The organism is Fretibacterium fastidiosum (genome assembly GCF_964642095.1).
GTDB lineage: Bacteria > Synergistota > Synergistia > Synergistales > Aminobacteriaceae > Fretibacterium > Fretibacterium fastidiosum.
On record NZ_OZ209244.1, the window covers coordinates 1,944,100 to 2,171,452 of the forward strand.

The 227,353-nt window shown below is 64.0% G+C and carries 217 protein-coding genes, 3 tRNA genes and 2 pseudogenes (2 of these 222 running past the window's edge); 158 read left to right on the forward strand and 64 right to left on the reverse strand.

Going from position 1 to position 227,353, the window contains the following annotated elements; genetic code table 11:
• The 18 genes from ACK28C_RS08730 to ACK28C_RS08815 form a co-directional block, all read left to right on the forward strand.
• On the forward strand, positions 1 to 1,398 hold the 3' portion of the coding sequence (locus ACK28C_RS08730) for a type II secretion system protein GspD (RefSeq protein WP_409152067.1). 396 nt of this gene lie to the left of the window's left edge; only the last 1,398 of its 1,794 coding nucleotides appear in the window; its start codon lies beyond the left edge, outside the window; its stop codon occupies positions 1,396 to 1,398.
• Between the two features lie 165 nt (positions 1,399 to 1,563).
• The gene (gene efp / locus ACK28C_RS08735) at positions 1,564 to 2,136 is read left to right on the forward strand and encodes an elongation factor P (RefSeq protein ID WP_015556207.1); all 573 of its coding nucleotides are present in this window, start codon (positions 1,564 to 1,566) and stop codon (positions 2,134 to 2,136) included.
• A 60-nt stretch (positions 2,137 to 2,196) separates the two neighbouring features.
• Positions 2,197 to 2,619 (forward strand): hypothetical protein, encoded by a 423-nt coding sequence (locus tag ACK28C_RS08740; RefSeq protein ID WP_208872708.1) that lies wholly within the window; start codon positions 2,197 to 2,199, stop codon positions 2,617 to 2,619.
• 25 nt (positions 2,620 to 2,644) lie between these two features.
• Entirely contained in the window at positions 2,645 to 3,166 is a 522-nt protein-coding gene (locus ACK28C_RS08745) for an Asp23/Gls24 family envelope stress response protein (protein WP_208872707.1), read from the forward strand.
• Positions 3,167 to 3,182: 16 nt separating this feature from the next.
• The gene (locus ACK28C_RS08750) at positions 3,183 to 3,722 is read left to right on the forward strand and encodes a hypothetical protein (protein WP_409152068.1); all 540 of its coding nucleotides are present in this window, start codon (positions 3,183 to 3,185) and stop codon (positions 3,720 to 3,722) included.
• Entirely contained in the window at positions 3,703 to 4,245 is a 543-nt protein-coding gene (gene nusB, locus ACK28C_RS08755; protein ID WP_015556205.1) for a transcription antitermination factor NusB, read from the forward strand. The genes ACK28C_RS08750 and nusB overlap by 20 nt, the downstream gene beginning before the upstream one ends.
• The gene (xseA, locus tag ACK28C_RS08760) at positions 4,217 to 5,464 is read left to right on the forward strand and encodes an exodeoxyribonuclease VII large subunit (protein ID WP_015556204.1); all 1,248 of its coding nucleotides are present in this window, start codon (positions 4,217 to 4,219) and stop codon (positions 5,462 to 5,464) included. The genes nusB and xseA overlap by 29 nt, the downstream gene beginning before the upstream one ends.
• On the forward strand, positions 5,461 to 6,501 hold the full coding sequence (gene mtnA / locus ACK28C_RS08765) for an S-methyl-5-thioribose-1-phosphate isomerase (RefSeq protein ID WP_409152069.1): 1,041 nt from the start codon (positions 5,461 to 5,463) through the stop codon (positions 6,499 to 6,501). Before xseA ends, mtnA begins: the two co-directional genes overlap by 4 nt.
• Positions 6,502 to 6,563: 62 nt before the next feature.
• The gene (locus ACK28C_RS08770) at positions 6,564 to 6,752 is read left to right on the forward strand and encodes a hypothetical protein (protein WP_409152070.1); all 189 of its coding nucleotides are present in this window, start codon (positions 6,564 to 6,566) and stop codon (positions 6,750 to 6,752) included.
• Complete coding sequence (locus ACK28C_RS08775; RefSeq protein WP_409152651.1) at positions 6,722 to 7,810, forward strand: adenosylhomocysteinase; 1,089 nt, start codon at positions 6,722 to 6,724, stop codon at positions 7,808 to 7,810. Before ACK28C_RS08770 ends, ACK28C_RS08775 begins: the two co-directional genes overlap by 31 nt.
• A gap of 18 nt (positions 7,811 to 7,828) precedes the next feature.
• Positions 7,829 to 9,115, forward strand: coding sequence for an amidohydrolase (locus tag ACK28C_RS08780; protein WP_208872704.1), 1,287 nt, complete (start codon positions 7,829 to 7,831; stop codon positions 9,113 to 9,115).
• Positions 9,116 to 9,261: 146 nt separating this feature from the next.
• Positions 9,262 to 10,110 (forward strand): 4-(cytidine 5'-diphospho)-2-C-methyl-D-erythritol kinase, encoded by an 849-nt coding sequence (locus ACK28C_RS08785; RefSeq protein WP_409152071.1) that lies wholly within the window; start codon positions 9,262 to 9,264, stop codon positions 10,108 to 10,110.
• A gap of 35 nt (positions 10,111 to 10,145) precedes the next feature.
• Complete coding sequence (locus tag ACK28C_RS08790) at positions 10,146 to 12,158, forward strand: lytic transglycosylase domain-containing protein (protein WP_015556203.1); 2,013 nt, start codon at positions 10,146 to 10,148, stop codon at positions 12,156 to 12,158.
• Positions 12,155 to 13,252: a tRNA lysidine(34) synthetase TilS gene (gene tilS, locus ACK28C_RS08795; protein WP_409152072.1), complete on the forward strand. Its 1,098-nt coding sequence runs from the start codon at positions 12,155 to 12,157 to the stop codon at positions 13,250 to 13,252. The genes ACK28C_RS08790 and tilS overlap by 4 nt, the downstream gene beginning before the upstream one ends.
• 47 nt (positions 13,253 to 13,299) lie before the next feature.
• Complete coding sequence (gene hpt / locus ACK28C_RS08800; RefSeq protein ID WP_015556202.1) at positions 13,300 to 13,842, forward strand: hypoxanthine phosphoribosyltransferase; 543 nt, start codon at positions 13,300 to 13,302, stop codon at positions 13,840 to 13,842.
• Positions 13,843 to 14,009: 167 nt separating this feature from the next.
• Positions 14,010 to 15,995, forward strand: a complete 1,986-nt coding sequence (gene ftsH, locus ACK28C_RS08805; RefSeq protein ID WP_279369717.1) for an ATP-dependent zinc metalloprotease FtsH — start codon at positions 14,010 to 14,012, stop codon at positions 15,993 to 15,995.
• A gap of 225 nt (positions 15,996 to 16,220) precedes the next feature.
• The gene (gene uvrB / locus ACK28C_RS08810; protein WP_279369716.1) at positions 16,221 to 18,266 is read left to right on the forward strand and encodes an excinuclease ABC subunit UvrB; all 2,046 of its coding nucleotides are present in this window, start codon (positions 16,221 to 16,223) and stop codon (positions 18,264 to 18,266) included.
• A gap of 44 nt (positions 18,267 to 18,310) precedes the next feature.
• Entirely contained in the window at positions 18,311 to 18,871 is a 561-nt protein-coding gene (locus ACK28C_RS08815; RefSeq protein ID WP_015556201.1) for an isochorismatase family protein, read from the forward strand.
• 318 nt (positions 18,872 to 19,189) lie between these two features.
• Here the strand turns inward: ACK28C_RS08815 and ACK28C_RS08820 are convergent, their stop codons facing one another.
• The 4 genes from ACK28C_RS08820 to ACK28C_RS08835 form a co-directional block, all read right to left on the reverse strand.
• Positions 19,190 to 20,443 (reverse strand): Predicted permease, encoded by a 1,254-nt coding sequence (locus ACK28C_RS08820; protein WP_015556200.1) that lies wholly within the window; start codon positions 20,441 to 20,443, stop codon positions 19,190 to 19,192.
• Between the two features lie 314 nt (positions 20,444 to 20,757).
• Positions 20,758 to 22,347, reverse strand: coding sequence for a sodium:solute symporter (locus ACK28C_RS08825; RefSeq protein ID WP_015556199.1), 1,590 nt, complete (start codon positions 22,345 to 22,347; stop codon positions 20,758 to 20,760).
• A gap of 313 nt (positions 22,348 to 22,660) precedes the next feature.
• Positions 22,661 to 22,816, reverse strand: coding sequence for a hypothetical protein (locus ACK28C_RS08830; protein WP_015556198.1), 156 nt, complete (start codon positions 22,814 to 22,816; stop codon positions 22,661 to 22,663).
• Positions 22,817 to 23,015: 199 nt separating this feature from the next.
• Positions 23,016 to 24,044, reverse strand: a complete 1,029-nt coding sequence (locus tag ACK28C_RS08835) for a zinc-binding dehydrogenase (protein ID WP_208872688.1) — start codon at positions 24,042 to 24,044, stop codon at positions 23,016 to 23,018.
• Positions 24,045 to 24,988: 944 nt separating this feature from the next.
• On the opposite strand from ACK28C_RS08835, the gene gcvPA reads away from it, so the two are divergent.
• The 5 genes from gcvPA to ACK28C_RS08860 all read left to right on the forward strand — a co-directional run bounded on the left by gcvPA (position 24,989) and on the right by ACK28C_RS08860 (position 31,407).
• Positions 24,989 to 26,410, forward strand: coding sequence for an aminomethyl-transferring glycine dehydrogenase subunit GcvPA (gene gcvPA / locus ACK28C_RS08840; RefSeq protein ID WP_409152073.1), 1,422 nt, complete (start codon positions 24,989 to 24,991; stop codon positions 26,408 to 26,410).
• A gap of 6 nt (positions 26,411 to 26,416) precedes the next feature.
• The gene (gcvPB, locus tag ACK28C_RS08845; protein ID WP_409152074.1) at positions 26,417 to 27,976 is read left to right on the forward strand and encodes an aminomethyl-transferring glycine dehydrogenase subunit GcvPB; all 1,560 of its coding nucleotides are present in this window, start codon (positions 26,417 to 26,419) and stop codon (positions 27,974 to 27,976) included.
• 55 nt (positions 27,977 to 28,031) lie between these two features.
• The gene (locus ACK28C_RS08850; protein ID WP_015556197.1) at positions 28,032 to 29,231 is read left to right on the forward strand and encodes a DUF819 domain-containing protein; all 1,200 of its coding nucleotides are present in this window, start codon (positions 28,032 to 28,034) and stop codon (positions 29,229 to 29,231) included.
• A gap of 85 nt (positions 29,232 to 29,316) precedes the next feature.
• Positions 29,317 to 30,438: an ATP-NAD kinase family protein gene (locus ACK28C_RS08855; RefSeq protein ID WP_015556196.1), complete on the forward strand. Its 1,122-nt coding sequence runs from the start codon at positions 29,317 to 29,319 to the stop codon at positions 30,436 to 30,438.
• Positions 30,439 to 30,516: 78 nt separating this feature from the next.
• On the forward strand, positions 30,517 to 31,407 hold the full coding sequence (locus tag ACK28C_RS08860) for a MerR family transcriptional regulator (RefSeq protein ID WP_243440705.1): 891 nt from the start codon (positions 30,517 to 30,519) through the stop codon (positions 31,405 to 31,407).
• Between the two features lie 99 nt (positions 31,408 to 31,506).
• On the opposite strand, the gene ACK28C_RS08865 is transcribed toward ACK28C_RS08860, so the two are convergent.
• Complete coding sequence (locus ACK28C_RS08865; protein WP_208872683.1) at positions 31,507 to 33,774, reverse strand: hypothetical protein; 2,268 nt, start codon at positions 33,772 to 33,774, stop codon at positions 31,507 to 31,509.
• 260 nt (positions 33,775 to 34,034) lie between these two features.
• On the opposite strand from ACK28C_RS08865, the gene ACK28C_RS08870 reads away from it, so the two are divergent.
• A complete protein-coding gene (locus tag ACK28C_RS08870; RefSeq protein WP_015556192.1) occupies positions 34,035 to 35,141 on the forward strand; it encodes a Xaa-Pro peptidase family protein in 1,107 nt (368 codons plus the stop codon).
• Between the two features lie 213 nt (positions 35,142 to 35,354).
• Positions 35,355 to 36,890 carry a lysine--tRNA ligase gene (gene lysS / locus ACK28C_RS08875; RefSeq protein WP_015556191.1) on the forward strand — a complete coding sequence of 512 codons (1,536 nt, stop codon included), beginning with the start codon at positions 35,355 to 35,357 and terminating at the stop codon, positions 36,888 to 36,890.
• A gap of 80 nt (positions 36,891 to 36,970) precedes the next feature.
• Here the strand turns inward: lysS and ACK28C_RS08880 are convergent, their stop codons facing one another.
• Positions 36,971 to 37,663 carry a cytochrome c biogenesis CcdA family protein gene (locus tag ACK28C_RS08880; RefSeq protein WP_409152075.1) on the reverse strand — a complete coding sequence of 231 codons (693 nt, stop codon included), beginning with the start codon at positions 37,661 to 37,663 and terminating at the stop codon, positions 36,971 to 36,973.
• A gap of 26 nt (positions 37,664 to 37,689) precedes the next feature.
• Positions 37,690 to 37,914 (reverse strand): co-chaperone YbbN, encoded by a 225-nt coding sequence (locus ACK28C_RS08885; RefSeq protein WP_208872682.1) that lies wholly within the window; start codon positions 37,912 to 37,914, stop codon positions 37,690 to 37,692.
• A gap of 444 nt (positions 37,915 to 38,358) precedes the next feature.
• Between ACK28C_RS08885 and ACK28C_RS08890 the strand changes: the two genes are divergently transcribed.
• A complete protein-coding gene (locus ACK28C_RS08890; RefSeq protein WP_015556188.1) occupies positions 38,359 to 39,528 on the forward strand; it encodes a hypothetical protein in 1,170 nt (389 codons plus the stop codon).
• A 28-nt stretch (positions 39,529 to 39,556) separates the two neighbouring features.
• Here ACK28C_RS08890 and ACK28C_RS08895 read toward each other — a convergent pair whose 3' ends face one another.
• Positions 39,557 to 40,123 (reverse strand): nitroreductase family protein, encoded by a 567-nt coding sequence (locus tag ACK28C_RS08895; protein WP_015556187.1) that lies wholly within the window; start codon positions 40,121 to 40,123, stop codon positions 39,557 to 39,559.
• 207 nt (positions 40,124 to 40,330) lie between these two features.
• A complete protein-coding gene (locus tag ACK28C_RS08900) occupies positions 40,331 to 40,825 on the reverse strand; it encodes a VOC family protein (protein WP_208872680.1) in 495 nt (164 codons plus the stop codon).
• A 400-nt stretch (positions 40,826 to 41,225) separates the two neighbouring features.
• Here ACK28C_RS08900 and fapR point away from each other — a divergent pair, with 400 nt between their 5' ends.
• From fapR to ACK28C_RS08985, 17 genes are all read left to right on the forward strand, one after another.
• Positions 41,226 to 41,777, forward strand: a complete 552-nt coding sequence (gene fapR / locus ACK28C_RS08905; RefSeq protein ID WP_279369715.1) for a transcription factor FapR — start codon at positions 41,226 to 41,228, stop codon at positions 41,775 to 41,777.
• A 70-nt stretch (positions 41,778 to 41,847) separates the two neighbouring features.
• Positions 41,848 to 42,891 (forward strand): phosphate acyltransferase PlsX, encoded by a 1,044-nt coding sequence (plsX, locus tag ACK28C_RS08910; protein WP_208873965.1) that lies wholly within the window; start codon positions 41,848 to 41,850, stop codon positions 42,889 to 42,891.
• A gap of 10 nt (positions 42,892 to 42,901) precedes the next feature.
• Positions 42,902 to 43,855 carry a nitronate monooxygenase gene (locus tag ACK28C_RS08915; RefSeq protein WP_015556185.1) on the forward strand — a complete coding sequence of 318 codons (954 nt, stop codon included), beginning with the start codon at positions 42,902 to 42,904 and terminating at the stop codon, positions 43,853 to 43,855.
• A gap of 79 nt (positions 43,856 to 43,934) precedes the next feature.
• Positions 43,935 to 44,882, forward strand: a complete 948-nt coding sequence (gene fabD, locus ACK28C_RS08920) for an ACP S-malonyltransferase (protein ID WP_015556184.1) — start codon at positions 43,935 to 43,937, stop codon at positions 44,880 to 44,882.
• Positions 44,882 to 45,622: a 3-oxoacyl-[acyl-carrier-protein] reductase gene (gene fabG, locus ACK28C_RS08925; protein ID WP_015556183.1), complete on the forward strand. Its 741-nt coding sequence runs from the start codon at positions 44,882 to 44,884 to the stop codon at positions 45,620 to 45,622. The genes fabD and fabG overlap by 1 nt, the downstream gene beginning before the upstream one ends.
• A 38-nt stretch (positions 45,623 to 45,660) precedes the next feature.
• On the forward strand, positions 45,661 to 45,912 hold the full coding sequence (gene acpP, locus ACK28C_RS08930; protein ID WP_015556182.1) for an acyl carrier protein: 252 nt from the start codon (positions 45,661 to 45,663) through the stop codon (positions 45,910 to 45,912).
• Positions 45,913 to 46,066: 154 nt separating this feature from the next.
• Positions 46,067 to 47,311: a beta-ketoacyl-ACP synthase II gene (gene fabF / locus ACK28C_RS08935; RefSeq protein ID WP_015556181.1), complete on the forward strand. Its 1,245-nt coding sequence runs from the start codon at positions 46,067 to 46,069 to the stop codon at positions 47,309 to 47,311.
• Entirely contained in the window at positions 47,311 to 48,066 is a 756-nt protein-coding gene (gene rnc / locus ACK28C_RS08940) for a ribonuclease III (protein ID WP_015556180.1), read from the forward strand. The genes fabF and rnc overlap by 1 nt, the downstream gene beginning before the upstream one ends.
• The gene (locus ACK28C_RS08945; RefSeq protein ID WP_015556179.1) at positions 48,063 to 48,929 is read left to right on the forward strand and encodes a hypothetical protein; all 867 of its coding nucleotides are present in this window, start codon (positions 48,063 to 48,065) and stop codon (positions 48,927 to 48,929) included. Before rnc ends, ACK28C_RS08945 begins: the two co-directional genes overlap by 4 nt.
• 150 nt (positions 48,930 to 49,079) lie before the next feature.
• Entirely contained in the window at positions 49,080 to 49,604 is a 525-nt protein-coding gene (locus ACK28C_RS08950; protein ID WP_015556178.1) for a methylated-DNA--[protein]-cysteine S-methyltransferase, read from the forward strand.
• Complete coding sequence (locus ACK28C_RS08955; RefSeq protein WP_208872677.1) at positions 49,585 to 50,034, forward strand: signal peptidase II; 450 nt, start codon at positions 49,585 to 49,587, stop codon at positions 50,032 to 50,034. Before ACK28C_RS08950 ends, ACK28C_RS08955 begins: the two co-directional genes overlap by 20 nt.
• Complete coding sequence (locus tag ACK28C_RS08960; protein WP_208872676.1) at positions 50,031 to 51,425, forward strand: MATE family efflux transporter; 1,395 nt, start codon at positions 50,031 to 50,033, stop codon at positions 51,423 to 51,425. The genes ACK28C_RS08955 and ACK28C_RS08960 overlap by 4 nt, the downstream gene beginning before the upstream one ends.
• A gap of 100 nt (positions 51,426 to 51,525) precedes the next feature.
• Positions 51,526 to 52,656, forward strand: a complete 1,131-nt coding sequence (gene pseC, locus ACK28C_RS08965) for a UDP-4-amino-4,6-dideoxy-N-acetyl-beta-L-altrosamine transaminase (RefSeq protein WP_208873964.1) — start codon at positions 51,526 to 51,528, stop codon at positions 52,654 to 52,656.
• A gap of 130 nt (positions 52,657 to 52,786) precedes the next feature.
• A tRNA-Pro gene (locus ACK28C_RS08970) sits at positions 52,787 to 52,864 on the forward strand.
• 155 nt (positions 52,865 to 53,019) lie between these two features.
• The gene (locus ACK28C_RS08975; RefSeq protein WP_409152076.1) at positions 53,020 to 54,957 is read left to right on the forward strand and encodes a transketolase; all 1,938 of its coding nucleotides are present in this window, start codon (positions 53,020 to 53,022) and stop codon (positions 54,955 to 54,957) included.
• Positions 54,957 to 55,550, forward strand: coding sequence for an epoxyqueuosine reductase QueH (locus ACK28C_RS08980; RefSeq protein WP_015556176.1), 594 nt, complete (start codon positions 54,957 to 54,959; stop codon positions 55,548 to 55,550). The genes ACK28C_RS08975 and ACK28C_RS08980 overlap by 1 nt, the downstream gene beginning before the upstream one ends.
• On the forward strand, positions 55,547 to 56,875 hold the full coding sequence (locus ACK28C_RS08985) for a DUF3999 family protein (protein WP_208872675.1): 1,329 nt from the start codon (positions 55,547 to 55,549) through the stop codon (positions 56,873 to 56,875). The genes ACK28C_RS08980 and ACK28C_RS08985 overlap by 4 nt, the downstream gene beginning before the upstream one ends.
• A gap of 614 nt (positions 56,876 to 57,489) precedes the next feature.
• Here the strand turns inward: ACK28C_RS08985 and ACK28C_RS08990 are convergent.
• The 4 genes from ACK28C_RS08990 to speE form a co-directional block, all read right to left on the reverse strand.
• Complete coding sequence (locus tag ACK28C_RS08990) at positions 57,490 to 58,488, reverse strand: Rpn family recombination-promoting nuclease/putative transposase (protein WP_015556175.1); 999 nt, start codon at positions 58,486 to 58,488, stop codon at positions 57,490 to 57,492.
• A gap of 412 nt (positions 58,489 to 58,900) precedes the next feature.
• The gene (locus tag ACK28C_RS08995) at positions 58,901 to 60,964 is read right to left on the reverse strand and encodes a Synerg-CTERM sorting domain-containing protein (RefSeq protein ID WP_208873868.1); all 2,064 of its coding nucleotides are present in this window, start codon (positions 60,962 to 60,964) and stop codon (positions 58,901 to 58,903) included.
• Between the two features lie 326 nt (positions 60,965 to 61,290).
• A complete protein-coding gene (locus tag ACK28C_RS09000) occupies positions 61,291 to 61,812 on the reverse strand; it encodes a hypothetical protein (protein WP_208873867.1) in 522 nt (173 codons plus the stop codon).
• Positions 61,809 to 62,675: a polyamine aminopropyltransferase gene (gene speE, locus ACK28C_RS09005; protein WP_409152077.1), complete on the reverse strand. Its 867-nt coding sequence runs from the start codon at positions 62,673 to 62,675 to the stop codon at positions 61,809 to 61,811. Before speE ends, ACK28C_RS09000 begins: the two co-directional genes overlap by 4 nt.
• A gap of 266 nt (positions 62,676 to 62,941) precedes the next feature.
• Here speE and ACK28C_RS09010 point away from each other — a divergent pair, with 266 nt between their 5' ends.
• The 3 genes from ACK28C_RS09010 (at position 62,942) to ACK28C_RS09020 (ending at position 65,187) form a co-directional block, all read left to right on the forward strand.
• Entirely contained in the window at positions 62,942 to 63,325 is a 384-nt protein-coding gene (locus ACK28C_RS09010) for a hypothetical protein (protein ID WP_208873866.1), read from the forward strand.
• A 9-nt stretch (positions 63,326 to 63,334) separates the two neighbouring features.
• Positions 63,335 to 63,877, forward strand: a complete 543-nt coding sequence (locus ACK28C_RS09015) for a hypothetical protein (protein WP_015557151.1) — start codon at positions 63,335 to 63,337, stop codon at positions 63,875 to 63,877.
• A 92-nt stretch (positions 63,878 to 63,969) separates the two neighbouring features.
• Entirely contained in the window at positions 63,970 to 65,187 is a 1,218-nt protein-coding gene (locus ACK28C_RS09020; protein WP_015557150.1) for a 6-phosphofructokinase, read from the forward strand.
• Between the two features lie 416 nt (positions 65,188 to 65,603).
• Here the strand turns inward: ACK28C_RS09020 and ACK28C_RS09025 are convergent, their stop codons facing one another.
• On the reverse strand, positions 65,604 to 66,185 hold the full coding sequence (locus ACK28C_RS09025; protein WP_015557149.1) for a hypothetical protein: 582 nt from the start codon (positions 66,183 to 66,185) through the stop codon (positions 65,604 to 65,606).
• 224 nt (positions 66,186 to 66,409) lie between these two features.
• Between ACK28C_RS09025 and ACK28C_RS09030 the strand changes: the two genes are divergently transcribed.
• From ACK28C_RS09030 to ACK28C_RS09040, 3 genes are all read left to right on the forward strand, one after another.
• Positions 66,410 to 66,823, forward strand: a complete 414-nt coding sequence (locus ACK28C_RS09030; RefSeq protein ID WP_015557148.1) for an EamA family transporter — start codon at positions 66,410 to 66,412, stop codon at positions 66,821 to 66,823.
• 163 nt (positions 66,824 to 66,986) lie between these two features.
• Complete coding sequence (locus tag ACK28C_RS09035; protein ID WP_208873865.1) at positions 66,987 to 67,691, forward strand: response regulator transcription factor; 705 nt, start codon at positions 66,987 to 66,989, stop codon at positions 67,689 to 67,691.
• Positions 67,688 to 69,229: a cell wall metabolism sensor histidine kinase WalK gene (locus tag ACK28C_RS09040; RefSeq protein ID WP_015557147.1), complete on the forward strand. Its 1,542-nt coding sequence runs from the start codon at positions 67,688 to 67,690 to the stop codon at positions 69,227 to 69,229. Before ACK28C_RS09035 ends, ACK28C_RS09040 begins: the two co-directional genes overlap by 4 nt.
• A gap of 148 nt (positions 69,230 to 69,377) precedes the next feature.
• Here ACK28C_RS09040 and ACK28C_RS09045 read toward each other — a convergent pair whose 3' ends face one another.
• Entirely contained in the window at positions 69,378 to 69,824 is a 447-nt protein-coding gene (locus ACK28C_RS09045) for a flavin reductase (protein ID WP_015557145.1), read from the reverse strand.
• A gap of 268 nt (positions 69,825 to 70,092) precedes the next feature.
• Positions 70,093 to 70,497 (reverse strand): MerR family transcriptional regulator, encoded by a 405-nt coding sequence (locus tag ACK28C_RS09050; RefSeq protein WP_015557144.1) that lies wholly within the window; start codon positions 70,495 to 70,497, stop codon positions 70,093 to 70,095.
• Between the two features lie 334 nt (positions 70,498 to 70,831).
• On the opposite strand from ACK28C_RS09050, the gene ACK28C_RS09055 reads away from it, so the two are divergent.
• The 11 genes from ACK28C_RS09055 (at position 70,832) to ACK28C_RS09105 (ending at position 82,928) form a co-directional block, all read left to right on the forward strand.
• On the forward strand, positions 70,832 to 71,338 hold the full coding sequence (locus tag ACK28C_RS09055; protein WP_208874070.1) for a hypothetical protein: 507 nt from the start codon (positions 70,832 to 70,834) through the stop codon (positions 71,336 to 71,338).
• 666 nt (positions 71,339 to 72,004) lie between these two features.
• Positions 72,005 to 72,508 carry a hypothetical protein gene (locus ACK28C_RS09060; RefSeq protein ID WP_015557142.1) on the forward strand — a complete coding sequence of 168 codons (504 nt, stop codon included), beginning with the start codon at positions 72,005 to 72,007 and terminating at the stop codon, positions 72,506 to 72,508.
• A gap of 30 nt (positions 72,509 to 72,538) precedes the next feature.
• Positions 72,539 to 72,700 (forward strand): hypothetical protein, encoded by a 162-nt coding sequence (locus ACK28C_RS09065; RefSeq protein WP_208873863.1) that lies wholly within the window; start codon positions 72,539 to 72,541, stop codon positions 72,698 to 72,700.
• Positions 72,701 to 73,003: 303 nt separating this feature from the next.
• Positions 73,004 to 73,669 (forward strand): GntR family transcriptional regulator, encoded by a 666-nt coding sequence (locus ACK28C_RS09070; protein WP_015557141.1) that lies wholly within the window; start codon positions 73,004 to 73,006, stop codon positions 73,667 to 73,669.
• A gap of 430 nt (positions 73,670 to 74,099) precedes the next feature.
• The gene (locus tag ACK28C_RS09075; protein WP_015557140.1) at positions 74,100 to 75,182 is read left to right on the forward strand and encodes a TRAP transporter substrate-binding protein; all 1,083 of its coding nucleotides are present in this window, start codon (positions 74,100 to 74,102) and stop codon (positions 75,180 to 75,182) included.
• Positions 75,183 to 75,309: 127 nt separating this feature from the next.
• Complete coding sequence (locus ACK28C_RS09080) at positions 75,310 to 75,843, forward strand: TRAP transporter small permease (RefSeq protein WP_015557139.1); 534 nt, start codon at positions 75,310 to 75,312, stop codon at positions 75,841 to 75,843.
• A complete protein-coding gene (locus ACK28C_RS09085) occupies positions 75,836 to 77,170 on the forward strand; it encodes a TRAP transporter large permease (protein ID WP_015557138.1) in 1,335 nt (444 codons plus the stop codon). The genes ACK28C_RS09080 and ACK28C_RS09085 overlap by 8 nt, the downstream gene beginning before the upstream one ends.
• A 48-nt stretch (positions 77,171 to 77,218) precedes the next feature.
• Positions 77,219 to 78,802 (forward strand): amidohydrolase family protein, encoded by a 1,584-nt coding sequence (locus tag ACK28C_RS09090; protein ID WP_015557137.1) that lies wholly within the window; start codon positions 77,219 to 77,221, stop codon positions 78,800 to 78,802.
• Positions 78,803 to 78,856: 54 nt separating this feature from the next.
• Positions 78,857 to 80,038 (forward strand): YgeY family selenium metabolism-linked hydrolase, encoded by a 1,182-nt coding sequence (locus tag ACK28C_RS09095; protein WP_208873862.1) that lies wholly within the window; start codon positions 78,857 to 78,859, stop codon positions 80,036 to 80,038.
• A 12-nt stretch (positions 80,039 to 80,050) separates the two neighbouring features.
• A complete protein-coding gene (gene thrC / locus ACK28C_RS09100; RefSeq protein WP_015557136.1) occupies positions 80,051 to 81,292 on the forward strand; it encodes a threonine synthase in 1,242 nt (413 codons plus the stop codon).
• Positions 81,293 to 81,452: 160 nt separating this feature from the next.
• Entirely contained in the window at positions 81,453 to 82,928 is a 1,476-nt protein-coding gene (locus ACK28C_RS09105) for a pyridoxal-phosphate dependent enzyme (protein ID WP_208873861.1), read from the forward strand.
• A 146-nt stretch (positions 82,929 to 83,074) separates the two neighbouring features.
• On the opposite strand, the gene groL is transcribed toward ACK28C_RS09105, so the two are convergent.
• The 14 genes from groL to ACK28C_RS09175 form a co-directional block, all read right to left on the reverse strand.
• Entirely contained in the window at positions 83,075 to 84,709 is a 1,635-nt protein-coding gene (gene groL / locus ACK28C_RS09110; RefSeq protein WP_015557135.1) for a chaperonin GroEL, read from the reverse strand.
• A gap of 55 nt (positions 84,710 to 84,764) precedes the next feature.
• Positions 84,765 to 85,058, reverse strand: a complete 294-nt coding sequence (groES, locus tag ACK28C_RS09115; protein ID WP_015557134.1) for a co-chaperone GroES — start codon at positions 85,056 to 85,058, stop codon at positions 84,765 to 84,767.
• Between the two features lie 202 nt (positions 85,059 to 85,260).
• Positions 85,261 to 85,599 (reverse strand): carboxymuconolactone decarboxylase family protein, encoded by a 339-nt coding sequence (locus ACK28C_RS09120; protein WP_015557133.1) that lies wholly within the window; start codon positions 85,597 to 85,599, stop codon positions 85,261 to 85,263.
• Between the two features lie 138 nt (positions 85,600 to 85,737).
• Positions 85,738 to 86,763 carry a tRNA (adenosine(37)-N6)-threonylcarbamoyltransferase complex transferase subunit TsaD gene (gene tsaD / locus ACK28C_RS09125; protein ID WP_409152078.1) on the reverse strand — a complete coding sequence of 342 codons (1,026 nt, stop codon included), beginning with the start codon at positions 86,761 to 86,763 and terminating at the stop codon, positions 85,738 to 85,740.
• Positions 86,760 to 87,311, reverse strand: a complete 552-nt coding sequence (locus ACK28C_RS09130) for a hypothetical protein (RefSeq protein ID WP_015557132.1) — start codon at positions 87,309 to 87,311, stop codon at positions 86,760 to 86,762. Before ACK28C_RS09130 ends, tsaD begins: the two co-directional genes overlap by 4 nt.
• A gap of 39 nt (positions 87,312 to 87,350) precedes the next feature.
• Positions 87,351 to 88,895, reverse strand: coding sequence for a murein biosynthesis integral membrane protein MurJ (gene murJ / locus ACK28C_RS09135; protein ID WP_409152079.1), 1,545 nt, complete (start codon positions 88,893 to 88,895; stop codon positions 87,351 to 87,353).
• Between the two features lie 62 nt (positions 88,896 to 88,957).
• Positions 88,958 to 89,614, reverse strand: a complete 657-nt coding sequence (locus ACK28C_RS09140) for a DNA-3-methyladenine glycosylase (protein WP_409152080.1) — start codon at positions 89,612 to 89,614, stop codon at positions 88,958 to 88,960.
• Complete coding sequence (gene coaD, locus ACK28C_RS09145; protein WP_298780713.1) at positions 89,611 to 90,132, reverse strand: pantetheine-phosphate adenylyltransferase; 522 nt, start codon at positions 90,130 to 90,132, stop codon at positions 89,611 to 89,613. Before coaD ends, ACK28C_RS09140 begins: the two co-directional genes overlap by 4 nt.
• An 18-nt stretch (positions 90,133 to 90,150) precedes the next feature.
• Positions 90,151 to 90,678: an RsmD family RNA methyltransferase gene (locus ACK28C_RS09150; protein WP_409152081.1), complete on the reverse strand. Its 528-nt coding sequence runs from the start codon at positions 90,676 to 90,678 to the stop codon at positions 90,151 to 90,153.
• Positions 90,675 to 91,649 carry a tRNA (guanosine(46)-N7)-methyltransferase TrmB gene (trmB, locus tag ACK28C_RS09155; protein WP_015557131.1) on the reverse strand — a complete coding sequence of 325 codons (975 nt, stop codon included), beginning with the start codon at positions 91,647 to 91,649 and terminating at the stop codon, positions 90,675 to 90,677. Before trmB ends, ACK28C_RS09150 begins: the two co-directional genes overlap by 4 nt.
• Positions 91,637 to 93,013, reverse strand: a complete 1,377-nt coding sequence (locus tag ACK28C_RS09160) for a phosphomannomutase/phosphoglucomutase (RefSeq protein ID WP_015557130.1) — start codon at positions 93,011 to 93,013, stop codon at positions 91,637 to 91,639. The genes trmB and ACK28C_RS09160 overlap by 13 nt, the downstream gene beginning before the upstream one ends.
• Positions 93,014 to 93,033: 20 nt before the next feature.
• The gene (locus ACK28C_RS09165) at positions 93,034 to 94,122 is read right to left on the reverse strand and encodes an alanine--glyoxylate aminotransferase family protein (protein WP_015557129.1); all 1,089 of its coding nucleotides are present in this window, start codon (positions 94,120 to 94,122) and stop codon (positions 93,034 to 93,036) included.
• Positions 94,123 to 94,189: 67 nt separating this feature from the next.
• Complete coding sequence (locus ACK28C_RS09170; RefSeq protein WP_409152082.1) at positions 94,190 to 94,621, reverse strand: hypothetical protein; 432 nt, start codon at positions 94,619 to 94,621, stop codon at positions 94,190 to 94,192.
• A gap of 120 nt (positions 94,622 to 94,741) precedes the next feature.
• Positions 94,742 to 95,146 (reverse strand): hypothetical protein, encoded by a 405-nt coding sequence (locus tag ACK28C_RS09175; RefSeq protein WP_015557128.1) that lies wholly within the window; start codon positions 95,144 to 95,146, stop codon positions 94,742 to 94,744.
• A 255-nt stretch (positions 95,147 to 95,401) separates the two neighbouring features.
• Between ACK28C_RS09175 and ACK28C_RS09180 the strand changes: the two genes are divergently transcribed.
• The 4 genes from ACK28C_RS09180 (at position 95,402) to coaE (ending at position 100,398) form a co-directional block, all read left to right on the forward strand.
• A complete protein-coding gene (locus ACK28C_RS09180) occupies positions 95,402 to 97,297 on the forward strand; it encodes an ABC-F family ATP-binding cassette domain-containing protein (protein ID WP_243440686.1) in 1,896 nt (631 codons plus the stop codon).
• A gap of 60 nt (positions 97,298 to 97,357) precedes the next feature.
• Entirely contained in the window at positions 97,358 to 97,723 is a 366-nt protein-coding gene (locus ACK28C_RS09185; protein ID WP_208873857.1) for a hydrogenase maturation nickel metallochaperone HypA, read from the forward strand.
• 73 nt (positions 97,724 to 97,796) lie between these two features.
• Positions 97,797 to 99,845 (forward strand): ATP-dependent helicase, encoded by a 2,049-nt coding sequence (locus ACK28C_RS09190; RefSeq protein WP_015557127.1) that lies wholly within the window; start codon positions 97,797 to 97,799, stop codon positions 99,843 to 99,845.
• Entirely contained in the window at positions 99,802 to 100,398 is a 597-nt protein-coding gene (gene coaE / locus ACK28C_RS09195; protein WP_409152083.1) for a dephospho-CoA kinase, read from the forward strand. The genes ACK28C_RS09190 and coaE overlap by 44 nt, the downstream gene beginning before the upstream one ends.
• A gap of 89 nt (positions 100,399 to 100,487) precedes the next feature.
• Here the strand turns inward: coaE and ACK28C_RS09200 are convergent, their stop codons facing one another.
• Complete coding sequence (locus ACK28C_RS09200) at positions 100,488 to 101,036, reverse strand: hypothetical protein (protein WP_015557126.1); 549 nt, start codon at positions 101,034 to 101,036, stop codon at positions 100,488 to 100,490.
• The gene (locus ACK28C_RS09205; RefSeq protein WP_409152084.1) at positions 101,033 to 102,100 is read right to left on the reverse strand and encodes an AAA family ATPase; all 1,068 of its coding nucleotides are present in this window, start codon (positions 102,098 to 102,100) and stop codon (positions 101,033 to 101,035) included. Before ACK28C_RS09205 ends, ACK28C_RS09200 begins: the two co-directional genes overlap by 4 nt.
• Positions 102,101 to 102,413: 313 nt before the next feature.
• On the opposite strand from ACK28C_RS09205, the gene ACK28C_RS09210 reads away from it, so the two are divergent.
• From ACK28C_RS09210 to ACK28C_RS09275, 14 genes are all read left to right on the forward strand, one after another.
• A complete protein-coding gene (locus ACK28C_RS09210) occupies positions 102,414 to 105,050 on the forward strand; it encodes a CBS domain-containing protein (protein WP_409152085.1) in 2,637 nt (878 codons plus the stop codon).
• A gap of 149 nt (positions 105,051 to 105,199) precedes the next feature.
• Complete coding sequence (locus ACK28C_RS09215) at positions 105,200 to 105,805, forward strand: site-2 protease family protein (protein WP_409152086.1); 606 nt, start codon at positions 105,200 to 105,202, stop codon at positions 105,803 to 105,805.
• Between the two features lie 256 nt (positions 105,806 to 106,061).
• The gene (locus ACK28C_RS09220) at positions 106,062 to 107,258 is read left to right on the forward strand and encodes a DUF3798 domain-containing protein (protein WP_208873852.1); all 1,197 of its coding nucleotides are present in this window, start codon (positions 106,062 to 106,064) and stop codon (positions 107,256 to 107,258) included.
• Positions 107,259 to 107,503: 245 nt separating this feature from the next.
• The gene (gene rimP / locus ACK28C_RS09225; protein ID WP_208873851.1) at positions 107,504 to 108,064 is read left to right on the forward strand and encodes a ribosome maturation factor RimP; all 561 of its coding nucleotides are present in this window, start codon (positions 107,504 to 107,506) and stop codon (positions 108,062 to 108,064) included.
• Complete coding sequence (nusA, locus tag ACK28C_RS09230; RefSeq protein WP_015557124.1) at positions 108,064 to 109,158, forward strand: transcription termination factor NusA; 1,095 nt, start codon at positions 108,064 to 108,066, stop codon at positions 109,156 to 109,158. The genes rimP and nusA overlap by 1 nt, the downstream gene beginning before the upstream one ends.
• Entirely contained in the window at positions 109,158 to 109,826 is a 669-nt protein-coding gene (rnpM, locus tag ACK28C_RS09235) for an RNase P modulator RnpM (protein WP_208873850.1), read from the forward strand. The genes nusA and rnpM overlap by 1 nt, the downstream gene beginning before the upstream one ends.
• Positions 109,774 to 111,897 carry a translation initiation factor IF-2 gene (gene infB / locus ACK28C_RS09240; RefSeq protein ID WP_208873849.1) on the forward strand — a complete coding sequence of 708 codons (2,124 nt, stop codon included), beginning with the start codon at positions 109,774 to 109,776 and terminating at the stop codon, positions 111,895 to 111,897. The genes rnpM and infB overlap by 53 nt, the downstream gene beginning before the upstream one ends.
• 45 nt (positions 111,898 to 111,942) lie before the next feature.
• A complete protein-coding gene (gene rbfA, locus ACK28C_RS09245; RefSeq protein ID WP_208873848.1) occupies positions 111,943 to 112,347 on the forward strand; it encodes a 30S ribosome-binding factor RbfA in 405 nt (134 codons plus the stop codon).
• Positions 112,340 to 113,356: a bifunctional oligoribonuclease/PAP phosphatase NrnA gene (locus tag ACK28C_RS09250; RefSeq protein WP_243440735.1), complete on the forward strand. Its 1,017-nt coding sequence runs from the start codon at positions 112,340 to 112,342 to the stop codon at positions 113,354 to 113,356. Before rbfA ends, ACK28C_RS09250 begins: the two co-directional genes overlap by 8 nt.
• On the forward strand, positions 113,331 to 115,250 hold the full coding sequence (gene truB / locus ACK28C_RS09255) for a tRNA pseudouridine(55) synthase TruB (RefSeq protein WP_015557121.1): 1,920 nt from the start codon (positions 113,331 to 113,333) through the stop codon (positions 115,248 to 115,250). The genes ACK28C_RS09250 and truB overlap by 26 nt, the downstream gene beginning before the upstream one ends.
• Positions 115,244 to 116,026 carry a TatD family hydrolase gene (locus tag ACK28C_RS09260; RefSeq protein WP_015557120.1) on the forward strand — a complete coding sequence of 261 codons (783 nt, stop codon included), beginning with the start codon at positions 115,244 to 115,246 and terminating at the stop codon, positions 116,024 to 116,026. The genes truB and ACK28C_RS09260 overlap by 7 nt, the downstream gene beginning before the upstream one ends.
• On the forward strand, positions 116,019 to 117,155 hold the full coding sequence (gene tgt / locus ACK28C_RS09265; RefSeq protein ID WP_015557119.1) for a tRNA guanosine(34) transglycosylase Tgt: 1,137 nt from the start codon (positions 116,019 to 116,021) through the stop codon (positions 117,153 to 117,155). The genes ACK28C_RS09260 and tgt overlap by 8 nt, the downstream gene beginning before the upstream one ends.
• A gap of 7 nt (positions 117,156 to 117,162) precedes the next feature.
• Positions 117,163 to 118,146: an L-threonylcarbamoyladenylate synthase gene (locus ACK28C_RS09270; RefSeq protein ID WP_015557118.1), complete on the forward strand. Its 984-nt coding sequence runs from the start codon at positions 117,163 to 117,165 to the stop codon at positions 118,144 to 118,146.
• 228 nt (positions 118,147 to 118,374) lie between these two features.
• Positions 118,375 to 120,087 (forward strand): SH3 domain-containing protein, encoded by a 1,713-nt coding sequence (locus tag ACK28C_RS09275; protein ID WP_208873846.1) that lies wholly within the window; start codon positions 118,375 to 118,377, stop codon positions 120,085 to 120,087.
• A gap of 362 nt (positions 120,088 to 120,449) precedes the next feature.
• On the opposite strand, the gene ACK28C_RS09280 is transcribed toward ACK28C_RS09275, so the two are convergent.
• The 5 genes from ACK28C_RS09280 to greA are packed head-to-tail and all read right to left on the reverse strand — an operon-like array spanning position 120,450 to position 125,314.
• Positions 120,450 to 121,490 carry an NAD-dependent epimerase/dehydratase family protein gene (locus ACK28C_RS09280; protein WP_409152087.1) on the reverse strand — a complete coding sequence of 347 codons (1,041 nt, stop codon included), beginning with the start codon at positions 121,488 to 121,490 and terminating at the stop codon, positions 120,450 to 120,452.
• A gap of 7 nt (positions 121,491 to 121,497) precedes the next feature.
• Positions 121,498 to 122,634 carry a hypothetical protein gene (locus ACK28C_RS09285; protein ID WP_015557117.1) on the reverse strand — a complete coding sequence of 379 codons (1,137 nt, stop codon included), beginning with the start codon at positions 122,632 to 122,634 and terminating at the stop codon, positions 121,498 to 121,500.
• Positions 122,631 to 123,608, reverse strand: coding sequence for a glycosyltransferase family 9 protein (locus tag ACK28C_RS09290; RefSeq protein ID WP_015557116.1), 978 nt, complete (start codon positions 123,606 to 123,608; stop codon positions 122,631 to 122,633). Before ACK28C_RS09290 ends, ACK28C_RS09285 begins: the two co-directional genes overlap by 4 nt.
• A gap of 5 nt (positions 123,609 to 123,613) precedes the next feature.
• Positions 123,614 to 124,813: a glycosyltransferase gene (locus ACK28C_RS09295; protein ID WP_208873844.1), complete on the reverse strand. Its 1,200-nt coding sequence runs from the start codon at positions 124,811 to 124,813 to the stop codon at positions 123,614 to 123,616.
• A gap of 18 nt (positions 124,814 to 124,831) precedes the next feature.
• Positions 124,832 to 125,314 (reverse strand): transcription elongation factor GreA, encoded by a 483-nt coding sequence (gene greA, locus ACK28C_RS09300; RefSeq protein WP_409152088.1) that lies wholly within the window; start codon positions 125,312 to 125,314, stop codon positions 124,832 to 124,834.
• Positions 125,315 to 125,670: 356 nt separating this feature from the next.
• Between greA and ACK28C_RS09305 the strand changes: the two genes are divergently transcribed.
• The 10 genes from ACK28C_RS09305 (at position 125,671) to ACK28C_RS09350 (ending at position 137,598) form a co-directional block, all read left to right on the forward strand.
• The gene (locus ACK28C_RS09305; RefSeq protein ID WP_015557115.1) at positions 125,671 to 126,390 is read left to right on the forward strand and encodes a Bax inhibitor-1/YccA family protein; all 720 of its coding nucleotides are present in this window, start codon (positions 125,671 to 125,673) and stop codon (positions 126,388 to 126,390) included.
• A gap of 306 nt (positions 126,391 to 126,696) precedes the next feature.
• The gene (locus ACK28C_RS09310) at positions 126,697 to 128,133 is read left to right on the forward strand and encodes a Na+/H+ antiporter NhaC family protein (RefSeq protein WP_015557114.1); all 1,437 of its coding nucleotides are present in this window, start codon (positions 126,697 to 126,699) and stop codon (positions 128,131 to 128,133) included.
• A 326-nt stretch (positions 128,134 to 128,459) separates the two neighbouring features.
• Positions 128,460 to 130,226, forward strand: coding sequence for a ribonuclease J (locus ACK28C_RS09315; protein WP_208873842.1), 1,767 nt, complete (start codon positions 128,460 to 128,462; stop codon positions 130,224 to 130,226).
• Positions 130,227 to 130,312: 86 nt separating this feature from the next.
• On the forward strand, positions 130,313 to 131,113 hold the full coding sequence (locus tag ACK28C_RS09320; RefSeq protein ID WP_243440684.1) for an undecaprenyl-diphosphate phosphatase: 801 nt from the start codon (positions 130,313 to 130,315) through the stop codon (positions 131,111 to 131,113).
• Between the two features lie 10 nt (positions 131,114 to 131,123).
• Positions 131,124 to 131,771 carry a nucleoside triphosphate pyrophosphatase gene (locus tag ACK28C_RS09325; RefSeq protein WP_015557113.1) on the forward strand — a complete coding sequence of 216 codons (648 nt, stop codon included), beginning with the start codon at positions 131,124 to 131,126 and terminating at the stop codon, positions 131,769 to 131,771.
• Positions 131,772 to 131,792: 21 nt separating this feature from the next.
• Positions 131,793 to 133,682 (forward strand): DUF5693 family protein, encoded by a 1,890-nt coding sequence (locus ACK28C_RS09330; protein WP_015557112.1) that lies wholly within the window; start codon positions 131,793 to 131,795, stop codon positions 133,680 to 133,682.
• Positions 133,679 to 134,680, forward strand: a complete 1,002-nt coding sequence (gene csaB, locus ACK28C_RS09335; RefSeq protein ID WP_015557111.1) for a polysaccharide pyruvyl transferase CsaB — start codon at positions 133,679 to 133,681, stop codon at positions 134,678 to 134,680. Before ACK28C_RS09330 ends, csaB begins: the two co-directional genes overlap by 4 nt.
• Before the next feature lie 327 nt (positions 134,681 to 135,007).
• Positions 135,008 to 136,087, forward strand: a complete 1,080-nt coding sequence (locus ACK28C_RS09340; protein ID WP_208873840.1) for a RelA/SpoT domain-containing protein — start codon at positions 135,008 to 135,010, stop codon at positions 136,085 to 136,087.
• A 54-nt stretch (positions 136,088 to 136,141) separates the two neighbouring features.
• Positions 136,142 to 136,729 carry a glycerol-3-phosphate 1-O-acyltransferase PlsY gene (gene plsY, locus ACK28C_RS09345; protein ID WP_341524235.1) on the forward strand — a complete coding sequence of 196 codons (588 nt, stop codon included), beginning with the start codon at positions 136,142 to 136,144 and terminating at the stop codon, positions 136,727 to 136,729.
• A gap of 83 nt (positions 136,730 to 136,812) precedes the next feature.
• The gene (locus tag ACK28C_RS09350) at positions 136,813 to 137,598 is read left to right on the forward strand and encodes a M48 family metallopeptidase (RefSeq protein ID WP_015557110.1); all 786 of its coding nucleotides are present in this window, start codon (positions 136,813 to 136,815) and stop codon (positions 137,596 to 137,598) included.
• Positions 137,599 to 137,697: 99 nt separating this feature from the next.
• Here ACK28C_RS09350 and ACK28C_RS09355 read toward each other — a convergent pair whose 3' ends face one another.
• Complete coding sequence (locus tag ACK28C_RS09355; protein WP_015557109.1) at positions 137,698 to 138,069, reverse strand: hypothetical protein; 372 nt, start codon at positions 138,067 to 138,069, stop codon at positions 137,698 to 137,700.
• 220 nt (positions 138,070 to 138,289) lie between these two features.
• Between ACK28C_RS09355 and ACK28C_RS09360 the strand changes: the two genes are divergently transcribed.
• The 3 genes from ACK28C_RS09360 to ACK28C_RS09370 are packed head-to-tail and all read left to right on the forward strand — an operon-like array spanning position 138,290 to position 141,819.
• Positions 138,290 to 139,138 carry a hypothetical protein gene (locus ACK28C_RS09360; RefSeq protein ID WP_015557108.1) on the forward strand — a complete coding sequence of 283 codons (849 nt, stop codon included), beginning with the start codon at positions 138,290 to 138,292 and terminating at the stop codon, positions 139,136 to 139,138.
• A 50-nt stretch (positions 139,139 to 139,188) separates the two neighbouring features.
• Complete coding sequence (locus tag ACK28C_RS09365; RefSeq protein WP_015557107.1) at positions 139,189 to 140,082, forward strand: hypothetical protein; 894 nt, start codon at positions 139,189 to 139,191, stop codon at positions 140,080 to 140,082.
• A 60-nt stretch (positions 140,083 to 140,142) separates the two neighbouring features.
• A complete protein-coding gene (locus tag ACK28C_RS09370; protein WP_015557106.1) occupies positions 140,143 to 141,819 on the forward strand; it encodes a formate--tetrahydrofolate ligase in 1,677 nt (558 codons plus the stop codon).
• 78 nt (positions 141,820 to 141,897) lie between these two features.
• Here ACK28C_RS09370 and ACK28C_RS09375 read toward each other — a convergent pair whose 3' ends face one another.
• Genes ACK28C_RS09375 through ACK28C_RS09385 form a run of 3 tightly spaced genes read right to left on the reverse strand, consistent with a single transcriptional unit; the run spans position 141,898 to position 144,545 of the window.
• Complete coding sequence (locus ACK28C_RS09375) at positions 141,898 to 142,647, reverse strand: hypothetical protein (RefSeq protein WP_015557105.1); 750 nt, start codon at positions 142,645 to 142,647, stop codon at positions 141,898 to 141,900.
• Between the two features lie 30 nt (positions 142,648 to 142,677).
• The gene (locus tag ACK28C_RS09380; RefSeq protein ID WP_015557104.1) at positions 142,678 to 143,892 is read right to left on the reverse strand and encodes an SPFH domain-containing protein; all 1,215 of its coding nucleotides are present in this window, start codon (positions 143,890 to 143,892) and stop codon (positions 142,678 to 142,680) included.
• Between the two features lie 50 nt (positions 143,893 to 143,942).
• On the reverse strand, positions 143,943 to 144,545 hold the full coding sequence (locus ACK28C_RS09385) for a DUF4234 domain-containing protein (protein WP_015557103.1): 603 nt from the start codon (positions 144,543 to 144,545) through the stop codon (positions 143,943 to 143,945).
• 482 nt (positions 144,546 to 145,027) lie between these two features.
• Here ACK28C_RS09385 and ACK28C_RS09390 point away from each other — a divergent pair, with 482 nt between their 5' ends.
• The 20 genes from ACK28C_RS09390 (at position 145,028) to ACK28C_RS09485 (ending at position 164,484) form a co-directional block, all read left to right on the forward strand.
• Positions 145,028 to 146,236, forward strand: a complete 1,209-nt coding sequence (locus ACK28C_RS09390) for a hypothetical protein (RefSeq protein ID WP_208873839.1) — start codon at positions 145,028 to 145,030, stop codon at positions 146,234 to 146,236.
• A 111-nt stretch (positions 146,237 to 146,347) separates the two neighbouring features.
• Positions 146,348 to 146,626 carry a glutaredoxin domain-containing protein gene (locus ACK28C_RS09395; RefSeq protein ID WP_015557102.1) on the forward strand — a complete coding sequence of 93 codons (279 nt, stop codon included), beginning with the start codon at positions 146,348 to 146,350 and terminating at the stop codon, positions 146,624 to 146,626.
• Positions 146,627 to 146,658: 32 nt separating this feature from the next.
• A complete protein-coding gene (rpsF, locus tag ACK28C_RS09400; RefSeq protein ID WP_279369737.1) occupies positions 146,659 to 146,997 on the forward strand; it encodes a 30S ribosomal protein S6 in 339 nt (112 codons plus the stop codon).
• Between the two features lie 14 nt (positions 146,998 to 147,011).
• Positions 147,012 to 147,539 carry a single-stranded DNA-binding protein gene (locus ACK28C_RS09405; RefSeq protein ID WP_015557101.1) on the forward strand — a complete coding sequence of 176 codons (528 nt, stop codon included), beginning with the start codon at positions 147,012 to 147,014 and terminating at the stop codon, positions 147,537 to 147,539.
• Between the two features lie 95 nt (positions 147,540 to 147,634).
• Positions 147,635 to 147,913 (forward strand): 30S ribosomal protein S18, encoded by a 279-nt coding sequence (gene rpsR, locus ACK28C_RS09410; protein ID WP_015557100.1) that lies wholly within the window; start codon positions 147,635 to 147,637, stop codon positions 147,911 to 147,913.
• A gap of 156 nt (positions 147,914 to 148,069) precedes the next feature.
• Positions 148,070 to 148,984, forward strand: coding sequence for a DUF2232 domain-containing protein (locus ACK28C_RS09415; protein WP_208873837.1), 915 nt, complete (start codon positions 148,070 to 148,072; stop codon positions 148,982 to 148,984).
• A 95-nt stretch (positions 148,985 to 149,079) separates the two neighbouring features.
• Positions 149,080 to 149,532, forward strand: coding sequence for a 50S ribosomal protein L9 (gene rplI, locus ACK28C_RS09420; RefSeq protein ID WP_015557098.1), 453 nt, complete (start codon positions 149,080 to 149,082; stop codon positions 149,530 to 149,532).
• A gap of 5 nt (positions 149,533 to 149,537) precedes the next feature.
• Positions 149,538 to 150,872, forward strand: a complete 1,335-nt coding sequence (gene dnaB / locus ACK28C_RS09425; protein ID WP_015557097.1) for a replicative DNA helicase — start codon at positions 149,538 to 149,540, stop codon at positions 150,870 to 150,872.
• Between the two features lie 308 nt (positions 150,873 to 151,180).
• Positions 151,181 to 153,793, forward strand: a complete 2,613-nt coding sequence (gene clpB, locus ACK28C_RS09430; protein ID WP_015557096.1) for an ATP-dependent chaperone ClpB — start codon at positions 151,181 to 151,183, stop codon at positions 153,791 to 153,793.
• A 239-nt stretch (positions 153,794 to 154,032) separates the two neighbouring features.
• Entirely contained in the window at positions 154,033 to 154,956 is a 924-nt protein-coding gene (locus ACK28C_RS09435) for a hypothetical protein (protein ID WP_208873836.1), read from the forward strand.
• 79 nt (positions 154,957 to 155,035) lie between these two features.
• On the forward strand, positions 155,036 to 155,842 hold the full coding sequence (locus tag ACK28C_RS09440) for a Transketolase, N-terminal subunit (protein ID WP_015557095.1): 807 nt from the start codon (positions 155,036 to 155,038) through the stop codon (positions 155,840 to 155,842).
• Between the two features lie 6 nt (positions 155,843 to 155,848).
• Positions 155,849 to 156,769, forward strand: coding sequence for a transketolase family protein (locus ACK28C_RS09445; protein ID WP_015557094.1), 921 nt, complete (start codon positions 155,849 to 155,851; stop codon positions 156,767 to 156,769).
• A 50-nt stretch (positions 156,770 to 156,819) separates the two neighbouring features.
• Positions 156,820 to 157,515: a cell division ATP-binding protein FtsE gene (locus tag ACK28C_RS09450; RefSeq protein WP_208873835.1), complete on the forward strand. Its 696-nt coding sequence runs from the start codon at positions 156,820 to 156,822 to the stop codon at positions 157,513 to 157,515.
• Positions 157,502 to 158,392: an ABC transporter permease gene (locus ACK28C_RS09455; RefSeq protein ID WP_208873834.1), complete on the forward strand. Its 891-nt coding sequence runs from the start codon at positions 157,502 to 157,504 to the stop codon at positions 158,390 to 158,392. Before ACK28C_RS09450 ends, ACK28C_RS09455 begins: the two co-directional genes overlap by 14 nt.
• 10 nt (positions 158,393 to 158,402) lie before the next feature.
• Positions 158,403 to 159,623: a murein hydrolase activator EnvC gene (locus tag ACK28C_RS09460; protein ID WP_208873833.1), complete on the forward strand. Its 1,221-nt coding sequence runs from the start codon at positions 158,403 to 158,405 to the stop codon at positions 159,621 to 159,623.
• Between the two features lie 31 nt (positions 159,624 to 159,654).
• Positions 159,655 to 160,923, forward strand: coding sequence for a murein hydrolase activator EnvC family protein (locus ACK28C_RS09465; protein WP_409152089.1), 1,269 nt, complete (start codon positions 159,655 to 159,657; stop codon positions 160,921 to 160,923).
• 134 nt (positions 160,924 to 161,057) lie between these two features.
• Positions 161,058 to 162,290, forward strand: coding sequence for a S41 family peptidase (locus ACK28C_RS09470; RefSeq protein ID WP_015557091.1), 1,233 nt, complete (start codon positions 161,058 to 161,060; stop codon positions 162,288 to 162,290).
• 93 nt (positions 162,291 to 162,383) lie between these two features.
• Positions 162,384 to 163,679 (forward strand): adenylosuccinate synthase, encoded by a 1,296-nt coding sequence (locus tag ACK28C_RS09475; protein WP_015557090.1) that lies wholly within the window; start codon positions 162,384 to 162,386, stop codon positions 163,677 to 163,679.
• A gap of 30 nt (positions 163,680 to 163,709) precedes the next feature.
• Entirely contained in the window at positions 163,710 to 164,186 is a 477-nt protein-coding gene (locus ACK28C_RS09480; RefSeq protein WP_208873830.1) for a GNAT family N-acetyltransferase, read from the forward strand.
• Positions 164,187 to 164,229: 43 nt separating this feature from the next.
• On the forward strand, positions 164,230 to 164,484 hold the full coding sequence (locus ACK28C_RS09485; protein ID WP_015557089.1) for a hypothetical protein: 255 nt from the start codon (positions 164,230 to 164,232) through the stop codon (positions 164,482 to 164,484).
• 107 nt (positions 164,485 to 164,591) lie between these two features.
• On the opposite strand, the gene lpdA is transcribed toward ACK28C_RS09485, so the two are convergent.
• Positions 164,592 to 165,977, reverse strand: a complete 1,386-nt coding sequence (lpdA, locus tag ACK28C_RS09490) for a dihydrolipoyl dehydrogenase (RefSeq protein ID WP_015557088.1) — start codon at positions 165,975 to 165,977, stop codon at positions 164,592 to 164,594.
• Between the two features lie 72 nt (positions 165,978 to 166,049).
• Complete coding sequence (locus ACK28C_RS09495) at positions 166,050 to 168,386, reverse strand: penicillin-binding protein 1A (protein ID WP_409152090.1); 2,337 nt, start codon at positions 168,384 to 168,386, stop codon at positions 166,050 to 166,052.
• 291 nt (positions 168,387 to 168,677) lie between these two features.
• Here ACK28C_RS09495 and nadE point away from each other — a divergent pair, with 291 nt between their 5' ends.
• The 11 genes from nadE (at position 168,678) to ACK28C_RS09550 (ending at position 182,631) form a co-directional block, all read left to right on the forward strand.
• Complete coding sequence (gene nadE / locus ACK28C_RS09500) at positions 168,678 to 169,412, forward strand: NAD(+) synthase (RefSeq protein WP_208873827.1); 735 nt, start codon at positions 168,678 to 168,680, stop codon at positions 169,410 to 169,412.
• 145 nt (positions 169,413 to 169,557) lie between these two features.
• A complete protein-coding gene (locus tag ACK28C_RS09505; protein ID WP_208873826.1) occupies positions 169,558 to 170,313 on the forward strand; it encodes a YebC/PmpR family DNA-binding transcriptional regulator in 756 nt (251 codons plus the stop codon).
• Positions 170,313 to 170,828 carry a crossover junction endodeoxyribonuclease RuvC gene (ruvC, locus tag ACK28C_RS09510; protein ID WP_015557087.1) on the forward strand — a complete coding sequence of 172 codons (516 nt, stop codon included), beginning with the start codon at positions 170,313 to 170,315 and terminating at the stop codon, positions 170,826 to 170,828. The genes ACK28C_RS09505 and ruvC overlap by 1 nt, the downstream gene beginning before the upstream one ends.
• 19 nt (positions 170,829 to 170,847) lie before the next feature.
• Positions 170,848 to 171,489 carry a Holliday junction branch migration protein RuvA gene (gene ruvA / locus ACK28C_RS09515; protein ID WP_409152091.1) on the forward strand — a complete coding sequence of 214 codons (642 nt, stop codon included), beginning with the start codon at positions 170,848 to 170,850 and terminating at the stop codon, positions 171,487 to 171,489.
• 2 nt (positions 171,490 to 171,491) lie between these two features.
• Positions 171,492 to 172,568: a Holliday junction branch migration DNA helicase RuvB gene (ruvB, locus tag ACK28C_RS09520; RefSeq protein ID WP_015557086.1), complete on the forward strand. Its 1,077-nt coding sequence runs from the start codon at positions 171,492 to 171,494 to the stop codon at positions 172,566 to 172,568.
• Positions 172,565 to 174,040, forward strand: a complete 1,476-nt coding sequence (locus ACK28C_RS09525) for a SpoIID/LytB domain-containing protein (protein ID WP_015557085.1) — start codon at positions 172,565 to 172,567, stop codon at positions 174,038 to 174,040. Before ruvB ends, ACK28C_RS09525 begins: the two co-directional genes overlap by 4 nt.
• On the forward strand, positions 174,037 to 175,188 hold the full coding sequence (gene queA / locus ACK28C_RS09530) for a tRNA preQ1(34) S-adenosylmethionine ribosyltransferase-isomerase QueA (RefSeq protein WP_409152092.1): 1,152 nt from the start codon (positions 174,037 to 174,039) through the stop codon (positions 175,186 to 175,188). The genes ACK28C_RS09525 and queA overlap by 4 nt, the downstream gene beginning before the upstream one ends.
• A 153-nt stretch (positions 175,189 to 175,341) precedes the next feature.
• Complete coding sequence (mltG, locus tag ACK28C_RS09535; RefSeq protein ID WP_015557084.1) at positions 175,342 to 176,370, forward strand: endolytic transglycosylase MltG; 1,029 nt, start codon at positions 175,342 to 175,344, stop codon at positions 176,368 to 176,370.
• Between the two features lie 15 nt (positions 176,371 to 176,385).
• On the forward strand, positions 176,386 to 179,325 hold the full coding sequence (locus ACK28C_RS09540; protein ID WP_243440679.1) for a DNA translocase FtsK: 2,940 nt from the start codon (positions 176,386 to 176,388) through the stop codon (positions 179,323 to 179,325).
• Between the two features lie 113 nt (positions 179,326 to 179,438).
• The gene (locus tag ACK28C_RS09545) at positions 179,439 to 179,612 is read left to right on the forward strand and encodes a DUF362 domain-containing protein (protein WP_015557083.1); all 174 of its coding nucleotides are present in this window, start codon (positions 179,439 to 179,441) and stop codon (positions 179,610 to 179,612) included.
• 322 nt (positions 179,613 to 179,934) lie between these two features.
• On the forward strand, positions 179,935 to 182,631 hold the full coding sequence (locus ACK28C_RS09550) for a flagellin (RefSeq protein ID WP_015557082.1): 2,697 nt from the start codon (positions 179,935 to 179,937) through the stop codon (positions 182,629 to 182,631).
• Between the two features lie 117 nt (positions 182,632 to 182,748).
• Here ACK28C_RS09550 and ACK28C_RS09555 read toward each other — a convergent pair whose 3' ends face one another.
• The 3 genes from ACK28C_RS09555 to ACK28C_RS09565 all read right to left on the reverse strand — a co-directional run bounded on the left by ACK28C_RS09555 (position 182,749) and on the right by ACK28C_RS09565 (position 186,165).
• Positions 182,749 to 183,861, reverse strand: a complete 1,113-nt coding sequence (locus ACK28C_RS09555; RefSeq protein WP_409152093.1) for an Rpn family recombination-promoting nuclease/putative transposase — start codon at positions 183,859 to 183,861, stop codon at positions 182,749 to 182,751.
• A 131-nt stretch (positions 183,862 to 183,992) separates the two neighbouring features.
• Positions 183,993 to 185,075, reverse strand: a complete 1,083-nt coding sequence (gene selD, locus ACK28C_RS09560) for a selenide, water dikinase SelD (protein WP_208873823.1) — start codon at positions 185,073 to 185,075, stop codon at positions 183,993 to 183,995.
• A 61-nt stretch (positions 185,076 to 185,136) separates the two neighbouring features.
• Entirely contained in the window at positions 185,137 to 186,165 is a 1,029-nt protein-coding gene (locus ACK28C_RS09565; RefSeq protein WP_208873822.1) for an asparaginase, read from the reverse strand.
• A 200-nt stretch (positions 186,166 to 186,365) separates the two neighbouring features.
• On the opposite strand from ACK28C_RS09565, the gene ACK28C_RS09570 reads away from it, so the two are divergent.
• The 3 genes from ACK28C_RS09570 (at position 186,366) to ACK28C_RS09580 (ending at position 187,946) form a co-directional block, all read left to right on the forward strand.
• Positions 186,366 to 186,459: transfer RNA gene (locus tag ACK28C_RS09570), tRNA-Ser, on the forward strand.
• A gap of 34 nt (positions 186,460 to 186,493) precedes the next feature.
• Positions 186,494 to 186,570 (forward strand) — tRNA-Arg (locus tag ACK28C_RS09575).
• 200 nt (positions 186,571 to 186,770) lie between these two features.
• On the forward strand, positions 186,771 to 187,946 hold the full coding sequence (locus ACK28C_RS09580) for a phage integrase central domain-containing protein (RefSeq protein ID WP_208873821.1): 1,176 nt from the start codon (positions 186,771 to 186,773) through the stop codon (positions 187,944 to 187,946).
• A 53-nt stretch (positions 187,947 to 187,999) separates the two neighbouring features.
• Here ACK28C_RS09580 and ACK28C_RS09585 read toward each other — a convergent pair whose 3' ends face one another.
• The 8 genes and pseudogenes from ACK28C_RS09585 to ACK28C_RS09620 form a co-directional block, all read right to left on the reverse strand.
• A complete protein-coding gene (locus ACK28C_RS09585; protein WP_208873820.1) occupies positions 188,000 to 188,824 on the reverse strand; it encodes a hypothetical protein in 825 nt (274 codons plus the stop codon).
• Positions 188,825 to 188,826: 2 nt separating this feature from the next.
• Complete coding sequence (locus ACK28C_RS09590; RefSeq protein WP_015557079.1) at positions 188,827 to 189,246, reverse strand: Panacea domain-containing protein; 420 nt, start codon at positions 189,244 to 189,246, stop codon at positions 188,827 to 188,829.
• Positions 189,247 to 189,478: 232 nt separating this feature from the next.
• Positions 189,479 to 189,673 carry a type II toxin-antitoxin system RelE/ParE family toxin gene (locus tag ACK28C_RS09595; RefSeq protein ID WP_208873819.1) on the reverse strand — a complete coding sequence of 65 codons (195 nt, stop codon included), beginning with the start codon at positions 189,671 to 189,673 and terminating at the stop codon, positions 189,479 to 189,481.
• Positions 189,673 to 189,885, reverse strand: a complete 213-nt coding sequence (locus ACK28C_RS09600; protein ID WP_015557078.1) for a hypothetical protein — start codon at positions 189,883 to 189,885, stop codon at positions 189,673 to 189,675. Before ACK28C_RS09600 ends, ACK28C_RS09595 begins: the two co-directional genes overlap by 1 nt.
• 117 nt (positions 189,886 to 190,002) lie before the next feature.
• Positions 190,003 to 191,694 carry a DUF262 domain-containing protein gene (locus tag ACK28C_RS09605; protein WP_409152094.1) on the reverse strand — a complete coding sequence of 564 codons (1,692 nt, stop codon included), beginning with the start codon at positions 191,692 to 191,694 and terminating at the stop codon, positions 190,003 to 190,005.
• Positions 191,695 to 191,829: 135 nt separating this feature from the next.
• Positions 191,830 to 192,094: pseudogene (locus tag ACK28C_RS09610) on the reverse strand (Txe/YoeB family addiction module toxin).
• Positions 192,095 to 192,100: 6 nt separating this feature from the next.
• A complete protein-coding gene (locus ACK28C_RS09615) occupies positions 192,101 to 192,265 on the reverse strand; it encodes a hypothetical protein (RefSeq protein ID WP_409152095.1) in 165 nt (54 codons plus the stop codon).
• A 58-nt stretch (positions 192,266 to 192,323) separates the two neighbouring features.
• Entirely contained in the window at positions 192,324 to 192,791 is a 468-nt protein-coding gene (locus tag ACK28C_RS09620) for a helix-turn-helix domain-containing protein (RefSeq protein ID WP_015557076.1), read from the reverse strand.
• 148 nt (positions 192,792 to 192,939) lie between these two features.
• On the opposite strand from ACK28C_RS09620, the pseudogene ACK28C_RS09625 reads away from it, so the two are divergent.
• Together ACK28C_RS09625 and ACK28C_RS09630 are read left to right on the forward strand one after the other, a co-directional pair.
• Positions 192,940 to 193,113: pseudogene (locus tag ACK28C_RS09625) on the forward strand (helix-turn-helix transcriptional regulator); the annotation flags it as partial.
• 66 nt (positions 193,114 to 193,179) lie between these two features.
• Entirely contained in the window at positions 193,180 to 193,425 is a 246-nt protein-coding gene (locus ACK28C_RS09630; protein ID WP_409152662.1) for a hypothetical protein, read from the forward strand.
• Between the two features lie 129 nt (positions 193,426 to 193,554).
• On the opposite strand, the gene ACK28C_RS09635 is transcribed toward ACK28C_RS09630, so the two are convergent.
• From ACK28C_RS09635 to ACK28C_RS09645, 3 genes are all read right to left on the reverse strand, one after another.
• A complete protein-coding gene (locus ACK28C_RS09635) occupies positions 193,555 to 193,818 on the reverse strand; it encodes a type II toxin-antitoxin system RelE/ParE family toxin (RefSeq protein WP_015557075.1) in 264 nt (87 codons plus the stop codon).
• Positions 193,815 to 194,051, reverse strand: coding sequence for a hypothetical protein (locus ACK28C_RS09640; protein ID WP_208873814.1), 237 nt, complete (start codon positions 194,049 to 194,051; stop codon positions 193,815 to 193,817). Before ACK28C_RS09640 ends, ACK28C_RS09635 begins: the two co-directional genes overlap by 4 nt.
• 149 nt (positions 194,052 to 194,200) lie before the next feature.
• Positions 194,201 to 194,374, reverse strand: a complete 174-nt coding sequence (locus ACK28C_RS09645; RefSeq protein ID WP_409152096.1) for a toxin-antitoxin system HicB family antitoxin — start codon at positions 194,372 to 194,374, stop codon at positions 194,201 to 194,203.
• 108 nt (positions 194,375 to 194,482) lie between these two features.
• On the opposite strand from ACK28C_RS09645, the gene ACK28C_RS09650 reads away from it, so the two are divergent.
• From ACK28C_RS09650 to ACK28C_RS09705, 12 genes are all read left to right on the forward strand, one after another.
• On the forward strand, positions 194,483 to 194,626 hold the full coding sequence (locus tag ACK28C_RS09650; RefSeq protein WP_015557073.1) for a hypothetical protein: 144 nt from the start codon (positions 194,483 to 194,485) through the stop codon (positions 194,624 to 194,626).
• Positions 194,623 to 194,748, forward strand: a complete 126-nt coding sequence (locus ACK28C_RS09655; RefSeq protein ID WP_015557072.1) for a hypothetical protein — start codon at positions 194,623 to 194,625, stop codon at positions 194,746 to 194,748. Before ACK28C_RS09650 ends, ACK28C_RS09655 begins: the two co-directional genes overlap by 4 nt.
• Positions 194,733 to 195,023: an AlpA family transcriptional regulator gene (locus tag ACK28C_RS09660; RefSeq protein WP_015557071.1), complete on the forward strand. Its 291-nt coding sequence runs from the start codon at positions 194,733 to 194,735 to the stop codon at positions 195,021 to 195,023. The genes ACK28C_RS09655 and ACK28C_RS09660 overlap by 16 nt, the downstream gene beginning before the upstream one ends.
• Positions 195,020 to 195,172 carry a hypothetical protein gene (locus tag ACK28C_RS09665; RefSeq protein WP_015557070.1) on the forward strand — a complete coding sequence of 51 codons (153 nt, stop codon included), beginning with the start codon at positions 195,020 to 195,022 and terminating at the stop codon, positions 195,170 to 195,172. The genes ACK28C_RS09660 and ACK28C_RS09665 overlap by 4 nt, the downstream gene beginning before the upstream one ends.
• Before the next feature lie 48 nt (positions 195,173 to 195,220).
• Positions 195,221 to 195,352: a hypothetical protein gene (locus ACK28C_RS09670; protein WP_015557069.1), complete on the forward strand. Its 132-nt coding sequence runs from the start codon at positions 195,221 to 195,223 to the stop codon at positions 195,350 to 195,352.
• Between the two features lie 10 nt (positions 195,353 to 195,362).
• A complete protein-coding gene (locus ACK28C_RS09675; protein ID WP_015557068.1) occupies positions 195,363 to 195,734 on the forward strand; it encodes a DUF4406 domain-containing protein in 372 nt (123 codons plus the stop codon).
• Entirely contained in the window at positions 195,703 to 196,119 is a 417-nt protein-coding gene (locus ACK28C_RS09680) for a helix-turn-helix domain-containing protein (RefSeq protein WP_015557067.1), read from the forward strand. The genes ACK28C_RS09675 and ACK28C_RS09680 overlap by 32 nt, the downstream gene beginning before the upstream one ends.
• Positions 196,097 to 196,699 (forward strand): hypothetical protein, encoded by a 603-nt coding sequence (locus ACK28C_RS09685; protein ID WP_409152097.1) that lies wholly within the window; start codon positions 196,097 to 196,099, stop codon positions 196,697 to 196,699. The genes ACK28C_RS09680 and ACK28C_RS09685 overlap by 23 nt, the downstream gene beginning before the upstream one ends.
• 106 nt (positions 196,700 to 196,805) lie before the next feature.
• Entirely contained in the window at positions 196,806 to 198,404 is a 1,599-nt protein-coding gene (locus tag ACK28C_RS09690) for a VapE domain-containing protein (RefSeq protein ID WP_409152098.1), read from the forward strand.
• A gap of 379 nt (positions 198,405 to 198,783) precedes the next feature.
• Positions 198,784 to 199,550, forward strand: a protein-coding gene (locus ACK28C_RS09695; RefSeq protein ID WP_409152652.1) for an IS5 family transposase whose coding sequence is annotated in 2 segments (ribosomal slippage) — positions 198,784 to 199,108 and positions 199,108 to 199,550 — 768 coding nt in all. Because the reading frame shifts where the segments join, the coding sequence is not laid out codon by codon here.
• Positions 199,551 to 199,690: 140 nt separating this feature from the next.
• Positions 199,691 to 199,819 carry a hypothetical protein gene (locus ACK28C_RS09700; RefSeq protein WP_015557066.1) on the forward strand — a complete coding sequence of 43 codons (129 nt, stop codon included), beginning with the start codon at positions 199,691 to 199,693 and terminating at the stop codon, positions 199,817 to 199,819.
• Position 199,820: 1 nt separating this feature from the next.
• Positions 199,821 to 200,063 (forward strand): hypothetical protein, encoded by a 243-nt coding sequence (locus tag ACK28C_RS09705; protein WP_409152099.1) that lies wholly within the window; start codon positions 199,821 to 199,823, stop codon positions 200,061 to 200,063.
• Positions 200,064 to 200,188: 125 nt separating this feature from the next.
• Here the strand turns inward: ACK28C_RS09705 and ACK28C_RS09710 are convergent, their stop codons facing one another.
• Positions 200,189 to 201,460, reverse strand: coding sequence for a hypothetical protein (locus ACK28C_RS09710; protein ID WP_409152100.1), 1,272 nt, complete (start codon positions 201,458 to 201,460; stop codon positions 200,189 to 200,191).
• A gap of 4 nt (positions 201,461 to 201,464) precedes the next feature.
• Here ACK28C_RS09710 and ACK28C_RS09715 point away from each other — a divergent pair.
• The 5 genes from ACK28C_RS09715 (at position 201,465) to fusA (ending at position 208,255) form a co-directional block, all read left to right on the forward strand.
• Positions 201,465 to 202,557 (forward strand): IS3 family transposase gene (locus ACK28C_RS09715; RefSeq protein WP_409152653.1). Its coding sequence is split into 2 segments (ribosomal slippage): positions 201,465 to 201,698 and positions 201,700 to 202,557, totalling 1,092 coding nucleotides; the frame shifts between segments, so codons are not numbered across the junction.
• A gap of 265 nt (positions 202,558 to 202,822) precedes the next feature.
• Positions 202,823 to 203,113: an Asp-tRNA(Asn)/Glu-tRNA(Gln) amidotransferase subunit GatC gene (gatC, locus tag ACK28C_RS09720; RefSeq protein WP_015557065.1), complete on the forward strand. Its 291-nt coding sequence runs from the start codon at positions 202,823 to 202,825 to the stop codon at positions 203,111 to 203,113.
• Between the two features lie 2 nt (positions 203,114 to 203,115).
• Positions 203,116 to 204,579 carry an Asp-tRNA(Asn)/Glu-tRNA(Gln) amidotransferase subunit GatA gene (gene gatA, locus ACK28C_RS09725; protein ID WP_208873809.1) on the forward strand — a complete coding sequence of 488 codons (1,464 nt, stop codon included), beginning with the start codon at positions 203,116 to 203,118 and terminating at the stop codon, positions 204,577 to 204,579.
• 1 nt (position 204,580) lies between these two features.
• The gene (gene gatB, locus ACK28C_RS09730) at positions 204,581 to 206,071 is read left to right on the forward strand and encodes an Asp-tRNA(Asn)/Glu-tRNA(Gln) amidotransferase subunit GatB (RefSeq protein WP_015557064.1); all 1,491 of its coding nucleotides are present in this window, start codon (positions 204,581 to 204,583) and stop codon (positions 206,069 to 206,071) included.
• Between the two features lie 87 nt (positions 206,072 to 206,158).
• Positions 206,159 to 208,255 (forward strand): elongation factor G, encoded by a 2,097-nt coding sequence (gene fusA, locus ACK28C_RS09735; RefSeq protein WP_208873808.1) that lies wholly within the window; start codon positions 206,159 to 206,161, stop codon positions 208,253 to 208,255.
• An 84-nt stretch (positions 208,256 to 208,339) separates the two neighbouring features.
• Here fusA and ACK28C_RS09740 read toward each other — a convergent pair whose 3' ends face one another.
• From ACK28C_RS09740 to ACK28C_RS09750, 3 genes are all read right to left on the reverse strand, one after another.
• Positions 208,340 to 209,128: an HAD hydrolase family protein gene (locus ACK28C_RS09740; protein WP_015557063.1), complete on the reverse strand. Its 789-nt coding sequence runs from the start codon at positions 209,126 to 209,128 to the stop codon at positions 208,340 to 208,342.
• A 215-nt stretch (positions 209,129 to 209,343) separates the two neighbouring features.
• Complete coding sequence (locus ACK28C_RS09745; RefSeq protein ID WP_015557062.1) at positions 209,344 to 209,724, reverse strand: bifunctional adenosylcobinamide kinase/adenosylcobinamide-phosphate guanylyltransferase; 381 nt, start codon at positions 209,722 to 209,724, stop codon at positions 209,344 to 209,346.
• 11 nt (positions 209,725 to 209,735) lie between these two features.
• Positions 209,736 to 210,500 carry an adenosylcobinamide-GDP ribazoletransferase gene (locus tag ACK28C_RS09750; RefSeq protein WP_409152101.1) on the reverse strand — a complete coding sequence of 255 codons (765 nt, stop codon included), beginning with the start codon at positions 210,498 to 210,500 and terminating at the stop codon, positions 209,736 to 209,738.
• A gap of 63 nt (positions 210,501 to 210,563) precedes the next feature.
• Between ACK28C_RS09750 and ACK28C_RS09755 the strand changes: the two genes are divergently transcribed.
• The 7 genes from ACK28C_RS09755 to ACK28C_RS09785 all read left to right on the forward strand — a co-directional run bounded on the left by ACK28C_RS09755 (position 210,564) and on the right by ACK28C_RS09785 (position 216,232).
• Entirely contained in the window at positions 210,564 to 211,199 is a 636-nt protein-coding gene (locus ACK28C_RS09755) for a bifunctional adenosylcobinamide kinase/adenosylcobinamide-phosphate guanylyltransferase (RefSeq protein WP_208873805.1), read from the forward strand.
• Positions 211,200 to 211,312: 113 nt separating this feature from the next.
• Positions 211,313 to 211,564: a type II toxin-antitoxin system RelB family antitoxin gene (relB, locus tag ACK28C_RS09760; RefSeq protein ID WP_243440678.1), complete on the forward strand. Its 252-nt coding sequence runs from the start codon at positions 211,313 to 211,315 to the stop codon at positions 211,562 to 211,564.
• Positions 211,561 to 211,830: a type II toxin-antitoxin system RelE/ParE family toxin gene (locus tag ACK28C_RS09765; RefSeq protein WP_208873804.1), complete on the forward strand. Its 270-nt coding sequence runs from the start codon at positions 211,561 to 211,563 to the stop codon at positions 211,828 to 211,830. The genes relB and ACK28C_RS09765 overlap by 4 nt, the downstream gene beginning before the upstream one ends.
• A 400-nt stretch (positions 211,831 to 212,230) precedes the next feature.
• Positions 212,231 to 212,923 carry a helix-hairpin-helix domain-containing protein gene (locus ACK28C_RS09770; RefSeq protein WP_015557059.1) on the forward strand — a complete coding sequence of 231 codons (693 nt, stop codon included), beginning with the start codon at positions 212,231 to 212,233 and terminating at the stop codon, positions 212,921 to 212,923.
• Between the two features lie 13 nt (positions 212,924 to 212,936).
• The gene (locus ACK28C_RS09775) at positions 212,937 to 214,355 is read left to right on the forward strand and encodes a ComEC/Rec2 family competence protein (protein WP_409152102.1); all 1,419 of its coding nucleotides are present in this window, start codon (positions 212,937 to 212,939) and stop codon (positions 214,353 to 214,355) included.
• Between the two features lie 72 nt (positions 214,356 to 214,427).
• Positions 214,428 to 215,198, forward strand: coding sequence for a type III pantothenate kinase (locus ACK28C_RS09780; RefSeq protein WP_015557058.1), 771 nt, complete (start codon positions 214,428 to 214,430; stop codon positions 215,196 to 215,198).
• A complete protein-coding gene (locus ACK28C_RS09785) occupies positions 215,198 to 216,232 on the forward strand; it encodes a tRNA-dihydrouridine synthase (protein ID WP_015557057.1) in 1,035 nt (344 codons plus the stop codon). The genes ACK28C_RS09780 and ACK28C_RS09785 overlap by 1 nt, the downstream gene beginning before the upstream one ends.
• A 62-nt stretch (positions 216,233 to 216,294) precedes the next feature.
• Here the strand turns inward: ACK28C_RS09785 and ACK28C_RS09790 are convergent, their stop codons facing one another.
• Both ACK28C_RS09790 and ACK28C_RS09795 read right to left on the reverse strand, forming a co-directional pair.
• Positions 216,295 to 218,544 (reverse strand): FAD-dependent oxidoreductase, encoded by a 2,250-nt coding sequence (locus tag ACK28C_RS09790; RefSeq protein ID WP_409152103.1) that lies wholly within the window; start codon positions 218,542 to 218,544, stop codon positions 216,295 to 216,297.
• 38 nt (positions 218,545 to 218,582) lie between these two features.
• Positions 218,583 to 219,113: a hypothetical protein gene (locus ACK28C_RS09795; RefSeq protein ID WP_208873799.1), complete on the reverse strand. Its 531-nt coding sequence runs from the start codon at positions 219,111 to 219,113 to the stop codon at positions 218,583 to 218,585.
• 179 nt (positions 219,114 to 219,292) lie between these two features.
• Here ACK28C_RS09795 and ribD point away from each other — a divergent pair, with 179 nt between their 5' ends.
• The 7 genes from ribD (at position 219,293) to ACK28C_RS09830 (ending at position 226,337) form a co-directional block, all read left to right on the forward strand.
• A complete protein-coding gene (gene ribD / locus ACK28C_RS09800; protein ID WP_409152104.1) occupies positions 219,293 to 220,423 on the forward strand; it encodes a bifunctional diaminohydroxyphosphoribosylaminopyrimidine deaminase/5-amino-6-(5-phosphoribosylamino)uracil reductase RibD in 1,131 nt (376 codons plus the stop codon).
• Positions 220,405 to 221,043, forward strand: coding sequence for a riboflavin synthase (locus ACK28C_RS09805; protein WP_015557054.1), 639 nt, complete (start codon positions 220,405 to 220,407; stop codon positions 221,041 to 221,043). The genes ribD and ACK28C_RS09805 overlap by 19 nt, the downstream gene beginning before the upstream one ends.
• Entirely contained in the window at positions 221,033 to 222,283 is a 1,251-nt protein-coding gene (ribA, locus tag ACK28C_RS09810; protein ID WP_279369736.1) for a GTP cyclohydrolase II, read from the forward strand. The genes ACK28C_RS09805 and ribA overlap by 11 nt, the downstream gene beginning before the upstream one ends.
• Positions 222,284 to 222,349: 66 nt before the next feature.
• Positions 222,350 to 222,850 (forward strand): 6,7-dimethyl-8-ribityllumazine synthase, encoded by a 501-nt coding sequence (gene ribH / locus ACK28C_RS09815; protein WP_015557053.1) that lies wholly within the window; start codon positions 222,350 to 222,352, stop codon positions 222,848 to 222,850.
• Entirely contained in the window at positions 222,843 to 224,120 is a 1,278-nt protein-coding gene (gene serS, locus ACK28C_RS09820) for a serine--tRNA ligase (protein WP_015557052.1), read from the forward strand. The genes ribH and serS overlap by 8 nt, the downstream gene beginning before the upstream one ends.
• Before the next feature lie 10 nt (positions 224,121 to 224,130).
• Positions 224,131 to 225,867, forward strand: a complete 1,737-nt coding sequence (locus ACK28C_RS09825; protein ID WP_208873798.1) for a WecB/TagA/CpsF family glycosyltransferase — start codon at positions 224,131 to 224,133, stop codon at positions 225,865 to 225,867.
• Between the two features lie 8 nt (positions 225,868 to 225,875).
• A complete protein-coding gene (locus tag ACK28C_RS09830; protein ID WP_015557051.1) occupies positions 225,876 to 226,337 on the forward strand; it encodes a 23S rRNA (pseudouridine(1915)-N(3))-methyltransferase RlmH in 462 nt (153 codons plus the stop codon).
• A 153-nt stretch (positions 226,338 to 226,490) separates the two neighbouring features.
• On the opposite strand, the gene ACK28C_RS09835 is transcribed toward ACK28C_RS09830, so the two are convergent.
• On the reverse strand, positions 226,491 to 227,353 hold the final stretch of the coding sequence (locus ACK28C_RS09835) for a CDC48 family AAA ATPase (RefSeq protein WP_208873797.1). 1,234 nt of this gene lie beyond the right edge of the window; only the last 863 of its 2,097 coding nucleotides appear in the window; its start codon lies beyond the right edge, outside the window; it ends in the stop codon at positions 226,491 to 226,493.

Sequence of the window (227,353 nt, forward strand, 5' to 3'; positions counted from 1 at the left end):
GCGCCGCTCTCCGTCCGCTCCAAGCGGGGTTCTGCGCCGTCGAACGAGTTCTCCTACCGCATGATCGCCGGCGTGGAGGAGGAGCGCATCCGCCGCGAGCCCCTAGAGACGCGCCCGAAGCTGGAGGCGCCGAAGCCCGCCGGCCCCTTCGCCAATAAGACGAAGATCACCCTGGACCTCAGGGATGCGGAGCTGCGCGACGTGTTTCGTATGTTGGGAACGCACCTGAAGAAGAACGTCATCATCGACCCGTCGCTTCCCCCCGCCCTCGTGACGATGACCCTGAAGAACGTCCCCCTCAGCGAGGCGTTCGACTACCTGATGAGGACCTACGACATCGCCTACCACATGGTGGGGAAGGACACGATCGTCGTGGGGACCCAGGACGGGCTGTCCAGGCTCTCCGGCAACGAGGAGACCCGCACCTTCAACATCGCCTACGGGGACCCGTCGGTGATCCAGGGGCTCCTGGTGAACCTGACGAAGCTGCCGGCGGACCGCGTCCTCGTCGACCCCCGCCTGAGGGCGTTATACGTCACCTCGACCCCGCAGAAGTTGATGGAGGTGAACAACATCCTCCAGAAGATGGATAGGCCGGGGAAGCAGGTCATGATCTACGCCAAGATCTTCGAGTTCAGCGACAACGCGACGGACGAGGTGGAGACGGCGTTGAACGCGGTGTACAACCACTGGTGGCTCAGCTATTCGGGAGGGGGCGGAATGCGCGGCGGCTACGCGGACGACAATCGCCTGGGGCGCAATCTTAAGACCGATAATCACACGATCCTCCCCCTTCAGACGGACCTGAGGACGCCGATGCACGGTATCTGGCGCGAGTTCGACGGAGCCTTCCGTGCCCTGGAGGAAAGGGGCAAGGGCAAGGCGCTGGCCAGTCCTTCCGTCATCACCATCGACGGCATGGAGGCGAGGGTCGAGTTGACGCAGGACTACCCCTATATCTCCGAGCGTGACGACGCGGGCAACCCGACGTGGTCCACACAGACGGTGGGCCCGCAGATGACGATGACGCCCAGGGTGGGGCGCGACGGGGTGATCAACCTCGCGTTGGACCTTGAGACGGGGGAAGTCATACAGATGATCACGGGCAGCACGGGCGAGCAGATGCCCAGGACCTCCAAGCGCCACGTGACGACCAACGTCCGCGTGCGCGACGGCGAGCCCTTCGTCATCGGCGGCCTCTTCAGCGACAACAAGAGCAGAACGCGCAACAGAATTCCCATCCTGGGGCAGCTGCCGCTCCTGGGCGAGCTCTTTACCTACCGCCAAGACGAGCACCGCAAGACCCAGGTGGTCATGCTGGTGGTGCCCTACGTCCTGGACACGCCGGACGCGGCCATCGAGCAGGAGCCCCTGTTTCCGCGCACGGCGGCACGGTGAGCGTACCACTAAGAGAATCCAATCCGACGCTGTGTTTTTTCGGAAGGGGCGGCCCCACGTCGCCCCTTCCTGTTTTTTTGACGGCCGATACGCTATAATTAAGGCTGGACTTTCGTTTTCACCGTGTTTATGCGGATAAAACGAGTAAAAACTGGAGGAATCGGTATGGCTCAGGTAGTGGACACCACGGATTTTTACGTAGGCCTGAAGTTCAGATGGCAGGACGGCATCTGGGAGATCGTGGACTACGATCATCACAAGATGGGGCGCGGCGGCGCCGTGGTGCGGACCAAGCTGCGCAACGTGGAGACGGGCTCCACCGTCGAGAACTCGTTCAAGCCCGGCGAGAAGTTCGAGCGCATCATCTACGAGGAGAAGCCGGCGCAGTACAGCTACCGCGATGGCGAGGACTACGTCTTCATGGACCTGGCGACCTACGACCAAATGACACTTTCCCCGAAAGTCCTGGGGGAAGCTGCGAAGTATCTGGTGGACGACCTTGAGATCCAACTCGAGTTCTTCGAGGGGAAGGTCATGGGCATCGAGCTTCCCAAGAGCGTGACCCTCAAGGTGACGGACACCCCGCCCAGCTTCAAGGGGGACACCGTCACCGGCGGCGGCAAGCCCGCAACGCTGGAGACGGGACTGGTGGTCACCGTCCCCGTCTTTATCGAGCCCGGCGAGGAGATCGTGGTGGACACGCGCACGGGGCTTTATCTGGAGCGCGCGAAGAAGTAACGAGCCTGCGAGGCCCCTCCCTTCGGTCGGGGGCCGCGAGAGCTTAAGGAGGCGGAAACTTTGAACGCGAGGGAACGGATCGCCTATCTGCGTGGTCTCCTGGATGGAATGCCCGCTGAGGACCCGCACCGCAGGACCTTTTTGGCCGTCGCGGACGCCCTCTCCTCGCTGGCCCTTGAGGTGGAGGCCGAGGGCAGGACGACTGCGCTGCCCCGCGAGGAAGGGGGGGCGTCAGAGCTTCGGGATTTGATCGCGAAACTGCACGGCGCCGTGCTTGAGCTGAAGGACGCGATCCTCTCCGGCGCGCTTGAGGACTGGGACGAGGACGACGGCGAGGACGAGGAGGACGACCGGACGACCCCGGACTTCGCCTCCATCACCTGCCCCTTCTGCAGCTGCTCCTTCTACCGCAGCGGCGGAGACGGCGCGGAGGATGAGGTCCTCTGCCCGGAGTGCGGCAGGGCGATCCCCGGGGCGTGCTGACCTTGACGCTTAGGAGGCTTTGATTTTGGACTCGACGCAGGAGAAGAAGGATGCCGGCCTCCCCTTTGGCGATGAAACGCACTACGACGGCATTATTCACATTTCTGAGGACGTCATCGTCGAGCTGACGAAAAAGACGATCCTGGGCATCCCCAACATTCAGGCGGCCAACACGCGACTCTCATCGAAGTTCGGCATCGGCCGAAAGGGCGGCGACGGCATTCGCGTCTCCGTCGAAGACGGGCCGTCGCCGATGATCACCGTCGACGCCTACGTCCTGATGAAGTATGGCCAGCGCATCCCGGACCTGGCCTGGGACGTCCAGGAAAAGGTCAAGGCCAACCTGGAGCGCTACACGGGCTACACGGTGAAGGCCGTGAACGTCAACGTTCAGGGGATATACCTCGAGAACCCTCCCCTGCTGGATGAGGCCGAAGGCTCAGCCGCTCCTTCGGAGGTGGATGCGGAGGCCGTCGAGGCCCCGTCCGGGGAGGGGGAGGCGCCGACGGCCGACGAGAGCGCCGGGCGAACGGAGGAGCAGGCTTGATCCAAGGCCTGCCCGCGTGGAAGCGCCGCTTCTGAGCGAGCCGTTTTGCGGAGGTGACGACGTGTACTTTTTGTGGAAACGAACGCCCCATGGAATGATCCGGGTGTCCTACGACGGGCTTTTCGACTTCGTCCAGGGCTTTTTGTCCGCACGGTTCAGGCTGTACGGCCTGGCCCTCGCGGCGGGAGACAACGCGCTGTTGACGCTCCTGATGTCCTCCGGCGACGTCTCTCGCGAGCCCGAACTTGCGCGGAGCCTTTCCGCCCTCATGGAGCCCCTGGGGATGCTCACCTCCGTGGTCTGGTTCAGTCGGGGCACCCCTGGATCCGACTGGATGGAGACGCGGTTTTCGCTCATAAGGAGCCCCTGGGCCTGGATGGCCCTTGCGTCCTCCGTCGCTCTGATCGTCATTGCCGGCTGGGTGGGCTTTTTCTGGACCGCCTTCTGGGGGACCGCCGCGTGGTTCGTCGTGAGAGGGCTCACCTTCCTCTTCTTTAGACGGAAGAACTTTCTCCTGCCTCAGGCGGGGATACGGAATGGAGACGGACGTGTCTGAGCCGGCTCGCAGGGCTCAAAGCCATCACCGCAGTCGCCAGGAGCGCGGCTACGCGGCCCGCCGGCGGGCCCGTGAGCTCGCGGTTCAATTCCTGTACTCCATGGAGTGCGGGCCGGGGCAGGACCTGGAGGAGGCCCTTGAGCTCTTCCTGGGAGCGGAAAGCTGCGCGGAGGCGGAACCCCCGGCGGTGAAGGAGTACTGCCGCGCCTTGGTGCGAGGGACCTGGAGCCGGCGCACGGAGGTGGACGAGGTCCTGTTGAGCGTCGTGACGAACTGGAGGCCGGAGCGCATGGTGGCCGTGGATCGCGCGGTGCTGCGCCTCGCGGTCTTTGAGGGCTTCCTGGACTGCGCGCTCCCCTTCAAGTCGGCGATCTCCGAGGCCGTGAACCTCGCCCGGTCCTTTGGGACGGAGGATTCCGCGCGGTTCGTCAACGGGGTCCTGGCCCGGGTGGTGCGGCGCCTGATCCCGGAGGAGCGAAAGGAGGGCGGAGCGGATGGTCAGGGAGAGGACCCGCAGGGCTGAGCTGACGGTAGACGAGTTGAACGCCTACATCCAGGGGCTTTTCAACTCGGACCTCCTGCTGAAGGCGCTCGTGATCTCGGGCGAGATCGCCGAGTTCAAGCGCCACACCAGCGGGCACTGTTACTTCACCCTGCTGGGGACGGATACGCGGATATCCTGCGCCATGTTCCGGCGGGACGCCGACCTGCTCCCGGAGTGGCCCCGCAACGGGGACCAGGTGTTGATCGAGGGCAGCGTGGGCGTCTACCCCCAGAGGGGCGTGTACCAGCTCTACGCCCGGCGCCTCATCCCGGTGGGAGCGGGCGCCATCGAACGGGCGCGGCAGGAGCTGAAGCGGCGCCTGGAGCTGGAGGGGCTGTTCCACCCGTCCCACAAGCGTCCCATTTCGCCCTATCCCTCCCGGGTCGCGGTGATCACCTCCGCCACGGGTGCCGCCCTGCGCGACGTCCTGCGCATCTCGGGACGTCGGTATCCCCTCTCCGACATCGTCGTCGTCCCCACCCTGGTCCAGGGGCCCGACGCGCCGGAGGACATCGTGAGGGCCTTTGCACGCGCCGGCGCGATGTCCGGCGTGGACTGCGTGCTCCTGGTGCGCGGCGGAGGCAGCCGGGAGGACCTCGTGCCCTTTGACGACGAGCGCGTCGTGCGCGCGGTGCGGAACTGCCCCTTCCCCGTGGTGAGCGGCATCGGCCATGAAGTGGATTCGACCCTGAGCGACCTGGCGGCGGACCTGACGGCCTCGACGCCCTCGGCGGCGGCGGAGGTGGTCTTTCCGGATCGGGCGGCGCTCCTTGCGTGGCTGGCTCAGGTTCGACAGCGCGTGGGCGGGAGCGCGAGGCGACGGATCGGAGTGGAGCGGGCCCGGTGCCGTTTGGCGCTGGAGGGGATGGAGCGGGCGTTGAAGCTGCGGACGGGAACGGAGCGATCGCGGCTTCATGAGGGGCTTCGTGCCCTGTCCCGGTCCATGACCCTCCGCCTGCGGGACGCCCGGAGCGAGTTGAGCACCCGTGCCGCCTCCCTGTCGGGCCTCTCCCCCCTCGCCGCTCTGGCGCGGGGGTACGTGATCGCCGAGCGGGAGGGTCGCCGGCTTTTCTCCGTCCGGGAGGCCCTCTCCGGCGCGGCGCTCTCCCTGTGCTTCCGGGACGGAAGGGCGGACTGCCTTGTGCGGGCGATCGCACCGTTCGACCCCCCGAACGAGGGGGCCCTGGAGGAGAGATGAGCGTGGAGCCGATCCAGGCCGTCCTGTGGGACGAGGCGGAGCGCGCGCTGCGGCTCCTGGACCAGCGGGCGCTCCCCGCGGAGGAGCGTTACGTCCTGTGCCGCAGCGTGGAGGAGGTCGCACGCGCCATCGAGGACATGACGGTCCGCGGGGCGCCGGCCATAGGGATCGCCGCCGCCTACGCCGTCTCCCTGGCGGCGCCGGAGGGTCGGGAAGCCGTGAGGGAGGCCCTCCGGCGCCTCGCGCGGACACGCCCCACGGCGGTGAACCTCTTTACGGCGCTGGACAGGGTGCGCCGCCGGCTTGAAGCGCATCCTGATCTGGAAGGGCCCCGCCTGGCGGAGGCCCTGCTGGCGGAGGCGCGGGCCATTCACGCTGAGGACGTGGCAGGCTGCCGCAGGATGGGGGCACTGGGGGCGGAGCTCCTGCCCCAGGACGTCCGGGTGCTGACCCACTGCAATGCCGGGGCCCTGGCTACGGGCGGGTACGGGACGGCGCTGGGGGTGATCCGATCCGCCCGCGAGGCGGGAAAGTCCGTCCGGGTCTACGCGGACGAGACGCGCCCCCTGCTTCAAGGCGCCCGCCTGACCGTGTGGGAGCTGGCGCGCGAGGGCTTCGACGTGACGCTCATCACGGACGGCATGGCGGGGGCGCTGATGCGGAGCGGCGCCGTCGATGCGGTGATCGTGGGGGCGGACCGCATCGCCGCCAACGGCGACACGGCGAACAAGATCGGCACCTACGGGCTCTCCGTGCTGGCGGCGGCGCACCAGATCCCCTTCTACGTCGCGGCGCCCTGGAGCACCTTCGACCTCTCGGCGGCGGACGGCACGGCCATCCCCATCGAGGAACGGGCGGAGGAGGAGGTGCGGGCCCTGCCGGGCGGCTCCCGCGTCCCGGAGAGCGTTCGGGTCTGGAACCCTGCCTTCGACGTGACGCCGGCGGCGAACGTCACGGCCATCGTCACGGAGCGGGGCGTCTTTCGGCCTCCCTACCGCTTCGGCGCGGGCGGGGAGCCGTCCCCTCCGGCGGCCTGAGGCCGTTCGGTCGCATCGAGCTCACATTGCAGGACAATCAAACTTTTTTTGGAGGTATCGTCTTGGAGAACTTTAAGGTCGCGGATCTCGGTCTGGCGGAGCACGGTTGGAAGAAGATCGTGTGGGCGTGGCAGTACATGCCCTCCCTTCAGTTTCTGTACAACAAGTATAAGGACGCGCGCAGCCCTTCAAGGGGGCGACGATCGCGGCGTGCCTTCACCTGGAGGCGAAGACCGCCAACCTGCTCCTGACGCTGGCGCACCTTGGGGCCACGGTGGCCGCGTGCGGCAGCAACCCGCTGTCCACGCAGGACGACATCTGCGCGGCCCTGGCGGAGAAGGGAGTGCACGTCTACAGCCATCGGGGGATGAGCACGAGGGAGTACTTCGACTACGTGCGTACGGTCCTGGGCTACAAGCCCAACGTCATCATCGACGACGGAGCCGACCTGGTGGCGACGATCCACAAGGAGCTTCCGAAGCTGATCCCAGGCATCCTGGGGGCCTCCGAGGAGACCACCTCCGGGGTGAAGCGCCTCCGCGCCATGCGGGATGAGGGCGTGCTGAAGTTCCCCGTCATCGCGGTGAACGACGCGCTGAGCAAGTACCTCTTCGACAACCGCTACGGCACGGGCCAGTCCGTGTGGGACGGCTTCATCCGCACCACGAACATGGTGGTGGCCGGCAAGACGGTGGTGGTGGCCGGCTATGGCTGGTGCGGACGCGGCTGCGCCATGCGGGCCGCAGGCCTGGGGGCCCGCGTCATCGTCACGGAGGTGGATCCCCACCGTGCCTGCGAGGCGCTGATGGACGGCTTCCAGGTGATGAGTATGGAGGAGGCCGCCCCGCTGGGAGATATTTTCATGACGCTCACCGGCAACATCCACGTCCTGCGCAAGGAGCACTTCATGAGGATGAAGAACGGCGTCGTGCTGGGCAACGCGGGGCACTTCGACGTGGAGATCAGCAAACCGGACCTCAGCGCCCTGGCGGACCACATGGAGCAGCTGCGCGACAACATCGACACCTACGTGATGAAGGATGGCCGCCGCATCAACCTGCTGGGCGAGGGCCGGTTGACGAACCTGGCCTGCGCGGACGGGCACCCCATCGAGATCATGGACCTCAGCTTCGCGCTCCAGCTGGAGGCGGCGCTGCACATCTACACACACAAGATGGAGCCGGGCCTGTACCCCGTGCCCATCGAGACGGACCGCGCCGTGATGGAGTCCAAGCTGGCCGCCATCGGCGTCACGATCGACCAGATGACGGAGGAACAGGTCGAGTACATGAAGAGCTGGCAGGAGTAGCCTGAGGAGGGACGGCTTATGGCGACATTGTTCAAGGACGTGCTGATGTTGGACGGCGGGCGAAAGCAGGCGGTGCGGGGACACCTCCTCGTCTCCAAGGGGCGGATCGTCTCCATCCTGGGGCTCGAGGAGAGGCTGCCCGGTGCCGACAAGATCGTCTCGGGGCACGGCCGCATGGCGGTGCTGCCAGGATTCGTCAACGCCCACACTCACGCCGCCATGGTCCTTCTGCGCGGCCTGGGCGAGGAGGCTCCCCTGATGGAGTGGCTGGAGAAGAATATCTGGCCCGTGGAGGCGAAGCTGACCTCGGACTTCATCTACTGGGGAACCGCCTCGGCCGTCCTGGAGATGCTGGCGGGTGGGACCACCTGTTTTGCCGATATGTACTTCGAGATGGACCGAGTGGCGGAGGTCGCCCTTCAGGCCCGGATGCGGGCGGCCCTGTGTCGGGGGATCGTGGCAGGAGAGGCGGGCAAACTCGACCGTTCCCTCCAGGAGGGCCTTGACCTGGCGGAGCACTGGCACGGGCGGGAGGGCCTGATCACCGTCCAACTGGGGCCCCACGCCCCATACACCGTTCCCCTGGACGACATGCGGAGGATCTTTCAGGCGGCTCGCGAGCACAACCTGGGAGTGCATCTGCACTTCCTGGAGACGGAGTGGGAGCTTAACTACCTGCGGCAGGAGCTCAAGAGGGAGCCTGCCGACTACCTGCGGGACGTGGGACTGCAGGACGCGCCTCAGACCGTCCTGGCCCACGCCGTGTGGCTGGATCCGGCGACGGAGGTGGACCTCTCCCGCGTGACGCTGGTCCATTGCCCCGGCAGTAACCTGAAGCTGGGCAGTGGGGTGATGCCCCTTGCCGCGTGGCTGGAGAAGGGAACGCCCGTGGCGCTGGGCACGGACGGAGCCTCCAGCAACAACCGCCTGGACATGTGGGAGGAGATGCGGACCGTCGCGTTGCTGCACAAGGGGGTGAACCACGACCCCATGTGCGTTCCTGCCCTTGACGCCCTGCGCATGGTGACTTATGAGGGGGCCAGGGCCTTCGGTTTTGCCCAGAAGGGCATGATCCGCGAGGGCTGGATGGCGGACCTGGTGCTGGTGGACCTGGACCGGCCCCACTACGTCGGAGCCAACGAGGAGAACCTGGCGGCGTACATCGTCTACGCGGGGAGCGCCGCCGACATCGTGGGCACGATGGTGAACGGAAAGTGGAGCTTCCGCAACGGGGAGTTCCCGACGCTGGACCGCGAGGAGATCGTGGAGAGGGCGCGGGAGGCGCGGGAGGCCATCACGAGATAGCCCCGCAGGGGCCGTGGGGGACCGCCGCATGGGACGTCTGCCCTGCGGCGGCCCTTGATTTTTTGGCCCTGGGATGCCCTCGCGCGATGGGTTGTCCCGCCCCATCGATCCCCCTCGTTATTACTGTAGTGAAAGGAAGTGAGCGAGTGCGCTTCGTGCTGCCCGCCTTTGCAAAGCTGAACCTCTCGCTGAGGGTGACGGGCCGCCGTTCCGACGGCTACCACGACCTGCTCTCGATCTTCCTCCGTATCCCGTCCGGAGAAGCGCTCCGGGTCGAGCTTTTGCCCGCGGGAGCGGAGGACCGCGTGGAGGTCCTGGGGATGGACCTTCGCCTGACGGGGGAGAACGTCGTGGCGCGGGCCCTGCGGCTGGCGCGGGAGGCCGGAGCGGAGGTCCCCCCCCTCAGGGTCGAGGTCCTGAAGAGCCTCTTTCCCGGAGCGGGCCTTGGAGGAGGGAGCGGCAACGCGGCCGCCCTGCTGCAGTGGCTGGCGTCCAAAGACGCTTCGGGCCCTTGGGGGGAGGTGGCGCGCCGCACGGGGGCGGACGTGCCCTTCCTCTTTTCCGGCGCGCCCATGGCCCTGGTCGGCGGGACGGGGGACCGCCTGGAGCCCCTCGATCCCCCACGCCTCAGCGGCCTGATCGCCTTCCCTGCCTGGGAGGTGGGGACGGAGAACGCCTACGCATCCCTGGACGCCGCCCTGCGCGGAGGCTACCCGAAGGACGAGGCCTCCGCGCGGAAGGAGGCGGAGGGCATCCTGAGCGCCTTGAGGGAAAACAGGCGCCTGGGGTTCCTGCCCAACGACTTCGCGCCCCCCCTCATGGAGGCCCACGGGCAGTATCGTGAGCTCTTCGCCCTCTTTGAGGGGGCGGGGGCCCTCGCCTGGGGCATCACCGGGAGCGGCGGTGCGGCCTTTGCCCTGACCCGCGGAGGAAAACTCGATCTGGAGTGGCCGGGCTGGGTCCGGCAGGTCCTGTACCTTCCGCCGCTCCCGTGACCAATGAATTAAAGGACGAAGAACAGGAGAATTCGATGCTGAAGAAGCGCTTTGTCGTTGAACGATGCGCCGTTCTGGCGCTCCTGATGGGATTGGCCGCCGCCCTGCTGTCCGCCCTCCCGGCCGGGGCGGCCACGATGCAGGACCTCTTCTGGAAGCGGGCATGGAAGGAGATGGAGGTGCTCTACGCCTCCATGGACGAGAGGTCTCCGCAGGATGCTGCCCTGATGGCCAACGCCTACCGCATACAGGATCGCTGGCCCGACGCGGTGGCGATCCTCGAGGAGTACGCGGGGAAGTTCCCCGCCTCCATCAGGCCCTATGCGGATATGACGCTCCTTCTGGGGTACGAGAGGGGGAAGCGAGACCAGGAGGCCCTGGCGTTGGCGGAGAGGCTTTGGAAGAGCGCTCCCCAGGAGCTGAAGTACTACGTGGCCTACGCGCAGTACCGCCTCCTGTCGAAGGGCGGGGATGAGCGGAGGATCGGGGAGGCGCTGTCCCACATGCTGGCGGCCGCCGAGACGAAGGAGCGGCGGATTTACGCTCTGTCGAAGCGGATCGAGCTGTCGGGGAATCGGGCGGAGTCGGCGCTGAAGCTCCTCGAGCTTCAGCCCTCGAACAAGGATGCCGCGAAGGTCCTCCTGCAGCAGCCTCAGCCCTGGTCCAACGCCGTCAGGGTGGCGCTGGGCGTCTACGCGCACCTGGCGGGGGAGAGCGCCGCCGCGGAGGAGCGGTTGAGGCCCGTCCCCATGACAGCGGCGGGGGGGCGCAAGGCGGCCTACTACCGGGCCTGGTCCCTGTACCGACTGAAGCGCAGCGGCGAGGCCCTGGACCTCTGGAGCCGCCTGGCCCTCAGCGGCAACGCCTACGCGGAGCCCTCCGTCCGGCGCATCGCGACCCTTGCGGGAAAGGCGGGGAAGGCCGAGAAGAAGGCGGCCATGAACGTTCTGGAGCGCGTGATCAAGGAGCGCAGGGGCAAGCCCCAGGCGCGGGCCCTGCTCGTGCTTCGTGACCTCCTGGACAAGTCCCAGGCGAAGTACCGGGACGCCCTGGAGGCGAAGGTCCTGAGCGCCTATCCCGACACGCCCTACGCCTTTGACGTCCTGTGGGGGCGGGGTTGGAAGAACGTGGCCGCAGGCAACCTCACGGAGGCCGTCCGGCTCTGGCGCCAGGCGGATGCCCCCAACATCGGCCCCATGCGGCGGGCCCGCCTGCTCTACTGGATCGCCGACGCGGAGCGGCGGTCGGGCAACAAGGCCGAGGCCGACCGAACCCAGGCCCTGCTTGAGCGCCGCTACCCCCTCTCCATCTACGCCCTCCTGAACGGGGGCGAAAAGCTTAAGGTCGTGAACGGGGAGGACCCCGCCCTGGCGACGAAGCCCTCCGAACTCGAGCAGTGGGGGTTCGTCCTCTACGCGAAGCTCAGGCTGTCGAGGCCCAAGGCCGGGGTGCGGGAGCTCTACCGCGCGCTCAGGCTGTCGCGCTGGCTGGGGCTTGAGGAGTCTTACAATGAAGCCCGTCGCCTGGAGACGCTCCTGACGTCGGGGAGGACGCTCTATCGTGCCAACCTGGAGGCCCTCTACCCTCGTCCCTTCCGGGCGCAGGTCAAGGCGGCTTGCGAGGCCTACAGCGTGGAGGATGCCCTGGTGTGGGCCGTCATGCGGCAGGAGAGCTCCTTCCGTCCCGACGCCCGGAGCCATGCCGGCGCCACGGGATTGATGCAGCTGATGCCCGGAACGGCAAAGGGCGAGGCGAAGCGGGCGGGGCTTGAGAAGTACGACCTCCTGGACGTCAACGACAACATCCGGCTGGGGACCTCGCACCTCGCGTGGCTGGGGCGCTCTTTCCCACGGGTGGAGTGGGTGATGGCCGCCTACAACGCGGGGTCGGGCAACGCCCGCAAGTGGCTGAAGAACGGGGGGGAGGACCTGCCCCTAGACCGCTGGATCGAGGCCGTGAAGTTTGACGAGACCTGCGGCTACGTGCAGCGCGTCTCGGCGAACCTGAGGGTCTACCGGATGCTCTACGGAACGGCCGAAGCGCGATGACGGAGGGAGAACGGGCCGCCGCATCCCTCTATCGCCGTGCGCTGGAGCGCATGGGCGAGGTCGAACGGGCGCGGGAGCGGGATCACGGGGCGATCCCCTACGACCTCTCCCTCCGCGCCCTCGCGGGGCCCTTCCTGGAGGCGGGGATGAGGCAGGGGTGGCTGCCCTGCGGAGGCAGGGTGCTCGCCGCCGTGTCGGGGGGTGGGGACTCGATGGCCCTCCTCTGGCTCTTCAAGACCTTTTACGACGGCCCCCTGACCGTCGCCCACGTGAACCACGGCATCCGGGGAGGGGAGGCCGACGCGGATGCGGCCTTCGTGCGAGACGCGGCGGAGGGATGGGGCGTGCCCTTCATGGAACGGACCCTGGACGTTCCGGGGGAACGGGCGCGGGGGGAGTCCATCGAGGCTGCGGCACGACGGCTGCGCTACCGGGCGCTCCTCGAGATGGCGGAGGCCTGCGGCGCTGTGGGCGTCGCCCTGGGGCACAATCGCGACGACCTGGCGGAGACAGTGCTCTTCAACCTGCTGCGGGGCGCGGGCGTGCGGGGTGCCGTGGGGATGCCGGAGCGGCGGGGCCTCCTGTTCCGCCCGGTGATCGGCATGAGCCGCGACCTGCTGCGCCGGGTCCTGAGGGTCCGGGGCATCGCCTGGCGCGAGGACGGGACGAACGCGGACGCGGGCTGCACCCGGAACTTCCTGCGGCTTGAGCTCATGCCCCTCCTGGCGCGGCGCGTGAATGCGCGGGCGGCGGAGCACCTGGCGGCCTTCGGCGCGGAGATGCGGGAGCTGCGCGGCGAGGAGGAGGCCCGTGGGGCGCAGCTCCTGGCGGGGCTGGCGCTGGAGGAGGAAGCGGGCCTCCTGGCCCTGGACCGGGCGGGCGCGGCGGCCCTCACGCCGCGGGAGCGGACGCTGGTGCTCCGCGCCGCGGGCCGCAGGCTGGGGCTGGCGGCGCTCCCAAGGGGCCGGAGCCTGGAGTTGGCGCGCCTCATGGGGCGCGCCGGCCCCTTCGTCTTTCAGTGGGGCGGGGGCGCGTCGGTCCTGGGGGAGCGCGGCAGGCTCCGCTGGACGGCGCCGACAGAGCGCCCCCAATAGCTTGAGGCACGGATTTTTCATCATTACTTTACGGGAGAAGATTGCAGATGGCGAAGGAGTACAGGCTCGGCGAGGTGCTGCTCTCGCGGGAGAGGATCGCGGAGCGTGTGGCGGAGCTGGCGCGTGAGATCGCGTCGGACAACGGGGGCAGGCGGGAGCTGCTCGTCGTGGGTATCCTGACGGGGGCGGTGTTCTTCTTGACGGACCTGGTGCGGGAGATGCCGGACGACCTGGACGTGCACATCGACTTCATGTCGGTCTCGTCCTACGCGGACGCGACGAAGAGCAGCGGCGTCGTGCGCATCTTGCACGACCTGAAGAACAGCGTTGAGGGCATCGACGTGCTCATCGTGGAGGACATCGTGGACACGGGGCTGACGCTGTCCTACCTGCAGGACCTCCTGCGGGCCCGCAGGCCGGCAAGCCTCAGGACCTGCGTCCTGCTGGACAAGAGCGCGCGGCGGGAGACGGCGGTGAAGGTCGATTACTGCGGCTTTGAGATACCGGACGCCTTCGTCGTGGGCTACGGGCTGGACTGTGCCGGAAGGTGGCGTCACCTGAAGGACATCCGCAGCGTCGAGGCCCTGTGACCCCTGCGGGGCCCGGCGCGTATCCGCAATATCCTGTTTGGACTGCGGCGGCCTTAATGTTACAATAAAGCGTTGTCGTCGGTCGCCTCAGGATGCGGGCGTTCCGCGGCGGAGCAGTCGATGTGGGCCCCCGGAGGCTGGGGCGGGCCCGTGAGAGGGGCGATGTTTTGGGGCGAGTGGTTAAGAATCTGGGCCTTTACCTGGTCCTCATCCTGCTGGTGGTGAGCATGGTCAACGTTTTCATGACGCCGGAGGAAGCCCAGAAGCAATACAGCGAGATCAGCTACAGTTCATTCCTCACGGAGCTGGAGGGGGGGCGCATCCGCATCCTTCAGATCCGGAACAACACCCTGCCGGGGGAGTCCTCATCCGCCGTCCTGCGGGGCGAGCTGAAGGACGGGAAGCGTTTTCTGACCTACGGCGTGGACGTCAGCGGCCTTGCGGACCGGGCGTCCCGCGCCGGAGTGGTGGTGACGGTGGAGGCGCCTCAGAAGACCTCCTGGTGGATGTCGATGCTCTCCTCCCTCGTCCCGACGCTGCTCCTGGTTGGCGTGTGGGTCTTCTTCCTCTACAACATGCAGGGCGGCGGCGGGAAGGTCGTCTCCTTCGCCAAGAGCAAGGCGAAGCTCTTCCTGGACAACCGCCCCAAGGTGACGTTCGCGGACGTGGCGGGCTGCGAGGAGTCCAAGGAGGAGCTGCAGGAGGTCGTGCAGTTCCTGAAGTCGCCCGAGAAGTTCACGAGGCTGGGCGCCAAGGTCCCCCGCGGCGTGCTCCTCCTGGGGCCTCCCGGCACGGGGAAGACGCTCCTGGCCCGCGCTGCGGCGGGGGAGGCCAACGTCCCCTTCTTCAGCGTCAGCGGATCGGACTTCGTCGAGATGTTCGTGGGGGTCGGCGCTGCGCGCGTCCGTGACCTCTTTGAGCAGGCCAAGAAGTACCAGCCCTGCCTCATCTTCATCGACGAGATGGACGCGGTGGGACGCCACAGGGGCGCGGGGCTGGGCGGAGGGCACGACGAGCGCGAGCAGACGCTGAACCAGCTCCTGGTGGAGCTGGACGGCTTTGACGACACCAGCAGCACCATCCTCATCGCGGCAACGAACCGGCCCGACATCCTGGACCCGGCGCTTCTGCGCCCCGGCCGTTTCGACCGTCACATCGTGGTGGACCGCCCGGACGTCAACGGCCGCGAGGAGATCCTGAAGGTACACATGAAGGGCAAGAAGTTCTCGGACGACGTGGACACGGGCATCCTGGCGCGGCGGACGCCCGGCTTTGTGGGGGCGGACCTGGCGAACCTCATCAACGAGGCGGCGCTGCTTGCGGCGCGTCACGACAAGAACCGCATCGACATGGAGGAGCTTGAGGAGGGGATCGAGCGCGTGATGGCGGGGCCTGAGCGGCGAAGCCGCCTCATCAGCGATCGGGAGAAGAAGATCATCGCCTACCACGAGGTGGGACACGCCATCGTCGCGAAGGTGCTGCCGGACAGCGACCCGGTGCACAAGATCTCCATCATCCCGCGTGGGCACGCCGCGCTGGGTTACACGCTGCAGCTGCCGGAGGAGGACCGGTTCCTCCGGTCCAGGTCCGACCTCCTGAACCGGATATCCATCCTGCTCAGTGGGCGCGTGGCGGAAGAGATCGTGTTCGGCGACGTCACGAGCGGCGCGGCCAACGACCTGGAGCGCTCCACCCAGACGGCCCGCCAGATGGTGACGGAGCTGGGCATGAGCGAGAGGCTGGGGTTGGTGAAGCTGGGCAACAAGCACGAGGAGATCTTCCTGGGTCGGGACATCTCCGAGGAGCGAAACTACAGCGAGGAGATCGCCTACGCCATCGACCAGGAGGTCAAGGCGATCATCGACTCCTGCTACGACAAGGCGCGCGCGATCCTCGAGGAGCACCGTGAGCTCATGGACCGGATCGCGGGGATACTCCTGGAGCGCGAGGTCCTGGATCGGTCGGAGTTCGACGTCCTGATGGAGGGTGGGGAGCTGCCCCCCAGGTCGGCGAAGAAGGCCGAGGCCTCGAAGCCCGCTGCGGATGGCGACGCGAAGGCGCCGGACGATGTCCCCGAAAAGGAACGGGACCTGACGCCGCCTCTGCCGGAGAACCGGGTGGACGGCCTGCCGAAGAACGGCCTTCTGGGTTGAAGGGAAATCTTGCAATGCCCCCTCTCTTTGAGGGGGCATTTTTGTGGAGCGGCTTCGCTGGAAGAAGAACGCGGACAGGTGGACAGGGTCTTACGTCGGATGCACGAATCGTGTGACCGCCGTGCCTCGCGGCCATTTGCGCGCCGGAGGTACGGTATCTTTTCCCGCCCTTCTGTTGTAAGATGTCCTCGGACAGCGTGCAAGGCCGCTGGGAGGAGGCTTCACTTGATACAAAAAAACTTTATCCTGCACTCGGAGTGGCCGCCGGCGGGCGACCAGCCGGAGGCCATCGAAGCCCTGAGGCGAGGCCTCGATGCCGGGCAGCGCTTTCAGACGCTGATGGGCGTCACGGGCAGTGGCAAGACCTTTACGATGGCCAACCTCATCGCCGCGGCGAACCGGCCGGCCCTCGTCCTGGCACACAACAAGACGCTGGCGGCGCAGCTCTACAGCGAGTTCAAGCAGTTCTTTCCGGAGAACGCCGTCCACTATTTCGTCTCCTACTACGACTACTACCAGCCGGAGGCCTACATCCCGTCGAGCGACACCTACATCGAAAAGGACGCCTCCATCAACGACCGCATCGAGCGCCTGCGCCTGGCGGCCACGAAGGCCCTGATCGAGCGGCGGGACGTACTGGTCGTCGCGAGCGTCTCCTGCATCTACGGCCTGGGCAAGCGCGACAACTACGAAAACGCCATCTTCTCCTTCAAGGAGGGGGACCGCATGGAGCACCGCACCTTCCTGGAGCGCCTGCTGGAGAACTACTACGAGCGCAACGACACGTCGCTCGAGCCGGGTAAGTTCCGCGTGCGGGGCGACACCATCGAGATATTTCCGGCCTACGCCGAGACCTGCATCCGCGTGTCGTTCTTCGACGACGAGATCGAGCGCATCGACCAGGTGGACCCCCTGAGGGGGACGTCGGTGGAGCACACGCCGGAGGCCTCGATCTTCCCCGCGCAGCACTACGTCACGCAGACGGACGCCATCGCGCGCTCCCTCCCCCTGATCCAAGAGGAGCTGGAGCGGATGGAAAGGCGCTTCAACGAGGCGAACAAGCCCCTGGAGGCGGAGCGCATCCGGATGCGCACGCGCTACGACATGGAGATGCTGGGGGAGGTGGGGTACTGCTCCGGGATCGAGAACTACTCGGTCTACCTAGACGGACGAAAGCACGGAGAGCCGCCGGGCACGCTGATCGACTTCTTCCCGGAGGACTTTCTGCTGTTCGTGGACGAGTCGCACATCACGCTGCCCCAGGTTCGGGGCATGTTCAACGGCGACCGGGCGCGCAAGACCGTGCTGGTGGAGAACGGGTTTCGCCTGCCCTCCTGCCTGGACAACCGCCCCCTCCAGTGGGACGAGTTCAAGGAGCACATGCACCAGGCCGTGTTCGTTTCTGCCACGCCGGGGGACTACGAGGTGGAGGTCTCCTCTCAGGTGGTGGAGCAGGTGATCCGGCCCACGGGCGTCCCGGACCCGATGGTGGAGGTCCTGCCGGCCCGAACTCAGGTGGACGACCTGGTGGAGAGGCTGCGGGGTGTGACGGAGCGCGGAGAGCGGGCGCTGGTCCTGACGCTGACGAAGCGCTCCTCCGAGGACCTGGCGGACTACCTGAGCGAGCTGAAGTTCAAGGTCAAGTACATCCATTCGGAGCTCAACACCTTTGAGCGGGCGGAACTGATCCACGGCCTGCGCGTGGGCGACGTGCAGGTGCTGGTGGGCATCAACCTGCTTCGGGAGGGGATGGACCTGCCGGAGGTGACGCTGGTGGCCATCCTGGACGCGGACCGCGAGGGGTATCTGCGCTCCTACCGCTCCCTGATTCAGATCATGGGGCGGGCGGCCCGGAACGTGGACAGCAGGGTGCTGCTCTACGCGGACGCGGAGACGGAGAGCATCGCCCGCGCCGTGAAGGAGACCCGGCGGCGGCGGGCGCTGCAGATGGCGTTCAACGAGAGACACGGCATCGTCCCCCGCAGCGTGGAGAAGGAGGTCACGACGCTCCTGCCCCCGGAGCTCCTGGAGGCCTATCGGCTGGACGGCGTCGGGGCGAGGGAGGGGGAGGCGGCCCCGGCGAAGCCTGAGATGTCCGTCAAGGAGATGGAGCGCGCCATGTGGGAGGCTGTGGAGCGCCTGGACTTTGAGCGCGCAGCGGCGCTGCGGGACCTGATCGCGGAGGCGCGAGGGGTCAGCGTGGAGCGCAAGCCCTCGCCCAGGGGGTTTCGCTCCCGCCCCCGCCGCGCGCGGGAGAGGACGCGGAAATAAGGCGTCCGGCTGCATGTGAACTGTATATGGAGGGGAAAAACTGCATGTCGAAGGAAACGCTCCTGGTGGTGGATTGTCAGTACGACTTCATCGACGGATCGCTGGCCTGCTGCGGCGCGGAGGATGCGGTGAAAAATGCCGTGGACTACATCAACGCGCACCCGGCCGTTCGGGTGCTCTACTCGGCGGACTGGCATGGAAAAGGGCACTGCAGCTTCAAGGAAAACGGCGGCCAGTGGCCGGAACACTGCGTTGCCGGCGAGCGCGGCAGCGCGATCCACGAGGCCTTCACGCGGGACGTGGCGCGCGCCGGGCAGCGGCCAGGGGAGGAAAATGTCTACCATAAGGGCACGGACGACGGCCGGGAGGAGTATTCCGCCTTCGAGGCGCGGAACGCGGCGGGACGGACCGTGGGGCAGGACGCGGGAGAGTGCGTTGTCGTCTGTGGCATCGCAAGCGAGTTCTGCGTGCGCGAGAGCGCGCTGGATCTCCTGAGGACGGGGCGCAGGGTGACGCTCCTGGTGGACGCCGTCGGGTACGTGAACGCTGAAAAGCACCGTGAGAACCTGGCGGACCTTGAGGCGCAGGGCGCGACGATCGCCTGAACCCCGTCCCCACTCTACCGTATACTTCGTTGTTTTCGTTCGTCTTGCTCGACGTACCGTGATGTACGCCTTTGCTGCGGCTCGCAAAAGTCGCTTCGCCTGCGAAGGGTTTTAAAATGGAATGAGACGCAGGACACAGGTCGAGACAGTCGGTTGTGGTTTGATTCAGAACCCTTTGCGTCAATTTGCGTCAATCTGTGTCAAACTGGAGACGGGGGACGGATTCAAATCCGTCCCCCGTCTCCAGTTTGAGGGTAGCGTTTTTTCAAAGGAGATACGAACGGCCTGCAAAGAGGAGGGGGTGTATCCCGTATTGTCTCAAAGGAAGGTCATGAGAAATTGAGAGGCCAGCACGACCAACACCAAGGCAACGGGATAGGTTGCGGCGTAGGAGGCCGCCACGTCGTCCGTCTTGGCCACGTTGATCAACGCGCCCAACGCCGGAGTGCTGGTCATGCCGCCAGTGATCGCGCCCAGGTTGTTGAGCAGGCAGAGCTTGACGACGTGTTTGGCGATGAAGTAGCCGACCAATAAGGGGACGGTCGTCATCAGGGCACCGTAGAGGAACAGGATCAGGCCATATTCCCGAACGATGTCAACGAAGCCGGACCCGCCGGGCACGCCCGCCCCGATCAGGAACATCACGAGCCCAAACTCGCGAAATGCCTTGAGGAATCCCGCGCTGATCCGCATGTTGATCCGCCCGATCCGGCCAAAATGCCCCAGGATCAACCCCACGATGAGAGCTCCGCCCGTGTTCCCGAGCGAGAAGTGCGTTCCGAGAGGGAGGGGGAGCCGAACTTTGCCCAGCAAAATCCCCAAAACGACAGCCAAAGAAAGAGGACCGAGGCCGATAGGGTCGATGTCGAGCAGATTTTTTTGCGCATTTCCCTCCTGCCGGCGGTCTGGTGTAAACTCCAGTGGCTGGCCCGATGCGGCGTTGATCTTCTTTTGTTCCTCCAAGATGTTTGCTTTGACGAGCTTTGGGACGATCTGCACAAAGAGCACGACGCCGACAACTCCGAAAGGGTACCCAATGGCGTGGCCCACCGTGACCTCATTCAGAAGAAACTCGTTCGAGCGAACGATGTCCTGTGCTGCGGCGAAGCCGGGCGTTGTGGTTAAGGCTCCTGAGAGTATGCCGACGCCCATGGCCGAGTCTACGCTGGTCAGCAGGATTACCGCCGCGCACGTCAGGGCGCCGCTTCCGATGATGATCAATCCCAGAAAAGCATAGGATTTGACGTTTTTTTTGAGGTTGTGAAAGAAATTTGGGCCTGCAATAAACCCGACGGAAGTCACGAAACAGAGCAAACCCATTTCCTGAATGAGGGACATGCTGTGCTGCATGAATCCGCTTGAGACGGTAATGATTCCCATCTGGCGGAGGAGAGAAGCGTCTGAGTAAGCGAAGTGCCCAAAAAACAATGCGCTCAGAAAGACGCCCGCCGTTCCCAACTCCACGCCTTTGACCTTGATATCTCCCAATAGATATCCGATGAAGGTTATGCAGAATATGATGAACATCATGCTGCGGCAACTTGAAAAGACGATCTCTTGAAAATAAGCCATCGATAGTTCCTCCGGGATGAGATTTAGATGAAGAGCCTTTATGAAAGGAGATGTTAAACCTTGCGCATGGAGGAAGGTCAAGCCCTGGGCTTTGTGCTGGTCATGACAGGGATGCGCCAACTGACCACAATTGTCGGGAGGCGCTGAAAATTCAACTGAAAGATGCCGCAGGAACGAAGGGGTTGTCGCGTGGGGATTGCCTGAGTGGGGACGGCGGGCTCCCGCCGTCCCAGTCCGATCAGTCGAATCTTACAGGCGTTGTCCGATGGATGGTTGGGCTGTACTTATCCTGACGATCCGCGCTTCTGTCGATCTCACTTTACGGCTTGGAGGTAAGGCACAAGATAGCCGAAGGTGAACAGCGCGAACATAAAGATCGAGAACGCAATGTGAAATTTGTAAGCGCCCATGGTTTTGCGCATCTCGACGACGTCTTTTTCGGACTCCGGAACGATAAAGAGCCTCTCCCTCTCGGCGATTTCTTCCGGCGTGGGCTTTGCCAGGGCGTTTCCCACCACCATTCCTATGATGGACAGGTAAATGCCCACGAAAAAGGAATCCAGGAAAAAGGGAACGGTCACGCCCCATACGCTGGTGGCCAGGCGGACCCCAAAACAGCCGATAAAGCCAAGAAGCATGCTTAAGAAAGCGCCTTTTTCCGACAGCCTTTTGCTCCAAATGGCTGCGAACGACACGAGTCCCCATGACCCCGCGATGACCGTCCCGCCGAAGTACATGATCCAGAAGATGCGGTTTGCGAAAAACGCCATGGCCAAAACCACTAAGCTTACAAGGAACATGCCGATACGGGATATCTTCAGTTTTTCTTTTTCCGGTTTGTCGTCCAGAGTCAAAATGTCGTTGATAAAAGAGAATCCCACCAGAGCGAGAAAATTGGAGGCGGATGAAATCCCTGCGGACAATATCCCCGTAAGCAGGATGACGCCGATGGTCGTAGGCACCAAGTTCATTGCGCCCCAAATCATCGTATCGGAGCCGAGTCCGGGTTTTACGCTGGCCACGAATACGGCGGCAAAATACAAGAAGATTGTCGTGGTGATCACTCCCATGGAGGCCCAAATAGCGGAACGGAGGACGGTGTGTTCGTTTTTCGCCATCATGTAACGGGAGGTTTGCCAGGGGCTGACCATGACGACCAGCATCCACACGATGCCGTAGGTAATGGCCCAAAGGGTCGTTTCACCAGTTTGGGCTACGAAGTCCGGATTGCCGGCAGCGCTGATAATTCCTGGAATGGCCTGGAAGTTGGCCAAATTGCCGATGGCGGTATACCACCCACCCGCAGCCATCACGATACTGGGGACCGTGATGATGGCTGCGGACAAGAACACCAAAAACATCATCGTATCGGTCACGAGCACCCCAGGAGAGCCGGAGACGATCGTGAAGATCGTAAACGACAGCCACGCGATCAGAATGGATGCCCATTCCGGCAGCCCGGTAATGTTCATCATGAGCGAGGTGATGCCGCGCGTCGCCGACAGCATGTATGCGGAGACGGCAATAATGCACGTGATTCCAGCCAGCTTCCGCATACGCTTGGAATGGAACCTCCGCCCATAGAACTCGGGCAACGTCAGGGTCTTGCTTCGGCGAATGTAGCGGCCAAAGAAATTAGCCCCATAGATGTAGCCGCAGGCCTGTATAAGACCGACGATGCAAATGGCGATAAACCCGCCGCTTGCCGCCTCTCCGGTATCTCCCAGGAAAGCACCCGTGCTCAAGAATGAGGCGACGAGCGATCCGACGATCAAGAGGACCGGAGCGTTCCGTCCTGCAACGTAGTAATCGTTGATGTCCTTAACTTTTCGCCCTACGATGACGCCTACGGTAATGTAGAGCACCATAGCCACTGCGATGCCTGTGATGAAAATACTGTGCATCCGGGGTTCGTCCTTTCTTTGATTTCCAACGCAAGTCCGGGCCTGTTGTCCGGTGAACTTGCAGCCGTTGGCCTCTCCGGTCGAAGGCGGATGCTGAGGGCAGACGATCTCTGTAGGAAATAGTTTCGATCTTGTACCGCTGCCGACAGCGTTACGGAGGGGACGACAAGTGGTGTATGACTCGGAAGGCGCGTTGAACCGGACCGCCAGATTGCGGATAAGGCCTCGCCATGGGCTGAAGGGACCCGAGGTCGATGGCCGTTCGGCAAGTTTTATCCTCCTCTGCGTTTTTCGGCCGCAGTTCCTTTCGTTACTATCCGTCTTCCGTTGGAGAATTCAATCCTGTGCCTGGACTGTTCCATCCCTTTACGCCATAGGTATCGTACTCTCGCTTGACGGCGATTCGATACATGACGCCGGTGGCAATCAGCCAAACGCCGGCCCATATACAGAAGATCATCTCAGCCATGGGAAGCCTCCTCTACATTATCAAGAATATCTTTTTCCGATGCGTCTGAACGAGAAACGGTGACCGCACTTTTTTAAACGGCAGAGCATTGAGTGGAAATTTCAAGAATACACAAACATTTTTCTTTAAAAGTGCGGTCACTGCGACTGCTACAAGCCCATTGCGCTTACTTTGGCAAGCCCTTTTAGGCCTTCCGGGCTCAGACTCCCTCAGGGTGGATCATGATCTTGATGGCTTCGCGCTTCTGGAACGTCTCGAATGCCTTTTCCATATCCTTCAAGGCGTAGTGATGCGTGATCATCGGCGTGACTTCAACCCGTCCATCCTGAATCAGATCCAGGCATTCACGGAACTCTTCCCGCGTGTAACAGATCGTTCCCCGAATGTCAATCTCGCTACGCACGACCTTGCCCAAATTGACCGGCGGGTCCGAGTGGAACAGGCCTGTGATGTAGTAGGAACCGCTCTTTTTTATGGAGTTCATGGCCGTTTCAACAAGTGCTGCCGCTCCTGCACAATCATGCACGAAATCCAACATCTCGCCGCCTGTGATCTCTTTCACCCTTTCGACGGGGTCCTCTTCCGAGTTGTTGATGATATCCGTCGCGCCGAGTTTTAGCGCCATTTGCAAGCGATCTTTGTCGCAGGCCGCTCCGAGCACGATGATCTTCCGGGCGCCGCGCAGCTTCAACAACTGGGTTGCATACAGCCCGATTGGTCCGGGGCCGAGGACCATCACCGTATCCTTTGAGGTGAGGGGCATTTTTTTGACCGTGCGGTAAGCGGAGGCAACGGGATCGACCGCTGCGCCAAAGTCATAGCTTGTGGTGTCGCGCAGTTTTACCAGAACTTTGGCGGGAACGCGAACGTACTCCGCAAAAGCGCCGTTTACGTGAATCCCCGTCTCGATCAGGCGATCGCAAAGCGGTTCGTTCCCTTCGATACAGAATTTGCAGTTGCCGCAGCCGATCACGATGCAGGCACTGACCCGATCGCCAACCTTCCATCCCTCAACTTTGGCCCCCGTCTCGACGATGTCCCCCGCAAACTCGTGTCCGGGAATCAAAGGCCATGGAACCTCTCGTGTGCCTGCTAAAATCGGACCATCCGTTCCGCAGAATCCAACCGACTTCACCTTGACGACGACGTCGTCCTCACGACATTTCGGTTCAGGTACGTCTTTGATGACAAAACCAGGACCACTGTGTTCTTTTACGACGGCTAGCATCTCGCTTATGCTCCTTTCCAAAAAATGATTTCCGTAACAAGCGCCGGAGAAAGTCCGGAGAAGAGGCGAGGACGATTTGTATGAAGCGGTTCATGCCACGTGAGCAACTTCCCGACAAGGCCGCGTGCAAGCGTTTGTCGTCGTTAGGGGACCCCGCAGCGATGTCCTTTATGGAATTCTGCTGAATTTTCAAAACCTTATCCAGATAAGCCGCTCTGCCTTGGGCATGGTTGCCGAAATCCTCAAAATATCGTCTTGAGCGCCTGCAGCCGTTTGCGCTCATGAAATGGGATTGGTTGTCCTCGTCCGTGTCATGAATATCTCAGGCGTCCTCCGGTGCAACGCCAATCTGTCAATCGACGATAACGCCTTCCCCGACATTCGCCGTGCGTCCGTGCTCGCTTCTTTGTACAAACACCTCCTTTGCTAAAACCGTCTGCTGAAATCTGTGCCTGCGCTCAACGAGCCCTCTTTCTGGGGGACCATTCAATCATCGTGTCTCAAAATTACAAAGGGATTCCTCAAGGTGCGTCCATGATATACCTTCCTGCAACGGTAAGGTCAAGAATCCGTCTTTGCCCGTGCGATTGCTCGACGGCGATGTCCTCCGGCGAGGTCCTTTTTTGGATAGCATCTGGCGTGGAGTGGGAGCGGGGGCATTGCCGCGAAAGAGAGGCGAGGTCATGAAGCTGCCACTGGACGGGAAGACGAGTCTCCGGTAAGCACAGCTCAGTAGTTGGCGAAGGGCCGTGTCTCTTGCGATCCGAGCGTTGGCAAACGGCATGGCGGCGCCTTGGCACGACAGTCTCTTGAGCCTAATTCGGTATTGGCGGGGCGGTTTGACATTACCCCTGCGGGAAGCCATAGAATCGTCAATCAATAGGGGATCCAAGCAGCATAGTGCTGTAACAGAGCGATGGGCTTCTTGAAAAGGAGTGGATAACGTGAAAAAGGACCCGGGGTTTGTGCATCCCTATATGCCCAATAGCGTCCCTGCCATTAAGAAAGCCATGCTGGACGAGATTGGAGTCGAGAGCGTGGAGGCCATCTACAAGAGTTTGATCCCTGACGATCTTCTGTACAAGGAGCGCCTGGACCTGCCGGAACCTATCGGAAGCGAGTACGAGTTGAAGAGGCACGTCATGGGCATCCTGAACAAAAACGTTACGACGGACGAGTACATCAGTTTTCTTGGTGCAGGATGCTACAGGCACCAGGTCCCCGCCCTCTGCGACGAGATCAACTCAAGGGGCGAATTCTTGACGGCCTATTGTGGAGACACGTATTCGGATCACGGAAAAATGCAGGCGATCTTTGAATATTGCAGCATGATGGGGGAACTGCTCGATGCGGAAGTGGTTAGCTATACCACTTACGACGCATCGCAATCCGTCGCTTCGTCGCTGCGTATGGCGCTCCGCATCAAGGAAGCCGAAGGGCGTTCCAAGGATACGCTTTTGATCCCTTCTACGATGAACCCTGAGATCGTCTCTCAGGTCACCCAGTACGTCGGAAGGTCGATTAAAATTATTAAGGTGGAGTGTGACAAAAAGTCCGGCCTCATGGATTTAGCGGACCTCTCCGCGAAGCTGAAGGAGAACAAGACGGCGGCTGTCTTCTATGAAAACCCCTCCTATCTGGGCTTTTTTGAAACGCAGGCGGAGGGCATTGCGGACAGGGCTCATCAATACGATGCCTTGTGTGTCGCTCAGCCGGAAACCGCTTCGCTCGGCATCGTAGAGAGCCCCTTGAACCTGGGGGCGGACCTGGTTTGCGGGGATATCCAGCCGTTGGGGATGCACGTGCAGTTTGGAGGCGGTCAGGCGGGCTTCATCGCCTGTCAGCAGAAACAGGAATATGTCGAACAGTTCCCAACGTATATGTACGGTATTGCAAAGACGAAGCAGGAAGGACGATTTGGCTGGGGACGGGCGATGAACTATCGCTGTTCGCACGGCAGCCGCGAGAACGCCAATGAGTACTTTGGCACCGAAACAGGGCTTTGGGCGATCACTGCCGCCGTTTATCTGGCCAGCATGGGGCCGAAGGGCATGTATGAGCTTGGAGAATCCATCGTTCAAAAGACGAAGTACGCCATCTTGGACTTGAGCGAAGTTCAGGGCCTTAAGGTCAACTTGTTCGGAGGCGCGAACTTTCAGGAGTTTGTCGTTAATTTTGATGAGACGGGAAAAAGCGTTGCCGAGATCAACGGGGCGCTGCTGGAGAAGGGGATATTCGGTGGCAAGGACCTCAGCGGCGACTTCCCACAACTCGGCCAGAGCGCGCTTTATTGCATCTCGGAGCTGACTTCGGAGGAAGACGTGCAGGCCTTAAAGTCGGCTCTTGCTGAGATCGCACGGAGGTAGGGAAGAATGGGCAAATTCAGGAGAAACAGGGACTTTCATGAAGCGCGGTGGGATGAACCCATTATCCTGGAGTTGGGCAATCGGGGAGAACGCGGTATCCTCATCCCGCAGGCCTCGGAACATGTCAGGGATAAAGCGGGGCGCGTCGAGGATCTGGTGCCGGAGCGCCTGAGGAGAAAGAGCGCTCCCGCCCTTCCGGAAATGTCGCAGATGCAGGTGCTCCGCCATTATATGCGGCTGTCGCAAGAGACGCTGGGCACGGACCTCAACATCGACATCGGCCTGGGGACCTGTACGATGAAGTACAGCCCCAAGATCAACGAACAATTCGTGCGTTCCCCAAAGCTGATTGAGCTCCATCCTTATCAGGACGAGAGCACGGTCCAGGGCATTCTGGAGATCATGTATAAAGTGTCGCAGTACCTCAAAGCGATATCCGGCATGAGCTGCGTGAGCCTTCAGCCCTCTGGAGGAAGTCAGGCCATTTTTGCCAACGTTGAAACGATTCGCGCCTACCATGAGGCCAATGGAGAGGGGAAGCTGAGGAATGAGATCATCACCACGATCCTGTCCCATCCCGCAAACCCTGGCGCTGCGGCGACGCTGGGATATAAGGTGATCACACTTTTCCCGGGACAGGACGGCCTCCCTGACGTTGAAGCGCTAAAAGCGGCTCTTTCGGAGCACACTGCAGCCCTGATGCTTACCAATCCTGAAGATACGGGTATCTATAACGATAAAATTCGAGGGTTTGTGGACGCCGTGCATGAGGTCGGAGGGCTGTGCGCTTATGATCAGGCGAACCTGAACGGCGTGTTCGGGATTACCCGCGCGCGGGATGCAGGCTTCGATATGTGCCATTACAACCTGCACAAGTCCTTCTCCTCCCCCCATGGCTGCCAGGGGCCTTGCGCAGGAGCGCAGTGCGTCAGTGAAAAGCTTGCGAAATTCGTGGCCGTGCCGACGGTGGAGTTTGACGGAAAAAAGTACTACCTTGATTACCGCCGTCCCGACAGCATAGGCAAGCTGCGAAAATTCTACGGGGTGCCGGCTGTTCTGGTCAGGGTCTATGCCTACATTCGTTCCCTTGGCCCCGACGGGATGAAGGAAATCGGGGAGTTGTCCATCCTGAACAACAACTACATGCTGAAGAAACTTCTGACGATCAAAGGGCTTTCAATGCCCTGGGCGGAGGGAAAATTCCGCATGGAGCAGGCACGGCTGAGCTGGGAGCAGTTGACGCAGGATACGGGAGTCACTACGGACGATATCTGCCGGAGGATCGTGGATTATGGTTTCCAGGACTATTTTTCAAGTCATCATCCGAGGGTGATCCCTGAGCCGTTTACCCCTGAGCCGGTGGAGACGTACTCCAAGGATGATATCGACGAGTTCGTCGAGGCGTTCCGCTCCATCGCCGAGGAGGCCTATACGGACCCTGAGGTGGTGAGGACGGCTCCACACAAAGCGGCGCTTGCGACGCAGATCGATGAGGCTTACATGACGGAATGGGATAAGTTTGCCACGACATGGCGAGCATATAATAAGTACCTCAGGGATAAGTGAAGCTTCAGGAGCGTATTTTCAAACATTCATAACCACTGGGAGGAAGACGAGAATAATGACCAGTTTTATCGGCGCGGACCAGACGTGGGTGTTGTTTGCTATCCTTACGGCGATTGCGGCGTTGAGCATCCAGTTGGAACATAACTATCGGTGGGCTTCCAGAGTGACAGGCTGTGTGCTCGCCTTGATCGGCGCGATGATCCTGTCCAACCTGAACGTCATCCCCCTGGACGCACCGGCCTACGATTTCGTCTGGAGCTATGTCGTCCCGCTGTCCATCCCCCTCCTGCTCTTTAACGCAAACATCAGAAGGATATGGAAGGACAGCGGTCGCCTGCTGGTCATCTACTTGATCAGCGGCATCGGGACGATCCTGGGCGCCTTTATCGGCTATTTCCTGCTGAAGGATCTCGTCAAGGACCTGGGGATTGCCGTGACCATGATGATCGGCACCTACACGGGCGGCAGCGTCAACCTGGTCGCCATGGCGGATGCCTATAAAGCCCCGGCCGATCTGGTCTCCTCCTCGGTGGTTGCGGACAACCTCTTGATGGCCTTGTACTTCTTTGCGCTGATCGCGGCTTCAGGCTCGAAGTTCTTCCTGAAGAACTACAAGCATCCCCTGATCGACGCGGTGGCGGCCAGGAGCGACGGCGATCGGGGCGCGGCGTCCTATTGGGTGGCGAAACCAGTCGCCCTGAAGGACATCGCAAGTTCGGTGGCGTTGTCCTTCGTGATCGTCGCTCTGTCGACGGTGATCGCGGACTGTTTTTCGGCAGCAATCGCGAAGGACAGCTTTGCCAAAGCCCTTATCAACGGACTATTGGGAAATAAATATCTGGTCATGACGACAGTAACCGTCCTGATCGCGACGGCGTTTCCAGGGTTTGTTGGCGGCATTGCCGGAGCGCAGGAGATCGGGACCTTTCTGATCCACATCTTCTTTACGGTGATCGGCGTCCCCGCTTCCATTCGTTTGATCGTGACTCAGGCGCCGCTCCTCCTGCTCTTCTGCACGATCATCGTCGCCACGAACATGATCGTTTCCTTTAGCGTCGGGAAACTGTTCGGCTTCACCCTTGAAGAGATCGTCATCGCATCGAACGCCAACGTCGGCGGCCCTACGACGTCGGCGGCCATGGCCATCTCCAAGGGGTGGACCGAACTCGTCGTCCCCGCTATCCTGGTGGGGACCCTGGGGTATGTCCTTGGCAACTACTACGGCGTCTTTGCCGGGACCTGCCTTGGGCTGTAGGCACGACGAAAACCTCATGTGCCGATCTCAGGGGCTCGATTGCGGAGCCCCTTTTATTTCACCTTAAGGGGTAAGAGGTGATGCCATGAAACGATTGGGACTGATCGTCAATCCCATAGCAGGAATTGGTGGCAAGGTTGGGTTAAAGGGCTCCGATGGGGTCGATACCCTGCAGCGTGCGCTTCTCCTCGGCGGCGAATTTGAGAGTGGGAAGAAGGCCTCGGTAGCGCTTACGCAGCTCGGTACACTGAATAAGGGGTTTGAACTGTATACCTGTTCCGGTGCGATGGGGGCGGAGGCCTGTCAGCGGGTTGGGCTTCCCTGTACGGTAGTGGGAGAGCCCTGCGTCACTCACACAGGGCCCGAGGACACGATGCGGGCGGCCAGGGCCCTCCAGAGGCTCGACCTTGATCTGCTTCTGTTTGCAGGGGGCGACGGCACCGCGCGGGACATCCTGAAGGCGGTGGGACAGGAGGTAACGGTGCTGGGTATCCCGACAGGATGCAAGATACACTCCGGCGTCTATGCGCTTACGCCACAGGCTGCAGGCCTGCTCGCCCGTCAATGCGTGCAGGGGCGAATCCATAGGGCCAAAGAGGCCGAGGTCATGGACATCGATGAGGACCTGTTCAGGCATGGCGTCGTCCAGGCGCGGCTCTATGGTTACCTCAAAATTCCGGACGACGAGGCCCTGGTGCAACGCACAAAGATCGGCGGCTCCGGAAGCTCTTCGGTTGAAGCGTTGGCACGATTCGTTGCAGGCCAATGGCAGAACGACACGCTTTATATCGTCGGGACAGGTTCGACGACGGCCGCTGTGATGCGGGAGCTCGGTCTGCCCAACACGTTGCTTGGAGTTGATCTGGTTTACGACAAAAGGGTCGTCGCCCTCGATTGTACGGAAAAGCGAATCCTTGAGGCAGTGCAGGAGTATGACAGGGTCAAAATTATCGTGACGATCATCGGAGGGCAAGGCTGTCTCTTTGGTCGCGGAAATCAGCAGATCAGTGCAGAAGTGCTCCGCAGGGTCGGCAGGAATAACATTATCGTTGCGGCAGGCCGTGATAAAGTGCTCTCCTTGAAGGGCCGCCCATTGTACGTCGATACGGGCGACGAGGAAGTGGATCGCTCTCTGGCAGGATATATGAAAGTCGTTATCGGCTGCGAAGAGTTTACGGTGTTGAAGGTGGCCGGGGTTGCACTTTGACGATCAGGAACCGCATTTGTATCATCAATAGATGATTTTGCAAGGGACGGGCTCTGCAACTCAACGTGGACGGTGAAGATGATGACGGTCAACAAAGATAAGTACACCATTGGACAAATGGCGAAGCTTTGCAACGTCTCGACAAAACAGCTGCGCTTTTACGACGAGCGCGGTCTGGTCACGCCCGCTTACAGAGATGAGATAAATGGATATCGCTACTACGAACGCCGACAGATCGAGGAAATCCTTCTTCTGTCAGAGCTGAAGCAATACAATTTTTCCCTGGAGAAGATCGGAAGGCTGCTCCGTAACAGGGAGCTGAATCCATTGCAAAAGGAGCTGGAACAACAGCTTTATGAACTTCGCAGGGAGAGAAAGGACATTATGGCAAAGTACGATTCCATCATCGACCGTATCTTGAATATTCTGCACAGCTCCGTCTATCTTATAGCGAATCAAAAGACGTTCGCTCAGGATATCATCTCCGTTCAAACGTTTCCCGAGACGGTTGTGGCGTACACTCGCTACGTCTCCTACTGGCACGTGGACCAACTTTTCACGTCAAGGCGCGCGGAACTCTTCAAGTTTTTGAGCGAGCATCGTCTGGAAGAGATGGGGGCCAACATGGCGTTCTTTTACAATGGCTATAAAAAGCAATTTAGTGAGAACCCCGATGACAGAGAAGGGGATTTGGAGGTCTGCATAAGGATTAAAAACCCCGATCTCTCTCTGCCCTGCGTTCGCGTCGTCGAGGAGTTCCAGGCGGTTTCCTGCATTTACGTCGGCCCCTACCGGGACATGCTTCCTGCCTACCTGGACCTCGAAAGTTACGCGAGGCAACATCAAATCCCCTTGAGCGGAGAATCGCTGGAGGAGTACCTGATTGGCGCCAGTATGACTGCGAACCCCAACGACTACGTGACCAGACTCTACCTGCCTTTTGCGCGTGAGAAACGCGTCAGGCCGTAACGGAGATTCTTGTGTTTCTGCGCATCTTTCTTCAGGCCTCCGGATAAAACCGTAAGAACCGGCCGGGATGGGCAAAAGGCTCGTCCCGGCCGGTCGTTTTTAACGGTAGATCGCGCTTGCGGCGTTCTTTTCCATCTGGTAGCGGAGGAAGGTCAACTCGTCCTTGGTGCGCCATGGCCACATGCCCGACGGCCCGTAGGGGAGGAGCCCCCGGCTTTGCAGCTCGCGTTCCAGAGCGATGAGCGGCGCCTGCAGGTCGTCGCGTGAGCCCTGAAACTTCGGCAGGATCTTTGTGGTGACGGCCCAGTCGAAAGCGCGCATGGCCGCATCGACGTTGTAGGCGTCCTGTCCGCTGAGGCACATGAAGTTGGCCATGAAGTTGTAGATCGCGTCCCGAGTGCGGTAGCCCAGCGAAACGGTGTGGTTTCCGGGGATGGTGTTCACGGCGGAGAGCAGCTCCTCGATTTGGAAGTCCGTGCGTATTTTTTTGCGGAAGGCCTTCAGCTTTTCCTCCATCTCGCCGTCGATGATGGCGAGGAAGGTCGCGGCGGCCTTGGCGGACTGCAGGGCCGTGTCGTCGCTTTGGTCGTCAGTGAACATCACGTCGTTCACCCGGAAGCGAATGTAGAACGCCCGATCCAGAACCCTGGGGCTGAAGGGGAACGTCGTCGCGTCCGCGTTGGCCGTTCCGATGATGAAGAGGAACTTCGGCATGCGGTAAAAGTTCCCGTCGGGGCAGGGGATCAGCGCCAGATTCCGCATGTCCATCGCGCTGAGGACCTCGGTCAGGTAGTCCTCCGATCGGGCCAGGTCCATCGCCTCCAGGATGATGAAAGCGCGCTTCTGAGGGGTGATCTCGCAGGCCGACAGTGCATCGTAGAAGGCGGTCCCCGAGAACGTGCCGTTCGCACCAAGGGTCTGCTGGCGGTTCAAAAGGTCTCCGACGTTCCTCCAGTCCGACCGGACGGGCAGGAGGTCGGCGGAGACCTCCGCATCGAGGCCGGTGATCTTTTTGGCGAAGCTGATGGCCATGTGGGTCTTGCCCCCGCCGTTGGTCCCTCCCAGGATCGTGAAGCCGCAGGTCGCCGTCGCGGCCATGAGCGCCAGCTCTATGTTGTGCCGATTCGCCTGGTCGTCGTCCGGCTTCAGGAGATGACCGTCGGAGTCGATGAACTGATTGGCCGCGAAGAACCTCTGAGGATGTGCAGCCATCGGGTCGTCCGATTCAGGTTGGGGGGCGAGGGGGGACTCCTTCGCGGACACAGGCTCTGCCGCGGGAGCGGACGCCTGCGGTGCCGTGGCAGGTTCCTTCACGGGCGCAGGCTCCGCTGCGGGAGCGGGCTGCGGTGCAGGAGTGGGCGTTGGCTGCGCCACAGGGGCAGGCTGCGGTGCAGGGGCCGACGCTGGCTGCGGCACGGGGGCAGGGGTTGGCTGCGCCACAGGGGCGGGCTGCGGCGCAGGTGCAGGGGTTGGCTGCAGCACGGGAGCGGGTTGCGGTGCAGGGACCGGCGCTGGCTGCGGCGCAGGCGCAGGGGTTGCCTGCGCCACGGGAGCAGGTTGCGGTGCAGGGGTCGGCGCTGGCTGCGGCGCAGGTGCAGGGGTTGGCTGCGACACGGGAGCGGGTTGCGGCGCAAGAGTAGGTGCTGGCTGTGGCGCAGGGGCCGGCGCTGGCTGCGGTGCAGGGGTTGGCTGCGGCACGGGGGCGGGTTGCGGCGCAAGGGTAGGCGCTGGCTGTGGCGCAGGTGCAAGCGTTGGGTGCGGCGCGGGAGTGGGCTCGGGGGCTGGCGCGTAGCCGATGAGATGGCACAGCGCCTCGTACTTCGGGTCGTTCAGGTCGAACTTGAAGACGCCGGAGTCGTAGAACTCCGGATAGGAGGTCCTGTCGGGGTCTTTAGAGGTCCTCAGTATCTTGATGAGCGCGTCCACCACCTTGTCGTTATCCTGCCAGGAGGTGGAGTCCAGGTTGAAGAACTTCCTTGGGTCGCCGCGGAACAGGAACTGTTCCCGATCCTTCGTGGTCGTCGTGGAGAGCGTGCAGGCCAGGGTGTAGACGTCGATGTTGGAACTCCACGTCTCCGGAGAGGCGGTGAAGATGGCGTTCCCGCTCCACTCGTCGCTCGAGGGGTACAGCAGCAGCAGAGGGGTGTTCGCGCCCCCTTCCTCTACGGTAATCCCCTGGAGGCTCTCCGGCTTTAGGTCGAGAGCGGTGTGCTTGAACTTGAACAGGATGTCTCCGCTGCGCTGGCTTTCGGATTCGAAGGCGGCGTCTTCGTTGTTGTTGTCCGTGCGCACAGGAATGTCAACGGACCTGGGGCAGGTCGCGGGGTCAAGGGTTTTAAAGCTCGTGTAGATCAGGAAACAATTCATCACAGTACCTCCAGTCTGTCCGGGCTCCGAGACGCCTCCGGAGTCCGTGAAGCGAAGTCTCACGCCCAATACACTAAACAGTTTGCCTGACATTATACCTCTTGTGGGCTGTTTTCGTTCGACTTTGCGGGAGAGGACCCCGCCGACCTTTTCAAGCCTTTCACTCAAAAGCGGTTTCTCTCTGCTAGAATACTGGTACCCACGGGGGCTGATCCTCGACCGGCCCCCGTGACGTTCAATGAGTGAGGAGAGGACTAGACATGGCTTTCGAGGCGGTCAATAAGCGGCTTGTGCGCTTCAGGGCTCTGCTGAAGGAGAAGGGACTGGACGCTTTCGTTTTGCTGGTCCTGGAGCGACACAACACGGAGAACTGCCATTACCTGTCGGGCTTCAGGGGGAGCAGCGCTGCGCTCGTCGTCGACCGGGAGAACGCGCTTCTGGTGACGGACGGGCGCTATCGCATTCAGGCCGCGGCGGAGACGCCATTTGAAGTGGTCATTCAGTCGGAGCTTCCGCTGCCCGCCTGGCTGGCGAAGGCCGTAAAGGACGCGAGATGGCGCAGGGTGGGGTTTGAGGCGGAGAAGGTGTCCCATCGAATCTTCAGCCTCTCGTTGGAGCCCGTGGGGATTGAGTGGGTGGATGCGTCGGAACTCATCCCCTCGCTGCGCCGTGCCAAGGACGCCGAAGAGGTGGAGGCGATCCGGCGAGCCGCCCTCATCGGGCGCCAGGCCTACGGCAACGTGCTTCGGACCGTGCGGCCCGGCATGACGGAAGCGGAGTTCGAGGGCGCGCTCCTGCTGGAGATCAAGAGGCTGGGGGCGGAGAAGGGCTGGGCCCACGACGACTTCATCGTGGCCTCCGGAGCGCGGGGCGCCATCTGTCACGCCCACGCGACCTCGCGGGCCTTTGAGGCGGGCGACGTGGTGACGGTGGACTACGGCGCCATGGTGGGCGGCTACATGAGCGACATCACGCGCAACTTCGCGGTGGGCCGGCCCGACGACAAAGCCCTTGAGGTGAACGACGTCCTGCTGCGGGCGCACCGCGCTGCGGCTGCGGCGCTGCGTCCGGGACTTGCGGGCCGGGAGGCGGACGCCATCGCCCGCCGCATCATCGCCGAGGCGGGCTACGGCCGAAACTTCGTACACAGCCTGGGACACGGCCTGGGGCTTGAGGTCCATGAAGCGCCGCGCCTCTCCGCCACCTCAAGGGACGTGCTGCAGGCTGGGGACGTCGTGACCGTCGAGCCGGGGATCTACATCGAGGGCTGGGGCGGCCTCCGCATTGAGGACGACTACCTCATCACCCAGGACGGCGCGGAGTGTCTGACGGCGACCGACAACCAGTCCCTTGAAGTCGTCGCCTGAGCCTGGGGACCGCTGGCCGAGTTGTCGAGGGGCTCCCCGAAGGGAGATCGGAGCCCCATGTCGAAATTTCAGGGAAGCGCTGAAGATACCCTTGGTCGAACGTACCTCGATGGCTTTCGACAATTTTAAGATGAATTTAAGATGGATCAGCGCTTCCTTAAGAGGCTGAATAAAATTTTGATCGAAATAAAATTCTGAAGGGAGAACGCACGCATGGAGAACGCCGTGAAGGGCCCCGGCCAGGGGGGGCTGGAGCAGGAGGGCGCGGATAACGAGGTCGTCCGGCAGATGAAGGAGAAGCTCCTTCGCCTGCGCCGGGAGGAGGGCTTTGACCCCTACGTCGCCGAGACGTGGGACTGCCGGGACCACCTGGCGGACGTCCGCTGTCGTTTCGAGCACCTGGCGCCGGAGGAGTCAGACGAGACGGTGACGCTGAGCACGGCGGGCCGCCTGATGACGCTGCGCCGGCAGGGCAGGACGACCTTCGCCGATTTGGCGGACGAGACGGGGCGCATCCAGCTCTACTTTCAGGTGAACGCTCTTGGGGAGAAGCCCTACGAGTTTCTGAAGAAGTGGGTGGACACGGGGGACTGGCTGGGCGTCGTGGGGCATCCCTGCCGCACCAAGCGCGGAGAACTGACCATTCAGGTGACGGACTACAAGCTGCTCAGCAAGTCCATCCGCCCGCTGCCGGAGAAGTGGCACGGCCTGACGGATACGGAGACCCGCTATCGACGGCGCTACATGGACCTCATCGCAAACCCGGAGGTGCGCGAGGTGTTCCGCAAGCGCTCGAAGATCATCTCCTCCTTCCGAGAGACGCTGGAGGCCCACGGGTCGCTGGAGGTGGAGACGCCCATCCTGTCGGTGCTGGCGGGGGGCGCCAACGCCCGGCCGTTCAAGACCTTTCACAACGCCCTGGGTTTGGACATGTACCTGCGCATCGCGGTGGAGCTCTACCTGAAGCGTCTCGTGGTGGGCATGATGGGCCGCGTGTACGAGATCGGGCGCAACTTCCGCAACGAGGGCATCGACACCATGCACAACCCGGAGTTCACGATGATGGAGGTCTACTGGCCCTACGCGAACTACGAGGACATGATGAACCTCGCGGAGGAGCTGATCCGCAACGCGGCAAAGGCCATCGGTACCCTTGAGATCGAGTGGAACGGCGTCAAGGCGGACCTGTCGCGGCCCTTCCGCCGCATCACGATGCTGGATGCGGTGAAGGAGTACGCCGGCGTGGACCTGAGCGCCGTGACGGACGACGAGGCGGCGCGGAAGATCGCCCGCGAGAAGGGCTTGGGCGGCGACCTGAAGGGAACGGAGAGCCGCTTTGCCGTGCTGAACCTGCTGTATGAGGCCTTTTGCGAGGAAAAAATGGTGCAGCCGACCTTCGTGATGGGGCACCCCACGGAGATATCCCCCCTCTCGAAGCGGGACCCGGAGAACCCCGACTACACTCACCGCTTCGAGCTCTTCATGTTCGGCAAGGAAGTGGCCAACGCCTTCAGCGAGCTGAACGACCCGCTGGACCAGCGGGCGCGCTTCGAGGACCAGATGCGCAAGAAGGAGGCGGGCGACGATGAGGCCCACGCCTTCGACGAGGACTTCATCAACGCCATTGAGGTGGGGTTGCCGCCCACGGGGGGGATGGGCATCGGCATGGACCGTCTCGTCATGTTCCTGACGGGGGCGCGGTCCATTCGCGACGTCATCCTCTTTCCGGCGATGAAGCCGAACGAGTGACACGGCGGACAGGACCCCGTTGACGCGAGGGGGCGGCCTGCAGGCCGCCCCCTCGCGCGCTCTCTGTTTATGAGATGGTTTCAGGAGATCAGGAGCAGCATCTCCCGCGACAAATAGAGGCCCGCTGCGATCAGCGCGAGGCCGCACGTGACGTTCAGGGCGCGCAGGATGACGGTGCCGCGCTCGCTCTGCAGCCAGCGGGACGCCAACTGCGCAAAGGTCCCGGAGAGGACCAGCACGGCGCTGTACCCCAGCGCGTAGGCGACGATGAGCCCCGCGGCCGCGACCGGTTTTGTCGAGGCCTGGGACAGGGCGACGGAGAGCAGGGGAGAGATGTACCCGATGCTGCAGGGGCCGATGGCCAACCCGGATACGACGCCCAGCGTCAGCGCCCCGCGCAGGCCGCGGCGGTCCGTGCCGCCCGCCTTGTCCGCTCCGCCGTTGAAGGAAAAGAGGCGAATGTGGACGATCCCTATCAGGTGCAGCCCCATGAGGATGAACACCGCCGCGGTGACGAACGTCAGCAGGCGCTCATGCCCTCCCAGCAGGACCCCCACGCCCGAGGTGATGAGGGCCACCAGCAACAGGTTCAGCACGATGCCCACGCAGAAGACGCAGGATATCCTGAAGGCCTCCCACCGGCCGGGCTCCTCCGCGTTCGCGATGTAGCCCACCACCAGGGGGATGGCGGCGATGCCGCAGGGGCTGAGGATGACGCTGGCCATCCCCCACAGGAAGGCCCCCAGCCACTGCAGCGCGCCGCTTGAGAGCATCGCAGAAAAGATCGCATCGAGCATCGTTAGAGGTTGACACCCGCCTTCTTGAAGACCTCGACCACCTCGTCGAGGGACCGGTACCCCACCTCGGTGGCGACTTCCTTGCCGTTCGCGTCCAGGAAGATGAGCGTCGGAACGTAGCGGACGTTGTGCTGCTCCGCCGCCTCAGGGTGTTCCTCCAGGTAGACGTGCTCCGTCGCCAGCTTGCCGGCGTACTTGGCGTCGATCTCGTCCAAGACCTTGGACATTATGGAGCAGGTGGGTCAGGTGCGGGTGGAGAGCATCTTCAAGGTCGGCGTCCCCGCGGCAGAGGCGGGAACGGCTGCCAGGACGGCTGCCAGAACAGCGATAAACAGTGCTTTCATTATAGACACATCCTTTCGATCGTTCGGCCCCGCGGCCGTCGGCTTTTGCGCTCCCGGCCGCGAGGTCCGTTTTGTGAAAGCTATTTTACAGTGAGGCGGTTTTTGCGGTAAGGCGGGAAATGACGAACCCGGTGCTGGGGATTGAACGGACCCCGGCCTTGTGCGCCCCGTCCCTCTGGTGTAAGATAACGACGGCATGTACGCCGCGCAGGGCGCGAAATCGGGCTGGTTCGGAGGCCTCCATTGTGACGGTTGCTATCATTCCTGACGGCCTTTGCAGGGTTCTCCGCGCTTCCCTGGCGGCTAAATTAAGGGGAGGATTCTTTTATGGACGATAAGGGCGAGATCGTCAGCAGCCACGACGTGGACGACAACCTGTCCCTACAGATCTGGACGAAGGGGCACACGCCCCGCCTTGTCATCTTCAACAAGGCCAAGAATTCAAAGAAGCTGATTCGCCTCGGGTGGGTGGAGAAGCGGGACCGCAAGCTGGCCGTCAGCGGAAAGAAGCGCGGCGAGAGCGTGAACTACACCATTCAGGATTTTGAGCCGACGTTGCAGCGCATCCTGACGGAATACGCGGTCTACGCGAACTTCCGCATCAAGCTGTGGCGGTTCGCCGTGGAGCTGGAGAAGATCGTCAACGCGCCGGAGATCGTGACGGACAGCGGGGAGATGAACCTGCTGACCGAGGACAAGCGATCCTCGTTCTGGATCGCGGACTGCACGGGGCCGGACCGCAAGGCGGGCTTCTTCCGCCCCTTCTTTCCGGTCAGCGGGGCCGAGGCGGATGCGGTGGCCGGAGACCGGCTCCGCATCGCAGAGGGCAACCGCGGCGTTGAGGCTCTGCTGAAGACGGGGGTGCTGCGGGACCTGGCGAAGGCCAACCCAAAGCGATGGCACAATCCCGTCCGAGTCGTTGCGGCGGCGATGCTTCTGGGCTTCTCCTACTGCGAGGAGGACGGATCGGACTTCTCGGACGAGCTCTGGGGGGCGGGGGCCGAGGGCGGTGGAGAGGACGCCGCGGCGGCGGCCCTGACGGGGACGGTAAAGTTCACGCTGCGGGACCCCAGGCTTTTGGGCTTGGGCAGGAAGCTGGTGGCCTTCGTCCGACACTTTGACGCCGTGCCGCAGGTGGAGGTGTCGAACTCCGTGGACAGCGACAAGGAGCTTCAGGAGCAGGGCTTCGGCCGCACGCGGCGCCTCGAGTTCGGAGCGGGAACCATCGGCGACGTGCCGTACAAGGTGACGTTCTTCGAGCACGAAGACGGGCGCATCGCTCTGGGCTGTAAGCCCGAGGCCGCGACGCAGCGGCATAAGGGGGAGCTGGTCCTCACCCTGCCGGGTGACGTCTACCGGACGGCGCTGAAGCAGGACACCATGGGAGGGCCTGAGGACGACTTCTACACCACCACGCAGCTGGCCTGGGCCTGCCAGTTTAAGGAGTGGCTTGACAACATCACGCCCTACATTTCAAACTTTGCGGGCTTGATGTAGCCTCGCCCGAAGGGGGCCGAACGGGACTTCATGGAGGCGGCCTCTGGCTGTGGAGGACGCCTCCATGGAGGAGAGGCGAGTTTAGAAGGTGTCGTGGCGCGTCGTCGCCGAAAGCGGAAGGCGCTCGCCATGCTTTGGGGACGCTCGTTTCGTGAGGGTAGCCCATCGGCAGGATGGCGACCGGAATCACGTTCTCCGGCAGTGCGAAAGCCGACCGCACCTTCTGTGGGTCGAAGTGCCCCACCCACGTGGTCCCCAGGCCGAGGGCTGCGGCTTCAAGCATCATGTGGGTGGTGACGATGCTGGCGTCGACCTCCCCCATGTCCTTGTCGTCGTAGGGCCGCTTCCAGCTCACCGTGTCGTCGTAGCAGACGATCAGCGCGAGGGGCGCGGAGAAATGACAGGGCGTGCAGTCCTTCAGTTTGTCGAGGGCTTCTGCCGTGTCGAGCACCAGAATCCGCTGCGGCTGATTGTTGCAGGCGGTGGGGGCCAGCCTGCCGGCCTCCAGCACCGCGTCCAGCTTCTCGCTTTCGACCGCTTCAGACGTGAACTTCCGAACGGAATAGCGTTCCCTTGCCAACTTCAGAAAATCCATGATAACCCCTCCCGACAACTTTTCTAAAAATTTTACGACTCGTCGCGTCGTCTCCGCTATCCGTTGATTTCCTGGTCCCCTGTGAACCACACCTGTTTTTCCCGGCGTTTGCGGGCTTGTTCTGCGCCATGACGCTGGCGAAGGGCTGCGGCCGACATGGGGCCTCCGGATAGGCGGCCTCCTCATCCGTAAGTATGAAGTCCACGGCTACTCACTCAGTCCCCAGCAGCCTGAACAGGCATACTCAACTTTTGTCTTGGCGGCACCTCGGGGTAACCCGTCCTGGTGAGGATCCCGCAAGCTGGGATTGATTAATTCTGTAAATCTTAAAAGATATCCATCCGGGTCTTGTACTAAAAATTCTTTTTGAACAATATCTTCATCACCATTGCGGTAATGGCTTATACTCATCTGCCTAAATGGCTTAATTTGAAAACCTAAAATTCGTTTATACAGACCTTCCACATCAGAAACTGTCATTTCAAAATTCACTCCTCTCCCATAGGGATATTCAAGTTCGCCAACACTCCAATATCCATTATCTTGTTCAAACATCATTTGATTATCTTCCAATGAAAGAAAAATAAATTTATCTTCCGATCTTTCATATTCAATTACGAAGTTCAAAATATTTACATAGAAATCTTTAGTTCTCTCTATATCTGATACCACCAACTCTGGTATTAAAGAATTGAACTTCATAATAACCTCCATAAATCCCAATTTTATCTTACTGGCTATTTATAACATGCTACAGCCGCTAGGATTGACAATCCAACGCTTCTTCCTCCGCTGCATAAAAGATAACCTTAAGAGATTCTACTATAGTTTTAAAACTTGCTCGTCAATAAATTGCAGGAAAAGCACCGTGAGTATTGTATGCGCTAATATGACAGGGTGAAAAATGGAGTGTGAGGTATCGCTCAACCTGTAGATTGAGGGATGAACTCCCCCCTTGACGCCGTAGGACGTACCCCCTATACTTCTTTTAAAAGCAGATGTTAGTACCAGGTGCTAAATTACGGAGTGGTCTGCGGACCATTCCAGGATGGATGGACGGCGTTGCGAAGGGGAGGTGTTTGCGATCAGTTCCGGGAGAACGGTGGAGACGTCGAGAAAGCTTCGGCAGGAGCGTCTTTCGGCGATCCTGGAGGCCAACCCCATGACCACGGATCAGGAGCTGGCCGCGTCCCTTGGCGTGAGCCTGGGCACGGTGCGTCTGGACCGCGCCATGATGGGGGTGCCGGAGCTGCGGAAGCGCGTGCGCTCCATGGCGGAGCGGGCGAGCAGCCGGCTTCGCTCCCTCAACCCGAGCGAGATCGTGGGCGACCTCCTGGAGCTTGAGCCGAACCGGTGGGCCCTGTCCGTCCTGCGCACGGCGCGGGACATGGCCTTTCGCTTCACGAACATCGTTTGGGACCACTACATCTATTCTCAGGCCAGCTCCATCGCCGTGGCGGTCATTGAGTCCGCGGTCGTCATCGTGGACTCAATGCGGGGTGAGTACAAGGGGCACGCCCACGTGGGCGACACGCTCATCGCCCGCGCGAAGGTGGGAGTGAACCGCGAGGGGCGCCGCATCGTCAGCGTCCGCACCCGGGTGGGCGACAAGGAGATCTTCGTCGGCCGCTTCATCGTTGAGGTGTTGAGATGAGCGCGCGGGGACGGCGCTTGCTCCGCGGAGCGGCCAGACAGCTTGAGAGGACAATGCCTGAATGAAGAAGATGACCATAGCAGTGGATGCGATGGGGGGGGACAACGCCCCTCAGGCGATATGCGAGGGGGCAGCCCAGGCCTGTGCAGCGTTCGAGGACCTGGAGGTCGTCCTGACGGGGGATCGGGAGAGGCTGCTCCCCCTGGTGGAGGCCTCTCCTGCGGCGGTGCGGTCGCGGATAAGTATCCGGCACGCCGACGAGGTGATCGGGATGGACGAGCACCCCTCGGCGGCCATCCGCCGCAAGCGGAACTCGAGCCTGCGGGTCGCCATGGAGATGGTGCGGAGCGGGGAGGCGCAGAGCTGCGTCTCCGCCGGCAACACGGGGGCCATCGTGGCGGGGGGTGTGCTGGTGGTGGGACGCCTGCCGGGGATCGACCGTCCGGCGCTTGGGGCGCCGCTGCCCACCATCGAGCGCTGGACCTTCCTGCTGGACGTGGGCGCCACGGTGCGCTGCAAGCCCGTGAACCTCTATCAGTTCGCGCTGATGGGCAGCGTGTACGCAGAGAGGATCATGAAGGTGGAGGCCCCTGAGGTCCGGCTCCTGTCGAACGGCACGGAGGAGATCAAGGGGGACGAGTCCGTCTCCGGGGCGCGGGAGCTCCTGTCGAAGAGCCGGCTGAACTTCATGGGCTACACGGAGGGCGACGACATCGCCTGGGGCCGATCGGACGTCGTCGTCTGCGACGGCTTCATGGGGAACGTCGTCCTGAAGTTCGGCGAGGGGCTGATGTACGGGGCGAAGTCCATCATCTCCCAGGAGATGGGGCGCCGCATCCTGCCCAAGGTCGGGATGCTCTTCATGATCCCCATGGTGAAGTCGCTGTGGTCGCGCTTTAACTACGAAAAGTACGGCGGCACGCCACTTCTGGGGGTGAAGGGGGTCGTGATCAAGGCCCACGGCCGCTCCAGAGCGCCCGCCATCAAGGGTGCCATCTCCGCGGCCCGCCGGTTCATCGAGGAGGACGGGGTGGGGCAGATTCGAGCGGAGCTGGACACCGGAGCGGGGCCTCAGGGGGAGTCAAGGGGAGCGCAGGGCCAGGCTGAATATTGAGGTGACGTTTATGATCAGGAACAATCGAGTTTGTGAGCTGCTGGGGACGGAGTACCCGTTGATTCAGGGCGGTATGGCGTGGGTGGCCAACGCCAGCCTGGCGGCAGCCGTGAGCAACGCCGGAGGCGTGGGGCTCATCGCGGCCGGCGCGTCGCCCGCGGAGGTGCTGGAGCAGGAGATACTGAAGGCCAGGAGCCTGACGGACAAGCCCTTTGGGCTCAACATCATGCTGATGTCCCCGACGGCGCCGGACGCCCTTGAGCTGGCGGCGAAGCACCGCCTGCGCATCGTCGCGACGGGGGCGGGCAGCCCCGGAAAGGTCCTGGAGAGGCTGAAGCCTCTGGGCACCATCGTCATCCCGGTGATCGCCTCGGTGGCCCAGGCGAAGCGGGCGGAGAAGCAGGGCGCGGACGCCGTGGTGGCCGAGGGGACGGAAGCCGGAGGGCACATCGGCGAGTTGACGACGATGGTGCTGACGCCGCAGATCGCAAGCGCGGTGAAGATTCCCGTCATCGCCGCAGGGGGCATCGCGGACGGCCGCGGCGTGGCTGCGGCGTTCGCCCTGGGGGCGGAGGGCGTTCAGCTGGGCACCCGCTTCATCTGCTGCTCGGAGTGTACGGTACACCCCAACTACAAGCAGGCGGTGATCGACGCGCGGGACCGCAGCACGGCGGTCACGGGTCAGAGCCTGGGACACCCTGTGCGCTGTCTGCGCAACAGGCTGACGGCCGAATTCGAGAGGCTGGAGGCCGAGGGCGCGCCCGCGGAGGAGATCGAGAAGCTGGGGATGGGAAAGCTCCGGGCGGCCGTCGTGGACGGCGACACGGAGTGGGGCTCCCTGATGTCCGGCCAGAGCGCCGCGATGGTGAACGATGTCCTGCCCGCGCGGGAGATCGTGCGGGGCCTGTTCGACGAGGCCCGGAGGGTCCTGCACGGCATCCGGGACGCAGCGGGCGCGGAGTAGAGGATTTCGAGGACCAGGGACTTCAAGTTACCCCGCGCGCCATGGCGCCGCAGGGCAATGCGAGGAGGCGGTGTTATAGATGAAGTACGCACTTTGTTTCCCCGGTCAGGGGGCGCAGCAGGTGGGGATGGGCCAGGAGCTCTACAGGGCCTTTCCCTCCGCGAAGGCGGTCTTTGACGAGGCCGACGACGCCCTGTCCGCACACCTGACGAAGCTGATCTTTGAGGGGCCGGAGGGGGAGCTGACCCTGACAGCCAACGCCCAGCCCGCCATCATGACGGTGAGCGTCGCGGCCCTCTCCGTCCTGGAGAAGGAGATGGGCGTGGCGCTGAAGCCCGCCTGTGGGGCGGGGCACAGCCTGGGCGAGTACACGGCCCTGGTCGCTGCGGGGGTTCTGTCCTTCAGCGACGCCGTCCGGCTGGTGAACAAGCGCGGCCGGTGGATGCAGGAGGCCGCGCCCGAAGGCGTTGGCGCCATGGCGGCCATCCTGGGCCTGGGGTCGGACGAGGTGAAGGCCCTGTGCGCGGAAGCGGCGCCCGGAGGCGAGTGCCAGGCGGCGAACTTCAACTCGCCGGGGCAGGTGGTGATCTCCGGCGTCAAGGAGTTCGTGGAGAAGGCTGCCGCGGCCGCCAAGGCCAAAGGGGCCCGCAAGACCGTGATGCTGAACGTCAGCGCGCCCTTCCACAGCCGCCTGATGCTCCCCGCGGCGGAGAAGCTGAAGGAGGAGTTCGAGCGCTGTTCCTGGGCCGAACCGAAATGGCCCATCGTGGCCAACGTCAGCGCGAGCGCCGTCGTTTCGGCTGAGGAGATTCGGGACGCGCTTTACGAGCAGACCTTCAGCCCCGTGCTGTGGGAGAGCTCCGTGCTCTACATGGTGGATTACGGCGTGGACACGTTCCTGGAGCTGGGGCCCGGCGAGGTCCTTTGCGGGCTGATCAAGCGGTGCCGCAAGGGGCTGAAGCAGATGGCGGCCGGCGAGCCGGAGGCGCTTGAAGCCATGGCCACGGCCCTGCGGGAGGGCGCGTGATGGCGCGCCGGGTGGCCCTCGTCACAGGAGGGGGGCGGGGCATTGGCCGCGCGATCGTCCTGGAGCTTGCGCGGAACGGCTGCGACGTGGCGGTGAACTACGCAAAGAGCGCCGACGCGGCGGACGAGACCGCCCGCGCGGCGTCCGCTCTGGGCGTCCGCGCGGAGACCTTCGGCGCGGACGTCTCGGACCGCGCACAGGCGGAGGCCCTGTTCAAGGCCGTCCGGGAGGCCATGGGGCCCGTCGAGGTGCTGGTGAACAACGCCGGCATCACCCGTGACGGGCTCCTGGTCCGGATGAAGCCCGATGACTGGGACGCCGTGATCGCCGCGAACCTGAGTTCGGTGTTCTACTGCACGAAGGAGGCCGTCCGCGACATGGCGCGGGCCCGCTGGGGCCGCATCATCAACCTGGCCTCGGTGGTGGGGCTCATCGGCAACGCGGGACAGGCGAACTACAGTGCCTCGAAGGCGGGGCTCATCGGCTTCACGAAGTCCGTGGCGCGGGAGTACGCCGTGCGCGGCATCACGGTCAACGCCATCGCGCCGGGCTTTATCGACACCAGCATGACGGCGGTCCTCAAGGAGGACGTCAAGGCCGCGATCACCACGCAGATCCCGATGGGGGCCATCGGGACGCCCGATGATGTGGCCCGTGCCGCCGCGTTTTTTGCCTCGGAGGGAAGCTCGTACATCACAGGGCAGGTTTTGGCAGTTGACGGCGGCATGACGATGTGTTAGATATACAGCAATCGGTTTTACGGGGGGAGGTGAGCTGGATGAAGAAGGAAGAGGTTCTGGCCAGGCTGAAGGAGATCATCACGGACCGCCTGGATGTTGAGGAGGATCAGATCGTTCCGGAGGCGACGTTCGTCGAGGATCTTGGAGCGGACTCCCTGGACATTGTGGAGCTGATCATGGGCATCGAGGAGGAGTTCGATATCGAGATCCCCGATGAGGACGCCGAGAAGCTGACCTCGGTCGGCGAGGCTATGAATTACACGCTGGGCAAGATCGGCGTCGAGGAGTAGGCCTTTTGTGTCGGATGGGGGGAGGGCGAAGTCCTTCCCCCTTCGTGTCCATTGGCGGCCCCCGCGAGGGGGCCGAACGAAGAAGACGGCTTCCCCGGCTGGAGACAGCGCAGGCAGGGAAGAATATCGAGCATAGAGCAGGAGTGATCGCGCAATGAGCGCAACGAGAAGAGTGGTCGTGACGGGCCTCGGCCCCGTCAGCCCCATCGCCCTGGGTAAGGACGCCTACTGGAAGGCGCTTCGGGAGGGGAAGAACGGCATCGGCCCCATCACGACGTTCGACCTGGGGGACTGTCCCGTGACGTTTGGCGCCGAGATCAAGGACTTCGACCCCACCCTCTGGATGCCGGGCAAGGAGGCCAAACGGTCCGACCGCGTCATCCAGTTCGCCGTGGCCGCGGCCAGGATGGCCGTGGAGGACGCGAAGCTGGACACGAGCGCCATGGACCCCTATCGCCTCGGCGTCTACATCGGCACCGGCCAGGGCGGGATCGAGACGTCCTTCAACAACTTCAACACCATGCTGACCAAGGGCTCCCGGCGGGTCAGCCCCTACTTCATCCCCATGATGATCAGCAACATGTCCACGGCCTACGTGGCGATCGTCCTGGGCGCCAAGGGCCCGAACCTGTGCGTCGTCACGGCCTGCGCCACGTCACTGCACAGCATGGGGGAGGCCTATCACACCATCGTGCGCGACGACGCGGACGTGATCGTCGCGGGGGGGACGGAGGCCGCGCTGCGCACCATCAGCATCGCGGGCTTTGCCGCGATGAAGGCCCTCTCCACCCGCATGGATTCCCCGGAGACGGCCAGCCGGCCCTTTGACAGGGACCGGGACGGCTTCGTGATGGGGGAGGGGGCCGGAGTCGTGGTGCTGGAGGAGCTGGAGCACGCAAAGGCGCGCGGTGCCCACATCTACGGCGAACTCGTCGGCTACGGCACCTCCTGCGATGCCGGCCACATCACGGCGCCGGACCCGGAGGCGGAGGGCGCCGCCTACGCCACGCGGCACGCCATGAAGATGGCGGGCTGGCGGCCGGAGCAGGTGGACTACGTCAACGCGCACGGCACCTCCACGGGGCTGAACGACAAGATGGAGTCCTTCATGATCCACAAGGTCTTTGGGGAGCGCGCGAAGGACGTGACGGTGACGTCCACGAAGTCCATGATCGGGCACTGCCTCGGCGCGGCGGGAGGCCTCGAGGTCATCGCCTCCCTGCAGGCCATCGAGGAGAACTACATCCACCCGACCCTGAACTACACGACGCCGGACCCGGAGTGCGACATCACCCTGTCCACGGGCAGGGGCGTCGAGCGGAAGGTGGACCGGCTTCTGGTGAACAGCTTCGGCTTTGGCGGGCACAACGGCGTCCTGGCGTTTCAGCGCTGCGAGTGATGCCGGGGAGCGCGCTCCTGAGGGATATCCTTGACGCCGCCCTCTCCGAGCAGGAAAGGGCGCGCATAGAGGGGCGCGACCTCGCGGCGCTGCAGGCCGCCCTGGGGTACTCCTTTCGCGACGAGGGGCTCCTGGAGGAAGCGCTGTGCCACGCCTCCTTCGCCAACGAGCACGGGCTGGCCGTCAGCAACGAGCGGCTGGAGTTCCTGGGGGACTCCGTGCTGGGCTTTGTCGTGGCCCGCGCCCTCTACCGGCTCTATCCGGAGGCCAGGGAAGGCGACCTGACGCAGAAGCGCGCGGAACTCGTCTGCGGCCGCTCCCTTCGGGACCGCGCGCGGGAGCTGAACCTTCCGCCCCTGATCCTGCACGGACACTCCGTGAGGGACGAGGCGCTTCCCACCTCGATGTGCGAGGACGCGGTGGAGGCCCTTCTGGGCGCGGTCTGCCTGGACGGCGGCGTGCAGGCGGCGGAGGGCGTGATCGGACGGCTGTTCCTGCAGGAGGCAGAGGTGCGAGCCGAGACGGACGTCAGCCCCAAGTCGAGGCTTCAGACGTGGCTTCAGGCCCGCAGGATCCCCCTGCCGACCTACGAGCTGGTCTCCGTCACCGGCCCCTCCCACGCGCCGTCCTTTCGCGTTCGGCTCAGGGTGAACGGCGTCGAGCACACCGCCTGCGGCAGCACGCGCAAGGGCGCGGAGTCCGATGCAGCGGAGCGGGTACTCGAGGACCTCATGAGCCTGGAGGTCGGCGAATGAGGGGGCGCCCCCTCGTCCTCGCGGCGGCGCTCTTCCTCCTGTCGCTCCCCGCGCGCGCCGCCCTGGCGGACGAGCTGCCCATCGCCGTGACGCAGCCCTGGATCGCCCTGATCGTCTCCTTCCTGGGTGGCCCCAACGTCGCCGTCAAGCCCCTCCTGATCTGGAACGACGCGGGGGACTCCATTCGCGCCGAGGGTGGTCGGGCGCTGCGGAACCTGCCGACCGACGCCCGCATCGTCGCGTTGGACTCCGCGGACCTCACGGGGGCGGGATTGAAGGTCGGCGCCTACGGAAACCTGCGGACGCTCTACAACCCCTTCCCCATCCCCCCGGAGCGCTGGGACGCCTCGCTGCCGGACCCCTCCGTGATGCCCTTCGTCGCCCAGAGGGTGCTGACGGTGCTGGCGGACTGGGACCCTCAGAACTACCTGTACTACCAACGTCGCCTCGCGGAGTTTCAAGCCCGGCTGTCGAGCTCCGTCCTGGCCGGACGGCAGGTGCTGCGGGACGTGCGGGTCTGCGACCTCAGCGGAGCCAGCAGCGCGCTGCTTCGGGCCGCCGGGTGCCGCATGGAGCGACCGGACCTCCACCTGCTCGACAGCTGGAGTCGGGCCAGCCCCAAACAGCTTCAGGAGTTTTTGGAGGAGAGGATCGCCCAGGGCGTCGTCCTCGTGATGGACGGAGGGACGCCGCGCAACCTGCGGAGCTTTCTCGGAGGCCGAACGGAGGTCTTCAGCTTCGCCCGGCCGCCCCTGAACCAGGACTATCCGGCGTTCCTGAACGAGCAGTACATCTCCCTCTGGCAGAAGATCACGGCGAAGCCGCCCGCAGGCCGGAGGCCGGACGCGCCGCGCAGTCGGTAGGGCGGACCCGCGGGGCGGAACCTTCAAGGGGACGGCAGGGGCCGCCCCCTTTCTGCATCCAAATCTCCCGACGGCCTTTTTCTTATCGCCGATTGGGCGTATGATAGGCCTGTCGATTTCAGATGCGAGGATGAGGAGGCGTTTTGGGATATGCTCTACAGGATGGAATACGAGTCCCCGCTGGGGACGCTGACCGCGATGAGCGACGGAGAGAGCCTGGTCGGGCTCTTCATGGACCCCGTTGAGGCGAGGCCGGGGGACGCGGCGGATGAAGGCCTTCCCGTCCTCGCCGCCCTGCGCGGGTGGCTGGACGCCTACTTCGACGGGAGGAGGCCGACCCCTGCGGACCTTCCCCTGGCTCCGGCGGGCACGGAGTTCCAGCGCGCGGTGTGGCGCATCCTCCTGGACGTCCCCTACGGAAGGACCACGACGTATGGCGCCATCGCCGCGATCCTGGCGGAGCGGAACGAGCGGGGGCGGATGGCGCCCAGGGCGGTGGGCGGCGCCGTGGGGCACAACCCCATCTCCATCGTCATCCCCTGCCACCGCGTCGTGGGCGTCGGAGGGAACCTCGTGGGCTACGGCGGCGGGATGGATCGCAAGGTGCGGCTCCTGACCCTGGAGGGCGTCGACATGTCGCGCTTCTTCGTCCCCGGTGAGGGACGGCGTGTTTGAGCGCCGGTCGCGGCTGATGGGGGTCCTGCTGCTCGCCGTACTGCTGGAGCCCCTGGCCTGTGCAACGGCACGGCGCTTCGGCGCGCGGCTCTCCAGGAACGCGGGCCTGTCCTTCGGCCTCCTGGCGGGGCGCCCTGCGCTGGCCCTGGCCCTCTCCTCCCTCGTGCTTGCGGCCGTGCTGTGGGCCGCGTTCCTGTGGAGGAGGCCGGGCGGCGTCGTGCGTGCAGGGCTGGCGATCACGGCCGGGGGAGCCGCGGTGAACCTCGCGGAGCGGCTGACGCTGGGAGCCGTCCTGGACTGGATACCCCTTCCGTTTTCCTCCTGCCTCGTGCCGGGAGGCCTGTTCTTCAACCTCGCCGACGTCGAGATCGGGATCGGCGCGTGCCTGGCCGCCTGGGCCGCCGTCTCCGCCAGGGAGGGGACTGAGTGACGGAGCCCCTGGACCTCCTGAACAAGGACGTCCCGATATGGCGGCTGATCCTCTCGCTGGCGTGGCCCGCCATCGTGGAACAGCTGCTCCAGACGGTGGTGACCTACGTGGATACGGCCATGGTGGGCAGCGTCGGCGTGGAGGCCACCGCCGCCGTCGGGGTGACCACCTCGACGGTGTGGCTGCTGGGTGGCCTCATGAACGCGGTGGGGGTCGGGTACTCCGTCCTGATGGCGCGGCGGATCGGCGAGGGGAAGCTGGAGGAGGCCCGTGCGGTGATCCGTCAGGCGGTGCTGGCCGTCTGCGTGCTGGGAACGGCACTGACGCTCTCCGTGACGCTCTTCGTCGCCCCGAACCTGCCCGTCTGGATGGGGACGGACTCGCGCGTGACCCCCCTGGCGGCCACCTACCTGCGCGTCGTGGGGCTGTCCTACGCCTTCAACCTGTCCGTGCTCGTCTGCTCCAACGTCCTGCGCTGTGCCGGCGACAGCCGCACGCCCCTCAAGTTCAACTTCCTGACGAACCTCATCAACGTCGCGGGCAACTTCATGCTGATCTACCCGACGGCGACGTTCTCCCTCGCGGGCCTCGAGTTTACCCTGCCGCGGGCCGGGTGGGGCGTGGCGGGGGCCGCTGCGGCCACGTCGCTGGCCACGGCCTTCTCCGGGACCTGCATGATGGGCGTGCTCTTCCTGAGACGGTCCCCCCTGCAGATCGCCCTGCGCGAGAGCTTCCGGCCGGAGCGGCGCATCATCCGCCAGGCCGCCGGGCTGGCGTTCCCCGTGCTGCTGGAGCGGCTCTCCATCGCTTCGGGACACCTGGCGAGCACGGCCATGATCTCCGGCCTCGGCACCGTCTCCCTGGCCGCCCATCAGCTGGCCAGCACAGGGGAGGCCGTCTGCTACCTGCCGCCCTACGGCTTCTCCATCGCCGGCACGGCCCTCGTGGCCCAGTCGCTGGGGGCGGGGGAGCGGGATCGCGCCTTCGCCTCCGGCGAGTGGTGTGCCCGCCTGGGGGTCCTGGTCATCCTCTTCAGCGCCGCGGCCATGTACTGCTTCGCCGTCCCCCTGGCGGGCTTCTTCACGTCCGACGCCGAGACCATCGCCCTCAGCGCCCGGATGCTGCGCCTCGAGGTGTGGGCGGAGCCCTTCCTGGCCGCCACCATCGTGCTGGGCGGCGTGCTTCGCGGGGCGGGGGACGTCCGCTGGCCCGTGTACATCGCGGTCGCCGGCATGTTGGTGCTGCGCGTCCCCCTGATCTGGGTGCTGATCCACCGTTTCGGCTGGGACCTGACGGCCGTCTGGGGCGCCATGATCGTGGACTGGATGCTTCGCGCCCTGATCTCCCTCTGGCGCTTTTACGGGCGCCGGTGGCTCTCCGTCTGGCGGTGAGGGGGCGGCTGCGCGTCTCCGGCGTTTACACGACGATTTCGTTCAATCCATCGAGAAAAACTTATCCTGTTCACTGCGGAGGTATGAGACTTTGAAGACCATGGGTTATGGGCATCAGTGGATCGACGACGACGACATCGCGGAGGTCGTCCGGGTCCTGAAGGGCGACTGGCTGAGCCAGGGGCCGACGGTGGAGGCCTTCGAGAAGGTTCTGGCCGATTACGCGGGAGTGCGGCACGCCGTGGCCTACGCCAACGGGACGGCGGCGCTGCACGGGGCCATGACCGCCGCGGGGCTCAGGGGCGGGGAGCGCGCGCTGACTACGCCCCTGACCTTCGTGGCGACGGCGAACGCCGCGCTCTATGCAGGGGGCGAGCCGGTCTTTGCGGACATCGACCCGGACACGCTGTGCATGGACCCCGTTCGAGCGGAGGCCAAAATGCGGGAGCTTCCCCGCCGGATCAAGGTTATCGCGCCCGTGAGCTTCGCCGGCTACCCCTTCGACATGGCCCCCTTCCGGAGGATGGCCGAGAGGCACGGGGCCGTGCTCATCGAGGACGCCAGCCACGCCCTGGGCGGGGATCGGGGGCCGCGCAGGGTGGGGGCCGACGCGGACATGACGACCCTGAGCTTCCATCCGGTGAAGCACATCACCACCGCCGAGGGCGGCGCAGTCCTGACGAACGACGACGAGTTCGACCGTCGGCTGCGGCTCTTCCGCAATCACGGCATCACGCGGGACCCCGCGGAGTTCCAGGACGCACCGGACGGGCCGTGGCACAGCGAGATGCAGACCCTGGGCTACAACGACCGCCTCTCGGACGTCGCCTGCGCCCTGGGCCTCAGCCAGATGCGCCGGCTGGACGCCTTCGTCGCGCGCCGACGCCAGATCGCCTCCCTCTACCGCGAGCTCCTGAGCGGAGTGCCCGGTCTGACGCTCCCTCCCGACCACGAGGGGCACGCCTGGCACCTCTTCGTCGTTCAGGTGGGCGCGGAACGGCGGGCTCCGCTCTTCGCCCGCCTGGCGGAGGAGGGCTTCCGCCTCCAGGTGCACTACAGGCCCGTGCCGCTGCAGCCCTACTACCGCGAGCGATTCGGCTACCGGGAGGGGGACTTCCCGGAGGCGGAGCGCTACTACAAACGGGCCATCTCCCTGCCCATCTTCCCCCTGATGGAGGACGACGACGTGCGCCGCGTGGCGGACTGCATCAGGAGGTTCTTCGTGGAGTAGGGGAGTTGGAGCCGTCGCCGTGTTGCGGGCCGGCCCTCCGGTCGGGCGGTAGGATCGTAGAGCGACGACAAGTTTCGATTTTTTCCATCTTGACCTTTTGAAGAAATGCGATAAAATAAATCACTGTATTCGGGACGTAGCGCAGTCTGGCTAGCGCATCTGCATGGGGTGCAGGGGGTCGGAGGTTCGAATCCTCTCGTCCCGACCATTTGAGAGGTTTGGAGGAGTCCGTAAGGGCTCCTCCTTTTTTACTTTGTGCCCCTTTGCGCTATAATCAGGGGGCGTCTTTCGGCGCTCTCAGCGGTGCCTCGCTCAGTCGCCGGCCCGAAAGATGTCAAAACCTTTTAAGGAGTGAATGTCGTTATGTCCCTTCCCAAGCTGAATGGGTTTCCGGTCCCCTCCCTCTCCGAGGAGGATCGGGCCGCTCTTGAGGCCGCAGCCCGACGGGCGCGCGTCAGCGCCCTGACGATGGTGACGGCGGCGTCGAGCGGACACCCCGGCGGCGCCTTCTCAGGCATCGAGATGTTCCTGACCGTCTACGGCACGGCAAACCTCACGCCGGAGAACTGCAATGCCCTGGATCGGGATTACGTGGTCGTGTCCCATGGGCACACGTCGGCGGGCGTCTACGCGGCGCTGGCGGAGTGGGGATTTTTCGACGCCGGGGAGGCCATGGCCCACTTCCGGCAGTGCGGCAGCGTCTTTCAGGGGCACGTGGAGCGCGAGGTCCCCGGCGTGGACTGGGGGACGGGCAACCTGGGGCAGGGGCTCTCCGCCGGCGTGGGCTTCGCCCTGGCGCAGCGCGCCCGCGGGCACAAGGGGCGCGTCTACGTGCTGATGGGGGACGGCGGGCAGACGAAGGGCCAGCTGGCGGAGTCTCGCCGCCTTGCCGTCAAGGAGGGACTGACGGACCTGGTGGCCCTGATAGACTGGAACGGCATCCAGATTTCGGGGCGCCTTGACGACGTCATGCCCTGCAACTTCAGGGCGCTGTGGGAGGCGGACGGCTGGGAGGTGGTGGAGTGCGACGGGCACTCCTTCGACGCGCTCTACCTGGCGCTGAAGGACGCGGGCCGCCGCGGTCGGCCCACCGTGTTGCTCTGCCGCACGGTGATGGGCAGGCAGGGGCAGGCCATGGAGGGGACCGCTGCCTATCACGGCAAGGCCCCCTCGTCCGAGCTCTACGAGCAGATCGTGAGGGACCTGGGCGGAGACCCTGAGACGCTGACCAGGGCCTTGGAGGCGCGGAAGTCCGTGCCGTCCTTTAAGGGACGGAAAGTCGTCCCGCCGGCACCTCATCTCGAACTGGGCACCCCGTTCTCCTATGAGGGGAACAGGTCGGACAACCGCGGGGCCTTCGGAAAGGCCCTTGCGGACGTAGGCCGCCGAAACTGCGGCAGGCCCGGAGCGACCCCCATCCTCGTCTTCGACTGCGACCTGGCCCCCTCCGTCATGACGAAGGACTTCAAGGCGGAGTGCCCAAAGAACTTCATCCAGTGCGGCATCCAGGAGCACTCCACGGCCACGACGGCCGGCGCGGCGGCTGCGGCGGGGACGACAGCGGTCTGGGCGGACTTCGGCGTCTTTGGCATCGACGAGGTCTACAACCAGCAGCGCCTGAACGACATCAACCAATCCGGGGCCAAGACCGTCCTGACGCACGTGGGGCTTGACGTCGGAGAGGACGGAAAGACGCACCAGTGCATCGACTACGTGGGGCTGTTCCACAACACCTTTGGCTGGCGCCTCGTGGTGCCCGCGGACCCGGAGCAGACGGACCGTGTGACCCGCTGGATGCTGGGGACGCCGGACAGCGTCTGCCTGGCGGTGGGCCGGAGCAAGGTGGACCTCGTGCGCGACCCGTCGAGCGGCGCCGTCTTCGGCGGGAGCTATCGGTTCGAGTACGGCCGCGCCGTGAAGGTTCGTGACGGCAAGGACGGCGCGATCTTCGCCCTGGGGGCGATGACGCAGCGTGCGCTGGCCGCGGCAGCGGCCCTCGCTGAGAAGAACGTCAGCGCAGCCGTGTGGAGCGTTTCCTGCCCGCTGGCGGTCGACATGAAGGCCCTCAGGGAGGCCTGCGGGCTTGGCTGCGTCCTCACGGTGGAGGACCACCACGCGGATACGGGCATGGGGTCGATCCTGGCCGTGGCCATGGCGCGGCACGGCCTCTCGGCGAAGATGAGGAACCTGGGGGTGACGCGCTACGGCGACTCCGGCCCCTCTGCGGCCGTCCTGGCGGCCATGGGGCTGGACGAGAAGGGCATCGCCCAATCCTTCCTGGAGCTGAGGGAAGGACGCTGATGACGGATCGGGAGGAGGCGCTGCCGGCAGGGCGGCGCCTCCTGCTTCACATCTGCTGCGCTCCGGACGCGACCGTCCCGGCGCGGGACCTGACGGCAGAGGGCTGGCAGGTTACGGGCTTCTTTTACGGCTCCAACATCCACCCCCGCGAAGAGTACGTTCGGCGGCTGACGACGCTCCACCGGCTGATGGCCCACGAGGGGCTTCCCCTGGAGGAGGGGCCTTACGCGCCGGAGGACTGGATCGTGCACATGGAGCGGTCGGGGCTGATGGAGGAGCCGGAGGGAGGGCGGCGCTGCACGGAGTGTTTCCTGATGCAGCTCGCGTCCGCGGCAGAGGCCGCCGTGCGCCTTGGCTGCACGCACCTCTGCACCAGCCTGACGACCAGCCCTCACAAGGACGTGGAGCGCATCGCCCGCCTCGGCACGGCCTGCGCCGCGTCCCGCGGGCTGACCTGGGAGCCCCGCGTCTGGCGAAAGCGGAACGGCTTCCTCCGGTCCCTGGAGATATCACGGGAGCTGGGGCTCTACCGCCAGAACTACTGCGGGTGCGTCGCGAGCCTTCAGGGGCTCCCCGTGGAGTGCGCGCTGTGAGGTCTTTGGCCCGCCGTTTTGCGGCGGCGGCCCTGGCTGCCTGTCTGGCGGGACCGGCCTGGGCGCGGCCCCTGAGCGGGGACTTCGCGCACGTCCTCGAGATCGCGGGGGCGAAGGAGGGCGCCCTCTGCCGGCTGAGGCTCCCGACGGGGGTCTACGCCGGACTGGCCCGATCGCAGACCGAGGACCTCGCCGTCTTGGACGCGCGGGGGGAGCCCGTGCCCTTCGCAGCGGAGCCGGGCCACCCGATCCCTCAGGGGCCTCCGGTCCTCGTCGAGACGGAGGTCCCCTGCTTTGAGCTCTCCCCGGCGGGGCAGGGTGCCGGGCCGTCGGAGTTTCGCGTCAAGGCCCAGCTGGGGGACCGCCTGATCGAGCTTCAGGGGACGGTCCCGGAGGCCCGCAGAGGCGAACGCCGCTATCTGCTGGACCTCTCCGAGCTCTCCCCGGCGGGCCCGTCGGACCGCTACCGGCTGCTTCTCGCCTTGGACGGGGTGGGGATGGAGGCGCGGGCCGACGTCCTGATGAGCGTGGACCTGAAGCGGTGGCGGGAGCTGATGAGCGATGCCCCCCTCGGCTCAGGGGCGCTGGAGCTCCCCAGGGCCCCGACGCGCTGCCTCCTGCTGCAGGTCCGTGGGGCGGGGGAGGGGTTCGCCATCCGAGGGGCGAGCTGCGCCTACCGGGTGTGGGGTCACGCCGTGGAGGACGGGTTCGCGGACTTTTCAGGCGCCCTGACGAAGGATCGCCGCGCGGCGGAGTACGACACGGGGGGCGCCTGGCCCGTCACGAGGGTTCAGCTTCTGCTGAGCGAGCCCGGACGCCGGCGCGTGCGCTGTCTGTCGCGGACCGACCCCGGGGGCCCCTGGCACCTCGTGGGGACGGCGGAGCTCTATTTGACGCGCGGGAGGGTCGGCGCGGAGCAGCGAAACGGCCCCGCTCCCGTTCGCCTGAGGGAGGACCGCTATTGGCGCGTCGAGTTCGACAGCGCCCTCATGGAGGAGCCGCCCCTGCTGAGGACCTGGTGGAGCGCGGGGACGGTCCTCTTTCGGGCTCAGGGTCCCGGCCCCTGGTCTTTGGCCTTTGGGTGCGACGATCCGCCCCCGTTGGAGGTTTTTCGGAAGCCGGCGGGAGAGTTCGACGGGGACGCCCTGGAGGTGACCCTGGCGATCGCCGATTCATGGGGCGGAGAGGCCTTCAGGGCGCCCCCGGAGCCCGGCGCGGAGGAGGAGGGCTACACGGCCCCTTGGCGCGTTCCCGTCTGGCTGGGGCTGGGGGTCTTTGCGAGCGCGGCCGCGCTGGCCGCTTGGCGCGCAGGGCGGATGGGGTGATGAGGTTGTACCACGAAGTCGTCCAACGCTGGAGCCCCGTCCCCGACCGCCTCTGAGCGGACTGCGGCAGCCGTCCGCTCAGAGGTCGTCTCCCTTGAGGGGAGGTGGCCCGAAGGGCCGGAGGGGTTGCTTCCCAGGTACAACGACAACCCCTCAGGCTCGCTCCTTTGGAGCTCGCCAGCCTCTCTTGCAGGGGGGCCAAATAAACCGGGGGCCTAAAAAGCGCGCTTCTTCTTTTCGCCTCCCCTGTAAGGGGAGGTGGCCCGAAGGGCCGGAGGGGTTGCTTCCCAGGTACAACAACAACCCCTCAGTCTCGCTCCTTCGGAGCTCGCCAGCCCCCCTTGCAGGGGGGCCAAATAAACCGGGGGCCTGAAAAACGCGCCTCTTCTTTTTGCCTCCCCTGAAAGGGGAGGTGCCGAACGTAGTGAGGCGGAGGGGTTGCTTCCCAGGTACAACAACAACCCCTCAGTCTCGCTCCTTCGGAGCTCGCCAGCCCCCCTTGCAGGGGGGCCAAATAAACCGGGGGCCTGAAGCGCGCCTTTTCTTTTCGCCTCCCCTGCAAGGGGAGGTGTCGAACGAAGTGAGGCGGAGGGGTCGCCTCTGAAGTGGTGCGTTCAGTTTCCGATCCCGACCCTCAGCGCCTCCACCTCGTCAGGGGACAGTCCGGTGAAGTCAGCCACCTGCTCGGACGAGACGCCCCGCGCCAGCATCCGCCGCGCCGTGGCGGCGATACCTTTGGCCTCGCCCTCGTTCAGGCCCTTTGCCAGCCCTCTGGCCTCACCCCTTGCCTCGCCCCTTGCCTCGCCCTCGGCGCGGGCAACTCGACGGATCGTCTCGTCGCGCGTCATCGCGTCCCGCATTGCCTTATAGCTCACAATGTATCGCTGCCGTTCCTCCCTGCTCTGCAAAAACAGCTTCTCCAGATTCAGCGCCTCGCCGATCATCGGGTCCTTCACCATCGCCTCAGGCATCTTCTTCGCCTCCATCCCCGCAAGATACATCAGCCAGTACTCCAGACGATTCCGCGGTGTCCCATAACTCGCGTACTTCGGAACCTCAAGGTAGATCAACTTCAGGTCGTCGCTCAGCTTCTCCCCGCTCTCCACGTCGCACAGACAAAACTCGCGGCGAAAACGCTCTCCGGAAAACAGGCTGAACGCCAGAATGTGGATCGATACCGTCCGCTTCAAATCCAGGTACGAACCACCCAGGCCCATCTGAGAGGCGTGCAGCGTGCTGAGATAGTAGGCGGATCGCTGCAGGTAGTCGTTCCAGTTTCTCACCTGCACCTCAACCTCCACCTGCGTCCCGTCCGCCATGTTGGCCACGATGTCCAGGTAGCAGTCCTTCCCCTCAACGCGTGCAGCGGAGAGCTCCCGGTTCGCGTACTCAAAATCGGTGAAGCCTGCGCTTCCGTCGGGAAACACAAGGGCGTTCACCAGGTCCAAAAACAAGGGTTTGCGCTCCTCGCGGCCAAAAAGAAACTTAAAAAAACGATCGTTGAGGCGGTAGATTTTTCCCCGCTCCAGGTCCGCCTCGATTTGCCCTGCCGTCACAGGCCCCAACGCCGGACCGATCAGCTCACCGTTGCGCTCCCGCTCTGCGTCCTCCATGTCCCCACCTCCTCGCTACCTTATTATAACAATTCGCTTATTGCGTTTTTCGCCTCCACTAAGGGGAGGGGTCGCCTTTCGCGCTCCAAAAACACCCTCCCTTCGGGGAGCCTTCCAGCAGCCGTTCGCTGGCGCTCACGGGCCGTCAGTCTCGCTCCTTTGGAGCTCGCCAGCTCCCCTTCCAGGGGGGCCAAATAAACCGAGGGGCAAAAGTGCGCCTCTTCTTTTTGCCTCCCCTGCAAGGGGAGGTGGCCCGAAGGGTCGGAGGGGTCGCCTTTCACGCCCCCAACAACCCCTCAGCCCCTGCGGGGCAGCCCCTCTTCCAGGGGGGCCTGAAAAACCGGGAGCCTAAAAAACGCGCGGCCCCCGTATCGGGGGCCGCGCGTTTGTCGCGTCTGTCCTGCGCAGCGGCTCAGCGCCGACGCCGGATGTAGAGGGGAACGAGAGCCAGCAACGCCACCGAGCCCAGGCCCGCGGCACACCCGCCGCCGGAACTCGACTTCGGGGGCTCCGTCCCCTTCTTCATGTCCTTCAGCAGGATACCGTCGCCGTTCGTCCCCAAGCGAACCATCTTCTCCTCGCCGCCCTCCAGCCTGTAGTGCAGCGCGTCGATCCGTGCCGTGTTCATGGCGTTTTCGGCCACCGTGCCCGTGATCTGGAGCAGGTAGCTGTGCTGCTGCGCCATTGCACGAGCGGAGGCCGCCGGGCTATCGGGAAGAAGTTTGATCCTGATTCCCTCGATCCCCAGGGCATCGATCCGGATCGAGCCCTCGATCAGGGGGACCTCTGACTTGATGGGAACCTGGACCGTCACTTCAACTTTGCCCTGCGCGTCGGGAGTGCCCCAGAAGACCGTCCACTGCCCCGCGGAGGCCGGGATATCGACCGACGCGGGAGGATTCACGGGCGGCACGTCCGGAGAGGTTGGCGGCACGTCCGGCTTATCCGGCGACCCGCCCGGATTGCTCGGCGACCCGCCCGGCCAGCCCGGCGACCCGCCCGGTCTGGCCTTGAACGCGACCCTCAAAGTATGATTCTCCGTCACGTTGCGGAACGTGTACTCGTAACGCGTCGCTACCAACGGGACGCTCACCGGGGCGTCGTCGACCCTCAGGGAAGCGATCGCGTAACCCGCGTCCGCCGAGACCACGAACGTCGCGTCTTTGCCCTTGGAGACGACCACGTCGCCGGACAGCGCCTCCGTGGACCCCTGATGCGTGACCCTGCCGCGGCCGGACACGGACACCGTGATCACGTTGCCTACGATAAGGGTGACATCCATCAAGGGGGCTTTGTCATTGCTGGTAACGTACCGATACGTCACCTTCTCCGGTTCGGCGTCAAAGGTGGCCTTGCCGCTCGTGGAGTCATAGACGGCGGGGATCGACATGCCGCCGGATAAGCCGGCGAGGCGGGTCACCTTGATGAATCCCTCCCGGGGGATGAAGGTGCCGAGATTGGCCTCATACTTGTCCCCGCGCTGCTGGAGGATCAGGTCGTCCCGCGTCTGAGCGCCCACAGTGGCACTACTGGTCAAAGGCAGCCCCTCCAGATCGAGGAACGTGAGACGGTTTCCCTGGCAATACAACGCATCCAGCCTCGTGTTCGCCTTCACGTCCAGCGCCGTCAGCCGGTTGTTGGTGCAGTTCAGCGTTGACAGCTCCGTGTTCTTGCTCACGTCCAGCGCCGTCAGCCGGTTGTTGGTGCAGTTCAGCGTTGACAGCTCCGTGTTCTTGCTCACGTCCAGCGCCGTCAGTTGGTTGTCCGAGCAGTCCAGCTTCAGCAGGTTCGTGTTCGCCCTCACGTTCAGCTCCGTCAGCTGGTCGTTGGCGCATTTCAGCTCCCTCAGCGCCGTGTTCTTGCTCACGTCCAGCGTCGTCAGAGCGTTGCTGGCGCAAGCCAGCTCCGTCAGCGCCGTGTTCTGGCTCACGTCCAGCGACGTCAGGGCGGTGCCGGAGCAAGCCAGATCCGTCAGCGCCGTGTTCCGGCTCACGTCCAGCGTCGTCAGCGGGTTGTTGGTGCAATTCAACGTCTCTAGCTTCGTGTTCCGGCTCACGTTCAGCGACGTCAGAGCGTTGTTGTTCTCACAATGCAGCGTCTTCAGCTCCGTGTTCTCGCTCAAGTCCAGCGACGTCAGCAGGTTGTTCGTGCAATGCAGCGACGTCAGCTTCTTGTTCCCGCTCAAGTCCAGCGACGTCAGCTCCAGGTTGCTGCAAACCAGCGTCTCCAGATACGTGAAATACTCGATCCCCTTCAGGTTTTTGGCGCCAAATTCGGGTTTAACGATCATACTCTTCGCCGCTTCAATCTCCTCGGGGCTCAAAATACCGTCTGAGTTTGTGTCATGTTCCCTAACGAAGACAATGAACGCATTATCCGGGAAGTTTGTACTGTTGATCACCACGTCCGCCAGGGCCGCCCCCGGGGCAGAGGCCGCCAACAAAAACGCCGCCAACAAAACCCATAGCTTTCTCATCTTCCTTAAAAATTCCTCCTTGCCGTTTGCAATGCGTTCCGTCCGGAAGGGCTCCCCGCAGAGGAGAACACGCCGCCGGGAGGCCTCCGTCCGGAACGCCGGACCTGTACCATCGGCCCATGTAGACGCTCGTATTGCGCCTGACGATCTCGACCCTGCAATATCATACAACTATTTTGACATGCCTTGAACCCCTTTGGCAATGTTTTTGAGCGAACACGGCCTGGAATTTTTGAACGGTCTGGCCGCGGGAAGTCGTTGCCGAATCCCGGGACGGTCGCCTTTGACCCCGCCTCAGTCTTTGGATCGAAGCGGGGTCTTCAGTTTCACCTCCCGGCCGGTCGGGGCAGGACCTGCACGGCTTCGGGGTGGGCGGCGACGAACCGCATCAGCGCGTCGCACAGGGCCTCCACGGCGGGAGAACGGGAGACGGGCGTAAAGGGCTGGTCGCAGGGCGTTCGGGTCAGGAGCTTGTCCGTCTTGGTGAAGGTCGCGGTGACGGCAAAGCGGGCCGTGCGGTCCTCCGGCCGGTAGAACAGGCTCACGATGCTGTAGGCCCATCGCCTGATCTTTTCGCGCTCCCTCTCGTCCCGCGTCCTCTGCAGCAGCTTGTCCCGATAACGCCAGCTGATGACGCTCTTGTAGCGGAACAGGAAGACGTCTCCGCCCTCCTGGCGCTGGATCGTCTCCGTGTCCAGGAAGTAGAGGCCCATCCGGTCGTCCTGGAACGCCGGCAGGTATCGATCCCCGTCCTGCGCCGCCGCCGCGCTCCGGCAGGCGGCGAGCGCCGCGGCCAGCGCAAGGATCAGGGAGAGCGTTTCCAGCGGATGTCGCAGCAGATCTTTCAATTTTCGCGGATCAACTCCTCGAGAAACGGCGGCAGGATGAAGGCGGCGCGATGGATGGCGTTCGTGTACCAGCGCGTGCCGCTCACCTCCCGCAGGGGCGTGGCCGGGTCGGCCGACAGGGAGGCCGCGCCGTAGGTCCACATGCCGGACGGGTAGGTGGGGACGACGCCCCAGTACGTGCGCACCACGGGGAAGACGGCCCGCATCTCGCGGAGGGCCTGGCGCATCAGCGCCGTGTCCGTGAAGGGGGACTCCGTCAGCTCCGTCATCATGCCCCGTTCGTTCAGGACGGCCTTCAGGTCCCGGTAGAAGGGCGACTGAAAGAGCCCCGCGGCGAAGTCCACGGGGTCGGTGCCGTCCACGATGGCGACGTCGAACCGGTCGGAGGTCGTGCGGAGGTACTCCATCGCGTCCATGCAGCGCACGTCCGCCCTGGGGTCCGAGAGCGCACAGCCGACGGTGGGCAGCCACTCCTTCGACGCAGCGATGACGCGCTCGTCGATGTCGATGAGCGTGCACCGCTCGACGCCGGGGTGCTTCAGCACCTCCCGCAGAATGGCCCCGTCGCCGCCACCCACGATCAGGACGCGCTTCGGGTCCGGGTGGGAGCAAAGGGGCACGTGGGCCATCATCTCCGAGTAGGTGAACTCGTCCCGCTCCGTCAGCTGAAACGCCCCGTCCAGCATGAGGGTGCGGCCGTACTCCGGCGTGTCCACCACCAGGATGTCCTGCCACTTCGTTCGCTCGCGGTGCAGGACGTCCGTCACCTTCAGCGACAGGCGCAGGCCCTCGCTGCTCTCCTCCGTCAGCCACAGATCGTTCGTCCGCCTGGCTCTCGTCACGGGCGCGTCGCCCATGTCCATCCCCTCCATTCCTGGTCGTAAGATCGTTCGGGGGCGCGGCCCCCTGCGCTTGAGCGTATGGGCATAGCGTACCATGAACCGCCTGCGCCGCGCAAGCGCCGCCGGCCGGGGGCCGGCGCCTGAGCCTCCGGCCCCGCCTTCCCGATTCAATTCAAGGGGCAAGCGCCTTGCACGTTAAATTTGAGTTACAATAATAGTGGCGTTCGATCGGTTCGGGCCCGCCCTGGCGGGCGTGGGTTTTCTCACTTGGAGGGGAGGTTTTGCTCTTGAGACGACAGACGCCCGGTCGGCGCGGGGCCGTGCTGTTCGCTGCGGCGCTCCTGCTGGCCCTGGCCTGCGGGACCGCGCGGGCCTTCATCCGCGAGGGCGGCATCGCGGGACGACCGGGGCTCTCCTTTCACGGGATGGCCTGCTTCTGGGGCCACCTGGACGTGAACATCACCAACGGGACGAGGGAAAACGTGATCTTCGGCGGCACGATGCTCTTCCTGGACCGCCGGAAGCGCGTCGTGGCGAGGGCGGAGATCCTGCCGGAGCGGATCGGCCGGCGCTCCACGCGGCGCCTTCGGGGCGTCTTTACGGAGGGCAGCGGGGAAGATGCCTCCACGGCGTCGCTTCTGGTGTGGGAGTTCCGACAGAGGACTCGTTAGGAGGCGGACATGAAAAGGACGAGGACCCTGGTGCTCTTCGCCGCGGCGTGTCTTGCGGTGCTGGCCGCGGGGGCTGCCGAGGCGCTCTCGAACAGCGCGGACGCCTTCATGTCCCTGCCCTTCGGCCACCCCTTCAATCGGACGAAGCTGCGCATGGAGCGGAGCGGGGCGACCGCGAAGGCCCAGGACGGGGACTACCTCTCCATGGAAGGGCTGTTTGAGGGGCGTCCGGCCCTGTTCGTCTTTTCCTTCCACGGCAGGAAGGGGCTGAAGTCCAAGGCCCTGTACCTGCAGACCGTGGGCAGGGAGGAGGATGAGCGGCTCTACACGGTGCTGATGCAGGCGTACAACGGCCGGTTCGGCAGGACGGAGGAGCGGCCCCTGCCCAACACCTGGGCGGAGGGGAAGATCATGCTGCGCTGCACCTGGACGCCGGACCGGTGGACCTCCGTTGTGCTGACCTACAACCCGGAGACGGCGGTTCGCTTTCCGGGGCCGTCGATCAGGGACCGCCCCATTCACCTGGAGTACCGATATTCCCGATGGGACTGATTCTTTCCGCCGAAGAATTAGGATAAAATAGTGTCCTGCATGAGAAAACCTGAATTTTGTGCCCTGAAGGGGCGCGTTTGGGGGCTTTGTCAATGGGAAAGAAAATGAAGAACATCGGCATCATCACGTCGGGCGGCGACTGCGGCGGGCTGAACGCCGTCGTGCGTGGCGCGGCCAAGACGGCGATGCAGCGGGGCATCGGGGCGTACATCGTCCCCAACGGCTACGCGGGGCTCTACAACCTGGTGGACTTCGACCGTCTGGTGTTCCTGGACGAGGAGCGCACGGACCACGTCAACTCCGCCTTTGCCGGCAGCGACGCCGGTCACAGCCGGGTGAAGATATCGAAGATACCGGACCCGGACAAGTACAACCGCATCCTGCTGGGACTGCGCAAGTTCAACTTGGACGGCCTGCTGATCTCAGGCGGCGACGACACGGGCAGCGTCGTGGTGGACCTGGCGGAGCACGGAATTCCCTGTGTTCACGCGCCGAAGACCATGGACCTGGACCTGCAGACCTACTCCGTGGGCGGCGACTCCGCCATCAACAAGATCGCGCGCATCGTGGAGGACCTGAAGACGACGGGCAAGACCCACAACCGCATCATGATCGTGGAGGTCTTTGGGCGCTACGCCGGGCACACGGCGTTTCGCGGCGGCATCGCGGCCGATGCGGACTGCATCCTGATCCCTGAGATCGTGGCGGATTTCGACGCGATCTACAAGCACCTGAAGCACTACTACATCCGGCGCATCCTGAATTCCGACGTCCATTCGGGCACCTACGTCATGGTGGTCGCCGAGGGGGTGAAGGGCGAGGACGGAAAGTACTTCTCCGACAGCGGGGACAGCACGGACTCCTTCGGCCACGTGCGTCTGGCCGGCGCGGGGCGCTACATCCGCACGCGCCTCGAGGCGATGATGCGGGAGGACCCCCAGATCCACCAGTTCATGAAGGTCTCCGGAATGTACGTCCCCGGAGTCTTCGAGATTCCGGAGATTCGCGAGGTCATCCCCGGCCACATCGTGCGCAGCGGCTCCACGTCGTCCTACGACGTCAACTTCGGCAAGCAGATCGGCGCGTCGGCGGTCATCCTGCTGGACGAGGGGATCAGCGGCGTGACGGTGGTGGAGGTCTACAAGGGGCGCATCCGCTACATGCCGACCGCTGACGCCATTGTGCCGCGTCCCGTCAGCCTCGAGGACGTCACCTTCTACGAGCAGATGGACATCTGCTTCGGCCGGACCCCGCAGCACTACGAACCGGTGATCGAGGAGCAGAAGGGCGAGGTGGAGCGCTTTTTGTAACGCCTCCGTAACGGACTCGAACGACAGGCCCCGATCCGGGGCCTGTCGTTCGCTTTCCTGATACCAAATCGCGTCTAATGTGGATTGCCTCCCCTGAAAGGGGAGGTGGTTCGCGTCAGCGAACCGGAGGGGTTCGGCCAGACGACACGACTTACGGACGTCGACAGGCGGTCGGCGTCGTGTCGGTCGGCTGTGCCGAAGCAAGGCAATTGATTGCCTTGTGGAGGCGTTGGCGGGGAATGTCAGACAGGCGCGTCTTATGAAAGACACTCGCTGCCCCTACACCCCTCCCCTTCGGGGAGCCTTCCGGCAGCCGTTCGCTGGCGCTCACGGGCCGTCAGTCCCAGCCCCTTCGGGGCAGCCCCCCTTGCAGGGGGGCCTTTCTTGCCCTTCTTTAAACGCGAATTGGTATGAAACTACTTTGCGGGCGCAGCGTCACCGGTCGTCCCCTGGGCAGGGGCTCCGGGCTTGACCGTGCTGTTCAGTCTGCGCTGAGCTGCGGTCTCCTCGATCCGGTCCAACCGCCTGGTGAAGGCTGCCGTCTGGAGTTCGTCCCTCAGCTTCTGGATCTGGCCGTAGAGCTCAAGGGCCTTTGGTCGGTCGATGGGGGTTGAGGCAAGGGCGTAGTCGAGGTCGATGCGCAGCTTCTCCAGCGACCTGGCCTTCTCCTTAAGTTCCTGGGGCAGGTCCATGACCCATCCCCTGTGGGCCCCCCGGCCGCCGTTCCTGCCCCAACGGGCGGGGCCCCCGCACCATCCGTCTGTCGCCTCGCCGAAGCAGGAGCTGTCCTGCCTGCCCCAGCAGGCGTCGGGACGCGCGCCCTGCCACCCGCAGCCCGGACCGGCAGCGGGGTTCTGTCCCCAGTGCCCTTCCTGCGCCGGAGGGCAGTAGGGTGCGACAGCCCGCCCATGCCCGCAGTACCCCCTGGCCAGCGCCGCGCCGGCCAAGCCGACGGATCCCAGAACCAACAGGGTGATGATCGCTTTCTTTGCCTTCATGACAACGTCCTCCTTAAATTAATTGCTTTCGCGTTCCTTGAGCCCCCGTCGTCCCCGTGCGGGCTGCAGGGGCTTGAACGGTTTAAGGATACGGCTACAATATGGAGAGAATATGGGCAGTTTGCGGAGAAAATGTGGAATTTGAACCGAGGCTCGACAGGGGCCGCAAGGGGCAGAATCCGTATGCCCGGTGGGTGCAGCCTGTGGATTGGAGGAATCTTTTGATGTGGTTCGTGTACGCAATGCTCTCCGCTGCGTTCGCCGCGGCGACGTCCATCCTGGCCAAGGTCGGAATCAGGGGGGTGAACTCCAACCTGGCGACGGCGATCCGGACGACTGTCGTGCTGACGATGTCCTGGGGGATCGTCTGGCTCACCGGCGCGCAGAGCGGCCTGACTGAGATCAACCGTCGGGGTTGGGTCTTCCTGATCCTGTCCGGCCTGGCCACGGGGGCGTCCTGGCTGTTCTACTACCGCGCCCTGCAGTTGGGCAGGGTATCGCAGGTTGCGCCGGTGGACAAATTCAGCATCGTGATCACGATCGCGATGGCCTTCTTCCTGCTGCACGAGGAGGTTGCGGTCAAGACGCTCGTCGGGGCGGCCCTGATTGCAGCGGGGACCTTCGTGATGATCCTGTAGCGGTTCAGGGACCAAGGCGCCGGTGTCCCGACCGGCCTGGCCGTGGAGGCGTCGTCTTAGGCTCCTCTGCCTCCGTTTCCGGCACGTTCATATTTTCTTCGCCTTTATGTTTTACCATATGATCGTCAGTGATTTTAAGCGGAAATTGCCGGAGGTGTGCGCGTTGAGGCTGTTGATCGTTGAGGATGAACCGATGATCGCGGAGGTGGTCGCTGCCTACGCAGAGCGCGAGGGATATGAGACGCGCTGCGCCCCCGACGGAGAAACCGCGCTGAAGCTATGGGACAGCGAGGGGGCTGACCTGGTGGTGCTGGACCTCATGCTGCCGAGAGTGAGCGGCGAGGAGGTGTGCCGGCGCATCCGGGCTCGCTCGGCCTCCGTCCCTATCATCATGCTGACGGCAAAGAGCTCGGAGTCCGATGTCGTCGCGGGCTTGGATGGGGGAGCGAACGATTACGTTTCTAAACCCTTCAGCCCAAGGGTTCTGATGGCCCGTATTCGTGCCCAGCTTCGCCCGGCGGCGGTTGGGACGCCGGGGCCTTCGGTACCGGTCCGTTGTGCGGGCGGACGCATCGAGGTCGATGCGGACAGGGTGGAGGTCCGAAAGGACGGCGTGCCCGTCCCCATGACCCGCAGCGAATTTCTCATCTTCCAGACGCTGGCCTCACGTCCCGTTCGCACCTGGTCTCGAGATGACATCATCCGTGCAGCGTTGGGCGACGACTACGACGGTTTTGATCGGACGGTGGACACCTACGTCAAGAACATCAGGAAGAAGCTGGCCGAGCCGGGGCATGAGAACGGCTGGATTCGCACGGTGTACGGCTTCGGATATCGCCTGGATGATGCGGGGGAGGACCGCCCATGACGTCCGCGAGAGGACGTTCCCTCCGCTCTCACCTGATGTGGCTGTACGTGCTCCTGGCGATCTTCAGCGGGGTCGTGGTGCCGCTCCTTGGGATGCTCTTCAGCCATGCAAGTTTTCAGGAGTACCAGCGACAGGGACGTCAGGCGGCGCTGGACTTGCTGGCCCGTTCCCTTGAGGACCTGTATCGGGAAACCGGCAGTTGGGATCGGGCGCGCGTCATGGACGTCCTGAGCCTGCCGGCGCGGTGGGGCGCGGTCAACATCGCGCTGCGGGACCAGGAGGGGCGGGTGGTCTGCGCTGCCGGACCGAGTGGCATGCACGCCAGGGGCGAAGGCCATGGGGCGAAGGGGCGGGCGCGGGAAACCGGCCACTCAGGGCATGTGATGGGGGAGCTGTCGCAAGCGCACGGTCACTCCTCGACGGCGCTGTCGCCCCTCGATGAGGGCTCCGGATCGAAGGGACGGATGGTCATTCAGCTCACCTCGGAGGGACGGGTGATCGGCGTCCTGGACGCTGACGTGCGCGTTCCTCAAGGCCGGTTTGAACGGGCGTTCGTTTCCCATCTGACCTCCTACACGCTTGCCGGGACCTTGGTGATGATCCTGGTGGCCTGTGGCTTGGGGTATATGGTGGCGGGGCGATTGAGCCGCCCTGTTGCCAGGGCGGTGGAGCGCACGAAGCGCATTTGTCGCAGGGAGTACGACCTCAAGCCCGCAAAGCCTTCCGGCATTCGGGAGATGGATGACCTCACCCGTGGCGTGGAGGAATTGGGGCGCTCCTTGGCGGAGCAGGAAAGGCTTCGTCAACGGCTGATGACGGACGTGGTTCACGAGCTTCGGACGCCGCTGACGGTGGTTCGAAGCCAGATCGAAGCCATCGCGGACGGGGTGTGGGAGGCCAGTCCGGAGCGGCTGGCGCTTTGTGTGTCGGAGATGGAGCGCCTGAGCGGCCTGATTCGGGACGTGGAATCCGTGACGCGCATGGAAGGAGACGCCGTCGCCATCAAGCCTGAGCCGGTTGATCTGTCCGCGTTTCTTTCCTCGGTGCTGGATGCGTTCCGTCCGCTTTTTGGAAGGACCGGCGTGGCGCTTCGCCGGTCCCTTGCCCCAAGCCTGCACGCCGAGGTGGACGAGGACCGCTTTCGTCATGTGATGGACAACCTGTTGTCCAACGCCCTGCGCTACACCCCGAAGGGAGGATGGGTCGAGGTTCGGCTCCGGCGTCGGGGGGATGAGGCTGTGATTGAGGTGCAGGATTCGGGGAGTGGAATATCCCCTCAGGACCTGCCCCACGTCTTCGACCGCTTCTACCGGGCGGACGAGTCCCGCGCCCGTGTGACGGGGGGACGGGGCGTCGGGCTGTCCATTGCGCGGGCGGTGGTGGAGGCCCACGGCGGGACGATAGGCGTTGAGAGCGAGAGCGGAGTCGGCAGTTGCTTCACCGTGACGCTGCCGGCTGTGGAGGGACAGGCGGCACGATCAACGAACTCGATGGACGAGGCGGAGAGCGCGAAGGGCCCTGAGTTGCCATTCAGATAGACGGTGCAGCTCAGAGCCCTTCGCGCCCCTTGTCGGCCTGGCGTTCCGAGTGATGGGCGGGGATTTCCTTCAACGCCTCCTCCGTCTTTTTGAACGGGGACCCTGCCTCGAACGGTGGACGCCAGACTGGTCCCGTGCAGTCCATCCTTTACTTTCTCATCAACCCCGCACCGGCCTTCCAGGCCTGTCCGACCTTTTCTCCAATCTTGTAATAGCCGTTCTGAAACTGGTCGAAGGCAAAGGCGTTCAGCTTCGCCGGATCGACCTTCCCCTTTGAATCCAGGACCTTCTCGTCCGCGCTGACGCCGACGATCTTCCCAATGACGCAGTGAAGGTTCTCGGTGTCCACGATCTCCAGCAGCTCGCACTCCATCGCGACAGGGAACTCCTTGATGACAGGGGCGTTTACGTGAGCGCTCCTGACCTGAATGGACGGATCCTTTGCGAATACGCGGCTGTCGTTCGTGAGTTCCTGAATGGCTGTGTTCTTCATGTCCGTAACCTCCGTTGCGTTTGTCGGCGCCGCCATGGCGGAGCCGAAGGACAGGATTCCCGCAAGAAGCGCGGTCAGCGCGAGTATCGGTGTTTTTTTCATTTTGACCTCCTGTGTGTTGGGCTTCGGAGCGGCGCTTTTGCCTCCCGCCATGCCTTGAAAACAACGCCTGGATATCGACCCTTTCTCCCCGTTTTGGGATTGCCACCCTCGCTGTCCATACGATAAACGTTCCCAGGACATAGGTCAAATGCCTAAAGTGCAGCTTCAGGAATGCCTGAAAGGCATGGCCCACTATAGAACGCCGTGCGGAGAAGGAGGACTGCGAAAATTCGCGTCCTGCGTTGTCTTCCGGAGGTGGTCCGGCCCCCTACGGCTCTCCTGCCGGGACCAGATTGCTGACGTACGCCCTTTTTCCGGAGAGGACCTCGTCGTAGAATCGTTGCTTTGCGTCGATGTATTGGATCGAGTTCTCCAGGGCCGCCATGCGCTCCACAAGCCTCCTCCTTTTTTGTTCGAGCAGGTTTTTCCGCTCCGGAATGCTGGAGACTCCCTGGAGGCACAATTCCAGGTATCTCTTCATCTCCTTGATGCTCATGTCGCAATCCCTGAGACAGCTCAACCCTTTGATCCACGCAAGGTCGCGTTCGTCAAAAACCCTCCTGTTTCTCCCGTCCCGCTTCACGTTGGGCACAAGGCCCTCGTTGCAGTAAAATTTCAGGCCCTGATAGGTCATTCCCGTCTCCTCGCAGGCCTGCGTCATCGTGTAGACCATCTTCTCTCCCCCGTTTTACGTAAAAGCACAGTTGACCGATGGCAACAATCGGTTTGTAGAATCTTTGTTATGACCGGGAGCCGTTATATCTACTCAAGTTGCCAAGTTGCCGCTCGGCTGTTGGGATTGCAGCATCCGTTCTCAAGCAATGACGCGATTGGGCCCGACGGGGGCTCAAATCCGAGGCGATTTCAGCTATACTGGGAGGCAATGGCGATGGAATATGCGAAACCGGGGAACGGCTTAAAGATATCGTATGAAGGAACTCGGGGTCGTGATGCGCCTTCGGGAGCTTGGCGTCACCGGGACCATGCTTAACACAGGGAGGCACCCCATGGGACTTTCTTTGAGCGCGATGCGTAAAGTATTGGAAGATGAGAATATTTGCGATTCCCTCAAGGGGCGGGTACAGTATTTTGTTACTCGGTATAGAGAATCCCACGACCAGGAGGGGCGCGTTGCCGTCCGTCTTGACGGAAACGAGATTTTCAAGTCCAACTTCTACGACGGGGAGATAAAGCGCCATGAAGCATGGAGCGAAATTGACGCAAGCAAAGGCAGACATACGGAATATTCGGAATGCGGAGAACAGATAGAGCTTGAAGCCTTAAATAAGGGCGGCTTCGACCGATTTGCTTTTTACAATGCTTTTCATAGTTACCAAAACAGCGGCATCGACGACAGCTTGCAGTCTCCTGACCCTGTAGTGCGGCTCTTCGCCATTTTGGACAAAAGAGTCGGGAAAAGGCGATTGCATAAGATTGTTTCCGAGACCGAACAGCAGCCCGCATGGTTGAAGCCTTTCTACCGATTACGGCTGGAATTGGACGGTATTATTTGATATACAGCAAAACAAAAAGAACTGACTGACGTTCAAAATCGGCCGGCTCTTTACTTTTTTCAAAAATCGATCAACGTTGCCGCTCGACCCTTGCCAGCCTCGCAAGCCCATTTTGATCGTCGTGGACGGCTTCCAGGTTATATCAAATCACGTCTAATGTGGATTGTCTCCCCTGAAAGGGGAGGTGGTTCGCTTCAGCAAACCGGAGGGGTTCAGCCAGACGACCGGCCTCACGCAAGCCGATCTTTCGGGAGGATTGCGGCGACCGGTCGGTCGGCTGAGGGCGAAGGAAGTCCGGGGGACTTCCGCAGCTCAGCCAGACGACACGACTTACGGACGCCGACAGGCGGTCGGCGTCGTGTCGGTCGGCTGTGCCGAAGCAAGGCAATGGATTGCCTTGTGGAGGCGTTGGCGGGGAATGCCAGACAGGCGCGTCTTATGAAAAACACCCCTCCCCTTCGGGGAGCCTTCCGGCTGCCGTTCGCCCTTGCTCACGGGCCGTCAGTCCCAGCCCCTTCGGGGCAGCTCCCCTTGCATAAGCAGACGACTGGCGAGGTACGAGCCGTGTCGGTCGCTTAGGTTTTTCATCAGGGGGGCTTTTCTTGCCCTTTAGACGCGAATTGGTATAAAGCGGGAGTTTCAAAATAAGGAAAGGGGAGTCTGTTTATGGAGTTTCGCGACAGGCAATACGACGTGTTCAACATGTTCGACAAGCAATGGGGGTTGGCGACGGCGGGCACCCTGGAGGATTTCGACGGGTGCACCATCGGCTGGGGCAGCCTTGGCAGCCTCTGGGGATTGAGGAGCGACGGGCGGCTGATCGTGACGATTTACGTCAACCCTCTGCGGTACACCAGCGAGTACCTGCTGAAAAGCGATTGTTTCACCGTTTCCTTCTTTGAGGAAAAATATCGCAGGGATTTGTTGACGCTCGGAACGAAGTCGAAGCGGGATTGCGACAAATTTACGATGACCTCGCTGACGCCGGAGAGGCACGGGGAGGGCGTCGTCTTCAGCGAGGCGACCCTGACCTTCGTCTGCCGAAAGCTGTACTGGGAGCAGTTCGATCCGGCCCACATCGACCCGGAGGTCATGCGCGAGATCTACTCGGACCGCCCGCCGCACTATCAGTTCATCGGCGAGATCATGGAGGTCCTCGACAAGCGGTGAGGGAGGGACGGGATCGCCTCCTACCGCACGATGCAGGAGAGGACGCGCAGGATACGGGCCCAGGGAACGGATGCGGAGATCGAGGTGTTCGATGGCCTTCCCCACGGCTTTGGACTGGGCGAGGGGACCCGGAGGGTTGGATCGATCACGCCGTGGCTTTCTGGGAACGGCAGATGCGATGAGCGCTGGTGATATTCGGGCATGCGCCAGTTCGCCGTCGATCGTCTCGGAAAAGGTTGAAGCGGCAGCAACGTGGTCCTCGATTCGAGGACCACGTTGCATGTGGTTGACCGTCCTCGACGACCCAGTCAGTGTTTCCTTAAGTCTTTGCAGGCGCGTTTCGTTTCCGCTGAAGTTGCCGCACACTGCGGATGGGGAGGACGGGCAAGCCTTGCTTTTTGGAGTACAATGGCGGATACTAATACCCGATTTGTGCTGTCACTGTACGGAGCAGTGAGCTCGAAAACCAAAACGTTTCGCAGGTGAGGTCATCAGATGCCCATTCCCCAGATCAAGCCAGGAGGCAGCCGAGAGAGCGCCAGAGCGCAGGTCTACCGTCAGCTTCAAGACTGGATCGTCGATGGCACGATGCAGCCAGGGGAGAGGATCAGCGATCAGGACGTTGCTGAATACTTTTCAGTCAGCAGAACGCCGGTTCGCGAAGCTTTGCAGCTGCTGTCCGAACAGGGGTTCGTTCGGGTGGAGCCCTCTCGCGGAACCCACGTTTCCCCTCTCAATGGCGATTTGGCCTATTCTATTTACGAGGCTCTGTCCTCCCTGTCCGGCTGTGCTGCGAAGCTTGCCTGTCAGAAGCAGAAAAAGGGTGACATCGCCAGGCTGCGGGAGCTGAACGGGGATTTTGAAAGGGCTGTCGCGGCTGGAGAACACGACCGACTATCGAACCTCGACAACGTCTTTCACAAGTTCATCTTAAAGATGGCGGACAACCCTTACATATCGGATGCGGTCCTCAATTTGACCATGCACTCCAACCGTTACGAAAACTTGTATTTCCGCGAGGGGACCGACCGCATGGAGTCCGTGCGGGAGCACGAGGCCCTCATCAGGGCCCTGGAGGTGCGGGACGATGAAGAGAGCGCTCGTGCCGCAGAGGAAAACTGGCTCGGATTCTACCGCAGGCGTCTCCAGAAGATGCTGTGAAGCCCCAGCTTCCGGGACTTCCTTCTCCACAGCGTCCTTTCGTGTCACCGACGCCGGACTTTTGCTCATGAGCGCACTTGTCGATGCCCCTTCTTTAGACGATGATCCTAAAAATCAACGTTTCTCACGTTTTCAATTTGACAGAACGGGCGTCAGGGTGTATTTTAAGGGCACCAATAATATGCAATATATTGCATCCGATTCTCTTGATCGACGACGGACGATGACGCGACGGATTGATGAGGAGCAGATTACAGAGACGTTTCCGAGGGGATTCGGAAGGTGCCGAAGCGGGATCGCGGAGCGTCGAAGCGCAAAGCCTACTTCAATTCTGTGCTCTACTGACCCTGCACCGCGGGGTCAAACTCGGCCTATCCTCTGACGGAGGTCTCAGGAGGGCCGAATTTCAAAGACAGGAGGGTTTTCAGTGATGTGGAACGTGCGTGTTTTGAGGAAGGTTTTAGCCGGAGTCGTTTTTTTGATGGTCCTCCATGCTGCTGCGGTGTTCGCGGAGCCGGAGTACAAGTGGCGCTTTGGTCAGACCTCCGTTCGTGCCTCGCAGGGAAAGTCCTATCGCCTCTTCTGTGACCTCATCAAGAAGTACAGCGATGGTCGCATCGAGGTCGAGTTCTTTCCCGACAACCAGCTCGGAACGCTCGATGAAATCTTCCACGCCGTGCAGGACGGGGAGGTCCAGATGTGCGGGTTCGCTCCCTACGTCAACCTCGTCCCCGGCGGGATGTTCAACTGGATGCCCTGGACGGTCGAGTCCTGGGAGGAGTGCAAGATGGCCTTCTCACGACCGGACGGCTGTCTCTTCGTTCCTCTGGAGGAGGCTATGAAGGAAGTTGGAGTGCACATCCTGTTCACCGTGTCTCAGGGGTCCTACGGAATTGGAAACCGGGTTCGTCCCATCAGGACGCCGGAGGATTTTAAGGCCCTAAAGATGCGAGTCTCCTCATCCCTTGGCTGTGTCCGCGGGCTCCAGAACATGGCGGAAGGCACGGGCATGACGGTCGAGACGGTGCCCTGGGGCGACCTCTACAACGCCCTCTCTCGCGGCGTGGTGGACGGCTGCTGGGACATGTGGCCCTCCCTCGTCGAAGAGCGTCACTGTGAGGTCATGAAGTACTACACCTCCCTCGACTGGATGTGGGACGCCAACCAGGTCGTCATCAACCGCGAGCTCTGGGATTCCCTGCCTGGCGACCTGAAGGCGGCGATCCAGAAGGCCGCCGACGAGGCCGAGGCCGACCAGTACCGCATTCAAGAGGAAGAGGAGGCTAAGTTCAAAGCCTTCCTGGAAAAGCTGCCGGACTTCGAGATCTATTACCCGACGGAAGAAGAGCGAGCTCTGTTCCGCGAGAGGGCAAAAAACCTCGAAAACTGGCAGGAGCTCTGCGCTCCCTGGCTCGACAAGCACTTCCCCGGCCAGAACATGACCCAGAGGATCCTGGATGCCCTCGCGGAGAACCGCGAGAAGGTCCTGGCCGGGAAAAAGATGCCCCAATAGTATGGAAGCGGAGGAACTCTTCGACTTCGTGATGTCGTGTGGGGCACCGTGATGAATTGGCGGAGTGACCCGAAGGGCCCTCCGCCCTTCCTTTTCGAGACTGCGAGACAAAGAAAGGTGTAGACGGATGAAAAGATTCTTCGAGAACCTCCGGCGCCTGGAGTTTTTTCTGGGCGCGGCAGGCCTCAGCCTTTCGGTTATCCTCACCTTCTGTCAAGTGTTGAACCGCTACTGGCTGCATTACGAGATCATGTGGATTGGCGATATGGCCCTCTTCATCTTCATTTTTACGATCTATGTCGCGATCTCCTACGGAGCTGCGCTCAAAACCCATATCTGCGTGGATATCCTCCCGGATGCCATAGCGCAGGGAAACGAGAGGAAAAAGGCGCTCTATGACATCTTTAAAAGCGTTGTCACCGTCGTGATGGTGCTGTCGATGGCGCCTGCCACATGGAAGGTCGTCAAACGCTCCTTTCAGTACCCGGAATACGCCACCCTCGTGCGCTGGTTCAACATGAGTTGGCTCGTCTATGCCATGGGAGCGATGGTCGTCCTCGTTGCCCTCCACTACGCATGGCATATCTGTGAGGACGTTTTCCTGATCCGAAAGAGCCTCTGGTTCGAACAAAACGAAAAGACGGTGAGCCGCGATGATTGATTTCGGAACGATGACGACCCTGGTCAGTTTCCTGGTGGGACTTCTCATCGGGCTTCCCATCGGGTGGGTCTTCATCGGAGCAACGATACTCGGCCTGACCGTGACGGGAACCTCCGCCGGATTTGTGGCCAATGCGTTTTTCCACTCCCTCGATTCAGCCACCATCATGGCGATCGCCTTTTTCGTCTTCACGGGAGCCCTGATCAATGAAGCGGGGCTGGCGGACAGGATCGTCAACTTTTCTTACGCCCTTGTGGGACGCCTCAAGGGAGGTCTGACGGCCGTCGGGATCGTGGCCTCGGTCTTCATGGGCGCCCTGACCGGCTCATCCGTCCCCTGCATCGCGGCTCTGATCCCCCTTCTCGTCCCGAAGCTCGAAAAATTCGGCTATGACCGAGTTTACACGACCGCTATTCTCTGTTCGTCAAGTTACCTCGGCTACCTGATCCCCCCAAGTGTCCCCGCCATGATCTACTGCCTTCTGGCCGGGCAGTCCGTTGCGGCCCTGTTCCTCGCGACGGTCTTTCCGGGGCTCCTCCTCGCTATCGGCTACGCCGTCCTCAACTACTTTGTTGTGGACAAGTACACGGTCAACAGCGATGAAACTCCGGAGCTCCCAGCCACTTTCTCCGGGGCTCTGAAGGAGATCGCGCGCACCGGCTGGCTGGCCATCCCTGCCCTTGGTTGCCCGCTCCTGATCCTGGTCGGCATCTACGGCGGCATCTTCACTCCCAACGAGGCCGGAGGCGTCGCCGCGATCTATTGTCTCCTGGTGGGCTGGCTGGCCTACCGCGAGCTGACGTTGGAGCGCCTCAGAGCGGCTCTGTCGAGCACCATCGGGACCTTTGGGATGACAACCCTTCTGCTGGCCGGAGGCACGATCCTGACCCGATACCTCACCCGACAGGGGGTCGCTCAGGAAGTGGCCATGACGATGATGTCGCTCTTCGAGGGCAAGGCTATGATCCTTCTGATGATTAACGCTTTTCTTCTCTTCCTTGGAATGTTCCTCGATGGAATTCCCATCCTTGTCCTGGTCGTCCCACTGGTTTTGCCCCTGATGCAGGAACTCGGCGTCAACCTGGTCCACCTGGGCGCCATCATGACGGTCAACGTCGGCATCGGCGTCATGACCCCGCCCTTTGCCATGTCGATCTTTGTCGGCTCCCGCCTCGCGAACGTTCCGGCTGCGAAGCTGACCCGTGCGATGATGCCCTTCCTGCTCTACGTCTCCATCCCCGTCCTCCTCCTGACGACCTACATTCCATTTCTCTCCTGCTGGCTTCCCCAGGTCCTTCTGGGGGCCTCCGTCGTCGGAACGTGGTGAGCGGTTTTCTGCCCCGTCTTTTTGGGGCCTGTTACAGGAGGTTTTTCGATGTATGACTTGCTGATCAAAGGTGGAGTTTGCTACGACGGCACGGGACGGGAAGGCTTCAAGGCCGATATCGCCATAAAGGATGGCCTCATCGCGAAGGTCGGAGAACCCGACGCTGATGCCGCGAAGGTCATCGACGCGAAGGGCCTCGCCGTGGCGCCCGGCTTTATCGACACCCACAGCCATTCCGACCTGGTGGCCCTTGTGGAGCCCGGCATCACCAACAAGACGACTCAGGGCGTCACGACGGACGTCATCGGTCAGGACGGCATGTCCCTGGCTCCGGTTCTGCCCCGGTACGTCAGCACATGGCAGAAGACGATGGCAGGGCTTGAAGGGCAGTATCCCGTCGAGTGGAGGTGGGAGAGCGCAGCGGAGTACATGAAAGCGTTGGATGCGATGGACCTGGGCCCCAACCTGGCCTATCTTGCCCCTACGGGAAACCTTCGCATGTGCGTCATGGGATTGAGCAATCGTAAGGCGACCCCAAGTGAGGTCTCCATGATGAAGGACCTCCTGGAGAAGTGCATTGAAGCCGGAGCGGTCGGACTTTCCACAGGCCTGATCTATCCGCCCAGCAGCTACATGGAGGAGGATGAGATCGCCCAGGTCACCTCCGTCCTCGCGAAGTACGACCTGCCCTTCGTCATCCACCAGAGGAGCGAGGCTGACACGATCCTTGAGTCCATGGACGAGGTCTTCCGCATCAGTCGAAAATCAGGATGTCCCGTCCATTTCTCCCACTTCAAAGTCTGTGGAAAAAAGAACGCCCACCTCTTTGACGCCGTCATGAAAAAGCTTGATGAGGGAGAAAGGGACATCAAGCTGTCCTTCGACCAATACCCCTACGGAGCGGGGAGCACGACCTTCAGCGTGATCCTGCCGCCCTGGGCCCACGATGGAGGCGCTGACCAATGCCTCCTTCGCCTCGCAGACGAAGCGGAGCGGCAGAGGATGAAGCGGGATATCGTGAACGGGATCCCCGGCTGGGATAACTTCATCGACTTCGCGGGGATGGAAAACATCCTGGTCACCTTCGTCAAGACGCCCAAAAATGCCGACCTCGTCGGAAAGAACATGATTGAGATCGGAGAGATCCGAGGCAGGGAGCCCCTTGACGCTGCCTTCGATCTGCTGCTTCAGGAGGACTTGGCCGTGGGGCTTGTCGATTTTTACGGTCTTGAGGAACACGTCCGGACGATCATGACCCATCACCTCCAGAATCCCTGTACGGACGGCATCCTGGGAGCCCAGCCCCACCCCAGGGTCTACGGGACCTTCTCCCGCATTCTGGGCCACTACGTGCGGGAGCTCGGCTTGATGACCCTGCCCGAGGCGATCAGAAAAATGACCTCCCGGCCGGCCTCCATCTTTCACCTTGAGGGACGCGGGGTCCTTAAGGAAGGCTACGTCGCCGACGTCACGGTCTTCGACCCGGAAAAGGTCATCGACAAGGCGACCTACACCGACCCCATGCAGTTCTCGGAAGGAATCCCCTTCGTCATCGTGGGGGGGACATCCGTGGTTGAGGACTCCCAGGTTCTGAAGGGCAAGGCGGGAAAGGTTCTGCGGTTCAAAAAGTGACGTCCCCTTCAGGTGGACGTTTCGAGCTTTATTTTTTAGAAGGAGGGCTATCAAGTGGCAAGGCAGTGGGAGGACGAGCTGGTTGAGCTGTGCCGCGGCATGATCCGGCGTCAGAGCCTTTCCGGTCAGGAGAAGGACGTCGCGGACTTCGTAGAGGACAACATGAAGAAGTTCGGCTTCGACTCGACGGAGCGCGACGGGTACGGCAACGTGTCCGGGCGAATGGCCTTTGGAGGCGGAGGAAAGAGAATCCTCTTCGAGGGGCACATGGACCACGTGGACGTCGTGGACCGGTCCAGGTGGACCCACGACCCCTTTGGGGCGGAGGTCGTCGATGGCAGGATCTACGGCCGGGGGACGAGCGACATGAAGGGCAACCTCGCCGCGGCGATCGTGGCCGCAAAGCTGCTGAAGGAGGACCCGAAGGGCCTGTCGGGGGAGTTCATCGTCTGCGGTGGGGTGCACGAGGAGTGTTTCGAGGGCGTGGCCTCGCAGGAGCTGGGGGAGAGGTGGAGGCCGGATTGCGTCATCATCGGCGAGGCCTCGTCCCTGAACCTGAAGAGGGGGCAGAGGGGGCGGGCCGAGGTCGTCCTTGAAACCAGGGGCAAGGCGGCTCACTCTTCGAACCCCGACGTTGGACTCAATGCGATCAAGACGATGGTCCCCCTTCTCGCGGCCATCGAAAAGAACTTCAAGCCGAAGGAACAGCCGGTGTTGGGCAGGGGAATTCTCGAAGTGACGGATATCATCTCCAGTCCTTACCCCGGAGCGAGCGTCGTTCCGGAACGCTGCCGGGTGACCTTCGACCGACGGCTTCTCGTCGGAGAGACGGATAAAGAGGTCCTTCAACAGATTCAGGACATCGTCGACGCCGAGGTGAAGGCGAACCCGAAGATTCAGGCCCGGCTCAGCCTCGCCAAGGGAGTCGATACGTGCTACACCGGAAGGAAAATTGAGGCCGAGCGTTACGCCCCAGCCTGGCTCTACCCTGAGGACAACTGGTTTGTGAAGGCTGCGCTGGAGGGACTCCGCTCCGTCGGACTTGACCCCCAGCTCTCCCATTACGCCTTCTGCACCAACGGAAGCTACTACGCCGGCAAGGCGGGCATTCCGACCGTTGGCTTTGGAGGTTCCCTTGAGTCCCTCGCCCACGTGATCGACGAGTACATCGAGATCGATCAGCTCTGTAAGGCCTGCCGGGGATATCAGGGCATCGTCCGTTCCGTCCTGAAATAGCGGGCGACGGCCATGGCGGACTGCCTTTTGCGATGTGCCCTCTGCGGAAGGGAATTCAATCCGGAAAGTCGCGTCAAGACCTGCCCCGACTGCGGCATCGACGGGACGATGCACGTCCTCTACGACTATGACGAGGCGAAGAAGCGGATGGGGCGCAAGGAGCTTGCCGCCTCTTTCGACTTCAGCCTGTGGCGTTATTCTGCCCTTCTTCCTGTGAAGGAAGGCGCGCGAAGGCCGTCGCTCCATGTGGGGTGGACGCCCATCTACAGCGTTTCCGGAATCGCACGGGAGTACGGGGTGCGGGAGGTCCTGGTAAAGGACGACGGGAGGAACCCTACCGCCTCGCTCAAGGACCGGGCCAGCTGCATCGCCGTGACCCTGGCCCTGCAGGAAGGGCAGGAAACGGTCGCCTGCGCTTCCACGGGGAACGCAGCGAGCTCCCTCGCCGGGTTCGCCGCGAACGTGGGACTGCGGAGCGTCATCTTTGTTCCAGAAGCTGCCCCCGCGGCGAAGGTGACGCAACTTCTGGTCTTTGGGGCCAACGTCTTCCTGGTTGGAGGCGACTACGCGGCGACGGTCCGACTCGCCATCAAGGCGATCGAGCGCTGGGGATGGTACGACCGGAACTGCGCCATCAATCCCTTCCTCGTGGAGGGGAAGAAGACCTGCGCCATGGAGATCGCGGAGCAGTGCGGGTGGGACGTGCCGGACAAGGTCTTCGTCTCCGTCGGGGATGGCTGCATCATCAGCTCCACCTACAAGGGATTCTACGACCTTCATCGAGTGGGGCTTATCGACCGGGTCCCACAGGTCATTGGAGTGCAGGCCGAGGGGGCGAGTCCGATCCATCGAGCCGTCCAGAGCGGGGCCAGGACGGTCGTTTTCGGCCCCTCTCGCACCGTTGCGGACAGCATTGACGTTGGTGCCCCCCACAACTGGGCCAAGGCGCTCAACGCCGTTCGTTCGAGCCATGGGGATACGGTGGCCGTGAGCGATGGAGAGATTCTGGCCGCACTCGCGGAGCTCCCCCGCAGGAGCGGGGTCTTCGCAGAGCCTGCCGCTGCGGCGGCGTATGCGGGCTTCGTCAAAATGGCCCGCGAGGGGCGCCTGCAGGCCTCTGACAGGATCGCTGTAATCGTCTCTGGAAACGGCTTGAAGGACGTGGTCGCGGCCCAGGAAGCCGTCTCTCCCGCAAGAAAGATCGCGCCCGACATGGCGGCGTTGGAAAACGCCCTGGGGCTTGAAAAAGCCTGATCGAATCGAGTGGACTGTCCCTGCAGGGGAGAGCGATCACCCGCGCGGGGAGTCCATGAAGCGTTGGGCCTTGTCGTCCCGCGCGAAGCCGCGTCTCTCCCTATGGGGTGGAGCGCGGGGCACAACCCCATGTTAAGGTTAAACTAAGGAGAGGGTGTTCTTGTACAGACAGATCGATCTCGACGTCAACGAAAAGAACCTCGAAAAGTGCGTGAGACAGGCGAAGGAGCGCTACATTCGCATTCCTACGTTTCGGCAGATGAAGGACCCGGCGAAGGACACGCCGGAGGCGGTCAAGGAGGGGCTCAAAAAGACGGGCCTGTGGGACGTCAATCCCCTGAACCTCTTCCGCATCACCTGGAAGAACGCCCCCCAAAGCGCAGGAGGCCTCTATGGGGCGGTGAACTTCGTGGAGTTCCCGCGGGAGCTAACGGGCGTGAAGGCGCGCATCTTCGCGCTGGTGGGGAAGTGGTTCCCTACGGGCGCCCACAAGGTGGGCGCGAGCTTCGGCTGCCTTGTCCCGCGCCTCGTGACGGGACAGTTCGACCCCACCCGGGATTGGGCCGTGTGGCCCTCGACGGGCAACTACTGCCGCGGCGGAGCCTACAACGCCCAACTTCTCGGCTGCCGTTCCATCGCCATCCTCCCCGAAGGGATGAGCCGTGAGCGCTTCGAATGGCTGAAGACCGTCGCAGGTGAGATCATCGCCACTCCTGGGACCGAGAGCAACGTCAAGGAAATTTACGACAGGGTCAACGAGCTTCGGGCAGCACGCGACGACGTCTGCATCTTCAACCAGTTCGAGGAGTTTGGAAACTACCTGTGGCACTACGAGGTCACGGGGTCGGCCCTCGAAGAGCTGGCAAAATCCCTGAAAAGGCCTGGCGATCGCGTCGCGGCCGCAGTCTACACGACCGGCTCTGCCGGAACCATCGCGAGCGGAGATCGCCTGAAGGAGCTCTGGCCGGATGTGAAGATCGTCGCGGGCGAAGCGCTTCAGTGTCCTACCCTGCTTCGCAACGGCTGGGGAGCGCACCGGATCGAGGGCATTGGCGACAAACACATTCCCTGGATACACAACGTCCGGAACACGGACATGATCACCGCCATTGACGACAACGACTGCATGGAGCTTCTTCGCCTCTTCAATGAGCCCGCCGGACGCGAGTACCTGAAGTCGGTCGGGGTTCCCCAGGCGGCGGTCGATCGGTTGAGCCTCTGCGGAATCTCAGGCATTGCGAACCTTTTGAGCTCCATCAAAGCGGCAAAATACTACGAGATGAATGAGCACGACATGGTCTTCACGATCTTGACGGACTCCGTCGATATGTACGGCTCGCGTCTGGAGGAGCTGGCGGCGAAGGAAGGCGAATACAACGGAGTGAAGGCTGCGGTGGACTTCGCCAGCCGTCTCGTCGGACAGAAGGCGGACAACGCCCTCGAGTTGACCTATCCAGAACGGCTTCGGGTCCACAACCTGAAGTATTACACCTGGATCGAGCAGCAGGGCAAGACGAGCGAGGAGCTCTCCGCCCAGTGGTACGACGCCGACAACTACTGGGGCGAGGTCCGCAGTCAAGCGCCGAGGATCGACGAGCTCATCGAGGAGTTCAACGCGGCGACAGGACTGAAATAGGCAAACGACCCTGATCGATGCCTCTGGCTCTGAGGACCCCGTGCCGGCCACCTTCATGAATGACAAATGAATGACAAGAAAGAAGAAAGGGGACTGACCTCGTGGTCAGCCCCCTTGCGTTGTCTATCGAACCGGACCGTCCGGCTTTAGTACATGTCGCCCATGCCGCCCATCCCACCGGGCATGGCGGGCGCAGCGTCCTTCTTCTCCGGCTTGTCGGCGACGATGCCCTCCGTCGTCAGGACCATCGCGGCGATGGAGCCCGCGTTCTGCAGCGCGGAGCGGGTGACCTTCACGGGGTCGATGATGCCCGCAGCGACCATGTCCACATACTCACCGGTGCTGGCGTTCAGGCCGTTGCCGGGCTTCAGGTTGCGGACCTTCTCCACGATGACGTCGCCCTGGTAGCCGGCGTTCTCGGCGATGAGGAACAGCGGGGCCTTCAGCGCGTCCAGCACGATGCGCGCGCCCGTCCGGACGTCGCCCGCGAGCTTCTCGACGAAGGGCTCGAGAGCTGTGGCGCAGTTCAGGGCCGCCACGCCGCCGCCGGCGACGATGCCCTCCTCCACGGCCGCCCTCGTGGCGTTCAGGGCGTCCTCGATGCGGTGCTTCAGCTCCTTCTGCTCCGTCTCCGTGGCGGAGCCGACCTGGATCACCGCCACGCCGCCGACCAGCTTGGCCAGGCGCTCGTGCAGCTTCTCCTTGTCGTAGTCGGAGGTGGAGTCCTCGATCTCCTTCTTGATCTGCGCGGCGCGCTTGCGGATCTCCTCCTTGTCGCCGGCACCCTGGGTGATGGTCGTGTCCTCCTTCGTGATGCGGACCTTCTTGGCCTTGCCCAGCATGCTGAGCTCCGTGTTCTCGAACTTCAGGCCCAGCTCCTCGCTGACGACCTGGCCGCCCGTGACGATGGCGATGTCCGCCAGCATGGCCTTGCGGCGATCGCCGAAGCCGGGGGCCTTCACGGCCGCCACCTGCATGACGCCGCGCAGCTTGTTGACCACCAGCGTCGCCAGGGCCTCGCCCTCAACGTCCTCAGCGACGATGAGCAGGGGCTTGCCCGTCTGCACGACCTTCTCCAGCACGGGGAGCAGGTCCTTGATGTTGCTGATCTTGCCGTCGTGGATCAGGATGTAGGCGTCGTCGAAGCTCGTCTCCATGCGCTCGCTGTCCGTCACCATGTAGGGGCTGATGTAGCCCTTGTCGAACTGCAGGCCCTCCACCATCTCGAGCGTCGTGCCCACCGTCTGGCTGTCCTCGATGGTGATGACGCCGTCCTGGCCCACCTTGTTCATGGCCTCGGAGATCAGAGAGCCCACCGCGTTGTCGCTGGCGGAGATGGAGGCGACCTGCGCGATCTTCTCCTTCTCCTTCACGGGGATGGACTGCTTCTTCAGCTCCTCCACCACGAAGTCGATGGCCTTCTCGATGCCCTGACGCATCTGCATCCCGTTGGCGCCCGCTGCGACGTTCTTCATGCCCTCCCGGATGATGGCGCGGGAGAAGATCGTGGCGGTGGTGGTGCCGTCGCCGGCGACGTCGTTGGTCTTGGAGGCGACCTCCTTCAGAAGCTGGGCCCCTGCGTTCTCGAAGGGGTCCTCGAGCTCGATCTCCTTCGCGATGGTGACGCCGTCGTTCGTGATCGTGGGGGAGCCGAACTTCTTCTCGAGGACGACGTTGCGCCCCTTGGGCCCAAGCGTCACTCCAACCGTATCCGCAACTTTATCGATGCCACGAAGCATCGCGCGGCGAGCGTCCTCGCCGAAGGAAAGAATCTTAGCCATAGTATGTATCCTCCTCTAAATCCGTCTCAAATGTTCCTTGAAGGTCCCGCGTGGACTACTTCTTGTCCACGATGGCCAGGACGTCGCGCTCGCTGAAGATCACGTAGTCCTCGCCGTCCAGCTTGACCTCGGTGCCCGCGTACTTGCTGAAGATGATGCGGTCGCCCACCTTGACCTCGATGGGAAGCTTCTGGCCGTTGTCCAGCACCTTCCCCGTGCCCACCGCGATGACCTCGCCCTCCGTGGGCTTCTCCTTCGCCGTGTCGGGAAGGACGATGCCGCCCTTCGTCTTCTCCTCGCGGGAGAGCACCTTCACAACGATCCTGTCTCCAAGTGGTTTGAGATTCATCTAAAATTCCCTCCTGATCTTTTGTATCAGCACTCAATAACTAAGAGTGCTAATTGCTCAACACGAAGAATATTAGTCCCTGTTCTCTGAAAGTACATCGTCAGATTTACGTACTGTTTTGACGTGGAACGGCGGGGCGTGTGGAGTCATGTAAAGAGGGGACGCCCAAAGCGTCCCCTCGAGCCTTCGATGCTTGTGGCTTCTACTTTTTGCTGAGCTGGTCGAAGGCCTCCAGGGCGATGGCCGAGTGGGCTGCGCTGGGGCCGCCGCCCATGGTGATGGTCACTTCAAGGGCCTCCACGACCTCCTCGCGCGTGGCGCCCGCGCTGAGGGCTCCCTGAGCGTGGGCCGTGATGCAGGGGATGCATCGGGCCTGCACGCCCAGCGCCAGCGCGATCAACTCCTTCGTCTTGGCGTCCAGCGCGCGCTCCTTGTGCGCGACCTCGTTCAGGGAACGAAATGCCCCGACGACCTCCGGCGCTGCCTGGGCCAGCTTTCCCATGAGCTCCTTGCCGTCGCGCGCCTGCTGTTTGAAATCCATGGCGATGCCTCCTTCAAAGATAATGCTTCCGATGGTGTTGAAACCAGAGAGGACTTCTCTCCTGCCGTTTATTCTATCGTGGGCGGTCGCCCTTCACCTGAGCGTTTACCCGTATCCCGCGTCGCGACGGCCGAAGGCTCACCCCCCGATTTCGAGCGACGGATTGGGGGACAGGTCCTCCGGGCTGCGCAGGCCGCGGTCCCAGCCGCTTTTGCCCGCCATGGCGATCATGACGGCGTTGTCCGTGCAGCGGCTGACCCTGGGCAGCCACGCGCGCCAGCGCCGCGCCTCGATGCCCTCCGTCAGCGCGCGCCGCAGGGCGCTGTTGGCCGCCACGCCCCCCGACGCCGTCACGCTTCGGATGCCCGTCATACGCACGGCGAGCGCCACCTTGGCGATGAGCGCCCTCGTCACGGCGCTCTGGAAGGACGCGCAGAGGTCGGCCAGCGGCAGCCGGCCCCCCTCCGTCCCAAGGGCTTCAAGGCGCCGGACCTGCCACAGGAGCGCCGTCTTGAGTCCGCTGAAGCTGAATTCCACATGCTTCGTGTGCTGCAGGGGGACGGGGAAGGCGAAGGCGTCCGGGTTTCCGTCCTGCGCCAGGCGGTCGATCTCCGGCCCGCCGGGGTAGGGGAGCCCCAGGATGCGCGCGGCCTTGTCGTAGGCCTCGCCTGCCGCGTCGTCCCGCGTCTGGCCGAGGAGCTCGTAGCTGCCCAGGGCGTCCACCCGCACGATCTCCGTGTGCCCGCCCGAGACGATGAGCGACAGGAACGGGGGCTTCAGGTCCTCCGAGTCCACCATCGGGGCGAACAGGTGCCCCTCCAGGTGGTTGACCCCCAAGACCGGAACGTCCCAGGCCTGGGAGAGCGCCCGGGCTGCCTGTACCCCAACGATGAGGGAGCCCATGAGGCCCGGACCGCAGGTGACGGCGATGAGGTTCAGGTCCCGCCCGCTCACGCCTCCCTCCCGCAGCGCCGCCTCCACCAGAGGCAGGAGGTTCTCCAGGTGCTTTCGCGCCGCGAACTCCGGAACCACGCCGCCGAATCGCGCGTGGTCCCGAATCTGACTCGACAGGAGCTCCGCGAGGATTCGCCGTTCGCCCTGCAGGAGTGCCACCCCCGTGTCGTCGCAGCTGGTCTCGATGCCGAGCGTCAGGAAGTCGCTCATCGGGCCGGCGCCTCCAGGTCCGCGCTGTCCGGACCGAGCGCGAGGTGCACCCTGCGCCCCCCCTTCAGCGAGGGGACGCGAACGAGGAGCGTCCCCTCCGTGCCGGAGGGAAGCTCCCCGACGACTCGTATGCTGGCGTTGCCCAGCAGGTCCTCGGACGTCACGCGGTAGCCGTCGACCGTCAGGGCCGTGGGGTCGAAGTTCCAGTTTTTCTCCGCGCGGTAGCGAAGGGCCAGCACGTCGTGTCCCCGCATCCTCTCGGCGGCCTCCTTCCTGGAGGCGTAGTAGTTGCTCAGCGCGGCGACCACCCAGTCCTCCGCGCTGCCGTCGCGGTCCAGCAGCCGCATCAGCGAGCGCGGCAGCCACGTGACGTCGACGCGCGCCCGCGCGTTGAGCACGAGCTCATCCATAAACTGGGCGTCCACCCAAAGGCGGACCGTCCGCGCACCGATGACCTTCCTCCACGGAGAGGAGGGAGCCGCATCCGCGGAGAGCGCCGTCAGGACCGTTGCACACAGGAGAAGGACTCCCGCAAACTTTCTCATCATGACCTCAACCTTTCAAAGTCTTTGTTACTTTATCTCTCTTTATCCCTCTTTATCCCTGTCCCTCTTGCCGCGTCGTGAGAACGCATCGAGGATCAGCCCCCACTCGCCGCAGCGAAGGGCCCAGGTTGCGCCCCCGTAGGCCGCCATGCCGACGACGATGACGCCCAGGTGCCAGGCCGCGCGCAGGGTGAGCGCCGCCTCGGGACGGTAGGGCAGGGCGAGGCGCCAGGCCGTCGTGGCCAGGGCGAGCGCTGCGAGGGCAGCGGCGGTTTTGGCGAGCCACGTCCGGCTCAGGACGTTCAGGGAGCGCCCCAGCTTTCCCCGCACGTAGCGCAGTCCCAGCAGGCCCGACAGGGTGAAGGCGATGCTGGGGGCCAGGGCCAGTCCGTCGTACCCCATGGGGAGCATCAGCGCCGCGGAAAGGAGCGCCGTTGCGGCGACGCTGAAGAGCGTGGTCTTGAAGGCCGCCCGCGGCATGGAGAGCGCGTAGAGGGCGCGCATCACCACGGTGGAGCAGGCCATGCCGGGCAGCCCCAGCATGGAGAGTGCGAGACAGGACGAGGTGGCGCGCCAGGCCCAGTCGTTGAACTCCCCACGGACGAAGACGAGGTGGACGAAGGGCCCTGAGATGAGCATCAGGCCCAGCGACGCGGGCAGCACGATGAAGAGGGCGAAGCACAGCGCCTGGCGCAGTGTCTCCGCGAAGTCCTCCGGCCCTTTGGCCCGGGCGAGTTGGGGCAGCACGGCTTGGGAGATGGCGATGACGAAGAGCCCGAGGGGCAGCTGCAGGATGCGGTTGGCGTAGTTCAGCACGGAGATGCTGCCCTCCTGAAGGAATGAGCCGAGCATCCGGCTGACGACGGGGTTGACCTGGTTCAACGACAGCCCGGCCGCGTAGGGCAGGAAGAGCGCCATGATGCGGCGCAGGTCCGGGTCGTGCAGGTCGGGCCGCGCGGGATAGATCGGGGCGCGCATCCTGAAGGCCCAGAACCATTGGGTGAGGAAGTGCATGGCCCCGCCGCACAGCACGGAGAGCGCCAGCCCATGAACGCCCCAGCGGGCGGCGAAGGGCGGGGCGGTGAGGATGAAAGCCAGGTTGCTGAAGGCGGGGGCCAGGGCCGGGACGAAGAAGGACCCCAGGCTGTTCAGTGCGCCCATGGTGAGGGCGGCCAGCGAGATCAGGATGAGGAAGGGGAACATCCAGCGCGTCAGGCTGGAGGCGAGGGCCGCCGCTGCGGGGTCGAAGCCGGGGGCCATGACGCGGGTCAGGAGCGGTGCGCACAGGATGCCCGCCAGCGCGGCGGCGGAGCTGGCGAACAGCAGCACCGTCATCGTTCCGCGGGCCAGTGCCAGGGCGTGCGACCGGCCCTCCTGCAGCGCGCGGGAGAACACGGGCACGAAGGCGGCGGAGAGCGCCCCCTCCGCCAGGAGCTGACGGGCCAGGTTCGCCAGCGTGTAGGCCACGTTGAAGGCGTCCAGACCGCGGGACGCGCCGAAGAACGCCGCCACCACCACCTCCCGCACCAGCCCCAGGATGCGGCTCAGGAACGTCCCCGCCATCATCATCATCGCGTGTTTCACCATACCGGATGCATTCTGCCGCTCCACCGCAAGTCCCCCGATCGATCTCAAGTAATGCCGTGTCGTTAGGACGTTGTGTCCCCGAACCCTTCTCCGCGGGGCGCCGCCTTCAAGAACCTCCGCGTCGAGAGGAACGGGCTGTCCTTCACGGCGAAGCGGTAGGGCAGGGCGGCGTCCTCGCCGGCGTAGTCCACGTTGATGCGCGGCGTCGCGACGACCTCCGCGTCCTGAATGGGGTCCCCTCGCAGGATTCGGAGCGTCTCCCCGCGGAGGTCCGCCCCGTTCTGCTCCCGCGTGACGGCGAGCGCCATGCAGAGCTTTCCGGGGCCGCTACAGAACTTTCGCTCGTCCTCCGTGCCGCGGCGCGCGCACATGAGGGGCTTCCCCTCGAGGGGGGCCAGCGCGCGGACCAGCACCGCCTCGGCCCGGCCCGCGGGCGCGCAGGTGACGTTGAAGCAGCAGTACATGCCGTAGATCAGGTAGACGTAGGCCAGGCCCCCCGGACGGAACATCACCTCGGTGCGGTGCCCCGGACGGGGTCCCTCCAGCTTGAAGGAATGACATGCCGCGTCCGTCCTCCCGGCGTAGGCCTCCGTCTCGACGATGACGCCGGAGGCCGTGCCCTCCGGCGCGCTGCGGGCCAGCACGCACCCCAGGAGGCCCCGCGCGACGGCGACGGCCCCCTGTTGGTAGAAGGCCGGGGTGAGGAGCCGGGACCTCACCGGTCCTCCTGGGGCCTGTGAGGCATGGGCAGCGGGGGGAAGCGTTCACGCAGGCGGCGGAACACGCCGGGGGGCACCATGTCGTGGACCGTCCCCCCGAAGCGGAAGATGTCGCGGATGCCGCTGCTGGAGACGAAGGAGTATCGCGGGTCCGTGACGATGAAGAAGGTCTCGATCTCCGGGGCCAGCTGACGGTTCATCAGCGCCATCTGAAACTCGTACTCGAAGTCCGACATGGCCCGCAGCCCCCGGATGATGACGCGCGACTGCACCTGGCGCATGTAGTCGACGAGCAGGCCGGAGAAGTGCTCCACCCTGACGTTCGGAAGGTAGCTCAGGGCCTCGCGAGCCATGGCGCACCGGTCCTCCACGCTGAAGGTGGAGTTCTTCTGCGCGTTCACGAGGATGCTCACCCGCACCTCGTCGAAGATGGCGGAGGCCCGCTCCGCGATGTAGATGTGTCCGTTGGTGATGGGGTCGAAGGAGCCGGGGTAGACGGCGCGAACGCTCCTCTGCATGGTGATTCGCCTCCTGGGTTAAACGAGGTTGGGCGCGGGCGCCTGGTCCGTTCGCGCCTCCGCGGCCCTCAGAAACGACAGGCGGCTCTCGCCGTAGTCCCGTCGGGAGGCGAGCTCCCACGCGGGCGTCAGCGTCAGCTCCTCCCGGACGGAGTGTTCCGCGACGAGGACCCCCCCTTGGGCCAGAAGCCCCTCTAGCCCCCGAACGCCCAGGAGGGACGCCCCCCAGCCCTCGTGGTAGGGCGGGTCGGCGAAGATGACGTCAAACTGGAGGCCCCGCTTTCCGAGCCAGGCGATGGCGCGGCGCAGCTCCAGGGACAGCACCACGGCGCGGCGTCGGGCGTCCGTAGGCAGCGCGCGCTCAATGGCCTGAGCCCGCTCTCGGAGGGACTCGACCCACGTCACGCTGGCGCCCCGCTCCAGGGCCGTCAGGCCGACCCGCCCCGTCCCGGCGAAGAGGTCCAGAAATCTCCCGCCGTCCACGTCCCCCAGGATGCTGAAGAGGGCCAGCAGCACGCGGCCTGCCGTGGGGCGGACCGCTTTCATCCTTCCGGTTCCTCCGGCGCGTCGATGCGGGTCGCGACGTCGGCGAGGGCTCCCTTCACGGCGGGGGTCAGAAAAGCGTTCGCCGTCCGGTCCAGCCGGACCAACGCGCCTTCGTCCCGCGGCGAGATGTGGATGTAGTAGCGCTGGTCGAACTCCTCGTCGTTTGAGAAGGCCTCGAGCAGAAAACCGCCCTCCGGCCCCCGCTCCAGGGCGAGCCGGCCGAAGGACCACCGCGCGTCTCCGGCGCCTCCGCTGACGTCCGCCAGGGCGTTCAGGCACGCCTCCGTCGGCCGGCGCCTCGTCCTGATGTGCACCTCAGATCCCTCCCAGGTTTGCCGCGCCGTGGTGAAGGGGCGCGTCTTAACGAAGGTCAGCCGGTAGATCGGCTTCCCCAGCTCCAGCCATTTGCGCTCGTATTTCGTCGTCACGCTTCGGGCGGGGTTGACCTCGAAGCCCCGGCCCTCCAGCGCCGCGTGATTCCCGATCCGGTCCAGCGCCTCGCGGGCGTAGGGCTCGTCGTCCGTCAGGAGCTCAAAGACGCCTCCCAGGCGCAGCACGGCGGCCAGGCTGTCGGTGAAGTCCCTGGCCGTGACGCGCCGGTGGGCGTGACGCCGCTTCGGCCACGGGCAGGGGAAGTTCATGTAGACGCGGTCCAGGGCCTCGTCGCGGAACAGCTCCTTCATCATGCGTCGGGCGTCCGTGCGGATGAGGCGGAGGTTGTCCAGCCCCGCCGCCCTTCTGGCGCAGCGCAGCACGCAGGCGGGCGATAGCTCGATGCCCCACAGGAGGACGTCCGGAGCCCGTCGGGCGTGCTTCACGGTGTACTCTCCGTTGCCGAACCCGATCTCAAGCTCCGTCCGGCGTCCGCGCGCCATCGCCTCGAGGTCGAGCGGCAGGGAGAGGTCCCCCGGCAGGGCGATGACGCCGTACTGCGGCCGGGCCTGCTGGGGCGCCGGCGTCAGAACGTCCATGCGAAGTCGGGCAGTCCCTCGTCCAGGAGGCGCCTCTTGACGTCGGCCATGATGAGCTCCAGGTCCTCCTGGCTGCGCCCCTCGCAGCGGACGGTGATGACCGGCTGGGTGTTGGACGCGCGGATCAGCCCCCAGCCACCGGGGTAGAGGATGCGGATGCCGTCGTGGGTCAGCCCCTGATGGTCCTTGAGGGCCTTCTCCCGGATCCGGCTCACGACGTCGAACTTCTCCTCGTCCGGGCAGTCGATGCGGGCCTCCTCCGTCGTGGGGTAGAGGGGGATGGAGCTCATGAGCTCGGAGAGCTTCCTGCCGGTCTTCGCCAGAATGCGCAGCACCCGACCGGCCGCGTAGAAGGAGTCGTCGAAGCCGTAGTACTCGTCGGCGAAGAACATGTGTCCCGAATACTCACCGGCGAAGGGGGAGCCGATCTCGCGCATCTTGGCCTTGATCACGGAGTGCCCCGACTTCCAGAAGAGGGGACGCCCCCCCAGCCTCTCGACCTCCTCGGCCAGAGCCATGGTGCACTTGGGCTCGATGATGACCTCCGCGCCGGGGTGCTCCTCCATGATCTCGCGCCAGTAGAGGGCCATGAGCCGGTCGCCGAAGATCACCTCGCCGCGCTCGTCCACGACGCCGATGCGGTCCGCGTCGCCGTCGAAGGCGAAGCCTGCGTCCGCGCCCGCCTCCCGGACGCAGGCGATGAGGTCCTGGAGGTTCTCGCGCTTCTGGGGGTCCGGATGGTGGTTGGGGAAGCGTCCGTCGGGCGTCCCGTAGAGCTCGGTGCAGTCGCAGCCCAGGAGCTCGAAGAACCGTTTGGTGAAGGGCCCCGCCGCCCCGTTGCCGCTGTCGCAGACCACGCGGAACCGCCGATGGAAGGGCTGAAACCTGGACTTCAGCATGGACAGGTAGGCGTCCGGGATGGACTGATGCGTCAGAGCACCCTGCCCCGTCCTGAACTCCCCGGAGTCCGCGATGCGGCGGATGGCCTGGACGTCGTCGCCCCACAGCGTGGCCTTGTCCCAACAGAGCTTCAGTCCGTTCATGTTGGGCGGGTTGTGGCTCCCGGTGATCATGATGCCGCCCATGAGGTCCAGGTGGTGCAGGCTCCAGTAGAGCATGGGCGTGGTGAGCGTGCCCACGTCGATCACGCCAACGCCGGCGGCGAGGACGCCCCGGGTCAGCGCGGCGCGGATGCGGGGCGTCGAGAGCCTGACGTCCCCGCCGATCGACATCCTGTTGAAGCCGCGGTCAAGGAGCCACGTGCCGTAGCTTCTGCCGATGGTCTCGACGACGGCGTCCGTCAGGTCCCGGTCTGCGTCGCCCCGAATGTCGTACTCCCTGAAGATGTGCGGTGACAGTGCCATTCGGTCTCCCCTTCCTGCGCCTACCGCCGTTTGAGGACGTCCTTGAGGACGTCCATGCCGCGGGCTACGAGCGCCTCGTCCGCCTGGGAGCCCATGTGCCCGACGCGGAACACGCGCCCCGCCAGGGAGCCGTAGTTGCCGCCCAGGGCGAGGCCCCGCGCGCGAAGCGCCGCGTCGAGCGCCTCCCAGGTCCAGCCTTCGGGGACGTAAAAGGCCGTGACGCTGGGGGAGGAGACGGCCTCGTCCAGCGGGAAGAGCCGAAGTCCCATCTCGCGCCCCCTTCGGCGGCACAGGGCGGCCGCCCTCTCGTGGCGGTCGTAGGCGTGTTCCAGTCCCTCCTCCATGATCGCGGAGAGGGCCGCGTGCAGCCCCGCCATGGCCTGCCAGTCGTGGGTGTAGGGCATGGCGTGTACCGCAGGGACCTCCCGCCAGGGCAGGTAGGCCTCGTAGCCGCTGTAGCGCACCTCCTCGATGACCTTCCACGCCCGGTCCGACAGGGTCGAGATGGAGAGCGAGGGCGTCATGGACAGGACCTTCTGGCTGCCCAGGAGGCCGATGTCGATGCCGTTTTCATCGACGTCCACGGCAGCGGCCCCGGCACTCGACACGAAGTCGACGACGAAGAGGGCTCCCACCTCCCGCGCGATCTCACCGAGCTCCTTGATGCAGGGGGTCAGCGTTCCGGAGGGCGTCTCGCAGTGTACGGCCGTGATGACCTTCGGCCGGAAGCGCAGCGCGGCCTCGCGCACCTTCTTGAAGTCAGGGGTCTGGTCGTGAGGGGCGGCGCAGAGCTCCGCCTCTGCGCCGATGGCCCGCGCCATGTCGGCGAACCCCTCGCCGAACAGACCCGACGCCACGGCCAGGAGCCGGTCGCCGGGCTTCAGGGTGCACTTCAGGGCGCCCCACAGGATGGACATGGCCTCGCCCAGCGTGATGACGACGTCCCCCTTCGTCCCCAGAAGCCTCCGGACGAGCTTCTGGTTGTCCGCGTAGAGCTCAAAGAACTCTCCTTCGAGGTCCGAGCTTCCAAAGTCCGTGTTCCACGCGTCCCGAACCCTCTGGGGGATGGAAGTCGGTCCGGGGACCAGCGCGATAGGATAAGTCTTCATGATTGCAATAACTCCTTTGTCTGATAGTTTGTGTCCCTGGCGTTCCCGTCAGCGGCCTGCCTTCCCGCTACCTCTCGAGCGCGGAGACGGCACGGCCGGCCAGGTCCAGGAGCTCCGCCTCGTCTGTTCCGGAGCCCTCGAGGGTCAGCGTCGTGTCGGGGCTGACGGCTACGGCCAGGGCCGGAGCCAGGAGTGGATGGCGCTCCAGGATCGCGCGCCGCCCCGCCACATCGAGGACGCGGTAAGCCCCGTCCTCGTCCATCACGCCGCCGCCGGCACCTGCCGCGGCAGGCACGCGCAGTGGGCCGGGGCCCTTCCCCTCCATGAGGTTCACCTCGACGCGCCGCCTGGGGGCCTCGCGGGCGTAGACCCGCCGCGTCCACCGGCCCAGGTCCTCGGAGGCCGTCTGGAGCGGCGTGACGTCCTCCGAGACGAGGCGCCATGGGCCGAGGGCGTCGGGCAGGGAAGCGCCTCGGGCCGGCACGCCGCTCAGCGTCAAGAGGGCGCAGCACAGAAAAAGGGTACTGGATCTCGCTTTGATGATGGATCACTCCTTTGGGGTTGACGAGTCATCTTCCTGGAGCTTTTTGATTTTCAGATGGGCCGCGCCTCCTGAGGGCTATTGCTGGCGCAGCTCGTCGGCTTTTTCCTGGGCGAAGTCGCGCGAGATGTCCCTGACGTCGAGGGCGTTGGCCGAAAAGCCCCCCGCCGTCGTGCGGCCCCCCCCTCCCGCGTCGGGCATGGACGTCGAGAGCGTCAGGCGCAGGTCCTCCTCCTTGATGCCGAGGTCGGTGAGTTCGGACATGAGCTTGTTGTAGAGCCAGCCCACGTCCCTCGCGTCGTTGTCCTCGTAGCGCGCCCAGATCCTGCAGGGCCAGGAGAGCCTGCGGGACGTCCTCCATTGGGGAAGACAGAACAGCGCGTCCTTGATGAGACCGCTGTTGATGCGCTGCATAAAAATGCCCGCCATCAGGCGGAGCACGTGCTCGTCCTTGTCCCTTCTGTTCCTGTAGCGTGTGGCCATGTTCAGATCCTCTTCAACAATTAATAATCGTTTTTTGCGCTGAAGCGGCCTCCGAAGTTTAAGGCGTTTGCCGCTTTCGCTGTCTGCGCGTTTATAGTATATACTTTTAGCCGAGATGGTACAGAGGCGTTAGGCGGAAAATTTGGGACGGGCGTCCCCCGCGCAGCGCAGAGGGGCCGGGCCGCACGCCGGGCGCCATGGAGGGATGCAGTTCTGATCGACATCAAGGGGCTGAGGCTCGCTTTCGGGGAAAAGGTGATCTTTGACGGCGTCAACTGCCGCGTCGGAGACGATGCGCGGCTGGGGGTCGTGGGCAGCAACGGCTCCGGCAAGACGACGCTCCTGCGCGTCCTGATGGGGGATGTGGTGCCGGACGGGGGGACCGTCGAGCGCTCCAAAGGGCTCACGGTGGGTTGCCTGCCGCAGGACCTCGTCGAGCTTGAGCCCGTGCCGCTGATGGACTTCCTCAAGGACCGCGCCGGCATCGCGGCGATCGAGGCCCGCCTGCGCGAGACGGAGGCCCGCCTGTCGGAGGCCGCGTCGGGTTCCGTTGAGCTCTCCTCCCTCCTGGAGGAGCACGCGCGGCTTGAGCGCCGTTTCGAGCTGTCGGGAGGCTTCGCCTTCGAGTCCATGGCCTTGAAGGTGCTGCACGGCCTGGGCTTTCGCCGGGACGACGGCGTGAAGAACTGCGCCGATTTTTCGGGCGGGTGGAAGATGCGCGTCGCCATGGCGGCGCTCCTGCTCTCCGCTCCGGACGTGCTGCTGCTGGATGAGCCGACGAACCACCTGGACACGGAGAGCATGGAGTGGCTTGAGGGGTGGCTGCGGGGGCATAGGGGGGCAGTCGTCGCGGTGTCCCACGACCGACGGTTTCTGGAGAACACGGTCGCGCAGATCGCGGACCTCGAGCGCGGCAGCCTGACGCTCTATCCCTACGATTACGACCGTTACCTCACGGCGAAGGCGGAGTCGCGCGCGCAGCTGGAGCAGAGCGCCGAGGCCCAACAGCGTCAGATCGAGCGGATACAGCAGTTCGTCTCGCGCTTTCGCTACAAGGCGACGAAGGCCGCGCAGGTCCAGAGCCGGCTGAAACAGCTGTCCAAGATGGAGGTCATCGAGCTGGAGGGCCCGGAGAGGAACGTGCGCTTCCGCATTCCGGAGGCGCCGCCCAGCGGCCGGGAGGTGCTGAAGGCGACGGACCTGTCGAAGCGCTACGGGGACCTCTGCGTGTTCGACGGCCTAAACTTCACTGTCGAGCGGGGGGAGCGCACGGCCCTGGTGGGCGTGAACGGAGCGGGCAAGTCTACGTTGCTTCGTCTTCTAAGCGGCGTGGAGCAGTCGACGCGCGGCACGGTGCGCCTGGGACACAACGTGAAGCCCGCCTTCTACTCCCAGGAGAGCGCGCAGAACGTGGACTACGCCCGCACGATCTGGGAGGAGGCCCGCGCGGCTCCCTCGCGCCTGAACGACGTGGAGCGGCGCAGCCTCCTGGGGGCGTTCCTGTTCTCCGGGGACGACATCCACAAGCCGGTCGCGGTGCTGTCGGGCGGCGAGAAGGCGCGGCTGGCGCTCTACAAGCTGATGCTGGCGGAGACGAACTTCCTCGTGCTGGACGAGCCGACGAACCACCTGGACCAGACGACCCGGGACGTCGTGCAGCGCGCCCTGCTGCAGTACCAGGGGACCCTCCTGATCGTGTCCCACGACCGCAGCTTTCTGGACGTCCTGGCCGAGCGCGTGCTGGAGATTCGGGACGGTTGTCTCTACGACTATCCGGGCAACTACTCGTGGTTCCTGGAGAAGCGGGAGGAAGCGCTGGCGCGGGCGGAAGCTGAGGCGGCCGGGGTTGAGGCGCGGGACCTTCGATCCCGCGAGGCCCGGCGTGCCGCCGCGGAGGAGCGTCAGCGCGTCATGGCTGCGGCGCGGGAGATCAAGAGGAAGCTGGACCCCCTGGAGGAGCGGATCGGACGGATGGAGGCCCGGCAGGCTGAGATCGACGCGGAGCTCTGCGATGCGTCGGTCCTGTGCGACTCCTGTCGGGTTCAGGCGCTCATGGTGGAGCGCGGCGCCATCGCGGCGGACCTGCCGGCGGCCTATGAGGAGTGGGAGCGGCTGTCCACGCAGCTCGAGGCCGTCCGCCAGGAGCGGTGAGGCCGCACGGCGACCCTTTGAGGTGAAGGGACGGCGTCCGGGGTTGAGGAGGTGCGCGGCGTGTACGAGTTTTCCCTGACGAAGTCGGTGAACGATACGATCCTGGGCATGTGCCGGAACTCCGGGTGGCGCCGCGTGCGCCGCATCGTGCTGAAGGTGGGCGGGATGCGGCGGGTCAACCCGGAGCTGATGGCCTATGCCTTCGGCAGGATATCCAGGGGCGCCCCGACGGAGGGGGCGAACCTGTCCATCATGGTGCTGCCCGTCACGTTTCGCTGCCACGCCTGCGGCCGGGAGGTCCAGAGCGAGGGCACGGAGTTCGTGTGTTCGGCGTGCGGCAGCAAGGACGTGGAGCTGGTGTCGGGACTCGAGTTCGCCATCGAGTTCCTGGAGGTCGAGGGAGGCGCCCCGCACTTGGGTGACTAGAATTCCCGGACGGATTGGCGCTGGAGCAGCGCCTTGCGTCCGGAGGGACGCTTCGCGCAGAACGGAGAAGAACATGTTGGAAAACGATATCCTTGAACGCCTCTCGCCCCGTCAGCGGGAAGCGGTGACCTACGTTGACGGGCCGCTTCTCATCCTGGCCGGCGCCGGCAGCGGCAAGACGCGCGTCCTGACCCACAAGGTGGCCTGGCTGATTGCCGAAGGGCTGGCCCGGCCGTGGGAGATCACGGCGGTGACCTTCACCAACAAGGCGGCGGGCGAGATGCGGGAGCGCGTGTCGGCGCTGGTCCCCGATGGGGCGGACAAGGTGTGGGTCAGCACCTTCCACGCCTTCGGGCTGCGCTTCCTGTTCCGGAACCCCGAGGCGGTGGAACGCCTGACGGGGCTGAGGACGGGGTTCGCCGTGCTGGATCGGGGCGACAGCCGTTCGCTGGTGGGGCAGATCATGGAGCGCCTGGGCGTCAACACCAAGGATACCGCTCCGGCCTCCGTGCTGGACGCCATCTCGCGCGACTGGGCGGCCTGGGCGCCGGGCCCGCGGGAGCCCCTTCTGGAAGGGCTCTACCTCGACATCGCAAACGAGTACCGCCGCGCGCTGCGGGAGCGCAACGCCGTCGACTTCGACGACCTGATGGTGCTCCCGCTCCAGGTGCTGACGCAGGATCGGGAGCTTCGAGAGAGGGAACAGGCTCGGATCCGGTGGCTCCTGGTGGACGAGTTTCAGGACGTCAACAGACCGCAGTACCTCCTGCTCCGCAACCTGGTGGGGCCGGACTGCCTGCTGAACGTGGTGGGCGACCCGGACCAGTCCATCTACGGCTGGCGTGGAGCGGACATCGGGATGATCCTGAACTTCGAGCGCGACTTCAGGGGTGAGGAGGGCCACGCGGACGCGAAGACGATCGTGCTGGACGAGAACTACCGGTCGACGGGCAACATCCTGGCCGCCTCCAACGCCTTGATCCGCAACAACTCCACGCGCATGAAGAAGGACCTCAGGACCTCGCGGGGCATGGGGGAGAAGGTCTACACCCTGCTGGCGAACAGCGACCTGCAGGAGGCGGACTTCATCACGGCGGAGATCGCCCGCCTCAAAGCGCACCATGGCTACGACTACGGGAACATCGCGCTCCTCTATCGGCAGAACGCCATGAGCCGCCTCTACGAGCAGAAGTTTCTGGAGCTGGGCATCCCTTACCGCATCGTGCGCGGCGTGGCGTTTTACGAGCGCCGGGAGGTTCGGGACGTCCTGGCGCTCCTGAAGCTGGCGCTGAACCCGAACGACCTCACCTCCTTCGAGCGGGCTGCGGAGTTCGCCGTCAAGGGCATGGGGCCGAAGCGCCGCGAGGATTGGACCTCATGGCTTGCGTCGGGCGCCGTCCCCACGTCGCCGGCCTCAGACTTCTGGGGGGCGGCCGCGAAGGGGGCCTGGCCCGTTCGGGGGCAGGTGGGGGCTGCGGCGGCGGAGTTCGCGGCGCACATGGCACGCCTCCTCGCGGTATCGGAGCGGGGGATCGGTCCCGCTGTGGACTACGTGCTGAACCAGATGGGCTACGAGGAGCTCTTGAGGTCGAAGGAGCCGGAGAGCTGGGAGGAACGCTACGACAACGTGATGGAGCTTCGCTCCGTGGTGCCGGAGGGGGGCCTCTCGGAGGCGCTGGCGGAGGCGGCGCTCTTCACGGACGCGGACCGGCAGGATGACTCCGGGAACGCCGTGGGGCTTTTGACGCTGCACGCGGCCAAGGGGCTGGAGTTCCCCGTCGTGTTCCTGGTGGGCATGGAGGAGGACGTCTTCCCCAGCTCCCGCGCCAAGGATCAGCCGGACCAGCTGGAGGAGGAGCGGCGCCTGTGCTACGTGGGCATGACCCGTGCGGAGGAGCGGCTCTACCTCACGGCGGCCCGCAGCCGCCGCCTGTACGGCACGACGCTCAGCAAGGGCTTCTCGCGCTTCATCTACGAGGTTCCGGAGCAGTATCGCGAGATCGACGACCGGGCCGGCGAGGGACGCGGGTGGGACGAGGGGTACGGCGGCGGAGGGAGGCGACGTTCCTATGGCGGCTATGGCAAGGGCTATCGCCCTTACGGGGGACGTTGGGGCGGGTAAGTCCACCGTCGCCGGCCTGCTGGAGGGGATGGGGGGCGTGCGCCTTGACGCGGACGCCATCGCCCTGGAGCAGTGGAGGAGGCCGGAGGTCGCCCGCGCCGCCGCGCGCCGTTGGGGGCGCCGGGTCCTGGACCCGTCGGGCGGGATCGTCCGAGGCGCCGTGGCTGGACGCATCTTTACGGACCGCGCGGAGTACGACTGGGCCTGCGGGCTCATGCATCCCCTGGTGATGGCTGAGCTGGAACGCCGCGTCGCCGAGCTTTCGCCGGACCGCTGGGCCGTCGCGGAGGTGCCGCTTCTGTTCGAGGTGGGGCGCCCCGCGTGGGTCACGGCGGCGGTCTTCGTCACGGCGCCCCGCGCGCTGCGCATAGCGCGCTGTCGCGAGCGCGGCTGGGGCGAGGACGAGCTGACCCGCCGGGAAGCCTTTTACCTGCCATCGGACGAGCGGATGGCCTTGAGCGACTTCGTCCTCAACAACGAGGGGGACCTGGCGTCCCTGCGCCGGAAGGCGGAGGCGATCGTTCAGGATATCCATCAGAACCCCTATCCATGACGACTTCTTGCCTGTTTGTTTGCAGCGTCTGGTGCGGGCATGGGGGCTGCAAGGTCATTTTTTGTCGTCGTCTGGCTTCTTTTGTTTTTTTAGGATGGACGGTTTGCCGAGATGAGCTGTCGCTTCGAGGCAAGTTCCTCGTTGAGGACGACGACGGAAGTCGGCGCAAAGCGCCAGATTCTGACGAGGGGGCGAAGGGACTGTCGTAGAGCATCCTGTATCGGCGGCAGCCAGCCTTTTGGATGACCGTTGATTACAAGCACAAAACGCACGTCGAACTGAGATAAATCGAGCAATTCAAAGGGGCCTGGTAATTCTGCTCCAGCCTGTCGATGTCGCCCAAGGAGGGAGGCCAGGGTCAGGGAGAGGGCATCGATCCATTTTTCCCGGACTTCCGCGATGAATTGACTGAAGTCAGGCTCGCTTTTTGGTCGGGGAGAACTCGACTTGGCCTCCACCACCCAAAGCATGGCGGGCCTGTTGCTGTCGGCGCGCAGCAACAGAAATTCCGCCATTTTTACCCCTTGCCGAATGTCTTTGTAGAGGGCACTTTTCTCAATGTGAAAACAGCGTTCGGAGGGGTAGGGGCCGAACGTCATCCCGGACTCGTCGATGGTAATGGTCTCAATAGAGGTCATCGGAGCGCCATGTCCACTTCTTTTTCGTAAAGCCGGATCGATTCGTCGATGATCGCATTGTCCGGCATCCCGCTCCTGAGGTCGTCCGCTGTCCAGTGTCCATCCTCAGCCTGTGCCGAAAGCACGGGGATGGACAGTTTCCGTTCCTGAGCGATCAGGAAGAGCTTCTTGATGACGAAATAGGAATGGCTGGCCATAAAGAACTGGATTCCACGGCTCGCCAACGTCGCCACGATATCGAGGAGTGCGGAGATCGCCGAGGGATGCAAGGCGGACTCCGGCTCGTCGAAAAAGACGATGGCGCTAAGATCGAGATAACGATTGCCAAGCAACGTATCGAGAATGGCAATTTTCTTGACCCCTTCCGCCGTCACTCCGATGGGAAACTTTTGGCTGCCTTTTCTGAACTGCCAGCGTCCTGAGGCCTCGTCGTACTCGATGCGACCGCCCAGGATGTCCTCCAGGCTCTGGCGTGAGGCGGCGAATTCGGTATAATTTTTGCCCTTTTGGGTGGACTGGCGCAGCGCCCTGGCGAGGTCCAGATAGGTGTCGTCAAAACCGAACACCTTGTCCTGTTCGCGGGACTTCAAGATGATCTGCTGCAGGGATAGAATTTCCTTTGCCGGAAGGAAGATGGAGTTGCTCGACCTTGGAGGGATTCCATTTTCCAGCGAGGTAATCTGTTTGGTCGTGTCCCTGCCGAAGCTGTAGGAGAAATCCTCGTCGTTGAAGCGAACGACACAGGACAAGGAGGCGGCACCCTTTGTCACCAGATCGCCGATCCTGTCCAGCTGAAAGGTCCAATAGAGCTTATCCGCAAGGATCTCCGCCTCCGTCCTCCGGTCGTCGCCACGTTTGTATTCTTCGATCGTCCGCATGGCACTGTACAGGACTTTCAGGAGAAAGGTCTTTCCCGAGCCGTTGCCCCCGACCACCAGATTGATGGGGCCAAGTCCCGTCCATTCCAGGTGGGAAATCGGGCCAAAATTGTCGAGTGTGATGCCGTTTATCATAAAATAAAGCGCCTCCGTTGGGGTGTGTCCAAGGCGGTCGTTGCCCTGCACGAGTGGCCTTTCGCCCCTGTTCTTATCTCAATTTAAAGAACGAACTGAGATTAGCTCTCCTAAATAAATAATAGCATAGTATTGATACCAAATCGCGTCTAATGTGGACTGTCTCCCCTGAAAGGGGAGGTGCCGCCAAGGGCGTCGGATGGTTGTGTTTCAAGGACACTCGTTCTTTGTACGTTTCATAATATAATAGGTACGCACCAATATCGGGGAAGGAGGGAAGTGAGGGGAGCGGAGAGCGGACCGTTTTGCAGGCGTCCCGCTTTCCCGTGAGGATTTTGCGCTCTCCCGCTCACGTCGTGTCCTTATGTATCTGATAACGAGCCACCTCAACACGGACTTTGATTCGCTGGCCAGCATGATCGCCATCCAGAAGCTGTATCCCGACGCCGTGATCTGTCCGCCCGGCGCGATCGGCCGCAAGGTGAAGGACTTCCTGAACCACTACGGGCATCAGTGGAACCTGCTGAAGCCCAAGAAGGTCCCGCAGGACCAGGTGACGCTTATGGTCGTGGTGGATACGCGGGCGCGAAGCCGCATCGGGCCCTTCGCGGCCCTTGCGGGGCGCCAGGACGTCACCGTCCACGTGTACGACCATCACCCGCCGACGATGGACGACATCCCGGCGGAGAAGATGTGCTATGCCCCGATCGGGGCCACGGTAACGATGATCGTGGAACAGCTCGTCAAGGAGCGCAAGAGCATCTCGCCGGAGGAGGCGACGCTCTTTGCCCTGGGCATCTACGACGACACGGGCGCGTTGACCTACGAGTCCACGACGGAGCGCGACATCCTGGTCGTCGGCCGCCTGCGCGAGATGGGGGCCGACCTGTCCCGGACCCTGTCCCGCGCGGAGGTCTCCATGTCCGCGGCCGACCTCCACCTGCTGGATACGTTGGCCGAGAACGCCAGAGAGAGCTACATCAACGGGGCCAAGGTGCTGCTGACCTGGGCCAGGACGGAGGAGTACGTGGAGGGGCTCTCGCTCTTCGTGCACCGCCTGCGCGACTACTACGACTCTCACGTCACCGTCTGCGTGGTGTGCAACGGGGGAAAGAAGGACAACGTCATCGTCAGGAGCTCTCCGGACGTCCTGAACGTCAAGGACTTCCTCACGCCCTACGGCGGGAGCGGTCACCTCCAGGCGGGCTCTGCGACGGTGCTGGACCGAGACCCCCAGGAGCTCCTGGCGGAGATCGAGTCGAAGCTCCCTGCGCACATCCCGCAGCTGGTGGACGTGGGGAGCGTCATGACGTCTCCGGTGCTCGCCGTGTCGCCGGACGCCCGCGTCGATGAGGCGTACCGAACGATGCTGCGCTTCGGGCATCAAGCGCTGCCCGTGGCCAACGCGGACGGCGAGGTGCTGGGCATCATGACCCGCAAGGACCTGGACAAGGCGCACATGCACGGCCTGGACCGCGCGCAGATTCGAGACTTCATGACGGAGGGCGTCATCGGCATCACCTCCAGGGCCTCGCTGGATGAGGCGCACCGCCTCATGGCGACCTACAGCTTCGAGCGCCTGCCCGTCATGGAGGGCGGCAAGCTCATCGGCATCTTGACGAGGGCGGACCTCCTGCGCGCTCTCTACCGCTCCTTCCAGCCGGCGGCGGACCGCAGCGCGGGGAGCGGCTTCATGTGGATGGAGAGCGTGTCCGGGCTGATGGAGGCCTCCTTCGGCCCAACGGTGCTGAACCTCCTGCGCCGCATCGGCGCGAGGGCGGAGTCCCTGGGAATGAGGGCGTACCTGGTCGGTGGGACGGTTCGCGACATCCTGCTGGGCGTGCCGAACGTCGATATCGACGTCTCCGTCGAGGGCGACGCGGAGAAACTCGTGACCTCCTGGGACGAGCCGGGGTGCCGCGGCACGGTGCACGGCCGCTACAACACGGGGACGATCACCTTTCCGGACGGGGAAAAGGTGGACGTCGCCACAGCGCGGCGCGAGTTCTACGAGTACGCCGCGGCGCAGCCGACGGTGTCGAGCGACTCCCTGAAGCAGGACCTGGGCCGCCGCGACTTCACGATCAACGCGATGTCGATCTCTCTGAGCGAAGCCGACTGGGGCACGCTGGCGGACTACTTCGGCGGACGGGCGGACCTGAAGGACGGCATTTTGAAGATCCTTCACAACCTGAGCTTCGTCGAGGACCCCTCGCGCATCCTGCGGGGCATCCGACTGGAGCAGCGGCTGGGCATGAGTTTTGAGGACAACACGATGCGCCTTCTGAGGAGCGCCCTGAAGGGCGGCCTCCTGGAGTGCCTTTCGACGCCCCGCATCCGCGCGGAGCTTGAGATCGACGCCAACGAGCCGTGCTTCAGAAAGATCGCGCTTCGGATGCAGAAGCTTGGCGTCTGGGTGGCGCTCTTCCCCGGGATCCGGCTGGGAGAGACCCTTGAACGCAGGCTCCGCGTCATGGAACGCCTCCTGTCCTGGGCGCGCCGCCTCGGCGTTGACTTTAAGGGGATGGGATGGCTTGTGGGAATGGCCGTCGTGCTGACGGAGACTCTGCCCAACGTCCGCTTTTCCGTCATGGACCGCATGAGCCTCACCCCGGCCGAGCGCCGCGAGCTGACGCAGTGCTTCGAGGCCTGGCCGCAGGTGGAGCGCTTCTGCACGCTGAAGAAGACGCCCAGGAATTCGGAGGTTTACCTCTTCTTCAAGGATTACGGCACCGTGCCACTGGTCTATTGGATGACCTGCATGAAGTTCGCGAGGTCCCGCCGGCTTGTGGTGCAGCACCTTCTGTCCTGGGTCCCCCTGCGGGGGGAACTGACGGGGAACGACTTGAAGGCGATGGGCCTGAAGGGGCCGGAGATAGGGAAAGCGCTCCAGCGTATCCGCCTGGCCCGCATGGACGGCCTCATCTCGACGCGAGACGGCGAAGCCGGCTACGTGGCGAGCGTCATCGCCGAAGGGCGCGGACGGGAAGGCGCGAAATAGCCCGTCAACGTTTCCGCTGTTTTGCAGAGGCTTATTCCCCGAAGCCCTATAGTATTGAACGGACGTGCCGCTGGTGGCAGCGCGCGGCGTGGGCTACTATCTTAATTAGTTGGGAAGTGATGAGGTTGCTGGACGAACCCGTTAACCTTTTGCTCTCGATTCCCGCCCTCCTGTGGGCGATCTCCTTCCACGAGTTCTGTCACGGCTTTGCGGCCAAGATGGTGGGGGACCCCACGGCCGAGCGGCAAGGCAGGCTCTCTTTGAACCCTCTGGCCCATTTCGACCTTGTGGGCACGTTGATGCTCTTGTTCGTGGGCTTTGGCTGGGCCAAGCCGGTGCCCATCAATACGCGCTATTTCCGCCATCCGCGGCGGGACATCCTCATCGTCTCGCTGGCGGGCGTGGCGGGCAACCTGCTTACGGCGGCCCTCACGGTGTTCTTTCTGCGCTTCTTCGGCAGGGCCTGGGTCGACCTCACCGGAAAGGCCGGGTTCACCGTCCTGTGGCATATGATCAGGATCAACCTGGGCCTGGCGGCCTTCAACCTCATTCCGATCCCGCCCCTTGACGGCTCCAGGGTGATCGAGGCCTTCCTGCCCTACAAGTACCTGTACCATTACCGCTGGCTGGAGCAGTATGGGATGTTCATCCTGCTCGTCCTGGTGGCGTCGGGGATCATCAACCTCCTCTTCGACCCGATCTTCAATGTCCTGTGGCGCTTGACCATGTGGCAGCTCCTGTCCATCGGATCGTGACCTTGAATTGATAAACGGCCAATGGGCCGGGCGGGGCCTGTGACGCATCGCGTCACGGGCCCCGCTTCTCGTTTCGAGGCGGGCGCGCCTGTCGCCGGGTTGGACGTCCTCCTGGACGAATGCGCCAGCAAGGCGGCTTGCGGTCATCCTGCCAGGCGATCTTGAGGATAATCCTTGACAGGGGTGACACTATGCTATAGTGTATGAGCATTGCATGAACCTGATGATATTTTGAAAGAGCGGAGGCGTTTCAAAAATGAGGTCGAGATTCGTGTCGCTGGGCGTGCTTTTCTGTTTCGTATTCGTTTGGAATATTGAGGCAACGGCGGAGGTCCCCTTTCACATCGGGATCATGACGGGCACCGTGTCTCAGTCGGAGGACGAGCTGCGCGGGGCCGAGCTGCTGATTCAGAAGTACGGAAACGCAGCTGAGGGCGGGATGATAACCCACATCACGTACCCGGATCACTTCATGTCGGAGATGGAGACGACCATCGGGCAGCTGCTGGGCTTGGCGGACGACCCCCAGATGAAGGTCATCGTGGTCAACACGGCGGTGCCGGGAACGGCCGAGGCCTTCCGTCGCATACGCGAAAAGCGATCGGACATCCTCCTCTTCGCGGGGTCGGTGCAGGAAGACCCCGAGGTCATCACGACTGCGGCGGACCTCTCCCTCACCAAGGACAACATCAGCCGCGGCTACACGATCCCGCTTGGCGCAAAGAGGATGGGGGCGAAGACCTTCGTCCACATCTCCTTCCCCCGACACATGAGCTACGAGCTGCTGGGACGCCGCCGCGCCATCATGGAGGCGGCCTGCAACGACCTCGGCCTCCAGTTCGTCTTTGAGACGGCCCCGGACCCGACGAGCGACGTGGGGGTGGCCGGCGCGCAGCAGTTCATCCTGGAGAACGTGCCCACGTGGCTGGAAAAGTACGGCAAGGACACGGCGTTCTTCTGCACGAATGACGCGCACACGGAGCCTCTGCTCAAGCGCATCGCCGAGCTGGGCGGGTATTTTGTGGAGGCGGACAGCCCCTCGCCCCTGATGGGGTATCCGGGAGCCCTGGGCGTGGACCTGGCGCGGGAGAAGGGCGACTGGCCGGCAATTCTGAAGAAGGTCGAGGAAGCCGTCGTGAAGGCAGGCGGCGGGGAACGTATGGGGACCTGGGTTTATTCCTACGGCTACACCACCAGCGCGGCCATGGCGGAGTTCGGCAAGCGCATCGTCGAGGGCAGGGCCAAACTGGACAGCATGAAGGACCTCATTGCCTGCTACGACGACCTCACCCCAGGGGCCAAATGGAACGCCAGCTACTACACGGACGCGGGGACGGGAGTGCGCAACAGGAAGATGGTCCTGGTACGTCAGGATACCTACGTCTTTGGCAAGGGGTATCTGGGAGTGGCGGACGTCGAGGTCCCGGAGAAGTACTTTCAGATCGGCAGATAACGTCTCGTTGGGCCAGGCGCTCACGCTGTTCCCTGACGTTCGTGGACGGTGCGGCAGAGAACGGGTGAAGCCCACCTTCGTCGCACGCCAAAAACTTTGCCTGTGATGGAGCGCGCGCCCCATTTCCTTGCGTTTTCAATAAAAACGTGTATACTAGTTGGTACTTCGATAAGTTTTTTACTTGAGGAGTGGGTCTGTGCCCGCTCCTCGTTTCTTGTCAAGGTGTCGATAGGGGAGGAAGGAGCGTGCTGCCGTTGGGTGAGGGGGGAAAAAACGAGGAAAAGAGCCTGATGGCCTCCGTGGCGGAGGTCGTCGAGCGGCTGGGGTATGAATGCGTCCACGTCGGGGTGAAGACGGACTCCGTCCGTTTGAGGCTGCAGGTCCTGATCGACTCCATGGGCGGGATCAACGTCCAGGATTGCGAGACGGTGTCCCGCGCCGTGAATCGCCTTCTCGACGAGAGGGACTTCACGGAGCTCAGCGGACGGTACTACCTTGAGGTCAGCTCCCCCGGCCTGGAGCGCCCCCTCTTCACGCCCGGACAGTACGGACGGTTTCGGGGGCAGGAGGCGCGAATCAGGCTGAGCAGCCCTGTGGCGGGACGAAAGACGCTGACGGGCGCCATCGTGGAGGCGACGGAGGAGCGCGTCGTCCTCTTCGTGGAGGACGAGGAACGGGAGATCGCGGTCCCGTTTCAGTGGATCAAAAGCGGCAACCTGGTCTATCGTGGACTGGAGCAGGAGGCGCCGCGAGGGAAGAAAAAGGGCGCGAAGCCGCCTGTCGAACATCGTGGGAGGGAGCTTTAATGCAGCTGGGGCGCGATTTTGTACAAGCGCTGAATCAAATTGCCGAAGAGCGAAACCTGGCGCCAGAGCTGATCGTGTCGAGCCTGGAGGCGGCCTTGATCTCGGCCTACAAGAAGTATCAGAGCGGCGACCAGAGGGTAGAGGTCCACGTCAACACCGAGACGGGCGACATCCTGGTGGAGGAGCTGCGCACCGTCGTGGAGGAGCTTGAGTCGCCGGATACGGAGATCACACTGGGGGATGCGAAGCGGCTGGGCTTTGCGGACGCATCCGTTGGGGACGAGCTGCACCTGGAGAAGGACCCCGGTCATTTTGGGCGCATCGCCGCGCAGACGGCGCGGCAGGTGATCATCCAGCGGCTGAAGGACGCCGAGCGGCAGGTCATCTACAGCGAGTTCTCCGACAAGGTCGGCGAGATGATGACGGGCACGATCGTCAAGGCCGAGAACGATCAGGTGCTGGCCCGCATCGGCGAGCGCACCGAGGCGATCCTGCCGCGCAAGGAGCGCATTCCGGGGGAGGAGTACGTCCCTGGCCAAACGATGAAGTTCTACGTGCTGGACGTCCGCCAGATGACGCGGGGCCCGAAGATCGTGATCTCCCGAACGCATCCGGGGCTCCTGCGCAAGCTGATGGAGCTTGAGATTCCGGAGGTCAGGGACGGGGTCATCGAGATCCGCAACATCGTCCGCGAGGGTGGCGGGCGCGCCAAGGTCTCGCTCTCCACGATGGATCAGAACGTGGACCCGGTGGGGGCCTGTGTCGGAGCCGGCGGCGCGCGCATCAAGGCCATCAGTCAGGAGCTGATGGGGGAGAAGGTGGACATCATCGTCTGGAGCAGCGACCCCCTGGCCTACATCCGCAACGCGCTCTCCCCGGCCCAGGTCGTGAAGGTGGAGCCGGTCCTGGACCAGGAGCACGCGGCCAAGGCCTACGTGGAGCCGGAGCAGCTGTCGCTGGCCATCGGGAAGGCGGGGCAGAACGTGAGGCTGGCCGCCCGCCTGACCGGGTGGAAGATCGACATCAACGCCCTGCAGGCGGAGCGTATGCCGACGCTTCAGGACATCTTCCACGAGGTCGCGGAGGCGGACTAGTGACCGCGACGCGACAGAGGCCGCGAACGTGCGTCGCCTGCCGCACGGAAGCGCCCAAGAGGGCCCTGGTCCGCATCGCCCGCACGCCGGATGGAAGGGCGGTGCTGGACGTCACGGGCAGGCTGCCGGGGCGGGGAGCCTACCTGTGCCTGAACCTGGAGTGCCTTAAGAGGGCCAGGAGGACCGGGGCCCTTTCCCGCGCCCTGAAGGCGGCGCTGTCGGACGAGTGCTGGGCGGCCCTGGAGCGCTGCATCGCCTCCTATACGTCGGAGCGTGGCCCGGAGGAGCGCATGAGGGAGCTTCGCTCGCTTTTGGGGCTTTCCCGTCGTGCCGGACAGATCCTGGTGGGGAGGGACGATGTCCGTTCCCACGACGGACGCCCCCTCCTGATCTTGACGGCGCAGGATGCGTCGGGATCGGTGAGGGCGTTCGCGGAGGGGCTTGCGGCGTCCTCCATGGAGCGCGGAGGCGGTCATGAGCATCGGGTGCTGCCCCTTGGCGGGGAGGGGCTTTCAGCGGCTCTGGGAGCCGGAAACGTACAGATTATAGCCCTGCCGGCCCGAAGCGGGCTGGCGGACAAGATCAGGGCTTTGCTTGGAGAAGGGGGAGACGCCCTTGAACAACAAGATACGGGTTTACGAACTGGCGAAGAAGCTGAACAGGAGTAATAAGGAACTGATGGCGGTTTTGGAACAGCTTGGGATTCAGATCAAGACGCATATGAGCTCCATCACCAACGAGGAGGCTCAGATGGTGGAGTCCCTCCTGGCCGAGGCGGAGAAGGCGAAGAAGAAGCCGTCGCCGGCCTCCGGGAAGGCAGCGGCGGACGGAAAGCCCGCACCGCAGGCGAAGGCGGAGGAGGCGAAAAAGGCGGCTCCCCAGGAGAAGCCGGCGACGTCCAAGGCGGACGTCAATGGGGCCGGGGAGGCCCTGCAGAAGGGACGGCGCGTTGAGGTTCACGCCGGAGACACGATCAAGTCGACGGCGCAGGCCATGGGCATATCGAGCGCCGACGCGGTGAAGGCGCTGATGGATTCGGGGATGATGCTTTCCGCTATGACGGCCGTCAACGACGCGGTCCTGGCGGTCTTCTCGAAAAAGTTCGGCGTGCAGTTCGAGGTGCTCCCCGCCGTGAAGAAGGCCGAGGCGGTCTTCCACGAGAAGAAGGCGGGGAAGGGCGCCAAAAAGCACGGCGCGGCGAACGCTGCGGCCCGAAAGCCGGGGGTTCTGACGGCCCGCCCCCCCATCGTGACCGTGATGGGGCACGTCGATCACGGCAAGACGACGCTTCTGGACTCCATTCGCCATTCAAACGTCACGGCGCAGGAGGCGGGCGGCATCACGCAGCACATCGGCGCTTACGTCGTCACGCACGAGGGCCGGCCCATCGTCTTCCTGGACACGCCGGGCCACGAGGCCTTCACGGCCATGCGGGCACGGGGCGCGAACGTGACGGATATCGTCATTCTGGTCATTGGCGCGGACGACGGGGTCATGCCTCAGACGAAGGAGGCCATCAACCACATCAAGGCGGCCCAGGTGCCGCTGGTGGTCGCCATCAACAAGGTGGATAAGCCGACGGCCAACCCGGACCGGGTGCGTCAGCAGCTCACGGAGCAGGAGGTGTTCCTCGAGGGCTGGGGCGGCGAGGTTGGAGCCGTCGAGGTCTCGGCCAAGACGGGGAAGGGCATCCCGGAGCTGCTGGAGCGCGTCCTGCTGGAGGCCGAGATGCAGGAGCTCAAGGGGGACGCCGGCGCATCGCCCGAGGGCGTCGTGATCGAGGCGGAGCTGGACAAGGGGAAGGGCCCCGTCGCCACGGTCATCGTCCAGAAGGGGACGCTTCAACTGGGGGATATCGTCCTGTTCGGCACGGCCTGGGGCAAGATACGCGCGCTCTTCGACTGGGCGGGGAAGCCCACCAGGAAGGTCGGGCCCAGTATGCCGGCGGAGATTCTTGGCCTCGACGAGGTTCCGCAGCCCGGCGAGACCTTCACCGTCGTGGAGAGCGAACGCGAGGCACGCACGATGATGGCCGAGGCCCGCGCACGGGAGCGGGACGAGGGAGCGACGACGGCCAGACGCACCTCCCTGGACGACCTCTACTCGCAGCTTAAGGAAGGGGAGCTTCCACAGCTCAACCTCGTGGTCAAGTGCGACGTGCAGGGCTCGCTGGAGGCCCTCTGCGCCTCTCTGGAGAAGCTGGCCACGAACGAGGTGGGGGTTTCCATCATCCACCGGGGAGTGGGGCGCATCGCCGAATCCGACGTCATGCTGGCCTCCACCTCGAACGCCGTCATCGTGGGCTTCAACGTCCGTCCCGACGCCAACGCAAAGCGCGCGGCGGAGGCGGATGGGGTCGAGATCCGTACCTACAGCGTCATCTACGACGCCATCGACGACGTGAAGGCGGCCATGTCCGGCCTCCTGAAGCCCGTCCTCCGCGAGGAGTCCCTGGGTGAGGTGGAGATTCGGGAGACGTTCAAGGTGCCGAAGGCGGGCAAGATCGCGGGCTGCCATGTCATGCAGGGCCTCATTCGGCGCACGGCGCGGGTCCGCCTCGTTCGGGACGGCGTCGTCCTGTGGGATGGGAGGATCGCCACGCTTCGTCACTTCAAGGACGAGGCGAGGGAGGTCAAGGCAGGCATGGACTGCGGCGTGGCCCTTGAGGGGTATCAGGACTTCCTGGTGGGCGACCTGCTGGAGGTCTACGACGTCGTGGAGGAGAAGCGCACCCTCTAAGGTGCGTCCGGATTTTGGGTTGAGCCCGCGGGAGGAGGAATGGCTTTGGGTACTTTTCGTATGGCCAGGATCAACAAGCAGCTTCAACGGGAGATATCCCTCCTTCTTGAGAGCCGGATCAAGAAGGAGGCGGTGAAGGATGCGATCATCACCGGCGTGGACTGCAGCCGGGACCTCGACGTCGCAAAGGTCTTTTTCACCGCCCTGACCCCGGAGCGGAGGAGGGAGCTCCGCGAGGAGCTGGCGAGCGTTCGGGGCGCGCTTCGGACGCTTCTCGGACAGGTCCTGAAGCTGCGCCGAATCCCGTCCCTCGACTTCGTCCCCGACGAGAGCGCGGACTACGGCGAGCGCATCGACGGCATCCTGAATCGCCTGGGCATGGATTCCGCTGTCGCCGGGTCTGAGGAGCCTGACACAGCGGAGGAAGGGGCGGGTGAGCCGAATGATTGAAGGTCCTTCCCTGGAGGAATTGCGCCGGGTGTCCGACCTCCTGGCGGAGGCCCCTTCCTGGACGCTCTTTACCCACCAGAAAGCGGACGGTGACGCCCTGGGCTCCCTCACCGCGCTCTTTGGCGCGGGACGGCTCCAGGGGAAGTACGTCCGCTGGATGGGGCTTGACAAGGCCGTCACCCCCGCCTACCGCTTCCTCGACCACACGGAACACTACGCGCTGTGCCCCGTCCCCTTCAGCTTCAGCGATCCGAAGGAGCTCTACGTCTTTCTGGACTGCGCCAACGTGGAGCGGAGCGTCAAGGACTTCACCGCCCCGGCCCCCGGAGTGCGGGTGCTCAACATCGACCACCACGAGGACAACACCTTGTTCGGCACGACGAACTGCGTCGATCCCGGAAGCTCCTCGACGTCCGAACTGGTGTTTCGCATCCTGAGGATGGGGGGATGGCCGTTGTCGCGGGGCATCGCCCAGAGCCTCTACGTCGGGATATGGACGGACAGCGGCGGGTTCACCTTCTCGAACACGTCCCCCGAAACGCACCGGCTGGTGGCGGAGCTCATCGAACTCGGCGTGGAGCCGGACGTCGTTGACGACGAGATCAACCAGACGCGCACGCCGGCGGGGGTCGCCCTGTGGGGGCGCGCCTTTTCTCACGTCCGGGTGTTCGGACCGGGGAACGTCTTCGCCCTGGGGTGGCTGGGGCCAGAGGACTTCAAGGCGGTCGGCGCCGAGGCGTCGGATACGGAGGGGCTCCCCGGCAGCCTGATGAAGATCCACGGGGTCCGCCTGGCCGTGTTCCTGACGGAGCTGAGCCCCGCGAAGATCAAGGCCAGCTTTCGATCCCGCGGGGGGATCTTCCCCGCGGCGGAGGTCGCCCGCTCCTTTGGCGGCGGCGGCCACCCCCGCGCGGCGGGCGCGACGTTGACCGGCGACCTTGCAGGCTACCTTGAGACGATCCCGAAGCTTTTGGAAGATCACTATGCTGAGTGGGCTCCTGCTGATTGACAAGCCCCTGGGGATGCGGAGCACGACCTGCGTGGGGCACCTGCGCGCCCTCCTCGGGAGGGGGACGCGCATGGGGCACGCGGGGACGCTGGACTCCACGGCGTCGGGGCTCCTCGTCCTTCTGGTCGGCGCGGCCACCCGCGCCTCGGACTACGTCATGATGCTGCCCAAGCTCTATCGTGCCCGGGTGCGCCTTGGCGAAGCTACGGACACCTGCGACCATTCGGGGAGGGTCCTCCACCGGGGCGACGCGAGCCGCGTGTCTGCCGGAGACGTTGACCGGGTCCTCCTCTCCTTCCTCGGGTGGCGTATGCAGCGCCCACCGGAGATTTCCGCGTTGAAGCTGGGGGGGCGCCCCTCCCACAGGCTGGCGCGCGCGGGACTTGACGTCGCCCTTCGGCCCAGGCCCGTCTTCGTCCGGTCCATCCGTCGGACGTCGGCCCTTGAGGAGGGGTGCTTTGACATGGAGGTCCTCTGTGGCAAGGGGACCTACGTCCGGAGCATCGCGCGGGACATCGGGGAGCGGCTGGGCTGCGGGGCCTGCATCGAGTCCCTGAGGCGCCTGTCCACGGGGGGCTTTCACGTGGATGCGGCCCTGTCTCCGGACCGTGCGGAGGTCCTGCTGCGCGAAGGTCGCCTGAAGCTTCAACCTCTGAGTGCCGTGTCCCGCCTGTTTCACCGCGTCGAGCTGTCCGGGGCCGCTGAGGCGGCGCTGCTGCATGGCCTTCCCGTCCCGCTGGTTGGGGCGGGCCGCTACGTCCCGGGGCCGGTCCCGCCGGACCAGGCGTTCTGCGCCGAGGGCCGAGGACTCTTGAGCTTCGTGGACCGGCGGGACGAGGGCAACGGGACGGTGCTGAGGCCCCGCGCGAACGTCCTGCTTCAGGACGGGGCGGAGCGCCCCGCCGTCGCGCGGGGCCCGATCTTCGCCATCGGGGCCTTCGACGGATTTCACCGGGGGCATGCGCGGCTTCTGGAGCGGGCGCGGGACCTCGCAGCCCTCCTGGACGAGGATTGGGGCGCTGTGACCTTTGAGCCTCACCCAGGGGTCTTTCTGGGAAAACTCGATGCAACGCTCTTCACCCTCCGAGAGCGTGAGCTGATCCGCCGCGTCCTGCGGGTCCCCCGCCTCCTTGTCCTGAACTTCGACGAGGAGGTCCGGGACCTTTCACCCTCCGACTTCTGGCGACGGCTGCGGGGGACGTTCCCCGTCGGCGGGGTGGTTGTGGGGCGCAACTTCCGCTTTGGCCGCGGGCAGGAGGGCACGGCGGAAGCGCTGATCTCCCTCTGCCGGGACGATGGGCTCCCCGCGGAGGCCGTGGAGCTCCTGACCTGCGGCGGGCTTCGCCTCTCCAGCACGGAGGTGCGTCGCGCCGTCATGGAGGGGGACGCGGCGCTGGCCGCGAAGGTCCTGGGCTTCCCCTGGTTCTTCTGGGGGGCGGTGGTCCACGGCGACTGGCGCGGGCACGAGCTGGGGTTCCCGACGGCGAACGTAGACCTCTCGAAGGCGCTGACCCGCCCTGGCGAGGGCGTCTACGCCGCCCTTGTCCCCATCGGCGGACGCTGGCATTGCGGGGCGCTCTCGGTGGGCGGGAACCCCACCTTTGGGGACGTTCGGGAGACGAGGGCGGAGGTCTTCCTCCTCGACTTCGAGGGTGACCTCTACGGACGGGACCTGCCAGTGTTCCTGATCCGGCGGCTGCGCCCCATGACCCGCTTCCCCGACGCGCAGGCGCTGGCGGCACAGATCGCGCGGGACGTCGAGCGCTGCCGCGAGGCGGGGCGTGAGGAGCTCGCCGGGCGCGCCCCGCTCTACGCCGCCTTCGCCGAATCCCTGGCGTCCATGGAGGCGGAGGACGCCTTTGAGCCGAGGACCTGGAGGCTTGCCAAATGCTGATCGATTCCCATTGCCACCCGAACTCCGACGAGCTGCGAAAGGACGCTGAGGCCCTGGTGGAGCGGGCCGCCTCCGCGGGCGTGGGGCGGATGCTGATCGTGGGCTGCGACCTGGAGGACAGCCGTGAGGCGGTCCGGATGGCCCATCGTTTTGAAGGCCGCGGGGCCTGGGCTGCCGTCGGGATTCACCCTCATGAGGCTTCCCGCTACGCGGAGGCCCTCCCGGAGGAGCTGCTGCAGCTGGCGGGGGATTGCCGCACTCTGGCCCTTGGGGAGATGGGGCTGGACTACCATTACGACCTTTCGCCGCGGGAGGTGCAGCGGGAGGTCTTCCGGCGGCAGCTGGCCTGGGCCGAAGGGGTTGGGATGCCCGTGGTCCTGCACGTCCGCGAGGCCATGGAGGACGCCCTTGCGATCCTCAGGGACTTTCGGGGCCTCAAGCTGCTCTTTCACTGTTATGACGGCGGCTTGAAGTTCCTCGACGAGGCGTTGGGCCTGGGAGCGCTCTGCGCCCTGGGCGGCGCCGTGACCTGGAAGAGGAGCGTGGAGCTTCGCGAGGTGGCGCGCCTCATCCCGGCCGATCGCCTCCTTACGGAGACGGACTGCCCCTGGATGGCGCCCGTCCCCTTTCGAGGGCGGCTCAACGAGCCGGCCTACGTGCGCTACGTCTATGAGGCGCTGGCGGAGGCGCGGGGTGTGCCGCCGGAGGAGCTTGCGGACCAGATTGCGCGCAACGCGGACGGGTTCTTCGGCTGGGGGAGGGAAGCGCATGTTTGAGTTCAAGGTCCTTGCCGTCTGCCCGGAGACCGGCGCCAGGGCGGGGGAGCTGACCACGCCCCACGGCGTGATCCGGACGCCGGTCTTCATGCCGGTGGGCACTCAGGCTACGGTGAAGGCCATGGCGCCCTGGGAGCTGGAGGAGATCGGCGCGCAGATCGTCCTTGGGAACACCTACCATCTCTACCTCAGGCCCGGCGCGGAGCTGGTGGCGGAGGCGGGGGGCCTGCATCGCTTCATGAGCTGGGCCCACCCCATCCTGACGGACAGCGGCGGATTTCAGGTCTTCTCTCTGGCGGACCTCAACAGGGTGACGGACGAGGCGGTGGTGTGCCGATCGCACCTCGACGGATCGAGGCACGTGATGTCGCCTGAGTGGTCCATGCGCGTCCAGGAGCTTTTGGGCAGCGACATCGCCATGTGCTTCGACCAGTGCGGCCCCTTCCCCGCGGACCACGGACAGGCCGAGGCCGCTCTCGTCCGCACCACGCTCTGGGCCCGCCGCTCGCAGGAGGCCCACAGGCGGGAGGACCAGGCGCTCTTCGGCATCGTGCAGGGCTCCGTCTACGACGACCTCCGGCTCCGCAGCGCGGAGGAGATCATTGAGCTGGGCTTCCCCGGCTTTGGCATCGGGGGGCTGTCCGTCGGCGAGCCCCATGAGGTGATGTACCACGTTCTGGACCTGCTGAACGGCGTCATGCCGCGGGAGAAGCCCCGCTACCTCATGGGGGTGGGCTACCCCTCCAACGTCGTCGAGGGCATCGCCCGCGGGGTGGACATGTTCGACTGCGTCCTCCCCACGCGGAACGGGCGCAACGGGACGCTCTTTACGTCCTTTGGACGTGTTAATATTAAGGGGAAGCAGTACGAGCACGATTTCGGGTCGATCGATCCGGAGTGCGGCTGCCGCCTCTGCCGTGGTTTTTCCCGCGCGTACCTGAGGCACCTTTATCATTGCGGCGAAATCCTGGCGGCCCGGCTGTGTACGCTGCACAACTTGAGCTTCACGCTGAACCTCGCTGCCAGGGCCAGGGAGGCCATCCTCGACGGGACCTTTCCGGCCTTTCGCGCCGAGTTCAACGCGAAGTTTGTGGACGGACCGGGAAGGGACGCCGGAGGGGAGCGCTGACTGCGGGATGGAGACGCTGAGGATCGAGTTGGACCCGTGGAACCCCAGCGGGGAGATTCTGGCCCGTGCGGCGGAGGTGTTGAGGAGCGGAGGGCTGGTGGCCTTTCCGACGGAGACGGTCTATGGGCTTGGGGCGAACGCGCTGAACCCGGAGGCGGTGAAGGGGATTTACCGGGCCAAGGGGCGCCCCTCGGACAACCCCCTGATCCTCCACCTCTCTCGCGTGGAGCAGGCGGAGCCTCTCGTCTGCGTGGACGAGAGGGCGCGGCGGCTGATGCGCGCTTTCTGGCCCGGACCCCTGACGCTGGTGCTGAGGGCCCGGGACGTCGTACCCATGGAGGCGCGGGGAGGGCTCTCGACGGCCGCCCTGCGAATGCCGAGCCATCCGGTAGCCTCTGCGCTGATCGACGCTGTGGGCTTCCCCCTGGCGGCGCCGAGCGCCAACGTCAGCGGGCGCCCCAGCCCGACGGACGCGGAGACGGTGTGGAGGGACCTGCGGGGCAGAATTGAGATGATCCTTGACGGCGGACCCGTCTCCGTCGGCATCGAATCCACGGTGATCGACGTCAGCGAGGAACTTCCGCTCCTCCTGCGGCCGGGCGGGATGCCGGCGGAGGAAATCGAGGCCTTCCTGGGCGAGCCTCTGAGGCGTCCGGACGGCCGGAGCAGCCGGCGCTCACCGGGGACACGGTATCGCCATTATGCCCCAACGATCCCGGTGAGGGTGTGGCATCCGGAGGCCCCCTTTGAAATGGCGGAAATGGTGGGGATGGAGCTGGAACGATGGGGCTTCATGGGGCTTGCCGTCCCCCCGGCGCGCTTCGGGAGGGTGCTGCGCTTTGAGTCGGTCGAGAACTATGCGCGGGGGCTCTTCTCGGGGTTTCGCGCCCTCGAGGCGGAGGGGCTGCTGGGGATCGTCGCGGAGTGGCCGCCCGCCGCGGGGGTTGGGCTGGGCCTGCGGGATCGGATCCGCCGCGCGGAGCAGGCGTGACCGCACGGGTAATAAGGCCCTTGCGCTTTCTTCGTTTTCGTTTAAAGTTTTGACGGAACGCCGTCAGGGGGCGGCGCATGGTGAGCGGATCAGCCGGAGGACGGTCGTCGCGGAGGCCAGGGGCCGACGGGACGGGAGATCTCTGCCCTGGAGGAATGATTGATGCGTTGGACTATTTTTGCTCTATCCATTGGAGCGGCGGTTACATCCATTATTCACGGACTTTTTATGCTTTTGAGTTCGCTGTCGGGCGTGCCTTCGGCAGACGTCCTCCCCATCTGGCGGGCCTCCATGCCCCTTGCCTCCGTCATCCCTGCGATGATAGGAGGCCTCCTGGCGTTCAACAGGAGCCGATGGAGCGCCGTCTTTTTCGCCATGGGGACGGCCCTCTGCTCCTTCGCACCCAGGGAAATCTGGATATATGGCGGAATTTTCCTCTTCTGTGCCCTGCTTTCCTTCTTCCTGCGTTCCGACCCCGACCGATACGACTACGACTACGACGACGCCGGGGATTACGAAGGTGAGGACGAAGAGGACGAGCGGGATTACGAAGTGGCTTTTGAGCGCAGCCGCCTCCGCGAATCGAAACGTGGGGCGCATCCCGCCGCCCCGATGGAGCCGGCCGAAAAGGAGGGTAAGGTCAGGCGGCGGACCTCCAAGACCTGCCCGACCTGTGGGGCGACCGTGGCCATCGAACACCGTTTCTGTCCCAACTGTGGGGCGGGCCTCCACATTCCGGCCCAGGTCCAGGAACATCGGGAGGAGACGGTCGGCCCGGAATCCGACCTGGCGATGGAAGCGGCGCCCGTAGAGAGGGTCCAGGCTGTGCCGCCATCCGAGTCCGAGGCGTTTGAGCCGGAAGAGCTTGATCTTGAAGCCGAACGCTCCGCGCCGGAGGCGGACGCTCCACGCGCAGCCGCCCGACCGCTTGCCGTGGACAGGGACGAAGGGAACGAATACGAGGACGAGGAAGCTCTGTACGAACGGGTAGAGCCCCTCCTGCCCCACAAGGTGATCGTCCGTCCCGTTCGGGAGGACTTGAGCCTTCCGCGCCGCCCCATCGACCTCGACGTTGAGCCCGACGCCGCCTACCATGAGTTCTCGCAGTACACGCGGCGTCGCAAGAGGCGCCGCAGCTCCGCCGGCCGACGGGCGCTGGGCTTCCTGCTGCTCATGTCCCTCGTGGGCGGCACCCTGTGGTTCCTGCTGGGGCTTCGGAAGCTTCCGCCGGACGACCTGCCCCCCCTTGTCCAGCCCGACATCGTCATCGAGAGCGAGAAAAAATCGGAGGACGTCCCCGTGGTCCAACCCGTCGCCCCCGTCAGGGACCTGACGAGTATCCTGGCTTCCTTCTCTCCGGACCTCTCCCTGAAGCGCGGCGTCACGACGGGAACGGACGTGAACCTGCGGGAGGATCACTCGACCTCATCCAAGTCCCTGGCGCGCCTTTCGGTGAACACGGTCGTGTCCATAACGGACGCCTGGGAGGGACAGGCGGGCAAGTTTAAGGGAACGTGGTATCGCATTCGTTCCGGCGAGAGGGAGGGGTGGATCTTTGGCCGATACCTTCAGCCGTTGGGCGCCCCGCTGCCCACAGGGTATGCCGCAGCCTTCATCGTGGCCTTTGGAGGGGATCGCGCCGCTCTGACGCAGAAGCTGGGACAGCCCACCAGGAACACGGATGCCGTCATGGAGTGGCCCGGTGTGAGCGCCGGTTTTTCCGGCGAGGAGGTCACGCACCTGAAGGTTTCGGCAAAGCGCGACCTGCCCAATAAGCTGAGGGTCGGCATGTCGCAGGAGGCGCTCTTTAAGGCCATGGGCTACCCCACGTCCCTTTCTCAGCGACAGCTTCAGTACCGGGAGGGAGGAAAGGCGTCCCTGACCTTTCAATTGAGCAAGGACGGACTGGTTCAGAATATCACGGTGGACACCGATCGATAGAGGGCGCGCGTCAATGCGAACGAAAAGAGGGGGCGAGGCCCCCTCTTTTCGTGTGTGCACCTGGTGCGGGGCCGGCACTTGGAGTTTCCCTGCCGACGCATCGACGCAATCGAGCCGTCGCGCGCCAAAGGACAACGTGAAGGCTGATACCAATTTGCGTCTAAAGGGAAAGAAAGGCCCCCCTGCAAGGGGGGCTGCCCCGAAGGGGCTGGGGGGTGTTGAGCCTGAGAAACAACCCCTCCGGTTCGCTGACGCGAACCACCTCCCCTGAAAGGGGAGGTGGTTCATATTAAACGCGAATTGGTATGACAGTTATCGACCGCTTTTTGCCCTGTTCCTGAGGGGCGGGGCTTCCCGATGCGTCAATCGGACGCCTGAGCGGCAAGCGCCTTCAGGCCATCCTCGAGGAACTGTAGGGGGCGGTAGCCAAGGATACGGGCGGCTCGTTCGATGGATGCCGAGGAGCGGCGGATGTCGCCCTTCCTTTCCGGCTCGTGGACCGGCTGGACGGTGCAGCCGGGCGCGAAGTTGGCTGCGACGAGCGACAGGAGCTCGTTCAGGGTGACGCTTTTCCCGCAGGCGACGTTGAACACGCCGCCCGCTGCGTCCGGAGCGTCGGTCAGGGCTGCCAGAAGGTTGGCCAGGACCACGTTGTAGACAGGGCAGAAGTCCCGCGTTGCCGTCCCGTCCCCATAGAGGACGGGGGATTCGCTCTTTCGGACGGCGTCGATCCAGCGCGGGATGACTGCGGCATAGGCTCCTTCGGGGTCCTGCCTTGCCCCGAAGACGTTGAAATAGCGAAGGCCGATGCAGTCAACGTGATAGAGGCGGGTCCAGAGGTTGGCGTAAAGTTCGTTTACGGCCTTGGTCAGCGCGTAAGGGGAAAGGCAGGCCCCCGTCTCCGCTTCGATCTGGGGGAGGCGTTGAGCGTCCCCGTAGACGGCGCTCGAAGAGGCGTAGACCACCCGGTGCGCGCCTCCCTTTCGCGCGGCCTCCAGGACGTTGACGAACCCCCCCGCATTGACAAGGCTGAACCGATCCGGGGCCTCTATGGAGCCTGGCACGGATGCCAGGGCCGCGTGGTGGAGGACGAAGTCGGCCCCCTCGGCCGCCTCCAGACACCGTTCGGGGTCGGTGATGCTCCCCTCGATAAAGCGAAGGCGGGCGCCGGAGTCGGGCCCGGCCGCCTCGACGGCGAGGTCGAGGTTTCGCCGTCGCCCCACGCTGAGATCGTCCAGTGCGGTGACCCTCTGTCCCATGGAGAGCAGGGCCTCCACAAGGTGCGAACCGATGAAACCGGCCGCCCCCGTGACCAGCCAGCGGTGCTCCTTCCCCTGGAGCGCGGGGAACATCGGGTGAAGCGTTCGATACTGCGACGTCGGCTTCTCGCTCAATGACGTCATCTCCTTTTCAGCTGTTGTCTTTCTCGGTCGCCGCGTCCAGCATCGCGACGTTCCACGTTCCGCTGAGGGACAGGGCGGAGTAATAGATGCGGTGCCGTCCGCTGCCCAGGGGCACCAGCGAGGATCGGTAAACCCTCTTTCCCTCAAAGTGGTAGGCGGGAGTGAAGGGCTTTCCTTCGACCTTCCATGAAAGCCCGTCGCCGCTGCCCATGAAGAGCTCCGCCTCGTAGCCGCGTTCGGCCGCCGTCGTCAGGAGGATGCGGAGGACCCCGTCGTCGTCGACCACGTCGAGGTGCCATGGGGCGTTCACGGGGAACGGCGAGCTGACCGCGGCGTGCACCGGATCGCCCCAACGGCGCCCGTCGGGGCCTGAGCGCCGAACGATGAAGCGCTCTCCGCCCTCGCAGTCCACCGTCCAGAGCGCGTACTTCCCGTTCAGGACCAGCGCGCTTGGCGAGAGAAACTTACGGTCCAGCCCCGTGGGGCGCCTTTCCTCCAGAACCGCCTCGGGCGGCGTCCAGTGGACCCCGTCCCGGGAGGTCGTCAACAGTATCCGGTTCTCCGTCTCCGAGTGGAAGACCGCCGTCCAGCGATAGTAGTACAGCAGCTCGCCGTCCTCCTTCAGGAGGAGCGAGGGGTCCGAGTGGAACTCCGCGCGGGCCCCGTTCCGCGGCTTGAGCGGGACTCGGGCCAGGGGAGGGTGCAGCCCTTCCGGGACCGTCCACTGGATGCCGTCGTAGGAGACACAGAACTCCGGGTTCTCGTGGTAGTCGGTCCCAAGGGGGTAGGGCGTCATGGCCATGAGCCACGTCCAGCCTCCGGCCCCCCAGCCCTGGGGGACGTGGAGGATGTCGGGGTGCGTGGCCTCGCCGGACCCGTCGGAGGTCGGCAGGTTCAGGAGGATGGGGGAGTGATCCGGAACGGCCCCGTTCAGGCGGGCGAAGGGGGAGCGGCAGATCCGTTGAGGGTTCCGCTCCATGACCCACAAGCGAAGCGACGGAACGCAGAGGCCTACGTGGCGCAGGCCCTTCTCCGCCTCGCGGACGAGGCCGTAGAGCAGCTGTCCCGGACTTTTTCTCTTGAGGATCAGGGCCAGCAGGACGAGTGCCGGCAGAGCGCAGAGCGCCGTCACGGTCAGCCTCATCGGATCGAGAGCTCCTCCCGCATCCTTTGGAACGCGGCGAGGGCCCGCTGCGGCGCAATGTCCGCGAGGCAGTCCCTGGGGCAGCCGTAGTTTCGGCAGCCGGCGAGGGGACAGGCGACGCGGACCTCCCGGAACCAGGGCATGCGGAAGCCCATCTCCCAGGCGTCCGTGACGCCGAAGAAGCCCAACGTCGGCGTCCCGACGAGGGCGGCCAGGTGGAGGGGGCCTGTGTCGTTGCCGACGGCGGCGGCGCAGGACTGCGCCAGGGCTGCCATGAGGGGGAAGTCGGCCCTCCCCACGAGGTTCAGCACGAGGGGGCTTGCGAGCGCTCCGACGATCTCCTGGGCCGTCTGCATCTCCCTCGTGCCGTGCCCGTTCAGGACGACGCCCCACCCCTCGCCGACGAGGGGACGAAGGAAGTCGATCCAGTGGGGGATGGGCCAGAACTTCTGGGGCTTGCTGGCGCCGATGATGCAGAAGAGGCGCCGGGAGGGCAGGGGCTTCAGCATGGCCTGCGCCTGAGCCCTGTCGCTTTCCGTCGTGAAGATGGCCGGTTCGGGGCGGCTGGTGAAGTCCACCCCCAGCGCGTCCAGGTACTCCCAGTGCGTCGTGGTGTAGGCGAACTGAAGTCCGCTGTTGTAGCCCAGCCGGATGGGGGCCTTGCTGAGGAGGGCGGTGAGCGCGGCGGCGGCGCCCCGGTGCTGGCTGACCAGCCACTGGTATCGGCCGCGTATCCGGCGGATGACGGAGAAAAAGCTCCAGGGGCGCTTGAGGTCCCAGAAGAGGAGGTCGTCGATGTACGGCTGTCTGCCGAGGAGGCCGCCGTACTCCTTCTGCGTCAGGAACGTCAGCCGCGTGCCGGGAAAGGCGCTCTTGAAGGCCCGCGCGCCGGCGGCGCACTGCAGCACGTCCCCGAAGGCGCTGAAGCGAATCCACAACACCCTGTCCCCGTCCTTCGGACGAACGATGCTCATGGCTCCTACCCCTCTCCGCTCTTTTGCAATCTGCCGTCGTCCTGCGCCGCCTCGAGGATGAGGTCGCGCCACAGAGCGGCGGACCTGGCCACGGAAAAGCGTTCGGCGGCCCGGATCAGGTCCGCGCGAGGCAGGGGATCGAGGAGCGCGTCCCGAATTGCGCGCACAAGCGCCAAAACGTCGCCCACGGGGACCAGACGTCCCCACCGACCGCCCTCCAGGATCTCCCGCGGTCCGCTTCGGCAATCCGTGGCTACGACGTTGGTTCCGCAGGCCATGGCCTCCGCCAGGACGCTGCCGAACCCCTCGCAGCGAGAGGAAAGCACCAGCGCGGAAGCCCGCGCCATCCACGCGTAGGGATTCGTCTGACGTCCTGCAAAGCACACGCAGTCCTCCAGGCCGAGCGTTGCGGTCAACGCCTCAAGCCGCCCCCGCTCAGGGCCCTCCCCAAGGAGGACGAGGCGAGGTGCGAAGCCGGCCTCCTCCCGGAGAATTTGGAAGGCCCGCAGCAGGTCGTCATAGGCCTTCAGGGCCACCAGACGACCCACGGCCAGCAGCACGGGGACCTCCCCGCCCATCCACGGGTGGTCCACCGGAGCCTTCGCCTGCTCAAGCATGGAGGGGGCCACGATGGGGTTGTAGATGACGCGGGCCTTCCCGGCGGGGACGACGCCAAGGGCCGTCAGGTCCTCCGCGACGCCCTGCGACACGCAGACGACGCAGCGTGCCTTGCGGTAGAGGGATCGGGCGCGGAGCCTCCGCCGCAGGCGGGAAAGCGCCGAGCCGTCCGCGATGCGCTGGCTGAGCGTGCTGTGCTCCGACGCGACGAGGGAGAAGGGGAAGCCCCACAGCACCTTTGCCCACGCGGCCAGCAGGTTGGTCGTGTGTCCGAGGGAGATCACGACGTCCGATTGCGCTGCCCTGAGGGCCCGGCCCAGTTTGGAGGTGGGGAGGAGCAGGGCAAGGGGTTGGCTGGTGCAGCCGAGTTCATGGACCTCGATGGTCTGTGGTAGGAGGCTGCGGAGGGCCCCGCCCCGACGGAGGACGAGGCAGAGGGGATGGACGCCCAGGTCGGAAAGCCCTCTGGCAAGGTTCACCGCGACGCGCTGAAGCCCGCCGATCTCAAGGTCGGGGCAGAGGATGAGGACTCTGGGAAACGCCGCTCGTTCCGGAGCGTCAGTTCCTTTTTGCCTTGATGCCGCCACGGTCGATGCTCGTGATCTTCAATCGGCGCGTGCCGCGGGGATCTTGACGTGGACCTCGTCGCCGATGGCGTGTCCGAGGATCGCCTGGCCGACGGGGCTCTTCTGGGAGATGCGCTGCACCGCCGAAGTGCTTTCCTTGTTTGAGCTGGAGAGCTCCTCGGAGCCCACCAGGGTGTACGTGTAGTCCTTCTTCGAGTCGAGGTCCTGAAGCGAAACCGTCAGGCCGATGCCCACCCGATTCGTGTCCAGGTTGGCCTCATCGACGACGTTGACCTTGGAGAGCATCACCTCCAGCTCCATGATGCGCCCCTCGACCCTGCTCTGCTCGTCCTTGGCTGCCGCGTACTCCGCGTTCTCGCTGAGGTCGCCGAAGGCGCGGGCCTCCTCGAGCTGACGGGCGACCTCCAGCCGACGGACCGTCCGAAGGTTCGTCAGCTCCGCCGTCATGCTCTCAAAACCGCTCCGCGTCACCACCGATTGATTGTCGTTTTTCCTGCTCACCACTTGAAGCCTCCTGAAAGCTCTGTCTCCACGATCCGGTCCAGTGCCGCCGAAATCATTGGCTGGGGCGTATTTTAACATATTTTTCAACCCTCCGGGCGACAGGCCTTGAGCGCGCGCAGGGCCCGGCTGCTCCCGCTTCGTCCACGAAGGCAGCGAAGGGGACGTTTTGAGATCGCCGTCGCTCCGCCTTTCGCCCCATGGCGTTCGGATTGGTGGTTTGATAAAATAAACTCAACCTAGAGAGCGCGTGGGGCTTGCCCCCGCCGCTGTGGCCCTGGGGACCTCGAAGCGCTCGTGGGGCACCGGCTTTAAGACAGGACATCGAATTTTATTTTCGTAAAGGGGAGATTGCAATGTCGCAGGAGTTTACCAGGGAGCTTTCCTACTCGGTCGCGGACTCGCGCGTCGATCTGGTCAACGCGCTTTTCCGTCGCGTCTATCAATGGATGGCGATCGGACTGATCCTGACGGCCGTCACCGCCTACGGGGTTGCGTCCAACGGGACCCTGATGAGGGTGTTCTACGGCTCGCCGATGCCGCTCATCGTCGTCGCCGTCGCCACGTTGGGCCTCGTGTTTGCGCTGAGTGCGGGGATCCGGCGCATCTCAGCCGGCGCCGCGTCGGCCCTGTTCGTGATCTACAGCGTGTTGAACGGCCTGCTCTGCTCGGGGGTGCTTCTGATCTACGCTCAGGAGTCCGTGTACGCCGCCTTCTTCTCCACGGCGGGGATGTTCGCCGTCATGAGCGTCTACGGGCTTTACACCCGGCGCGACCTGACGTCGCTCGGCAGCTTTCTGTACATGGGGCTCTTCGGGCTCATCATCTCCGCCCTCGTCAACCTGTTCGTCCGGTCCACCATGGTGGAGTTCGTGAGCAGCATCATCGGCGTCATCGTCTTTTTGGGGTTGACCGCCTATGATACGCAGGCCATCCGCCGGATGGGGGACGAGATCGAGGACGGGGAGGACGGCGTTACGATCCGCAAGGTGGCCGTCCTGGGCGCCCTTTCGCTCTACCTCGACTTCATCAACATCTTCCTCTACCTTCTGCGCCTCTTTGGAAAGCGCCGCTGACGATCGCTCGATATCGTTGGCAAGAAACTGAGCTTTAGGTTAAAATAAGCAGGGAGTCCCCGTCGCGGCGAGACGGGGACTCCCTGCTTTATGGACGGCAGGGTGAGCCGAGTCCGTTCGAGGCCGCCTTTGCTGTCGCCAGCTGCCGAAGTGGACAGGGCGGGCGCCGGGGGTGCAGGTACAAAAGGCACCGCAGGTGCGGTATGGCCAAGTTGACGTCCACCCCACGACAGCTTTTAAGATGGCATGGATTGTCCCCGTCCACGCAGGACGGCATTTTAGCGGAACTCTTGAGGAGGAAACGGCATGAGTGACAGGAAACTGGAGTTTTACGGCGGGGAATGGATGGCGTTTTTACCGTTTGTGATCTTTCTTTCCCTGATCCTTTTGACGACATTTTTCTGGGGGTCCATCTCCGATGGAGCTCTCTGGGTTCCTGCATTTCTGGCGTTGATCGTCACCTTCTTTTTCTCCAGGGATAAGGCGCATTACGCGGATGTGGTTATCTCCGGCATCGCCAGCAGGGAGGCGATCACGCCGGTGGTCTGCTGGCTGTGGGCGGGCGTGTTCTCCCGGCTGTTGCGCGTCTCCGGACTTGCGGCGGCCATTGCCGGCTACGCTGCAGGGCTTGGCGTGGGGAGCACGGCGTTCCTTGTCATCACTTTCCTGGCGTCCTGCCTGTTCGCCACGGCCAGCGGCACCGGCTTTGGCACCATCGCGGCGGCCATGGGGGTCCTGTACCCGGCGGGCGTCGAGCTGGGCTGTCATCCTGCCCTCCTGGCCGGGATCATCATATCGGGCGCCGCTTTCGGCGACAACCTGGCCCCCGTCTCGGACACCACCATCTGTTCCGCCACCTCGCAGGGGGTGGATGTGCCCGGTGTCGTTCGCTCCCGGTTCAAATATTCCTTTGTCGCAGCCTGCATTACCATCGCGATAACCGTCTTTCTCTCCACGAAACTGGACACAGCGGCCTCCGCGGTCAACGCGAATTTCTCTTACGACCCCAGGGCCTTCTGGATGCTTGCGGCGGTGATTTTAACGCTTGTTATGGCCATGAGGACGGGAGACATCATCATCGCGACGACGATAGGCATTGTGGCCGCTGCGGTGGTTGGCGTGGCCTCCGGCCAGTTTGACTTTCTGCAGGTCGACGCCGTCAATCCCGCGCAAACGGCCCTGATCGCGGTTCACGGTGAGGGGCTGGACCGGACGGTGGACGGCATCTTCTACATGGGCCTGGCCAGTATGCTTCAGGTCTGTATCCTGGCGCTGCTCCTCTTTGGCTCCATCGCCATCATGCGCGCCGGCGGGGGGGACAAAAAACTCCTGAACGCTCTGGGGACGGTGGCCTCCACCGCCTGCGGCGCGGAGGTCGTGATCTCCCTGATGGTCATCATCCTGTCGGCGGTGATGGGGCTGAACGCCCCGGCGATCCTGGCGGTTGGCGCCTCCTTCGCCAAACCGCTGTCGGAGAAGTACGGCTTCACGGGATATCGGGCGGCGAACCTGCTGGATGCGCAGTCCAACACGCTCGTTTACTCCATGCCCTGGACCCCTGCCGTGATCTACACCATCAGCTTTGCGTCGGGGACGAAAGCGCCCCTGGCGGCCATTCAGGTTACGCCGTTCGTCGTCTACGGCTACGTGCTCATGTTCGTGATGTTCGCCTCGATTTTCCTTGGGATTGGCCGAAATGACGGTTCTGAGATACTGAAGAAGAGGGCGTCGCAGGGGGAGTGAGCCTTTCCCGCTGTGCGGCAGGGCGAGTGGGCCCGACCGCGACGGCAGGAATTGACCCGCGCTGCGGGTGGGGTTTCAAGTAACAGGGGAAACCATCAAGATCGTCGAGTAAAAGTATTGTTGAGTGAAAGTGAAGTTTGTTTTCGCTCGGCAGATGAGGACGCCATAAGATGAAGCTGCGAGGGGCGGACATGCCGGCGTCGGCCCCCGCTCGCAGCCGAACGGGGCGATTCGTAGTGAACGCAGGTCTGCCTGAGAGCGGCGGACGGTATCAATCATAAATAAATTTACGGACATAAATAAATTTACGGAGGCAATGCGCATTCATGGCAGAGAAAACTGCACGGTCGCGCCGGAGGCCCAGGGCGTCCGGCGTTGGGAAGGGCAAGGAGCACTTGAGCTTCATCCCCCTGGGAGGGCTCGGCGAGATTGGAAAGAACATGTACGTGGTGGAGTACGGGGACGACATGATCGTCATCGACAGCGGGCTGATGTTCCCCGACCAGGAGCTTCCTGGCATCGACTACATCGTGCCCGACATCTCCTACCTCGAGGCCAATCGCGAGAAGGTCCTGGCCGTCCTCATCACCCACGGGCACGAGGACCACACGGGAGGGCTCCCCTACGTCCTTCCGCGGCTGAACGTCCCGCTCTACGGGACCAGGCTGACGCTGGGGCTGATCAAGAACAAGCTGCAGGAGGACCTGCCCAACTTCCGGCCGAAATTCAACGAGGTCAAGGCGGGCGACGTCGTCCAGATCGGCCCCTTCAAGGTTCGCTTCATCGCCGTCGCGCACTCCATCCCGGACGGCGTGGCCCTGTCCATCGAGACGCCGCTGGGGCGCATCGTCCACACGGGGGACTTCAAGCTGGACTCCACCCCCATCGACGGGCGCATAACGGACTACGGCGCGTTCGCCGAGGAGGGAGACAAGGGAGTGCTCCTCCTGACGTCGGATTCCACGAACGCGGAGCGCACGGGCTTCACCCCCTCCGAGCGCATCATCAGCGGCACCCTGGACCAGCTCTACCGCAACTACAGGTCTCGGCGCATCATCATCTCCTCCTTCGCCAGCAACGTCCACCGCGTTCAGCAGGTCGTGGACGTCGCCATGCGCTTCAACCGCAAGATCGCGTTCCTGGGCCGCAGCATGATCCGCAACGTGGAGCTGGCCCGCGAGCTGGGGTACCTCAAGCTGGACCAGAAGATGATCGTCCCCGTCGAGGACATCGGCAGGGTCCCGGACAACCAGCTGGTCATCATGACGACGGGCAGCCAGGGGGAGCCCTTCTCCGGCCTCGTGATGATGAGCCGCGGGGAACACCGCATGGTCACCCTCGGCAGCCACGACGCCGTGTTCCTGCTGGCGTCCGTCATTCCAGGCAACGAGAAGCTGGTCAACAACACGATCAATCGCCTGTTCGCGCTGGGCTGCGAGGTGGTCTACGAGCCGGGCAGACAGATACACGTCTCCGGACACGCCTCCTCGGAGGAGCTGAAGATCGTCCTGAACCTGGTGCGCCCCGACTATTTCGTCCCGGTCCACGGGGAATACCGCCATCTGGTGCGCCACTCCCAGCTGGCTCAGGAGGTGGGGGTTCCCCCCCGGAACGTCTTCATCATGGCAAACGGCGACGTGCTCACCTTCACGAAGGGGCTCCAGCCGAAGCTGAAGGGACACGTGCCGTCGGGCGCGGTCCTGATCGATGGAAACGCGGTGGGCGGGCTGAAGAGCGACGTCGTGAGGGAGCGTCGGGACCTGGCCGAGGACGGCGTGCTGGTGGTTGCGGCAACCCTTGGCGAAAAGGGGGCGCTGGCGGCCCCCCTGGCGATCGAGACGCAGGGCGTCTTCATCTCAGACGACCACAAGCGGGTGTTCGACGAGATCCGGGCCGCCGCCGAGCGCGGCATCAGGGAGTTCGCGGGCAGTCGCTCCGTCGATCGGGAAGCCGTTGCGAAGGTCATCCGCAGCCGGGTCCGCGACGTCCTGCGGCGCCGAAACTACTCCTATGCCGTGGTCCTGCCCGTCATCTCCGTGATCGGGGAGGACCACGGGGCGGACGACACATGGATGGAGAAGGACTTTTTCTAGGGGGATGCGGCGCGCCCGGCCGGCGGACGGTTTTGCGGATTATTCCCTGGTTTGACGTTTGAGGTGATGCAGCGGTGGCTTTTAACGTGGAAACCCTTGTGCTGGGCGCCGTGCAGGGGCTCTGTGAGTTCTTGCCCATCAGCAGTTCCGGGCACCTCGCCCTGTTTCAGATATTCTTTGGCCTTGACCAGGGAGGGCTCCTGTCCTTCGACGTCCTCCTGCACTGCGCCACCATGCTGGCTGTCCTCGTCTTCTTTTGGAAGGACGTCGTCACGATCGCCGGACAATGGCTGCGGGGGCTCCTCTTCAGCGCGGAACGGGAGCGGGAGGGGTGGAGGATGGGCTGGTTCATCCTGCTGTCCTCGGCCGCGACCGCCCTGGTGGGGCTGCCGCTCAAGGGGACGGTGGAACGGGCCATGACCTCGCCCCTCGCCGTGGGCGGCGGGCTGCTCCTGACGGGGACGATCCTTGCCCTGACGCCCCTCTTCGCGGACCGGCAGGGGAGGCTTCGCGCCGCTGCGGCCATCGTCGTCGGCCTGGCTCAGGGCGCGGCCGTCCTGCCCGGAATCTCCCGCTCCGGCGCGACGATCGCAGCGGGACTTTTGATGGGGCTTGCGGTCGGCGAGGCCTTTCGGTTCTCCTTCCTGATCTCCATCCCCGCGGTCCTAGGGGCGACGCTCCTGGAGCTCCTGAAGATCCATCGCGCCGGAACGGTCGCCGCGCTTCCGGAGGGCTGGGCCTGGGCGGCCGCGGTGGCCTTTGTCCTGGGGTGGCTCTCGCTTCGCCTTCTGCGCCGCCTGGTCTTGTCCGGGCGGTGGGCGTATTTCGGGCTTTACTGCCTGTTGGTCGGATCGGCCGCCATCCTCGTGGCCCTGGACCTCTTTTAGGGGGAACCTCATGACGGAGCGACCTGTTGTCGTGCCCCTGCGCGTGAGGCTGGCTTCCAGCAGCCCCCGCCGTCGGGCCCTGTTGTCCGATTTGGGATGGGACCTCGATGTCCTGTCGCCGGACGTGGACGAGTCCCACCGTCCGGGGGAAGGGCCGGCGGAGCTCTGCGAGCGCCTCGCCCGCCTCAAGGCCGGGGCCTGCGCTGCGGACAGCGACCTCCCCGTCGTCGCGGCGGACACCGTCGTCGCCATCGACGGCCTGGCGCTGGGCAAGCCGACGGATCGCCGCGAGGCCTGCGCGATGCTGCACAGGCTTCAGGGACGGACCCACGAGGTGATGACCGGGCTCGCCGTCTCCTGGCGAGGACGGCTTCTCTCCTGCGTGGAGCGGACCTCCGTCACCTTTCGCCCCTTGAGCGAGGAGGCCGTCCGCGCCTATGCCGCCTCGGGCGAGGGCGACGACAAGGCGGGGGCCTACGCGATACAGGGGCGTGGGGCGCTTTTGGTCTCTGAGATTCGGGGAGACTACTTCAACGTCGTGGGGCTCCCCCTCTGTCGCCTTGGCCAGATGATGGAGTCCCTCGGCTTTTGTCTGAACGGGATGCTGGGATGGGACCGGCCCGGCGTTTGCGTGGAAGAACGCTCTTTCGGTTTCTGAGGGTAAAGTGGAGGTTTGAAGATGTCTCGTCGTTGTTTCTTATGGCTGACGCTCCTGTTCGCTGTGGCTTGTGCCCTCCCCGGCCTGCTGCCGCGATGGCGCGCCGAAGGCGCGAACCGGACGGTGGCGATCGTCACCGATTTTCGATCGATCCTGCCCCTGGCGCGCAGCGCGGGGCTCTCGACCTCCGAGGCCCTGAGCCGGCTCAAGGGGAAAGGGTTGAGCGGCCTCATGGTGAGCGAGCTGACGGGGGAGGACCTGGAGAACGGGATCGGCCCGGCGGTGATGCTGAGCCTGAGGCGGGGCGCGGGGGAGGGCCAGGGGACGCTGCTCTCCATCATGCCGGAGAGCCCACACGCCGAACGCCTGTCGCGGTGGCTGCGCATCCGCCTGGTGGCGTCGGCTGACGCGCTCTCTGCGGGGCCGGTGACCCTGCCGATCCCCATCAACATGATGAAAAACGTCGGCGTCGTCCCGGACGTCGAAGGGCTCGATGCGGCAAAGGAGGCTGGGCTCCCCATCTTTTATCGCCCCGCTCAGACGCTCGGCTGGCTCGTGGCAAACGCCGCGGCCGCGCTTCGGGCGACGGCGGATGCCTATCCCATCGCCGCCTTCGCCCCGGCAGGGGAGATCGTCCCCGGCTATCCCGACGTCAGCGGCCTCGCCTCCGTCTCCCATGAGCGCGACCTCCCCGTCGCCTCCGTCGAGTTCTCTCGTCAGGTCGGGGCCGGCGCGCTCGACGCCGCGGCCTTTCCCCTCCTCCTGCCCCTGCACAGCGTCACCAACGAGGAGTTGATGGCGCGCAACATCACAAGTCGGGCGCTGCGTGAGCGGCTCCTGCGCGCCGCCGTGGAAAGGAGCGTTCGCCTGCTGGTGGTGCGCCCTTCCCCCCAGAACATGGGGACCGCCACCTTCGATGACGTGGCTCAGGAGATCGCCGCGCTCGCCGACACGTTGATCTCCCATGGCTTCACCATGGGTTGGCCCCGTCCGGCGTTCGGGAGCGGATGGGGTGCCGCAGCCCCCTGGCCCGCGGTCGCCCTGGCCGCCCTCCTGCTCCTGATGTCCTGGCGCCTCGCAGCCCGCATGAACGCCTGCACGTCGGGGCCGATCGGGCTGCGCGCCGCGTCGTTCTTTGCCGCCTCGACCGCGGTCCTGGCCCTTCTGCTGTTCAAGTTCCCCGCGGCAGCCCGCCTGGCCGGGGCCTTCGCCGCCCCCCTCGTCGTGACGGAGGCCGCGCTGACCGCGCTGGACTTCCAGGGACGCCCGCCGCTGTGGCAGAGGGTCGTCGAGGCCTTCGGAGTTGCCGTCGTGGGGGGGCTGGCCCTGGCCGCCCTCTTCAGCGTCCCGTCCTACATGCTGAGGCTCAAGACCTTCTCCGGGGTGAAGCTGACGCTCCTCCTGCCGCCGCTCCTGGTGCTGGTCCACGACCTCAGGAACCGCGTCCACCCGGAGTCCCTGACGGACCTTCTCCGTCGCCCGCCGCTGTGGGGGGAGCTCCTGCTCGGCGGGGTGCTGCTGGTCGGGCTGGCCGTCATGCTGTTCCGAAGCGACAACGTTCGGTTCATCCCCGGCTTTGAGGCCCGGATGCGCGAATTTCTCGAACGTTTGCTCGTCGCGCGGCCCCGAAGCAAGGAGGTCTTCCTCGGATACCCTTGTCTCTTGCTCCTGGCCTTCCTCGTCAAGAGAGGGCTTTGGGCGCAGTATCGGGAGGTCCTGCGCATCGGGGTGGTCCTGGGCTTCTCGTCCGTCGTGAACAGCTTCTGCCATTTTCACACGCCCATCCTGTTCATCCTCCTGAGGGAGTTCAACGGGCTCTGGACCGGGCTGCTGGTCGGAGCGCTCCTCGTGGCGGTCGTTCGCTGGCTCATGCTGCCCCTTCTGAGGACGATGCGCCCGTTGGCGGAATGAGCCGCCGCTATCGCGTTGCCCTGGCCGGCTATTACGGCTTCGGCAACCTGGGGGACGAGCTCCTGTTGCGGGCCTCGCTGGAGGCGTTGGAGCGCTGCGGCGTCGGGCGCGATCGGGTCGTGGTCCTGTCCAGCGTCCCGGCTGAGACGTCCTGCATCCTGGGCGCGGACTCCGTGGACCGCTGGAACCTTTCCGCCGTGCGAGGGGTCCTGCGGTCCAGCGATACGCTGCTTTTGGGCGGCGGAGGGCTCTTTCAGGACAGCACGAGCCTGCTCTCGTGCCTCTGGTATTGGGGGCTGGTCCGTCTGGCGTGCCTGTGTGGGGCGCGCCCCTGGGCCCTGGGGCAGTCGATCGGCCCCCTGAGGCGACACGCGGCGCGATGGCTGACCCGGACGGCGCTCGCCTCCTGCACGGTGCTTCAACTTCGGGACGGCCCCTCCATGGAGTGGGCACGGCGCCTGGGGGTTCGGGCGACGCCGGGAGCGGACCTGTCTCTGGCGCTTGAGATGCCAAAAAACGCGGCCCCTGCGGGGAGGGAGAGGCTCCTCGTGAACCTGAGGCCCGTCGCGGGGCCTCAGCGGTTCGTCGAACTTGCCGCGTCGTGCGTCGATGCCTTTGACGGCGAGCGGGTGGGCGTTGCCATGTCGCCGGAGGACTATGAGCTCCTGGAGGGGGCGAGGCGGATGGGGCGGCTGCGGATCGAGCGCACGGTCCTCGCGGAGAGCGCGTCGGACGTCGCGCCCCTCTGGAGCGCGGCGACGGGCGCCGTCGGGATGCGGCTGCACTTCGCCGTCCTGTCGGCGATCTACGGGACGCCGCTGGCCCTCCTCTCCTACGACCCCAAGACGGCGGCCTTTGCGGAATGGGTGGGGCTCTCCGGGGTGGGGAACCCTGCGGAAGGGGCCGTGAAGCTGGTCCGCCCCCGCCTCCCGATCGCCCCTGAGAAGGTTCGCGAGGACGTGGATGCCCTTTGTCGGGCGGCGCTTTCGGAGGCATGATGGTGCCTCCGCCTTCCCCAATCTTCAAATTCAAATTTTCAAGCCGGATGGGCCGGAACGCGCATCCGTGCTTTTCATTAGGAGCCTCCTGCGTTATACTTAAGGAACGTTGATGAAATCGTTTTGCCCGTCCTCGCAGGGGGAACCGGTCAACCGCACCGCGATTCAGTGAGGCATTGCATTTTAGCGGACCGCCCTCGAATCGAATGGGGGCAACGGGCGGTCACCGCCTTGCGAGCCCCACATAATTTTTGCAATAATAGATGAAATGACTCGTGCGCATGGAAGCTAAAGCGGCGTGCAACTCGTTCTCTGGCGGTGATTGTATTGGACAAACGTCGTATTGATGAGCTGGGCATCAGTTATGTTGAGAAGTTCTCCCTTTACGAGGAGTACGCCTCACGCATACGCAATCTGGTTCAGGACCTTATCGAGGGAGAGGGGGTGGAGTTTCAGGCGATCGAAGGATGGGCGCAGAAGCCGGACGAGCTGCTCAGAGCCCTGAACGCGCTGGACGAGGACAGCCTCTCAGGGGTGGACCTGGTGACGGTGCGGGTGCTTTTGCGCTTCCCGGAGGACGTTCAGCAGATCGAGGAGGTCGTCCGTTCGGAGTTTGACGTCGACATGGGGCGCTCCATCCCCTCAAGCGGGTTGGAGGACCCCTTCCGCTTCGGCTATCCTGCGGTGGTCTACACGCTCTCGCTCTCGGAGACGCGCTCCACGCTCCGCGAGTGGGCGAAGTACAGGAACCTGAGCTTCCGGCTTGAGTTGAGGACGATGCTCCAGGACGCCTGGGCCGCCATTGCGCCCAGGGTGGACCTGAACGTCAGCACGGTCTCCGAGAAGAAGCTGAAGCGCAAGCTGGTGCGCCTGGCGGCGCTCTTGGAGGAGGCCGACGAGGGGTTCCTGGCCCTTCGCGCGCAGGTCGGCGACGAGGCGCTCCTCGTGCCGTCCGCGCCGCAGGGCCGGCGGCGGCCCCAGGAGCCGCTTGTCGCCGAGCGCACCTTTACCGATGATGAGCTGTACCACTACTTCAAGGAGGATCCCAGCCTGCTGGGTACCTGGAACGCCATCGCGCTCAAGGCGGGGTTCCCGCCCTTCGTTCCGGATTCGGACTACCTGAAGGAGAGTTTCGGCTGCCTCTGTCGGATCTTCCGCGCTGCGGGGATCGACACGATCTCCGACGTTCGGGAGTTCCTGGGGGAGATGGAGGAGGACGACCGGGGGCTGAGGCAGCTTCAGGGCGTGCGCATGGACGTCCGGCGCAGGGACGTCTCGTGGCGCATGGACCCCTTCTCCGCTCTTTTCCTGCTGGTCCTGAACTCCAAGTGGGACGTCCTGAAGGACAAGGACCTCGTGAAGCTGGGGATCAAGCGCGGCAACGATCGCATTTTGGGCATCGACTGAGCCTGCCTGCCGCGCAGGCCGCTTTTGCGGAGGGGGGAATGGGATTTGCAGGTTGTGCTGCTTTGGATGCTCATCTCGTATTTGATCGGCTCTCTGCCCACGGGCTATCTCGTCGTGCGCCTCACCCGCGGAATCGACATTCGGACGGTGGGGTCGGGCTCCATCGGGGCGACGAACGTTCGCCGCGCCCTGGGGCAGGGATGGGCGGTCTTCGTCACGATCGTGGACATGTCCAAGGGGGCGCTGGCGCTCCTGCTGGCTGCGCACGCCGGAACGACCTCCCACGAGCTCGTCGCGCTCTCCGCCTTCGCGGCGGTGGTCGGACACAACTACCCGATATGGCTCAAGTTCCGCGGAGGAAAGGGCGTCGCGACCACCTACGGCACCATGTTCTTCGTCTGGCCCTACAACTCCTTCGCCATCGTCCTGATGTGCGGCGCGATATGGTACGGCGTCATGTCCTGCACCCGCTACGTCTCCCTGGCCTCCATGCTGTCCCTCCTGATGCTGCCCGTCTTCTTCTGGATGCTGGGGGCCCCGTGGCAGTTTCAGCTCCTGGCCCTGGCTCTGGCGCTCCTCTCGATCTTCCGTCACCGCTCCAACATCTCCCGCCTGCTGCAGGGGAAGGAAAACCGCGTTTGACGGGGGCGACGACCTTTGACGCAAAACGCTGTTCCGACCGACCCTGACGAGGCCGTTCTGACCGCGCCTGCCGTGCGGCAGCCATGGAAACGGTGAGGTGCTTTCTCGACCCCGTGCGGGGAGATCGGGGAAGTGCCGTTCGTTTCACGGCGGACCTGAGCGGCGGGCCGGGGGGAAGCTTCTCCGGAACGCTGCACCGCGCCCCCCGCAGGAGGACGGTCCGCCTGATCGTGGACGAGCGTGGCCTCACCGTCCTCGTCCCGCGTCTCTTCCGGCCGGAGAGGGACCTGGAGGGCCTTTTGGAGCGAAACCTGGATTGGATCCTTCGAGGGTTGAGCCGGCTCCTCCCGCGCCCTCGCGACGCGGGGCGGGGCCCCGTCGCTCTGCCGGGGGTGGTGCGCCTCCCGGCCCTCTCCGAGGAGTGGCGGGTTGAGGTCGTGGAGGCCGGGTGTGCGTCGGCCTCCGAGGGGGTTATCCCCCTGGCTTCGGGCCTCGGCCGGACGGAGGCGCTACGGGCCCTGAGGGAGTGGGTGCGCCTTCGTGCAAGGCAAACGCTGCCGCCCATGCTGCTGGAGTTGGCGGCGGAGCAGGGGCTGGTCGTGGCCCGCGTCCTCGTGAAGGAGATGCGCAGCCGCTGGGGCAGCTGCTCGGTGCGCCACAACGTCAACCTGAACTCCAGGCTCCTCTTTTTGTCGCCCGACCTCGTGAGGCACGTCATGCTGCACGAGTTGTGCCACATGGCGGAGATGAATCACAGCCCGGCCTTCTACGCCCGGCTCCGGTCCATGGACCCGGAGACGGACCGACACCGGCAGGAACTGCGCTCCGCGTGGAGCCGACTGCCCCCCTGGGCCTCCGAACCGCTGTAGTCGCTATTCCTTGAGAGAAGAGAAGCGCACGGACTCCCGCCTGAGCCCGTGCGCTTCTCTCTCGCATTTTTCAGGACAGGTTTAATTCGTCACATGGGGTCACGCGACGGCGTTCCTCTCCTGAGCCTTTCGCTTCATGGCGCCGGCCTCTATCATCTTCGTGCGGTTGGCGTTCTGGAGCGCCACCTGCGCCATGAGCTCCCGGCTGTTCTCCCGCTGCTCCTGATTCCTTCGCTTAATGGCCTCCTGTCGCATACGGATTCGCCTCAGCTTCTGGGATTTTTCCACCATGTCGGTGTGTCGGTCCCACGCCCGAAACGTGGCCTCCGAGGTCCTTGCCCTGGCCTCCTCAACCTGCTTCAGCGCGTCCTCGACGCTGGCGAACCCCTTGGTCTCGACGACCTCCCCCGCGCCGGACGGAGTACGCGTCGAACCCTGGAAGCCGCTCATCTCACGGTCCACCCTCAGCATCGTTTCCTCACCTCCTCGACGGCAGATCGCCTTTTGCGCCTATTATAGCATCGGATGCGAATCGACGTGACGGAAGTGCGCGAGAAGAACGAGAGAACGGGGCTTGCGTCGGGTGCGATTTCCGCGATTCCCTGTATAATGAATAAGAGCGACATCTCTGGTGCCGTAGGCGCCCCTTTTGAACGCGAGGGCGGCGCACGATGATGGAGAGTGATCTTGTATGCGACGGTCGTTTAGAAAAAGCGCTGCGCTCGTTGCGGCGTCGGTGTGCCTCGTGTTTTTCGGCGCGTCGTCCTCCGGGGCGTCCTTCGTCTACCCTGGCCCCTGTCCTGCGTCCCCCGTCGGGGTTGCGGTGTGGCCTTTTTCTCAGGGCGGAGCGGTGATCGCAGCGTATCAACAGCCCTACGCCATGAATTTCGAGGTTTGGAAGCCCATGGGGTTGCCGGCCGGGTGGTACGCTACCTTTGACGGCTTCCCCGTCGCGCAGGCGGCCCAGAACCGCTGGGTGTACGGCCAGCTTGGGCCGGACGGGGCGCTCGTCCCGACCTGTATCCTGGTGGGGTCCGTCGTCCCCGGGCAGGTCCCCGGTCTGACCCGCATCGCGGCGACGGGGCTGTGCGGCCGATACGTCAACGATCCCGAATTTTGCAAGATCATGAACTACCGCTGTGACCGCATGGGGATCATCGGGGACCCCATGGCGCGGACCGTGGTCGCCTGGCGTTCGGGGAGCGAGGGCGCCTGGGTGTGGCTTGGGGATCGCTGGAAGAAGATCACGCCGCAGGCGGGGGAGTACACCTGGCAGGCGCTGAAGCGCCGGCGCCAGTGGATCGGCGGGGAACTCCGCAGGAACTGCATCGGTTGGCTTTGCCCGGAGACCTGTGACCTTGCGGACCTGGCGCGTCAGTGGGGGCTTTTGTGGGGCGGCGAGGTCCGGTTTGACGCTCTGGGCGGTTATCGCGGCGGCAACGGCGCGGAGAACGGCAACCGCAGGAGCCTCCCCGCAACCAGGGCCCCGGAGACGCCGGAGAAGAAGCCCGACAACGGCGGCCACTGGGATGTCGAGTAGGGCAGAGCGAGAGGGGCGGACGCCTGCCTTTCAAGGAGAGTGATTTTTGCATGGGCGAAGATGAAGTGGACGTCGAGGCCCTTCTGGACAGGGCCTATGAGTCCGAGGACGCGGAGGAAGTGGAGGCGTTGGTGACGCGGGCCCTGGAGATCGAGCCCGACAATCCGGAGGCGCTCTTGCTGCGCGCCGACCTGACGGAGGACGACGAGGAGCGCCTGTCGATCCTTCAGGGGGCGCTCGAGGCCGTGGAGACGGTGCTGAAGGAGGAGGGGGTCGGTGAGGAGGCCTACGAGGACAACCCCCTGGGGACCGTGTCCCTGGCGTTGATGCAGCGCATGGCGTTCACGCTCTATGGCGTCGGGGACGACGAGCGGGCCATGGAGCTGATCGAACGCCTCCTGCGCCACGACCTGGACGACAACGGCGCGGTCAAGAGCCTCTACTACAGAATACTGATCGAGCAGAATGCCTGGCAGCTCATCCTCAGCAAGACGATGCAGGACGAGGAACACCAGTTGGGCTGGGCCTATTCCAGGCTCTGTGCGGCCTTCATGCTGGGGCCGAAGGGAGCGGAGCGGGGGACGGCGGCGCGCATGTTCTGGGAGGCGCTGACCATGTCCCCGAACGTCCCCTTCTACATGCTGGGGTACTTTGCGGAGCCCGTGGACGACTCCGAGGCGGAGGAGGAGGACTTCAACTTCGCCTCGCTCTACGCGGACGTGTGGTCCACGTCGCGGGACCTCCTCAACTGGTTCTCCCGCGGGGTGATCCTGTTTGGTTTGCTCTCCGGCCGTTTTGGAGAGGAGAGCGGTGATATGCTTGAGATCCTGACCTCCCTTGGCGGACGGCAGGAATACGAGGCCATGGGCAAGCTCCCGATGGAGGGCGACGACGTGGCCGTCATCGAGGCGTTGGCGGCACACCACTGTCTGGCAGGACAGTGAGGGGCGGCGCGTGAAGCCACGCGCCCGAAATCCTTAAGAGAAACGGAGTGACTGATTCAGATGGCAAACGTACCGAGCGACATCGAAATTGCGCAGGCGGCAAGGCCCCAACCGATTGTTGAGGTCGCGAAAAAGCTGGGCATCTCAGAGGACGAACTGGAGTGCTACGGAAAGTACAAGGCCAAGGTGCTCCCTGAGGTGCTGAGGGAGCGCGAGAAGAAGCCCGACGGCAAACTCGTCCTCGTCACGGCGATCACGCCGACCCCGGCGGGCGAGGGCAAGACGACCACCAGCGTCGGGCTGGCGGATGGGTTGAACAAGATTGGCAAGAGGGCCTGCGTGGCGCTTCGCGAGCCCTCACTAGGGCCCAGCTTCGGCGTGAAGGGCGGCGCTGCGGGCGGCGGCTACGCCCAGGTGATCCCGATGGAGGACATCAACCTGCACTTTACGGGCGACCTGCACGCCATCACCACGGCGCACAACCTCTGCGCCGCCATGCTGGACAACCACCTTCAGCAGGGTAACGAGCTGAACATCGACCCGCGCCGCGTCGTGTTCCGCCGCGTGATGGACCTGAACGAGCGCGCGCTGCGCAACATCGTCATCGGGCTTGGCGGGAAGGCGAACGGCGTGCCGCGCGAGAACGGCTTCGACATCACGGTCGCCTCGGAGGTCATGGCGATCCTGTGCCTGTCCATGGACCTGACGGACCTGAAGGAACGCTTTAAGAAGATGGTCCTGGCCTACACCTATGACGGAAAGCCCGTTACGGCGGGCGACATCGGCGCGGCTGGCGCCATGGCCGCCCTGATGAAGGATGCCATCAAGCCCAACCTGGTGCAGACGCTTGAGGGAACGCCCGCGTTCATCCACGGTGGCCCCTTCGCCAACATCGCCCATGGGTGCAACAGCGTGCAGGCGACGCGGCTGGGCCTGAAGTCGGCGGATTACCTGGTGACGGAGGCCGGGTTCGGCGCAGACCTCGGAGCTGAGAAGTTCCTGGACATCAAGTGCCGCGTCGCGGGGCTGAAGCCCGATGCGGTCGTCGTGGTCGCCACGGTGCGCGCGCTCAAGATGCACGGTGGCCGCAGCAAGAAGGAGCTGGGCACCGAGGACCTGAAGGCGCTGGAGGCGGGGATCCCCAACCTGCAGAAGCACATCGAGAACGTTCAGAAGTTCGGCCTGCCCGTGGTGGTGGCGATCAACCGCTTCCCGCTGGACACCGAGGCGGAGCTTGCCCTGGTGGAGGCGAAGTGCAAGGAGCTGGGCGCCTCCTTCGCGCTGTCCGAGGTTTGGGAAAAGGGCGGCGAGGGCGGCAGGGAGCTGGCGCAGAAGGTCGTTGAAGCCTGCGAGAAGCCCTCGCACTTCAAGTTCATCTACGACGCGAAGATGAGCCCGAAGGAGAAGATGGAGGCCATCGCGCGTGAGATCTACGGGGCGGAGGGCGTGGACTTCACGCCTCAGGCCGAAAAGGACCTTCAGGTCATCCACGAGTTGGGCAAGGACGACCTTCTGGTCTGCATGGCCAAGACGCAGTACTCCTTCTCGGACGACGCGACGAAGGTGGGGCGTCCCAGCGGCTTCCGCATCACGGTGCGCGAGGTGCGCCTCTCCGCTGGAGCCGGGTTCCTGGTGGCGGTCACGGGAGAGATCATGACGATGCCCGGCCTGCCCAAGAAGCCCGCGGCGCTCTCCATCGACGTGGACGAGCACGGAAAGATCACGGGCCTGTTCTGATCCCGCTTTTGAAGCGGAAACGGCCCGTCGCCGGACGCGGAAACGTTGTGGCCCTGAGGGAACCTCAGGGCCACAACGCTATTTTGCGTTGATAACCTCCATGTTGCGCTGTTTCAGGGCGCTCTCCGCGGCGTGGCAGGCTGCCAGCACCGCCTGCCACTTTTCGACCCGATCCGCCTCCGTGCCGTTCGTGAGGGCAGCGACGGCCCCATCCAGGGCGCTCAGGGCGCCGATCAGGACATTTTCCGTGCTCCTGGAGGCCGGGGTGGGGTCCGCGTACTGAAGGGAGTCCGCCAGGCGAAGGAGGGGGGAGAAATCCTCTCCGGGCAGGTTGAGGGAGAACTCGAGGTTCTTGACCAGGTCCTGGAGGTGGCTTGCCTTGAGCGAGAGGCTCAGGCGTCCCTCCCTCTGGTCCCTGCGGTCCGCGCCCCCGGGCTTCAGCATCGCCATGTGGATCAGGAGGAGGGGGAGGAGGAAGGCCGCTGCCCCTCCGACGTGGATCAGGAAGTACGTCGTCGTCGAGAAGTGAAGGTAGACGTTGGCGATGGAGGCCCCGACGACAAAGATGAAGTAGGCCGCCACGACGATCAGGTGGGAGAAGTTGCCCGGCGCCTCCCGCCCGTCGGAAAGCGCGACCTTTGAGGAGAAGAGCAGGCCCAGGATCAGCGCAAAGGCGAGGGAGACCATGGATATCCAAAACGTCGTTCCCCGCTCCTCCGGCGTCGTGAGGAAGAAGATGAAGACGCCCGCCGTGACGGCGATGAGGGAAAAGGCGAGGACGAGGTTAAAAGCCTGGTGTAGCTTGTCGATAGCGCTTTTGATGCTCATGGCGATCCTTCCTTTCGTGACGAATGCCGCTTACGGCAGAAGTGATTTCCCGCACTCCGGGCAGAATTTCGACGCCGCTTCGAGCCGCGTTCCGCAGTTGGGGCAGGAGAGCGGCAGTCCGCAATGTGGGCAGAACTTGCCGTCCTCCGCGCAGGGCTTGCCGCACTTCGGGCAGTTGCGCGTGGAGGCCGGGGCCTGGTTCTCCTCCTCCGCAAGCCGCGCCCCGCACGCAGGGCAGAAGGAGCTTGCGGGGGGGCAGGGCTTGCCGCACCTGGGGCAGCTTGCTTCCGAGGCCGCAGAGGCTACGGGCGGGCTGGCGGGTTGGGTGCCCTGGGTGACGTACTGCCCCATCTGGGCGGCCATCTGTCCGATGGCGCCGCCAAGCCCCATGCCTGCACCCAGGCCGACGCCCGCAGCCATCAGGGACCCCCCGCCGCCGTCTCCGGTGTTCTGCGCCGTCGCCTCCAGCACGTCGAAGGAGCGCTCCTGCTGGTAGCTGTACCCCTTCAGGTCCATGCGCGCCCGCTCGCTCATCGCCCGCTTCAGGTCCTTAACGGCCTCGTCGTCGTCCGGGACGTTGATGGAGCCGAAGAAGAAATTTACGGACTCGATGCCGTATTCGTCGAACGCGGGGCGCAGGGCTTCCGTCGCCTCGTCCGACATGTCCTGGAGGTAGGCGTTGATGTCGAAGATGGTGATCTTCTTCTGCGATATATAAGTGGCGATCATGTCGCCGATGCGGCTCAGCAGGAGCCCCCGGAACGAGTTCACCAGGTCCTCGCGGGTGATCTGCACGCGGGTGCCCGCCAGCTTGAGCAGGAACTGCCGGCTCTCCTTGACGCGGATGCCGAACTGGCCGTAGGCCCGGACGGGCAGCGGGACCTGGTATTCGGGGTCGCGGAGCAGGATGGGGGTCTGCGTTCCCCACTTCACGTCCAGCACGTTCACCTTGTTGATGAACCACACCCACGCCTTGAAGGGGCTCTCGCCTCCCGTGGGCAGGTTGATGAGGTGCCGCAGGATGGGAACGTTCTCGGTGGAGAGCGTGTAGCGTCCGGGACCGAAGAGGTCCAGCGCCTGCCCGTCGCGAAAGAGGATCGCCTCCTGAGTCTCCTGGACGATCAGCTGAGTCCAGTTCCCCAACTCGTTGCTCCGCACCGGGTCCCTGGCGTCCGTCCAACGCCACGCGAAGACGTCGCCGCTGTCGATCTTCTCATTCCACTGTACGATCTGTAGCAAAGCCATGATGGGCCGTCACTCCATTCTCGATAAATTTTTAAGTTTGCCTGCCGCGCCTAGACGGCGGGCTTCAAGAGCTCCATGAAGATCATCTTGTTGATTTGGGTTTGAAGGTAGAGGGGCCCGAAGACGACGAGAAGGGCCGCCGACGGCGCGATGGTGTGAACGACGACGGCCTTATCGAGGTATTGGGCGGCATGGGCCTGAAGGATGTCCTTGACGCGGAAGGCCAGCCAGATGGAGAGAAAGAAGCTTGCGCCGAACACGCAGTGGTTGTATGCCGAGGCCGTCTCGGCGTCTACCCCGATCCCCTCCCAGGCACCTGGAAGGCTCAGGGCGCCGAGGTAGAGGACCAGCTGGACGATCGTGGCGAAGGCGGGCAGTTTTTTGGGGGAGTTCATGCGGTTCAGCGATCGTGCCCTCGTCAGATACCAGACGGGGCTGTAGATGCCCATGGTCGCGATCCATAGGAAGGGCAGGGACAGGTCTGAGACGTGCTTGATGGCGGCGAGCCCTGCCAGCTTCTTCTTCCGCTGAAGTGCCTGTTTCCGCTGGATCTTTTCGTCCAGGAGCATCTCGTCGTAGGGCGTCGGGGAGCCGCAGAAGGAACAGAGCTCTATTCCCGCTTCCAGAGGGGCTCCGCAGTGCTGACAGATCATCGTCGTTTTCCTCCTAAAAATTGCTGAACGGGCGAGGCCCGCGCCGCGACACCTATTTTCGTCCGCGTTTCGCCGCTTTATTTTGCAGAACGGCGGGGGTTATGTCAATATTGAGTTGCGTTTTCATGGGTGGTTTTTCCTGCCGTATTGAAAACAAAATCGTGAAGGGGACGAGATGGCGAGAACGAACGACGGAAATTCGTATGGTGGAGTGCCCAAAGATCGCCTGAGTTGGGATAAAATAGTAAAGAGAATGCCTTGATCGAAATGGAGTGCAAGGTGGTCTTGAGCTTTTGAGTTTCAAAATATAAAGCGAAAGGATGTCAAGGTCGATGGTGTCTGTCGAGAGATCGCCGCGTGAGGGAAAAGCGGGAAAGGGCCTGATGAGGGTTGGCTTTGCTCTCTGTCTTTTATGCGTTCTGAGTTTCACCTTTGTGTTGCCTGAGCTTGCCCCTGTCTCCGCCGAGGGCGCTCCACGGGTTGTGACCAGGACGCCTGACGGAAAGAGGACGGTGCGGAAGGCGAGGCTACGCAGGAGAGAGGCCGGCAAACGAAAGGCGGTCTCCCCCTTCACGGGAGGGCGGGGCACCGCAAAGAGCCCATGGACCATCGGCACGGAGGCGCAGCTTCGCGCCTTTGCCGCTTTGGTCAATGGCGGGAGGAACTACGCGGGCAAGTACGTTCGGCTGACCGCCAACGTGGACCTTGGAGGAAGGGCCTGGGTTCCCATCGGCTTCTCGCGCATCGGTAGAACCCTGGCGTTCAGCGGCGTCTTTGACGGCAATGGGCACACGATCAGCGGCCTGTCGCTGAAACACGCGGGGAAGGACCCGGTGGGCCTGTTCGGCACGCTCTCGGGAGCCTACGTCTGCAACCTCACCGTTGAGGACGCCGAGGTGAACGGAGTGACGGAGGTCGGGATCCTGGCCGGTGCCGCGCAGAAGTCCACGGTGAAGAACGTCTCCGTGTCCGGCTCCGTCGCCGGCAGCCAGAACGTGGGCGGCATGATCGGCAACGCGATGGAGTGCCGCCTCCTGCACTCGGAGTTCATCGGCAGGGTAAAGGGCGCGGGGGCCAGTGCGGGCGGCATCGCCGGCGGCGCGTTCGGATCCGTCCTGATGAACGTCTCCGTCTCCGGCAGCAGCATCGAGGGGCGTGAGAACGTGGGGGCCATGGCGGGGACGTTTCAGGCCGGGCTCCTTCAGAATGCTGCAGTCGAGCGCTGCACCGTCGCCGGAACGGAAAACGTCGGCGGCGTGGCGGGGGCCGCGGCCGGTCCCATCCAGTTTCAATCCGTGGCCTTTGACGGCAACGTGGAGGGCGTGGAGAACGTGGGGGGAGTTCTGGGGTTCAATGCCCAGGGCACGGTGAAAGACGCCTCGGTCCAGGGCAACGTCATGGGGACGAATCAGGTCGGCGGCGCGTTCGGCCTGTGGCGTGGGGGGACTGCCATGCGCTGTCTCTCGACGGCCTCCGTGAACGGCAGGGCCAACGTCGGCGGGGTCACCGGGCAGATGGAGAAGGGGCTGCTGGATCACTGCACGTCGGACGAGGAGGTTCGGGGCGGCGATATCGTGGGGGGACTGATCGGTCGCTACGTCGGCGGCAGGTACACGAACTGCCAGCCGTCCGTGGTTGTACATGCCGGGCTCAAGAGCGGCCGCGAGATCGGAAACGAGAGCGAAAAATAATTCGTGAGAAAACAGAGGAGGCGGCCTTTTGGAGCCGTCCCCTTCGTTCATATGAGTCATATGAGTTGTGATCCATAATTTGTCCGGAATTTGGGGAGGTGCGCTGCAGCGATGAAGAAGGTCACGTTTTTTTACCTTGAGGCCTGCCCCTATTGCAAGAACGCCCGGAGGGCCATGGATGAACTGAAGGCCGGGGATGCCCGGTATCGGGCGATCGAGATGGATTGGGTGGAGGAGAGCGAGCGCCCGGAGGTGGCTGAGAAGTACGATTACTACAGCGTGCCGACGATGTTCATCGGTTCGGAGAAGCTGTACGAGGCGCATAAAGGAGAGGAGTACGAGGAGTGCAAGACCAACGTCAAGCGCGTCTTTGAAGCGGCGCTTGCGTAAACCTCTGTCTGTCGTTATAATAAAAAAGTTTTATGCCCTGCCTCTTCTTCCGGAAGAGGCCATCAGACCACAGGGAGGAGGTGACAGACGTGCGGCATTACGAGATGTTGACCATCCTTAGCGCTGAACTTGAGGACCCCAAGGAGGAGGTCGGCAAGATCGAGGAAGTCGTGCGCAGTCTGGGAGGCAACGTGACCCAGACGGATGTCTGGGGAAAGAAGGCGCTGGCCTACCCCATTCAGAAGAAATCCGAGGGGAACTACGTGCTCTTCAATTTTGACCTTGAGCCGGCGGCGACCTTTGAGCTGCGCCGTATCCTTGGATTGCGTTCCAACGTCTATCGTCAGATGATCATCCTTTTGGACGAGTAGGGGAGGGAACGGCCATGGCCAGAGGGTTCAATAAAGTGGTTCTTATGGGCAATCTCGCCCGCGATCCAGACGTTCGCTACACGGTGGAGAGGCGGGCGTGGGCCCGTTTCACCGTGGCGGTCGGCTATGCGTGGAAGAACAAGAGCGGGGAGTATCAGGATGGAACGGACTTTATATCCGTCGTCGCCTGGGGCCCTCTGGCGGAGCGCTGCGGCCGCTACCTCAAGAAGGGAAGCGGCGTCCTCGTGGAGGGCCGGATACGTTCGCGCAGCTACGACGCGCGCGACGGGTCCGGGAAGAAATACGTGACGGAGGTGGAGGCGGGGGAGGTCGTCTTCGTGGGTGGAAAGAGGACCTCGGACGAGGGGGTCCCCTACGACCCCCAGGCTGCCCCCGATTCCTCCTCGCCGTCCTCCTTCTCCAGCGACGAGGATTTCGGCAAGAGCATCCACGAGAAGGGGTTCAGCGACGACTTCCCGATGGATTTTGCGGAGATGGAAAAGGACGCCAACAAGAGCGCCGAATCGGACATCCCCTTTTGACGAGGGCGTCCGAGAGGACCTTCGTGGGAGCTGCCTGTCCGGGCAAGCGCTCCTCTGTCGGCGGTCCGTGGGGATTTTTAAGGAGGATATCTTAGATGAACGGAGAGAGGGAGAGCAGGCCCGCAGGCGCCGCCGCGCCGCGCGGCGGTATGCGCAGGGGCTCCAAACGACGCCCCAAGTTCTGCTATTACTGCGTTGAGAAGCAGGAAAAGGTCGACTACAAAGACGTTGAGAAGCTGCGCAAGTACATCAGCGAGCGGGGAAAGATCGTTCCGCGCCGCGTCACGGGGAACTGCGCAAAGCACCAGAGGCTTTTGACCGAGGCCATCAAGAGGGCGCGCTACATGGCGCTCCTGCCTTACTCGCTGGACTGATCCTCTCCTGTTGCGCGAGGGGGCATCTGTTCTTTGACGGGATGTCGGCTGAAATTTCATGGGGAGAAGCCACAGGGCTCTCCCTTTTTCATTCCTTGAAGGGGGTGGACTATGCCGGGGCCGGAGAGCGTTTTTAAACAAAGAACCCTTGGCCGTGTGGTCTTTTTTTCCCTTTTGACGGTCCTTCTCTTGAAGGTGAAGGACTACGTTCCGGCGGTGACCTTCTGGGGGTTGTTCTTCTCCCCACTGCCGCTCGCCCTCCTGGGGTGCCGGGAGGGGCGCAGGTCGTTGGGGCTGGGAGTGCTCCTGACGGGGGGGCTGACGGCGCTCCTCCTGTCGATCCCTTCCGCCCTGTACTTCGTAACCGCTTCGGCTCCCCTCTCCGCTGCCCTTGCCGCGAGTTCAAGGAAGAGCTGGAGCGGAGGAGAGGCACTTCTGGCCTGCACCTTCGTGTCCGTCACAGAGAAGCTGTTCTTCTTCTTCCTCCTCTGGGCGCTGACGGGGCGCAACTTTTTGGCCCCTGACGCCGGACAGGTGGAGGAGATGATGGGGCGGCTGTACGCGGGCTTCTCGTCCGGTTTTCGAGAGACGATCTCGACGCAGGAAAATATGAGACAGGCCGCTGCGTTGCTGCCCTACATGACGCCCTCGATGCTCCTTCTCTACGCGGGGTTGGATGCGCTCTGCAACTACAAGCTGTGCGGGTATTTTCAGCGAGGTCAGGCGCACCGCCCGCCCGCCCTGCCCGCCTTTACGGAATGGCGTTTCCCAAAGTCCCTGCTGTCGGCGTTTTTCCTCGCTTTCGTCATCAACCTCCTGTGGGGGCTGGACGACTGGAGGGCAGGTGCCCTGTTTGCGGCCAACCTGGAGCTGGTCCTGAACGTCCTCTTTTTCGTCGAGGGCCTTTCCCTGGCCTTCTGGTGGATAGGGCGACGAGGGGTGGGCCCCGTCCTTCGGACGTTGGCCGCCGTCCTGTTCCTGATCCCTCTGGCGTGGCCGTGGCAGGTGCTCATGGGCATCGGCGACATCGTCTTCGACTTCAGGAGCAGGGCGACGCGCCGCAGGACGTAGGGTGCGGGTAATGCCTTCAGGGAAGCGCCGATCGGCCTTAGGTCGGTGTTTTCCCGACGCGGGGACTTTTGTGCTTTTTGAAGGGAGAATCTTTCATGCAGGTGATTTTAAAGGCGGACGTCAATAAGGTGGGCAGCGCCGGCGCGCTTGTGAACGTCAGCGACGGGTACGCCCGCAACTTCCTCTTTCCGCGGGGGCTTGCCGTCGAGGCGACCCCCAGCAAGGTGGCGGCGTGGAAGGAGGAACAGGCCAACAAGAGGAAAAAGGAGGCGAAACAGCTCCAGGAGGCTGAGGAGACGAAGAAGGGGCTTCAGGGAAAGGCCGTGAGGATCGAGGCGAAGGCGGGGGAGAATGGGAAGCTCTTTGGGAGCATCACCACGGCTCAGGTGGCCGAGGCCCTGAGCCGGCAGTACGGTCGGACGGTGGACAAGCGCGACATCAAAATGGACGACGTCATCAAGCAGCCGGGCAGTTTTCCCTTCGCGCTGAAGCTGCACGCCGGCGTCCACGCGGACATGACGCTGTCTGTGACCACCCAGAAAGACTGAACCGAATGCAGCTTTACGACAGGGTCCCGCCCCAGAACCTGGACGCGGAGCGGGCCGTTCTGGGCGCGTGCCTTCTCGAGCACGAGGCCCTGGGGGTCGCCCTGGAGACCCTGAGGCCGGAGGATTTTTACGACCTCAACCACCGAGCCGCCTACGAGGTGATGGGGGAGATGTTCAACGCCAGCCGGCCCGTGGACCTTGTCACCATCGGGGATGAGCTGGCCCGGCGCGGCGTCTTTGACAAGCTGGGGGGACAGCCCTTCCTCGCCGCCCTGGTGGCGGAGGTCCCGACGACGGCCAACATCGCCTTCCACGCGGGCATCGTGCGGGAGAAGTCCGTCCGTCGCCGGCTGATCGACGCGGGGAGCAAGATCGTCAGCCTGGCGTATTCGAGCGAGCTGGAGAGCGCCATGATCGTGGATGAGGCGGAGCGAGCCGTCTTTGAGGTCTCCCAGCGCAACAATCGGGCCGACTTCCGCCCCGTCAGCGACATTCTGGGCAGGACGTTTCAGAACATCGAGCAGCGCTATCAGGAGAGCGGATCGGACGTCAGCGGCTTCGAGTCCAGCTTTGCGGATCTGGACCGTTTGACGGCCGGTTTTCAGCCCGGAAGCCTGAACATCATCGCCGCGCGTCCCTCCATGGGAAAGACGGCCTTCGCCCTCAACATCGCGCAGTTCGGGGGCGGCGGAAGCCGGTCGGCCGTCCTGATCTTCAGCCTTGAGATGTCCGCGGAACAGCTGGTGCAGCGTATGCTGGCGGCGCAGTCCGAGGTGGACCTCCAGGCGATGAACACCGGGACCATGAGCAGGGGGGACTGGGACGAGCTTCAGAATGCCGCCGGCGTGCTGACGCAGAGGCCCATCTTCATCGACGACAGCTCCATGCTGACCACGATGGATTTTCGGGCGCGCTGCCGCAGGTTCAAGTCCCGCTACCCGACCCTGGGGCTCGTGATCGTGGATTACCTGCAGCTGATGAGCTTTGGCGGCCGTCAGACGGACAACCGCCAACAGGAGGTCTCCGAGATCTCCCGCATGTTGAAAGGGGTCGCCCGCGAGTTGGCCTGCCCCGTCATCGCCCTCTCCCAGCTGTCGCGCGAGACGGAAAAACGCCCCGACAAGAAGCCGATGCTCTCGGACCTCCGGGATTCGGGAGCCATTGAGCAGGACGCGGACACGGTGATGTTCCTCTATCGAAGGGACTACTACGAGGAGACCCAGCCTGGGGTGGACAGCGAGGCTCAGCTGACCCTGGCAAAGAACCGAAACGGCCCGACGGACACGATCACCCTCGTCTTTCAAAGGGAGATTACGCGCTTTCGCAGCTGGAAGGGTTAAGGAAAAGGGGACCGGTCGATGGACGGTCCCCTTTTCCTTGCAGGTGTCGCGCGCTGACGCCCGCCCCGCGTTTTTTGGGATTGCACCCATCTATAAGGCCATAGGGGGCCGGCGGCCTCCGCAGGCACGCGCCCCCGCACCTGCCGCCCGGTCGTCGGTTCGAAAGGCCGATTACGAAAAATAACCGATTGCGGGCATAAAACCTTTCTCTATAATTTTGGTCATTATTGGTCAGGGATTGAGGCCTACGGGGCCTTTGACCAGGGACGATAGATCAAGAATATACCCTTCATGGGGAGGTTATAGGCATGGACTTCAATAAATTGACGACGAAGAGCCAGTCCGCTTTAGCGGCGGCGCAGGACCTTGCGGCGGCCCGCAGCCACCAGCAGGTGGACGTGGAGCACCTTCTGCTGGCGCTCTTGCAGGACGCGGAGGGGCTGATCCCTCGGATGCTTCGCCGCATGGAAGTGGACCCCAAGGTGCTGGAGAAGCTCGTCTCCGACGAAGTGGCCCGTATGCCGCGCGTATCGGGCAGCGGGGCGGAGCCGGGAAAGGTCTACGTGACCCCGCGGCTCAGCAGGCTCCTCGCCGCGGCGGAGGAGCGCGCGAAGGCGCTCAAGGACGAGTACGTCTCCGTCGAGCACCTGTTCCTGGCGATGCTGGACGAGGGGACGAACACCAACCTGGGGCGCATCCTGAATCGGCTGGGCATCACGGAGGACCGCTTCCTGAAGGCGTTGACGGAAGTTCGCGGCTCTCAGCGGGTGCAGAGTGCGGACCCCGAAGCCACCTACGAGGCCCTCGCCAAGTACGGGCGCGACCTGGTGGCCGCGGCGCGGGAGGGGAAACTGGACCCGGTGATCGGGCGCGACGAGGAGGTCCGCCGCGTTATCCGTATCCTGAGCCGTAAGACGAAGAACAACCCCGTGCTGATCGGCGACCCGGGGGTCGGCAAGACGGCCATCGTGGAGGGGCTGGCGCAGCGCATCGTGCGCGGAGACGTGCCGGAGGGCCTGAAGGACCGGACGGTCTTTGCCCTGGACATGGGGTCGCTGGTTGCCGGGGCGAAGTTCCGCGGCGAGTTTGAGGAGCGGTTGAAGGCCGTCTTGAACGAGGTGAAGCAGAGCGAGGGGCGCATCGTCCTGTTCATCGACGAGCTGCACACCATCGTTGGGGCCGGTGCGGCGGAGGGCGCCGTGGACGCGGGCAACATGCTGAAGCCCATGCTGGCGCGGGGCGAGCTGCATTGCATCGGGGCGACGACCGTCGATGAGTACCGCAAGTACATCGAGAAGGACGCGGCCCTGGCGCGGCGGTTCCAGCCCGTGACCGTGGATCAGCCCGACGTGGAGGACACGATCTCCATCCTGCGCGGCATCCGCGAGAAGCTGCAGGTCCACCACGGCGTGCGCATCCGCGACAACGCGCTGGTGGCGGCTGCGGTCCTCTCGAACCGCTACATCACGAACCGCTTTTTGCCCGACAAGGCCATCGACCTGGTGGACGAGGCCTGCGCCATGATCCGGACGGAGATCGACTCCCTGCCGTCGGAGCTGGACGCGGCCAGCCGGCGCGTGATGCAGCTTGAGATCGAGGAGACGGCCCTGAAGCGAGAGCAGGACGCGGCGTCCCAGGAGCGCCTCAAGGTGCTGCAGAAGGAGTTGCAGGAGGCTCGCACCGAAGCGGACGCCCTCCGCGCCCAGTATGAGGCGGAGAAGAAGAGCATCGTGGGCATCCGTCAGCTGCGCAGCCAGATCGACGAGGTGAAGGCCGAGATCGAGAGGGCCGAGCATCAGTACGACCTCAACCGGGTGGCGGAGCTTCGCTACGGCAAGCTGCAGAAGCTGGAGGAGGAGCTGAAGGCCCGCGAGGCGGAGAAGGAGGGGCAGAACGCCCCCGGAAGCCTCCTGCGCGAGGAGGTCACGGAGGACGAGATCGCGGATATCGTCAGCCGCTGGACGGGGATTCCCGTGACGAAGCTCCTGGAGGGGGAGCGCGAGAAGCTCCTGAAGCTGGACGAGGTCCTCCATCGGAGGGTCGTCGGACAGGACGAGGCCGTTCAGTTGGTGGCGGACGCCGTGCTGCGCGCGCGAAGCGGCATCCGGGACCCGCGCCGGCCCATAGGCTCCTTCATCTTCCTGGGGCCCACCGGCGTCGGCAAGACGGAATTGGCCAAGACCCTGGCGGAGGCGCTGTTCGACAGCGAGGAGAACATCATCCGCATCGACATGTCCGAGTACATGGAAAAGCACTCCGTGTCGCGCCTCGTGGGGGCACCCCCCGGCTACGTGGGGTACGACGAGGGCGGTCAGCTGACGGAGGCCGTGAGGCGGCGTCCCTATTCCGTCATCCTGTTCGATGAGATCGAGAAGGCCCATCCGGACGTGTTCAACATCCTCCTGCAGGTCCTGGACGACGGACGCATCACGGACAGTCACGGCCGCTTGGTGGACTTCAAGAACACCGTGATCATCATGACCAGCAACATCGGGTCGAGCGCCCTGCTGGAGGGCATCACGGCGGACGGCAAGATATCGGAGAGCGCCAGGAGGAAAGTGATGGATGCGCTGCGCGGGGCCTTCCGTCCCGAATTCCTGAACCGCGTGGACGACATCGTCTTCTTCAAGCCGCTGACCCGCGACGAGGTCCGTCAGATCGTCCGGCTTCTCCTGGGACACCTGGAGGAACGGCTGGCCGACAGGCAGATCGCGCTGCACTTCAGCGACGAAGCGGTGAACTTCATCGGGGAGGCGGGGTACGATTCCGTCTACGGCGCGCGCCCGCTCAAGCGGTACATCACGCACAACGTGGAGACGAAGCTGGCACGGGCGCTCATCGCCGGAGGTATCCGGGACCACTCCGAGGTCGACGTCGGCCTGAAGGACGGAGAGCTCACCTTCTCCTTTGCGGAGAAATAAGGGGTGGGGTTAAGAGCGGGCAGCAGGCCAGACCGATGAACGGCCGCTGCCCGCTTCGCGTTCGGATGGGGAAAGGCCTACCGGCTGACCTTCACGCGCAGGGAGACGTCCTCCCTGCGCGGAATGAAACTGGATGTGTTTTTGTAGAGGGGTTGTGGTATGCTTTGATTGTCAACGCGCGTTTTGACCTGCGTTTTGCGGAGGGCGCGCGGCGTGACGAATCGTGAGGGGGGAACAGGTTGATCTTTGAGTTGATGTCCAATGGAACCCTGGCGAAGCTGCCGCAGGCATCCGCTCCGGAGGGAATCACCCCCCCAGAGGGTCCCTTCGTGATGTTGCTTTTGCCCCACAACCGCTGCCTGGTGGGCGTACCCTCCGCAGGGGCCGGCGACTCCTGGTCCTGGGGAAAGCCGGGCGGGGGGATGTCGGCCGTGTCGCTTTACGAGAACGAGGCGCTCACGCTGCCCGTGGACGCTTCCGCGCTCATCAGCCTTCCGAAGGACACCGTGACCTTCCTGCGGGGGGAGCTGCTGGCCCAGATGGACCCTCCGGGGAGCCACGTGTCGACGGTCCTTACCCTGAAGGGTTTTATGAAGGACCACGCCGCCTTTTTCGACGACTTCCCCTTTCAGGACGAGGCGGCCTTTGCCCTCTGTCTGAACGACGACGAGGTCCTGCGAAAGGCGTATTGGGCGCTTCGCTTTGCCATGGCGCGTGGGGAGTACGACGCCGTCACACGCCTCAAGGCTTGGCTCAAAGCCGGTCCTGAGCTGCTCGGCGACCCGGAGAACGGGGCCCGGATATGGTTTTCCATCCTGAACCTGCCCGCCGAATCGGACCTCCAGGAGCTGGAGGCCCTCTCCTTTTCGCGGGGGGACCTGAAGCACATGGCGTCGCAACGAATTACGCCGATCTTCCTGTACAACCCGCGCGCAGGGTACCTCGTCCTGGACCGCCTCACCCGAAGCGAGTTCCTGACCTGGGCGTTTCTGCCCTCCGCCCTCTGGACGGAGCTGAGGGAACGCCGAAAGCTGCCCATCCGCGAGGTGGTGCTGGGCCTGTGGGGGCAGCGCGATGTCGATCGCGCTTTGGAGGACCGCTCCCGCTACATGAGAGGGCCCGGCGGCGTCTCCTTGAGCCGGCCTCAGGTCGTCCGACCTTGAAGAGCGCGTTCCCGAACGCCCCGATTCAGGGCTCTAGGGGCGTTTGGACCTTCACCGAGCTCGGTGGCGGAGGAAGCGAATGAAACCGGGGGAGGGTTGCGGGACGGAGGCGCTTCAGGAGAGGGCTCTCTGCGTGCGTCGGGATATCGCCGGCATGCCGGGAGCGCTTCACGACGGTTACCTCTTTTCCGCCGTGTCCAGCGTGGACCTTCTGGTCTGGCTCTACGGCCGGGTGCTGCGCGTTTGCCCCGAAGCACCCCTCGACGAGGGGCGGGATCGCTTCGTCCTGAGCCGCGTCGCCGCCGCGCCCGCCCTGTACGCCACGCTTGCGGAGTACGGTTTTTTCCCGCGGGAGGAGCTGTGGGAGTACCGGCGCCTGGGCGGCATGTTGCAGTCCGCCCCGGAGTTTCGGCACGCTCCGGGGATCGACGTGTCCTGCGGGGTGCGTGGCATCGGTCTGGGGCTTGCCCTGGGACTTGCGCTGGCGCTGCGGGACGCCGCGCCGGAGGTCAGAGTCGTCTGCCTCCTCGGCGCGGACGAGCTGGCCTCAGGACCCGTGTACGAGACGCTGACCCTCGCCGCGGAGGCGGCGCTCCCCGGCCTGATCCTCATCGTCGAGTCGGACGGGGAAGACGCCGATGCGGCGAGGGCGCTTTCCGCGGTTGCGGGCTGCGAGGCCGTCCGTGTGGACGGCCACGACGTGGAGGCCCTGAACGCGGCCTGGGGCGAGTTGACGGCGGAGTCCCGCGGGAAGGGGATGCGTGTCCTGCTGGCTCGAACCGTCCGCGGTCGCGGGCTGCCGCACGTCAGCGACGACCTGATGGACGACGAGGGGCCTCTGGACCGTCAGGCGGCGGACGTGCTGATCAGCAGGATGAAGGCGTGAGCTCTGATGACGCTTCGGAAGGTCTACCGGTCGTTTGTGGAGGAAGCCCTGGGGCACGGCGGCGAGTTCGCCGACGTGGCGCTTGTGGGGGACTGTGCGCCGCCGCTTTGGGCCGGGCAGCGTCCCTACGTCCCCGGCGTTGGGGAACAGGGGCTGGTCCTGATGGCGGCGGGAATGGCCTATGGCGGCCGCAGGGTCGTCCTGAGCGGGGCGACGTCGTTCCTCCTCGGCCGAGCCTATGAGCAGATTCGCTCTGCGATCGCCCTGACCGCGTTGCCGGTCTGCATCGTGGGGTACGACTCCGGCTTCTCTGCGGGCTATGAGGGCGCGGCACGTCAAATGCTCGAGGACGTGGCCCTCATGCGCCTCCTGCCGGGGATAACGCTTCTCGTCCCCTCGGACAGGGACGCCTCGGTCGCCCTGCTTCGGGAGGCCCTTCGCCGCCGCCGGCCTGCGTTCCTCCGGTTTGCGGAGGAACGCGACGTCGCTTCGGGCGAGGGGCATGAGCCCCTCTGCTTTTCAGGGGCCCGAACGCTGCGGCCGGGGGGTGACATCACGATCTGCGCGTGTGGTATCATGGTGAAGGAGGCCCTGAAGGCCGCGGACATTCTGGCGCAGCAGGGCCTGCACGCCGAGGTCATCGACTGCTGCTGCGTCAGCCCTCTGCCCGGTCGCTCGATTCTCTCGTCCCTCCAAAAGACGGGGTGCTGCGTCGTGGCGGAGGAGCACTTTTTGGCGGGAGGGCTCTTTGAGAGCGTGACGGCCCTCGCCGCGCAGGAGTACCCGGTGCCCGTCCTGCCCGTGACGGCGAGCGGCGGCTTCGGGCAGAGCGGGTCAACGCAGAACTTGAGGGACTATTACGGATTGACGGCGACTCAGGTCGTCAGCGCCGCGGTGCAGGCCTGGGCCAGGCGCAGGGTAGGATAGGGCGCCCGGCGCGTCCTGCGATGAGCTGATTATCGAAGGGGAACGCCATATTGAAGATCACTTTTTCAGGGGTGAGCAAGGTCTTTGAGCCTGATATCGTCGCCTTGAGAGATATCAACCTCGAGATCAACAAGGGGGAGTTCGTCTACGTCATCGGGGCTACCGGATCGGGCAAGTCCACCCTCCTGAGGATCATCACGCGGGAGCTTCTGCCGACCCGCGGCTCGGTTCGGGTCAACAAAGTGAACCTGCGGGAGATGCGAAAGGCGGACATCCCCTATTACAGGCGCGACGTGGGGCTGGTGGCGCAGGATTTCAAGCTGATTCCGCACCTGACGGTCTACGAGAACATCGCCTTCGTGATGGAGGCCATGGCCGTGCCGCCGAAGATCGTCTCCTATCGAACGAACGAGGTCATCGAACAGGTGGGGCTCTGGCGACGCCGTTTCATGCGGCCGGCTCAGCTGTCGGGAGGGGAGCAGCAGCGCGTGGCGATAGCGCGCGCGCTGGCCAACTCCCCTTCGCTCTTTATCGCGGACGAGCCGACGGGCAACCTGGATTTCAACACGGCAGCGGACGTGATGAAGGTCCTCTTCGCCATCAACGCCGGAGGGGTGACGGTCGTGATGTCAACGCACAATCAGTACATCGTGGATTCCTGCCGTCAGAGGGTCGTTGAACTCGACGCCGGAAGGCTGATTCGCGACGAGATGTCGGGAGGATACTTCGCCGATGACAACCTTTAGATACATTTTGAGGGACATGGGGCGCCTCATCGTCAACCACTGGGTCCTGGGTATGCTCACCCTCGTCACCGCCTCCGTGATGCTCTGGATCCTTGGGATGACGACGCTCTTCTCCCTCAACATCGAAAACCTGCTCTCCCGCCTCGAAAGCGAGCTGGTCATTCAGGCCTACGTCCGAAAGGGCAGCGACGTGGAGCAGGTCTTGCGAAAAATTCAGGCACTGGAGGCCGTGGCGGCGACGAAGGCCTACTCCCCGGCGGAGTCCCTCGCAAAACTGCAGGAGAAGATGGGCAGTCAGTCGAGGGCCCTGGATCTCCTGGGAGACAACCCCATCCCGTGGAACTTCGAGATCCGGGTCCAGAACGCTTCCGACGTGGAGCCCCTGGTTCGGACGCTCATGGCCATGCCGGAGGTCGAGGACGTCATCTATGCGGGGATGGTCGTCCAGAGGGTCAAGGCCCTCTCCCGAGTCTCCTCCCGCGTGGCATTCATGATGTTCGTCCTCTCCATCGTCATAACCGCGCTGGTCGTCTACAACACGATCCACATCTCCCTCTACTCCCGGCGGGAGGAGATCGGCATCATGTACCTGGTGGGAGCGACCCGTGCCTACATCGCGACGCCCTTCGTCCTGGAGGGCACGCTTCTGTCCCTCGTGGGGTCCCTGATCGCGGTGGGAGGAATCGTCTCGACGTACCTGCCGGGCATCTCCATCCTTCAGCGCAACCTGCCCTTTCTGACGTCGGGGCTGGTGGCAGACCCCTACGTGATCGCGCGCTTCTGCGTCCTCCTCGTCGGCTTCGGGGCGACGCTGGGTTGGGTGTGCAGCTACATCGTGGTGGCGCGCTTCATGCACGCCGAGACCCGACCGGAATAGGGGCGCCGTCTTGAAAGGCAGAGTGCAGTTCGCGGGGGTCCTGATCCTCGGCCTTTTGCTGCCGCTCCTGGCGCCCGTTGTGTGCCCGTCCCGGGGAAGCGCCGCCGAGAACATCGACACGCGCATCGCCGCGGAGGAGAGGCGGCGCCGAGAGCTGGACAAGCGCGTCGAGGACTACCGTCGAAAAATTCGGGAGATGGGTGCCAAGGTGGACAGCCTCCTGGGACGTATCGACGCGCTGGAGCAGGACGAGAACCTGGCCGCTCAGGAGATATCCGTCCTGGAGCTGCAGCAGAACAAGATCCATGAGAACATCGCCATCCTGAACGCCGAGATGACGCGGGAGCAGGTCAAGATCGACGAGCTGTCCGACAGGATGCAGCACAGGATCGTGGACCTCTACAAGTATGGAACGTCCGAGGAGATGAACCTCTTTTTCTCCTCGGAAAACGTCTTTCAGGCCGTCGAGGCCGTACACATGATGCAGCTCATCGCCCGCCACGACGAGGTGCTCCTCTCCCAGCTTCAATATCGCTATCAAAACCTGGACCTCTCGCGCAGGACCATGGACGAGCACCGCGCTCAACTGAAGGCGCAAAGCCAGGCGCTGAGGGAGCAGAAGGAGAAGTACCACAAGACGATCCTGGCCACGAACTCCTTCGTCGGCCAGATCCAGCGTCAGAAGAAGCTGGCCGAGAAGGCCTCGCGGGAGGCAGAGGAAGCCCAGAAAGCCGTCGGCCAGACGATCCTGGCGTTGATGCGCCGCAAGCAGGAGCGCAGCGTCCAGGGGGGCGGGCGGCGAAGGGGCAGCGGCGTGGATTACCTGGCGGGCCAGGGCCGCGGCTCCATGTTCGACTGGCCCCTTCGGGGCCCCATCTCCAGCAACTTCGGTCTGCGAATCCATCCCATCTTTAAGACCAAGAACTTTCATTCCGGCATCGACATCGCGGCTCCGGCCGGCACGTCGGTGAAGGCGGCAGCAGCGGGGGAAGTCCTCTTCGTGGGCTGGCTGAGGGGGTACGGCCAGGTCGTCATCCTGGATCACGGCCGGAACCACTCGACGGTCTACGCGCACCTGTCCTCGGCCTTGGTCCGCGAGGGCCAGGTGCTGAGGGCCGGATCGGCCCTGGGCAGGGTGGGCAGGACGGGGACGGCGACGGGGTATCACCTTCACTTCGAGGTGCGCATCGGCAGCACGGTGAAGAACCCGCTGGACTATTTGAGGCGCTAGGCGCTGGCGCGGTTAGAGGCCTTCTATCAAGATGTGGAAAGGTAAAAAAAACTTCCCTGCCGCCGTCCTCCTCCTGTCGTTCCTGTGGTCCGCGGCTCAGGCGGCGCCGTCCCCGCAGGACGCGGCCCTCGACGACATGATCGCGATCCGGGAGCGGGAGCGGGAGAGCCTGAGCAGGAAGATCGAACACTACAACGAGCTTGCCCTGAGCAAAATGAAGGAGTCCCGAAGCATCCTGGGGCGCCTCATGAACCTTCGCCGCAGCGCGCTGGAGTCCCAGGCCCGCATGGATTTTCTGGAGAAGGAAAGCGGCAGGCTGCAGGGCTCCATGGCTCAGCTGAACCTGAGCATCGCGGAGACCAGCAACCTCCTGGCGGACCTCCTCATCAAGCTGCGAACGAGGATCGTGGACATGTACAAGTACAGCTCCCAGGAGAGGCTGGACGTGCTCCTGGCGACGCGGAGCACCCACGAGGCTCTGATCATGGCCTACATGCTGCGGCGTTTGGCCAATCAGGATCAGAAGGTCGTCGAGACCCTTGCCAGGAAGGCGGACGAGCTTGAACAGTCCAGGGAAAAGCTGGAGAAGAGCCGGGCGCAGGTCCAGCGCCAGCAGACGGAGTTGAAGAAGAAGCGCGACGAGTTCGCCGCGACGATCCAGCGGACCAACGTGCTCCTGAAGAACGTTCAGGGAGAGCAGAAAAAGGCGAAGGCGGCGGCTCAGGAGCTCATGAGCGCACAGCAGGCGATAGGGGACAAGATCATCGCCCTGATGCAGGAGAAGGGGGCGCGGGGGCGACGGGAGGAGAGAGCTCCCGCACCTTCTCCAGCTCCACCCGCCTCTCCGGGGGCGCCCGCGCCACAGAAACCGCAACGACAGCCCCAACAGTACACCTACCTCGCGAACGGGGCGGTGCTGGAATGGCCGCTCCAGGGGCCCATCGCCATGGCCTTCGGGTCCAGGGTACACCCCGTCTTTAAGACGAAGGTGTTCAATTCCGGGATCGACATCCGGGCCGCCTCAGGGGCCCCCGTGAGGGCTGCAGGGCCGGGGGAGGTGTTGTTCACCGGCTGGATCCGGGGGTTCGGCCAGGTGGTCATCGTCGATCACGGTCGTGGGCTCTCCACGGTTTACGCCCACCTCGCCTCTGTCTCGGTCACTGAAGGGGACGCGGTCAAGACGGGGAGCCTTCTGGGGAAGGTGGGAAACAGCGGGGCCAACACGGATTACGGGCTGCACTTCGAGGTGCGCCGCAGCGGCAGGGCGGAGGACCCGCTGCGCTATCTGAGGCGGTTTTAACCCGCCTCCCTTGCGCGGGCACGCCCTGCGTCCGGGAAGCCGCCAAGGGGCCGGACTGTAATATTTTGCGCGGCTGCGGTATACTTCTGGGGCGCGCCGTTTCGCGCACGTTTATTGAGGATGGTGTTTGTAAGATGAAGCAGAAGATCGGCAGGTCGTGGGTGAACGCTGCGGGGTTTCTCCTGGCCCTTTTGGTCGCCGGCGCCTTCGCGGCAGGACACGCCGGGGCCGCAGACGTCTCGGATCTGGACAAGCTCTCGCCGTTCAGCGTTCGATCCCTGTGGCTTCTCCGACAGGCCAGGGCGATCATCGAAACGTATCAGGTGGACGCGGAGGAGAAGCCGACCTCCGAGGAGGACCTCCTTCAGGGGGCCATGAAGGGCATGGTGGAGGCCTGGAAGGACCCCTATACGCGCTACGTCTCCCCGGGCCAGCTGAAGGACGAGGAAATCGAGATGGAAGGGCGCTACGGCGGCCTTGGAATGTACATCGGGACCCGCGACGGACAGATCCTGGTCATCAGCCCCATGGAGGACTCGCCGGCGGAGCGCGTCGGCCTCAAGACGAAGGACCAGATCGTGAAGGTGGACGACGAGGTCGTCATCGGCTGGACGTCGGAGCAGGTGGTGCAGCGCCTGCGCGGCGCGCCCGACACGAAGGTTACGCTCTGGGTGCGGCGCGAGGGAGAGGACGAGCTCCTGAAGTTCGACGTGACCCGCGAGATCATCAAGCTCAAGAGCGTGCGCTATCAGATGCTCTCGGACGACGTGGGCTACCTGCGGCTCACTCAGTTCAAGCAGAAGACGGACGAGGAGGCGCGGAACGCCCTGCGGGACATCCTGCGGCAGGGGGCGAAGGGGCTGATCCTGGACCTGCGCAACAACGGCGGCGGCCTCCTGGATGCCTCGGTGAAGATCGTCAGCATGTTCGTGAAGGGCGGCCTGGTGGTGGAGACGCGGGGGCGCGCCGAACGGGCCAACGAGAAGTACTTCGCCGACGAGGCGCTCTTCCTCACCGACATGCCCATGGCGGTTTTGATCAACGGCGGAAGCGCCAGCGCCTCGGAGATCGTTGCCGGGGCCCTGACGGACAGGAAACGGGCCGTGCTGGTGGGGGAGAAGAGCTTTGGGAAGGGGTCGGTGCAGACGCTCTTTCCCCTGACGGACGGTTCGGGCCTCTACGTGACGATCGCGCGGTACTACACGCCGTCAGGGCGCGTGATCGATCACGTGGGGCTTACGCCGGAGGTCGAGGTCAGCGGAGACCTGAATCGGGACGTGATGAAGGACGCACAGCTCCAGAGGGCGGCGGCCGAGGTCAAAAAACGGCTCCAGCCGCCGTCCGGGCCGGAGAGGCAAAAGAAGTAGCACGGGACGTCCCCGTCGGGGGCAGGGGGGAAGCGACCTTCCTCCCTGCGAGGCCCCCGTTCGGACGTTTTGAGGAGGCAGTGCTGAATAATTATGAAGAATAACGTAGATCTGCTCGTCGGCGCCCAGTGGGGCGATGAGGGCAAGGGGAAGGTCGTCGATCTCCTTGGGGCGGACGTGGACATCTTCGTCCGCTATCAGGGCGGCGCGAACGCGGGGCACACGGTGATTGCAGACGGCGAGAAGGTGGTCTTTCACCTCCTGCCGTCGGGGATGCTCTATCCGGGAAAGCTCTGCATCCTGGGCAACGGCCTTGTGATCGATCCGGAGCAGTTCTTGAAGGAGATCGCGAACCTCAGCGAGAAGCAGCAGGACAGGGCCCGTCTGGCCATCAGCCCCCGCGCCCATGTCGTGATGCCCTACCACAAGATACTGGATCAGGCTCAGGAGAAGGCCCGTGGCAAGGGGCGCAGGATCGGCACGACGGGACGCGGGATCGGCCCGTGCTACGTGGACAAGTACTCGCGCTGCGGCCTCCGGATCGAGGACCTGCTGGACGCGGACGTCCTTCGCGATCGCCTGACGCCGCTGCTTGAGGAAAAAAACCAGATACTGACGCGTCTCTACGGCGAAAAACCCCTTCCCTTCGACGAGGTCTACGAACCCGCGCGCCAATGGGGCAAGACGCTGGCGCCCTACGTGGACGACGTCGCCGTGCTGCTCCGCAGGGCGGTGGACGACGGCCAGCACGTCCTCCTGGAGGGGGCGCAGGCGGCCCTCCTGGATATCGACCACGGCACCTATCCCTACGTCACGAGTTCCTCCACCTCCGCGGCCGGCGCCTTCACGGGGACGGGGCTCTCCCCGCACGACCTGAATCGCGTGATCGCGGTGACGAAGGCCTACACGACGCGCGTGGGGGAGGGGCCCCTGCCCACGGAGGACCTGACGGAGGCGGGGGAGACCCTGCGCAGGAACGGCGGAGAGTTCGGCGCCACCACCGGCAGGCCACGCCGCTGCGGCTGGCTCGACCTGGTGGGGCTGAAGTACTCCATGGCCCTGAACGGCGCGGACACCATCGCCCTGACGAAGCTGGACGTGCTGACCGGAATAGGGCCCATCAAGGTCTGTGTCGCCTACGAGTACGAGGGAGAGCGGCTGGACCGCTTTCCGGTCAGCACGCGGGTGCTCGAGGCGGTCAAACCCATCTACGAAACCCTGCCCGGCTGGTCTGACGACATCGCCCGGTGCCGGACCATCGACTCCCTTCCTCAGGCGGCCCAGGACTACGTGCGCTACATCGAGAAGGAGCTGAACGTCCCCGTTGGCCTGATCGCGGTGGGGGCGGACCGCGACCAGGCGATCAACTGCGGGCTCCTGCGAGACTGACGCAGATAGGCTCTAAGGAGGCGGGAGGGCGTGTACGTCCCGGAAATTCGTTTTTGCGGGCCTCGCGACCTGCCTGCCCTCATCGCACTGAACGCCATGTCCCGATCCCCCTGGCCCGAGTCGATCGTCGAGGGGGACCTGCGGGAGGGCTCGGAGGCTGAGATCAGTTACCTCGGCGCCTTCTCGACCGCCCCGTCCCGGGAGCTTTTGGGGTACGCCGTGTTGGGACGGGAGGGGCGTGCGGGGCTTTTGATGTCCCTCCTCGTCCACCCGGACTTTCGCCGGCTCGGCATAGGGGTTCAGCTTCTGGCCGCCGTGGGGGACTGCGCCCTGTACCTGAACCTGGGGCGGCTCCGTCTGCGCGTCAGGAGGTCCAACGAGGCGGCCCTGTCGCTCTACGAGGGGATGTCCTTTCGCAGGGAAACGACGTGCCCCGGCTACTACTCCGACGGAGAGGACGCGATCGTGATGAGCGCGCCGCTTCCCCTGGCGGTGCGGAAGGGCTGAGGACAGCGGCGGCCTTCGGGGTCTTTTGCGGAAGGGAGCGTTGATGATGAAGGTTTACATCCCCTTCAGCGACGGGTCCTCCGTCGCCTTTGACGGGACGGGGTTCACGCTGCAGGAGCGCCCCAGGGTCATGGACGAGGCCCTCAGCGCCTCCCCCGCCAGCAAGGCGGCGGAGGTGTGGACGCGAGATTGGGGCGCGGTGGTTCGCGCCCTCGAATCCGCCTGGACCCGCCAGCGCGACCTCCGGCGGCGGGATCGGATGCGGCAGGTCTACTCCATCCGTCGGGTGCACGAGTGACCCCGATGGCTTAGATACCTCTCCTGCCCCTGCGGGAGCGGCACGACGAAGGGGAGCGCCTCGAGGCGCTCCCCTCGCTTTTGTCCGCCGGACGGGGACCCGCGGCGTTATCCCTTCGGCGTGTGGATGCCTCGGGCGAAGACGTTCCCCGCGGCCTCCGCCACGGCCTCCGCCACGGTGGGGTGTGCGTGGATCGTGTTCAGAAGGTCCTCAGGCGTCGCCTTGAAGTGGAGCGCCAGGGCCCCCTCCGCGATCATGTCCGTCGCCGGGCCGCCCACCATCTCGACGCCCAGGATCTGCCGCGTCTCGTCGTCTGCGATGATCTTGATGACGCCGCTGGTGTCCCCCGTGATCATGCTCTTGCCGTTCAGCATCAGCGGGAAACTGCCCACCTTGACCTTGAGGCCGCGCTTCGCCGCGTCCTTTTCCGAAAGTCCCACGGTCGCGATCTCAGGCGACGTGTAGATGGCGCCCGGCGTCGTCGTGTAGTCCATGTCCACCGCGTGCCCCATGACGTTCTCCACAGCCACCTCACCCTCGCGGGAGGCCACGTGGGCCAGCATGTAGGCGTTCACGCAGTCGCCGATGGCATAGATCCCCTTGACGTTGGTCTCCATGTGGGCGTCCGTCACGATGCGCCCCCGCTTCATCTCGATGCCCAGGGCTTCGAGGCCAAGGCCCTCCGTGTAGGGCTTGCGGCCCTTGGCCACCAGGAGCTTCTCCGCTTCCAGCTCCGCCTGGCCCTCCGGCGTCGTGAGCTCGATCTTGAGCCCCTCTCCGGACCGGGTGACCCTGGTGATGCTGGCCCCCGTGCGGAAGCTCACCCCGCGCTTCTCCAGGTTCTTCCGCAGGATGAGGGCGATGTCCGTGTCCAGGTTCCGCAGGATCTCCGGCGAGGTGACGGCGACCGTGACCTTGGTCCCGAAGGCGGCGTAGGCTGCGGCGAACTCCATGCCGATGATGCCGCCCCCGGAGACGACCATGGAGGCCGGGGGAGCGGGCAGCGAGAGGGCTTCGTCGCTGGTGATGACCCCTTCGAGGTCGTACCCCGGTACATCCGGGACGTCAGGCACGGACCCCGTGGCGATCACGATGGCGTCGGCCTGGATGGCCCTGCCGTTCACTTCGACGGTGTGGGGGTCCCTGATGGCGGCGGCGCCCTCGATGTACTCGATGCCGTTGCCCTGCACGAGGCTCAGCGTCCCCTTCACGAGGCGGGAGACGGTCAGCGTCTTTCGCTTCATCAGCGCGTCCCAGTCCAGCCGCGTCCCCTCCACGAGCACCCCGATGCGCTTTGCCTCGGACTTCAATTCCGTGAGGAGCTCCGCCGTGTGCAGCAGCACCTTGGTCGGGATACAGCCCACGTTGAGGCAGGTGCCCCCGATGGTCTTCTTCTCGATCAGGGTGACCGAGGCGCCGAGGTGCGCCGCGTGAATGGCGGCCACGTATCCCCCCGGGCCGGCCCCAATGATGACGATGCGCTTTGAACTCATGTTGACCTCTCCTTTGCTGGAATTTGTTGGAACGTGCCGCCCCGTTGGCTTCCACCGCCGGGGCGGGCGGGGTTAGTCGATCCCGTATTCCTTCAGCAGCTGCTGGTAGCGCTTCTCCACCTCGTCCGCCGGGCTTGGGTCGTGGCGGTAGGGGGCCGGGGCCGTCGGGGTGGGGATCACGGACGGGTTGACCGGGGAGACGGGCTGCTGGGGCGTCGTGTGCTCCTCCAGCGACTCCTCCGCGCTGTCCAGGTAGGCTTCGTCCTGCTCGATCAGGAAGAGCCGCGGCCCTCGCGGGTCCTCGTCCGCCGCCTCGTAGCTTCCGCCGTGGTAGGGGCACTTGGCCGTGGGCGCCTTGCCGCTAGGAAAGTAGAGGGGGACCGCCGGACAGCCCCCCGCAGCCAGGTAGCCGCTGTTCCTGCAGATGGAGACCCTCGTGACCTCCGCCCAGTCGGGGGCGTTGGCGAAGCTCGATGGGGTCCCCTGCTCCTTGACCGCATAGGCCATGAAGGTCTGCCAGGCGGGGGCGGCCATCGTGCCGCCGAAGCCCTTGCGCCCCATGGAGGTGTGGTCGTCGTTGCCGACGTAGACCGCCGTCGTCAGGCCCGGCGTCCCCCCCACGAACCAGGCGTCGATGAAATCGTTGGACGTCCCCGTCTTGCCGAAGGTATCCACGTTCGGGACGCGCGCCCTGGTGCCCGTTCCCGCGCGGACCACGTCCTGGAGCATGGAGCGGATCGTGTAGGCGGTGGACGGGCGCATGGCCTGCGACAGCTGGGGGGTGCGCGTCTCGAGGACGTTGCCCTCGTTGTCGCGGATCTCGCGGATCGTCAGGGGCGTCACCCGCTTGCCCCCGTTGTTGAAGCAGTTGAAGGCCACGGCCATCTCAAGCGGCGTCAGGCTGGCGGCGCCCAGGGCCACGGACAGGTCGCTCGGCAGGTGTCTGGTCTCGATCCCCGCGCTGCGCGCCATCTTCACGACGCTTTCCGTTCCGATGTAGGCGGCCACGCGGACGGCCACCGTGTTGAAGGAGCTGGAGAGGGCCTTTTGCAGCGTCACCTCCCCCGCGTACTTGCCGCTCGAGTTCTTGGGCGACCAGCCGCGCCCGCTTCCGCCGCGCCCCCCGAAGGTGATCGGGGCGTCCATGAAGTGATCGCTCGGCATGATGTCCTCCTCCAGCGCGGCGGCGTAGACGATGGGCTTGAAGCTTGAGCCGGGCTGACGAAAGGCCTGCGTCGCACGGTTGAACTTGCTGGTCTTGAAGTCCTTGCCGCCCACCAGGGCCAGGACCTCCCCCGTGTCGGCCGCGAGGCAGACGAGGGCCCCCATGGTGGGCAGGGAGTTGACGGCCTCCCGTGCCTTGTTCTGAAGGTCGAGGTCCAGCGTCGTGTAGATGTGCATCCCGCCGCTGTAGACCTCGTCCTTGCCGTACTTCGGCAGGAGGTCGTTGAAGAGCAGGTGGGAGACGAAGTAGGGGGCCAGGTTGAACTCCTCGATGCGGTTGGGTTTCCTGGCGAACTTCAGCTCCTCGGCGTAGGCCTGCTGGCGCTGTTCCGCGCTGATCCATCCAAGGAGCTCCATCCGGCTCAGGACGTAATTCTGGCGCGCCTTTGCGTTGGTGAGGTTGCTCAGGGGATTGTACCGCCCCGGGTTGGCGATGAGCCCCGCCAGGATGCTGGACTGCGCGATGTCCAGCTCCGAGGCGGACTTCCCGAAGTAGGTGCGCGCTGCGATCTCCGCTCCCCAGGCGCCGCGGCCGAAGTTGATGGTGTTCAGGTAGAGCTCCAGCAGCTTGTCCTTGGAGAAGAGCTTTTCCATGCGCATGGCGATGATGATCTCCTTCGCCTTGCGCGTGACGCTCTTCTCGTGGGAGAGAAAGAGGTTCCGCGCCAGCTGCTGGGTGATCGTGCTGGCGCCCTGCACCTTGCCGTGCTCCACGAGGTCGATCCAGAGGGCCCGCAGGATGGAGCCGATGCGGATGCCTCCGTGCTGATAGAAGGCGGAGTCCTCCGCGGCCAGCACGGCCTTCACGAGCCACGGGGAGACCTGGTGCAGCTCGAGGGGGGTGCGGTTCTCGATGAACAGGCGCGCGATGACCTTGTTGTTGCGGTCGTAGAGGATGGAGGCCACGCTGCTTTTGGGGTTGGCCACCTCCACCATGCTGGGGAGGTCCGACGATATCTTCACGATGTACCACGCCACCCCTGCGCTGACGACCCCGATGCCGACGAGGAGGAGCAGGAGCAGCGTCATGAAGAGGAGCTTCAGGATCGAAAAAGGCGACCTCTTCTTTTTTTTCTTCTTTTTGGGGGGCTGAGGGGCGGCCCGGCCGTAGAGGATGTCCTCCGCCCGGCGTCGGTCGCCGTCGCGGTAGGACCCGTAGCGGGATCCCTCGAATGCGTTCTTCATCGGTACACGGTCCTCCTGCCTGAATCTTCGACGGTTCTCCCCCGTGGAGACACTGCGGGGCCGTCTTCGAGTTATTATCTCATTTTCAGGCCCGTTGTGCACAGGAAAATAACGTGGTTTGAGGCGGCTGGGAAAGCGCCGCGCGGGGCCGCGCGCATTGGCGGGAGGGCGCAGCGTTCCGAAAGGGGGGCGAGGTGCGCTATAATTGAGACGGCAGCCCGCCGCCGCGCCCTCGATGGCCCGGCGTTTCCGTCGAGGAAGGGCCGCCCTGGGGAGGCGTTTCTCTTGCGGATGCGCGATGCGGACAAGGTGACGACATTCATAGAGCGATGGATGAAGGAGCAGGCGGCCGGGGCCGGAGCGCGGGGGATCGTGGTGGGCCTTTCGGGCGGGGTCGATTCCGCCGTGGCGGCCGCCCTGGGGCGCCGGGCCTTCGGACGGGACATGCTGGCCATCATCATGCCCTGCCACAGCCTTCCCGGCGACGAGGCGGACGCCCTTCTCGTGGCCGGGGCGCTCGACATCCCCCACAGGACGGTGGAGCTCACCGCCGCCTACGATGCGCTGGTCCTGGGGATGAAGGCGGCGGGCGTGGAGCCGACGGACCTGGCGGGAGCGAACCTCAAGGCGCGGCTGCGCATGAGCACGCTCTACGCAGCGGCTCAGACGCTGTCCCTGCTCGTCTGCGGGACCAGCAACCGCTCGGAGTACGAGACGGGGTACTTCACGAAGTTCGGGGACTCGGCGGCGGACCTGCTGCCCCTGGCGGACCTCCTGAAGTGCGAGGTGCGCGCCGCGGCCCGCGTCCTGGGCGTCCCGGAGCGCATCGTCGCCAAGGCCCCCAGCGCCGGCTTCTGGGAGGGGCAGACGGACGAGGGGGACATGGGCTTCACCTACGACGACCTGGACCGCTACCTGAGCGACGGGACGGCGCGGGACGGACCCTTCCGGGAGCGCGTCGAGGCCATGAGGCGCAGGAGCGGGCACAAGCGCCTGCCGGTCCCCATCTGCGTGCCGCGCGTCTGAGGCGCTGCGGCCCGAACCGACGCCCTGGGACTGGATATACGGCAGGTTATAAGATAAAATTTAAACCTTAAATGAGGAACCGGCCCCCTTCGGAGCCAGGGACTGGGCTTGAGTTTGGTGAAATTCTTTCGATGAGGTGATCTTTTTGTCAGGGCATTCCAAGTGGGCGAACATCAAGCACCGCAAGGCGGCGCAGGACGCCAAGCGCGGCAACCTTTTTCAGAAGCTGGTGCGGGCGATCATCATCGCGGCGAAGGAGGGCGGCGGTGACCCCGGCATGAACATGCGGCTCAAGACGGCGATCGAGCGGGCCAAGGCCGTCAGCGTCCCGCAGGACAACATCACCCGCGCCATCAAGAGGGGCACGGGCGAGTTGGGCGATGTGACCTACGAGGAGCTGCTCTACGAGGCCTACGGGCCCAGTGGCATCGCGGTTCTCGTCTCCGTGCTGACGGACAACCGGAACCGCACGACGCCCGAAATCCGCGCGCTCCTGACCCGCAACGGCGGGCAGATGGGCGAGTCCGGCAGCGTCGCCTGGATGTTCGACCGCCGGGGCGTCGTTGAGGTGAAGGGCGAGGGGCTGGACGAGGATGCCCTGATGACCTGCGGCCTGGACGCCGGCATGACGGACATGGAGCCGTCGGGGGAGGGGTACACGCTCTACTGCGAGCCCCCGGAGCTGGACGCACTCCAGGCGGCCCTTGAGAAGGCGGGCTACGTCGTGGAGAACGCGGAAGTCTCCATGCTCGCCAAGACGCCCGTCGAGGTGTCGGAGGTGGAGGCCGCGCGCAAGGCAGCGCGCCTGATCGACGTCCTGGAGGAGCACGACGACGTCCAGAACGTCTACTCGAACCTCGACATCCCGGACGAGGTCGCCGCTCAGCTGGACGCGGAGTGATGGCGCCGTCGGGCGAGAGGGTCTGTCTCGGCGTGGACCCCGGCCTGGCGCGGGTGGGGTACGGCGCCGTCGCCCGGAGCGGCTCACGCTTTCGAGCGCTGGAGTACGGGTGCATTGAGACCAGCCCAAAGCTGTCCTTCATGCAGCGCATCCTGCAGATCTATGCCAAGTTGGGGGAACAGCTTGAACGCTGCGCCCCCGCTTTTATGTCCGTGGAGCGCCTCTTCTTCGGCCACAACGCCACAACGGCGGAGTTCGTCTGGCAGGCGCGGGGCGTGGTGATGCTCCTGGCGGCCCAGCGGGGCCTGGCGGTCGTCGAGCCGAAGCCGAACCAGATCAAGCTGGCCGTCTGCGGCACGGGGGGGGCGGACAAGCGGCAGGTCCAGCGGATGACCCAGCGCTTCCTGGGGCTAGACCGGGTCCCTTCGCCGGACGACACGGCGGACGCCCTGGCGGCCGCCATCACCGGCTTTGCGCTCATGAGGGACGAAGAGCTGAGGGCGGCCGGGGCATGAGGGCGAAGGGCCGGAGGCCGTGGGCCGGACGCGCCCAGAGGACCGGGCCGTGATCCGGTCGCTGACGGGCGTCGTCCTCGGCGTGTCGGAGACGTCGGTCCTGCTGGACGTGAACGGGCTCGGCTTCGACCTCCTCTGCACGCGGGCCGCTGCTGCGCTGTGTTCTGTGGGGCAGCGGGTGAGGCTCACGACCTACCTCCAGATATCCGAGGCCGGCGCGGCGCTCTACGGCTTTGCCTCGGAGCGCGAACGGGAGCTCTTTCTGAAGGTCGTGGCGATCAAGGGCGTCGGGGGCAGGACGGGGATGGCCATCCTCTCCGCACTCTCGGTGGACGAGGTGCTGCGGGCCGTCTCCCTGGCGGACGTCGCGGCCTTCACCCGCGCGCCGGGCGTTGGGAAGAAGACGGCGGAGCGGCTGTGCTTCGAGCTGCGCTCCCTCCTGCCCGACGGGCTGATCCAGTCCGCCGCCCAGGGCGAGGGCGTGCCGAGCCGGACCGCCGACACGGTGGCGGAGGCCCTCGTGGGGCTGGGCTTTACGCAGGCGGATGCAGCCTCCGTCCTGGCGCTGCTGCGCGCCGCTCAGGGGGAGGCCTTTGACGGGCTGGATGCGGAGACGCTCCTGAAGCTTGCCCTGAGAGAACTGCACAGAGGAGGCCGTTAGCGATGTCCGAGGACGCGAGAACCCCCATCGGGGCGGAGGACGAGGGGCGTTTTTTCTCCTCTCCGCGCGCTGCGGAGGACGCCACCGTCCGCCCGCGCGCTCTGGCGGACTTCATCGGTCAGGAGAGGGTGCGCGAGAAGCTGCGCATCTATATCGACGCGGCCCGGGGCCGGGGCGAGCCCCTGGATCACGTCCTCTTCTACGGCCCTCCCGGTCTGGGCAAGACCACGCTGGCGGAGATCATCGCCCAGGAGATGGGAGGGCAGCTTCGCAAGACGACGGGCCCGGCCCTGGAGCGGGCGGGGGACCTCGCCGCCATCGTCTCCAACCTCGAGGCCAACGACGTCCTCTTCATCGACGAGATCCACAGTATGCCGCGCCAGGTGGAGGAGATCCTCTACCCCGCCATGGAGGATTTTGAGCTGCACATCGTCGTCGGCAAGGGCCCCCTGGCCAAGACCATCGGCCTCGCCCTGCCGCGCTTCACGCTCTGCGGGGCCACCACGCGGCTGGGCCTTCTGACCTCGCCCCTGAGGGCGCGGTTCGGCATCGTGGAGCAGCTCTCGCTCTACACGGAGCAGGAGCTGGCCCGCATCGTCCTGCGGGCCGCCGGGGTGCTGGGCATACGCATCGCGGGGGATGCCGCGATCGAGATCGCCCGCCGGGCGCGGGGGACGCCGCGGGTGGTGCTGAAGCTCCTGCGGCGGGTCCGCGACGTGGCTTCCGTCAAAGGGACGGGAGAGATCGATGCGGACATCGCGGACCGGGCCATGAACATGCTGGACATCGACGCGGAGGGCATGGACGAGGGGGACCGCCAGATACTGAGAGCGGTCGTCGAGCGCTTTGACGGCGGCCCCGTAGGGCTGGGGACCATTGCGGCGGCCATCAATGAGGAACCTCAGACCATCGAGGATATCTACGAGCCCTACTTGATCCAGAAGGGGTTCCTTGAGAGGACGCCGCGAGGGCGGCGGGCCACGTCCAACGCCTACGCCTACCTTGGGTGTCCCATGAGGCGGCGGCCGGACGAGGAACTGCGCCTTCCCTTCGGGGCGGAACAGGAGGAGGACCAATGACCGGATACGCTGCGCGGGGAGGGGGCAGGGTGCCGCCAGGAATCCTGCGGCTGTGGGGCCTTCTGGCCCTGCTGCTTCTGGCGCCGCTTGCGACGGGGGCGGAGGCGCGGGATATCTACGTCCGCCTCTCCGCCGCGGGGAGCTACACCGTGGCCTCGGACGGGGCGATGACGCTGGTGGACGGCGGGGGCAAGGCCTATCCGCTGGGGAACCCCGCGGCCCTGCGAGTCTCCGGCGGACGCCTCCTGTCGGGGAAGACGGCCTTTGCGCTGCCGGTCCGGATCACCGGCGGCGGGCTCATGCGCTTCAACAACCGGCGTTATCGCGGCGCCTTCCTGATCACGAGCCGGGGCCTCCTGAACGTCCTGGACCTGGAGGACTACCTGCGGGGGGTGCTGCCCGCCGAGGTGGGGGCCTCCTGGCCCATGGAGGCGCTGAGGGTGCAGGCGATCATCTCCCGAACCTACGCGCTGCGGCAGAGCATGGCCCGCTCCAGCCGGGGCTATGACGTCACCGACACCGTCGCCGACCAGGTCTACAGGGGAGCGGGGGTTGAGACGGCCGCGACCAATCAGGCGGTGGCCAGCACGGAGCGCGAGATATTGACCTACGGAAGCGATCTGGCCTTCACGCCCTTCCACTCCGACAGCGGCGGACACACGGCGAACAACGCCGACGTCTGGGGAAGGGCCTTGCCCTACCTTGCCGGCGTCCCGGAGCCCGTCGCCTATGCCTCGCCCAACGCCTCCTGGTCGGTCAGGATACCGAGGGGCAGCATCGAGGCCGCCCTGGCGAGGATCAAGGCCGGCGTCGGGGCTCTCTCGGAGGTGCGGGTCGCCCGCGTCGATAAGGGGGGGCGGGCTACGGCGCTGACCTTCACCGGCAGCCGCGGGACGAGTTCGGTAAGGGCCAGCCAGTTTCGGACGGCCATAGGCCCGAACCTCCTGAAGAGCACCATGCTGACGTCAAGGGCGGGGACCCCGCCCGTCGCGCCGCAGCAGCAGCCAAAGACGCCTCAGGAAAGCCGCCCCGCGCCCGTGGACGGACGGCCGCTCCCCCCCGTCCCCACATCGAGGGACCCCATGACCTTCGCTCAGGAAAAGCGCCTGGCGCAGATGACGGCGGACGGCGTCTTCACGACGTCGGAGTTGGTGGACATGCTCTCCAACCCGAACAAGAAGAAGGGCTACTTCTACATCGGCCTCCAGCGGACGGGCGGCAGCGCGCCGGCCCCGCAGCCCGCGCGGAAGCCCGTGCCCGTCGTGCCCGCTGCGCCTGTCGCGCCTGTCACGGGGGCTGGCGGCTTTACCGTCGCGCGGGAGGGGGACGTCTTCGTCTTCTGCGGCAGGGGGTGGGGGCACGGCGTGGGGCTTTCCCAGTGGGGGAGCCTGACGCTGGCCAAGAACGGCTGGAAGGGCGAACGCATCCTGATGCACTACTATCCGGGGACGGAGGTCAAACGCTACCGATGATGATGACGATGGACTCCCACTCACAGCCGTCGGGCCCGGCCCCCGCGGATCGGACGCCGTCCCTTTCTCACGACGCACTGTTCAGCCTGGAAACCTACGACTATCCCCTCTCCGAGGACCGCATCGCCCAGGTCCCCGCGGACCCCAGGGACTCGTCGAGGCTCCTGGTCTGGGACGTGGCCTCAAATGAGGTGCGGCACCGCCGCTTTCGCGACGTCCTGGAGTTCTTGAGGCCGGAGGACCTGCTCGTGCTGAACGACACGCGGGTCCTTCCCGCGCGGCTCCTGGGCAGGCGCATCCCCGGGGGCGGAGCGGCGGAGGTCCTGCTCCTCAGCCCCGTGTCGCAGGACCTGTGCTGTTGGCGGGCCCTGGTCCGACCGGGCCGGCGGTTGAGGGCCGGGTCGGCGGTGGAGGTGGGGGGCCGCGCCCTCAGGATCGAAGCCTGCGAGGACGATGGGGTGCGGGTGGTACGCGTGGGGGAGGGGCGCCGGGACGTCTTGATCTTTCTCGACGCCTTCGGCCACGTGCCGCTCCCTCCCTACATTCACAGCGAGGGCGACTGGCGGGAGGCCTATCAGACGGTCTTCGCCCAGCGGGACGGCTCCGTGGCCGCCCCGACGGCCAGCCTGCACTTCACCCCCGGCCTCCTGGACGCCATCGACGCGATGGGCGTCCGTCGGGCCTGGGTGACGCTCCACGTGGGGCTGGGGACCTTCCGTCCGGTCAAGGCGGAGGACATTCGGGAACACGTCATCCACGAGGAGCCCTGCGAGGTTCCAGAGGCGACGGTGCGGGCCGTGCGCGAGTGCCGGCGGCGGGGAGGGCGCGTCATCGCCTCCGGGACCACCGTCGTGCGCACGCTGGAGTCCATGGCCGCCGGGGGCGGTGAGGTCCGTTCGGGGCTCATGGACACGGGGCTGTACATCTATCCGGGCTTCGAGTTTCAGGTGGTGGACGCCATGATCACGAACTTCCACCTTCCCAGGAGCTCCCTGCTGATGCTGGTCGCGGCCTTCGTCGCGAACCTGGGCGGCTTCGAGGGGCGGGAGGAGCGGGCGGTGGCCCGGCTGCTCTCCGTCTACGGAGCGGCGGCGGAGGCGGGATACCGCTTCTTTTCCTTCGGAGACGCCATGTTCATACAGCGCTGAGGCGCGGACGGACGGAGCGGGGATATTGGGGCGCAGCCCCAGGTTAAAATTCCAGGGAAGCGCTGAAGGACACCCGAATGCCCTTGAGCGATCGTTTTCAACGATTTTTTGAGCTCAATCAGAGCTTCCTCGAGTACAAGGTGTGAATGGACGATGAAGCGAGCGGTCAGGAAATTTCTCCCGGCGTTGGCGGTTCTCCTGCTGTGCGCCGGCGGTGCGGCCTTTTATTTCAAGGTCCCCGGTCCTCTCTGGGAAAGGCTTTTGCCCGTTCCGGAGGGGGAGCCCGTCACCGTCCTGGTGGCGCCGGGGACGAACGCGCGGCAGATCGCCCAGGCCTTCGAGGATCAGGGGGCCCTGGAGGGCAGCGCCGGGGAGCTGGCCCGATGGATGGTCCATTTCGGCCTGGACCGGCGGATGCAGCCCGGATACTACAAGGTGGTGCGCTCCGCCCCCTGGTATGTGGCGCGGCAGCTTCGGGAGGCGCGACCCTGCCTGCTGCGGATGACCCTCATCCCCGGCGCGGACGCTTACTCCCTGCGGGAGGCCCTCTCCCTCGACGTCGCGTCGGAGGGCGACGCGCTGCACCAGGCGGTCATGGACGACGCCAACTACCCTGAGGCGATGCGGGTGAAGCTGCCGGAGGACGAGCCCTCTCGGCTGGCCTTCCTCCAGCCGGAGAGCTACCTCGTGCTGGAGCGCACCCCGGCCGAACTCGTGCGGGCGGCCAGCGCCCAGTGGTGGAGGCGGCTTGGCGCTGCCGCAGCGAGGATGACGAAGCAGGAGCTGCACCGGGCGGCCGTCATCGCCTCCATGGTGGAGCGGGAGGTCCTTCACGACTCCGAGGCGCCCAGGGTGGCCGGCGTGATCCAGCGCAGGCTGAAGGACGGAATGCCGCTCCAGATCGACGCTACGGTCGTCTACGCTTGGAAGCTCCAGGGCCGTCGGCTCACCAGGGTGCTGCGGAGCGACCTGGGGGTCGATTCCCCCTACAACACCTATCGCGTTTCCGGGCTGCCGCCGGGGCCCATCTGCGTCCCCGGCACCGCCGCCTGGGACGCGGCCCTCAGTCCGGAGGACGGCGGGGACTACTACTACGTCGCGGGGAAGGACGGCTACCATTACTTTGCAAAGACCTATGCGGAGCACCTGCGCAACGTGGACAGGGCGCGCTCCGGGCTGTAGAAGGGAGGAAGCCAGGTGGCCTTGAATTACGATGCGGAACGGGAGGGCGGCCGCAGGGCGGCCTCGGCCAGAGGGAACTGGGGCGAGTTGATCGTCCTGTTCCTGATCGCCGTTGACGTCTACGTCATGGCCGCCCTCTTCAACAGCTCGTGGGTCGGGCAGTCGGGGGGGCGGCTCGGCGAGTACCTGCGCACGGTCTGGGGTGGCGCGGTGCTGATTCCTCTTTTGTTCCTGCTCTACCTGTGTTTTGCGCGGCTTGTCCGCTTCCGCATCCCCCGGCCCCTGGGGCAGGTCCTGGGGACGGCGCAGCTCTACGTCTCGCTGGCCTTCATGCTGGGCATCGCCCGACACGTGGGCTGGAACCCGGCGTGGAGCTTCTTCGAGCCGGGCGAGGTGGGGCGGGTGCTGGCACGCCTCTTCGTCCTGAACCTGGGGATGCTGGGCGCCCTTTTGGCGGCGGCGGCCTCATTCCTGCTGGCAGCCTTCTTCTTCGGCTCCCGGCTCCTGGCGCTGTTCGTGGCTTCCCTGCCCGTGGGAGCCCCGGAGGAGCCCCGTTCTGGCGAGGCGGACGCCGCCTCCGGCCGGGAGCAGCCTCCCTCGCCCTCCTTCCCGGCCCGGCAGGCCGCCGCCCGGTCCGAGGTTTACGCCGAGCAGGTAGGGAAGGTCCACCCCCTCCACGACGCCCTGCTCTCCGCGGAAGCGCAGGCGCCGGAGGACGGGGCGCGCCTGGTGCGTCACACCTCCCCCGGCGGCGTCCCCTTCGACCCCCTGACGCCGGTCACCCCGAACGGCCTTGCGGGCCAGGGCTTCGCGCCGGAACCTCTCCGGATGCCCCAGGGGCAGGGTGAGGACGCTCCGGCCCCTCCGGACGATTCCTCCTTCGTGCCCGCCGGGCCGAAGGAGGTCGAATCCCCGATTTCGACGCCCTCCCTGCAGCGGGGCGCGGACGTCCCCGGCGCGGAGCCGCCGGCGGTTGACGAAGCGTCGGAGGTTCCGGCGGAGCCGTCGGCCTTCGACCGGCCCCCTTCCGCAGCGCCGGATGGGGCTGAGCCCTCCCATGAGGCGCCCCACGGCGGCGTCTCGGAGGCGGCTCAGCCCAAAAGGACGACGGTGGAGATCCTGGACGACCTCCTTTCCTCTTTGGAGGCCGGGGCCTTCTCCGCGCGTCCGGACCTGCTGAAGCCCCTGGACGACGAGGTTCCGCCCCCTGCGGCCGAACCGCAGGAGGTGCCCCTTCAGCAAGGCGGCCCGGCGGGGACGCCGGAGGAGCCGGCCGCGTCCGCTGCACCGCAGACAGCGCCTCCAGCTCCGCCTCAGCCCCCACAGGACCCTGCGCCTCGGGCGGCGAGCGCCTCGGAGGGTACCGGGGGGGCTTCGGGGGCGCGGGACCGCGATACGGCGCAGGAGCACGACGGACGGGACACGGCCCTTCAGGCGGAGGTCCCGGAGGTGGTGTTGCCTGAGGAAGTCGAAGAGAGGCGCTCTCTGGAGGGGGTCTTTCCGCCGCAGCTGGACCTCTTCGGCCCCCCGGTGGAGGACGTGGCGGACCAGAAGGCCACGGCGGCGGCGGCGGCCCAGGGGGAGGTCATCGTCGAGACGCTGAAGAACTTCGGCATCACCGCCTCCATCGCCCACATCGTGATCGGTCCGTCGGTGGTCCAGTTTCAGATCGAATTGGCTCCCGGCACCAAGGTCAACAAGGTGGCGGGGCTGGCCAACGACCTGACGATGGCCCTGGCCGTCGTCTCCGTCCGGGTGGAGGCTCCCATCCTGGGGCAGCACTACGTGGGCATCGAGATCCCCAATTCAAAACGCCGGGGCATCCCCCTGCGGATGGCGATGGAGTCCCCGGAGTTCGCGGAGTGCCAGGCCGTGCTGCCGCTGCAGATGGGGATGCAGGTGGACTCCAGCTTCCTGGTCTGCGGGTTGGAGGACATGCCCCACCTGCTCGTGGCGGGGACCACGGGGTCGGGCAAGAGCGTGTTCGTCAACGCCTGCATCCTGGGGATGTGTTCGCGCCGCACGCCGGACGAGCTGAAGCTGATCCTGGTGGACCCGAAGCACGTGGAGTTCGCCATCTACGAGGGGCTGCCCCACCTCCTGGCCCGGCCCATCTCCGACTCACGCAAGGCCATCGACGCCCTGACCTGGGCCGTTCAGGAGATGGAGACCCGGACGGAGAACTTCGCGCGGGCACGGGTGCGCAGCCTGGCCCCCTACAACGAGAAGGTGCTGCCGAAAGACCGGTACCCGAACATCGTGGTGGTGGTGGACGAGTTGGCGGACCTCATGTACACCGCGGGCAAGGAGGTGGAGGGCCTCATCGCCCGCCTGGCCCAGAAGTCGCGGGCGGCGGGCATCCACCTGATCCTCGCCACCCAGCGCCCCTCGGTGGACGTGATCACGGGGCTGATCAAGGCGAACGTGCCTGCGCGAGTGGCCTTTGCCGTGCCGTCCCAGACGGACTCCCGCACCATCATCGACGCGGGGGGTGCGGACAAGCTGCTGGGCAAGGGGGACATGCTGTTCCGCAGCACGCGCTTCCCCCGTCCCCTCCGCCTTCAGTCGCCCTTCATCACGGAGGAGCGCACGCTGGACTTCGTGGAGTACATGAAGGGCGTGTTCGGCCTGCCGGACTACATCGAGTTCGCGGACAGCAACGGTGGCGGGGGCGGCGACGGCCGCGGCGGCAACGGCGCCGTGGACGACCCCAAGATGGAGGAGGCCATCCGCACGGTGATGGAGACGGGCATCACCTCCGCCAGCGGACTGCAGAGGCTCTTGAGCATCGGATACCCCAAGGCGGGCCGCCTCATCACCGCGATGGAGCAGCTGGGCATCGTGGGGCCGCAGACGCCCAACAGCACGAAGCCCCGGCAGATCCTGCTGGACGAGGAGAGCGCCTTCGAGGCGCTGGAGCGCGCCAGGACCGGGGGAATCTTCGACGAGGACTGATCGCGCCCACCGCTGCGGCCGAGGCCTTGTGATATAATGGAACGACCGGGGTTTTATGACCCCGCGACGGTTTGTGTTTCAACGGTTTTAATTTTTGGGGGGAGGTTTTTTCTATGGCTAAGGCGAAAGTGGATTCCGGTACGTGCGTTGGGTGCGAGTCCTGCGTTGGGGCGTGCCCCGTCTCCGCCATCTCGATGACGGACGGACACGCGCAGGTGGACGAGGGCAAGTGCGTCGAGTGCGGCAGCTGCGTCTCGACCTGCCCGGTCAGCGCCATCTCTCAGTAGCCTGTTTGAGGCAGCTTCGTTCGACGGGGGCGACCCCGTCGTTTTTTTATGCCCCGGCGCTTAAGTTTTTCTCCTCAGCGCCGATAAAAGGTAGTGTAACGGCTTGACTTGCGGGGAGGTCGGGGCCGGTGCAGCCCGCCCTCGGAGTGGACCTCCTCCGACCGTTTTTTTGAGGGATGTGGTACACTTAATACAGAGCTTTTTTCATGGTTTGTGGTCGCTCTGCGCGCTCTTTCGGTGTGGACCAGGATGGTCTTTGGAGGCTTTTTAGAACTTTGGGAGACGGGACAGGATGGCCCGTCTGCAGGAGGTTATGACACTTATGAGGATCTACCACAACGTACCGGCGCTTTTCGCTTACAACGCACTGAACAACACTAACAGGTCGCTTCAGAAGTCCATTCAGACCCTCTCCACGGGCCTGCGCATCAACAGCGCGGCGGACGACGCCGCGGGGCTGGCCATCAGCGAGAAGATGCGGGCCCAGATCAGCGGCATGAACATGGCGATCCGCAACGCGGAGGACGGCGTCTCCATGCTGCAGACGGCGGAGGGCGCCCTGGCCTCGACGCACAGCATCCTTCAGCGCATGAGGGAGCTTGCGGTGCAGGCGGCCAACGACACCCTGACCCAGCAGGACCGGGAGTACATTCAGCTCGAGGTCGATCAGCTGAAGGACGAGATCAACCGCATCTCCACCGCCACTCAATTCAACAACAAGAAGCTCCTGGACGGCACGTCGGCGGGCATCTGGTCCTCCACGGACCTGGCCACGAAGGCGTACATCCGCGGCTCCCTGCGGGAGATCGACCAGTTCGGCCAGAAGAGCGCCTTCGAGGGCAACTACAAGATCAGCATCACCGCCACGCCGGGGCAGGCCGAGGCCAAGAAGACGGACATCTTCAGAATCAAGCACCCGAACGTCACGATGGGCGTCAGCCTGAACGACAAGGCAGGAGCCTCCGCTCTACGGGTAGACAATCTGCCCGCAGGGACGTACACGATGAGGACACTGAATACTGCGGCAAATAGTGATATTGCCAAGACGGGAAGCTATGGTATACCAGCTGATCTTTACACCCATAAGTTGGAATCAAGAGTGGTTCAGGCAGGAGCTGCAGGAACTGCAGGGAATATCGAGGACTATAACGGAAAAACGCTGACAGTCGAATTGGATGGCGTTTCAAAGACGATAACATTTGCCACCACTGCCACTACGACTGTTGCGGATTTTTTGGCGCAGATTAACGCTGGCCTTCCGGAGGGGGTCAAAGCGACGGAAGCGGGCGGGAAGATCACCTTGACGTACACGGGGCCTAAGTCAACTACGGGCATCCTCAAGGTTTCGGGAACCTCGATTACCCCCGTTGGCGGAGGAGGGGAGCCCAAGGCAGCCCTTTTTGCTACGGCGGCCTCCGCTGCTCCCACCGGTCCTGTCCCGCCTCTGAATGCGGAGATGGGCGCCACGCCAGCCAACCTCACGGGCAACGCCAGCGTGCTGCTGGAGGTGGTATCGGTCAACGAGAAGGCTAAGAGCGTGACCTTCAAGGGGACGGCCAATATCCTCATGGAGGACGGTACCGTTAAGAACGTCGTGAAGGATAATATCGTCATGTCTGAGGGAACGCCGATTGACCTCAAAGATTTGGGCCTGGGTACGGATTCGCTGAAGATGACCCTTAATGCGGCGGCAGGGTTCAAGGTGGGCGGTAAGATCGTCTACAACGTGACGAAGAAGGCCGCTGCAAACGCTCAGACGGTGGAGATCGAAGGGCAGCAGACGGAAACGTGGCCCTACAAATGGGGTGGTTCGGTTTCCGATGCTACCTTGAAGTTTGGCCTGGACGCGGAGAAGGTGAAGGAGAAGGAGCTGCACTTCCGGAACTTCTACCTCAACGACAAGAACGGCACGGTCTACGAGGGCGACATCGTCCTGACCACCAACAAGACCGCGATGACGGCGGACAAGACGCTGGCCACGTTCGAGGCGGCCTACGTCGGGCAGGTGGCCAAGAGCGACGTGAAGCTGCGGGACCTGGAGAAGTTCTGGACCACCCAGGGCGTCTTCATGCTGACGGACCCCCAGACGATCACCATCTCCCAGGGGGACGGCAAGAGCACCAAGATCACGCTCCATGCCACGGACACGCTGGGCGAGCTGCGCAGCAAGCTGAACGACGCCATCGCCAACGGCCTGGGACAGGCCCGCTTCGCCGTCAGCAACGCCAACGACTTCGTGACGTTCGTGGGCAAGGGCACGGAGAAGGACTACGGCCTTGAGACGGTGCCGGGGACCTTCATCATCCGCTCCCTGGTGGCCGGGGCGGCGGGCCGCCTCTCCTTCAGTGGCAACGAGGACCTGGTCAACGCCCTTTCCCTGAACGTGGTGCAGGAGGCGAAGGAGAACTCCTTCACGGCCTCCGTGTACGACGCCCACACGGGCGCGACGATCGCGAGCAACGTGAAGGTGTCCGGCAACCAGCTCATCGGCGTGATCCATAAGAACGTGGACGTGGAGTTCGATCCCATGGCCAACATCAAGGTGACCTGGAACGAGAACCTGCGGAACTTCGTCCTGTCCGCGGACGGGACGCCCTACGAGACGGTGCTGCATATCGTGGACAACAGCACGATCTTCCAGGTGGGGGCAAACGAGGGCGAGGACCTGGCGATCGACATCGGGAACATGGGGGCGAACGCCCTGGGCGTTACCCGCGTCATCGTGACGGACCGCGGGTCCGCCACGCGGGCCATCACCATCCTGGACACGGCCATCGGAAAGGTTTCCACGCAGCGCGCCAAGATTGGCGCCTACCAGAACTCGCTGGAACACACGGTGTCGAACCTGACCACCACCAGCACGAACCTGACGGCGGCGGAGAGCCGCATCCGGGATGCGGACATGGCCAAGGCCATGATGGAGTTTGTGAAGCTTCAGGTCCTGAACCAGTCCGGGACCTCGATGCTGGCTCAGGCGAACCAGCTTCCCCAGAACGTCTTGAGCCTCTTGAGGTCTTGAGGTAACCTGCAAAAAAACCGCTCGACAAAAGGCCCCCCGGCTACCGACCGGGGGGCCTTTTCGTGCCAACGCTGCTCTTGAATTGATGGAACGGGGGTGCCGGAGGGCCTCTTCCGTTTAGCTCCCCTTCAGGGCCTCGACCTCGTCGAGGGAAAGACGGGTGAAGCGCGCGACGGAAGCCGGAGACATCCCCTCCCGCAGCATGGCGCGCGCCGTCTCCTGTCTGCCAAGCAGTTTGCCTTTAGCCTCGCCCTTAGCTTCACCCTTGGCCTCACCTTCGGCTATACCTTTAGCCCAGCCTTTAGCCTCACCTTTAGCTACGCCCTCAGCTCTGCCCTCGGCCCAGGCCTTCTCACGGACCGCCCTCGTCGCCTCCGCCAACCGGTCCTCCCGAATCGCCTTGTAATCCAGCTGCGTCATCATCTCCCGCAGCTGATAGTAGCGGTTTTCCGGAGAACTCCAGTACTCCTGCTCCACCTCGCTCACCTCCGAAAAAACGGTATCCCCCGACAAGCTCTCGCGCAGCAGGGCCAATCCCTCGCTCTCGTTGTTGATGTAGCCTCCCCATACCTGCGCGCGCTCCTCGGGGCTCAGAACGTGCCCCGGCCTCGCCTTCAGCTTCGCCCGCAGCTCCCGAAGGGGGCGCGTCGCCTTGTTCAGCTCCACGTAGAACAGAAGAAGGTCGTCCGCCTCCATCAGACGACGGCCCGTCCCGGGGTTCATCAGCGCAAAGTCCCACAGCCCACGCTCTCCCTCAAAAAGGTCGAATCCCAACAGCGAGATGGAGACGATCGGGGACAGGCTCGCGTACCCCTCGCCCCTCTTGAGCGACCTCGTGTAGTTCCGGCACAGGTAGAAGAGGCAGCGCTTTTGAAAGTGGGTGTAGTTCTCCCGCTGCATCTCGATGTGGAGGGTGCGGCCCAGGTCGTCCAGCGCCGTCAGGTCGAGGCGCGTGTACTTCGCCCCCAGCGCCTCGGGCTCGCGCTCGGTGTCCGTGAGGGTCACCGTCTGCAACAGGGGATAACCCAGGGCGCCGAAGAAGGCGTTCAACATATCGCGAAGCAGCCGGCCCCGCGCCGGCGTCCCCAGCAGGAAGCGGAAGTACAGGTCGGTGGAGCGGTCGATGTTCTCCGGCAGCTCCCCCTGCTCCTGGAGGTTCAGCATCTCCTGCCGTTCGTGCGTCGTCATCACCGGAACGCCCCTCGACTTCTCTCCCTTGTCATCATCCATGTTCATCACCCCCAGCAGGCAACGTATTCGTTGGCTTTATTATAGCAACAACGGGTCACAAACCGTCGTCCTCGACCCGCTTTCTTCAGTCCGCTCTTGCCTCCCGACGGAGGCGCGTTTTCTTCGGTGTCCTACTCCACGCGCAACCGCCCCGTCCCGGCCTCCAGGGAGCCGATGACGGCCGTGCGTTCAAAGCCGTGCCGGCGGGCCAGGGCGGACAGCTCCTCTGTCCGGTCCGGGGACACGGCCAGCAACAGCCCTCCTGAAGTCTGGGCGTCGTAGAGCATGTCGACGGCGGAGCGGTCAAAATCCCCGGAGAGGTCAACCTGGGGTTCGTAGGCGGCCCGGTTGCGGTACGCTCCCTCGGGCACCAGCCCCATGTCCGCCAGCTCCCTGACCCCTGTGATGACCGGCAGGTCCTCAAGGGACAGGCAACAGTCCACCGTGCCGTCGCTCAGCATGTCCAAAACGTGCCCGGCCAGGCCGAAGCCGGTCACGTCCGTGCAGGCGTGGACGGCCTGATGCAGACTATCCGGCATGTGGAGGGGCAGGGCGTTGAGGGTCCTCATCCAGTGAACGGCCTCATTGATCGTCTCCTGCCTTTCGATCATGTCCGCCTTGATGGCCGTCGCAGCGATTCCTGTGCCCACGGGCTTCGTCAGGACCAGCCTGTCGCCGGGCCGGCCGCCGACGGTGCGCCACATTCGATCGCGCTCCACTTCGCCGTAGACCACAAGGCCGTACTTCGGTTCATCATCCTGAACGCTGTGTCCGCCAACGAGGAAGGCCCCGGCGGCTCGTGTCCGGTCGAAGCCTCCCTCCAGGATGCGCTTCAGCACGTCCAATTCGAGAACTTTTGTTGGAAAACCCACCACGTTCAACGCCACGATGGGACGTCCTCCCATGGCGAAGACGTCGCTGATGGAGTTTGCTGCGGCGATCTGCCCCCAGGTGTAGGGGTCGTCAACGATGGGGGTGATGAAGTCCACCGTCAGGACCCCAAGCCGCCGTTCGTCCAGAATCCAGAGCGCGGCGTCCTCTCCGCCTCCCCAGGAGGCCAGGACGCGGTCGCTCTCCACCTGCGGGATGTCCGCCAAAACTTGAGCCAGGTCCGCCGGACCTATCTTTGCCGCTCACCCGCTGCAGTGGGACATCTCCGTCAGCCGCTTCTTGTGGGCCTGCCCTCCCGCTCCGCCGTTCACGTTGTCGCTCATTGTAAACCCCTCCGCCTCTCAATTCCTCGAAAATGGACGCCGACGCCTGCTCCTCACTCGGTCATTCGCCCTCCACGTCGTCACAGAGGTTCTGGCCCAGCAGGCGCTCCAGCTCGCGGGGGCCGGCGGCGAGGGGCAACAGCAACATCAGCTTGACGACGAGGGCTTCCCGCGTCATGTCGCGGGCACCGATGGCTCCCAGGTCCATGACCTTCTCTCCCACCTCGTAAACCCCAAGATCCGTGCCGCCGAACAACGCCTGGGTGCGCACGACGATGGGAACGCCGGCTCGGATGCCGCGGTCGATGGAGGGCAGGAGGTTTTCGCCGGTGAAGGGGACGCCTCCCAGACCGAAGCCCTCGAGAACGAGGGCAGCGGGTCTGGCGTCCAGGATGGCGTCCAGAAGGCGGACGGGCATCCCCGGAAAGATGGGCAGGATCGCGACGTTGCGCTCAAGGGCGGGGAGAGGGGAGCCCCCCCATGGCCGGGAAGGGGAGAGCTTCGGCCTCTTCGAGCTAAGCCATGGGATCTTGTACTGGCCGCGGTCCCTCATCTCTCCCAGCAGGGGATAGTCCACGCTGACGAAGGCGTGCCTGCGGCGGCTGTCCGCCTTGGCGGCACGGGGGCCGTGGATGAGGACGTCGTCGAAAACGACGGCCACGCCCTGCCTCCGATACAGGGCCAACTGCATGGACATCTGCACGGCGGTGTAGAGGTTGTCCGCCGCGTCGCTGTCCCGGGCTTCTGGAGCCAGCATGGAGCCGGTGAGGACGACGGGAATGGGCACGTCCGGCAGCAGGTAGGAGAGGGCCGATGCGGTCCATGCCATCGTGTCCGTGCCGTGCAGCAGGATGACGGCGTCGCAGTCCGACGCGCTTTGACGAATGTGTTGAACCATGGCGAACCAGTCATCCGGCTGCATGTTGGAGCTGTCCTTCGACATCAGGTCAACGACCCTGATGTCGTGCTCAAAGCCCTCAAGTGCCGGGCAGAGGTTGACGAGCTCTCTTCCCGAGAGCTTCGGCCGCAGGCCGTCCTCCGAGGGGGCTGAGGCGATGGTGCCGCCGGTCGTGAAAAGCGTGAACTTCATGGTGAGCCTCCAGAATATCATCATCTTGCAAGGTATCTTCGCGGGGTCGGTGCCCTCGTCGTCGCCCTGCGATGAGAAGTGTAATGGAACGGCTCATTTTTTTTCAGCGCAAAAGTACGCGCGCAGGAGATTTTGAAACGATTTTTGATTTTTTCATTGACAAAGTTTTTGGGAGCGGAGTATAATGTCCTTCGTTTGTTGGTGAGTTGGCCGAGAGGCTGAAGGCACTCGCCTGCTAAGCGAGTATAGGGGCTAAAACCTCTATCGAGAGTTCGAATCTCTCACTCACCGCCAGGATTTTACCCGATTTATCGGGTGAGAGTTGTACGCGGCAGTAGCTCAGCTGGATAGAGCGAAGGCCTACGGAGCCTTAGGTCGTGGGTTCGAATCCTGCCTGCCGCGCCAGTCAACAATCCGGCATAGTCCGGTTACGTTTAAAACCCCGCTCAAAAGCGGGGTTTTTACGTTTTGACAGCCCGCCACAATCCGGTTAATATTGTCTCTATCCGACGCATAACCGTACCTATTCCCGTACCACTCCTCTCGATAGGACCGGGAAAAACGCTTCTGTGGTACGGTCGTGCTGAAGACAGGAGGTGGCTGGATTGGCGCTCACGGAGACCGCCATCAAGGCGGCAAAGCCGAAGGACAAGCCCTACATGCTGCGGGACGACCGGGGGCTCTGGCTGCTTATTGTCCCAGGCGGCGGGAAGTACTGGCGGTTGCGGTATTGGGTTGAGGGGAAGGAGAAGAAGGTATCTTTGGGGACCTACCCCTCCGTCACCCTCAGGGAGGCGCGAGAACGGCGCGACACGCTTCACAAATCACGAGCCGAGGGGGTTAACCCTGCTGAGGCGATGAGGGGCAGGAAGAGCCCTTCTGAATCGACCTTCGGGCACATGGCGCGGGAGTGGCTGGACAAGCAAATCCGGGGGGTCTGTACGCCGAAGTATGCCCGCGACGTATTAAGCCGATTGGAGCGTTTAATCTTTCCGGTTCTCGGAGAGCGAGATATCCGCGAGATAACGGCCCCCGATCTGCTGCGCGTCTTTCGGGATATCGAAGATCAGGATAAGGTCTATTCGGCCCATCAGGTCTCCAGTTATTGCAGCCGAATCTTTCGGTACGCCGTCGCCACCGGGAGAGCGGAGCGCGACCCTACCGCCGATCTGCGCGGAGCCTTGCAGCCCTACAAGGTGGAGCATCGGGCGGCCCTGATCGACCCCAGCAAGATCGTCCAGCTGGTGCGGGCCATGAACGACTTCGATGGGACGCCTGTGGTGCGGGCGGCTCTCTGGTTCTCCGCCTACACCTTCGCCCGTCCGGGGGAGGTCCGCAAGGCGGAATGGACGGAGATCGATCTGGAGGTGGCTGAGTGGCGGATCCCCGCCGAGAAGATGAAGATGCGCAGGCCCCATATCGTGCCCCTGGCGAGGCAGGTGGTGCGGCTGCTGTCGGACCTGCGCGGACTGACCGGGCGCGGCGTCTACGTCTTCCCCAGCCTGCGGTCTGCGAAGGGGACCGTCCCCATGAGCGAGAACACGGTGCTGTACGCTCTGCGGCGGATGGGGTTTGACGCCACCGAGATGACGGCACACGGGTTCCGGGGGATGGCCAGCACGCGGCTGAACGAGATGGGCTGGGCACCGGACGTGATCGAGCGTCAGCTGGCGCACCTGGACGCGAACAAAGTTCGCGCCGCTTACAACCATGCGGAGTATCTGGCTGAGCGGCGCGAGGTGATGCAGGCCTGGGCAGATTGGCTGGAGGGGTTGGGATAAGGCGTAGATATTCTTATCTCGCCTCAGTGCCCCTTTTGTCCCTGTGTCGCGAGTTAGTGCGGGCAGTGAAGAAGCCATGGCGAAAAGTAAGCGCAGAACAAGAGGATAATCAACAAAGCATTTGTAAAAAGATATTGCCACCAAACGATGCTTAAGGGCTTATTGATGAGACGCCCAACGAAGTACATCAGGAGAAAAAGCGTATTCATCAGTGTTAAGCCGCAGAGAATAATGATGGACGCAAGACGCGACAACGAGGTTTCTGCTATATTGGCGATAGCACCGGACAGGTACCCGCTACCCGTAGAAAACGCAATAACAATAGCCGCAAAGATTCCCAGGATAGCTATGTATTCCTCCTGTTGGTTCTCCAGCTTCCTTGCCGTGTCTTTTTGTTGGGCCTGTGTTTCTTTGACGCTGTCTCTCAACTGATTTGTTTCGATTTTTGCTGCTTGAACGTCAGCGAGGATTTCTCCGCCGAAAGTGTTTATATTCAGTGCATCAATGTATGAAAAGCGTGCGATATCCAAGCTCACGTGATCATGCAACTTCTTGAGATTGTCACCGATATCGATGATCTCACCCAAACTATTGGTATTTAAAGGTTTGTATCTTTTCCTTAGCTCCGACAAGTTTTCCCCAAGAATATCTATGACACCAGGAGTATCTCCCTGTTTTATCTCTGCCAATACGCTGAAGATATCAGAATAGAAGTGTCGAAAGGGTGGGTTGGTATTCTGCGTTTGGTACAAGCCCTCCAGTCTGCGACACATCTTTGAAAACTCGTCCTTCTTCTTAAGCGATATCCGAGTTGATGCCAACGCACGAAGGATATTGCGAAACTCCTCCCTCTGCTGTTCTTCCTCCGCGATGTTCAATGTTATCCAGCCACCTTTATGAGGTCAGGGGGAATGACCTTACGATTCCCTGCCCCATCCTGATAAATTTGATCCCAGGCCCCATTCTTACGATGCGTATCTTCTACCAGATCCCAGGGCGGGAGAACCCGCTTTGCTTCCACAATAGGGTCAATGCGTGCCCTATCCTTTGCTTCAATGGTAATGCCCTCGTAAGCCGTTGTGATGGACATAGAGCCAAAAATGCAAAAATGATAGTACACAGCAGGGACGACGGGGCCAAAAGGCCACGCCTCAATGGCATCAAGGAAAGCAAATTCACCGCGGCACAAAAAGTCTTTCTGGATGAAGTATAGAATCTTCTGGAGCTGCAGATTGCTTATTGCACAGCTATCTTTAACGCACTTAGTAACTATGTATTTTGCAAGATCAAGAGCAATCATAATGCAGGCCTCCCTTCTTTTAGATACAACTTACATATAAATTTTATCTGAGAAATTCAAAAAAGACAAGAGGCTTATCCACAGGAGAGGTGGTATCCAGTAGGTCGTGTACTGCCCCCGCCGCCGAGAGAGCGAGGCGCTTGGGCGTCATCAGCTTGGGAGGGGTCTTCGATAAGCGTCTTTGCGGTGCGATACTCGAACGACAAAGACGGTCAAAACGTTATCCTGTATCTCATAAAAGCACGCGATAACGTCCAACCCGGATTCGCCAGAGATCATAGGGGCCCTGTAATTTCCGCGCTCCCTCAGGGCGGGGGTTGTGCTCCAAGAGCGAAAGAGCCTCCAATATTCGAGACTGCAAGGAGCTTTCGAGGTCCAAAAGCTCCTTTTCGGCACTCTTTTTGAATACGACAGAGAATTGAGGCATCAGGACAGCCCCAATTTTTCTCTGACCTCCGCCAAAGGGATCGTCGTTTCCTCCCTGCGCTCAAGGTAACAGGCGATGTCCTCTTCGTCCTCACGCTCCTCAATCGAACGCAGAAAGGCGATATAGTCCACTGCACTCGCCAGGGAGTCCTCCGATAACTCCTCCAGCATCCGGACAGCAGCCCTTTGGATCTGCGTCAATGAAAGCGGCATTCTGGCATCTCCTTTCTCTCGGCGCCACCTGGGCGCTTGGGCATGGGGCTCATTATTCTTCCCAAGGCGGGATTATGGCGTGGCTAGAGCGGCTCAGAGATCAAGCGAGCTGGCGTTCTACACAGTCCTCTGTGTGCCCCTTCCTCCAGCTTGGGTTAATAAGCCCTGTAAATTCTGTGACAGGCGCACTGTCCAAATGGCGCGACGTTCTTTCAGGAACTGATCGTAAGACTTCATCTCCCAAATGTTGGGTTCTCCCTCTCTGGGGGAAGGAATGCCGTGCAATCTCAAATAATCATCATTGCATTGTGCAAAGTAATCTTTGGGAAGCGAATCTCCCTTTGTCAAATTATCTTGTGGGTCCAAAAGCTCGCAGTTCAAAATGCGGTCGCGGGCATCCTGGAGGTATTTCAATCTACCGTTCTCCCGGATTCTTTTCAACCTGCTGTCAGGAAAAATATGGTCTTTGGCCGTCATCTTGTCTGGATTATAGCCAGCTTCCCCCATATAAAACAAATGGAGCACAAGGTCCGCCAAGGAGTCTCTCATGCTGATATCCAAGATATCATCAATACTTACCGAAAGCTCCTTGCCGTTCTCCCGACAAAGCCTTTCAATTTCCCTGATATCAAAAGCGGGATTTTGCATGGCATAGCCAATAAGCACTCGCATAAAAGCCTGGCTGGGTTTCTTGAATGCTTTCGATAGAAAGGCTCCAAAAAGGAATGTTCTTGCTTTAGCTTTGACGTTGCCCCATTCGCCTGGATGTGCGTACCGATAGCAAATCAGAATGAGGACCGGATTGAATGACGGCACGTTTTTGCTGCGGATGAAGCTGAAATCGGCGATAAAACGCAGAACATCACAAATGGCAGCCCCAATCTCTTTAAAGCTCGTCCTTAGGGCTTCCTGGATTTTAGAATCAGCAAATTGCTTTGCATCGTTTTTCCCTCCGCCAGGCTCTCCACTCAGCATGGCAAGGCAGGCACGCAAAATAAAGTCCTTGGTTTTTTTATACCCCATTGCGAGGACAGTTTCATTAAGACGGTTGAACTCCCCTCTTGCGTCTGCCCATTGCCCTCTGATCAAGGCCATCAACAGGTCAACTTTCTCCAGCACGACCCCCTCGGAATTGGTGCGGACAAAGACCTCGGCGATATCATCCAGCCCTATCCCGTCATCAATGCTCAAGGTTTGCAAGGGGATATTGGCAAAGGTTTTGAATACGCTATAAAGCTGCATGGCGTTCTGTCCCATGCGAGCTTTTGCCTCTTCATTAAAGTGCGGGGGGATTAGTCCTTCCTTCATAAGTGCTGTAGGGATAGAGCTTGCCATTCTATAGGGGGTATTCAAGAACTTCTTGACGTTGAGCCACGTTCCCTTTTGAGGCCTCTCCGGCTTGAATTCAAAGACGTACCCAAATTCTCCGTCAGGGTCGCTGGCAAGGTCAAAGAAAAGCACGTCCTTGTCATAAGAGCCGTAACGAGCGATATAAAGGCTTTGGAGGCGTTGTTGTCCATCGAGGATGTAACGTCGGCTCACGCCATCCTCGCTATTGCGTATATCCTCATCGAAGTCATAAGCCTTATGGTAGTCCTCAATAAAAGGGCGATAGCTAATTTTCTCTTTTGTCTCCCATGCAAGGATGGTCCCGATAGGGTAACGCCGCATAAAGGAATCCAGCAAGCGGTAGATGCGTTCCTTCTCCCAGACAAAATCCCGCTGAATGTGAGGGAGAAAAATTCCCCCGTTATTGTCCTGGTTAATGTTTTTCAAAACGTTCTCTATCGTATCCTGAACAAGCGCCATGATTGCCACCCTTCCCTGCTCTAACTCACCACAGTCCCGTCACACGTTCCGCCTCCCGTCACACGTTCCGCCTTTGGAAGCCGCAGCAGAACCTTCCCCGGTTTGTCCCGTGCAATGCTGGCGGAGCGATGCTGTCTACTTATCCCCATAATGAGTGCGGCACTGCACAATCTCGATCGTATCGTTCAAGACGCGATAAACCAGACGGTTCTTCTCGTCAATACGGCGGCTCCAATACCCGGAGTAATTTCCGATCAAAGGCTCCGGGTTCCCGATGCCGTCATAACCGTTGCGTTCAATGTCCGTAATCAGCTTATTGATGCGGCGGAGGGTTTTCTTGTCCTGCTCGAGCCATATAGAGATAATCTTCCCAGGCTCTTTCGTCCCATGGCTTTTTCATCTTTCGTCATTCGCAGTTTATAAGCTCATGAGTAACTCCCTTCCCCGCCTTCATATCGTTGATTGCTTCCAGAAGCAGCTTCTGATTGTGCTCGTTATAAAAAGCGTCGTGCGAGAGTTCCTCGATACGCCGGTTCAAGTCTTCCCTTATGGACGCCTGAACGGTCATCACATCTATCACCCTCCTCATAAAATCTTATAAAATTTACCTTAACGCGCTTCCCCTCGTATTATGCGGACTGCTCAGCTCCACCGGAGTGAGGCGAGTCGGAGAACTCTTTCTTCAAGCTGTCGGTCATCATGGCCACAACCAATTTTTCAAACAACGCATAGCCCTCAGGGGTTGCGGGAAGCTCTAGGCGTTCACCATCAGGCCGCTCATAGATAAGACGAGCTACCGCCTCGGAGTCTCCGAGGGTGCTATGTTCTGATGTTACAAGAGAAGACTCATTCCCATCGGTCCCTACCAATTCCAATAATCTGCTCGTGTAACGTTTAGGGTTGTCCGTCTCGCCGAGGAGATAGGCCGTTGTGGTGTCGAGGGCCTGGGCTAGTTTTTGAATTGAGCGCGCAGGAGAAGATCGCCCATTTTCCCACCGCCAAATGGTATTGACATCGACCCCGATTATTTGGGCGAGGTCACCTTGTGATAATCCCCTTAGGTCCCTTAACGTTTTTACCCTGTCAGATATTTTCATAACCTTCACCCTAACAAAAAGTCTACAAGAGTGCAGGGACTAATACAATAGACAAATATAAAGGATATTGACTGCATAAATGCAGCCTACCCTCTTGACATCTGCATATATGAAGGTATAATGCAGATAAAGAAAGGAGGGAGGCTTCTTGAAATTTCTAAAGGCCATAAGAGAAAAAGCAGGTCTATCTCAGAAAAAGCTGGCTGGAAAACTCGGCGTAGACGAAAACTCTGTGTGGCGGTGGGAAGCTGGGAGAGCTTACCCTTCTGTGGATTTGGGGAAGCAAATTGCAGAGTTATTGGGTGTTTCTGTTGATGAGCTGCTGTACGGCCCCCAGTCGAAGGAGTGGCGGATCGAGGTTGTTTTCCGAAGGGAGGAGGATTGGGAGATGAATACGGTGGATATGTCGGCAAGCGCTCCGAACCTGTTCTTGGTGCAGGTTGGGATGGAGAAGATCGGCTTGAACCTGGTGGGCGACCCGGCGGACGAGGCTGAGCTGGACGGGCTTTGGGACAAGGCGAAACCACAGATTCTGAAGATGATCGCCATGCGGCGCGAGCTGGGACAGCTGGGCATTGAGGCGATCTCCGAGCCGAAGGGACCGGTCCGGTTCGACCTGCGGCCCCGGAGATGATGCGGGACGAGTATTTCACCGCCGCCGAAGTGCAGGGGGGAAGGAGGCGGGGGCGTGAGGGCAGCCTCCCCAGCAATTTGACAAGTGAATAGCAGGTTTTGAAGGCAACAAAAGAGCCCCCAGGGAGGCTCACTTATAGGCATCTCCTCTGGGAGCCACGGCAACCACGACGATGACGAGCCTGTCCTGCTCTACGCGGAAAATGACCCGCCAGCCTCCGACGCGAAGATGCCACTCCGGTCGGGCTTTTAAGGGTTTGACATCAAGCCCCGAATCGTAGGGGCCGCCTGTAAGGCGCTTGATAGAACTCCATAGACGATCCCTCTGCTTTTTGGGAATCGATTCAAGGGCCTTCAGGGCCTCTTTGGAGATGATGAGCTGCCAGCAGCTCATGGTAAGGCCATCAGTCGGCGCTCAGCCTCTTCCAAGGTACAGAACTCGTTCGCGTCGATCTGGGCGTTGGAGGTTTCAAGCTGCCGGAGTTCGTCAGGGGTCAACGGTTCATCGTCAACATCCAGTAGGCGACGGACAAAATCCACGACCAAGGGCGTTTGCCTGTCCGGGAGTTGGTCTATAAGGCGGTACAGGGCTTCCCGTTCAGCAACTTGGGCAAGGGTCATGATCATCCTCTCCTTTCAGGGAGATTATAACAAAAGGGGCGTGGGGAATGTGAGGGGGAAAGAGACAGTGCAGTTTACGGCGAGGCTCCCCTTTGAAACGCACCGCAAACTGCGTTTTTTGGCTGCCGACCGGAACATCTCTTTGAACGAGGCCCTCAATCAGTTTCTCTTGGAGGCAATGGAAGGATGCCGTGTTTCTGTTCCCAGCGAGCTACTAAGTCCTGAACCGCCTCGGTGATGAGGTCGTTCTTTGAGATGTTCCTGAAGGCTGCCAAGACGCGGGCTTTGGTGTGGACGTCATCCGGGAGACGCAAAGTTAACTGAGACACGTCCAATCACTCCAATCAATCATAGCGTTATTGGCACTATAACGATATTGGGGTGGCATATTCAGTATCAAAGAATTAATGACAGTATGCGGGAGAGGGGAGGATGGCATGGAAGGTGTGAGGATCAGTCAAACGCGCTGGCCGGTGGAGTTGTACGAGTGGATACGGGAGCGGGCGCACGAGCGGAGGCAGAGCATCAACCGGACGGTGGTTGAGCTGGCGGAGCGGGTAAGGGAGGAGGCAAAAGCATGAGCATGGTGCGGGCTCTCCGCAAGGCGATGCGGAGGAACAGGCAGCAGTTTGGGATGTTCTTCGGGGTTTCGCCGGAGATGGTTCGGGAGTTAGGAGGTGTTTCTACATGGAGGGTGAGTTGACCGTGCGGCTGAGTCCGAAGGATATCAACGCAATAGCGGACCGGGTTTGTGAAAAGATGCTCCCCGCCCTGCGCGTGCCGGAGCCCGCCGCGAGCCCGGAAGACCTGATGACCGCCAAAGAGGTGCAGGCGTTCCTGAAGATCAAGCCGAGCGCCTTCTACGAGTGGCTCAAGAACAAGACGATCCCGGAGGGGGTTCGCATAGGGCCGAAGGAGCGTCGGTGGGCACGCGGGGATATCTTGAGCCTTGTGAAGAAGAGGGAGGAGCCGGCATGAAGTGGACGTGGCCGTACATCCTGCAGCAGGTATTCATGGGGCTGGCGTGGTGTTTTGTCGTCTGGGCGGCATGGGCGGAGATCCGGGAAATTTTTGCAGAGAAGGCCGCCCTCGCGGACGGCCCCGAAAAAGAAAAACCAGAGCAGTGACGGGGGTGACGGCCCCCTGCCGCTCATTATAGCAAACGAGGGCAGAGCATGCAGGACATCGAAGAGGGCAGGATGCGCGTCCTGGCCGGGGACGAAATGATGCAGGATATCGACGGACGTCATCTCGTCGTCTACGCCGCGTTCCTGGACGGCGCTGAAGTGGACTATGACAAAGAATAAGGGGGAAACGATGCGTAGAGTCTACATCGCGCATCCGTTGCGCGGAGAGCGGCTGGACATCGCGGAAATGGAGCGGAACGTTTCGCGCGTTACGGAGATCTGCCGGCATGTGGCCGAGGAGCATCCGGACGTGCTGATCCTCTCGCCCATCCATGCTTTTGACTTCGTGTCCCCGCTGGGACCGCAGGACTGGGTGATGCGGCAGTGTCTCGCGCTGCTGGACGTCGCCGACGAGCTGTGGGCCTTCGGGGACTGGGAGCGCTCGGAGGGGTGCCGCATGGAGGTGGCGCACGCACGGGCGATGGAGAAGCCTGTTGTCTTCAAGGACAGGGCGGAGGACGTGAGACCGTATGGGGCGGGCGAATCTGAGGAGACGTCGTAACCATCTGGGCCTGACGCTGAAGGAGCTGGGGAAAGAGTGCGGGATGTCGCCCAGCTACATTTCCGAACTGGAGCGCGGGGTCTACGGGGGCGGGGAGGCGCTGGAAACGCAGGAGCGCATTCTGGCGGTCCTGACGGACCTTGACATGAAGCAGAGGGCGTCCACGATGTGGCACTCCAGACCGGAGCGGAAGTTCGAGCCCGGCAGAGCATACCTGGTGGAGGATCAGCCGCTGCGGTACCTCCGCAAGGAGGGGAAGCATCATCTGTTCAGAGGTCCGGGCGGCGGATGGCTGACGGCGTTCACGGACGCACAATTCGTCGGAGTGACCATCCGGGAGATAAAGCGAAGGAGGCAAAGCGTTGAACAGGCCGACAGGGTTTGAGATCGAGGACTCCTTTGTTCGCTGGCTCTGCGACCTGGGAATCCCGCCGGCCGAGGGAGAGCGCCTTACCCTGGACGGGCAGAAGCACCGCTACAGGGTCGTCGGGGACCGTGGCACGACACGAAACGGCGAATACTGCATCTATTGCGACGAACGGCCCGCCGGCTGGGCGAAGAGTTGGAGCGCAAAGCATGGCGTGGAGTACGCCGTGTGGACGTACTACCAGCCCGGGGATTCGCCCTGGAGCGACGAGGAAAAACGCGAGTACGTGAAGCGCATGGAGGCGCAGCGCGCCGCGGCCGCACGGCAGAAGGAGCTGGAGCGGGCGAAGGCGAGCGCGGAGGCGGCACGGAAATGGGAGGCGGCCACGGAGCCGAGGCCGGAACATCCGTACCTCAAAAAGAAAGGGCTCTCTGGAGCGCATGGGGCGCGCCAGTTGGGGAAGCTCCTGGTACTGCCGATCCGGAACGCCTCAGGGGCCCTGATGAACATCCAGACGATCGCCCCGGACGGCGAGAAGCGCTTCCATCCGGGGGCGCCGAAGGCGGGCGGGTTCTTCGTGATGGGGGGGGAGGGATAACCCCCCCGCCCCTTCGGGGCACCCCCCCTTGCAGGGGGGGCAAAAGAGTGGAGAGCCAGGGCAGAGCCCTGATTCGACACATGACTTTGGTTCGGCGGCGCCCTACTTGGGGGGAGATCGGGAGGTATTTCTGTGCGAGGGGTTCGCCACCGGAGCCACGGTGCACGAGGCGACGGGGCGGACGGTGGTCGTGGCCTGGGACTGCGGGAATTTGCCGAAGGTGGCGGAGCTGCTGAGGCCCCGGTATCCGGGGCGGCTGGTCCTTGCGGCCGACAACGACCACAGGACGCCGGGGAACCCCGGCCTGGCGGCGGCGTTCGAGCTTGCGGAGCGGTTCGGGATCCCGTTCACGTCGCCGGTCTTCGAGGCGGACGAGAGCGGGAGCGACTGGAACGACTACGCGGCCCTGCACGGCATCGAGCGGACGGCGGAGGAAATCTTCCTGCGGCTGGAGGAGAACCGGAGGGTCCCCGAGCTGGAACAGCACTACGCCTGGCCACGCTGGGTCCACGAGAGGAAGAACGGGGCCCCGATGGGGACGCTGGAGAACCTGCAGGTCCTTTTGCGGCATGAGAAGATCGGGGTCTGGTACGACGAGATAAAAAAGGACGTCTGCTACTCCCTGCCCGAGACGATGGAAGGGGGCAAGTTCGGGAAGGACAACCGGGCGAACTCCATCTTTGCGCTGGTCGTCTCCCTGTGCGAGCGGTATGGGTTCCCGACGGCGAACCTGGACGCCTATCTGGTGGCCATAGCGGACGAGAACCGAAAGAACCCCGTGATGAATTGGATTCGTCTGCGCGCATGGGATGGGAAGGACCGCATCGGGGCGCTGACGGAGACCCTGACGCTGGCGGAGTGGTTCCCGGACCGGATGAAGCGCCTGCTCATGACCCGGTGGCTCATCTCGGCCGTGGCCGCGTGCGTCGCCGATGCCTTCAAGACTCGAGGTGTCCTCGTGCTGCAAGGGGCCCAGGCGATCGGGAAGACAAGCTGGTTTGCGTCCCTGGTTCCCTCTTCCTCCGGGTGGTTTCTGGACGGGGTGGCGCTGGACCCGGAGGACAAGGACAGCCTGAAGCGGGTCATCAGCCACTGGATCATCGAGCTGGGGGAGCTGGAGGCGACCTTCAAAAAGGCGGACATCAACAAACTCAAGAGCTACATCACCTCGCCCGTCGACGTCGTCCGCTTGCCCTGGGCGCGGAAGTTCTCAGACTTCCCGCGGCGGACGGTGTTCTGCGCCTCGGTGAACCAGGCGGAGTTCCTGGTGGACACGACGGGGAACAGCCGGTGGTGGTGCCTGCCCTGCCGGAGCATAAACTACAAGCACGGGATCGACCTCCAGCAGCTCTGGGCGCAGGCGCTCTCCCTGTACCGGACCGGGGAGCCCTGGTGGCTGACGAAGGACGAGGAGCGGGACCTGGACGACCTGAACCGGTACTTCGAGGCCGGGGACGAGATCGAGGACGCAATAGCCTCCGGCTGGAACTGGGACGAGTACGAACAGGACCTTTCCATGGGGCTTGGAGACTGGATGAACGCGACGAGCATCCTGAAGTCCTGCGGGATGCAGAACCCGACGAAGATGCAGGTGCGGCGCGCGGGGGAGGTGCTGCGGAAGCTGACCGGGCGGGAGCCCGAGCGGCGCGGGAAGGCTCGGGACCGGTGCTACTGGATGCCACACAGGAACGGCTACAGCCCTTAGAGGACGAAGAGCGGCGGACAAAGACAAGTCTGTCCGCCCTTTGTCCGCCTGTTTGTCCGCCACGTAAAACCTTGCCAATGAATGTCTTATACCCAATCAGCGGACAAAGGACACAAAAAACCGGAAATTTCTTCTCACGCGCGCGCGTTTTGATATTTTTTATCTTTTTTTTAAAGATTTTTTGTCAGACTTTAGTCCGCTCTGTCCGCCATGTTAGATAAAGCATTGCCGCAGGCTGGTTAGGATGGCGGACAAAGAGGCGGACAAAAAGAGATTGTCTGCCCCTCGAAAAGGAGTGTCCGGCACAATGCAGCCGATTAGAGCGTGTTCACTCAAAAACATTGTCAAAAGGGTGAAGGTATGTCAAAATAGTTGTATGATGGAGATCAGCCAGGTGCAATACGAGCGTATAGCGGATTGTTTCCCTGTTCACCGAGGTAATGTCGCTTACGACAACCTTAGAGTGCTCAATGCCATTCTGTATGTCATGGAAAATGGGTGCAAATGGAGGAGGCTCCCGGAAAAGTTTGGAAACTGGCATACAATCTACGTGCGCATGAGCCGATGGTACAAGTCCGGTGTTCTGGATAAGGTTTTTGAACGCCTGCAGCACGAGCGTCTTCTCCGCATGAGGCTTGAAGCGGTGTGTTTAGACAGTTCCTGCGTCAAAGTTCATCCTGATGGGACGGGAGCTTTAAAAAAGGGGGTCCTCAATCTATCGGCAAGTCCCGTGGAGGATGGACCACCAAGATTCATCTGGTTGCCGCGGGTCCCGCTTGTCCGTTGATGTTTCATCTCTCGCCCGGCAATGCTCATGACGGTCCAGAAGGCCGCAAGTTGATAGAGCGGCTGAAGGCGTTGCTGACGCCGGGATGCAAGTTGTTGATGGATAAGGCCTATTGTGGAGTGGCGACACGTCGTCTTGCGGAAGAATGTGGGTTGGAGCCGGTCGTTCCGCCCAAGAGCAACGCGAAGAAACCCTGGCCGTACGATGTGGAGCTTTACAAGAGACGAAACGAGGTCGAACGTCTTTTCTGCAGGGTCAAAAGGTTTCGTCGCATTGCTACGCGGTACGATAAGTTGGATGTCATTTTCCTGGGCTTCCTGCTTTTTGCTTTTGTTGTCGACTTCTTGCTCTTGCGTTAGCACGACCTAGTCACGAAGAATTTGAGTTCATGAGAGAACGGGGAATCTATCTTTGCTCGCTCTGCAGGTACTGTCCGCGCCAAAAAGATAAAAATACGTATTATTGCTTAGCAGGAAAACCGTGGCGGGCGTATTACAGGATGCGGGAGTGTCAGGGCTTTCGCCCGAAGCCGAAGAAGCCGGAGCCCAAGGCGGAACAGCTGCGGATGTTCGACGACTGGGGGCACGCCGCCCCGGAGGCGGCGCCTGCCGATGAGGGGAGGCGATGAGGTGCGTTTTGAATTCGCGGAGCGATGTCTCTATGACTACCTCGAAAACGTGGCGAGGCTGGACGTGCTGCGCTCTGAGTTAAAGACCATGGACGCGATGTCGTCCGCCAGTGGGCAGACGTATGGTGGAGCCTCGGGGGCGGATTACCCCTCAGACGCGGTGTCAACACGCCTGGAACGCCCCAAATCCACGGGAACGCAAAGCGCGGGCAAAGTAAAGGGCCAGGCAGAGGAAAAGTTTTAAAAAATGGGCTGTTCACCCCTCCGCTGCCTTTAAATACGGAAATATCTTCCCGTTCTCACAATAACCCCGTCAGCGTGAGCTCGCACCCACACCCCCTCTCGGCTATTGGCCCGGCGTTCTCCCGCTCATTCCAGCGAGATAGCCAATTTCTTGAGCTTCCGGTACGCTCCCAGAAACCAACTCCCCACAACTCCCCCTTTCACCTGCAGCACCATGCGGCGCGCATGGCGCACCATACGCCCTATGCTCGTGTAAAACAAAAATCGCAGCGTCCTGGGACGGTAACTCCTCAACGCTTCAGGCAGAAGCAGACGCTTTAACAAACTGTGCAGCGACAGAGACAGCACCGACACATTCCACCAGAACGCGTTCGACCCAAATCGGTGCGAGATGACGTGCCCGCCGGCCAGGTCCTCCTTCAGGATGCGGTGCACTTCCTCTGACTTGCCGCACCGCTCACGATACCACCGGATTACCGCTCCTCCCTCCCAATCCAACAGGTTCGTCACGATACCAAACACCTTGTATACGTGGCCGCCAAGCTCCGTCAGATGCAGCTTCTTCACCCTGGCGTTCTCAGACTCCAGGTCGTCGATCAGCTCTGGTATGAACAGCTGCCGTGAGTCCTGCAGCTCCTGAGACAGTCGAAGCTTCTTTCCCGATCCCTCCAACTCGAATGCCTCGCGAATGGCAAGAAAACGGTACGTCGGACCGTTCTTGTCGAGACTCAAAGACTGTGGCGCATAGACGACCTCCGCCCATTCCTGGCCGTTGCCCAAAGGGCGCCAATCCTTCTCACAAACTGCCTCCACCGCCTCCCTGAAATCCCTGTATACAGGACACGAGATCGCAAACTCGATCACCCCGAAACGCGCATCCTGACCCTCCGCCAGATAGCGCAAAAGACGCGTCTGGTAACCCGCACTGTCCGAACGGTACCTCACCTTCCTCACTCCCGCAGGAAGATGCGCCAGTACCCCCTGCAGCTGCTCCAGCTGTCCGTGCCCAGGCTTCACATTCCCGTCCCGGTATTCCGTCGCCACAGGCAGGTCGTACTCCGGACAGTACACGTTCAACGCCTCATAACTCCGTTTCCCCTGGTAGTTGTACAACGCCCCGCTCGTCTCCGTCTCGATGAACGTCGCGTCCTGGTCCAGCGTCAACTCCTCCTGCGCAGACGCCTCGAACGCGCACCTCAGAAGATGGCGGTGCACCTCCTCAAACCCCCTCAGCGCCTCATTCGATGCCGGGACAAAGGAACGGCCATGACCCCGCTCCCGGTCCTCCGATTCGTTATGAAAACAGCTGGCGTAGTCCCGGGCCGACGTTGGAGATGGAAACGGCAGGGGGAGTTTCTTCAGCCCCGCCTGCTCCTTCAAAAACTTCAGGTGTTCCACGGCTCTGCCGCCGCTGGAGATTGCGTTAAGCGCGTATCGTAACGACAGGACCCTATCGGAATTATCTGCGGAGTATGGTGTTTCTTCCATGCAGATAGGGCGCTGGAAAAAGATGCTGAGCGACAGGGCGTCCGAGCTTTTTGAGACGGGGAGCTCAATGGACGTAGAAAAGATCACCGACCCGTTGTACAAGGAAATCGGGCGCCTGAAAATGGATATAGAGTGGCTCAAAAAAAAACGAGGAGGAATTGAGCGTCGCTGAACGGCGCAGTTTTGTTAATCCGTGCGATGCCGAGATGAGCATCAGACGCCAGTGCGAGCTTTTGGCATTGAGCCGCTCAGGCTATTACCGATCATTGTTGCCCTGCAGGGAGAGTGAGGCTAACGAAGAACTGATGAAGGCAATCGACCGGCAGTATATCCAGACGCCGTTCTATGGGAGTCGGAGGAAGGCGATCTGGCTCAAAGGTCAGGGATATGCGGTAAACCGTAAGCGAGTGATGCGTCTGATGCGAAAGATGGGACTGGAAGGCCAGGCTCCTGGCCCATCGACGAGCAAGCCCCATCCGGAGCACAAGGTATATCCGTATCTGCTTCGGGGTCTTGAGATAACGTCTGTCAACCAGGTATGGAGCACGGATATTACGTACATTCCTCTGAAGCAGGGGTACATGTACCTGGCGGCGGTAATGGACTGGTACAGCCGTTATGTGCTGTCGTGGGAGCTGTCGAACAGCCTGGACAGCGAATTCTGCGTGAGGGCACTGGAGGTGGCATTGAGTCGAGGTAAACCTGAGATATTCAACACGGATCAGGGCAGTCAATTTACGAGCGATGACTTTACGAGCCGGCTTTTGGACAGTGCGATACGCATCAGCATGGATGGCCGTGGTCGTGCGTTGGACAACATTTTTATTGAGCGTCTATGGCGAAGCCTGAAGTACGAGTGCATCTATCTGAACGAGTATGAGAATGTGCCCGAATTGCTGGAAGGGCTGAGGTGGTGGTTCGGATTTTACAATGAGGAGCGTCCGCTCACGGCGTTACCGGGAAGGATAACCCCGCGCAACATGTATGAAAAGTGCCTCATTTCTTGAACCTTGACCTAAACTCTCTTTCCCCTCTTTTTGGTCCTTGACATGGGGACCACTATACGTGCAGAAAGCGGGGCTGCCGATCCGTGCAGCCCCGCTTTCTTAAAAGAGGCATGTCCCTGCCGCATCTTCGGGCCTCGGTGAGGTTCGTCTTGAAAGAAAGTTCCTAACTGCTATAATTTCATAATGTGTGCATAATTCGGCGGTCGCAGCGAGGGCACGGCCGCGGATTTTGAATCTTTCAGAAAGAGTGAGAGGAAGTGCGGCGATGAAGTTGAGCAGTGACGAAGTGCGCGATATCGCCCTGGAGGCCCGCCTGATCCTGACGGAGGATGAGCTGGCCGCAGCCGTGGGCTACATCAACGGCTTTCTGGACATGCTGGATCGCTTCAATGAGCTGGACCTCGAGGACGTGGAGCCCTTCTGCTTCGCTGAGACGATGGAGTGTCCGCTGCGGGACGACGTCCTGAAGCCCTTTGAGGACCGGGATGCGATCCTGCGCGAGAGCGCGCACGTGGAGCGGGACTACTTCAAGGTCCCCCGCATTATGGAGGATTGATCATGGAGCTCTTTGAGTTGAACCTGCGGGACGCCGCCGAGGGCGTCCGCACGAAGAAGTTTTCCGCGCTGGAGCTCTTTGACGCCTGTTTTGCCCGTGCCGCCTCCTGCGAGCCGAAACTTGCGGCCCTCATCACCCCGACGGAGGAGGAGGGCCGTAGGGGGGCAGAGGAGATCGACGCCCGGATCGCGCGGGGGGAGGACGTCGGCCCGCTGGGCGGCGTTCCCGTCGTGCTGAAGGACAACCTCTGCACGAAGGGCGTGCGGACCACGGCCGCCAGCAAAATCCTGGGCGATTGGCGCCCGCCGTATGACGCGACGGTCTGGTCCCTCCTGCAGGGGGCGGGAGCGGTCCTGCTGGGCAAGGCCAACATGGACGAGTTCGCCATGGGGAACACCTGCGGCAACTCCGCCTTCGGCCCCTCGAAGAACCCCTGGGACGTGACGCACGTCCCGGGGGGCAGTTCGGGCGGCAGCGCCGCGGCTGTCGCGGCGGCCTACGCCCCCTGCGCGCTGGGCAGCGACACCGGAGGGTCCATCCGCCAACCGGCTTCCTACTGCGGCGTCTACGGGCTCAAGCCGACCTACGGCATGGTGAGCCGCTACGGCGTCATCTCCTACGGCTCCTCGTTGGACCAGGTGGGGCCCCTCGCCCGGACGGTGTCGGACCTGCAGCTTGCGATGGCGATCCTGGTCCACTACGACCCCATGGACTCCAGCAGCGTCCCCGGCAAGTCCTTTGACTTCACGCCCCACAAAATGGACCTGAAGGGGAAGCGGGTTGCGTTGGTGAAGGAGTTTCAGGCCTTTACCCTGGAGGCCCCCATCGCAGACGCCATGGCGCGCGTTCGCAGGCTCCTCGAGAACGCCGGGGCCGAAATCCTTGAGGTGGGGCTCCCCACCGTCGCCCGCTATGCGGTTTCCTGCTACTACGCACTGGCCATGTCCGAGGCCCACACGAACCTCGAGCGCTACGACGGCATCCGCTACGGCTATACGGTGGACGACGCGGTCGGCAGCAAGGAGATGTTCGAGGCCGTGCGCTCCGCGGGGTTCGGCAGCGAGGTGAAGTCGCGCATCATCGCCGGCACCTGCCTTACGGAGCCCACGCGCTGCAACGAGTACTACGTCGCGGCGACGAAGGTGCGCACGCTGATCGCGCGGGAGTTCGCAAAGGCTTTCGAGAGCGCTGACTTCATCCTTCAGCCCGTCACGCCGCTGCTGGCACCGAAGATCGGGGAAACGGACCGGGACAAGATGAAGGGCTACGAATCGGACCTCTACACCCTGCCCGTGAACCTGGCGGGGCTGCCGGGCCTCTCCTTCTTCGTGGAGCACGCGGCTTCAGGACTGCCCGTCGGGCTGCAGCTGATCGGCGCCCGCTGGAGCGACCCCGACCTGCTGAACGCGGGGCTGACGCTGGAGGAGTGCCTCGGCTCTCCCTCCATCGCGCGGGGAGGGCTCTGATATGTCCGGGAAGGATGAGAACATGAACAGCGAACTGACGTTTACGCCCGTTATCGGCATCGAAATCCACATTCAGCTCAAGACGGACACCAAGATCTTCTGCGGCTGCTCCACGGACACTGGCGCGGACCCCAACACGAACATCTGCCCCATCTGCATGGGGCTTCCCGGCGCGCTGCCGCGCCTGAACGCTCAGGTGGTGCAGCAGGGCATGCTGGCGGGCCTGGCGCTGCACTGCACGATCCAGCCCCAGTCGCTCTTCTTCCGCAAGTCCTACTTCTATCCCGACCTGCCGAAAGGCTACCAGACGAGCCAGTGCGACCTCCCCATCGTGACCACGGGGTACATCGAGGTCCACGACGACGAGGGGAAGCTCAAGAGGATAAGAGTCCACCACCTTCACCTCGAGGAGGACGTGGGCCGTCTCCACCACAGCGCGGCCGACGGGCGTCTGGAAGGCGCGGCGACGTCCTACGTGGACTACAACCGTTCCGGGCTGCCGCTGGCTGAGATCGTGTCCGAGCCGGACGTCTCCTCGGCGCGGGAGGCGGTGGAATACGTGACGACGCTTCGCCGCCGCGTGCGCTACTCCGGGGCGTCGGACGTGGACCTGGAGAAGGGCATGATGCGCTTTGACGCGAACGTCTCCATGAAGTGCTCCGACGGACGCTGGGGGAAGAAGGTCGAGGTCAAGAACATGAACTCCTTCCACGCGCTGGAGCGCGCCATCGAATACGAGATCAAGCGCCAGAAGAAGGTCCTGCTTCAGGGCGGACAGGTGCTTCAGGAAACGCGCCACTGGAACGACGCCAAGGGCGTGACCACGGCGTCGCGCTCCAAGGAGTTCTACCGCAAGTTCATCGTCGATCCGGACCTTCCGCCCCTCGTCGTCTCGAAGGAGTGGGCGGACGAGGTCACTGCGATGATGCCTGAGATGCCCGACGTGAAGGCGGAGCGCTACGTAGAGGCGATGCATATCCCCCCTGAGATTGCGGACGTCCTGACGGATTCCAGGGACCTCGCGGAGTACTTCGAGGCCTGCGTCGCGGCCGGCGCAGCACCACTTCGTGCGGCCAACTGGGTTCGGACGGAGGTCCTGCGGACCTTGAACGAGCGGCAGATCGGGCTGGGGGACCTCAGGATCGCTCCCAGGGCACTGGCGGAGCTCGTTCAGCGCGTTGAGGACGGCCGGTTCTCCACGACCCAGGCCAAGGACGTTTTTGACCGCATGGCGGAAACGGGCACGACCGTCGACGACGCGGCAAAGGCTTGTGGCATCACCGAGGGCGGCGTCACGGGCGACGCACTGACGGAGATGATCCGCGCGGTGCTGGAGGCGAATCGTGACGTCGTGGACGTGATCCGGTCGGGTAAGGACACGAAGGGCAAGAAGATGAAGTTCCTTCAGGGCCTGGTCATGAAGGAAGCGAAGGGACAGGCGAATCCGGCTGAGCTGCCCGACCGGATCGCGAAACTGCTTGAGGGACTTTAAGGGCTTGACGTCCTGCAAGGGGCGATTAGGATAAAGGCCAGCAAGGCTTTATTTTGAAGCAAACTATATCGAGGAAGGTGTTGGAGGATGGGAGTACGTAAACCTGAGGACACGAGGAGTTTCGCGCTGGTAGCCCATGGTGGGGCAGGAAAGACCTCATTGGCCGAGGCGATGCTTTTCGACAATGGGCAGGTCACACGCATGGGTTCTGTACAGACAGGCAACACGGTCAGTGACTTCCAGCCTGAGGAGCAGAAACGCCAGATCTCAATCAGCACCTCCCTCCTGACGATGGAGCGGAACGGAAAGACGTTCTTCGTCCTGGACGCCCCGGGCTATGCCGACTTCGCGGGGGAGATGAGTGCCGCAATCCGCGTCGCCGACACCGCCGTGATCCTGGTCAGCTCGGTGGGCGGCATCGAGGTCCAGACGGGGCGCGCCTGGGAGTACGCCGGGAATCAGGGCGTGCCCGTCGCCTTCTACATCTCGAAGATGGACCGGGAGAACGCGGACTTCGATAAGGTCCTCGCGGACATCCATGAGCAGTTCTCGCCGAACGCGCTGCCGGTCTTCCTGCCCATCGGTTCGGCGGATAAACTCAGCGGCATCGTTGACGTCCTGAAGGGGAAGGCCTATAAGTACCCGTTGGACGGCAGCGGAAAGTTTACCGAAGAACCCATCCCCGCCGACATGGCCGACGCCGCAAAGGCGGCAAGGGAGGCGCTGTTGGAGGCCGCCGTCGAGATGGACGACGCCTTGATGGAGAAGTACCTGGACGAGGGGGAGGGGGCCGTGTCCGAGGCGGACCTGGCCCGAACGTTGAAGATGGCCATCGTCTCGCGCCGCGTGATGCCCGTCCTGACGGGGTCTGCGACGGCGAACGTCGGGGTGCCGCAGATGCTGGACTTCGTTGCGGATTACTTCCCCTCCCCGGTGGACGTCGGCAGCGTCGAGGCGTACGAGGGCGAGAAGGCCGTCGAGGTGAAGCCGAACCTGGACGACCCGTTTTCGGCCCTCTGCTTCAAGGTCATGGTGGACCCCTACGTCGGCAAGCTGTCCTTTATCCGCGTCTACTCCGGCAGGCTTTCCTCCGACGGCAACAACATCTACAACGTCAAGAAGGGCGAGGACGAGCGGATCAGCTCCTTCAAGATGATGTGCGGCAAGGACGGCAGCGACGTCAAGGAGGTCATCGCGGGCGACATCGTGGCCATCCCGAAACTTCAGAGCACGAAGGTGGGCCACACGCTGGGCACGAAGGGTGGGGCGCCGTACCAGTACGCCAAAATCGAGTATCCGGCCCCCGTCTACAGCGTGGCGATCGTGGCCAAGACGAGGGCGGACGAGGATAAGCTGGGGACGGCCATCTCCAAGACGCTGGACGAGGACCGGGGCCTGACGTTCGAGAAGAACCCCGAGACGCACGACAACGTCCTCTCCGGGATGGGCGACCTGCACATCGACATCGTCCTGTCCCGCATGAAGGAGCGCTACGGAATCGACCTCGAGACCCAAACGCCCCAGGTGCCCTACCGCGAGACCATTCGCAAGATGGCCGAGGCTCAGGGCAAGCACAAGAAGCAGAGTGGCGGCCACGGCCAGTACGGCGACGTCTACGTCCGCTACAGCCCGCTGGAGCGCGGCGCGGGCTTCGAGTTCGTGGACAGCGTGGTGGGTGGCGCGGTGCCGCGCAACTTCATTCCTGCGGTGGAGAAGGGGCTCCACGAGTACATGTCGGAGGGGCCGTTGGCGGGCTTCCCGGTCGTGGATTTCCGCGCCGAGCTCTACGACGGCTCCTATCACGACGTGGACAGTTCCGAGATGTCCTTCAAGCTGGCCACGCGCCTATCGTTCCGCAAGGGCATCATGGACGCCTCGCCGGTGCTCCTCGAACCGATCATGAACGTGGAGGTCACGGTCCCCGAACAGTTCATGGGCGACGTCATGGGCGACTTCAACAGCCGCCGCGGCCGCATCATGGGCACGGAGGGCCACGGCAAGCTGCAGGTCGTCAAGGCGCAGGCCCCCATGGCGGAGATGTTCCGCTACGCGATCGTCCTCCGCTCCATGACGTCGGGCGAGGGCAGCTTCGTCATGCAGTATTCCCACTACGAGGAGGTCCCCGCCGACATCGCCAAGAAGGTCATCGCCGCCCACAAGAAGGAAGACGCGGAGGAGAACTGATCCCGCCCGCGCCTCTGCACCGCAGGGGAGGCCCCGCCATACCGGCGGGGCCTCTTGTCCTGACAGCGGAGATCGTGCCGTCGGTCAGTCCCCGTCCGGAATCAGTTTGAGGTGGCGGCACGCCTTGAGTATGCCGCCGTCGTCGATGTCCTCGGCGACGAAGGAGGCCGCGTCCCTGGCCGCCCGACTGGCCCCAGCGACCGCCACGCCGATCGAGGCGCGGCGCAGCATCTCCACGTCGTTGAGCCCGTCCCCAAAGGTGATGACGTCGGAGGCGTCCGCCCCGAAGTGCTCCATGACGCGCTCAATGCCGTTCCACTTCGAGACGCCTTCGGCCCGCATCTCGACGAGGTCGTGCAGGGCCTCGATCAGGACGCCTGCAGGCGGCGTGGTGAAGGGGCCGTAATCCCCTCTCAGGGGCGGCCGCACCATCAGGCAGCCCAGGAACGCCCGATCCATCTCCCGCAGGGGACGGACGCAGGCGTACCCCGCCTGAACCTCAAAGTACGTCCGCCAGTCCTCGCTTTCGTTGTCCGTGTAGATAAAGCAATCGTCCATCGCGGCGACCTCCTTCGGGAGCAACGCGGCCAGACTGCGGAGCCCGTCGAGGGCGCCCTCCGGCAGGCAGGTTCGGTGCAGGGTCCTCCCACCATTGAGGACGTGGGCGCCGTCCGCACAGACGAGCAGCTCGATGCCGAGGTCCCTCGCAATGGGGTGGGTGAGGAAGGCCCCGCGCCCCGTCGCGAGGGCGGGAACGTGTCCGTTCGCCTTCAAAAGCCGCAGGGCTTCACGCGTCTCGGACGGGATGTGGCTCGTCCCCACGTGGCTGAGCAGCGTGTGGTCGATGTCGAAGAAAACGTACTTGCGTCTCATGGGCTCTCCTTCCATGCTCAAAGGGAGCGCGGATTCACCCGCGAACACTGCCAAAGGCCGCGCCTGGCCGTCCAGCGGAGGGGTTCGGCAGCGCCTCCTTGAAAAAACAAGAAAACTGCGTGCTTTTCGCGACCTGTAAGGCTTAACCCGTCAATCGAATCGCGCGAATCGCGATGCGGTTGACGGTCGCGGGGAGCCTGAACCGCGTACCTCCGTCACCCCTTGAGGCGAAGGGGCAGCCCGCACCAGACCCGGTCCACGATCGCGGCCTCACGCGCCAGCAGTTGGTAGAGGAGCCCCGTCTCGTCGCGCCAGCGCCGTTCGATGGGGTCCATCGGGACGACGCCGCTGCCAACCTCCGACCCGATGAGGACGCAGGTCCTGAGGTCCTCCAGATGAGCCCTGAAGAATTCGCCGGCGTCGGTGCCGGCCAGGAGGAGCCGCCGAACCCCCTCCTGCAGGTTGAGGACCCTGTCGGCGGCGGGGAGGAGGGCGAGGTCCGCCGAGGCGAGGTCGCACGGCGAGAGGGCGGGGCCGTAGAGGGAGTCTGCGTAGGTGCGCTTCCCCATGTGCCGGCCGCCCAGGATCAGGTGCATCGGCTGCGCGCTCACAGCATCTCCCTCAGGACCAGGAGCATCGCCGTCTCCGAAAGCAGGTTGAGGGCCCCCAGAAGGTCCCCTGCGACGCCACCGAAGGCCGTCAGACAAGAGCGCCGCCACAGGAGGAAGACGGCGCACTCCGTCAGGGGAAGGCAGAGCGCCGGCGCGCCCGCCGTCCAGAAGTTCCACGCGGCCAGCAGGGCCGCCCCTGCGACCAGACAGGGCGTGTGCCGCCTCGTGCGCAGCGCCCCCAGGGTCCTGGCAAGTCCGTCCTCCCGCGCAAAGGGCGTGGCGTTCAGCAGGAGCCCCATGCCGAGCCGCGACCACAGGGGGATGGTGCCAAGGAGGAGCAAGAAAGCTGCGGAGGGGGGAGCGGAGAGCAGCTCCGCAAAGATCGCGGACTGCAGCAACAGGGCGGCGGCACAGCCCATGACGGCGAACGCCCCCGCGTGGGGGTCCGAGAGGATCTTGAGCCGCGCCTCGCGGTCGCGCCGCGAGAAGAGTGCGTCGCACGTGTCCATGAGGCCGTCCATGTGGATGCCGCCCGTCAGCGCCAGCGCGCAGAGCGCCATGACGACCCCGCGCAGCGTCGGGGAGGCGCTCCAGCCCGAAAGGGCAAACGCCAGAAGCCCCCACAGGGCGCCGATAGGGATCCCCACCAGGGGAAACGCGAGGCAGAAAGGCCGCATGTTGTCCTCCGTCCACTCCATTGCCGGCACGGGCAGGATGGTGAGGAAGGAGCACGCGATCAGAAAGGAGCGAAGGATGTTCACGACACACGTCACCTCGATTCAAGGCGTCTTGCCACGGTCGGCCCGCTTCCGCGGCGGACCGCGGTGCGTTCCACTATTCTACATGAATTTGACGAAAAACGCTCCGGCGAGGGCCTGATGTTCCTCTTCGTCTCCGGCGGCGTGCGCAGCGGAAAAAGCGAGTGGGCGGAGCGCGCCGCGCTGGCGCTGTCGCCGGACGCCCCGCGCGTCTACCTGGCGACGGCCCGCGTGAGCGATGAGGACATGCGACGGCGCGTGGAGCGCCACAGGAGGGCTCGGAGCGGGCGCGGTTTTCTGACGGTCGAACGGGAGCGGGGCCTGACGGGCGTCCTTGAATCCATCCCCGAAGGCGCCCTCGTGCTGCTGGAATGCCTTCCCAACTGGGCTGCCAACGAGATGTTTCTGGAGGACGGAAGCGTTCGCGGCGTCCACGAGGTGCGAGGCGAGGTCCTGCGCTCCACCCTGGCCCTGAAGGACTGCGCACGGGACCTCATCGTCGTGTCCGACGACATTTTCTCCGATGGGGGCCACTACGACGCGGCCGTGGAGGACTACGTTCGCCTGCTGGGGGAGCTGCACGTGCTGTTGGCGGCCAGGGCGGACGCTGTGGTGGAGTGCGCCTTCGGCATCGCCCGATTCTGGAAGGGGGACGCCGCCCGGATCTTTCCGACGGCGAAGGCCGTTGGAGGCGCCATCTGAGAACGTGCGGGACCCCCAATCCACGGCTGAGGGGTCATGGCCGTTCCGCTGTCCCGACATCGAATGAGGCGCTGAGGAGATAAAGTTGACAGAGACAAAAAATGTGCAGTACAATGAACTACACAAAGAAAGGAGATGAGTTTATGGCATTTTCCATTCGATTAACAGGCGAAGAAAAAGCCCTTGCAGAGAGCTATGCGAAGATTCATGCAATCTCATTGGGAGAAGCGTTCAAAAGCGCTTTGTTTGACCGTATAGAGGATGAATATGACGTTGCAGTTGCCAATGAAGCATACAAAGAGTACGTAGACAGCGGCCGTAAGTCCAGACCTATAGAAGAATTGTGGAAAGAACTGGATTTATGAGTTATCGAATAGAAACGTCCAATCGATTTGATAAAGATTTTAAGAAATTGGACAGGTACACTCAGAGAATGATCAAATCGTGGATTTCTAAAAATCTGCAAAATTGTGAAGACCCAAGGGTGCATGGAAAAGGATTGACCGCTGACAGAAGCGGTCAATGGAGATACAGGATCGGTGATTATCGTCTTATTTGCACGATAGACGACAATAGACTTATCATCCTTGCATTGACTGTCGGACATCGTAGAGACGTGTACGATCGATAGGAATCTGTGGGGGCAAGGCACAATGCCAAAAGCGCCAAAAGCATGGTTTATAACTGGTGCGGGTGGTGGCCGTGGCAAAGCCATCGCAGACGAAGTATCAAGAAACGGTGATTGTGGTTTTAGCAACAACACCTAAGGAAACACTGATTGAGTCGTTGAGTGAAGATTGATCAGCGCTTCCCCAAAAACTTTTCTCCTGTCTGGTCCCTTACTTTGCCCGCACTTTGCGTCCCCGTGGACTGGGGGCAGCATCGCTCTCTGGACCTGCGCCGGGTTCCGTGGTATCTTTAATTCGGGTTTCTTCACAAAAGATCGCGGAGAACGCAAGGCGGTGCCCGTTTTGCGCTCTCCGCGGGGGCACAGGGCAGGGAGCCGGACGGATGGGGAAGGGGGAGCGGCAATGTGGCGCGAGCTTTGGAACAGGTACCGCGTCCAGACGATCTCCGTGATGGGGTTCGTCCTCTTCGCGGTCGTGGGGGCGACGGCTATGCTCCTTCCTTCCGTGAAGGAGCGGCTTGAGCGGCAGGGAGCGGAGGCACAGCCAGCTCGGGTCCAGCCGCGGGCGCCTTCTGCGGGGCAGCCTGAGGCGGAGCGGCAAAGCGCTCAGGAGGCCGCACCCCAGGCGGAGTGGTACCTCTACATCACGGGAAGCGTGCGGAAGCCCGGAGTTTATAAGCTGCCGGCCAACTCGCGGCTCTTCCATCTGGTCGATGCTGCGGGCGGCTTTGACGGCTTCGCGGACCGCGTGGCGGTCAACCTGGCGGAACCCCTGACGGACGGGCTCCACGTCCACGTACCGCGCAAGGGGGAGCGCGCCGCCGAAGCCGCGCCCCCCATCGTGCCGGTGGTCCGCCCCAACGTCGTCCTGCACGTTCCGCCTGCTCCCAGGAGGAGTGGCCGAATCGACATCAACCGAGCCAGCGCCGCGGAACTGGAAGCGCTGCGCGGCATCGGCCCCACCCTGGCGCGCCGCATCGTGGAGTACCGTCAGGAGCATGGGCCGTTCACGTCGGTGGAGGACCTCGTCCGCGTGCGGGGCATCGGGGCCACAAAGCTCAAAGGTCTGATGGAACAGGCCTCGGTGAGCCCTTGAATCCCTCTTGAAAATGGCCATTCTCCTTCGCGCGCCCCTCCTCGCGGTCCTTGGTGCCCTCGTCACGGCGGCGGCGCTGTTCAGTGCGACGGGTGCCGCAGGCCTCATCCTGCTTTCTCCCCTGTTGGCCGTCGGCCTTGCCCTGTGTACCTACGAGCGGAAGATCGCTTCTCAATGGCCCGTGCTCCTGGTCCTCGCAGGGCTGACGTTTTTCTGCGCCCTGAGGATGTACCTCGTCTTCACGTGCCCGCTCTTGCCCTCCCGGTCCGTCAAAACCGTCGGGACCGTCTCGCTGGTCCGGCCATGGGGACGGGGCTTCGCCGCCGTGATCGACACGGCAGAGGGCAGCTTTTTGCTGCGACTCCACTTTGCCGAGCTGACGGAGGGAGATCAGGTGAAGGTCGAGGGGGTCACGCGCCGGCTGAAGTCCGTCGGGGGACGGGATGGCTTCGACGAGGAGCGTTACTGGCGCGCCCGCGGCGTCGTCGCGCGCCTCTCGCCCTCGCGGCTGGAGCCCCTTCCCGCCCAGGGTTGGAACCTCCACCGCCTGAGACATCGCCTCTCCCGCGCGCTCGTCATCCACATGCCGCCCCTGACGGGGGCGTACCTCAGAGCCGCCTGGCTGGGGCAGCGGGACGAGGCGCTGAGCAGACAACACCGAGCGTGGGGCACCAGTCACCTCCTGGCCGTGTCGGGCTTCCACGTAGGGATCGTCGTCCTCTGCGCAGCTCTTCTCCTGCCTGGAGGGAGAGGGAACGTCCTCGTTCTGTCCGCGATCCTGTGGGGGTACGTCCTCCTGACCGGCGCCGCGCCGAGCGCGCTGCGGGCGGCCCTGATGCTTCAGGCGGCGTTTTTCGCGCGCGTTTTGGGGCGGCCGCTCAACCCCGTAAACAGCGTGAGCCTCGCGGCGGTGCTCCTGCTGGTACACTCCCCCTTCCTGTTCTGGGACGTGGGCTGGCGCCTGTCCGTGCTGGCCGCCATGACCATCGCGGCGATGGCGGGGGGCGGGCGCTTCGCGAAGGTCCGGACGTGGCTGCTCCTCAGCCCGCTGATCGCCCTGGTCACCTTTCCGCAGACCGCCTACACCTTCAAGGGGGTTCCGCTGGCGGGGGTCCTGCTGAACTTCGTCGCGCCGACGTTCTTCTCGGCGGGCTTCGTCTTGGCCTCCGCGGGGGCCGCCCTCCGTCTCCTGGGCCTTCCCCTTGCGTCCTGGCTCCTGATGGCGTCGGAGGGCGCCTTTCTCCTCTGGGGTGCCGGAGCGAACGGGCTGGCGGGCCTCGTGCCGGCGTTCGTCCCATGGGGTCCTCTCATCGCCTGGCTGGGGGCCGGGGCGCTCCTCCTTCTGCTGTGCCGCTTCATGCGCCTCACGGCCCTTCGGACGGCGCTGCTCACGACGGGGGGCACGATCGCGTCCTTTCTCATTTTTTTATGACCTTATCTAACGATGTGCGCATCCGGTTTTTGTTCGCCACTTTCTTGAGAACGTTGCTTTGGAGGTGCTTTCATGCTGCTCGTCATGGACGTCGGGAACACCACGACGGTCGTTGGCGTCTTTGATCGTAAACAACTCGTGGCGCATTGGCGCCTTTCGTCCATCCTCCACACGTCGGATGAGTTGGGCGTCTACATCCTGACGCTCTTGGGGACGAAGGACATCGCCTCGACGAGGATCGACGGGGCCGTGTTCTGCAGCGTGGTCCCCACGCTGGACGCCCCGCTGGCCGAGGCCATGCGCAACTTCTTCGGCGTCGAGCCCCTGAGGGTGGACGCCTCCACGGACACGGGCATGGAGGTCCGCTACGACGCCCCGCGGGAGGTCGGGGCCGACCGCATCGTGAACGCCGTCGGAGGGCGAAGCAAGTACGGCGCGCCCCTCATCGTCGCAGACTACGGCACGGCGATCACCTTCGACGTCATCGCTCCGGACGGTGCCTACCTCGGCGGCGCGATCGCGCCGGGCCTTCAGTCCGGCATCTCCGCCCTGTTCGCAAAGGCGGCGAAGTTGCCCCAGGTGGCCCTGGCCCTGCCCCGTTCCGTGATCGGGCGCAACACGAACGAGTCCATCCAGTCCGGAATCCTGTTCGGGAACGCGGGGTTGACGGATCGCATCGTGGGGATGATCCGCGCGGAGATAGGGACCGAGGTCAAGGTGGCCGCCACCGGCGGGCACGCGGAGGTCATGGCGAAGCTGTCGCAGACGATAGAGTACGTGGACCCCTGGCTGACCCTGGACGGCCTCAGGCTCATTCACGACCGCGTCAGAGGGTCGGACTGATGGTGCCCTGTGAGGTCGCGGCGGGGCCGATTCGGGCGGGGGGCCTCTCCCTGCAGAACCCCCTCTGCCTCGCGCCGCTGGCGGGGGTGACCAGCCTCCCCATCCGCGAGTTCTTCACGCGCCTGGGGGCGTCGCTGACCCACACCGAGATGGTGAGTTGCGCGGGATTGGTGCGGCACAACCGGAAGACCCTGTCCATGCTCCACACCTCGCCGTCCGAGGCCCCCGTTATCCTGCAGCTCTTCGCGCCTGCCGCAGACGTGTTGGTCCGGGGCGCCGAAGCGGCGCTCGACCTCGTCCACCAAAGCGGGGAAGTTCCCTTCGCCGGCCTGGGGATCAACATGGCCTGTCCCATGCCGAAGGTAACGAAGCGTGGGGCGGGCGCCGCACTCCTGAAGAGCCCCTCGGACGCCTTCGCCATGGTCCGTGGCCTGAAGGGGCTGGGGTTCCCCGTCTGGGTCAAGATCCGCCGCATCGAGGCTGGAGAGGCCGGGATCGAGGCAACGGTTCGCTTTATCGAGGGGTTGCTGAATTCCGGAGCGGACAACGTCTGCATCCACGGCCGAACCGCCACCCAGCGTTATGAGGGGGTCGCGGATCGAACGGTCCACGCGGCGGCGGCCCGTCTCTTCCCAGGCTTCATCAGCGCCAGCGGTGACGTGCGCGAGGTCGGCGACGTGCGCGAGTACCTCGAGATGGGGTGCGTCCTCGTCATGGCGGCGCGGGGCGCCCTGGGGAATCCGTGGCTCTTTGCCGAGGCGCTGAACGCGCTTGGGTATGCGGTTCCGGAGATGGCGCGGGACAGGACGCCCGCGGGAAGGATGACGGCCCTTCGCTGGCTTGGCGAGCGCGCGATGGGGACCTCGGGCGAGGCACAGGCCGTGATCCTGCTGAAGCGTCTGATGGGCGGGGTGCTGAGGGGGATCAGCGGGGCGGCGGAGTTGCGGCATCAGGCCGGATGCAGCGGCAGCGTCGAGGAGATCTTGGCGGTCTTTCGGAGGGGGACGGAGGGCGGCAACCCCGCCGGGGAATAAAACGGGCAGGAAGCCCTGCCCGAAGTTCGTTCCTTCTCAACCCCTCTTAATAAGGAGGGGCCTTATTTCCCTGGCAGTCCCGCCGCGGCCATGGCCCGCACCAGCACGTCGATGGCTTCGCTGCGCGTGACGGGATGCCCGAAGCGAAACTCCCCGTCGCCCCGATAGATGTCCAGCACCCCCAGGGCGGCCAGGGCGTTCACGGCCGGGGCGTTCGGGTGTTCCGAGGCCCGAAACGCCGTCCGCCCCTTCTGTGGCCGAGGCGCCTCCTGAAACCCGAAGGCGGCGCACAGCTCACGAGCGAGGACCCCCCGCGTCACGAAGGCGTCGGGCTTCCCCTCCGGCGCGGCCGGAACGCCGCGCTTCGCGCCGCAGGCGGCGAGTCCCCTCGCGATCATGGAGGCCATCTCCTTCCGCGTGATCATCTCGTCCGTGCCGAACACTCCCTTGTCGTCCCCCTTGATGAGGGCCATGGCCAGGACCGGGTCGTCCAGGTCCTGGATGTTGTAGGAGGAGGCGTGGGGGTACTCCGACGGCTCCGTCAGCCCGTAGAGGTTGGATATCTGGATGCTCCTGTAGCAGGGATGCTCCGGAGGCACGTCGGAGTAGCGGCACAGGGAGAGCTCGACCCCGGCGTTCAGGAGCGCCCACTGCACGTGGAAGGCGGGGAGGTCACGGAGCCTGACGCCCTCCCTGGCGGAGAGCGCGGCCAGGGCCCCCGCCGCCTGGCCCGTCATCATGCAGATGGGCTGGAGCCGGAGGGCGCCGGCGGAGAGGCGGGACATGGACAGGTTCTTCTCGGCGACGAGGAAGCCCTCGACGTCCGACGGAATGAGGACGTCCAGGGGCACCTGAAAGGGACCTCTGGGACGGTTGAGCTCGCTCGAAATCGCCCTCTCGCCAAGCTCCCACTCCATGTCGGAGTCCGTGTCCGCGCCGTGGAGGTCCAGGATGTAGCCGCCGATCGCGATCGCGTTGGGGAACTCGTGGCTGGTCTGGCCGTCGCGATAGCTCAGGGAGTTTTGCAGGAGCTCCGCCGACGTCAGCGTGCGCTGTCCCACCGCACGGCGCGACTCGCGGACGTAGGGGACGGGCGGCATCCGGCGGACGATCTCCTGCCACTCCGTCGGGAGCTCCCGCGCCGCCGGCGGCAGCGGGTCGTTCCAGTACTCGTCGTCGGCCACGGACCAGTTCTCCTGCAGCTCGTTCTGGACGTAGTAGATGAAGTGCAGCGTCTTGATCAGCGCCTGGCGCTCGACCTCCTCCCTCAGGGCAGGGTCCTCGAGGTAAGCGGCGGGCAGGCCGCGCTTTCCCTCCCATCCGTACTTCCCCGGGTAGTCGTTGCCCCAGTTGACGCCGCACTTGGTGATATAGGGCCAGTTCACCGCGTTGCCGTCGTAGGTCCAGGGGGTCGAGGAATCCGGGAGGCCTCGGTAGGCGTTGTGCGAGACGAAGTTGACGGGCAGGACGACGGGGTAGGTCCCCTTGAAGTTCGCGCCTCCGGCGATGACGTAGCTCTCGTAGTTGCGCCGCGCCAGGTCGTAGCCGGGCAGGGGGGCGACGGGCCTCAGTTCCTCCGGGACGCCCCCCGGGTACTTCTTGATGACGGCGGCCCACGTGATGTCCTGAATCATGGCGTCCGGGTTCACGAAGGGGGCGACGGAGTTTCCGACGCGGTAGGGCAGCCCCGCAAGTGGCAGGAGGTCCCCGTACTCCGTCGCGTCGATGAGGACCCTGCAGGTGACGTCCCGGCTCCCTCGCCCCGTCTCGAGGGCCACGCCGCGAACGCTGTGTCCCTCCTTCCTGACGGCGGTGACCGAGGCGTTCGTGAGGACGTCCAGGACGTTCTTTCCGCTGCCGCGCGTTGCCTCCACCATTTCCATCAGGACGTCGTGGCCGACGTGGGGCTCGAACGCCAGGCTCCTGGCGTCCCAGTAGCAGGTCCCCATGGCCTTCCCCCTCGCGTCGTAATAGTCCTTCAGCTTCGAGACAAACTCAAGGTACAGGCCGCTGCGCGTCCGGCTGAGGTCGTCCATCGTGGAGACGCCCGCCGCTGTGGCCTGACCGCCTATCCACGCGCTTGGCTCCACGACGAGCACCGAAGCCCCAAGCCGCGCGGCCTGAATGGCCGCCGCAATGCCGCCCATGCCGCCACCGGCCACCACCACGTCGTAATCGCGGCGCTTCCCCCCGCGTGGCGCCGAATCCGCGGGGCCCGCCGCGAAGGCTGCGCCGACGAAGGCGAGAGCCGCAAGCCACGCGGCGGTCCTCAGAGAATGCCACATGCCCATGAACTTCCGATCCGATCTCACGAAAGAAAACCTCCCTAAACCCTTACGACGCCGCAAGGTCAGCGCGCCGCTCTCCTGCTGAGGCGCACCTCCCTGGGCCCTGCCTTGCAGAAGGAGAGCCTGTAGGCTCCCGCGATCCAGTAGTACTCGCCGAGGTTGAGGTCAAAGCGCGGGGCGCTGCCGTACCGTCCCTGTCCCAGCCTCAGGACCTCGTCGAGCGCTTTGGATACGTCCTGCTCCCGCGCGAAGTGGGAGAGGACGTCGATGCGGTAGGCCCGCTCCTCCAGAAAATATATCTCGACCCCAAACTCACCGTGAAGCCACGCCCGGCGCAGCAGCTTTTTGTCGCCTCCCACGGCGTTGGCCTCCGCCGCTGCGTCCAGCAGGGCAGAGGTCTGCTCGTAGGTCATGCCTGGGGTGAATTTTTCGAGCAGCGCCAGAGCCCGCTCCACATTCCCCGACGCCCAGAGGGGCCGGCAGAGGCTCAGGCACAGGGCGGCGCACAGCGCAAGGCCCATCCCGGTCCTCAGCGCCGCGCGGAGGACGGAGCGCGAGGGATGAGGGCACATTTCGTCTTCTCTCTTCGTCATGACGTCTCCTTCGTTATCAAAATAGTTCGTTCCGCAGGGGCGATGGAACGTTCGCATTGGAGTATGATACACCATACAAGAGCGTGAGAGGCTGGAAAATCGAACGTCGTTATATTTTTTATCAGGTATAATGTATCTCAAGCTGAAAAAGAGCGGCGAAGGGGCCCGCTCTCTTTCGGTTGTCTTGTGAGGAGATGGACGAGATCGTTGTCAATCGCAGGGTAGACGAATACTATATGCGCCGGGCCCTGTCCCTGGCCCTGCGCGGCATGGGGCGAACCTCCCCCAACCCGATGGTGGGGTGTGTCCTCGTGCGCGATGGGCGCATTCTGGGGGAGGGGTGGCACCGTCGGTGCGGCGAGGACCACGCGGAGGTTGCCGCCCTGAAGGACGCCGAGCGGCGGGGCGAGACGGCGCGCGGCGCCGAAGTTTACGTGACCCTTGAGCCGTGCTGTCACTTCGGCCGGACGCCCCCCTGCGCCCAGAGGCTGGTTCGTGAGGGGGTATCCCGCGTGGTGGCGGGTACCGCGGACCCCAATCCCAGGGTGAACTCCGGAGGGCTGGCCGTGTTGCGGGAGGCGGGGGTGGAGGTCTCCGCACCCTGCCTCGAAGAGGAGGCGCGCCGGGTCAACAAGGGATTCATCCGCGTCCAGACCCTCGGTCGCCCCTGGGTGACCCTCAAGGCGGCGTCCGGACTCGATGGGCGCATGGCGCTGACGGACGGCGACAGCCGATGGATCACGGGCCCCGAAGCTCGCCAGTGGGCTCATGGGATGCGCGCCTCCCACGACGCGATCCTGGTGGGGGTGAGCACGGTGCTGAAGGACGATCCTGAACTGACCGTGCGGCACACGGAGGGCAAGAGCCCCTTGCGGGTCATCCTGGACTCGCACCTGCGCACCCCGACGAGCGCCAGGGCCCTTCGCGGCGGGTGCCTGATCCTCACGATCTCCCAGGAGGCGGAGAGGGCGCGGGCCCTGCAGGCCGCCGGGGCGCGCGTCGTGCCGCTGCCGTCCCGCGAAGGCCGCGTGGACCTTGAGGTGGCTCTGGCCTTTCTGGCACGGGAGGGCGTACTCACGCTGATGGTGGAGGGGGGGCCGCGCGTGCTGACCGCCCTGATGGAAGGGCATCTCGCGGACTCCCTTTCGCTGTTCGTGGCGCCCAGGGTCCTGGGCGAGGGAATCGGGATGGGAGAGGGGTTCTCGCCGGCCTCCGTCGCAGAGTCCTTCAACCTCAAGGACGTCACGTCGCGGCCCGTGGGGGACAACCTCCTGGTGGAGGGGCGCTTTTCATGTTCACCGGACTTGTAGAGGCCGTGGGGAGGGTTCGGGCGTTCACCAGGGGAGGACTGGTCCACACCCTGTCGATCGAGTGCCCGAAGATCGCCCCTCAGCTGGTCCTGGGGCAGTCCGTAGCGGTCAGCGGCGCGTGCCTCTCCGTCACGGCGCTGCGGGGCGATGCCTTTGACGTGGAGATGATGCCGGAGACGGCGGAACGCACGTGGTTTCGGGCCCTGCAGCCGGGGACCGCGGTCAACCTGGAGCGCGCCATGAGGCTGGGGGACCGCCTGGACGGACACCTGGTGCTGGGACACGTGGACGGCACGGCGGTCCTGCGCGAGATGACCGGGGAGGGCACGGCCCGAAGGGCCGTCTTCCGCGCCGATCCAGAGTTGCTGCGCGGCATCGTGCCCAAGGGCTCCGTGGCCCTCGACGGCGTCAGCCTGACGGTGATCGACGCGCTGGAGGCGGAGTTCTCGGTGGGGTTGATCCCCACGACGCTCAGGTCCTGCACGTTGGGGGCGGCCAGGGTGGGAAGCGTCGTCAACCTCGAGACGGATATACTGGGTAAATATACGGAGCGCCTGCTGAGGGGTTCGCGGAGCGGGAAAGGGCTCACAATGGAGGAGCTGAGGGGACTTGGCTATTGAAAAGGGTGCGGTGAAGGACGAGCGGCCCCCGTTCGACAAGGTCGAAGCGGCGATCGAGGCGATGCGCCGGGGGGAGCTGGTCCTCGTGGCCGACGACGAGGGCCCGGAGGACAAGGGCTACCTCGTGGGAGCGGCCTCCGGCGCGACGGCGGAGAACGTGAACTTTATGATGCGGTACGCGCGGGGACTGATCTGCCTTCCCGTCGCCGGCGAGGTGGCTCGCAGGCTCCAGTTGACTCCCGTCGCAGCCCCGCAGCAGGGCGGCACCAGGGCGGAGCCCTTTCTCGTTCCGGTGGACGCCCGCGAGGGGGTGCTCACCGGCGTCTCCGCAGCGGATCGAGCCCTGACCGCGCGGTTGGCGGCGTCCCCGGAGACCCATGCGGAGGACTTCGTGCGACCGGGACACCTCTTTCCGCTGGAGGCGCGCGATGGAGGCGTCCTCGTTCGGGCCTCCCACGCGGAGGCGGCCGTGGACCTGGCGCGCCTGGCGGGGCTCCCACCCGCAGGGCTCTCCTGCGACGTGATGAACGAGGACGGCGCCATGGCTCAGCTTCCGGACCTGCTGGCCCTGGCCGGGCAGCATCGCCTGACGTTCATCGTCCTCAAGGACTTGATCGCTTGGCGCTGCCGCCGGGAGAAGCTGGTGGAGCGGAGGGTGGAGGTCAACCTGCCGACGGAGTACGGCGCGTTTCGCGCCCACGCATACCGCAGCAAACTGCAGGACGACGACGCGCACACGCACGTGGCTCTGACCATGGGGGACGTTGCGAGCGGAGAACCCGTCCTCGTGAGAGTGCACAGCGAGTGCTTTACGGGGGACCTCCTGGGGTCCCTGCGCTGCGACTGCGGACCTCAGCTCCACGCGGCGTTGTCGATGATCGAGAGGGAAGGACGGGGCGTGCTGCTCTACATGCGTCAGGAAGGGCGCGGCATCGGGCTCCTCAACAAGCTCAAGGCTTACGAGCTTCAGGACGCGGGCATGGACACCGTGGAGGCGAACGTCGCCCTGGGTTTTCCGCCCGACCTGCGCGAGTACGGGACGGGGGCTCAAATCCTGATGGACCTGGGGCTGAAGCGCATTCGCCTGATGACGAACAACCCCAAGAAGGTGGTCGGCCTGGAGGGGTACGGGCTTGAGATCGTGGACCGCGTCCCCATCGTCATCGAGCCGAACCCATACAACGAGAGGTACATGAAGACGAAGGAGCACCGCATGGGACACCTGCTCCACCTGCTATAAGGCCGCTTCTCGGAAAATCCACGCTTCAAGAGATAAAAATAACGATAGACAAACGAGGTGTGTCTGATGCGAGTCATAGAGGGAAAACTGCTGGGGACGGGGCTGTCCGTCGGAATCGTCGCCTCGCGCTTCAACGAGTTGATCACGAGCCGATTGCTCGACGGGGCAAAGGACGTGCTCCTGCGTCACGACGTCTCCCACAACGCCATCGACGTCTTCTGGGTTCCCGGAGCCTGGGAGCTGCCCCTCACGGTGAAGGAGATCGCGCTGATGGGCAAGTACGACGCCATCATCGCCCTTGGGGCGGTGATCCGGGGGGACACGCCGCACTTCGATTACGTCTCGGCGGAGATGTCGAAGGGCCTCGCGCAGGTCGGACTGGAACAGCGGGTCCCCGTGATCTTCGGCGTCCTGACCTGCGACACGCTGGATCAGGCGCTGCTGCGGGCCGGCAGCAAGGCGGGGAACAAGGGGGCGGACTGCGCTTACGGCGCCATTGAGATGGCGAATTTGATGAGGACGATCCGCACGGCGGACGGAACGAGGGGGGGGACGCGCAATGCTTGACCTTCGCTGGATGCTCGCGCACCGCGAAGAGGTGGAGTCGTTTCTGAAAAACCGCAGGCACGACTTCGATATGGACGCACTGGAGGCGCTCGACGAGAAGCGCCGCCACATCATCATGGAGACGGAGGACCTGAAGGCCAGGCGCAACGAGGGGTCCCGCAAGGTGGGAGCGGCGAAAAAGACGGGCGAAAACGTTGACGCCCTCATGCAGGAGATCCGCCTCATGGGCGACCGGATCAAGGAGCTGGACGAGGGGCTGAGCAGGACGGAGTCGGAACTGAACGATTGCCTGATGCGGCTCCCCAACCGCCTGAGCGAGACGACGCCCGTGGGGGAGGACGAGGACGACAACCCCGTCGTTCGGACCTGGGGAACGCCACGGGAGTTCTCCTTCGAGCCCAAGCCCCACTGGGACATCGCCGAGGCGCTTGGCATCATGGACTTTGAACGGGGCGTCCTGCTCGCTCAGAGCCGTTTTACCGTCCTGAAGGGGATGGGCGCCCGCATGGAGCGTGCCCTGATCGCCTTCATGCTGGACCTGCACACCCAGAAACAGGGGTACCTCGAGGTGGAGCCGCCCTTCATGGTTCGGTCCGCGATCCTGGAGGGGACGGGGCAGCTGCCGAAGTTCGCGGAGGACCTGTATCGTATCGCGGACGAGGACCTCTGGTTGATCCCCACGGCGGAGGTGCCGCTCACCAACCTTCACCGCGAGAGCATCCTGGAGGAGTCGGACCTGCCCCTCTACTACACCGCCTACACGCCCTGTTTCCGGCGGGAGGCCGGGTCCGCAGGCCGGGACGTTCGGGGAATGCTGCGTCAGCACCAGTTCGACAAGGTGGAGATGGTGAAGCTCTGCACGCCGGAGACGAGCTACGACGAGCTCGAGAAGCTGACGGCAGACGCGGAATCGGTGCTGCAGGCCCTGGAGCTGCCCTATCGCGTGGTGTCCCTCTGTTCCGGGGACATCGGCTTCGGCTCGACCAAGACGTACGACCTCGAGGTCTGGCTCCCCTCACAGAAGAGGTACCGCGAGATCAGCTCGTGCAGCAACTGCGAGGACTTTCAGGCCCGCCGGATGAACTGCCGCTACCGCCCGGCAAGCGGCGGCAAGCCGCGGTTCGTCCACACGTTGAACGGGTCCGGCATCGCCGTGGGGCGCACGCTCATCGCAATCATCGAAAACTTCCAGCGGGAGGACGGCACCGTCGTCGTCCCCAGGGCGCTCGTGCCCTACATGAACGGCACGAGCGCGATCGGGAAGGACTGAGGGGGCCCGCGTGCCTGACTACGCGACGATCGCCGTCGGCTGTTCCCTGGCGGCGATTCTCTGCATCGCGGTTCAGTTCTGGATCAAGCGAACCTTGCCGCTCCGCCAATACAACTACTTTCGAGACCTGCTTCTGCTGGGGATATGGATGCTCCTGGCCATTTGGTTCGGTTCGCCCTACTCCAGGGCGGTGGCCGCCGCCGCCGCCGTCGCGGGGGCCGTCGGGCTTGCCGGCGCCCTCTACCACAGGCGCAGGTGGGACCTCTGCTTTCTCCTGATCGGCGTGCTCTGCGCCCTCTGGGGGCCCTCGATCCACTACATACGCTTTTCCGACGGAGACTACATCTACCTGGAGCCCTCCGCCTCCTTCGCCCTGACGACGCTCTGGTTTACGGCCTTTCCCATCGTCTTTCGTCACCTGGACGATATCCCCGGGCTGGTGGGGAACGTCCTGGCCGCGACGTACCCCCTGATGCTCATGGCGGTCCTCCTGATGGAGGGCCCCGCCTCGGAGGCGTTCTTCATGACCTTTGCGGGCCTCGCCCTCCTTGGGGCCTTCTGGAGCCGCTTCGGCAACGCCTACCGCCAAGCGGGACGGGCCATGTCCTCCATGTGGAGCATCCTGGTGGCGGGCACAGCGATCCTGGGGAACAGCAAGGGTATCGTCTTCAGCTCCATGTTCTTCCTCTCCGTGGGGCTCTACGCCATTCCCGCTGCGGAGGTCCTGCTCCTCTGGTGCGGCCGCGCGTTCGCCGAGCGCCCCGACGGCGGAGGACACCTCTACAGGGCCATGATCGCGCGGGGGCTGGAGCACCCGGACGCCGTTCGCTTCATCGCGGGGCTCTGCGCCCTCGTCAGCATCGCGGCGGCGCTGATCCAGTCCCCTCCGCGCACCATGATGCGGGGGTGTTGGGGCGTCGTGGGCCTGTGCGTCTTTGCCGTGATCTTCTCGCTGTTCCGCCGCCGGACGAAGCGGGGCGCCATCGCCCGCGAGGCCCCCGAACTGTGGGGGGTTCCCCTGGACAACGTCTCCATGAATTACGCGATCTCCCGGTCCCGTGGGCTGATCTCCAATCCACGGGGCACAGGCGCTCAACTCGTGGCCACCGTCAACGCCCTGGGGATGGTCGAAGCCCTTAAGGACGAGGAGTACCGCGGCATCCTGCGGCGTTCCGCGCTGGTCCTGGCCGACGGGACCGGCCTTCTGTGGGGGATGCGCTTCCTCGGAATGCCGCTTCAGGAACGGGTGGCGGGGATCGACTTCGCCGAACAGCTCTGCCGCACGGCCGCCGTCGAGGGATGGCCCGTGTACTTTCTGGGCGCGAGCGGAGACACGGCGGCGCGGTGTGCTGCCGCCCTGTCCGCCCGATATCCGGGCCTGATCGTCGCAGGGACGCGGGACGGGTACTTCGAGATGGAGGACCCGAACGTGCCCGCCGCCGTCGCGGCCAGCGGAGCCAGGGTCCTCCTGGTGGCCATGGGGCTTCCCCGGCAGGAAAAGTGGGTCGCCCTGCACGAAAAGCGCCTGGGGAAGGTCCTGGCCGTGGGGGTGGGGGGCGCCTTTGACGTCTTTGCCGGAGAGCTCCGTCGGGCGCCGTCATGGGTGCAGAAGATCGGGATGGAGTGGCTCTATCGGCTGTTCCAGGAGCCAGCCCGCTGGAGGAAGGACCTGGGGCTGTTCTCCTTCGTGGCGCGGGTGCTGGCGGCGAAGGTGAGGCTCCACCCCACGCGCAGCGCTCCGCGCTGACGACGGGGATGAAGGTTCTGATCCTCGCCGTGGGCAGGTCCAGGGAGAGGGCGCTGGCGTCGCTGGCGGAGGACTACCTGGCGCGCATTCGCCCGGCGGGACTGGTGGGGGTGGAGCGCACCCCGGACGTTCCGGCGCGCTCGCCGGAGGAGGCGATGGCGAAGGAGGGGCAGGATATCCTGCGCCGCATCAGGCCCAGGGATCGGACGGTCCTCCTGCGCGAGGACGGCGCCGAGTACGACAGTCCGGGGTTCGCCTCGTTTCTTGCCGCTGAAATGGAACGGGCCGGAGGACGCCTCCTGATGGTGATCGGCGGCCCCTGGGGGACGAGCGACGCGGTGAAGGCGCGCGCGGACACGGGGCTTTCGCTCTCCCAAATGACCTTCACCCACGAGATGAGCTTCCTCTTCCTGGCGGAGCAGCTGTACCGCGCTTTCTCGATTTTACAGGGGACCGGATACCACCACTAATTCCAATCCCAAATCCATCGTACACTTCGTTGTTTTTGCTCGCCTTGCTCGACGTACTATTATGTACGCCTTCGCTGCAGCTCGCAAAAGCCGCCTCGTCCACGAAGGATTTGGAAATGGAATGAGACGGTACGTTCAGTGGCGGGCGTTCCGTCAGCGCCTGCCCAGGTCCTCCAGCGCTGCCTCGAAGTGGGATGCCGCGAGGAGGATCGTCTCCACGCCCTGCGTGATACTGTCCCGCAGGGCTGCCAGGGCCGCCTTCCGGCAGATGAAGGCGATGTCTGCGCCCGTCATGCCGTCGGTGCGCTCCGCGAGGGTCGTCAGGTCCACGTCCGGCGCCACGGGCTTCCTGCGGAGCTCGATCTGAAAGATATCCCGCCGCGCCTCCGCGTCCGGCAGGGAAAGCTCCAGGATCAGGTCAAACCTTCCGGGCGTGAGGCACGACGGATTCACCAGGTCCAGCCGGTTGGTCGTGGCCAGGACGACGACGCCCTGAAGGTCCTCGATGCCGTTCATTTCGGACATGAACTGTCCGATGACCCGCTTCTCGGTGACGCCGTCCCCCGCGTTCGCGGGGAGGAGGGACTCGACCTCGTCGAAGTAGAGGATGGAGGGCGCCGCCTGACGCGCCACGCGAAAGACCTCGCGGAGGGCCCTTTCGGATTCCCCGATGTAGCGCGACATAATGGAAGGCCCCTTGACCGGGATGAAGTTGATCCCGCTCTCTCGTGCCAGGGCGCGCGCCAGAAGGGTCTTCCCCGTCCCGGAGGGCCCGTGAAGCAGGATCCCGCGGATCGGTCGGATCCCACACCTCTCGAAGAGGTCCGCGTGCTCCAGCGGCCACATAACGGCGTTGTAGAGCTCCGCCTTGACGTCCTCCAGCCCCCCGATGTCCTGCCAGGAGACGTCTGGAATCTCGACGAAGACCTCGCGGATCGCCGAGGGTTCGATCTCCATCAGGGCGGACAGGAAGTGGCGCATCCCGACCTCGAGGGCTGCGACCCTCTCGTAGGGGA

Coding starts and splice junctions, on each gene's coding strand:
- ACK28C_RS09470 (WP_015557091.1), top strand. CDS start 161,058: ATGAAGCAGAAGATCGGCAGGTCGTGGGTGAACGCTGCGGGGTTTCTC.
- fabG (WP_015556183.1), top strand. CDS start 44,882: ATGGCGCGCCGGGTGGCCCTCGTCACAGGAGGGGGGCGGGGCATTGGC.
- ACK28C_RS09805 (WP_015557054.1), top strand. CDS start 220,405: ATGTTCACCGGACTTGTAGAGGCCGTGGGGAGGGTTCGGGCGTTCACC.
- queA (WP_409152092.1), top strand. CDS start 174,037: ATGATGATGACGATGGACTCCCACTCACAGCCGTCGGGCCCGGCCCCC.
- ACK28C_RS08835 (WP_208872688.1), bottom strand. CDS start 24,044: ATGCTAGCCGTCGTAAAAGAACACAGTGGTCCTGGTTTTGTCATCAAA.
- mtnA (WP_409152069.1), top strand. CDS start 5,461: ATGAGCGTGGAGCCGATCCAGGCCGTCCTGTGGGACGAGGCGGAGCGC.
- ACK28C_RS09360 (WP_015557108.1), top strand. CDS start 138,290: ATGCGACGGTCGTTTAGAAAAAGCGCTGCGCTCGTTGCGGCGTCGGTG.
- ACK28C_RS09385 (WP_015557103.1), bottom strand. CDS start 144,545: ATGATCTGTCAGCACTGCGGAGCCCCTCTGGAAGCGGGAATAGAGCTC.
- coaE (WP_409152083.1), top strand. CDS start 99,802: ATGGCAAGGGCTATCGCCCTTACGGGGGACGTTGGGGCGGGTAAGTCC.
- ACK28C_RS09270 (WP_015557118.1), top strand. CDS start 117,163: ATGGAGACGCTGAGGATCGAGTTGGACCCGTGGAACCCCAGCGGGGAG.
- relB (WP_243440678.1), top strand. CDS start 211,313: ATGAACTACACAAAGAAAGGAGATGAGTTTATGGCATTTTCCATTCGA.
- groL (WP_015557135.1), bottom strand. CDS start 84,709: ATGGCTAAGATTCTTTCCTTCGGCGAGGACGCTCGCCGCGCGATGCTT.
- ACK28C_RS09075 (WP_015557140.1), top strand. CDS start 74,100: ATGTGGAACGTGCGTGTTTTGAGGAAGGTTTTAGCCGGAGTCGTTTTT.
- ruvC (WP_015557087.1), top strand. CDS start 170,313: ATGGCGCCGTCGGGCGAGAGGGTCTGTCTCGGCGTGGACCCCGGCCTG.
- csaB (WP_015557111.1), top strand. CDS start 133,679: ATGAGCCGCCGCTATCGCGTTGCCCTGGCCGGCTATTACGGCTTCGGC.
- rpsF (WP_279369737.1), top strand. CDS start 146,659: ATGCCCTGCCTCTTCTTCCGGAAGAGGCCATCAGACCACAGGGAGGAG.
- ACK28C_RS08900 (WP_208872680.1), bottom strand. CDS start 40,825: ATGAAGTTCAATTCTTTAATACCAGAGTTGGTGGTATCAGATATAGAG.
- ACK28C_RS09085 (WP_015557138.1), top strand. CDS start 75,836: ATGATTGATTTCGGAACGATGACGACCCTGGTCAGTTTCCTGGTGGGA.
- rpsR (WP_015557100.1), top strand. CDS start 147,635: ATGAACGGAGAGAGGGAGAGCAGGCCCGCAGGCGCCGCCGCGCCGCGC.
- ACK28C_RS09595 (WP_208873819.1), bottom strand. CDS start 189,673: ATGCCTCAATTCTCTGTCGTATTCAAAAAGAGTGCCGAAAAGGAGCTT.
- ACK28C_RS09650 (WP_015557073.1), top strand. CDS start 194,483: ATGGAAGGTGTGAGGATCAGTCAAACGCGCTGGCCGGTGGAGTTGTAC.
- lpdA (WP_015557088.1), bottom strand. CDS start 165,977: ATGAGTTCAAAGCGCATCGTCATCATTGGGGCCGGCCCGGGGGGATAC.
- ACK28C_RS09475 (WP_015557090.1), top strand. CDS start 162,384: ATGAAGAATAACGTAGATCTGCTCGTCGGCGCCCAGTGGGGCGATGAG.
- ACK28C_RS09680 (WP_015557067.1), top strand. CDS start 195,703: ATGGGGCGGGCGAATCTGAGGAGACGTCGTAACCATCTGGGCCTGACG.
- ACK28C_RS08825 (WP_015556199.1), bottom strand. CDS start 22,347: ATGCACAGTATTTTCATCACAGGCATCGCAGTGGCTATGGTGCTCTAC.
- ACK28C_RS09445 (WP_015557094.1), top strand. CDS start 155,849: ATGACGCTTCGGAAGGTCTACCGGTCGTTTGTGGAGGAAGCCCTGGGG.
- ACK28C_RS09655 (WP_015557072.1), top strand. CDS start 194,623: ATGAGCATGGTGCGGGCTCTCCGCAAGGCGATGCGGAGGAACAGGCAG.
- ACK28C_RS09545 (WP_015557083.1), top strand. CDS start 179,439: ATGGCTAAGGCGAAAGTGGATTCCGGTACGTGCGTTGGGTGCGAGTCC.
- ACK28C_RS09220 (WP_208873852.1), top strand. CDS start 106,062: ATGAGGTCGAGATTCGTGTCGCTGGGCGTGCTTTTCTGTTTCGTATTC.
- ACK28C_RS09050 (WP_015557144.1), bottom strand. CDS start 70,497: ATGGTCTACACGATGACGCAGGCCTGCGAGGAGACGGGAATGACCTAT.
- ACK28C_RS09290 (WP_015557116.1), bottom strand. CDS start 123,608: ATGAGCATCGTTCGTCCGAAGGACGGGGACAGGGTGTTGTGGATTCGC.
- ACK28C_RS09310 (WP_015557114.1), top strand. CDS start 126,697: ATGAGTGACAGGAAACTGGAGTTTTACGGCGGGGAATGGATGGCGTTT.
- ACK28C_RS08830 (WP_015556198.1), bottom strand. CDS start 22,816: ATGGCTGAGATGATCTTCTGTATATGGGCCGGCGTTTGGCTGATTGCC.
- ACK28C_RS09210 (WP_409152085.1), top strand. CDS start 102,414: ATGTATCTGATAACGAGCCACCTCAACACGGACTTTGATTCGCTGGCC.
- ACK28C_RS09370 (WP_015557106.1), top strand. CDS start 140,143: ATGGCAAACGTACCGAGCGACATCGAAATTGCGCAGGCGGCAAGGCCC.
- gcvPB (WP_409152074.1), top strand. CDS start 26,417: ATGGGCAAATTCAGGAGAAACAGGGACTTTCATGAAGCGCGGTGGGAT.
- ACK28C_RS09375 (WP_015557105.1), bottom strand. CDS start 142,647: ATGAGCATCAAAAGCGCTATCGACAAGCTACACCAGGCTTTTAACCTC.
- coaD (WP_298780713.1), bottom strand. CDS start 90,132: ATGCAGAGGAGCGTTCGCGCCGTCTACCCCGGCTCCTTCGACCCCATC.
- gatA (WP_208873809.1), top strand. CDS start 203,116: ATGGAGCTCTTTGAGTTGAACCTGCGGGACGCCGCCGAGGGCGTCCGC.
- ACK28C_RS09665 (WP_015557070.1), top strand. CDS start 195,020: ATGAAGTGGACGTGGCCGTACATCCTGCAGCAGGTATTCATGGGGCTG.
- ACK28C_RS09330 (WP_015557112.1), top strand. CDS start 131,793: ATGTCTCGTCGTTGTTTCTTATGGCTGACGCTCCTGTTCGCTGTGGCT.
- ACK28C_RS09060 (WP_015557142.1), top strand. CDS start 72,005: ATGGAGTTTCGCGACAGGCAATACGACGTGTTCAACATGTTCGACAAG.
- ACK28C_RS09070 (WP_015557141.1), top strand. CDS start 73,004: ATGCCCATTCCCCAGATCAAGCCAGGAGGCAGCCGAGAGAGCGCCAGA.
- nusB (WP_015556205.1), top strand. CDS start 3,703: ATGGAGACGGACGTGTCTGAGCCGGCTCGCAGGGCTCAAAGCCATCAC.
- ACK28C_RS09670 (WP_015557069.1), top strand. CDS start 195,221: ATGCAGGACATCGAAGAGGGCAGGATGCGCGTCCTGGCCGGGGACGAA.
- clpB (WP_015557096.1), top strand. CDS start 151,181: ATGGACTTCAATAAATTGACGACGAAGAGCCAGTCCGCTTTAGCGGCG.
- tsaD (WP_409152078.1), bottom strand. CDS start 86,763: ATGAGCGACTTCCTGACGCTCGGCATCGAGACCAGCTGCGACGACACG.
- xseA (WP_015556204.1), top strand. CDS start 4,217: ATGGTCAGGGAGAGGACCCGCAGGGCTGAGCTGACGGTAGACGAGTTG.
- ACK28C_RS09605 (WP_409152094.1), bottom strand. CDS start 191,694: ATGGCGCTTGTTCAGGATACGATAGAGAACGTTTTGAAAAACATTAAC.
- ACK28C_RS08860 (WP_243440705.1), top strand. CDS start 30,517: ATGATGACGGTCAACAAAGATAAGTACACCATTGGACAAATGGCGAAG.
- ACK28C_RS09630 (WP_409152662.1), top strand. CDS start 193,180: ATGAATACGGTGGATATGTCGGCAAGCGCTCCGAACCTGTTCTTGGTG.
- ACK28C_RS08950 (WP_015556178.1), top strand. CDS start 49,080: ATGCTCTACAGGATGGAATACGAGTCCCCGCTGGGGACGCTGACCGCG.
- nadE (WP_208873827.1), top strand. CDS start 168,678: ATGCGCGATGCGGACAAGGTGACGACATTCATAGAGCGATGGATGAAG.
- ruvB (WP_015557086.1), top strand. CDS start 171,492: ATGTCCGAGGACGCGAGAACCCCCATCGGGGCGGAGGACGAGGGGCGT.
- rnc (WP_015556180.1), top strand. CDS start 47,311: ATGCCGGGGAGCGCGCTCCTGAGGGATATCCTTGACGCCGCCCTCTCC.
- trmB (WP_015557131.1), bottom strand. CDS start 91,649: ATGGACGTTCTGACGCCGGCGCCCCAGCAGGCCCGGCCGCAGTACGGC.
- ACK28C_RS09830 (WP_015557051.1), top strand. CDS start 225,876: ATGAAGGTTCTGATCCTCGCCGTGGGCAGGTCCAGGGAGAGGGCGCTG.
- ACK28C_RS09620 (WP_015557076.1), bottom strand. CDS start 192,791: ATGAAAATATCTGACAGGGTAAAAACGTTAAGGGACCTAAGGGGATTA.
- ACK28C_RS09280 (WP_409152087.1), bottom strand. CDS start 121,490: ATGACGTCATTGAGCGAGAAGCCGACGTCGCAGTATCGAACGCTTCAC.
- ACK28C_RS09325 (WP_015557113.1), top strand. CDS start 131,124: ATGACGGAGCGACCTGTTGTCGTGCCCCTGCGCGTGAGGCTGGCTTCC.
- plsX (WP_208873965.1), top strand. CDS start 41,848: ATGACCATAGCAGTGGATGCGATGGGGGGGGACAACGCCCCTCAGGCG.
- ACK28C_RS08880 (WP_409152075.1), bottom strand. CDS start 37,663: ATGCTCTCAAGCGGCGCGCTGCAGTGGCTGGGGGCCTTCCTGTGGGGG.
- nusA (WP_015557124.1), top strand. CDS start 108,064: ATGCAGCTGGGGCGCGATTTTGTACAAGCGCTGAATCAAATTGCCGAA.
- ribH (WP_015557053.1), top strand. CDS start 222,350: ATGCGAGTCATAGAGGGAAAACTGCTGGGGACGGGGCTGTCCGTCGGA.
- ACK28C_RS09020 (WP_015557150.1), top strand. CDS start 63,970: ATGGGAAAGAAAATGAAGAACATCGGCATCATCACGTCGGGCGGCGAC.
- speE (WP_409152077.1), bottom strand. CDS start 62,675: ATGGACATGGGCGACGCGCCCGTGACGAGAGCCAGGCGGACGAACGAT.
- ACK28C_RS09440 (WP_015557095.1), top strand. CDS start 155,036: ATGAAACCGGGGGAGGGTTGCGGGACGGAGGCGCTTCAGGAGAGGGCT.
- ACK28C_RS09780 (WP_015557058.1), top strand. CDS start 214,428: ATGCTGCTCGTCATGGACGTCGGGAACACCACGACGGTCGTTGGCGTC.
- ACK28C_RS08850 (WP_015556197.1), top strand. CDS start 28,032: ATGACCAGTTTTATCGGCGCGGACCAGACGTGGGTGTTGTTTGCTATC.
- ACK28C_RS09190 (WP_015557127.1), top strand. CDS start 97,797: ATGTTGGAAAACGATATCCTTGAACGCCTCTCGCCCCGTCAGCGGGAA.
- ACK28C_RS09495 (WP_409152090.1), bottom strand. CDS start 168,386: ATGAAGAACGCATTCGAGGGATCCCGCTACGGGTCCTACCGCGACGGC.
- ACK28C_RS09465 (WP_409152089.1), top strand. CDS start 159,655: ATGTGGAAAGGTAAAAAAAACTTCCCTGCCGCCGTCCTCCTCCTGTCG.
- ACK28C_RS09015 (WP_015557151.1), top strand. CDS start 63,335: ATGAAAAGGACGAGGACCCTGGTGCTCTTCGCCGCGGCGTGTCTTGCG.
- ACK28C_RS09675 (WP_015557068.1), top strand. CDS start 195,363: ATGCGTAGAGTCTACATCGCGCATCCGTTGCGCGGAGAGCGGCTGGAC.
- gatC (WP_015557065.1), top strand. CDS start 202,823: ATGAAGTTGAGCAGTGACGAAGTGCGCGATATCGCCCTGGAGGCCCGC.
- ACK28C_RS09080 (WP_015557139.1), top strand. CDS start 75,310: ATGAAAAGATTCTTCGAGAACCTCCGGCGCCTGGAGTTTTTTCTGGGC.
- ACK28C_RS09635 (WP_015557075.1), bottom strand. CDS start 193,818: ATGAGCTGCTGGCAGCTCATCATCTCCAAAGAGGCCCTGAAGGCCCTT.
- ACK28C_RS09565 (WP_208873822.1), bottom strand. CDS start 186,165: ATGAAGTTCACGCTTTTCACGACCGGCGGCACCATCGCCTCAGCCCCC.
- ACK28C_RS08885 (WP_208872682.1), bottom strand. CDS start 37,914: ATGTCCAAGGTCTTGGACGAGATCGACGCCAAGTACGCCGGCAAGCTG.
- ACK28C_RS09065 (WP_208873863.1), top strand. CDS start 72,539: ATGCAGGAGAGGACGCGCAGGATACGGGCCCAGGGAACGGATGCGGAG.
- ACK28C_RS09030 (WP_015557148.1), top strand. CDS start 66,410: ATGTGGTTCGTGTACGCAATGCTCTCCGCTGCGTTCGCCGCGGCGACG.
- ACK28C_RS09250 (WP_243440735.1), top strand. CDS start 112,340: ATGATTGAAGGTCCTTCCCTGGAGGAATTGCGCCGGGTGTCCGACCTC.
- hpt (WP_015556202.1), top strand. CDS start 13,300: ATGGCGAAGGAGTACAGGCTCGGCGAGGTGCTGCTCTCGCGGGAGAGG.
- ACK28C_RS09745 (WP_015557062.1), bottom strand. CDS start 209,724: ATGCACCTGATCCTGGGCGGCCGGCACATGGGGAAGCGCACCTACGCA.
- ACK28C_RS09590 (WP_015557079.1), bottom strand. CDS start 189,246: ATGATTGCTCTTGATCTTGCAAAATACATAGTTACTAAGTGCGTTAAA.
- ACK28C_RS08945 (WP_015556179.1), top strand. CDS start 48,063: ATGAGGGGGCGCCCCCTCGTCCTCGCGGCGGCGCTCTTCCTCCTGTCG.
- ACK28C_RS09305 (WP_015557115.1), top strand. CDS start 125,671: ATGTCGCAGGAGTTTACCAGGGAGCTTTCCTACTCGGTCGCGGACTCG.
- ACK28C_RS09365 (WP_015557107.1), top strand. CDS start 139,189: ATGGGCGAAGATGAAGTGGACGTCGAGGCCCTTCTGGACAGGGCCTAT.
- ACK28C_RS09455 (WP_208873834.1), top strand. CDS start 157,502: ATGACAACCTTTAGATACATTTTGAGGGACATGGGGCGCCTCATCGTC.
- ACK28C_RS08865 (WP_208872683.1), bottom strand. CDS start 33,774: ATGAATTGTTTCCTGATCTACACGAGCTTTAAAACCCTTGACCCCGCG.
- ACK28C_RS09555 (WP_409152093.1), bottom strand. CDS start 183,861: ATGGATGATGACAAGGGAGAGAAGTCGAGGGGCGTTCCGGTGATGACG.
- ACK28C_RS09025 (WP_015557149.1), bottom strand. CDS start 66,185: ATGAAGGCAAAGAAAGCGATCATCACCCTGTTGGTTCTGGGATCCGTC.
- ACK28C_RS09785 (WP_015557057.1), top strand. CDS start 215,198: ATGGTGCCCTGTGAGGTCGCGGCGGGGCCGATTCGGGCGGGGGGCCTC.
- ACK28C_RS08995 (WP_208873868.1), bottom strand. CDS start 60,964: ATGAGAAAGCTATGGGTTTTGTTGGCGGCGTTTTTGTTGGCGGCCTCT.
- acpP (WP_015556182.1), top strand. CDS start 45,661: ATGAAGAAGGAAGAGGTTCTGGCCAGGCTGAAGGAGATCATCACGGAC.
- ACK28C_RS08890 (WP_015556188.1), top strand. CDS start 38,359: ATGGACGATAAGGGCGAGATCGTCAGCAGCCACGACGTGGACGACAAC.
- truB (WP_015557121.1), top strand. CDS start 113,331: ATGCTGAGTGGGCTCCTGCTGATTGACAAGCCCCTGGGGATGCGGAGC.
- ACK28C_RS09285 (WP_015557117.1), bottom strand. CDS start 122,634: ATGAGGCTGACCGTGACGGCGCTCTGCGCTCTGCCGGCACTCGTCCTG.
- thrC (WP_015557136.1), top strand. CDS start 80,051: ATGGCGGACTGCCTTTTGCGATGTGCCCTCTGCGGAAGGGAATTCAAT.
- lysS (WP_015556191.1), top strand. CDS start 35,355: ATGGAGAACGCCGTGAAGGGCCCCGGCCAGGGGGGGCTGGAGCAGGAG.
- ACK28C_RS08975 (WP_409152076.1), top strand. CDS start 53,020: ATGTCCCTTCCCAAGCTGAATGGGTTTCCGGTCCCCTCCCTCTCCGAG.
- ACK28C_RS09770 (WP_015557059.1), top strand. CDS start 212,231: ATGTGGCGCGAGCTTTGGAACAGGTACCGCGTCCAGACGATCTCCGTG.
- ACK28C_RS09275 (WP_208873846.1), top strand. CDS start 118,375: ATGCTTTTGAGTTCGCTGTCGGGCGTGCCTTCGGCAGACGTCCTCCCC.
- ACK28C_RS09775 (WP_409152102.1), top strand. CDS start 212,937: ATGGCCATTCTCCTTCGCGCGCCCCTCCTCGCGGTCCTTGGTGCCCTC.
- groES (WP_015557134.1), bottom strand. CDS start 85,058: ATGAATCTCAAACCACTTGGAGACAGGATCGTTGTGAAGGTGCTCTCC.
- fabF (WP_015556181.1), top strand. CDS start 46,067: ATGAGCGCAACGAGAAGAGTGGTCGTGACGGGCCTCGGCCCCGTCAGC.
- ACK28C_RS08790 (WP_015556203.1), top strand. CDS start 10,146: ATGCTGAAGAAGCGCTTTGTCGTTGAACGATGCGCCGTTCTGGCGCTC.
- ACK28C_RS09380 (WP_015557104.1), bottom strand. CDS start 143,892: ATGGCTTTGCTACAGATCGTACAGTGGAATGAGAAGATCGACAGCGGC.
- ACK28C_RS09350 (WP_015557110.1), top strand. CDS start 136,813: ATGGAAACGGTGAGGTGCTTTCTCGACCCCGTGCGGGGAGATCGGGGA.
- ACK28C_RS08870 (WP_015556192.1), top strand. CDS start 34,035: ATGGCTTTCGAGGCGGTCAATAAGCGGCTTGTGCGCTTCAGGGCTCTG.
- ACK28C_RS09165 (WP_015557129.1), bottom strand. CDS start 94,122: ATGAAGACTTATCCTATCGCGCTGGTCCCCGGACCGACTTCCATCCCC.
- ACK28C_RS08915 (WP_015556185.1), top strand. CDS start 42,902: ATGATCAGGAACAATCGAGTTTGTGAGCTGCTGGGGACGGAGTACCCG.
- ACK28C_RS09600 (WP_015557078.1), bottom strand. CDS start 189,885: ATGCCGCTTTCATTGACGCAGATCCAAAGGGCTGCTGTCCGGATGCTG.
- ACK28C_RS08855 (WP_015556196.1), top strand. CDS start 29,317: ATGAAACGATTGGGACTGATCGTCAATCCCATAGCAGGAATTGGTGGC.
- ACK28C_RS09055 (WP_208874070.1), top strand. CDS start 70,832: ATGGGACTTTCTTTGAGCGCGATGCGTAAAGTATTGGAAGATGAGAAT.
- ACK28C_RS09740 (WP_015557063.1), bottom strand. CDS start 209,128: ATGAGACGCAAGTACGTTTTCTTCGACATCGACCACACGCTGCTCAGC.
- ACK28C_RS09120 (WP_015557133.1), bottom strand. CDS start 85,599: ATGGATTTCAAACAGCAGGCGCGCGACGGCAAGGAGCTCATGGGAAAG.
- mltG (WP_015557084.1), top strand. CDS start 175,342: ATGAAGCGAGCGGTCAGGAAATTTCTCCCGGCGTTGGCGGTTCTCCTG.
- ACK28C_RS09150 (WP_409152081.1), bottom strand. CDS start 90,678: ATGAAAGCGGTCCGCCCCACGGCAGGCCGCGTGCTGCTGGCCCTCTTC.
- ACK28C_RS09130 (WP_015557132.1), bottom strand. CDS start 87,311: ATGATGAGAAAGTTTGCGGGAGTCCTTCTCCTGTGTGCAACGGTCCTG.
- tgt (WP_015557119.1), top strand. CDS start 116,019: ATGTTTGAGTTCAAGGTCCTTGCCGTCTGCCCGGAGACCGGCGCCAGG.
- ACK28C_RS08820 (WP_015556200.1), bottom strand. CDS start 20,443: ATGGCTTATTTTCAAGAGATCGTCTTTTCAAGTTGCCGCAGCATGATG.
- rplI (WP_015557098.1), top strand. CDS start 149,080: ATGCAGGTGATTTTAAAGGCGGACGTCAATAAGGTGGGCAGCGCCGGC.
- ACK28C_RS09260 (WP_015557120.1), top strand. CDS start 115,244: ATGCTGATCGATTCCCATTGCCACCCGAACTCCGACGAGCTGCGAAAG.
- ACK28C_RS08815 (WP_015556201.1), top strand. CDS start 18,311: ATGTCGAAGGAAACGCTCCTGGTGGTGGATTGTCAGTACGACTTCATC.
- tilS (WP_409152072.1), top strand. CDS start 12,155: ATGACGGAGGGAGAACGGGCCGCCGCATCCCTCTATCGCCGTGCGCTG.
- ACK28C_RS08780 (WP_208872704.1), top strand. CDS start 7,829: ATGGCGACATTGTTCAAGGACGTGCTGATGTTGGACGGCGGGCGAAAG.
- murJ (WP_409152079.1), bottom strand. CDS start 88,895: ATGGTGAAACACGCGATGATGATGATGGCGGGGACGTTCCTGAGCCGC.
- efp (WP_015556207.1), top strand. CDS start 1,564: ATGGCTCAGGTAGTGGACACCACGGATTTTTACGTAGGCCTGAAGTTC.
- ACK28C_RS09550 (WP_015557082.1), top strand. CDS start 179,935: ATGAGGATCTACCACAACGTACCGGCGCTTTTCGCTTACAACGCACTG.
- ACK28C_RS09660 (WP_015557071.1), top strand. CDS start 194,733: ATGGAGGGTGAGTTGACCGTGCGGCTGAGTCCGAAGGATATCAACGCA.
- ACK28C_RS09200 (WP_015557126.1), bottom strand. CDS start 101,036: ATGACCTCTATTGAGACCATTACCATCGACGAGTCCGGGATGACGTTC.
- serS (WP_015557052.1), top strand. CDS start 222,843: ATGCTTGACCTTCGCTGGATGCTCGCGCACCGCGAAGAGGTGGAGTCG.
- ACK28C_RS09485 (WP_015557089.1), top strand. CDS start 164,230: ATGATGAAGGTTTACATCCCCTTCAGCGACGGGTCCTCCGTCGCCTTT.
- ACK28C_RS09045 (WP_015557145.1), bottom strand. CDS start 69,824: ATGAAAAAAACACCGATACTCGCGCTGACCGCGCTTCTTGCGGGAATC.
- ACK28C_RS09795 (WP_208873799.1), bottom strand. CDS start 219,113: ATGACGAAGAGAGAAGACGAAATGTGCCCTCATCCCTCGCGCTCCGTC.
- ACK28C_RS08990 (WP_015556175.1), bottom strand. CDS start 58,488: ATGGAGGACGCAGAGCGGGAGCGCAACGGTGAGCTGATCGGTCCGGCG.
- ACK28C_RS09040 (WP_015557147.1), top strand. CDS start 67,688: ATGACGTCCGCGAGAGGACGTTCCCTCCGCTCTCACCTGATGTGGCTG.
- fusA (WP_208873808.1), top strand. CDS start 206,159: ATGGGAGTACGTAAACCTGAGGACACGAGGAGTTTCGCGCTGGTAGCC.
- ACK28C_RS09525 (WP_015557085.1), top strand. CDS start 172,565: ATGACCGGATACGCTGCGCGGGGAGGGGGCAGGGTGCCGCCAGGAATC.
- dnaB (WP_015557097.1), top strand. CDS start 149,538: ATGCAGCTTTACGACAGGGTCCCGCCCCAGAACCTGGACGCGGAGCGG.
- ACK28C_RS09765 (WP_208873804.1), top strand. CDS start 211,561: ATGAGTTATCGAATAGAAACGTCCAATCGATTTGATAAAGATTTTAAG.
- ACK28C_RS09395 (WP_015557102.1), top strand. CDS start 146,348: ATGAAGAAGGTCACGTTTTTTTACCTTGAGGCCTGCCCCTATTGCAAG.
- ACK28C_RS08980 (WP_015556176.1), top strand. CDS start 54,957: ATGACGGATCGGGAGGAGGCGCTGCCGGCAGGGCGGCGCCTCCTGCTT.
- ACK28C_RS09355 (WP_015557109.1), bottom strand. CDS start 138,069: ATGCTGAGGGTGGACCGTGAGATGAGCGGCTTCCAGGGTTCGACGCGT.
- ACK28C_RS08895 (WP_015556187.1), bottom strand. CDS start 40,123: ATGGATTTTCTGAAGTTGGCAAGGGAACGCTATTCCGTTCGGAAGTTC.
- ACK28C_RS09160 (WP_015557130.1), bottom strand. CDS start 93,013: ATGGCACTGTCACCGCACATCTTCAGGGAGTACGACATTCGGGGCGAC.
- gatB (WP_015557064.1), top strand. CDS start 204,581: ATGTCCGGGAAGGATGAGAACATGAACAGCGAACTGACGTTTACGCCC.
- pseC (WP_208873964.1), top strand. CDS start 51,526: ATGGGTTATGGGCATCAGTGGATCGACGACGACGACATCGCGGAGGTC.
- ACK28C_RS09175 (WP_015557128.1), bottom strand. CDS start 95,146: ATGGCCACACGCTACAGGAACAGAAGGGACAAGGACGAGCACGTGCTC.
- ACK28C_RS09700 (WP_015557066.1), top strand. CDS start 199,691: ATGCGGGAGTGTCAGGGCTTTCGCCCGAAGCCGAAGAAGCCGGAGCCC.
- ACK28C_RS09405 (WP_015557101.1), top strand. CDS start 147,012: ATGGCCAGAGGGTTCAATAAAGTGGTTCTTATGGGCAATCTCGCCCGC.
- ACK28C_RS09640 (WP_208873814.1), bottom strand. CDS start 194,051: ATGATCATGACCCTTGCCCAAGTTGCTGAACGGGAAGCCCTGTACCGC.
- ACK28C_RS09090 (WP_015557137.1), top strand. CDS start 77,219: ATGTATGACTTGCTGATCAAAGGTGGAGTTTGCTACGACGGCACGGGA.
- ACK28C_RS09315 (WP_208873842.1), top strand. CDS start 128,460: ATGGCAGAGAAAACTGCACGGTCGCGCCGGAGGCCCAGGGCGTCCGGC.
- fabD (WP_015556184.1), top strand. CDS start 43,935: ATGAAGTACGCACTTTGTTTCCCCGGTCAGGGGGCGCAGCAGGTGGGG.